The organism is Hyphomicrobium sp., from assembly GCF_035548195.1.
GTDB lineage: Bacteria > Pseudomonadota > Alphaproteobacteria > Rhizobiales > Hyphomicrobiaceae > Hyphomicrobium_B.
Genome location: NZ_DASZTY010000025.1, coordinates 57473 through 288158, shown reverse-complemented (window position 1 = coordinate 288158; position 230686 = coordinate 57473). Strand labels below are relative to the sequence as shown.

Genomic DNA, 230686 nt, shown 5'->3' with positions numbered 1-230686 from the left:
GTGTCCGATAAACCTCGTCGATGGCTTGTTTGACGAACAGCGTCGTATCGAAGGGGATCGAATAAGCGACGCCCTCCGGAAATTCTTTCGCGAGCGCAGTCATTTTTGCTGAAACTTCGCGCGCAACGTCGAGCGCGTTGGCGCCGGGCGTCTGGAAGATCGCGAGGCCCGCAGCTTGCTTGCCGTTGAGATTGAAGACCTGTGCATACGTCTGCGCGCCAAGCTCGACACGGCCGACGTCACTCAGGCGCGTGAGGTCACCATTACTGCCTGTCTTGACGATGACATTCGCGAATTCCTTGGCGTCATTAAAACGGCTTGAAACATCGACGGTGTACTGGAACGATTGATTGCCCTCAGCAGGCGGCGCTCCAATCTGCCCTGCGGTCACCTGCTCGCTTTGCTGCTGCAGCGCCGAGATAACATCTTGTGCGTTGAGACCTCGCGCCTGCATCTTTTCCGGATCGAGCCAGACGCGCATCGAATACTGTCCGGCGCCGAAGACGTTGACGTTGCCGACTCCAGGGAGCCGCGCGATTTCGTCCTTCAACTTGATGGTCGCGTAGTTGCTGAGATAGAGGCTGTCTAATTTGCCGTTCGGAGACGTAAGCGTGACGATCTGCAGGATCGATGTCGATTTCTTCTGAACGACGACGCCCTGCACCTGGACCGACTGTGGCAGCGATGCGAGGGCCGCCGAAACGCGGTTCTGCACGAGAATCTGCGCATTGTTCAGGTCCGTGCCAATGTCGAACGTCACCGTCAGCGTGTAGCTGCCGTCGGACGCGGCGTAGGACTGCATGTAGAGCATGTTCTCAACGCCATTGACCTGCTGTTCGATAGGCAGGGCAACGGTATCGATGACCGTGCGGGCGCTCGCGCCCGGATAGCGCGTCGTCACCTGCACAGTCGGCGGTACGACGTTGGGATACTGCGCAACCGGCAGCCGGAGGACCGAGACGGCGCCGATCACGACCATCAAAATCGCGATGACGTTCGCGAGGACAGGCCGCTCGATGAAAAATTTCGAGATCATGGCGCTGTTTCCGGCGGTGGCGCGGCAATCGTTTTGGCAACCGGCTCGATCTTTTCGCCGGGGACGATCGTCATGAGCCCCGAGATAGCCACGCGATCGTCCGGCTTCAGCCCCGTCTCGATCACCCGCAGATCACCAACCTGCTGGCCAAGCTTGACCGTCCGCTGCTCAAGCACATCATCCTTGTTGGCAACAAGGACGTAGCGCCCGCTTTGATCGCTGCCGATGACGCGATCCGGAACGAGCAACATGCCGGGCTGCTCGGCACGCGGCACGCGCACACGGACGAAATAGCCTGGCAGCAGGGCACGATCCTCATTGGGAAAGATCCCGCGCACGAGAAGCGTACCCGTAGCGGCCGTGATGCTCGGCGCAGCGTAATCGAGCGTCCCTTTATGCGGGTAGCCTTTCTCGCTCTGCAGACCGACCTCAACCGGAATTTTCTTCAAATCTTCCGGCGTAAGCCCCCGGGCGCGCATGCTTGAGCGAATGTCCTGCACATCAGTTTCGCTCACGGCAAAATTGGCATAGATGGGCTTGAGCTGAACGATAGTCGCAAGCGTCGTCGGACTGCCCGCTCCGACGAGTTGCCCCAGCGAAACCTCGCGCGCAGTCACGATGCCGTCGAACGGCGCTTTGACCTCGGTATAACTGAGATTGAGCTTCGCCTGCTCAATATCGACTTCAGACTGCTTCTGCTTGGCGATTGCCGCGTCTTTCGCCGCGGTCGCCTGATCGAGCGTCGACTGACTCGCAATGTTCTTTGCCGCGAGATCGACCTGCCGCTTGTAATCGGCTTCCGATTTTTTGGTATCCGCGGCTGCGCTCGACTGTCCGGCTTCGGCTTGCTGCAGGGACAGCTGATACGGCTTCTGCTCGATGACGAACAGCACGTCTCCGGCTTTCACCGCGTCGCCATCGTTGTATTTGATAGCCTGGATGAAGCCTTGCACGCGAGCAACGAGAGTCGTGGTGTTGACGGCCGCCGTATTTCCCGTCGCGTAGAGGTAACGCGTGACAGTCTGCTTCAGAGGCGTCGCAACCTCGACCCTTGGAGGCGGCGGTGGCACGAATGTATTCTTCTCGCCGCAAGCGGAAAGCGTCAATGCCAGACAGCATGCCGAGCCGACGAAAGCGACCGGCCGACTGAAAGCTCTTTGCCGGACACCACCTAGGTATGCGGCCGCCGGCGCCCGCAACTGAGAATCGTCACGCATGAGAAGTGCCCGCCGAATTATGATCTGTGAGCGTATAAGGACGTGCCAAGGAGTCAGACGTTATGTCATTTTCGAGATATCAGACAAGCGTCTATGATCTCGAATTGCAGACGCGATGCAATAAGCGCGCGCTCGCAGGCAGCGCGATAAATGTATTGTGGTGAAGATTGCGTGGTTCGTTGCGCCGGGGATCCACTGCGATACTCGGACGGACGAAGTGCTACTGTACCTGACCTGGCCCGGGCGCGAAGGTGTTGCTGGCGTTGGGATCGCCCTTGAAGACGTAGTTTTGATTTGGTGGCGGTTCCGTCTGACCGCGCCGTCCGCTGTAAGGTCCCCAGCCTCCGGCGCCGTTGCCGCCAAGGGATGCCTTAAATGAACCGTCGGTCGCGACCGAACCAGAGCTCGCATTTGCCGCGCGCGGTTTTGAGGAACCTGTCCAAAGCGCGCTTTGTGGTTGCAGAGGCTCATTCGAACAGCCCGCAACCAGCAGCGAAGCCGCACAAATGAACAATGCGACCCGGCCGACGGCCGATATGCGCGCTTCTCCTCCTCGGCAGATCCTTTCGGCATGCTCCGATCTGAAGGTCGAATTTTCCGAAGTCACCTGCGCGCCGCTCCCCTGCCGAACATCGGCTTCATATAGCGGACATTGGCGATTTTGGGGAAGCGGAGATGACACGGCGCACCATAAACTGAATAATATTCAGGGACAGCGGACGGTATTACTTTCGAGACCGCAAGTCCGTCGGCTTCCGTGGCCGTCCGACACAGCTCCCAGGCCGGAAATGAACTCCGGTCCGTCAATCCGCGCGTCCAAGGTCCTAATTTATGCTCATTGTCGGTGTTGCTTTGTCAACGTTCGGGAACACGTCCCGTAAAAAACACCAGGACGGCCCATGCGAGTTGGCGGACGGCGTTTTTTTCTGTCGCTTACGATCTTAGCCGCCAGCGTCTGCCTCGCACTCGGCATCACCTTGCCGATCCTGAAACTGACGACATTCGGCATCTGGACGACAGAGCATTCCTTGATCTCGACGGTCGACGTTCTGCTCAGCGATGGGCAGACATTTCTTGGGTTGATCGTCGTCGTGTTCTCGATCCTGCTACCAATCACGAAACTTCTTTATCTGCTGCTCGTCTCGACGTTGCCGCCTGCGGAAATCGTTCGCCATCACCATCGTCTGCGCGCGTTGGAGTGGCTTGGAAAATGGTCGATGCACGACGTTCTCGTGCTGGCGCTGACGATCTTTTTTATCAAGAGCCAGGGCGTCTATGACGCTTCGAGCTTCAATGGAGTCTATTTCTTCACGGCGGCCGTCGTGCTGATGATCCTCTCGTATGCCTGGATCAGAACCGACGGCGTGGCGGCGGCGCCGGAACTGGTCCCAGTGTTGCCGGAACCCGACGTCGGATCCGATGGATCGTCTTCCGGTTGGCGGAATTTCGGGCTGAGCTTTCTGATCATTCTTGCGACGGTCTTCTTTGCACTCGGCATTATCATGCCGACGATCCGCTTCACGACCGCATATGTGTGGACGAACGAGCACTCGATCCTGACGATCATGTTTGCCCTGTTCGAGAACCAGGAATACTTTCTCGCCGCTGTCGTGTTCGCAGTGTCGGTGTTTTTTCCGTTCCTGAAGCTCTTTTATCTGCTGACGCTGATCACGTCGCACGACATGCCCGCGGATTTCCGCAAACGCTCGATCGCGACGATGGAGTGGCTGGGGCGCTACTCCATGACCGACGTCATGGTGTTGGCCCTGATGATCTTCTACGTCAATTCGTCGGGTTACACGGAAGCGCGCGTCCTTCCGGGCGTCTATTTCTTCGCAGCATCCGCGCTGATGACGATGCTCGCCTATGGCTGGGCAAACGTCGAGCCGCCGTCGGGGCGACGGCGTCGGATGAAGCCCGCGATCGGGGTTGGTCCGGCCGTCTCGATCGCGCCGGACGCTCGCGTGCGAAAGCGGCGGGCGGCTTGATCTGCGCAAATACCGTCATCCCGGCGTAGGCCGGGATCCAGCCAAACATCGACATGACCAATGGGGATCATTGTCTGGATGCCGACCTTCGCCGGCATGACGGAGCGATCGCCGCGAAACAAAAAGGCTGCGCAACCGCAGCCCTTTCGAAAACAAGCCCGTCGCTTCCGGCCGGCTCCGCGAAGCAGAGTCGGAAGCGACAAGCAAAACTACCGCGAATAGAATTCGACGACGAGGTTCGGTTCCATCTGGACCGGATAGGGAACGTCCGAGAGAGCCGGAATGCGTGTCAGAGATGCCGTCATCTTGTTGTGATCGGCATTCACGTAATCCGGCACGTCGCGCTCGGCGCTCTTGATGGCTTCGAGCACAAGCGCAAGCTGCTTCGCCTTCTCTCGCACCTCGATGACGTCGCCGACGCGGAGACGGTAGCTCGGAATAGTGACGCGGCGGCCGTTGACCGTCACGTGGCCATGGCTGACGAACTGGCGTGCAGCAAAGACAGTCGGGACGAATTTGGCGCGATAGACGAGCGCATCGAGGCGGCGCTCCAGGAGCCCGATCAGATGTTCCGACGTCGACCCCTTGAGACGGGAGGCTTCATCATATGCAGCGCGGAACTGGCGCTCGGAAATCGAGCCGTAATATCCTTTGAGCTTCTGCTTGGCTTTAAGCTGCTGGCCGAAGTCGGAAAGCTTGCCGGACCGGCGTTCACCGTGTTGGCCGGGACGGCTCTCGCGGCGGTTGAGCGGGCTCTTCGGACGGCCCCAGATGTTCTCGCCGAGGCGGCGGTCGATCTTATGCTTGGCGCGAATGCGCTTTGTCATCTTCTAGCACTCCATGAGCTATGGCCCGGCCAAGGCGGCCGGAACTGAGGAGCGCCCCCTCCTCTACCCTCTTTCGAGGGCCGACAGGCATGGACCTTCGACAGTCCCGCCACGGGTGCGCGGAAATCAAACGCGGGCCCAAAGGCCCGCGCTCGATAGGGTGAATACCGATGCGGCGGCGTCCCGTCAACCGTCTAAAAGCCGCTATTTCTTGGGAACCGTCGTTTCGCTGACGGACGTCGAGCCGGTCGCGGTCGGGGCACCTTGAGTAGCCGCAGGCCGCTTGTCGTTACCGTAAAGCTTCGCCACGGCACTGACCGGCGGACTGGCGGCGACATAGGCCGTGATCAGTTCCTTAACCTTTTTTCGTTGCTCGTCCGTGCAGGTCTGCGCCGGCTCTTTTTTCTCGTCAACGACGACCTCTTTATCGCCCTGCTTTTCGACCAGGCGGATGCGTCCGGTCAGCAGCATGACGGTCGTAAGGTGCAGCTGGCTGATATAGACCATCTGCTGTGGCGTCCACTTCTGCTTGACCTCTTCCCGACGCATCATCGCGCGGTGATTCAGGATCTGATCGTCACGCAGGTCGCAGATCTGTGCGTGCGCCGACAAACGGCCCGCCTTGATGACCTCCCTCGCCACGTCGAGCGGGACAAGGACTTCATTCTTCTTCGACTTATCAATGACAATAACGGTGCCATCCGGCTTGGAAAATTGCTGAGGCGTCAGCGACCAGGCATATTCCATGAATGATTTTACGGCATGATCACTGAGATCCTGCGCGCTAGCCGATTTCACACCCCCCAGAAGCGCCAGCGCGGCTACGCCTGCCAACACAACCCCCGCCCTAATGTTCATCAACATCTCCAGTTGAGCCTTTACGATTTTTTTATAGGTCCAAATGTTCGACAGCCGCCCGTCGCGGCCTCCAATTGCCACGTTGCATATCGCCAGTATGCCTTTTCACTTGGCATCGCTCGGCCCAAAACTTGTCCAGATCAAGGCACCTCGTCGCGCCCTTTCCGGGCCTTCCCTTTGCCCTGTGCGAGCGTGGCAACTATGCCACGAAAGGTTCGAACCTCCTGTTCGGTAGCATTCATTCGTGTCAACATCGTGCGGAGATTTTGCGCCACCACCGCTTTTCTGTGGGCCGGATTAAAGAACCCAGCGGTTTCGAGCTCGCGCTCCAAATGCTCAAAGAGACCAATGAGTTCGTCTTTGGTCGCAGGCCGGTCGCGACCCATATTCATACCCTCGCTAAGAGGCTTCTCATAGGTTGTAACCCGGCCGAGACTGCGACCGGCATCGCTACGCATCCATTCGTATCCAATGAGCAGCACTGCCTGTGCCAGATTAAGAGAGGCGAAGCGCGAATTGACCGGGATCATGATCAAGGCATCGGCGTTGGCGACCTCATTCGTCTCAAGTCCATTCCGCTCGCGACCAAAAAGAATGCCGCATCGCCCGCCACGGCCGATACGGGTACGCATTTCGGCAATCGCCTGCTCCGGGGTCAGAACAGGTTTTCGCATATCGCGCTGGCGAGCAGTTGTGGCTCCGATCCAATTCAGATCAGCGATACTCTCTTCGAGCCCTGAGAACGCCCGCGCGTCGTCGATGACATAATTCGCACCCGATGCCGCGATTCGCGCCTTCTCGTTCGGCCAGCCATCGCGCGGGTTGACCAGCCGAAGATCGTCGAGACCGAAATTGGCGCACGCCCGCGCCACCATGCCGATGTTGTCGGCAAGCTGAGGCTCCATCAGAATGACCGACGGCGTTTCGCCTTCGCCCGCGACCGGTTCGCCCTTCATGTGCGCGCGGCGCAGTCCGTGGCGCAGTTTGCGAATGACGCGACGCGCCCAAAACCAGTAATTCTCACCGGACCATTGCTTTGCGAGCGATTCCAAGCACGGAGTGGTAACCGTTTCCGTTCCCTCGCCTTTGAGGCGGATGCGGCCATCGCCGACGATGATTTCTTGCTTGCTCAAGATGAACTGATCGAGCGTTTCGATGCCTTGAGCTTCTGTCCGGCGCTTACAATCGGGGCAGGACACGCGATCTTCGATACATTTGAGCCCCGCGCAATATTGCAGCACCGGCTCCAAGGTCTCGCGGGTTAAGCCCGGAATGGCGAGCGCCTCAAGCCCCTGGTCGATCGACATCGCATGACAAGCGTGCACCACCTTCGCCACGCACGTCTCGCGCGACCCGAGCACCGGCTCACCGCCCGAGCCAACGCGCACCGTAACGGCGGCATGGCGATTTTCGGTTTCCGTTCCGGCGTTCAAGCGACTCTCCGTCCCGTGCGGGTATGCTGAATGTCCTACTATGGAAGGACCCGATCGGACCTCTACGGTTGCGATCTTGCTAAACAATTGGCGGGCAGTTGCCCAGTCTTTGCTCAATGTCCGTCAGGGCTTGAAACGTCCGGCGAACTGCCGCACCACTGCGTCGAAGGTTCTCTTCATCGCCGTGGCGCAGGACATTAAGTTCCGCCCAATCCGATCGCTGTCCTAATCGCTTGCGAGATCATCATATGAAAAAAATCAAGGTTGATGGCACCGTCGTCGAACTCGACGGCGACGAGATGACCCGCATTATCTGGAAGCTGATCAAAGACAAGCTCATCCATCCCTATATCGACGTCAACCTCGAATACTACGATCTCGGCATCGAAAATCGCGATAAGACCGACGATCAGGTGACGGTCGATGCCGGCAACGCCATAAAAAAGCATGGCGTCGGCATCAAATGCGCGACGATCACGCCGGACGAAGCGCGCGTCAAAGAATTCAATCTCAAGGAAATGTGGAAGAGCCCGAATGGTACGATCCGCAACATCCTGGGCGGGGTTATCTTCCGTGAACCGATTATTTGCAAAAACGTGCCGCGGCTGGTGCCTGGCTGGACGCAGCCGATCGTCGTGGGTCGCCATGCCTATGGCGACATCTACCGCGCCACCGATTTCAAATTTCCTGGTAAGGGCAAGTTGACGATCAAGTTCACGGGCGACGATGGGGCCGTGATCGAAAAAGAAGTTTTCAACGCGCCGAGCTCCGGCATCGCGATGGCGATGTACAATCTCGACGATTCAATTCGAGATTTTGCGCGTGCATCACTGAATTATGGGCTTGCGCGCAATTATCCCGTCTATCTTTCGACCAAGAACACGATCGCGAAAGTCTACGACGGACGCTTTAAGGACATTTTCCAAGAGATCTTCGACAAGGAGTTCAAAGAGGAATTCCAGAAACGAAAAATTACCTACGAGCATCGCCTGATCGATGACATGGTGGCGAGCGCGCTCAAATGGTCGGGCGGCTATGTGTGGGCGTGCAAGAACTACGACGGCGACGTGCAGTCCGATACGGTGGCGCAAGGTTTCGGGTCGCTCGGTCTGATGACGAGCGTGCTGATGACGCCAGATGGCAAGACCGTCGAAGCAGAAGCGGCGCACGGAACCGTCACGCGCCACTACCGCGAGCATCAGAAGGGCAAGGAGACGTCGACGAATGCCATCGCCTCGATCTTTGCCTGGACGCGCGGGCTCGCGCATCGGGCCAAGCTCGACGGCAACGAGGCGCTTTTGAAATTCTGTCAAACGCTGGAGCGCGTCTGCATCGCGACAGTCGAATCGGGCTTCATGACAAAGGATCTAGCGCTGCTCGTCGGCCCTGAGCAAAAGTGGCTTTCGACCACCGGCTTTCTCGATAAAGTCGACGCCAACCTCAAAGCCGCGATGAAGAAGACGGCTTAGGTAAACCTGTCCTCCTCGGCTTGTCCCGAGGATCCATTCGTCGGCGGCGATGCTGCGCGAGGAATCCTCGGCATAAAGCCGAGGATGACAAACTTGGTGGCTGGCGCGCCGAAGACGTGCGCCAGCACCGAATAAAAGTTACTTCTTTTGCGCGGCGATCTTCTGGTCGACTTCAGCCTGCATCTTCGCGGTCATAACGTTGAAGTCGTTCTTTAACTTGGTGCAGGCTTCCTCTTCACCATCGCACACGACCGACATCGTAATGACGAGGCTATCGCCCTTCTGCACGGGTTTCCGGCAGACCGCCGCCGGGTATGCCGGATTCCCCTTTACCGTGAACGTATACATCACCGAGCTGTTCTTCTCGTCGTCGCTATAAGCAACGTACTGATCGCTTTTGTAGACCTGCTTCAATCCCGGCTTCGTCGAATAACGCTGAATCAGCTCGGCGGCTTTCCCTGACGGATCACCACAGAAGGCTTCCGCCGCGGCGACAGTCGGACCGGCGGAGGGCATTGGCGTCGGAGCAAGTTTCACGACCGGTTCGTCAGCACGCGCCGGAAGCGCGAGGGCCAGAGCGGCCATCGTGACCAGTGCGAGCAAACTGGAAAAACGCATACGGGACATAGGCTGGTGATCCTCAGCAGGAAGAAACTCCGGCCTATATACCGAATATTCCCGAAGGTCATCAATGAATTGGCTGCAAGGTTAGCCCGCCCCCGCGCCTATCGGCGCGTGCTTTGAGGCGATAGGAGCCGCTCACACCGGCGGCTTCTGCCATTCCATCAGATAGAGATACGGCACCCTGCGATAACGGCTGACGATTTCCGGATCGCCACCGGTCGGCGCAGGCTCCTCGAAGCGGCGCAAAATCAAGCCGAGATCCAGAAACAACGACATGTAACGGCTGAGCGGCCGATGCCAGTTGCGGATACGAATGCCGCGCCATTCGACCCACTCGGCGCGTTCATCGAGATAGTTGTCGATATGGAATCGATGGCGACCATCCGCTTGCGTCGTCCAGCCATTGACATTCGCCGTCGCGAAGCTTGTCAGGTTAGCAACGAGCAGCGTGCCGCCGGGACGCAGCGCCGCGACGCAACGTTCTGCGGCGTGCGCAATATCCGTGATGTCGATCAGGGTAAGATAGCTGACGACAAGGTCGAACGATGCAGGCAGCACGTCCATCTCTTCGGCCGTGCAGACGCGGTAGTCACCGGCCGGATCGCGTTCTCGTGCTCTCGCAATCAAGGCAGCCGTCGGATCGATACCGACTGTCGTTATTTCCAAATCCCGAAGCATGCGGCAGAAACGGCCCTCGCCGCATCCGACATCCAATGCGCTCTTGAAGCCGCGGTTCTTGATGCGCGCCAGCATCGGCGCATCAAGCACGAATTGGCGGCTGAAGTCGCCGCTTTCTCCCATCGACGCGATCCAACTCGCAGCGGATTCATTCCAACCGTCGTTTTCGGAGTTTGACATCGTGCCGTCTTCTTCAGGCAGCCGACGCCTGCTTTGCGAGCCAGGCCTCGATCGCTTTCAGCGCCTCTCCGGCTTTAGAGCCGTCCGGGCCGCCAGCCTGAGCCATGTCAGGACGGCCGCCGCCGCCCTTGCCGCCAAGCGCATCCGCTCCGGCCTTTACGAGATCGACGGCGCTCCAGGTCTTGACCAGATCATCGGTCACGCCAACGGCAAGGCCCGCCTTGCCGTCTTCCGTCACGCCGACAACGGCGACAATGCCTGAGCCGACCTGCTTCTTGCCGTCGTCGATGAGACCGCGCAAGTCTTTCGGGTTGAGGCCCTGCACGGTACGCGCGAGCAACTTCACTTTACCGACGCTGCGGATCGCATCGCCACTGTCGGCCGCACCTTTGCCGCCGCCACCGAGGGCCAGCTGGCGCTTGGCATCCGCCAATTGCTTTTCGAGAACTTTGCGCTCGTCGACGAGATGCTTCAGTCGCTCGATGAGATCCTCGGGGCGCGTTTTCAGGATGCTTGCTGCTTCGCGGACGCGTTGATCCTGCTCGTCGAGATAGGCACGCGCGCCTTCGCCCGTCAGAGCTTCGATGCGCCGGACGCCTGCAGCGCTGCCGCTTTCGGCAACGACGCGAACGAGACCAATGTCGCCGGTGCGCGACACATGCGTGCCACCACACAATTCGACCGACCAGGCCTTGTTGGCGCCGGGCCGCGTCGCGCCCATCGAGACGACGCGGACTTCGTCGCCGTATTTCTCTCCGAATAGCGCCATCGCCCCCGACGCGCGCGCTTCGTCGAGCGCCATCAGCCGTGTGACGACGGGCGTATTTTCCAGCAGCACAGCATTCGCCAAATCCTCGACGGCTCTGATTTCGTCGGCCGACATTGGCTTGGTGTGCGAGAAGTCGAAGCGCAAGCGGTCGGGCGAGACAAGCGAGCCTTTCTGCGCGACGTGCGTGCCGAGCACTTGACGCAAGGCTTCGTGCAGAAGGTGTGTTGCCGAGTGATTAGCGCGCGTCGCCGAGCGCCGCGCATGATCGACCTCAAGCTCAACCGTGTCGCCCGCCTTGAAGCGGCCCTTCTCGACCTTCCCGAAGTGAACGAAAAGCTCGCCGAGCTTCTTCTGCGTTTCGGTTACGCGGAACAGCGCGCCCTTCGGTCCTTTGACGACGCCTTGGTCGCCGACCTGGCCGCCGCTTTCTCCATAAAACGGCGTCTGGTTGAAAACGAGCGCACCTTCGTCGCCGTCCTTCAACTCGGTGACCTCCTTGCCACCTGCAACAATCGCCGTGACGATGCCTTCCGCCGTTTCGGTGTCGTAGCCGAGGAATTCCGTCGCGCCGGTCTTGTCCTTGATCTCGAACCACAGCCCCTCGGTCGCGGCTTCGCCCGAGCCTTTCCAGGCGGCTTTGGCGGCTTCCTTCTGCTTTTTCATCGCAGCATCGAAGGCTTTGGTATCGACAGAGATGCCGCGCGGTTTCAGCGCGTCTTCGGTCAGATCGAGCGGGAAGCCGTAGGTGTCGTAAAGCTTGAATGCGACGTCGCCGGGAAAGACCGCGCCCTTCTTCATATTGGCGGAGCTTTCGCCCAGAAGCTTCAGGCCGTTGTCGAGCGTGCGCTTGAATTTCGTTTCTTCGAGCTTCAGCGTTTCTGTGATCAGCGGCTGGGCACGGACGAGTTCCGGGTATGCGTCGCCCATCTCGCGCACGAGTGAGGGCACGAGGTGATACATCAGCGGTTCGACGCACCCCATCTGATGCGCGTAACGCATCGCGCGGCGCATGATGCGGCGGAGGACGTAGCCGCGGCCTTCGTTGGAGGGCAGCACGCCATCGGCAATCAGAAAGCTGGTCGAGCGCAAGTGGTCGGCAATGACGCGGCGCGCGACCTCCAGAAACTCGGGACCCGCATCGCCGCCCGTTTCTTTTGCGCCGGCTTTGCCCGCTTCCTGGCGGATCGACTGGATCAGGTTTTCGAAGAGATCGATTTCGTAGTTGTCATGCTTTCCTTGCAGGACGGCGGCGATGCGTTCGAGGCCCATGCCGGTGTCGATCGACGGACGCGGAAGATCGACGCGATTGCCCGGCGCGCGCTGCTCGAATTGCATAAACACGAGATTCCAGATCTCGATGAAGCGGTCGCCTTCCGAATCCGGCGAACCTGGCGGGCCACCGGGGATCTTGTCGCCGTGGTCGAAGAAGATTTCGGAGCACGGACCGCAGGGACCGGTGTCGCCCATCTGCCAGAAGTTGTCGCTCGACGCGATGCGGACGATCCTGTCGTCGGCAAAGCCCGAGATCTTTTTCCAGATGCGAAAGGCTTCGTCGTCGGTGTGATAGACGGTGACGAGCAGCTTATCTTTCTTGAGCCCGAACTCCTTGGTCAGCAAATTCCAAGCGAGCTCAATGGCGCGGTCCTTGAAGTAGTCGCCGAACGAGAAGTTGCCGAGCATCTCGAAGAATGTGTGATGACGCGCGGTGTAGCCGACGTTGTCGAGGTCGTTATGCTTACCGCCGGCGCGGACACATTTCTGCGAGGACGTAGCGCGCGGAATGGCGCGCGTTTCCTGACCGGTGAAGACGTTCTTGAATTGCACCATGCCCGCGTTCGTGAACATCAGCGTCGGGTCATTGCGCGGCACGAGCGGCGACGACGGCACGATCTCGTGGCCGTTCTTGCCAAAGTAGTCGAGGAACAAGGAGCGGATTGCGCTGACGCCAGCCATCTGTGCTTTCAAGCCTTTTTCGCGGACATAACCGCCCGGACATGCGTTCCGAAACGGCTCAAGGCCGCCGTTGTAGCGGCGGCCTTGTTGGGTGTCCAGAAAGTGCAGGTGAGGCTAAATCGAACGGCAAAAGACGTCCCAAATAGTCATTTTAGCGCTTAGCCTTGGCGACTTTCTTGGTGTCCTCGTCGGGGAGAACGCCGTCCTCGTCGGGCTCTTCGCCATCGTCCTCCCCAGCGTCAGGGTTGGCCAGCATCTTCTCCACAATCAGACCGGCGTTGGCCCGGATGGCATTCTCGATCTCAAGAGCCACTTTCGGGTTCTCCTTGAGATAAGATTTGGCGTTTTCGCGGCCCTGCCCGATGCGGTCACCATTATAGGACAGCCACGCACCCGACTTTTCGACGATACCGGCCTTCACGCCCAAATCGATCAATTCTCCGACTTTCGAGACGCCCTCGCCGTACATGATGTCGAACTCGACCTGCTTGAACGGCGGCGCGACCTTGTTCTTGACGACCTTCACCCGGGTCTGGTTGCCGATCGTCTCGTCACGATCCTTGATCTGGCCGATGCGGCGGATATCGAGACGAACGGACGCGTAGAACTTCAGCGCATTGCCGCCCGTGGTCGTTTCCGGGTTTCCGAACATGATGCCAATCTTCATGCGGATCTGATTGATGAAGATGACCATGCACTTCGATTTCGAGATCGACCCCGTCAGCTTGCGCAGCGCCTGACTCATCAGACGCGCCTGAAGGCCCGGCAGACTGTCGCCCATCTCGCCTTCAAGCTCGGCCTTCGGCGTCAAGGCCGCAACCGAGTCGACGACCAGCACGTCGATAGCACCGGAACGAACGAGCGTATCGGCGATCTCAAGCGCCTGCTCGCCGGTATCAGGCTGTGAAATCAATAGGTCTTCGACCTTGACGCCGAGCTTTTTGGCATAGCTCGGGTCGATGGCATGCTCGGCATCGACAAACGCGCAGACGCCACCTCGCTTTTGCGCCTCGGCCACGACATGTAGCGCCAACGTCGTCTTGCCCGAGCTTTCCGGACCGTAAATCTCGATGATGCGGCCCTTGGGCAGACCGCCGATGCCGAGCGCAATGTCTAGCCCGAGAGAACCTGTCGGGATTGCCTCGATATCGACCTTCTCGTTGGCCCCGAGGCGCATAATCGACCCCTTGCCAAAATTCTTGTCGATCTGCTGGAGCGCATGTTCGAGCGCTTGCTTCTTATCCATTTTGCCCCCTTCGAGCACAGTCCAATCCGGCCGTTCCATCGTCGTCACCCTCAATCCCTATGGCAAGCGCCCAGCGCCTTCAATTAATCATATGTGTACATGATTTGTTCCGGAGGCGTCAATCTCGTTTTGTTCTCACGCCGGCTGGCGATTCCAGACCTGCGGCACATCGCAATAACTCGAACTTATAGAGTGCATCGGTAGCGAACGGCGCTATCTCGGGGGACAGCGCAATCGGCGCACGAATTCAAATTTCAGAAGTGAGGTAGGCATGAGCAGTGACAAGACCCGCCGGTTCGGCATTCGTGTCGGTGAAGCCCTGGTGGCGGGCGGCCCTCCAGGAACCGCCGCCGAACCGGAAGTCGCGATCGGCGAGATGGACGGCCCCTTCGGCACCGCATTCGCGACGCTCCTCGGCGACCAGACGAAGGGACACAGCAAGGTGCTGTCGCTTCTCAACACCGACGTAATGGTGCGTCCACCGACGCTCTGCGTTAGCAAGGTGACGGTCGAAAACGAACGCTACACCAATATCCTCATGGGCACCGTGCAGTACGCAACGGCGATGGGCGTGCTCGATGCGGTTCGTTCGGGCGACCTGCCGAAGGACAAGGTCGACGATCTTGGCGTCATTGTTTCGGTGTGGCTCAATCCGTCGGTCGCGACGATCGAGAAACTCGACCACAAAGTCCTGTTCGACATTCATCGCAAGGCGACGGCGCTCGCCATTCACAAGGCGATGAACTACCAGCCGACGATCGACTGGCTGCTGGAAAATCAGGACAAGGTCATTCACAAGTACTTCGAGAAGGGCCTGAAGGGCGAAATCTAAGGTCTTTCGTCATTCCCGGACGGCTACGCTTGCCGTGGCCGTCCGGAATCCCTCGTCACAATGGCCGGAATTGCCGTTAGCAGAACGCGACTCATTTTAATCCATCACCGGGGCGGCGCGGGCAACGATGTTGCGGGTATCAACGCCAGGCGGAAGCGCGCCGAATGCGCCGGATCCGTCGCTTAGCCGCGACGCACAGAAACCATCGGCAACCAGTTGCGGCGCGTGCCGGATCAGCAACGACGCCTGCAGCGCAATCACGAGGTCGCGGACGAACGCACGCGCCTGCGACTCGTCGCTGATAGTCACGGCCGCACGCATGCGCTCCAGGAATTGCGCGAGCCTGCGATCGGCACTCGCGGCTTCGCTCATCTCGTCTGTCAGAACTTCGACGGCAAGCGGCGCCCGCGCGATGGCGCGCAAAACATCGAGACACATGATGTTCGCCGATCCTTCCCAAATCGAATTCAGCGGCATCTCACGATAGATCCGCGCCAGGTTGAATTCCTCGACGTAACCGTTGCCGCCGAGAACTTCCATCGCTTCAGCCGCGAACGTCGGCCCGCGTTTGCAAATCCAGAACTTCGCCGCCGGCGTCACCACACGGCGGAACGTATTCGCGGCTTCACCGTCCTCGTCGTAAGCGCGCGCTAAACGCAGCGCCAACAACGTCGCCGCCTCGGATTCGATTGCGAGATCCGCAAGGACATTCGTCATCAGAGGGTGATCGACGAGCTGCTTTTGAAAAGTCCGTCGATGCTGCGCATGGTGAATGGCCTGCGCCAACGCCTGGCGCATCAATCCCGCCGTGCCGATCGCGCAATCGAGCCGCGTATAGTTTCCCATCTCGATGATGGTCGGAATACCGCGTCCCTCCACGCCGAGAATCTCTCCGTGCGCATTCACGAATTCGACCTCGCTCGACGCATTCGATCTGTTGCCGAGCTTATCCTTCAAGCGGCGGATATGGATTGCATTACGTCGTCCGTCTGGCGTCCAGCGCGGAACGAGGAAACAGGTCGGCCCAGCCTCGGTCCGAGCGAGAACGAGAAAAGCGTCGCACATCGGCGCCGACATGAACCACTTGTGTCCGTTCAACCTATAGAAGTGTCGCTCGCCGTCGCTTGCATAAAGTTTGGCCTGGGTTGCATTCGCCCGGAGATCGGAGCCGCCTTGGTTCTCCGTCATCGCCATACCGATAAGCGCGGAGCTTTTTTCGTACGCTGGGCGAAAGCTCGGGTCGTAGGTCCGCGAAAACACGCGCGGCAGCCACTCGGCGGCGATGTGTGGCACGCGCAGCAGCGGCGGCACGCATCCGTACGTCATCGAGATCGGGCAATAAACACCGCTTTCGATTTGTGCCAGCATGTATGCGCCGGCAGCGCGCGCGACATGCGCACCGGGCTTTGGTTCCGACCACGGGCTACAATGCAAACCCGCTTCCATGGCGAGCGCCAGCAGCCCATGCCATGACGGATGGAAATCGACCTCGTCGATGCGATGACCATACCTGTCGAAAGCGCGCAGCACGGGCGGATTGCGATTGGCATCCGAGCCAAGCGCGATCGTCTCAGCTGCTCCGAGGCGGGCACCGAGCACGCTGAGGCCGGTTTCCGCTTCGCGGCCGATTTCGCGTCCGACTGCCTGACGCAGGACACCATCGCTCTCGAACAGATTGTAGTCTTCAAGCGGCGGCGGCTGGTTGGTGACCTCAATCATGGCAGCCCCTTTTCGTGCCGCAAGCGGCCCTTTTCTCATTGGCTATTCTAGGTGAATTTCGAACCGTTCGTGAGAAAAGCCGGTCTCGCAAGCTTAATATCGTGAAAACAACGCCCGCACCGCGATCTCATGAGGTCAGATGGAGCGAAAGCGTGCCCAATTGACAGAAGCGTTCGCACCATCAATGGTGCCGCCGAAATCTCCCCAATCGACAATCAAGAACAGACAGGATTGCTGCCGATGGCTTCCACGCGCACGCCCGCCAAACATTTCGCCCCTCTCGCCATCGGCGCTCCCGAACCTTTCCGCACGCTTCCCGTCAAGCTTGAGCGCATGATCCACTTCGTGCCCCCGCACAACGAGAAGATCCGCGCCAAGATCAAGGATCTCGCCGCGCAGGTGGACGTCGTCCTTGGCAATCTCGAAGACGCGGTGCCGCTCGACCAGAAAGAGAATGCCCGTAAAGGCTTCATCGAAATGGTGCGCAATAACGACTTCGGTACGACCGGCGTCTGGACGCGCATCAACTGCCTGAATTCGCCCTGGGTTCTCGACGACGTTACTGAGATCGTGGCTGCGGTCGGCAACAAGCTCGACGTCATCATGCTGCCGAAGGTCGAAGGTCCGTGGGACATCCACTATCTCGATCAGCTTTTGGCTCAGCTCGAAGCCAAGCACGGCATCAAGAAGCCGATCCTGATCCACGCCATTCTCGAAACCGCTGAAGGCGTCAACAACGTCGAAGCCATCGCGGCGGCATCGCCGCGCATGCACGGTATGAGCCTCGGCCCGGCCGATCTCGCCGCCTCGCGCGGCATGAAGACGACGCGCGTCGGCGGCGGGCATCCCGACTACGGCGTCCTTTCCGATCCCGGAAAAGATGCATCTGCAGCTCGCACCTTTTATCAACAGGACCTCTGGCACTATACGATCGGCAAGATGGTCGACGCCTGCCAGGCTTATGGTCTGAAAGCCTTTTACGGTCCGTTCGGTGATTTTGCCGACCTTGCGGCCTGCGAAGCCCAATTCCGGAACGCCTTCCTGCAGGGTTGCCTCGGCGCCTGGTCCTTGCACCCCTCACAAATCGAGATCGCAAAGCGCGTCTTCTCGCCCGACCCGGCGGAAGTCAAATTCGCCAAGCGCATCCTCGACGCCATGCCGGACGGCACGGGGGCGGTTATGCTGGACGGCAAGATGCAGGATGACGCCACCTGGAAGCAGGCGAAGGTTATCGTCGATCTGGCAAAGATCGTTGCCGCCAAGGATCCTGAGCGGGCGGCGCTTTACGGCGAACTCTGACGCGTAAACCGCTCTTGCGAGTTTCCGATGCTTGTCACACAGTGGCAGGATGCACACGATCAAGCATGCCAAATTCGCGATTGGACAGGTCGTCCGTCATCGCATCTACCCGTTTCGCGGGCTGATCTTTGATATCGATCCCGAATTCGCCAACACCGAGGAGTGGTAGCTATCGATCCCCGAGGAGGTTCGCCCGAGGAAAGATCAGCCCTACTACCATCTCTATGCGGAAAACGCGGAGACGACGTATCTTGCCTACGTCTCCGAGCAAAATCTGCTGCTGGATGAATCGACGGCGCCATTGCGCCATCCCGACATCGTCGACCTATTCATCAACGACGCCAACGGCGCCTATAAGTTGCGCTCCGGAGTTGCAAACTGATCCGGCGCGACAGAACTCTAAAGCCCCGATTTATTAGATTGAAAAAAACCGCCCCGCTGTAGCGGGGCGGTCATGAAGCATGCAGTCGTAGACAAAGACTTACTTTTTCGGTGCCGCCTTTGCCGGGGCCTTTGCAGTCGAGCCCGTCGTGGTCGGCGGCGCGCCCGGCGCATCGAGCGGAAGATTCTTCATCTCGTTGGCTTTCCACTCTGCGGCCAGTTTCTGTTGCCGCTCACGAATCTGCTTCATGAGCTGGCTGCGCGCTTCCGCATATTTCTTGTTGTCGACCGGAGGTCCGGCGGCAGCTTCGTTGTAGCCGTCAAGAGGAACGGGGAAACCAACGGGCTGGGCTGCAGCATTCATCGCCAGTACCATGATGCCGCCGCCCGTCGACATCTCTTTGAGAATTTCGGGCGTCGCCTCCGTCTCGGCCGTGCATCCGGCCGGATGGCATAGCGAATAGTGCAACTCGATCGGCTTCAGCTTTTTCTCGTCGATCTTCTCGTTTTTCGCGGCCTTGGCCCACTGTTCCTTGGTGTAGACGGCAGCGCGGATGCCCGGCGGGATAGCCATGCCGAGAGGAACCATGATCATCAGCGACTTTTTCGGGTTGCCTTCGATTTCACGGATGGCCGCCGACACAAGGACCATGCCCGTGTTGCCGTCGAGACGCTCATGGTGCGTAAGGCAGAGCTGTTTTTCTTCCTTTTCCTCTTTGCCGTCCTTGCCTTTCTTCATGATCGGCGCTTTTTCACAAAGCTTGACCCAGGCGCTTTTCGTGGGTGCGGCCTTGCCTGCCGCCGCAGTCTTGGCAGCCGGCGCCGATTGCACCTTTTTCGGGGCAATCTTGATTTCTTTTTCCTTGGTCTGGGCGAATGCCGCCGTTGCGGACATCGCAACACCGATTGCCAAGGCGGAGACGAGCGCCCTGCCGCTCGCGCGCAATACTGCGTTTGCCATCAACCTAAAAATCCTCGCTTGTGCTCTAAAAGCCGGGCGTTCCGGCCCCTTCCCCTCGTCATCACGCAGAAGAAAAAGCTGCGTGGACCCGGCAACCCGCCGTTCGATGCCCGAGTAAGGCCTGGAATGCGGCAATCCCGTGGCCGGGTATCTTAACAACAGGGGGCTACATCTCCCAATATGCTTTCGTTGCGTCAATGCCACTGCGGCAAGCTGGACAACCCCCAGCTCACACGGATAAAAAACGCCAATCCAACAAAGCGAATGCCACACTCCCGGGACATACTTGCGTGTTCTTGAGCCGGTCGATCAAATTTTTGGGGCCGGCGATGTCAATCGGGAAACTTTCCCTCATTGCGTCTCTGTGGTTGTCGTTTCTCGCGTGCGTTTCCGCGAACGCGACCCCTCACCACGCAATCGCCATCCGTGGCGAGCCTTCGCTCCCCAATGGCTTTTCGCATTTTCCCTATGTCAATCCCGATGCCCCCAAGGGCGGCACTCTAAGGCTCGGCGTGCAGGGCTCGTTCGAAACGCTCAATCCCCTGATCGTCGCTGGCGTTCCCGCTTCGGGCATTCGAGAGTTTTGCATCGAAAGCCTGATGGCGCGGAGCCTCGACGAACCCTTTACATTGTATGGCCTTCTCGCGGAGACGATCGACGTTGCGGACGACCGGAAGTCCGTCACATTCGAGATCAATCCCAGAGCCAAATTCTCCGACCGCCAGCCGGTCACGCCCGAAGACGTCATCGCCTCGTTCGAGCTTCTGAAAACGAAAGGGCGTCCCAACCATCGAACGTATTTCGCCAAGGTGCCGAAGGCGGAGAAAGTCGGAGATCATGGCGTGCGATTTACGTTCGAGGATGCTGACGACCGTGAACTGCCGCTGATCCTCGGGCTGATGCCGGTCTTCAAAGCCCATGGCATGACGCCCGAGCAATTCACCGCGGGTTCGATGACCCCCCTCATCGGCTCCGGACCCTATACCGTTTCGCGCGTCGATGCCGGACGCTCCCTCACTTATACGCGCGATCCCGAATATTGGGGCAAAGATCTCCCCGTCAATCGTGGCCGCTTCAACTTCGACGAAATCCGCTTCGATTATTTTCGCGACGCGTCAGTGATGCTCGAAGCTTTCCGTTCGGGCACGCTCGATCTGAGGCTTGAGGAAGATCCGGGGCGCTGGGCCGATGCCTACAATATCCCAGCCGTCCACGATGGACGTATTATCAAGACCGAGTTCCCGATCGGACTTCCGGCTGGAATGTCGGCGCTGGTTTTCAATACCCGCCGCGCGATCTTTTCCGATCCGCGAGTTCGCCGCGCACTGATGATGTTGTTCAACGCCGAATGGGTCAACCGCACGCTTTACAACGGGCTGTTCAAGCGCACGACAAGCTTCTTCGCGCGGTCTTACCTGTCTTCCGCGGGCCGCCCGGCCGACGCCTACGAACGCAAGCTCCTGGCGCCGTTCCCCGACGCTGTTCGCCCCGCGATCCTCGACGGGACGTATAACTTTCCGGCTGGCGACGCTAGCGGCAACAATCGCTCCAATCAACGAGCGGCATTCAAGTTGTTGACGGACGCCGGGATGGTTCTGAAAGGCGAGCGCATGGTCAACGCCAAGACCGGGCAGCCGCTTGCGTTCGAGATCCTCGCCAACAGCAACGCACAAGAGGCGCTCCTTCTGAGCTATGCGCGAAGCCTGGAGCCGCTCGGCATCGTCGCGCGCATACGCGTCGTCGACAGCGCGCAATATCAGGGACGTATCTCGACCTTCGATTTCGATATGATTCAGAACAACTGGCCCGCGTCGTTGTCTCCCGGCAATGAGCAGCTGTTCCGCTGGTCGGCGAAGACGGCGAACGCGCAAGGCTCATTCAATTTCGCAGGTGTCAAAAATCCCGCCGCCGACGCGATGATCGATGCGATGCTCGCCGCCGACACCGAACCGGATTTCATTTCCTCTGTCCGCGCCCTCGATCGCGTTTTGCTTTCCGGCGACTACGTCGTTCCGCTCTTTTATCCGCCTGCGCAATGGGTTGCATATTGGGCGCGTCTGCACCATCCCGACAAAACTCCGCTGTTCGGCTATGCCGTCGATACGTGGTGGTCCGAGAAGAAGTGATGTCCTCAGAAATAGAACCGTTCAACATGGCCGAATATGCCATCGGCCGGCATGCCCGCTTGACCCCCGGCAAGACGGCGCTGCTCGTCTACGACATGCAGAACCCCAACGATCCGCTGGAAACGTGGACGTTCGCCGAAATCGACCGCGCCATCCGTAACATTGCAGCCGGATTGACGGCACTGAGTCTGCGTCGCGGCGACCGCATCGGCATTCGCCTCGGCAATTCGAGCCAATCGGCTCTGATGTTTTTCGCAGCTATCGCCGGAGGTTTCGTAGCGCTGCCGCTGTCCGATCAGCTGACTGCAACCGAACTCGCGGCGTTGCTCGACGACAGCGAAGCGGCAGTCCTTGCGACGGCGCAATCTGTGCCGAAGGGCGTTGCGCGCCAAGACCTCGTCGTCATTTCCCCGGGCGACGTCGCGGCAATGATCCTGCGCGGCGCTCCGCAGGATTATGCATCGACATCGGCCGACGATCCGGCATTCCTCATTTACACCTCGGGAACCACCGCGCGCCCGAAAGGCGTCCTGCATGCTCAACGTTCCGCGCGCGGACGGGCGCCAATGTATCAGGGCTGGTACGGCATCCGCGACGACGATCGCATGCTGCACGCGGGCGCGTTCAACTGGACATTCACCCTTGGGGTCGGATTGACGGACCCGTGGGTGAACGGCGCAACGGCCATCGTCTGCACGGGCGATAAGACACCCGAGCTTTGGCCCGGCGTCATCGCCAAAACGGGTGCTACGCTGTTCGCAGCCGTGCCCGGCGTCTACCGTCAGATTTTGAAATACGCAGGTCCGGAGCGCGGCGCGTTCGGAAAGCTTCGACACGCTCTGATGGCCGGGGAAACGCCACCGCCGGGACTGATCCAGGAATGGACGGCAACGACGGGCCTGCCGCTCTACGAAGCGCTCGGCATGAGCGAAATCTCGACCTACATTTCGACCGGTCCATCGGTGCCCTACAAGCCAGGCACCGTCGGCAAAGCGCAACAGGGCCGGCGCGTTGCGATCCTCCCCGTCGAAGGCGATGACGATCCGCTGCCGCCAAACAGCAATGGCCTCATTGCCGTGCATCGCTCCGATCCGGGTTTGATGCTTGGCTACTGGCGACGGCCCGACGAGGAAGCCGAAGTGTTTCGCGGCGACTGGTTCACCGGCGGCGATCTCGGTTCGATGGACGAGGAGGGCTACATCGCGCATCTCGGACGCGCCAACGAGCTGATGAACGCCGGCGGCTACCGCGTCTCGCCGCTTGAAGTCGAAGCCGCGCTCGCGCGGTGCCCAGCCGTGGCCGAAGTCGCATGCGCGGAGGTGCGCGTGCGCAGTGATGTCTCGATCATCGCCGCGTTCGTTGTTCCTGCTGACAGCGCAAAACGCGACACCCAAGCCATCAAAGCGTTCGCAACAGAAAATCTCGCCGCCTATAAAGTTCCGCGCGAGATCGTTTTCGTCGATCGCCTTCCCCGCACACCGAATGGCAAGATCCAACGGAAAGCGCTGACGATATCTTCATCGCGAGATTGACGCCGCTTTCGCGGGCGGAATTATCGCGTCACTTCCCAGGTCGTTTCGATTTCGCCGGTTTCCTTGTTCTTTGTATCTTTCAGCGAAATACCCATCTTCGCGAGTTCGTCGCGGATGCGATCCGATTCTGCAAAGTCCTTGCGCTTGCGTGCTTCGAGACGTGCGTTGATCAGAGGCACGACGGCCGAAGCGACCGACTGCGCAGTCTCTGCAGCTTGCTCATTTGTTTTTTCAAGAGTCGCACCGTCGAAGCCAAGAAAACCGAGCGCGGCGCCGAGCTTTTTTGCATCCTTCGCCGCTGCGAGACTGTGAAGCTCGGCGATTGCTTTCGGTGTATTGAGATCGTCCCCAAGAGCCTCCAAAACTTCTTGCGCAATATCTGAGCGATCCGCGGTATCGAGACCATCAACCGCGAACCAGCCCGTAAGAATCTTTTGGCTCTCTTCCAGGCCCTTTCTCGTCCAGTCGATCGGTTGCCGATAGTGCGTCCTAAGCATGTTCAGGCGTAGAACCTCACCGGGCCAGCCATCCGCTAGCAGTTCATGGATCGTCACGAAATTCCCCAGGCTCTTGGACATCTTCTCGCCCTCAACCTGCAGGAAGCCGTTGTGCATCCAGACATTCGCCATGACCGATGTGCCGTGCGCGCAGCGCGATTGCGCGATCTCGTTCTCATGGTGCGGAAACGTCAGATCGATGCCGCCGCCATGAATATCGAAGACCGGGCCGAGCAACGCGCCCGCCATCGCCGAGCACTCGATGTGCCATCCAGGCCGCCCCGGCGTCGCGATCCCGCACGGTGAAGGCCATGCCGGTTCGCCCGGCTTCGACGGCTTCCAGAGCACGAAGTCCATCGGACCTCGCTTGTAGGGCGCAACTTCGACGCGCGCGCCTGCTTCCATTTCGTCGAGCGAACGGTTCGAAAGACGGCCGTAGTCCGGCATCGACGCAACATCGAACAACACATGATCTTCCGCGACGTAAGCGTTGCCGCGCTGAACCAGCGTTTCGATGAGCGACACCATCGTCTCGCGGCCATCGTCGCGGCGAATGTATTCGGTCGCGCGCGGTTCATACGTCGGCGGCAGCACACCGAGCGCGGCAATGTCCTCGTGGAACTGTTTTTCGGTCGCTGCGGTAACTTTACGGATCGCCTCGTTCAGCGGCAGATCGGGAAAGTCCCGCGCCGCCCGCGCGTTGATCTTGTCGTCGACGTCGGTAATGTTGCGGACATACGTGACGTGATCCGGCCCATAGATGTGGCGCAGCAGGCGAAACAGCACATCGAACACGATCACGGGCCGCGCGTTGCCGATATGCGCATAGTCGTAGACGGTCGGCCCACAGACGTACATGCGGACGTTCGTCGGATCGATCGGCTCGAACGCGGCTTTCTGCCGGGTCAGCGTGTTATAAAGTTTGATCGCCAATCTCGACCTCGTGTATGTCTCTGCCACAATTTCGCGTCAGACCGCGCCGTGCGGCTGGGTGCGAAGTATGGCACAGGCGCGCAGGACGGGGATAACTTCCAACCTGCGCCTTAGCGAGTTGCCGTCCCCAAGGTCAAGCATTTGAACACATTTGAAAAACCAGTGCGGTCGCAATTGCTCCGCATTGACCGGCTAGCAGATCACGGCTTAAGGCTTCCTCACTGTGCCGCGTCCCCAACCGAAGGCCGGTTGCTTTAGGCTATGCGCGGATTCGATAAGCGGGTTTAAGAGGCTGGCGTGAGCCGAGCGAAATCAATGGGAACTGCCGTTCGCCGGCTTCTGTTTGCCTTGGCGGCGATAGCGGTCGGCTTCATCTTCATTCCCGAGGTGGCCTCGGCACAGAGCTGGTGGCCATTCGGCGGTGGCGACGAAGAGGAACAGGATCGTCCGCCCGTTCCGCGCGAGCCCGTCTATCGCCAGCCCGACGCCATCCCGGCTCCCCCGCCACAGCAAGCGCCGCCGCCGATGGCTCCGCCCTCTCCTGGCGCACCCTCCGCGCCAGCGAGCCCGCCGCCACCCGGCGCATCATCTGCGAATAATACCTGGTCGCAAAAGAACCCTATCTGTTTGCAGCTCGAACAACGGCTGGCGCAGGAAGGTCAGAAGAACGGCCAATCCCGCGCCGAGCTTCCGCGCATCGAGGACGAGATCCGGCAGCTCGAACGCGCCATCGACAGCGGCGAATCGCAGCTGGATCACGGATGCTACGATTATTTCCTCTTTACGAAGACGCTTCGTAATTCTCGGCAATGCAAAAACCTGTCGCGCCAAGTCGACGATTCAAAGAGGCGTCTCTCCGATCTCGATGCGCAACGCCAGGACATCCTGAGTTCGTCCGGACATTCCTACCAGGACGATATCATCCGCGAACTGGCACGCAACAATTGCGGCGCCCAGTACACGGCCATGGCCCGCCGAAGCAGCGACGGCATGTGGGAAGACGAAGAGTCGAGCGGCGGCAGCACGTGGCAACCCCGCGCGTTCAACGGCGGACAGACGTATCGAACGGTCTGCGTGCGCCTCTGCGACGGCTATTACTTCCCTGTCAGCTTTTCGACGTTGCCTAACCACTTCGCGAACGACGCGCAGGTCTGTTCCTCGAAATGCGCGGCACCTGCAGAGCTGTTCTATTATCCGAACCCGGGGGGAACGATTGAACAGGCTGTGGCTCTCAATTCGCAGGAAGCCTATCCGAAGCTGAAGTTTGCCTTCCGCTATCGCAAGGAAATCGTCAACGGATGCTCGTGCAAGGCAGCCGACTACGTTCCAGCCGACGGCAGCGCACCCAAGAAAGCCGAAAACGGATCGACGAATTCGAATTCTGCGACGCACGCACAAGCAGAAGACGCAGCGACGGCGGCGGCACGAGCGCTGGCCGCGCAACAGCCCGCCGCTGCATCACCGGCTGCGCCCGCAGCGGCCCCCGCCGATAATGGCGGCTGGCAGACGCAATCGCAGCGGTAATCACGACGCGAATGCCGCGCCGCTCGCCCTTCCGAGGCTCTTCAGGCGCGTTTGCCTTCGAGGCGGGCGAGAACGCGATCTCTTCCGATCAGCGGCAGAAGCGCCTTTAACTCAGGACCCGATTCGCGTCCCGTCAGCGCCAGCCGCAGAGGATGAAACAGCGCACGGCCCTTGGCGCCTGTCCGCGATTTGACAGCGGCCGTCCATTCGGACCACGTACTCTCGCCCCAAGGCTCCAACGGCAATGTCTCGGCGGCCGCGACCGCCAGTTTCGAGTCTTCGATCACCGGCTCGATATTGCCCCCAACGACCTCCCACCAGAGGCGTGCATCGCTGAGCACTTCGAGGTTGCCGCGCACCGCCTGCCAGAAGTCTTCGCGGCCCTCGACGCCAAGGTTGCGAAGACGCTCCGCCACGTCGGCGTAATCGAGCATGTGCAGCAGCTTGCCATTGAGCGTCTTCAACTCGGCAACATCGAATCGGCCGGGAGCGGTCGAAATTTTCGAGAAGTCCAGCCGTTCGGCAAGCGCATCGCGCGACGTCAGCGGCTCGATGGCGTCCGAGGTACCGACGAGGGCCGCATGGCAAAGCACCGCCATCGGCTCCAGACCCCCATCCCGGAAACTTTGCACCGAAAGCGCGCCGAGGCGCTTCGAAAGCGCCTGACCGTCTGCGTCGACCAGCAGAGAATGATGCCCGAATGCGGGCGGCGTCGCGCCTGCAGCCTCGAACAACGCCAACTGCACGCCGGTATTCGTAACGTGATCCTCACCGCGGACGATGTGCGTGATGCCGAAGTCGATATCGTCGATGACGCTCGTCAACGTGTACAGAAATGTTCCGTCTTCGCGAATAAGAACAGGATCGGACAACGAGCCCAGATCGACCGTCTGATCGCCACGGATGAGATCGTTCCAAGAGACAAGCGTTGGCTGCGGCGCGAGCCCCCTGCCCTCCTCCGTATTGGGCAAACGAAAGCGCCAGTGCGGTTTCCGACCCGACCCCATCTTTTCGGCGATTTCGGCTTTGGAGAGTTTCAGTGCGGCGCGATCGTAAATCGGCGGACGATGCATCGCGAGTTGCCGCTTGCGTCGCCGGTCCAACTCCTCTTCCGTCTCGAAGGCTGGATAGAGAATACCCTGTGCTTTGAGCGTATTCGCAACGGATTCGTACCGCGCTGTGCGGTCCTGCTGACGTACCTCCTCGTCCCACGTCAGCCCAAGCCAATTCAGATCGTCGCGGATCGCCCGCGCGAACTCTTCAGTCGAACGCGCCGTATCAGTATCGTCAAGACGCAACAAAAAGGTGCCCCGATGCTTTCTAGCATAGAGCCAGTTCAGCGCCGCCGTGCGGATATTGCCGATGTGAAGGCGGCCTGTGGGACTCGGTGCGAAGCGGACGCGCGGTTTCATTGGCTGGTCTCGGATTTCAAACGCGCTGCACCCTACAGGCCGGTATGCCGATAGCAAGACCGGCGCGACTATTTCGCAATCTTCTGATTTACCGGTGAGGCGGGAGGCTTTGTCGCTTTCTCGGGAGCTTGAGCATCCGTCAGCTCGGCTTTCGAAGGCACATCCTCGCGAAACCAGTTGGTAATCGGATAGCGGCGGTCGCGTCCGAAGTTGCGAGCCGAAATCTTGACGCCGGGTGCTGCCTGCCGCCGCTTGTACTCAGCAAGATAAAGCAGCCGTTCGATCTTTTTCACCGTCTCTGGCGCGTGGCCGCGCGCGATGACCTCTGCGACCGGCATCTCATTTTCGACAAGGCTGACAAGAATATCGTCCAACTCGTCATAAGGCGGAAGCGAGTCCTGGTCCGTCTGGTTGGCGCGCAATTCCGCTGTTGGCGCCTTGGTCAGAACGCGTTCGGGAATAACCTCAGCATGCGGACCAAACCCACCCTCCGGAACATGGGCATTCCGCCAGCGCGCCAGCGCATAGACTTGCGTTTTATAGATATCTTTGATCGGGTTGTACCCACCGTTCATATCGCCATAGAGTGTCGCGTAGCCGACCGACATTTCGCTCTTGTTACCTGTCGTCACGACCATGGCGCCGAACTTGTTCGAGATCGCCATCAGGATCGTGCCACGCACGCGGCTCTGAAGATTCTCTTCGGTGATATCGGCGTTCGTGCCGGCGAAGAGATCCTTGAGGCTCCACGTCAGACCGGCAACCGCCGGTTCGATAGAGACCTTGTCATAACGGATGCCGAGCGCCTTGGCACATGCTGCGGCGTCCGCAAGGCTCTCGTCGGACGTAAACTTCGATGGCAGCATGACCGCATGCACGCGGTCCGGCCCCAACGCATCGACTGCAATCGCGGCGACGAGCGCGGAATCGATGCCTCCCGAAAGCCCAAGCACGACACCGGGAAAGCCATTCTTATTGACGTAGTCTTTGAGACCCAAAACGCAGGCGTGATAAGCAGCCGCCGGGCCTTCCGCGAGCTTTGCGGCCTTGGCGGGCTGACAAACCCATCCCTTCGGCGTGCGACGCCATTCCGTCAGACAAAGCTCCTCGCGCCACGCCGGAAGCTGCACCGCTAGACTGCGATCGCTATTCAACACGAATGACGCGCCGTCGAAGACGAGTTCATCCTGACCACCGACCTGATTGACATAGGCAAGCGGCAAACCGCTCTCCGTCACACGGCCCACGGCGATGTTCATTCGGATTTCCGACTTTGGCCAATCGAATGGTGAACCGTTCGGCGAGACAAGCAACTCCGCGCCGGTCTCGGCGAGCGTCTCGACGACTTCCGCGCCCCAGATGTCTTCGCAGATCGGCACACCGATACGCACGCCGCGCACATTCAGCGGACCCGGCATCGGCCCTGTTGCGAAGACGCGCTTCTCGTCGAAGACTCCGTAATTTGGAAGATCGACCTTCAGCGTCACCGCTTCGATGCGCCCACCGTCCAGAAGTGCGACGGCGTTATAGACTTTGCCGTCGTGGCGCCAGATCGCACCGATCAACATCGCGGGACCGTCAGCACACTGTACAGAAAGCCGCTCAAGCTCAGCGCGTGTTGCATCCTGGAATGCAGGTTTGAGCACCAAATCTTCCGGCGGATAGCCGTTGAGAAACAGCTCAGGAAAAACGATCACATCGGCGCCAAGCGCTTTCGCGCGCGCGTGTGCATCCGCTGCGCGCTTGGCGTTGCCCTTCAGGTCACCGACAATAGGGTTGAGCTGCGAGAGCGCAATTCTAAGCTTAGCAGGTACGGTCATGAAGCGTATTTAAAATGCGCCACCTGCCGGGTCCAGCGTGAGGACCTTTCACGCGAGCCGCCTTAATCATCGTCATCGTCGCAGGCGACGGGAAACTCGACATCAGGGTCCCAGCAAATCCCGGACTCATGGACACTTTTATAAATCGTCATGCGCAATTCCGCAGCCGCGACGGCTGAGACTTGAAGAGCGAAGACACATGCGAGAACGACGCGATTGAGCATGCCTGGCACTCCCGCCTGACTATCCCGACACTGCCACAAAACGGCCGGCGCAAGACACGCCGGCCGTTTTCCAAATTATGCGATCAGTGTCCTCGGCTCGGAACGCTGGTCGGCAGCCCGCTCTTTTTTCAATTGCTCGGCAACCAGGAACGCGAGTTCGAGCGCCTGGTCGGCATTCAAACGTGGATCGCAATGCGTATGATAGCGATCCGAGAGATCCTGCTCGGAGATTGCCGTCGCACCGCCTGTGCATTCGGTCACATTCTGCCCGGTCATCTCGACGTGGATGCCGCCCGCGTGCGTGCCTTCGGCGCGATGCACCTCGAAGAACGAAAGACTTTCCTTAAGAATGCGATCAAACGGCCGTGTCTTGTAACCATTGACAGCCGAGATCGTGTTGCCGTGCATGGGGTCGCACGACCAGATGACCTTGCGGCCAGCCTTTTTCACAGCGCGAATAAGCTTCGGCAGATGCGTCTCGACCTTGTCGAAGCCGAAACGGCAGATAAGCGTCAAGCGCCCCGGCTCGTCCTTCGGATTGAGAAGATCGATTAGGCGCAGCAGCCCATCTGGATCGAGCGAGGGGCCGCACTTCAAGCCGATCGGATTCTTGATGCCGCGGCAGTATTCGATGTGCGCATGATCGGGCTGGCGCGTCCGGTCCCCGACCCAGATCATGTGACCGCTCGTGGCGTACCAGTCGCCACTGGTCGAATCCTTACGCGTCAGCGCCTGCTCATAGCCGAGCAGCAGCGCCTCGTGGCTGGTATAGAAATGCGTCGTGCGAAGCTGCGGTGTATTTTCCGACGTAATGCCGCAAGCACGCATGAATTCCATCGTCTCGGCAATGTGATCGGCGAGTTCCTGATACCGATGACCTTGCGGACTATCCTTCACGAAACCCATGTTCCACTGATGCACGCGTTCGAGGTCGGCATAGCCGCCCGTCGCAAACGCGCGGATCAGGTTGAGCGTCGCCGCCGATTGCCGATACGCCTCAAGCTGGCGGGCGGGATCGGGAATACGCGCGTCGGAGGTGAACTCTGGGCCGTTGATGATATCGCCGCGATAGCTCGGAAGTTCCTGCCCACCCTTTTTTTCTGTCGGCGAGGAGCGCGGTTTAGCGAACTGACCGGCGATGCGCCCGACTTTGACGACCGGCTGGCCGCCCGCATACGTCAGCACGACCGCCATCTGCAAAAAGACACGGAAGAAGTCGCGGATATTATCCGCCCGGTGTTCGGCGAAACTTTCGGCACAGTCACCGCCCTGGAGCAGGAATCCGCTACCGTTCGCGATCGACGCCAATTGCTTTTTCAGTTCCCGCGCCTCGCCAGCGAAAACGAGCGGCGGGAACGTCGCGAGACGCGCCTCGACATCCTGCAACGCCTTGGCGTTAGGATAGTCCGGAACCTGGACGATAGGCTTTCCGCGCCAGCTTTCCGGCGACCATTTCTCTGTCTGGGTGGCAGACGCCATCTTCTACTCCTGGAGAGTGACCGAAGCCGCACCCAAGGGCACGGCCGGTCAACTCCGCTCTGCGTCGATTTATCCCGGGCTTATAGGAGATATCCTGGCCCTGCGCCAGCGGCCATCTTGGCCTGCGGCGAGAGGTTAAAGGCCCGCTGCCATACCGCCATCGACCGCCAGTTCGGACCCAGTACAATAGAGACTGTCGTCGGAAGCGAAAAAAACCGCCGCACCGACGAGATCTTCCGGACGGCCGAGACGCCCCATCGGCGTTTTATCGATCAATGCCTGCTTGACAGGCGGCAACTTCAGCAGCCGGTCTGTTATGGCAGTTTCGACGTAACCCGGCGCAATCGAATTCACGCGGATGTTGTAGGGCGAATATTCGACCGCCAGCCCTTTGGTCAAAGCGGTGACGGCGCCTTTCGTCGTCGTATACGCCGCAAGCGGCCGCAAACCCCGGTGTGCCATGATCGACGAAATGTTGATGATCGTCGGGTGCTGGCCTTTGCGCAGTAGTGGAAGAGCATCGCGGCAGAGGCGCAGAATGGCGTCGAGGTTAACTTCGCGCAGTTTCGTCCAGTCGGCGTCGGAGAGCTGACGCACCTCGCCCCGGACAAGAATGCCGGCGTTGTTGACGAGAATGTCGGCACGGCCGTGCGCAGCATCGACGTTGCGAACCAGAGCCGTCAGGTCCTGTCCCTTCGAAACATCGACAAGCATGGCGGTCGCGGCGCCGCCTTTCGCCTTGATATCACGAACCGTTTCTTCGGCGGCTTCGCCGTTGATATCGGTCACCCAGACGTGCGCGCCCTCGACTGCAAAGCGCTGCGCGATCGCCTGACCGATGCCGCCGCCTGAACCCGTAACGATCGCAATTTTTCCGCTGAGACGTGTCATGCCGCCCTCTCGCCGCCCATGGTGGCGCACACCCTTAGAGTGGCGCTCCGCTTCGATCAACCTGCCGCCTCGCCCGGCGCGACCCATTTTTCGCGCAGGGTTACGAGTTCCTCTCCCGCCGAGGGGTGGAGTGCCATCGTCTGATCGAAATCCGCCTTCGTCGCCCCCATGCGGAGGGCGATCGCCGCCATTTGGACAATCTCCGCCGCATCGGGACCAAAGACGTGGACACCGACGACCCGATCGCTCTTTCTCTCGACAATAAGCTTCATCAGCATGCGTTCGTCCCGGCCCGCAAGAATGGCCTTCATGGGGCGAAAGCTGCCTTTGTAGATATCGACCTCGCCAAATTGTGCACGCGCCTCGTGCTCGGTAAAACCGACGGTTCCGATCTCCGGCGTGGCGAAAACCGCCGTCGGGATCGTCGAGTAATCGACCGACCAATGCTTGTTCCCGAAAACTGTATCGGCAAAGGCATGGCCTTCTCGAATGGCGACCGGCGTCAGGTTCACGCGGTTGGTAACGTCACCGACAGCATAGATCGAAGGCACGCTCGATTGCGACGCGCCGTCGACGACGACAGCGCCTTCGCCATCGAGCTTCACGCCCGCCGCTTCAAGGCCGAGCCCCGCCGTATTCGGTGAACGTCCGATGGCAAACATGATCGCATCGGCAGTGAGAGCTTCGCCAGTGGTGCTGTACCCCACGAGACCGCCACCGGTCTTTTCGATTTTTGTAAAGACCTGACTGGCAACGATGCGAATGCCACGCTTCGTCATCGCCGCCGTCAAGGCATCGCGCAAATCTTCATCGAAACCGCGAAGGATCTTGCCGCCGCGATAAATCAGCGTGACGTCGGCGCCGAGGCCATTGAAGATCGATGCAAATTCGACGGCGATATATCCACCGCCTGCGATCACAACGCGACGCGGCATCTCCTTCAGATGAAACGCCTCGTTAGAGGTGATCACATGCTCGATACCCGGCAGTTTTGGATCGATATTCGGGCGACCGCCCGTCGCAATCAGGATGATTTTTGCCGAAACGATGCGACCCGATTGCGCCAATTTAACTTCGTTCGGCCCGCTAACGGTCGCTCGCTCCATGACGAGTTCGACATGGAATTTATCGAGCGTTGCGCGATATGCGCCCTCAAGGCGCGCGAGTTCGTTGTCCTTCGCAGCAATCAGCGTCGGCCAATCGAATTTCGGCCTTTCGAGCGACCAGCCGAAGCCTGCGGCATCCTCGAAGTCGTCCGCAAATCGGCTCGCATAAACAAGGATCTTCTTTGGCACGCAGCCGCGAATGACGCACGTGCCGCCGACACGGTATTCCTCCGCGATTGCAACCCGCGCCCCGTGACTGGCCGCAATTCGCGCCGCCCGTACGCCACCCGAGCCCGCGCCAATGACGAAGAGGTCGTAATCGAATTCCTGCATTGCTCTGAAGGACGCTTTCCTATTTCTGGTCGGGAGCGCTTGGCGCGGATGGCTCCGGCTGCGGCACCGCCGCCTTCATCTCATCGGCAATTTTTTCGCTGTATTTCATTCCGATCGCTGCACCCTTACGCATCAGATCGGGCGTCTTGGCGATGAATTTCGCCCCTGCGCCCGAGCGATAGAAATCCGCAACAGTTTTCATTTCTTCAGCCGTGAACGTCTGAGCATAAAGGACCGCGAAATCGGAAATCATTTGGTCCTTGTATTCAAGCAGCTTCTTCATGCCGGAATCAAATTGAGCCGAGAGCTTCTTGCCCGTCTCCGACGTATCGGCATTGGCGCCCTTTGCAAAACCCTTCGACATGGCTTCGACCATGCCGTCCATTTGTTTGGTGACGCCTGTGACTTCGAGAAGGTCGCGAGCAGCAGCGATGCGTGCCGGATCGACGGGAGGCGGAGTTTCGTCAGCGAAGGCGGGAGAAATGAAACCGACCGCAATACAAAACGCGACAATCAACGAACGCATCTTCACATCTCCTCATCAAAATCCGATTCAACAGCCGATAAAATTTCAACGCCTTTTGGACCGGCGACAATGCCGACATCCGCAATACCGAGAAACAGTCCGCTTTCCACGAGACCAGGAACAAGTTTTAAAGCGTCGTCCAACGCTTCCGGATCGTCAATCACGCCGAACGAACAATCGAGAATATGGTTGCCATTATCCGTCACATAGGGCGCGCCATTGGCGCCGTGCCGTAGTTTGATGTCACCTTCGCAACCGGAATCGGCGGCAAATCCTGTAATAAGCCGCTGCGTCGCCGCCAAACCGAACGGCACGACTTCCAACGGAAGAGGAAAGCGCCCGAGAAGGTCAACGCGCTTGCTGCTGTCAGCGATGATCACGACGCGCTCGGATGCCACCGCTACGATCTTCTCGCGCAGCAATGCACCGCCACCCCCCTTGATCAGCCGCAGCTCCTCGTCCATCTCGTCCGCGCCATCGACCGTCAGGTCGAGCGCCGGATGCTCATCAAGCGTAGCGAGCGGAATGCCGAGCGCCGCCGCTTGCGCCCGCGTCGCTTCCGATGTCGGGACGCAAACGACTTTCAACCCGGCTTTGACTTTGTCCGCGAGCAGATCGACGAACTTCGCGGCGGTCGAGCCTGTGCCAAGGCCAAGTTTCATTCCATCTTCGACGTACTTCAGTGCCTCCGCAGCTGCCTGCCGCTTCCAGTCGTCACTGCTCATGCTGCCCCCAAGGGTTTCGCCCGCCGCTGACTTCGCCGATACCGAGTGCGCCCTCTGTAGGCTGCCGGTCACGGCCTTTCAAGCAGATGCCCGAGGTAGGCCGTCATGACGCCGTGACAATGCGCGGTTCGGCCGATACGGTACGCTGCGATTTAAGGAGAATTCATGAAAGGCTGGACGGTTGTCTTCGATCTCGACGGTACGCTTGTGGATACCGCGCCGGATCTTGCCGAAGCCACAAATTACGTACTCCGAACACTAGGGCTCGACCGCGTAAACGAGCTTGAAATTCGTCCCTTCGTCGGACACGGCGCGCTTGCCATGATCGACGGCGCGATCAAGGCGCACGGACGCACGCTTTCCGAGCGAGAGCTTCATGATCTCTTCGAAGTTTTCATCGCCTACTACACCGCACACATCGCTGACCACAGCGTGCCCTATCCAAACGTCTTGGAAACGCTCGACACCTTGCGCAACGAAGGTGCGACGCTCGCTGTCTGCACTAACAAGATCGAGATGCAGGCGCGCGCCGTACTCTCGGCGTTGAAACTCGATGGCTATTTTTCAGCTCTTACCGGACGCGACAGCCTCGGCGCTTATAAACCGGATCCGAAGCACCTGACCGGTACGATTGCGCGCGCTGGAGGCCGTAACGATGCGGCGATCATGATCGGCGACAGCGAGACCGATATCCGTACTGCCAAAGCGGCTGGCATCCCGATCGTCGCAGTCAGTTTCGGCTATAGCATCGATCCCGTCGCGTCCTTTGGTCCCGATGCGATCATCGACGATTATCGCGACTTGCGGCCTGCGCTGAAAAAATTCGCCGATACTTCGATCAGTACGTAAGCACTCTGTTATTGCCGGACATGACGTCTTCGATGAAGTGCGCAGTGCCGACGACACCGCTGCATTCGGGGATCAAATCGTCCCGATGCATGTCGAAAAGATCGAGCCCGGTCGAGCAGCAGAAGAATTTCACACCTGCGGCGTGGGCTTCCTTAATGAAGTCGTACATCGAACGCGACTCGCACGGCGTCATCCGTATCGCGCTCGCGACACCGTTCTTCAACAGTTTGGCTGACGAGCCGCTGCAAACGACTTCGACATTGTAAGACATTCCCGCCGCGGCGATTGCTTGGAAAATGGGCGGGCAGAGTTCCGCGGGATTTGCGGGATCGGTATTTGCCAGGATGAAGATCAGCTTCTGGGTCACCGCAGCCTCTCGGTGGATCGGCGCTCGGCGAACACTAACCCGGCTTCGACGCTACGGGCAATGGTGCGGAACTAGAAATGGCTGCTGATATAACGGCGATAAACAAGAATAGTCGCCGGCAGGAAGACGAGATCGGCAACGAGAGACGCTAGGAGCGTAACGCCGCAAACAAATCCGAACAGGCGCAAGGAAGGGAGATCGGAAAATACGGTAACGCCGAGGCCGAAGGCTAAGACAATCGTCGTCAGGATGATTGCCGGGCCGACTAGCACGCGGGCTTTACGGATTGCTTGCTCGGGCGGCACATCCGGTCCCTCTTCCAGCCGTAGCCTGTTCAAGAAATGGATGAGCGCATCGACCCCCAATCCGAAGACGACGAGCAACGCCACCACGGACGCGAATTCGAGGCCCCCGCTCAGAAAATAGAGTAAGGAACCGGCGGCAACGACAGGGAACAATCCCGGCAGCAAGCTGATGAACCCGACGAACGGCGAGCGGAAGGCAATCGCCAGTAGAAGCGCAGCAACGAGCACGCACAGCGGAATACTTTCATCGAGCTGCGAGATCATCCGATAGCTGTTGCGCGCGGCGAGCGCTGGAAGGCCGGTCACCGAAATCTCATAATTCGGATATGCTTTCCGCACCGGATCGAGTGCCTTATCCACCTTTTCGACGATCGGAAGAATCTTGCTCGCATCAACGTCCGGGAGCCGACCCGTGACGAGCACAGCGTCCTGATTCTCGTCTATGAAGCGGCGAACGAGGTGCTCAGGCAAAAGCTTGACGTATTTTTTGACCGTCTCGACGTTGTCGTCGCCGTTCTCACGTAGCCAGCGCCGCAAACTTTCCAGCGACCAGACGTTTCCAAGCCCGGCCGCCTTTTCAAGCGCGACATGCGTATCCTGGATGACCTTGAGCGTCGAAGGGTCGTAAAGGCTTTCCTTGCTCTTGTCCCAGCGGATCATGACATGGAACGGATTTGCGCCCGTTAGTTTACTGTCGATCCGGCCAGTGGCGGCGATCGCCTGCTCGCGGTCCGGAACCTGATCGGCGAGGCGATATCGAGGTTCAAGCTGCAGATGGTAGTAGGCAAAGTAACCAAAGAGCGCAAAGCCGAGCAGCGTATAAAGCACCGCATGCTCCACGACGCGGTCGACGACGGCGCCAACGAAGGTTCCGAGCGCATCCATCATCCGGTCGGCAGGCGTGTGCTCGCGCGCCAACGTCTTCTCGTTACGGATGAGAAGCAGCGCCAGAAGCGGCAACACAATGATCACGGCGATGAAGGAAATACAGACCGACATCGCTCCGGCTTCCCCGAAAGTCCGGATCAGACCCGACTCTGAAAACAGCAACGCCAGAAACGACAGCAAAGCGGCGGCGTGAGCCAAAACGCATGCCGGCCCGACGACCTTGATCGCAAAGCGGACGGCTTCGAGCTTGCTGTCGCCCTCACGAAGCCGGATGCGTATGGCCGAAACCATCTGCATGCTGTCCGCAAACCCCATCACCATGATGAGCGGCGTCATGACGTTGAGAAACAAATTCAGCTTGAAGCCAAGCCAGCCCAGCAAACCAAGCGACCAGCAGACGGCAATCACCGGCGGCAACGCCGCAACCAGCATCAGCGACACGCGCCGAAAGAAAACAGCGGCTATGGTCGCGCCAAACAAAAGGCCGAGACCGTTGTAGACGATCTGGTCACGCTCGACGGCATTGCGGATCTCAAGCTGCATCACCGGCGCGCCCGAGAGCTTAACCGACAATCCGGCCGGGTTGAGGTCCTGTTTCGCCGTGGCGCCTATGTCGCCTATGACCGTCTTCGCGGATTTTTCGGCAACGACTTTGCGGTCGAGCGCCAACACCATCAACGCAAGCTTGCCGTCATTCGATAGAAATTTGCCCTTGACGATGTCGTTATTCTTCAGCGCCGAAAGCACGGCATTGAAGCCCGCAGCGTCCTTGGGCAAATCGTCCGGCACAACGGGCGGGGCGTAGCCTGTCGCATCCGGCTTACCGCGCGCCGAGAGCATCGAGACGATGCCGTCGACGCCGTCCGCAAGCTGCAAGTCGGCGGCGGCATTTGCGAAAGCCGTAAGGCCCTCGCGTGTCAGAAGGTTCTTGCCTTCGACGACGACGAGAACGTCGTATTCGCTTGAGGGAAACAGGCGGTCGATCGCCTCGTAGGTCTTGAACTCGGGGGTATTGGTACGAAACAGCTCCGACAAGCTGTCATCGACCCGAAGCTGCAGCAAGCCCTGTACGGCAAACCCGGTAATGACCAGAACGATCAGCGCGGCAAAGAGTGGCGCCCGCAGCCCGATTAGGCCCAGCTTGTTCAGTCCCAAGGACAATGGAATCGAACGCGGCGGCTCGTCGAGCTGCAAACCTTCCTCCCAGGCAACCCCGATTTCGGAGGTCGCGGTCGCGCCTTCCCCCTCGTCGCACGTCAAGCGCGGGGAGACATCGCATTTTGCAAGGGTCGAGCGCAAGGGCGCGTGGCACGCAAGACACGGTCAAACTTCGCTTTCGCACGCATTTTAGGCAGGCAACGGGATGCGGCATCGCCGTCGATTTCGTTCCCGACCGCAAATCGATAGGAAGCTGCATGAAAGGTAGCGGAACTCCACGTGGCCGGTACTCAGGTTGGAACCCGCCGAATCAGGAAACGCTCATGCGATTGTTTCGGGCGCCAAGGCGCTTTCTCGTCGTCTTCCTCATGGCAGCCGCGAGTGTATCGGTTCCCGGCTCCCGTGCTTTCGCGAAAACGGCGGTGCTCGGTCCGGTCGCGTTCGAGGTGCCGGAGGACTTTGCGAACGTTGCGGGGCCGCCGCAGTCGCTGCACGAGGACACATCGGGCATTACCGTTGAAGCCTCGGAGCTGCCGTTGCAGGCGCTGCAAGAGTTTAAAGGTCCAGAATTCCTCGAATTTCTTGCAAGCCGCGGCTACACGAACGCGCCTTATCCGAAGGACGGGCTAAAGCGCAGCGCCCCCCACACCTACGTGCAGGCGGATGCCAAAGGAAAGCTCGGACCGGAATCGCGCTTCCTGCTGGTGCTCGGCGGCAAGGATCGTGCAGCGATCATCACGGCGTACGTGCCGAAAAGCCAACTAGCCAATGGCCATGCGAGCCGCGCAGCGATCGAAGCAATACTGTCGAGCGCCTCCGTCATCCCGGCGAGCGCTGCGAAGCCCTGACTGCTTGACAGTTTCCAGAAGCACCTCGCATAAGGTCTTCCCTTCAAGGGCGGTTAGCTCAGCGGTAGAGCACACGCTTCACACGCGTGGGGTCACAGGTTCAATCCCTGTACCGCCCACCATTTTTTCGGTCCAGCCGTAGGGTTTGCGATTGACCGCGAACATCGTTAATCGCGGCGAAGGATACCGGCGTCCGAAGTTTTTCCGAAAACTGCCGAATTTGGCCATGAAGCGGCGCCAAAACCGCTTTGGGGGAGCGAGGGAGATCACTATGTCGCTTAAAGCAATAGCTGCTGCGCTTTTCGCGTTCGCGGCCGTCATCATCACTGCGCCGTCGAGCCAAGCCGCGTCTGGTCCCGAGATCGACGCCGGCGTCGATGCGACGCTCGACACGTTTTTCTATAAGGTCCGCGGGGCCCGAGAGCTCGCACACAAAGCTGTCGGCATCCTTGTCTTTCCTTCGATCGTAAAAGCGGGATTTGGTTTCGGCGGTGAATACGGCGAAGGCGCGCTCCGCGTCCACGGCAGAACGGTCGGCTATTACAATGATGTCTCGGCCTCGGTCGGATTTCAGATCGGCATCCAATCGCGCTCCGTCATCATCATGTTCATGACACCCCAGGCCCTTCACCAGTTCCGCAGCACTGCCGGTTGGAAGGTCGGTGTCGACGGCTCCGTCGCCATCATAACGGTGGGCATCGGCGGCTCGATCGACACGAACAAGATCACGAGCCCGGTCGTCGGCTTTATCCTCGATCCGAAGGGGCTGATGTATAACTTGACGCTCGAAGGCTCGAAAATCTCACGAATTTCGAGATAGTCGCGCTCGGGCGCGCGGCGCGCGATGTAACAGGCTAGGCGGTCGACACGTATGGAAGGGAAAGCCCGTGAGCCGGGCATTCAACTTCATAGCGGAGCGGACCATGGCGTTACTATCGTCGACTGAGACCGGAGCGGCAAGGCGCCGCCTCGGGAGTATCGTTCTCGCTGCAGCCGCAATCTTTGGGGCCGTCGCGATCGCCAACGCTTCGTTCTCGTCGGCAAAGGAATCGCGCGCGATCCCACCGCCAACACTCAATGAGCCCGCCGCAACGAAAGGTAACGTCGAATCTGCCGTTTTTGCCGGTGGCTGCTTCTGGGGTGTCCAGGGCGTCTTTCAGCATGTCAAAGGCGTGAAGGAGGCCATCTCCGGCTATGCCGGCGGCAAAGAGGCCGACGCGCATTATCAAATCGTAGGCACGGGCCGGACGGGACATGCCGAGTCCGTACGCGTGACCTTTGATCCTAACAAGGTCAGCTATGGTCGGCTGCTCCAAATTTATTTCTCAGTAGCTCACGATCCGACCGAACTTAACCGGCAGGGTCCAGATACAGGTACGCAGTATCGTTCGACCATCTTTCCGACATCGCCCGAGCAGACGAAGGTCGCTAAGGCCTACATTGCGCAGCTCGACGCAGCACATGTCTTTGCAAAGCCGATCGTCACGACTATCGAGCCGGGCCGAGCCTTCTATCCAGCGGAAAATTATCACCAGAACTTCTTGGCGCTGAACCCGGCCTATCCCTATATCGCCATCAACGACCTGCCGAAGGTCGCGAACCTGAAGCGGCTTTATCCGACGAACTATCGTGACGCGCCCGTTCTGGTCGCGATCGCAAAAGCATCGAATTGAAGTGACGTTGATAAAATATAGTCATCCCGGCGAAGGCCGGGATGACGAACAAGAAATTGCTCAAGCGTTGCGGGCGACCGGTTCGAGGTCGCGTGTGTAAATCGAATACATCGGCTCGTCCTGCAGAATGACGTCAATGTACTGACCATAGCCGTTAAATCGCGTCGCCAGCGCGCGGCCATAGGCACCGATGTTGCCGATTTCGATGTAATCGCCTTCGCGCACCGAACGCGGAAGCATGAACGGACCTTTCATGCGGTCGATGGAATCGCACGTCGGTCCCCAAAGCTCGAACGGCTCAAGCGGCTCATTGGGATCGAGGCCTTCGCGGATCAGGCGGACGGGAAAAACAAAGCCCATATGCGCGCTATCGAAGAGCGCACCGTAGCCCCCGTCGTTGATGAAGACCTGATTGCCCGGCTTCCTGAGATCGACCTTGACGATCAGACTCTCTGCCTCGGCGACAAGCGCGCGGCCGGGCTCGCAGATCAGACGGCAGTGCTCAGTCACAGGCATCTTATCCATCGACGTCTTGATCACGTCGATGAAATCGGACAAGCGCGCCGGTACACTGTCGGCGTAGCGCGAAGGAAACCCACCGCCGATATCGATGGCATCGACCACAACGCCCGCCTTCACGATGTGCTTCTTCACCTCATCGAACGCCATTGCATAAGCGTCGGGCGTCGTCGTCTGGGAGCCGACATGAAACGTGATGCCAAGCTCGTCGGCCACCTGACGCGTCTTGACGAGCAGGCGTTGCGCTCTCTGGCCGGAAATGCCGAATTTGTGTTCGAGCGGAACGCGGCTATTTTTCGCCGGCACCGAGATGCGGACGAACAGCTCCAGGTCCTTCGCGCCTTCGGTCTCCTCGACGATTTTTTGCAGCTCGTCCTCGGTGTCGAGAGCGAAGCACTTGATGTCGTAATCGAAATAAGCGCGGCGGATGGCATATCGCGATTTCACCGGATGCATGAAGTGCAGCCGCACGCCGGGAATAGTCGCGGCATCCTCGAGCTCGGCGACGGAAGCAACGTCAAACTGCGTAATGCCCGCACCGTAAAGGGCACCGAGCAGAAATACGGAGCTGTTCGCTTTATAGGCATAAGCGACTTCGCCCGGAAAATTCTTGATAAACCAGCGCGCCGCACGGGCAGCCGCCTGAGGACGTGCCGCGAAAACAGGCCCCTCAGGCCTCATCTCGGTCACCATCTCAAGCGCGGTTGCGAATTTTTCCATCGCGAATGAACCTCCGAAAACGAAGCGTCCGTATAGGATGCGGCGGCCGAGCGATCTCCGTTCTCAATCCATCGGCAGAGGGGTGCATTTAGGTGCGGCGCTCCCTCATGTAAAGGTTTTTAAAGACCTTCGCTTTGCATGGTCGCCTAATTCTTCCCGAAAAGCGACACCGGTGATTAACGCCAAATCTATTTCGCTGGATGACAGTCCTGCGACGCCCTCCGCCGCTGCTCAAAGGAAGATTTTCTTGGCGGGCTACTTCTGGCCAAGAACGAGGACGGCGCGACCGTCTCTCAATGGGTGCTCGGTCGGTACATCCGGCCGGAGAGGTTCAATTTTTTCTCCGCGCTGCCGCCGCCGGGTCAACGCGCCGGCACGCGCAATACGCGCGCTTTCGGCCTTCTCGGGATTGGAACGAAGTTCGGATTCCGTCACGAGCGTATCTTCAATGAAGTTTTCCCAATTACCGAGCGCCGTAAATCTCTCGCGCTCAAAATCGTGCTCAATGCCGACCGGCGGAACAGCGCTCGTAGAGCAGCGAGCGAGCAACGTCTCGCTGCCTTCCGATTTGAAACGAAGCTGAAACGCGGCATCAGGGCCGGGAATGCTGATAGGTTTGCCCGCCGAAATCAGATTGTCGCGCTCGAAATCGTTCGGAAAGAGCACCGTCGCGACACCGCTTGCATCGACGCTGATCACGGTCAGATAGCAGTCGTTATCCGCCTCGACCTCTACCGTCACCAAATCGCCCGGCTTCGGACGTGGTTTGTCGATCCACATACTGAGGCCGATTTCTGATTTGACATCGCGAAGAAAGCCCCCGGAGCCCGAACGCTCCTTCTGCGGCTCGTCGATTCCCCGCAAGAGCGAAAATAATCTTTCAAGTTCGGTGCGTGACAGCACACCATGCAGCAGCCGTCTCGCCAAAGGCGCAGCAGCGCCCTTCGCATTGGTGAGTTCCTCCAAAAAGGCGTCGCGTTCAAGACCGGTCTCACCGCGAGCCATGTCGAAATTGACGCCCTCCCGATAACGGCGAGCAAGTCCGGAAATCATTTCTTCTCCCCGAACGCGCAATTTGGCGTCGATGCCCGCAAGCTTGGCCGCGAGCCGATAGCGGTCGTTGCCGCCGATCATCAACAGCGCGGTCTCGCTGTCCGTCCCGAACATTGCGAGCACCGCAGAACGGCTCGGGCTCGGCGGCGCCGACGTATCTGGCGAACCGGCCGATTTGAAGTCATCGTGAGCATCAATCAAACCTGCGGCGTGACAGGCGAAACACTCCCCTCCAGCTTTTGTCGATGGCTCAACGGCATTGGTTCCGATCCCGGCGTAAGGCTTTTCTATCCCGGGCAGGACGCGATCGATCCGACGTCCCGCAGCATCGTACAGGGCGAACGCATAGAACCCATTCGGAAGCGTGAATATCGCGCGCACTTCGTCGGGCTTGAAGGGTGTCCTGTCACGGCCTGCCCGATCCGGACCCTCGGGATGCTCGAAGATATCTTGAACACCTGTACTGGTGGCGAAATCGTAGACGAGCCACAAACCACCGCGCGCACCCGGATGATGTTCGATCAACCGGTTTGCGCGCGTCACAGCGCTCGAACGGATTGCGATGCGTCTCGCTGCGCCTTTATCGATGTCGCGCGAGATATCGACTCCGTTCTTTTTTGCAAGCTCGGAAAGCGTCTTTGGCATGTCCAGCAAATCGTAATAGAGCGGCGTCTCTGCCGCGGTGGCAGCCAGCCAATCGCCATTGACGATCGGGACCTTGGTCTTCGCGGTACCTTCGACATCCTTTGCGACTGGACGCACGAGCGCCTTCGGATAGGCACTTTCGATGAGCTTCCAGCGGCGGCCATCCCAACCGAAATCAGACAAGCGGAACGAAAAGACGGTCCCGGATGCGTCGAGCGGCGTCAGCTTTACCGGCTCCGGCGCCCAAGACAGCGAATTCATCAGCTTGTTCAGCGCCTGAGCGTAAGCCGACATCTCGGCGGACGTCGCACACGTGTTGTAGACAGAGACAAGAGATATGAAGCGAACCTCACCGCCCTGATCACGCTCCAGGCGCTGCGCATCGCGCATCATCTTGTCGATATCGGCGGGTCTTACGGGCTGCCTGGCCGGGCACGCTTGGACCGAAGGCTCGATATCCCTGATCCAACCGCGAATGTTTTCGATGTCGTCCGGCTGAGGTTCAGCGGTGCCGGATGCTGCGGTAAAAATATCCAGCGGCGAATGGCGCGTTTCGAACACATCATAGAGCCGTGAAGCATCGGGGATGCCGGGCCGGATGAGAACCGGATCTCGGGCAAGGTCGTCTATCGACAGGATATTTGCGAGGTCGCCGGATGCCACCGGCTGTTCGAGGCGGCCGGACTGATGGCAGCGGGCACAATAGGTCTGGAGCACGTCATAAGCTTTGGCGGCGCGCGGTTCCTCAGGCCGGACCGGCACGGAGATGTTGTCCGGGGCCGTTAATGTCTGCGTTGTCGCCCCAGACTCGGCGGCCCGAAGCGAGCCGGCGTAAATAAGACAAACCGAGACGAGGATGGCGACGAGCAGCGACCTCGCAGACTTCACGTTTATTACGGTCGTGCAATGCACCGTGCTTTGCCCCACTTCCATCCTCATTCCGAGACGCGTCCCTACGGTCAGCGCGCGGCACGATAGTGGCGCGCGATCGCTGCACAAGGGCCGAGAATCACCCCGCCTGCGAACTCCACATGAATGCTCGTTCAGAAACCAAGATCGCCGCGACGAAACGCGCCGAACTCCATTTTGAACTTCGACCAGAGCCGCAAGTTAGCAGTCAAAGCATGGGACGCACGGGAGAGACTGAATGGGTGACCTTTCGGATTTTGCCAATCACCCTTACCGGTTTATTCGCCGCATAATTGCCGGTTATCGCTGGAGCCACCTCGCGATTTTCCTCTCCGTCCTCGGAGCCGTCACATGCTCCGTTTCCACTCAGTATGGCGTAAAGAAACTTGTCGACGCGCTTTCCGATCCCGCACCTCATTCGGCGGTGTGGATTGCCTTCGGCCTTCTGATCGCACTGATAGCAGCCGACAACATGTTCTGGCGCGTCGCCGCCTGGCTCTGCCATTCGACCTATGTCGGCGTCTCGGGCAGCGTACGCCGCAAGCTCTTTCGCCATTTGACGGGTCATGCTCCGAGCTTCTTCAGCAATCAAGCCCCCGGAGCACTCACGAGCCGCATAACGGCGACGGCGAACGCCCTCTACACCACAGAGACGATGGTGACATTCAACGCGATGCCGCCACTTATCGCGACCTTTGTTTCCATCATCTATCTCGCGACGGTAAGCCTTCAAATGGCGTTGTGCATTACCGCCCTCGTCGCAGTCGTTGTGCTCATTATCTTCTATTGGGCCGCCTCCGGCACGCCTCTTCATCATGCTTATGCGCATGAGGCCGCCGGCGTCGACGGCGACATGATCGACGTCGTCTCGAATATTTCGGTCGTTAAAGCCTTCGGGCGCCTGAAAAGCGAACATCGCAGGTTAGCTGGCGTGATTGGCCGTGAGATGCGCACCCGTACGCGAAGCCTTTACTTCCTGGAGAAGCTTCGGATCTTCCACGCCGTGACGACAGCCTTGCTGACCGCGGGCGTGCTTGCGTGGGCGATCTCGCTTTGGCAGGCAGGTAAAGCGACGCCGGGAGATGTCATTCTCGTCTGCACTCTCGGACTTTCAATACTGAGTGCGACGCGCGACCTCGCAGTCGCTCTCGTCGATGTCACGCAACACCTAGCGCGTTTTTCCGAGGCGCTCACGACGCTGCTTGTACCGCACGAGCTCGTCGCGCCGGTGGTGGCGACAAGCCCGCGAAGATCGCGTGGCGTGATCGAGTTCCGCAATGTCAGCTTCGCCTACACGGACAGCGCGCCTGTCTTCCGATCGCTCAGTTTCAAGATCGACGCCGGAGAGCGCGTCGGCATCATAGGACCGTCCGGTGCCGGTAAGACGACGATCTTCGCGCTCATGCAGCGGTTCTACGATAAACAGTCGGGCGCAATCCTGATCGACGGACAGGAAAGCACGGCAATGACAGACGCCGCTTTGCGCAATGCGATCGCCATCGTGCCGCAGGACGTAAGCCTGTTCCACCGCACGCTGCGCGACAACATCCGGTATGGGCGCCCAGAAGCTACTGACGAGGAAGTCTGGGATGCCGCCGACATGGCGCGATGCATGTCTTTTATCAAGCAATTGCCGGATGGGCTCGACACGATCGTCGGCGATCGCGGCGCCAAGCTTTCCGGCGGTCAAAGACAGCGGATCGCCATCGCACGCGCGTTCCTCAAGGATGCGCCGATCCTTCTGCTCGACGAAGCAACATCGGCACTCGATATGCAATCGGAAGAACTTATCCGCCAGGCGCTTTCGACACTCATGAGAGGACGAACGGTTCTCGCGATTGCGCATCGGCTCTCGACGCTTCGCAACTTCGATCGCATCATGGTCATCCAGAACGGCGAGATTGTTCAGGACGGCCGTCCGGATGCGCTATTGAGCAAAGGCGGCGCCTATAAATCGCTTGTCGATCTTGAAGTCAGCCGCTTGCACACCGTTGCCGCGTGATATCGGCAGCGAGGAAGTTAAGAGAGGTGAAGATTTCGTTAAATTCACATCTGCCGCATTAGCGATGCCGCAGCTTCCGCGTCGACGGAATGATCAAATTGGGTTACAAGACTCTTACTTGATCAGCGCATAGGCGACCAGGATGGACCTCGAAGCCGCCCATGACCGAAATACAAGTGCCGACAAGCTCATCCGCTGCGGCATGGCGTTTTGTCTTCTCGTAACAGGCTGCATCCTGCTTGGCTCGCTCGCCGTCGCGACGCCCGACGGGCAGCCGCCAAACCGTGTTTCTGCCACGTCACTGTAGCAACCGACTTCACGACCCGATCCCCTCGACCGATCCAAACTGGCCTTATGCAATTTGCATGGGGCCTTTTCTTTGATCGTTTGCATAGGGCCTTTTCTTTGATCGAATGAAAGCGCAATCCAACTCCTGAGGACTTTGTTCAGCTTTCGCTCATGCGCCGACATCCACATTAGCCGGCATTCGGCCTCTCCTCGGAGATCACCAATAATGCGTTTGTCCGCTGCGCCCGTGCTCGTCATTTGCCTCCTCTGTGTATCGCAGGCCGCGACGGCTGAAACCGCGGCAGAAGCCGATGCCAAGTACAAATATCCACCCTATGGCCAGCAAACGCAGTCCAGCGAGCAAAGCGAACCTGACTACAACTACGCACCTGCCCCGACCAGCAGCGCACCGCCGGCCGCGGGGAATACCTATGACCGAAATCCCGCCGCGGACGGTCCACACAGCGACGAACGAGTGTACCGTGACGACGCCGATCGCCGCCCCGGCGCGGATGATGCCTTCGACGCAAAAGGCGAAGAGTTCTCGCCCCCGCGTGAGGCAGCCATTCAACCGCCGCCGCGTTTTGGCGATCGGCCTCTCGTCAGCGCAACAGCGAGTGCGCCGGACCGTAGCATTCCTTACGACCTCCGCGCGCACGACGCACGCCGCGCCGCCATCGAAGCCTGGCGTGACAAGGCTGCAGAGCGTTTCGGACCAGAATTCTCGCGCTGGCGTATGGCCGCGCACCGCCACATCGATTGCCGGCCCGAGCGGCACGGCGATGTCGTTTGTACTGTCAGCGGCGAACCCGTTCGCGGTTATGGCCGCTTCGGCAGGTTCGACCGCTACGCTCCCTATTGAGCGACATCTTTTCGCTGCTTCTCCGTTGACGGCAAATCCGCTTTATAAGCCCCGCTCAAGCAATCGGATATCGAAGGAAAAGCGGAATGGCGAAAGTGGCATGGCTCGGGCTGGGCGTCATGGGATTTCCAATGGCCGGCCATCTCAAGGTGCGCGGCGGCCACGACGTTGTCGTTTACAATCGCTCCCACGCGAAAGCCAAGAAATGGCGTGATGCGTTCGGCGGTTCGACCGCCGCCACGCCCGCCGAGGCCGCTCGGGATTGCGACGCCGTTTTTTCTTGCGTCGGAAACGATGACGACGTGCGAAGCGTCACGATCGGCCCTGACGGGGCCTTTCAGACAATGCGCCCCGGTACGATCTTCGTCGATCACACGACCACGTCGGCGCGTGTTGCGCGCGAGCTTTCGGCTGCTGCCACCGAGCGAGGACTCTATTTTCTCGATTGTCCGGTTTCCGGAGGACAGGCCGGTGCCGAAGGCGGGGTGCTGACCGTCATGGCGGGAGGTGAGGAGGATGCGTTTGCCCGCGCTGAACCTCTAATCCTCTCATTCGCGAGAAACATACGGCGCATGGGACCATCGGGCTCCGGTCAGCTCGCGAAGATGGCCAACCAGATCGCCGTTGCGGGCGTTGTGCAAGGACTTGCAGAAGCCATCCATTTCGCGGAGTGCGCGAACCTCGATATCGAGGCCCTGATTGCGACCATCTCGAAGGGCGCCGCGCAATCGTGGCAGATGGAAAATCGCTGGAAGACGATGCACGCGCGCGAGTTCGGCTTCGGCTTCGCGGTCGATTGGATGCGCAAGGATCTCGGGATTTGTCTGAACGAAGCCGCTTCGAACGGCGCCGAGTTGCCCATCACGGGTCTGATCGACGGCTACTATCAGGAAATCCAGGAACTCGGGGGCAGCCGCTGGGATACGTCGAGCCTGATCGCTCGCCTCGGGCACAAGCCGAAAACGTAAATCTAGGCCCCCCGTCAGACCTCGGCGTGCTCAGCCGTCTGCTTGTGCCCCGGCAAGGCAAACTGCAGCGGCAGCGCCGTGGTATACTTGATCTGCTCCATGGCGAATGCGGACGACACCTTCGCGATGTCGATGCGCGAAATGAGCTTCTTATAAAAGACGTCATACGCGGCAATGTCCGGAACTGCGACTCGCAGCAGGTAATCGATGTCTCCGGACATGCGGTAGAATTCGACGACCTCCGGAAACTCGGCGACAGCACTGTGAAACCGCTCAAGCCACGCGAGGGAGTGCTTATCCGTTTTGATGGAGACGAAGACGGTCACGCCTGCATTGACCTGCAGCGCGTCGAGGATAGCGACGCGGCGTTGGATGACCCCTGCCTCCTCCAGCTTTTGCACCCGCCGCCAACATGGGGTGGTTGAGAGGCCGACTTCTCGGCCGATATCGGCAACCGGACGCGTGCAGTCCTGCTGAAGAATACGCAGGATCTTGATGTCCATCTCATCCAGCATAACGAGCAATCTCCGAAACATGATTTTAATCAAATCGGCTTCGGCGATTAATATTTTCTACTGCGATGCCGGTCAATGGCGAATGTAGTATTTTTTTCTAACCAGCAAGGATTTGAGATTACGATTTCGCGCTCGGACGCGACGACACGGAGGCGTACCAGCGCCTCACATTTTGAAACCGCTCGGGTTTGGGAAGGCGCGCAGGCTTCATGAAGTCGATAGCGACAAGCGCAGTGATGTCGGCAATAGAATAATTTTCGCCCGCAATGAACTTGCTCGCTGCGAGGTGCCGATCGAGCCGCGCGAGTTCATTCTCGACTTTGTCCTTGTTTGTCTCGCCCCAGGCTTCGATTTGGGGAACTTCGAGATGTGCCATTTTCGGGTGCAAATGCCGGAAGACGGTGGCGACGGCACTGAATAGTCCAAGCTCGACGCGACGGTTCCACATCTCAACTTCTGCTTTGCCGGCGGGACCGATGCCAAACAGCGGCGGCTCGGGCTGCAATTCTTCGAAATAGCGGCAAATCGCAACCGATTCCGAAATCGCCCGTCCGTCATCGAGGATGAGAACCGGGACACGCTGCCAGGGATTGATTGCGGAAAAGTCTTCGCGACGAAGATTTCCGCTCATGATATCGCATTCCTCCCGCGGCACCTCGATACCCTTTTCCGCGAGGAAAATGGTGACGCGCCGTGGATTAGGAGCTCTGTGCGTTTCAATGATGCGCAAGATCATTCCCTCGCCTGCTTGTGCTCATCGCGCCACTGGCGCGGCACTTGAAATTCCGACGCCCAAATCCCGCGGCGAGCAGCTTTCGCCTCGCGCTCTTCCCGCCAGTAGCCGCCATAGGAAACCGCCATACCGTCGGCAACCATACTGGCATTCAGATCGCGGCTGCCAGAGCGGCAATAGGCAAGCAGCCGACGATATTTGTCCCGCTCACTGACGTCGCAAGATACCGTCTGCCAGCCTATCATTTGCCCCAAGGCGGCGCGCGCGGCGGCCCCGCAATTCCAAGTTGTCTCGCCGCGTTGACACGTCTGACGCCCTTCCGGTGCGTCAATGCCTTTGAGACGGACCTCATAAATGCCGACCCACAGGCTATCGCCATCGATCAAGCGTGCCGGTCCGCTGATATGGGGCAAAAAAGGGTCGGTCCAGCGCCGCCGCAGACCATTAAACCAGCCCCCGCGGCCGAATAGAGCCATTGCAACTGCAAGAGCTATCAGGGCAGCCAATCGCGCGGACTTGAGCGCCTTTCGCCGTTTTGAACGGCCCCAGCGCCGCATCTCTTCGCCCTTTGACAATTGGGGACGGCCATAAGCCTTGCATTAACGAATTAACGCCACTTTACGCCTGTCGCTGCAGTTTGGGTTGTTGCGACATGTCGATTGGATGCGACTTTCCCCATGGACGATTTTCCCGCGAGCGCCGAAAAAGCTGCGACGCCGCCCGCGCGCCGCAGCCGCCCCGACGACGGGCTTAAGTCGTTTCGCGACCGGCTGACCCACGGCACGACGCATAAGCCAGAGTTCGAGTACGAGTTGCTGACGATGTTCGCGCGCAATGAAACGAGCGCGCCCTTCGCCATGCCGGCGCTGTGCTTCATCTTCTACATCGCATCGATGTTCTGGGCGTCGTTCATGGAAGCGACGATGTGGATCGCGATCGTATCGATCACACGTGTCTACATGCTCGATCAATGCCGCCGTCTGCTGGCGGCTCCACGCGCCGAAGTCAACGTCGGGCAATGGCGGCGACATTTCTTACGCATCGAGCTTTTAAATGGCCTGGCTCTGGCTGCATTTGCACTGATCGGCATATCGGCGGTACCGCCCACGCATTCTTCACCCGCCACGTTTTCTTCACATGTGTTCATCTTCGCGACGCTGATGGTCGTTCTCGCCATCCGCATGACGTTCGCATCGACCCTTCCGCGCGTGTTTCTTGCCGGAACGGTGCCAATGACGCTCGCGGTCACTGGACGCCTCTTCACGCTAGGTGACCCATTCTATTTTGCCCTCGCCTCAATGGCGGTCGGCATTCATGTGTTCTTCGTTTATCTCGCCCGTGGTCTGCACTCGACGGCTTTGGCGATGGTCGAGTATCGCGCCGAAAAAGACGATTTGATTTCGGAGCTGGAAGAGGCAAGCGCCATCTCGGATGAAGCGCGGCGGCGGGCGGAAGCCGCCAACAAGGCCAAATCACGGTTTCTCGCGACCATGAGCCATGAGCTGCGCACCCCGCTCAACGCCATCATGGGATTTTCCGAAGTGATGGAAAAGGAGCTGCTTGGCCCTATTGGCAGTGACACTTATCGCGAGTACGCACGCAATATCTATACAAGTGGTGATCACCTGCTGTGCATCATCAACGAAATTCTCGATCTCTCGCGCATCGAAGCCGGGCGCTACGATCTAAGCGAAGAGACAATTCGCCTGACGGATATTGCCGAAGATTGCGAACGCCTCGTCAAGATCAAAGCCGATGCCAAATCGCTCCAACTGGTAGAAAATTTCGCACCCGATCTTGCGCACGTCTGGGCTGACCCCCGTGCGCTCCGTCAGATCTGTCTGAACCTGTTGTCGAATGCCTTGAAGTTCACCCCGCGCGGCGGCCGCATCACGCTGTCGGTCGGTCATACCTCGGACGGCGGGCAGTTCATCACGATAGCGGATACGGGCCCGGGCATTCCGAAGAAGGAAATCCCGCGTGTGCTGCAGGCGTTCGGACAAGGATCTCTAGCGCATGAATCCGCTGAAGGTGGCACCGGCCTCGGGCTTCCCATCGTCCAAAACCTAATCCACCTGCACGGCGGTACTTTCGATTTGCAATCGGAATTGCGCAAGGGCACGGAGGTCACCGTAACGCTGCCGCGCCAGCGCGTCCTCAAGACGATTACCCCATTGCAGCCGCTCGGACAGGAACGGCATCGCGATCCCGCGCCGCCGCGCCCGGTGCGCCAACCGCGCATGCGGTCGTCATCGCCCTATGGAGCATCAACCCCTTATCGCGCAGGAGCCTGAGGTCCGATGTTCGCTTTATTGCTCGCGGCTATTGTGACACTCGGCGGCGCCGTGCTCTTCGTGCTCTGCAGCGGATCGAGTCTCGAAGCCGTACAAGGTCCGCCGATCGCGATCGCTGTCGTCGGAGCATTGATTTTGCTTTACCTGCTTTCAAGCCATGGCAGCGAACAGCGGCTGGGTCGCCTGCCCGCCCTGATCGCTCTGGCCCTCGTCGGGGCACTCGGCGTGATTGCCGCGCGCAGCGATACGGCGGTCCTTATCACGGGATACTTTAACACCGCCAAGCTTGACGAGACGGCGCATTTGCCCTCACCGCAGGGTCCCGCATCGGTTCGCATCCGCAAGCTCGCGGACGGCTTCGTCGCCAACACCGAGATCAATGGCCAGCCGATGCAGGCGCTCGTCGACAGCGGCGCAGCAACGATCGTATTGCGCCGGTCCGATGCCGAAAAGGCGGGCGTGGACGTGCGCAGTCTGACGTTCGATACGCCGCTCAAGACGGCCAACGGGACAACCTATCTGGCGCCCGTCCGATTAAAGTCTGTACGCATCGGAGAAATCGTTGCCGACGATGTCGAAGCCCTTGTCGCCAAGCCCGGAGCCCTTAACGAAAACTTGCTCGGTCAGAGTTTCTTAAGACACCTCACGTCTTATGAGGTTGCCGGAGATTTCGTGACGCTCCGGCAGTAGCGCGGCTTACCGCGTCGGCTCATGGCCTGTTGAGGCGCTCAGGATGTCTTCGGCAACCGCCAGTCTCTTCGCTTCCGTTGCGTTGGCCGCCATCGGAGCCGCCGGTTTCGCTTACACCCTGACCCATCCCGGTTTTGTAGCCAATCTCGCCAACCGCTTGGTTGCTGAAACCCCGGCCCCTGGCAACGATATCGACACCGCGAACGCGATCCCTGGTTCAAATCCGAATCCAGTAGCCGCCGAATCGGCGGGAACAGCGTCAATTCCCGCCGGTGCTTATGGCCACTTCGAAACCGAGGCGGAGATCAACGGCCGCTCCGTAGACGTCATGGTCGATACCGGCGCTTCCCTTGTCGCGCTCACATACGAGGACGCATCGCGCCTCGGCATTTATGTCAATCCAAGTGATTTCACGCATATCGCAAAAACGGCGAACGGGACCGCGCGCGTAGCACCCGTCACGATTTCGCGCATCAGCATCGGCGATATTACCGTGCGGGATGTCCCAGCCGTGGTTTCCGAGCGAGGCAAATCGGAACGCACCCTGCTTGGAATGTCATTTTTAGGGCGTCTTTCCCGCGTCGAAATGCGCGGCGGAACCCTGGTGCTTCAAGAATAGTTCATCTAAGTCTCTCACTCCAAACGCTGATAGACGTTGTGCGCCACCACGCACGCCGCGCGACCAGTTTCGATGCTCCACATCGGAACGATGTTTAAACGGGATGGATTGCATGCTGCCGAAGCCTCGTGCCGACCTCAAACCCAACACCGCCGATTTCGAACGGCTGCCGCTCGTCAAACCGACGGGTTTTCGCGAATACGACGCACGCTGGCTATTCCCCGACGAAATCAATCTGATGGGTCTTAATGCCGTTGGCGTCGGCATGGCGACGCTGTTTACTCGGCGCGGCGTCCCGAGGCGCATTGTCGTCGGACACGACTATCGCTGGTATTCCGGCGCCGTGAAGCAGGCGCTGATGACGGGGCTCCTGGCAGGGGGCTGCGAGGTGCACGACATAGGTCTTGCGTTATCGCCGATGGCCTACTACGCGCAATTCGAACTCGACGTCGAAGGCGTGGCGATGGTCACGGCCAGCCACAACGACAATGGCTGGACCGGCATCAAGATGGGCCTGGCGCGCCCGTTGACTTTCGGACCCGACGACATGTCGGAATTGAAGGCGATCGTCCTCAACGGCGAATACGAACCGCGCACCGGCGGCCGCTACATTTTCGTGCCGGACATGGCTGAGCGCTATGTCAAATCGCTCACCGACCGACCGAGGCTCAAACATAAGCTTAAGGTCGTTGCCGCCTGCGGCAACGGCACCGCGGGCGCGTTCGCGCCGCAGGTTCTGAAAGCCGTCGGCTGCGAGGTCATTCCGCTCAACACCGATCTCGACCATTCCTTCCCGAACCACAATCCGAATCCCGAAGATATGAAGATGCTGCACGCAGTTTCGGCCAAGGTGCTCGAAACCAAGGCCGACGTCGGACTGGCCTTCGATGGCGACGGGGATCGTTGCGGCGTCGTCGCGAATGACGGACACGAGATCTTCGCCGACAAAGTCGGCGTCATGCTCGCGCGGGACATTTCCGCGCTCCATCGAAATGCGAAGTTCGTCGTCGATGTGAAATCGACAGGCCTCTTCACGACCGACCCCATGCTCAAAGCCAACGGTGCCACAACCACCTATTGGAAGACCGGGCACAGCTACATCAAACGCTTCAATTTCGAGAACAAATCGCTCGTCGGTTTCGAGAAGTCCGGACACTTCTTTTTCAACGAACCGCTCGGGCGCGGCTACGACGACGGCCTCGTCTCGGCCCTTGCGGTTTGCGACATGCTCGATCGCAATCCCGGCAAATCGATTGCCGAGCTGCGCGACGCGCTGCCGAAGACGTGGAGTTCTCCAACCATGTCTCCGCATTGCGACGACGAGAAGAAGTACGATGTCGTGGAACGCATCACCGCGCACTACCAGCGCCAGAAGGAAAGCGGCGGACACGTCGCCGGCCAGCCCATCCGCGACCTAATCACCGTCAACGGCGTGCGCGTGATGCTCGACGACGGCACGTGGGGCCTTGTCCGCGCCTCGTCGAACAAGCCAGAGCTTGTCGTCGTCGTCGAAAGCCCGACGTCGGAAGCCAACATGAAAGCTATTTTCAAGGACATCGATCAGCAATTGTCCCGCTTCCCGGAAGTCGGCGAATACAATCAGAAGATCGCTGTATAGTTGGCGCCAGCGACTCCGCTTCGCGGGGCCGGCCGCCAGCAATCCTAGCTCTATGTTGGCGCTGGCGACTCCGCTTCGCGGAGCCGGCCGCCAGCGCATTAGATCAGCGTTACCAGAAAACGGAGTGCGACGCAGGCAAGGAAGGCGGCGAACGCCAGTTCCAAAGCACGCTTCGGAATGCTGTGCGCAACCCTGACGCCGAAGGGCGCGGCGAAGACACCGAGCGGTGCAATCAAGAGCGCGCTGGCATTGACGTAGCCTAACGACAGAGGCGGCAGACCAGGTTCGCCCCATCCTGACAAAATATAACCGATGATCCCCGGAATCGCGATGATCGGCCCAAGCCCGGTTGCCGTTGCGACCGCCTGCAACAAAGGACGGCCATAAAGCGTGAGCAGCGGCACGGTAAAGCTTGCGCCGCCGATCCCCATCAATGTCGAGATGGTTCCGATACCGAAGGCGGCGCCTTCAAGCCGCGGCGGGCGCGGCAGTTCATCGGCGATGCGCCAGTCGTCGCGGCCGAGCGCCATTTTGATTGCGAGTGCCGTTCCGAACACCACCCAGACCCAGCGCAACAGCGAGCTGCTGGCGCGGTCGGCGATCACGACACCCAGCGCAACGCCGAGGAAAATCCACGGTCCCATCCGCCGGACGACTTGCATATCGACCGTTCCCCGAGCCCGAAACGCCATGAATGATCGCAAAACAGTCGGCGCGATAACGCAGAGCGTCGTTCCGAGGGTTAAGTGCATCCGAACGCTTTCGGGCACGCCGACGATGCCGAAAACTTCGTAGAGAACCGGCACGAGAACCCCGCCGCCACCGATGCCAAGGAGGCCGGAGAGAAAACCTGCAAGAAGTCCGGCAGCCGTCAGCAGCAAAAGGAGCCCGATAACGTGCTCGATGGGCACCGCCATAAGCATCAGGCGAAACCGGGCCTAAGCTGCATAGGACCGTTCGCGAGAGCGGGCCTCGACAAGCACAATGGCCTCACGCAGCACATCGGCTGTCGCGGAAGCAGCGGTCGCCCCTTCGCTCAAGTGACGCCGGAAAGCCTTGCCGCGCGGTTGTCCATGGTAAAGCCCGAGCACATGGCGCGTGACATTCGACAGCCGCCCTCCGCCGCTGATGTGCCGCTCGGCGTACGGCACCATTGCGTGCAGCGCGTCTGCACGCGTCGGGCTTTCGGCTTCCGAGCCGAAAATCGTGCGATCGACGTCCGCAAGTATCGCGGGATTTTGATAGGCTGCGCGGCCGACCATGACGCCGTCGACATGATCGAGATGCGCTTGCGCCTCCGCGACCGTCGTGATGCCTCCATTGATGACAATTTCGAGCTCTGGGTGCGCGGCCTTCAGACGGTAGATGCGCGCATAATCAAGCGGCGGCACCTCGCGGTTCTCTTTCGGCGACAGTCCCTTGAGCCACGCCTTGCGCGCGTGAACGATGAATGTCGTGCAGCCGGTCGCGGAAACGATATCAACGAAGCGGCGCAGATCTTCGTCCGCATCCTGATCGTCGATGCCGATACGGCACTTGACCGTGACGGGCAGCGCTTGCGCCTTGCGCATGGCGGCGACACAGTCGGCAACAAGTTGGGGTTCAGCCATCAAGCACGCACCAAAGCGGCCTTCCTGCACGCGATCCGACGGACAGCCGATATTCAAATTGATCTCATCGTAACCGAAGTCGGCACCGATGCGGGCCGCCTCCGCCAGTTTTGCCGGATCAGAGCCGCCCAGCTGCAATGCAAGGGGGTGCTCCAGGTTGGAAAAGCGGAGAAGACGCGCACGGTCGCCGTAAATCACCGCGTCCGCCGTGACCATCTCTGTATAGAGAAGGGCGTGCCTCGTCAGATGCCGGTGGAAGACGCGGCAATGCCGGTCCGTCCAATCCATCATGGGGGCGACACAGAAGCGGTGGCTCAGTTTATTCATTCGATGAAGTTCTGTGACGGTCTACTAACTTTGCTGACGAAAAACCTTCTAAAGCCCCTACGTCAGTCCGCCAATGGGTTGACCTTGTCGCAATCGCGTCTTTGTTGAGCCGAAGCCGGATGGGAGCCAGGATCGTACCAGAAACGGTGGCTTCCCCGTCCAGCAGAGCCCAGAGCTGCTTCATCGTTAACGTTTGCAACGGTCGTTTTTTGCTATTGTCAGCGGCACATCTGATATTTTTCAGCAAGACGAATCGCGCTGGCCATCGCGGCGCGAGCCATTCGGAGAACTATCATGAAGCAAACCTGCGCAACATCGATGGCGGTGCTTCTTTTTACAACTGCAGCACCCTGTTTACTGGCGTTAACGGCGCCGGCAATCGCCGACGATATTCCCGAAAGCATGCGGATCGAGCAAAAGGCCGAGAAAGACTACGCGAAAAAGCCCGTCGTCCCGATAAATCGCGGAAACGCTCATCATCGCAATCTCGGCTTGCCGAGCGAGGACGACCTTCCTGCCGATCCCGGTGCCGGCGGCGCCTCGGATACCCCCCAGCTCGCGCCCGTGCCACCGATACCGAGCGATAAGACCACAAAATAAAATAATCTATCGGGGCGTCAGAACGGCCCCCGAGCTGCGATCGCTTCCATGACTGTGTTCAGATCGCGGATGCGGACGGCGTAGGCCTTTTTCAGGCACGAAACGTTATTGCCGCAAGCATCCCGCCGCTGCAGCCATGCGCGCTGAGCGTCCTGAATATCTCCCCGCTGCCCCATTGCGACGAGCGACGTCGTAATCGCGAATAGCGTTGCCATCCGCGCCTCCTGCTGGCCTAATCCATAGTTTGCACAAATTGCGCGCTCCGCGGGGATATTGGCCTTGTTACAGTCCAATGGTGCGTACGTCCCTGCCGACGCAGAAAACGCGAAAAAGAATTCAAATACCATTGTCGTCGCAAATAGCCGGCGCATGGCCACCTCAAGGTCGATTAGCGACACTGATCTACCAGCGAAGACGCAGTCTTGTCAGCAGTCAACGGCAGATTTCTATGGTTGCGCTTTCACTGTCGACGTCACCACCGCCGCGACGGCCCTCGCATCCTTCGGCGTTGGATCATGATCGCTTGGCAGCTCGGCAGTGCCCGGCGATTGCTCAATCGCGGCGAGCCACTCGGCCGTCTTTTGGTAATCCGGATCGGCCAGAAAGCGCTCGCTTGGCGTAAATCCGTCCGCACGGCTGATAACCTGAGCGATCAGCTTCCGAAACTCGGGCACATCGAAATACGACGCATGCACCAGTTCTTTCCACGTAAAGTAGGTGCTGATGGCGGTATCCGCCGTGTGGGGTGGAACCGCAAACCGGATCTGGCCGATAGCCTGCCGGAATTTTGCAATCGACTGGCTGGCAGCCGCGTTGCTGTAGTTCGTCACCAAATCCGCTATGGGAGCGGACAACCGCGGCTGAGATCGATCGAGCCATGACGGCCGGTCTGCAGCGCCAAGTACGACCTCGCCTTCCGTGTCGTTGCCGAATCCGGCGCGTTTGACTTCGGAATTCGTAATGCCGTTCAGAAATTTGCTCGACACACCGCTGATGATAGACGCAAGCGCATGAATCGTCGCCATGAGCAGGAGCGCGATCAGGCCAAATATGATGGGCGTCACAACCAAGGGCACTGCGAGCGACCAGATCAGGCGATGATAGCTCGCGCCGCGAACATCATCAGCTCCAAGGACCCATGATAGCTCATCCGTGACCAGATGAAGGAGAAGGCCGCTGTTATAGGTCAGGTCATGACCAGCCCCGCATATGATTCCGCCTTCGCAAGGCTGACCGTCCTTTTCCAGAAAACGCTGACGAAAGCGCATCGCCCGTTCGATATCGGAAAAGTTCGAATATTTCGCCGCCAAAGACTTTCGCTTTTGTCGATACTGCCGCCACATCTCCGATCGATCTTGCGCGGGTTGGCCGGCGCCTTCCGCACCAGCGGCGCTTTTTTCGACAGCCCGGCTCCGGCGAATAGCTGCGAGATCATCCCGCAGCGCTTTCATATCGGCCTCAACTTCAGACGTGAGATTCACGGCGTAAACGTTCGTATAGAGCCAATTGGAAAGGCCAACGATCGTCGGAGGAGAAAACAAGGCCGCGAGATAGATGAGTGGCAGCGCCACAACGGAAATAAGGGTGATCGTGGATACCGCGAATGATTTGTCGAAGAATGTCAGCCGCGCATCCGGCAGCAGCGCTAAACCTTGAATGGCTTCGTCGTCTGGATGTGAGAGCGCGCGCCAACGCGCGGCAAAATTCTCCCGTGCGCGACGCATGACACCGCGACGGTGATCAAGCATGGCACGCCGATCAAGATAGCTAAAAAGAAAATAAACCGCGATCGCGGGCATGCTCATGAACGCGATCGTCCAATACTGAACACGCGGGAAAAGGCCGCCGAACAACATCCGGTCGCCAGTAAAGATCGTCGCGCCCTGATAGATGAGCAACATCATCAGCAGCATCATCGAAGCAACGAAGACAACCTTGCGAACAAGGCTCAAGCGCGTCAGCAGCCAAAGCTCCTTACGCAAATTGATGAACGGCGTCCCGACGGTGATCCACCGCTTGAGGTTCGGCAACGTCTTCCGGCGTGCGGCGCTCTCAAGAAGCGCGAAGGAGACGATGGAACCACCATGGCTGTGGCCAATAATGCAATAAGGCTCGCTTCTGGCTTCCAATCCGCGCAAAATATTCGCCAGCTCTGCACCTGCTCGGCGGCGCTCGACTTCGCTGTTATCGCCGGGCCAGACGAATGCTTTCACGTCGAGACGGCCGTCGCGTGCTTCAACGAGTTCGCGGAGGTCATGTTCAAACGCACTCTGCGTTTCCCACCATTGCGGCTCAACCACGCCGCCGTCGGGATCCGGCTCCGTCGGTTTCGCGAACGTGCCGTGCACGGTGATAACAGTCGCCATCGCCCTTCCCCGTTCGGAGCTCCGACCAGATGGCTGCGTCGCAACGATGCCGCGTCAGCCGGCCACGCAAACACTGCCGCGCCTCTTAAAGGCGCTTCACTCCAGATCGGGCACTGGATGATGCCCTAACTCTACCTAGGTGACATTACGTGGTGGGCGCCGGGAGGCGGAAAACAGAGACGTGTGGCAACAAAACCGCGGATACCGGCAAGCGCCCGTTCATCTGAAAGCGATCGCAGTCTTTACGGGCCTGCCGTCATGAAATTTTCTCCATGTTCGACGGGTCCTAAGACTCGGCTTCGTTAGCACAATCCCGGCGGAATGTGCGTGCACAGCCAAATCCAATCGTTCCGCGATACATCTCCGTCCCATCCTATTTTCACAACCAAGACAAGCGAGACTCCGTCGGCTTGCTCATGTTTCCTCGGCAAGCGTTTGCATGCTGATGAATGCTTGCGCAGCGAATGGGAGAAATGAGAAATGCGCCACGACAACGCGACTTACTTTCAGCGATCGATCCTGCACCTCCTCCGTCGTGTGGATCAGTGTGCAACCCAGCTTTACTCGAACGAAACGAGCGATAACGACCTGACGCTGAGACAGCTCGCGATTATGACGGCGATTTCGCGCGAAGATGACTTGAGCCAGACCGACCTCGTGAACATTACGGGAATCGATCGCTCGACGGTCGCCGGAATCGTGAGCCGACTGATCCGCAAGGGGCTTCTGGAGCGCCGCCGTTCAGCGTTCGATGGGCGTGCTTACTGCGTCAAGCTTTCGAAACGCGGACTCAAAGCGGTCGCGGGCGCAGACCGCCTTTATACGCGGATCGAAAAGAAACTTCTATCCGGATTGCCCGCAGCTGAAGCCAACCAATTCGTAACAACCCTAAAGACCATTCTCGGCGCGCAAACAGGCGACGGAAGACAGTCAGCGCGCGCGTGACTGCCCACCGCTCGACGAGCGATAGCCGTTCATGCAGATCCTAGCTGATCGCCGCACTTTGCATTTGACCGGCCCGGCATAAGACTTATCATCCGCGCGAATTCGGGTGGTGGGGATTCATGCCGGGTGCGTTTTCTCGTATCGCAAATACCAGGTGATGCCGTGACAGCCCGCACAGCCCCGGCATCGCTGATCACAACATCTTGCGTACGTCCGAAAGACCGGTTTGACTACTGGCACGAAATGGCGTGCCGGGCGATGGTTCCTTTCGAATGCCGCCCAATCGATCGGGCCAGCTTCCAGGGAGAGGTTCGTTCAATCCCCTTCGCGGGGGCAGCGCTCACAATTTCCAGTAACAATGGCGTGACGACATGGCGAACGCGGCGGCAAGCCGCGCGTTCGAAAGATACCGTTTTCGTTTGCGCCGATATGTCGGGAACGTTGCAGGTGTCTCAGAATGGACGCGATGCTGTTCTTAACTGCGGCGACCTCACCCTGGTAGACAATGCCGCGCCGAATATGTGCGTGAGTTCGCCTGGCTCCGAAAAACTTTTCCTCGAATTAAGTCGCCGCGACTGCGAAGCAAGGCTAGGGCGGATCGCACAGTGGACGAGCCGGCGGATCAATGGCTCAAGCGGCGCCGGTGCCATCCTTTTTAATTTCGTTCAGCTTCTCCCCACCCAAGCACGTTCGCTAAGTGAATCCGCGCAAAACCAGATTGCACACCAGCTGATTGACTTGCTGGCTCTCGCTTTCGCAGAGGGAGACGGAGATGCGTGCGCTTCCTCTTCAGCGCGGCTCATGTCGCTTATGCGGTTGAAATCAGCCGTTGATGCTCATCTATCGAACGCAAACGTAACGTGCGATCAGCTTGCGGCGGCGGCAGGTATTTCGGTCCGCTATGCGAACCAGCTGCTCGATCCTGAAAAGACCTCGTTGCAGAGGCTTTTGTTCAGCCGCCGCATTGCAAAATGTCAGGAAGCTTTGGCCGATCCCACTCAGACACATCGTCAGATTAGCGATATCGCCTATTCGTGGGGCTTCGGTGATGTCTCGCATTTTGGCCGGCTTTTTAAGGCCGTCACCGGCGTCACCCCTCGCGCGTACCGAAAGCAAGCATTGGAAACGGCGGAGGCACCGCGCTAGCGCAGCACTTGCACTGCAATTGAGGATTTCCTTCCGGATCCGGGAACTCTCAGGCCTAATTTTTCGTTTCGCTTAAGCTTTTATCTGCCTGAACGCGTCGTCGAATCCTCGGCCACCTATCGCCCTAATCGAAACGTAACCAGATTGTGCGACACTGGCGCGCGGATGCTCGCCAGATGTGTTGGAGCTTGTCTTGAGCGCCCGGCAAGAATTTTTGACTCGTGCAAAGGCTTTCGAGGCCCGGGCGATCGCGCGCGTCATTCAGTTCGCCGTTAAAACTTCCACAAACCTGTCGCGGACTGTTCTGCTCGGTTTGGCGGCGCTCATCTTCTTGCCGACCGTTCCCGAGCGTATCGACGTCGCCGTCCTGCCGTCCAGCGTGATGCCTGCCAATCCACTGCCAGCGGCAACAACCTCCCCCATCGAGGAAAAATCGACGCCGACGTCACCCGACGAAGCCAAGATAAATCCGGCCGCCCCGTCTCCACCAACGCCTTCGATCCAGATCTCGGAGTCCAAATCAGCTCCTGCGAAACCTCCCCCCGTACCGCTTCCTCCCGCTAAGCAGCTCGCGCCGCTTTGGACGGACGACCAGGTCGCGACCGCCAAAGCTGTATGCTCGAAATTGTTGGATAACATTCCCGTCATAACCGAGTCTCTCCCACCGGCACGTCAAGGCATCTGCGGCGCCCCCGCACCACGTGAGCTTCGAAGCATCGGCAAGGAAGATAAAGTTGCATTTCATCCGCCTGCGACACTCAGGTGCCCGATGATCGCGGCCCTCAACACGTGGGTGTCGGACAAGTTGCAGCCTTCGGCCAAGAAGCATTTTGGCGTGTCAATCGCGCGCATTGTGAGCGGCTCGTATTCATGCCGGAATCGCTATGGCTTGGCGCGCGCGCCGATCAGCGAACACGCCTTAATGAACGCCATCGATATCTCAGCGTTCGTGCTCGAAAACGGGAAAGTCATCAGAGTTTCTACGGGGTGGAAAATGCCCCATGAAAAGAAAGGCGATGACTCGGCGAAAGCTGACGCCGCACACGGCAAACGTGACAAAAACCACAAGATTGCTGCGTCGAAACTTGGCGCGCACGATCTCGCCCCGCGCGACGATGGCGACAAGGTGAAAGCCAACGACTCCAAGAACGAATCCAAGAAGGACGCAAAAGAGGATCCAAAGATCGCCGCTTCCGAGTTTCTACATGAGGCACACGATAGCGCATGCGCAATCTTCGGAACGATCCTCGGCCCGGATACGAACGCCGCGCATCACGATCATCTGCATCTCGATATGAAAGCGCGAAAATATCATTCAATATGCCAGTAGCGCCGCCGCACTTCAGACCGGCGATTGGTCTCTGACAGAAAAAGCCCGCGGTGCTTCACCGGACTTTGCAATCTCGATCATCGTTGCGAATGCGCTCTCAAGATTGCGCGTATAGCGCTTCGTATCGAAGAGTGGCGCCGTCTCGCGCAACCCGGCGAGCTTCGTGCGCAGATTTCTAAGCTTCGTCTTGTCATGGGCCAGCATTAGAGCCATTTGCGCATATTCATCGAGGTTGCGCGCAATGAGTTCCGGTAAGCCGATGCCCGTCAACAGGCTCGCCGCCACGCGCCCCGCGAACGTCTCGCCGATGGCAGTCAGCACCGGGAGCCCCGCCCATAGTGCGTCGCTCGCCGTCGTATGCGCATTGCACGGCAACGCATCGAGGAACAGGTCCGCCAACTTATGACGGGCCAAATGCTCGGAGATGGGCAAGCGGCGGGCGAAAACCAGCCGGTCGGGATCGACGCCGCGCATTTTCGCTTCGCGGCGCAGGTTTTCGCGGCAAATGTCGCTTGGCACGAGAAGCCACAGGACGGAACCCCGGACATTCTGCAACAGCGGCATCCAAACATCGAACATCGTCGCGTTCAGCTTGTAACTGTTATTGAACGAGCAGAAGACGAAGCCATCCTCTGGCAATCCAAAGTCCGCACGCGTTACCCGCTGTTCGGAAATCTTTCGCTTGCGATCGTTGGGCTGATAGCAATGCGGAAGATGTACGATCCGCTCCGAGTAGTCCGGCTGATGCTCCATCGGCGCGATGACGGCGTCGGCAATGATGTAGTCGACGCCCTCCATCCCCATCGTGCAGGGATAGCCAAGATAATTCACCTGGATCGGCGCGGGCTTGTAGGTCAGGATTTCTGGCCTGCCATCTCGTGTATAGCCTTTGAGATCGACAAGAATATCGATGCCGTCATCGTGAATGGCTCGCGCGGCCGCACGATCGGTCATCGTTCCGACCGGCACGTAGCGGTCGAACGAAGCGATGATACGGCTGCGCAAATCGGAATTGTCGTCCGGACTAAAGCAATACCCGAAAAGTTCGAAGCGGCTTCGGTCCATTTGCTCAAGCACTTCGACCAGCAACAGCGCCGTCGCATGATTGAAGAAGTCGGAGGATAGAAACCCGATACGAACGGGGCCATCCGACCCGAGGCCGTTCTTATGCGATTTGAACTGCAGCGATGCCGGTACAGCCAGCATTGCCGCGTGACGCCTCCCGGCCTCAAGCTGATCCTTTCGCGTCGCTGGCGTTGCGACAAGCTGGAAAGGGGCAATCCGAACCCGATTGCTACGAAATATGTCAAGACACGTTCGCTCTTCCGTATCGACGTTATTCCAGTCACATAGGATACGCCGAAGGTTTGCGAGTTCGAAGCGATTGACGATCGAGTCCGGCGCGTGTTCGACGGCCTTTACGAAAGCCAAAACCGCTTCCTCGAAACGCTCGCGCATCTTGAGGGTTACGGCCAAGTTATAATGGGCGATCGCGAGCGTTGGATCGAGCTTGATCGCTTGCTCGAATGTCTCGATCGCGCCGTCGTACATCGCCATGCCGCGCAACAGATTGCCGACGTTGACATAGGCTTCAGCACGGTCGGGTTCGATCGCCAGGCCCGCTTGATAACTGGCCAGCGCTTCCTGCCTCCGGCCCATACTCTCGAAAGCAAGGGCCATGTTGAACATGGCATCGCCACGCGAAGGATCGGTCAGCGCCGCCCGGCTGAAGACTTCGATCGCTTCTTCGAAGCGCCATTCGTTGCGCAGGTAGGTTCCAAGATCGTTCAGGCTCTTCGCGTGTTCGGCCGGAGTGGCAGCATGCGCCGCGAGAACAGCCTCCGCATCCTCAGGCGAGCTGGAAATAGCAAGAATGCGTTGTTCGAGCTTTCGGGCCTCGGCGAGCGACGGATCGATGGCGAGCGCTTTACGGCAGTACTCCAGCGCATCCGGAACATTGCCTGCCTGAACCATCAACTCGCCAAGTCGCACAAGAAGAAGTGGCTGCTCCGGCTTCAGACGCAGCGATGTGAGGTAGGCGTCAATCGCCTCCGTGCTTTTCTCAGCGGCCCGCAGAAGGTTTCCGAGTACCTCGAATGCGGCAGAGCTCTGCGGCTGCAGAGTGACGCACCGCCGGCAGGCTTCGATAGCCTCAGCCGAGCGTTTGAGCTCACCGAGGATGATAGCGAGATTGAGCCACGCCTGATGATAGTCGGGATCGTTCGCGAGGCTTTGCCGGATATAATTGACAGCCTGACTGCCATCATTGGACTTGAAAGCGATCAGCCCGAGGTGATGCAAGGTGGGCGGATGGCGGGGTGCCTTTGCCAATACGCGCAGATGTGCAGCTTCCGATTTGCGCCATTCGCCTGCCTGCAGATACGTGACCGCCGCGCGAAAGTCGCTGGCTATTGCGGGATCAGCCTGCTGCGGTCCTGTGCGCGCGGTCGCGAGCGCACGCCGTCGCTCTTTGCGGTTCATCAGCCACTCGAATGGGTGCCTCGATCGGCACAATCGAGCCCTGTCATGACTCCTGCAACCTGCGCGAAGCTTACGAGGCGGCAATAGAGCTGCCTCGCGCGATCTTATTCCGCCGGATGAAGTTCGGGTTCTTCGGAGCGGCGGCGGCCGAGGCCCGCAAGCCATCGGCAGATCACGTAGAAGACCGGCGTGAAGATGAGGCCAAAGACCGTGACGCCGATCATGCCCGAGAATACCGCTGTACCGAGCGCCTGGCGAAGCTCAGCGCCCGCGCCGACCGCCCACACAAGCGGTACGACGCCAAGAATAAACGCCAGCGACGTCATCAGAATAGGCCGCATTCGGAGGCGCGCCGCCTCCGTCGCGGCAGCAAAGCGGTCCCGTCCTTGCGCTTCGAGTTGCTCCGCAAATTCGACAATCAGAATCGCGTTCTTCGCCGCGAGACCGATAAGCACGATAAAGCCCACCTGGGTCAGGATATTGTTGTCCATTCCCCTGAGGATAACGCCGCTGATCGAGGCGATGAGACTCATCGGCACGATGAGGATGACCGCAAGAGGCAGCGTCAGGCTCTCGAACTGGGCCGCCAGCACGAGGAAAACGAAAGCCACGCCGAGCGCGAAAGCAAATACGGCAGTATCACCAGCCTTAATCTGCTGATAAGCGAGATCGGTCCAATCGTAGCTGAACCCCTGCGGCAACGTCTCGGCCGCGAGTTTCTCCATCGTATCGATCGCCTGACCTTGCGAATATCCGGGCGCTGCGGAGCCATCTAGCTCGGCTGCAGGGTATAGATTGTAACGCGGAACACGCGAAGGTCCCGAGATATCGCGAACAGTCGTGAACGAGCCGAGCGGCACAGCATCGCCGTTGGCGTTGCGGACACGGATATTGAGCGCATCCTTGCTCGTAAGCCGGAAAGCGCCATCCGCCTGCGCGGTTACGCGGAAAGTACGACCAAGGATATTGAAATCGTTGACGTAGATTGATCCGAGATAGGCTTGCAACGCGGAAAACACGTCGGGAATGTTGATCCCCAGCATCTGCGCCTTGACGCGATCGATGTCGAGATAGAGCTGTGGCGTCGACGTCTCGAAAAGCGAGAAGACCTGTCTGACAACCGGCGACTGTGCCGCCTTGGCCATCATGGCATTGACGGCGGTCTGCAGTGCTGCCGAGCCCGCACCCGAGCGGTCCTCCACCATCATGCGGAACCCGCCCGCATTGCCCAGTCCTCGAACCGGCGGCGGCGCAACGACCAAGACCAAGCCGTCCTGTATGACGGAAAACTTTTTAAGCAACGCGGCCTGGATCGCCTTCGCCGACTGTTGCGGATCGCTGCCACGTTCCTCGAACGGTTTTAAGACGACGAAGACGGCGCCCGCGTTGGATGCGTTGACACGCGTCGCACCCGAAAAACCCACAAGGCTCACGGCATGCGCAACGCCAGGCACCGTGAGCGCCAGATCGACGATCCTGCGGTTAACGGCGTCGGTGCGCTCGAGAGATGCCGCAGGCGGAAGCTGGACGACCGTGATCAGATAGCCGCCATCCTGGTCCGGAATGAAGCCCACGGGCGTCTTGCGGAACTCATTCAGGCCAAATCCAATGAGTCCGGCATAGATGACGAGCATGATCACCGCAAAGCGTACGATCTTTCCAATGAACCAGCCGTACCCGTGCGATAGCTTCTCAAAGCTCCAATTGAAGAGCCCGAAGAAAGCGTGGACGGGACGCATCAGAATGCTGGTGTCATGGGACTCCGTATGCGGCTTCAGCAGCAGTGCGCACAAGGCTGGAGACAGTGTCAACGAAACGATCAGCGAAATGACCGTCGCGCCTGCAATCGTCAACGCGAACTGTCGATAGAACTGCCCAGAGATGCCCGTGATGAATGCGGACGGAACGAACACCGCCGTCAGCACGAGCGCGATCGCGATCAGCGCGGTGCCGACCTCCTCCATCGTTCGATACGAGGCTTCGCGAGGACTGAGGCCGTTGGCGATATTTCGTTCGACGTTCTCGACGACGACGATGGCGTCGTCGACGACGATACCGATCGCGAGCACCAAGCCGAACAGAGACAGATTGTTCAGCGAAAAGCCGAACATCGCCATAATAAAGAAGGTGCCGATGAGCGACACCGGAATGGCAACGATTGGAATAATCGCGGCGCGCCATGTCTGCAGAAAGAGAATGACGACAAGCACGACCAAAACGATTGCTTCGAAAATCGTTCGGACAACGGCATTGACCGACTGCTGAATGTAATCGGTTGGATCGTAGATGATGTCGTATTTGACGCCCGGCGGAAAGTTCTTCGAAATTTCCGCCATCGTATCTTTGATCTTCTTGGCCGTGTCGATGGCATTGGAACCAGGCAACTGGAAAATGCCGAGGCCAACCGCGGCGGTCTTATCCAAATAGGAGTTTACGCCGTAGTCGAGACCGGCAAGCTCGACTCGCGCAACGTCCTTCAACCTCACGACGGCATCGCCGCTGCGCTTGACGACGATATTGCCGAACTCCTTTGGATCGACCAATCGGCCGAGCGTCTGAACGGTGATCTGGAATGCGCCAGGATTTTTTACAGGCGGCTGGTTCAAGACGCCCGCAGCAACCTGGACATTCTGCCCCTGAAGCGCCGTGACGACATCGTCCGCCGTCATCGCCAGAGACTGCAGGCGATCGGGATCGAGCCAGACGCGCATCGAATAATCACGTCCGCCGAATACCGTTACGGAACCGACGCCCTGGATACGGCTCAACGTATCCACGACGTTGACGCTGGCGTAATTGGAGATAAAGAGCGAGTCGCGCGAGTTGTCGGGCGACAACAGATGCACGACCATCATCAGATCGGGCGAAGCTTTCGCGACGGTCACGCCGATATTGCGGACATCGACGGGCAACCGCGGTTGCGCGATGGCTACGCGGTTCTGGACCTGCACCTGCGCAATATCGAGGTTCGTGCCGATGTCGAACGTCACCGAAATCGAGAAGCGGCCGTCATTCGTCGAGTTCGACGAAATGTAAAGCATGTGCTCGACGCCGTTGATCTGCTGCTCCAGCGGCGTTGCGACGGTCGCGGCCACAACTTCAGCGCTTGCACCGGGATATTGCCCCGTGACGTTGACGACTGGCGGAGCGATTTCCGGATACTGCGCAATCGGCAGACGTGTCACGGAAACCGCGCCCAGGATCACGAGCACGATCGAGATGACGGCCGCAAAAATGGGCCGGTCGATGAAAAAGTGCGAGATGCGCATCCGCTAATTCGTTCCGCTCAATTGGTCCGGACCGTTCGGTCCTTGTTCGCCGATGTGGCTTCGGCAGTCGCCTGCTGCGGCGTCACTTTCGATCCCGGGCGCACCCGCATGAGGCCGTTGACAATGACCTCGTCGTCGGGCGAGAGGCCTGCCGTTATGACGCGCATCCCATCCACAACGGGCCCGAGCGTCACATATTTTGGCTTCGCGACGTTATCGTCTCCAACAGCATAGACGAACTTTCGCACCTGCTCCGTGCCGATTGCCGAATCGGGGACGAGCAGAGCCTCCGCCGGCGGCGCCGCCGAAATACGGATGCGTCCAAACATGCCGGGTGTCAGCTTGCCGTCAGGATTGGGAAACTCAGCCCGCCCGCGGATCGTGCCCGACGAGCGATCGATAACGTTGTCGACGAAATCGATCTTTCCCTGATGAACGAAGTCCTTCTCGTCGAGAAGTTTCAGCGAAACGGGCAATCTCATGCCCCGGTCGACGCTGTCGGCCTGTCCGGCCGCGGCGGCCCGCAAATAGCGGAGGTAGGACCCCTCATCCATCGTGAACTCGAAACGAATCGGATCGACCGAAACGATCGTCGCAAGCAACGTCGTCGTGCCCGTCGCGCCCCCGGTGACGAGGTTGCCGACCGACACACGCCGATCGCCAATCCGGCCCGAGATCGGCGCCGTAAGCTCGGTGAATTCCAGATCCAGCTCGGCTTGCCGGGTTGCGGCCTCCTGGGCCGCTACGGTCGCTTCAGCGACTCGCTTGGTCTGCAAGCGCTGGTCGAGTGTCTGCTGCGTGATCGATGTACCGCGGACAAGATTCTGGCCGCGCTGCAAATCGGCTTCTGCGAAAGCCAAATTCGCCTGGGCCTGTTTGACGGCAGCCTTTGACTGATCGAGCGCCGCTTCGAACGGCCGACGATCGATAGTGAAAAGAGGATCACCTGCCTTCACGAGCTGGCCGTCGGTGAAATGGATTTTTTCGAGGTATCCGGATACGCGCGCGCGAACCTCCACGAAATCGACCGCAACGAAGCGGCCAACGTATTCGTCGAAGTCAGACACGAGTTTCTTGACGGGCTTTGCAACCGTCACGGATGGCGGCGGCGGGGCTGCTGCCGTCTGCGCATTGGACTTCTCGTCGCTACATGCCGAGAGGCTGGCGGTCAGCAGAAGCAATGCGGCGGCGATCGGGGCGGATCGGAAGAACAGGGGTCTTACTCCGTCTATGGACTGTGCCATGGGATAACTCATTGCGGGAGGGCGGGCCAATTGAAACAAATCGGTCCCGCGACGTGGCGCCTCGCTATGCCTGAGCGCATCAATATCTGCATAGCGGTCGAGACGAGGTACCTTGAAAGAACGAATGACAACGCAGATCGAATTGTGGTACCCGTTACCGATCGGTAACGCTTAGTTACTGACCGGTAACATTCTCGTCAAGGGGCCATGAACACATCGCAGTTCAACGCAGTGCGCAGAGCAGGCTCCGACCTAGCTACGCGGCCGCCGCGTGAGCGCATTTTGATCGCGGCGCGCGACCTATTCTACCGTTTCGGGCTTCACCCTGTGGGTGTCGACGCAATCGCCGAAGCGGCGCTGACTAATAAAATGACGCTTTATAGGCATTTCAAATCGAAAGACGACCTCATCGTCGCCTATATCCAGCAGCTTGCCGATGAAGGCGAGGAGGTCTGGGACCGCATTTTTTCCGAAAATCCCGACGATCCGCAAAAGCGCCTGGATGCGTGGGTCGATTTTGTGGAAGACGTCCTGACGAACAAATTCGAACGCGGATGCGCGATTGCAAACGCCGCCGTTGAGCTTGATTCCGAACACCCGGCACGAGCCGCGATCGAGGCCTATAAACGGCGTAAACGGAAGCGGCTTGTAAAGCTTTTCAAGGACGCGCGTTACCACGATCCTGAACTGCTGGCCGACGAGGTTTTTCTGCTGTTCGAAGGCGCACGGATCAATATTCAGTGCGGAAAAAAGGGGCCTGCCTCACGGGTCGTTCAAATGCTTCGAAATCTCCTGGCCACGGGGCAGCAGCGTCACCGCCTTGAAAACACCACGAAATCCGAGCGCCGGACTGATCGAACATCGTAACGTATTGTTTTCAAAATATTAATTTAAAGTCCATCGCCTCAACGGAGCACCGAAAGCCCCGCCGGCCCCGTGAAACGGATGACCTGGCTACCATATTGGTATAAGGTTTCGGGAAAATTCGGCAAAGCCTGATCCGGCGGCAACTGGGCGGTGGCGTCGAGATTTCATGAAGAGGTTCTCCATGCGCAGCGCAATTTTTCAATCCGCAGCCATCGCTATGCTGAGTGCCCTGTTCGCGTTGGGATGGAATTCAAGCGTTCGAGCCGATGACGATACGGCCGCCTGGGACGGAATAAAAACGGCCACCTTCGGCGATCGCAATATTCTTAATGGAGTCGGCAAAATCGCGCTTGAAGCGCCTTATCGTGCCGAAGACGCCTCCACGGTTCCGATCAGCGTCAGGATGCCAGCAGATTTCGCCAAAGGCGTCAAATCTTTGACGCTTGTCGTCGATAAAAATCCCTCGCCGGTCGTCGCAACGTTTACCTACGGAGACGCCGCTGGGACGAGCGACCGCGTCCTGGCTACCCGCGTCCGCATCGACCAATATTCGAACGTGCGAGCCATCGCCGAAACGACGGACGGCAAGCTTTACATGACGTCTCGCTTCGTCAAGGCATCCGGTGGCTGCTCGGCGCCCGCAAGCAAGGATCCCGAAGAAGCCGCCAAGTCGATGGGCAAGATGCGGATCAAGACCGCGTTCAAGGATCCCAAAAACCCGTCGCTGCAAGAAGCGGAACTAATGATCAAGCATCCTAACAATTCGGGCATGCAGATGGATCAGTTGACGGGCCTCTACACGCCCGCGCATTTCGTCGACAAAATCGTCGTGCACAGCGGCAAGAAGTTGGTTTTTTCGATGGTCGGCGGCATTTCGATCAGCGAGAACCCGCATTTCCGTTTCACTTACGAGGGTGCGCCCGGCGATCCGATCGTCGTTCGTGCGGAGGACAACAAAAATAATGTCTTCAACGGCCGCGCAACGCTGAGCTCATCCTGACGCTCTGAAACGGCGCCGCACGATGGCGCGCAAGCTTTCACACGATGATATGATGCCCGTTGCTGGCGGCGGCCTTTTGGACCGCCGCCTTTTGTTAAGGGGTGGCCTCGTGCTCGCGGCTGCTCGCGCCTCAACGCCCGCAAGTGCCGATGCACATCCGGGCGTCACCATCGACCCTGCCGATCCACCCTGGCTACACAAGACTGGCCTACCGTTCACCGGATACGGCACGCCGTCGAAATATGAAAAATACGTCGTGCGCAACATCGGCGGCAATCGTTCTCCCGCCGGCGATGGCGTCTCGTGGACGCCGCTTGAAGACCTTGCCGGTATCGTCACTCCGAGCGGGCTGCATTTCGAACGGCATCACGACGGTGTCCCCGACATCGATCCGAAACTGCACCGCCTCGTAATACACGGCCGCGTTCGTCGCGCCTTGGAATTCACCGTCGAAAGTTTGCTGCGCTATCCGATGCGCTCGCAATTTCTTTTCATCGAATGCGGCGGCAACAGCAATGCGGGCTGGCATTCGGAACCGATCCAGCGTCCTGTCGGCTCTTTTCACGGTCTGGTCTCGTGCTCGGAATGGACCGGCGTGCCGCTTTCAATCGTTCTCGATGAGGCTGGCGTTGAGCCGCATTCCTCCTGGATCATCGCCGAAGGGGCGGACGCAGGACTACTGAACGTCAGCTTACCACTTTCCAAGCTGATGGATGATGCCATCATCGGCCTTTACCAGAACGGCGAACGGCTACGGCCAGAGAACGGCTATCCGATGCGACTGGTCGTTCCTGGCTGGGAAGGCATCACCAATGTCAAATGGCTGCGTCGTTTGCAGGTGACCGGCGAACCGTCGATGACGCGCAACGAAACAGCGAAATACACCGAGCTTCTTCCCTCCGGCAAAGCGCGGATGTTCACCTTCGTGATGGATGCGAAGTCGCTCATCACATCCCCCTCCTCCGGCCAAACCCTGCAAGGTCCAAACATCTACGAGATTCGCGGCCTTGCCTGGAGCGGGCGGGGAAAGATCGCGAAGGTCGATATTTCTGCCGACGGTGGCAAGTCGTGGGCAGAAGCGCATCTGGACGAACCGGTCATGTCCCGTTGCTTCACGCGCTTTCGCATGCCTTGGACGTGGAACGGAACGCCTGCCGTTCTCAAAAGCCGAGCGACCGACGAAACGGGTTACGTGCAGCCCGAGCGCGACGTGCTGATCAAAGAGCGCGGCCGCAACGGATATTTTCACTACAACGCCATTGTGAGCTGGGCGATCGACGAAGACGGCGAGGTTAGCCATGTCTATGCCTAAGGCGGCTCAGATGATCGGCGTTGTCACCGTCGCGATGCTCGCCACGCGCGCTAATGCGCACGATGATCCGCGTTCGCCGCATCTCGGAACGCCGATGTCAAAATCCGAGGTTGCAAAATGGAATCGGACGATCTTTCCCGATGGGCGCGGATTGCCGCCAGGCCACGGGACGGCGCGTGAGGGCCGCGCCCTTTACGTCGAGAAATGTGCAAGCTGTCACGGCGACCGCGGTCAGGGTGCGACAGCGGAAGACTTAGTTAGCGGCCCGGAACCGCCGACAGCCGCCAAACCCAGCAAGGCGATCGGCTCCTATTGGCCATATGCGACGACCATTTTCGATTTCATCCGGCGAAGCATGCCGCCCGCGAACCCAGATACGTTGTCGTCGGATCAAACCTACGCGCTGACGGCGTATCTCCTCGCCGCCAACGGAATCATCGGCAAAAGCGACGAGATGAACGCCAGATCTTTACCTAAGATAAAGATGCCTAATCGAAACGGCTTCATAGCGATCGACGCGAAGAAGTGAATGCGGTTAGAAGCGTTTGCACTGTCATAATTGATTGCGGAAAAGCGCGCCGCCGCTCGCTGTGGCCTTGCAGCGAGCTAAGGCCTTTGAATTAGTATTGAAATACAGGCCCGCCTGCCCTATTTCCCGGCGCCAGCGCAATTGTGGCGCTTGCTCAATCACCGGCGTAGCCGGTTGTTCAAAATCTGGGAGCGGCCTTTGGACAACGTACTCATCATCGGAGCTGGCGCGGCGGGTTCGGTCACCGCGAAAAAGTGCGCGATGAACCGTGACGTCTTTAAGAAGATCCACCTTGCTTCGCGCCGCCTGGAGAGCTGCAAAAAGGTGCAGGCCGAGTGCAAGACGCCAATCGACGTTTCACAGGTCGATGCCGACAACGTTGCGGAAACGGTTGCCCTTTTGAACAAGGTCAAGCCCGATCTCGTCATCAACATGGCTCTACCCTATCAGGATCTGCCGATCATGGACGCCTGTCTTGAGGCGGGCGTCCATTACATGGACACGGCAAATTACGAGCCGCGAGACGAAGCGAAGTTCACGTACAAATATCAGTGGCCCTACCATGACAAGTTCAAGGCCAAGGGATTGATGGCAGTGCTCGGGTGCGGCTTCGATCCCGGCGTCACTAACATCTTTTGCGCTTACGCGCAGGAGAAGCTGCTCGACGAGATCCATACCATCGACATCGTCGACTGCAACGCCGGCAGCCACGGCAAGGCATTCGCCACAAACTTCAATCCGGAGATCAATCTCCGTGAAGTGACGCAACGCGGCAAGTATTGGAAGGAGGGCGAATGGATCGAGATCGACCCGCTGTCCATTTCAACGATGGTCGATTATCCCGAAGTCGGTCCGGTCAAATCCTATCTCATTTATCACGAGGAAGAAGAAAGCCTCGTCGAGAACATCAAAGGCCTGAAGCAGATCCGTTTCTGGATGACGTTCTCCGACAACTACATCAAGCATCTCGAAGTGCTTCAGAACGTGGGCATGACGCGCATAGATCCCGTCATGTACAAAGGAACGCCTGTCGTTCCGATGGAATTTCTGAAATCGGTGCTGCCCGAGCCCTCCTCGCTCGCCGAGAACTATACCGGCAAGACGTCGATCGGCGTGGTGATCAAAGGCGAGAAGAAGGGCAAGAAAAAGCGCTATATGATCTGGAACGTCTGCGATCATGCCGAGACGAACAAGGAACTCGGCGCACAGGCCGTATCGTATACCACCGGCGTGCCCCCCGTCGTCGGCGCAATGATGATGTTCCGTGGCATATGGGAAGGCAAAGGCGTTTTCAACGTCGAGCAATTACCGCCCGAACCATTCCTCGAAGAGCTTGGCAAGCAAGGCCTGCCGTGGCACGCCAAGGAAATTGAAAAGCACGACCAGAAAAAACTATTCGCGGTCGAGACCTGATGAGCGAAGCCGAAATTCTAGCGATACGCAACGATCTGACCGGTCTGGTGATTTCCGTCGTGTCGGTCAGCTTCGGGATGATTTCGGCATATATCGCGGGACTCTGGCTATTTCTTCGCGAGGCTCCGGTTTCGCTTCGGCTCCTCGCCTTCTTTCTGCTCTCGTGCGGATTGGCATTCATGGGCGCATTGACGCTGGGGTTGAATGGCCTGCTCACCGGCACAGATCGCGCCTGGTCGAAGCTCACGACGCGCGCAACCGAAATTGCCGGCTTTGGCGATGTCCGCCCGCCATGGCTTTATGGCCTCAGCGGCTACGAAGCCTCCACCGTCCTCGGAGCGATTGCGTTCGGCGCGATCTACCTCTCACTTGCCTATCTGACGTTCGCGTACAAATGGCCGGGCACCACAGCGGCGCCCGTAAGGATCACGAACGAAAGCATGAAATAAAGGTGATGGCGGGATTGACAGACACCTCGGCGCTTCAGTTGCAATCGTTCGGTTGGGCGCGCGATATCGCGACGCCCGCTTATGTGCTCGATGTCGCGGCGTTAAAACGTAATCTCTCGCGCGCAGCCGAAATCAAACGCGAAACGGGCTGCAAAATTTTACTCGCGACGAAAGCGTTCGCGCTGCCCGCCGCGTTTCCGATCATGCGCGAGATGCTCGACGGAACGACCGCCAGCGGCGAATATGAAGCCCGCCTCGGCCATGACGAATTCGGCAAAGAGGTGCATGTCTATTCGCCTGCCTATGCGCCGGGCGAGGTCGAACGTCTGACCAGGCTCGCGCAGCACATTTACTTCAACGCGCCCGAGCAGATCGAAAAGAACCTCCCGACGCTCAAGGCTCATCCGAGCGTAAAGATCGGCATCCGAATCAATCCCGGATATTCGAACGCTACGCTCGGCGGTGCACTCTATGATCCGTGCGCGCCCTATTCGCGTTTCGGCGCGACGCCCGAAATGCTCCATCGGGTTCCGTGGAAGCATATCGATATTCTCCACACGCACGCGCTTTGTGAATCGGACGACGCCGGTTCGGCGGGACTCATCGAGCACGTCGCGCGCCATTTCGGCGACTATGTCCGGCGCGTCAAAGCGGTGAACTTCGGCGGCGGGCATTTCATCAACAAGCCCGGCTACGACATTCAGAACCTGATCGCGGCGATCAAAACATTTCGGCAAACCTTCGAGGTCGATGTGATTCTTGAACCGGGCGCGGGTCTCGTTGTCGATGCCGGCTATCTGGTCGCGAGCGTTCTCGACCTGCATCACAATGAAAAAGATATCGCAATTCTCGACGCATCCGCCTCGACACACATGCCCGACGTGCTGGAGGTGCCCTATACGCCTTCAATCGTCGGCGCCGGGACGCCGGGCGAAAAGCCGCACACATACATCCTGGGCGGCAAGACGTGCATGACGGGTGATATTATCGGCGAATATTCGTTCGATCAGCCGTTGAAGCCCGGCGATCGCGTCATTTTCACCGACATGATGCAATATTCATTCGTGAAAAATAACACGTTCAATGGCGTCCCTTTGCCTGATCTCGGGATATTGAACGAAGATCATGCGTATAAGGTGATCCGGTCCTTCGGCTACGAGGATTTTCGCCATCGGCTCGGCTGAATGGCCAGATAGTGTTTGATCGGTCGAGTGCTTAGGCTTGTGGGTCAGCTGGCGAGACTGGCGCACAAAAAAAGCAAACAACCGGCGTGGGGCGCCCCAATGAAATCAGAACATTCCAAGCCCGTTCTTCTCTCTAATTATCGGCCGTCCGATTTTCTCATTGATAATGTCGAGCTGGATATTGCGCTCGATCCCTCGCGGACGCGCGTTACAACCAGGCTATCCGTCCGGCGCAATCCATTGTCCACCACGACGGGCAAGGCCCCGCTTAAGCTCGACGGTGAGCTACTGGAACTTGAGAGCATTTCGTTGGACGGCAAAAAGCTTAGGCGCCCGAGCTATTCGGTCAACGAAACAAGCCTTACCATCGCCTCGCCGCCGAAAGATCCGTTCACTCTGGAGATGACGACGATCGTCAACCCAGAAGCCAATACGGCGTTGCAAGGGATCTACCTGTCACGAGGCGTCTACTGCTCGCAGTGTGAAGCTCAGGGCTTCCGCCGCATCACCTATTTCCTCGATCGTCCCGACGTGCTCGCACGCTACACGGTCCGCTTGGAAGCTGACATTGCGACAGCACCCATACTTCTCGCCAACGGTAATCCCGTCGAGCGCGGCACCCTCGCAAATCGCAAACGGCATTATGCGGTGTGGCATGACCCTCATCCAAAGCCGTCCTATCTTTTTGCTCTTGTCGGCGGCGATCTCGCATCGGTCGCCGCCACCTTCACGACGCAGTCTGGTCGCGAGGTCGACCTGCGCATCTATGTCGAGCATGGCAAAGAGAAACGCGCCTACTGGGCAATGGATGCCCTCAAACGTGCGATGCGATGGGACGAGGTCCGCTTCGGGCGAGAGTACGATCTCGATGTCTTCAATATCGTCGCCGTGTCCGATTTCAACATGGGCGCGATGGAGAACAAGGGGCTCAACATCTTCAACGACCGCCTCATTCTCGCATCGCCGGACACCGCGACGGATGCCAACTACGAATCGATCGAAAGCGTCGTCGCTCACGAATACTTTCACAATTGGACGGGCAATCGCATCACCTGCCGCGACTGGTTTCAGCTGTGCCTCAAGGAAGGCCTGACCGTTTACCGCGACCAGGAATTCTCGGCAGAAACACGCAGCAGCACGGTTCAGCGCATTTCCGATGTCCGCCAGCTGAAGGCGCTTCAGTTTCCAGAAGATCAAGGCCCGCTCTCACATCCCGTACGTCCCGATCGGTATATCGAGATCAACAATTTTTATACGCCGACCGTCTACGAGAAGGGTGCGGAAGTCGTTCGGATGATCGAGACCATCCTCGGCCGCGAGAAATTTCGCGACGGCATGGATCTCTATTTCGAGCGGCACGACGGCCAGGCGGTCACGATCGAAGATTTCGTCGCCTGCTTCGCGGATGCGAGTGGCCTGGATTTAACGCAGTTCATGCGCTGGTACACGCAAGCCGGAACGCCGGAACTGGTCTGCGACCTGACGTTCGACCGGCGCAAGAAATCGGCGGAGCTGACGGTACACCAGACTTTGAAGGCATCGCCCGGAAAACCCAAGAAGCAACCGCAGTTCATTCCGCTTGCCATGGCCCTTCTCGGCGAGAACGGAAAGGAAATGAATGTCGAGATCGAAAGCGGAAAGGAGATTCGCCCAGGCGTTCTCATTGTCGACGAGCGCACGACGCGATTCAAATTCGCGAATGTAACCTCACGTCCCGTGCCGTCGCTGTTGCGTGGGTTTTCCGCGCCCGTCAACGTAACGATCGCGCTTTCCGACGACGACCTCGCATTCTTGATGCATCACGACAGCGATTTGTTCAACCGCTGGCAGGCTAGCAACAAATACGCGTCACGGAGCATTCTCGCTCTACTCGATGTCAAGCGACCTAAAGCCGTACTGGCATCCAAAGCGGCGAAATTCGCGGAAGCCATCCGGCATGCGTTGCGCGATCCCGGCCTGGACGACGCCTACAAGGCAGAGCTGTTGCGCCTCCCGGCGGTTGCGGACGTCGCGCGCGAGAAAGCCGTAAAGGTGGACCACGCAGCGATTTTTGAAGCGCATCGAGCCTTCAGCCGCGCCGTTGCCGAGAAGTTGGCGGAAGAACTTGATGACGTTTATGCAAAGACTTCGACTAATGCACCTTTCTCTCCAGACGCGAAGAACGCGGGCCGGCGCACACTACGAAACGCGGCGTTAACGTTGCTGACAACGCGATCTACGGCCGAAGATTACGTGCGGCTCGAAACCCACTACAGAGGCGCATCGAACATGACGGACGCGGCGCATGCTCTTGTTCTGATCTCGGGGGTCGATGCGCCCGGCCGCGAAAGCGTCCTCTCCGATTTCTTCGAACGCTGGCAGCACGATCATCTGGTCATCGACACATGGTTCGCCGCGCAGGCACAATCGCCGCGCGATGCAACGCTCGACGAAGTCGAGATGCTATGTCGGCATCCGCTCTTCAAGATGACGACGCCGAACAAGGTCAGAGCTTTGATCGGAACGTTCGCTATGGCCAATCCGTTGCAGTTCAACCGGGTGGACGGCGCTGGATATGAATTCCTAGCCGATAAGGTTCTCGAACTCGATGCGCTCAATCCGCAAGTTGCAGCGCGGATGCTCGGAGCATTTCGCAGCTACCGCTCGCTTGAGCCCAAACGCAAGGCGCGCGCAAAATCGGCATTGAAGCGAGTTGCGTCAGCATCGCGCCTGTCTCGCGACTGCCAGGAAATGGTTTCGCGCATGCTCGACGATTAGTCGGCAGACGGCCACCACCTCTGAATCCGGCTCTGTCGTTCTACTCAAGGCGATTCTTTAAAAAATTGATTCGCCTTCCATTTTTTCTCCCTCGACAGGTGAGTCGCAAATCGGTGATTGTCGAATCAATGGCTCGCGGTATCGATTCGGTCCCGGCCAGGATTGGGGCACATAAAAAATTCGGCAGGAATTGAAAGATGGCTCGGACTTGGTCCGTTCCTCAAAGGGGAAATTTTGCCGGTTCGGCGGACTTCGAATGGCATCCAGCGGCGCTGCGCAAACGGCGCGCCGAGGCGGCGGGAGTGCGCAACGCGCAACGCGGCCCCCTGCTTTTGATCTCGGCTCTTCTGACGATCATTGGCGTCGCCGTTCTCAACATTGATTCGCAATCTCTCGCGACGCTGCTCCTCGTAGCTGGCGCGGGGCTGGCCGCAGCAGTCATCGTATTTTCCGGAGAGCCTGACGTTGAAAGCGTTGCGACGTCTTTCAAAGGTGCGCTGTCGCAACGTAACCGATCAGCATGTTTTGAAACGTCATCCAAGTTTTCCGAGCTTCTGACGCCACCGAGTCTCGACCCTGTGATCGATCGCGCCGTATGGGCTAAGCTGACCGCTCACATGAGCCATGAGCTTCGGACCCCCCTCAATGCTGTCCTCGGATTTTCCGAACTGATGTCGAACGAGGTTTTTGGTCCGCTGGGATCGAGCTGTTACGGCGACTATGCACGCGATATCCATGCGAGCGGCCGCATGCTGCTCAAGTCTGCGGAGGACGCGCTCGCAATCACGGCACTTCTGACTTCTCCGGAGCGAAAGGGGCCGCCGAGGTCCTGCGGTCTCAGGGCAGTACTGGATGACGCGCAGGCGTTCGCGCAGCCAGATCTCGACGCCCGTCTGATCGGCGTCGAAGCTGACATCGGCAGCGACACGGAAATTCTCTGCGATCCTCAGGCCGCGCGCCAGATGTTGATCAATCTCATGGCGGAAGTGCTACGCTCCGCGGGCGATAGCGCCAAGGTACAGATAAATGCACACAGCGAGGATGATGCCATCGTATTTTCAGTAGAGGCCGACAATGTGGGTCTGAACACGAACGACGACGATGGCTTCCCGTTGATCCTGGCGCGGACGCTAGGCGAGCTTTCTGGCGCGCGCGTTACCGCGCTGGACACACCAAGGGGAGGCCGGCGTTGGACGGTGCGTTTCCTCGCACCCATCCAGAGTGATCTCTTTGCAAAACACGCTTAATGCGACCCTCGAATGCAGCTTCGCATCGACGATCAATCCGATTTTCTATCGTTGCTTTGTTCAGTGTCCTTATCCCGACGAAGGAACTTCGGTCTGCGCTTCTCCCGCCAACCTTGAAGCAGCTTGCGCTCTGACGGTGTGAGAGATGCTGCGATGTCCGCGAAGGCAGCGTTGATACCGGTCCTGAATTGGTCTTCAACCGCCCGCAGGTCCGCCATAGCTGCCTTGAACTTTTCTTTGTCGAACGGTTCGGTCGTCAAAACATCGTTCGTGTGGCGCCAAGCCATACGTACTTTATCGCGCTCACTTTTCATTGAGGCACGAGCAGAAAAGACCTGCTGACGGAAAGCCTCTTGGCGGTCCGGCGGAAGCTGCCTGGCAAAACTTAGAAGACCGGACTCGTTGCGTCTCTCCTGCGCGTTATGGTGGTGCCATACGGCGGCCGCGACTCCGCCGATGAACAGCAGATTGAGCGCCAGTGAGAAGATGAACCCGGGATAGAGCAGCCGAGAACGCTGAGGCGCGATATGATTGGCTTCGACCGTCACAGCATATCCTCGTCCAGCAAGATGTCGCCGTCGTCGGTTTGCGCGATCTGCCGCGTAGCGTTCGAAGAGTTCTGGCTCGATCCCCAGAAGGAATTGACGATCCTCGACTGTCCGGCAAGAACGCCCAACACGAGCGACGCCGCGAGCGCCGTTGCCGCCAAACCCTGATGGCGGCGCAGAACGGTCGGACGTGCCGCTTGCGGCTGCGTTGCCACGAGACGCGGCTGATGCTCTGCTGCCGCGGCGATCCGCTTTTTCAAGCCATCCAAACGCGTGACATCGTACTGCGGCGCATAATCAAGAAGCCGATCGAACAACTCTGCATCGCCCAGCAATTTTCTTGCGTCCTCGCTATCGGCAAGCAGAGCCGATAGTTCGTGACGGAGCGGCGCGGGCCAGCGCGTCCGATCGGCACCATAGGTGTCGAGCGCGCCTTCCAATCTGTCGAGCCCCACGGGCCGTAGATTGCGTGTCATTGTCTTGCCGTCTCCCGCATCTCAGTGTCCGTTATCATTACGCAACGATTGCCATTCCGACTTCAAATCTGCCTTCAACTGCCTGCGTGCCCGGCTCAACAGGGACTCGACAGCTTCATCCGATACGCCCAAAACATTCCCGATCTCGATCTGGCTCAACCCCTCGAAATGAAACAGAGTGAGAGCCAAACGTTGCCGGTCAGGCAAGCCTTGCATCGCAATTTCGACTCGCCGTTGCACATCCTGACTTTCAAGCGCTGCCAGCTGTGTCGGCGGCTCCGGAACCTCCGGCAATTCTTCAACCACTTTCACGCGTCCCTGCCCGCGTACACGGTCAAGGCACAAATTCGAGACGACTCGCCGTAACCACGGGCGAATACCGGCCGGGCCGATCTCCAAGGTCGCGCCCGAGCGCCAGAGCCGCAAAAATGCTTCCTGCGCTACATCCTCCGCTTCCGCATCGTCCCGCAGCATCCGGCGCGCGACGGCGACGATGCTGCCAAGATGACGCTCCATCAGCACTCCAAATGCCTGCCCATTGCCAGCCCCGGCTTCTGCAACGAGGACAGCTTCATCGTTCCGGGAGTCAGCCGCGGGCCTCGGTTTGGCCGGGCTGCCGTCGGTTCTTATCGCCGCCACGTATCCCCTCGACATGCTTTCCGCCGCCTGTCTGGCTGTTGATTTGCCATTCGGCGCCGAAGGTTAATTCGCAGCGCCAATCTGCATCAATTGCCCACAAGAACGCTATAGGGCAGAGCAATCCGTCGCGTTGAGGGACGAGATCAGACGATTAGACGCTCAAACGCCTCAAGAACATCGCCAAGCGCTTGTTTTAGCTTCTGTTCCAGATCTTCGAAGGACGCCGCATCCGCTGCCCGGACGAGCAGCGACTTGAGCCCTTTCGGCGCTGTCGCCGGATTGAACGGGCCCTCCAAAGTCAGGCGGATAATTTGCGTCAAATTGTGCAGAAGCTGACCGGCGGCCGAAAGCCGGCGATGATCGTCGGCCGAAATCAGTCCCTCCGAAGCCGCCGCGGCAAGCGTGACAAGCGTCGTCTGATGGAGAATGGACGGATGCTCAGCAGCAAAAACAAGTTGCAGGTACTGAGCGATAAACTCCAGATCGACCAATCCCCCGCGAACCTGCTTCAGGTTCCAAATGTCTGTCGTGGCTTTCTCTGCCTCGATACGCTCGCGCATGCTGCGGATGTCGTCTGCTATCTTGGCGCGGTCGCGATGTGCCGTGAGGACCTTTCTGATATCGGCTTCGACGCGCTCGGAAAGCGCTGGTGCGCCAGCGATCACACGGGCGCGCGTTAGCGCCATGTGCTCCCAGGTCCAGGCCTCATTCGCCTGATAGCTTGCAAAACTCGAAAGCTGTGTCGCGACGGGGCCCTTCTGCCCAGAAGGCCGCAGTCGCATATCGACCTCGTAAAGCGTTCCCTCGGGTGTTCGTGCCGAGATGGCGTTGATCAGGCGTTGTGTCAGCCGCGTGTAGTAATGCTGCGGAGCGAGCGGCCGTGGGCCATCGGATTGCTCCGCCTCTCGATCGAAGTCGTAGATCAGGATGAGATCGACATCGGAGCCAGCCGTCATCTCGCGGCCTCCGAGCTTTCCCATCGCAACGACGACCGCAGAGCCGCCCGCGACGCGACCATGCTCGTCCTGCATCTGGCGGCTGACTTCGCGAAGAAGGCCTGCAATCAGACGCTCGGCAATGATGGCATAAGCCATGCCCGCCCCTGCTGCCGATATGCTGCCGGTCAGAACCCTGACGCCGATGAGGAACGCTTGCTCGCTGCCGATGATCCGCGCCGTATCGAGCACGTCCTGCATTGGATCGCCATCGTGCGCGGAGCGTGCTGCGGCGAACGATTTGATCAGCAAATCGTCGATCGCATCTTCGTCCATATGGCTGCCGAGCGCCTGCGGGTCGAGAACGGCGTCGAGCAGGCGGCGGCGTTTAGAGAGAATATGTGCGAGGCGCGGCGCCGAGCCCATGATGTCGGCGAATAACCGGATGAGGCCGGGCTGTGCTTTCAATAGGGAAAAGAACTGCACGCCGCCGGGAAGCTCCGACAAAAACCGATCGAAGCTTGCAATCGCGGAATCGGGATCGACCGTATCAGCGAGTGCCGAGATCAGCAGCGGCTGCACTTCAGTCAAACGTTCTCGCGCGCGCGGCGATCGAACCGACGGTGTGCGGCCGTGATGCCAGCCGCGAACGATCGAAAGGACCTGCGCCGGTTGCGAATAACCGAGCCGTTTCAATTCTGCGAGCGTCTGCGGATCGTCCTGCGGACCGGCGAAAACGAGGTTTGTTTCCTCGCCGGTCAACGTCGGAGAGTCTTCAAACAAGCCTGCATAGTGCTTCTCGACAGTTTCGAGAGTGCGCGTCAGTTCTGCGGAAAGCTCCTGAGCGCTCGGATACCCTGCGAAATGCGCAAATGTCTCCAGCGCATCCTTGTCCGACGGCATCTCGTGCGTCTGCTCGTCGGCGACCATTTGCAGGCGATGCTCCATGCGGCGCAAATAGCGGTAGGCATCGTCAAGCTCGGAGCGCACGGCAGGCTTCACCCAGCCGCGCTCTTCGAGTGCCGCTAACGCATCGAGTGTCGCGCGTACGCGAAGATCGGGCTGTCGTCCCCCCGCGATCAGCTGCTGCGTCTGAGCAAAAAATTCAATCTCGCGAATACCGCCACGGCCGAGCTTCAAATTTTGACCGAGAACCGTAATTCCGCCGATCGCCTTATGGGCATGGATCTGCCGCTTCATAGCGTGAATATCGGCAATCGAAGCGAAATCGAGGTATTTCCGCCAGACAAAGGGCGAGAGTTCATGCAGAAATTCTGTTCCCGCTTCGATATCACCCGCAATGGGCCGCGCCTTGATCATCGCGGCGCGTTCCCAGTTCTGGCCGACCGTTTCGTAATATCCGTGTGCCCCTGCGGTCGAGAGTGCGATTTGTGTCGCGCCAGCATCAGGACGCAGTCGAAGATCGGTCCGGAAAACGTAGCCGTCCGCGGTCCGCTCTTCGAGCAGCAAAACGAGATCGCGCGTGAGCCGCACGAAAAAGGATTGCAAATCACCATCCCCGACAAGGCGTGATTTTTCGCGGTCGAAGAAGACGATCAGATCGATGTCGCTTGAATAGTTGAGCTCGAATGCCCCGAGCTTGCCCATTGCAAGAACGAAGTAGCCCGACTCCTGATCAGGCGTTGCCGGATGCGGTGCTTGCCAGAGACCCTTTTCCGACGCCAGACGAAAAAGAAATCGAACGGCGGTCGCAACCGTGGCGTTGGCGCACTCGGAAAGCTTTCGTGTTACCGTCATCACCGGCCAGACGCCGCCGATATCGGCGAGAGCCGTCAACAGTGCGACTTCGTTTTTATATTGCCGTAACGCGCGCTTTGCCGCCGCCATATCAACAGCTTTCGCCATCGCGGCGACGAAGCCTTCGGTCAGACGCTTGAAATGATCTTCCGGCGCCTCGGCGAGCACATGCGCCAGCCGCGCAAGGTCAAGCGTCGCCAGCGTCGTGAGATAAAGAGAACCTTCGAATGTCCCCCGCAGGAGCGCGGCGACCTTCACATCTTGCAAGATGGCGGCAAGCTCCGGACATGAAACGCCGGCCTCCGCGACCAGAGCTGCGAACCGCTCGGCGCCACGGCCACCAACGGACGCGACGGGCGTTTCAGTAATACGTGCGGCAAGACTTGATTCGATTGGCTGATCCATCAGCCTATTGTGCCGCAATACCGGCAGCGACGTCACTATCGTCTGCGCCTGGAGCGGCAACCAGGCATTTTGGGGACAGCAGCACAACGACCTTAAGGCCAGGGAAATTGTCTTCCAGGCGAACTTCGCCGTGATGCAGCCGAGCCACCGCCGCCACGAGGCTCAAACCAAGCCCCGTTCCTGGCAGAGTGCGGCTGGCTTCGAGGCGCACAAACCTTTTCAGAGCGCGTTCACGATTTTCGGGGGCGATGCCAGGGCCATGATCGCCGACGGAGATCGCCGGCGTGCTGTTATCGCGATAGGCGCGGACCGTGATCGCACTTCCTGGCTCTCCACCGCGCGAATACTTGATCGCATTGTCGATCAGGTTGGCCACGGCCTGTCCGATAAGCTGTCGGTTAGCCCGAACGAAGACGCCTTTCTCGGCCTCGATCGACAGGGCAAAACCTGCTTCCTCTGTCGCCGGCGAATAGAGCTCTGCCACGTCCTCGACAAAGCGGCCGAGATCGAACGTTTCGATGCTCTCTTCGAGCGGACCTGCTTCGAGGCGCGCAATCAGCAAAAGCGCATTGAAGGTCTTGATCAGCTCGTCCGCCCTTTCGATCGTACGTTCGAGCCCCTCACGATAAGCTTCACCACCACGCGGATCGCGCAACGCAGCCTCGGCCGCATTCCGCAAACGATTGAGCGGCGTCTTCAAATCGTGGGCGATATTGTCGGAAACCTCTCGCAGGCCGCTCATCAAGCCTTCGATACGGTCGAGCATCTGGTTGAGGTTCTGCGCGAGTGCATCAAGCTCTCCGCCTCGTCCGCTCATCGGAATGCGTCGCGCCAGATCACCGTCCATGATTGAACGGCTCGTCGACGTGATCGCATCCATGCGATTGAGAATGAGCCGGCTCACCGCCAAGCCGCCAAGAAGCCCTGCGATCGACAGCACCCCGAAGCCAACCAAAAACGCCCAGCGGATTGAATCCGCGAAAGCGCGTTGATCCTCGATATCGCGCCCCACAATGAGGCGGACATCGGCTCCTAGGTTCACGGGTATGGCGACGGCAAGGTGGGGCGCGTTATCGCCAGCGGGCTGATAGCTGAAAACGCCGCCGTGCGGATCATTTGTCAGCTCCGGCGGGATGCGATTGAGGTTGCCCGCGATCTTCGCGCCGCTGTCGTCGGCGAGGTAATAGAGGCCGGTGCCTTGCAGCCGTGACATCGCGCCAACCGTTTCGGCGAGTTTCGCCCGGCCGCCGACTTTCATTTCCGATGAGAGGATCCGGGCTTCGGCTGTCAGCACGCCGAGAACCTGATGCGTCAGCAGATTGTTCGTCTGCCAAAAAAGGAAGCCCACGACGATTGCGGCGGCGAAAAGAAAGAATGCCACCGCCGCCGCGCTCAGTCCGAATGCCGTTGTCGATGCCGCTTTTGCGACGCGCTCAAGCAGGGCCGTCACGGATCGTATATCCTGCGCCCCGAACCGTGTGTAACAGCGGTTTGTCGAAGTTCTTATCGATCTTCGCGCGAAGGCGGGACACGTGCACGTCGATCACGTTCGTTTGCGGATCGAAGTGATAGTCCCAGACATGCTCCAGCAGCATCGTGCGGGTGACGACCTGGCCGGCATGCTGCATCAGATATTCGAGGAGGCGATATTCGCGCGGTTGCAGGAGAATATGCTCACCGCCGCGGGTTACGCGGTGGGAGAGCCTGTCGAGAACGAGATCGCCGACGGCATAGCGGGTCTGCTGCTCCTCCGGAGCCGTACGCCGTCCTAGCGCTTCAACCCGCGCAAGAAGCTCGGAATAAGCGTAAGGCTTCGTCAGATAATCGTCGCCGCCGGCGCGGAGCCCCTTCACGCGGTCGTCGACCTCACCCAAAGCCGAAAGGATGAGTGCCGGAGTGCGGTCGCCTTGCGCCCTCAGCGACTTGATAACCGACAGGCCGTCGAGATGCGGCAACATCCGATCGACGATAAGGACATCGTAGGTTCCGTCGGACGCCAGTGAGAGTCCAGCCTCGCCATCGGCCGCAAGGTCGGCAGTGTGCCCATTCTCTTTCAACGACTTCTGGAGAAACTGCGCCGTTTCCTTGTCGTCTTCGATTACGAGCACGCGCATGGCGTTGTTCTGATCCTGGCCTTCTCTCGACTCTCTATTTAGCGGTCCGGCCGCCGGACGTCGAGACAGCCCCGCCGTGTGGTTGACGGAGCTGCTCGAACTTGTCATGGCGTTAACCTCAGCCTTTCTTGGTAGCCAACTGTACGGCTACGAAGCGCTTCTGGTCGGACGACTGGATATGCAGCAGAACGGCCGTCCGCTTCAGATCCTGCGCCTTCTTGATGCCTGAAATAACGTCCGCCGGAGACTTAACGGTCTGGCCGGAAATCTCAAGGATGACGTCTCCCGCCTTCAGGCCCTTTTCGGCTGCGTCAGACGACGGATCAACCTCGGCGATCGCGACACCCTCGCTGTTTGATCCCGTACGTGCCGGCATCAACGTGACCCCGAGCTGACTAAGCTCCGTCGTCGAAGGCTTGTCTTCGTTATCGTTGCTGTTGCCGTTATCGTCGTTGTCGCCATTCATCAGAGCTTCGGCATTCTTCGGGAAGAGACCGAGCTTCACCTTTATGACTTTTTCGGCGTTGTTGCGCCAGACTTTGATGTTGACTGGCGAGTCCGGAGAAAGTTCGGCGATCTTTCGCGCGAGATCGCGGCTATCGACGATCTTCTCGTCATTCACCTGGAGGATTGCGTCCTGCGTCTTGATACCGGCGGCAGCCGCCGGGCCATTCGGCGTGACCTCGCTGACGAGCGCGCCATGCGCCTCTTTCAAGCCGAGGCTTGCAGCGGTGTCGTCATCGACATTTTGGATCTTCACGCCAAGCCAGCCGCGCTTGACCGTACCGGTCGCTTTGAGCTGGGTTATCACTTCCTGCACCGTCTTCGCGGGAACGTCGAAGGCGATGCCGACGTTGCCACCCGACGGAGAGAAGATCGCCGTATTAACGCCGATCACATCGCCATCGAGGTTAAAGGTCGGACCGCCCGAGTTGCCACGGTTCACGGCCGCATCGATCTGCATATAGTCGTAGGGGCCTGAGCCGATGTCGCGTGCGAGCGCCGAGACGATACCCGCAGTGACCGTCCCGCCAAGACCAAACGGATTACCAACCGCCAGCGCCCAATCACCGACGCGTGGTGTCTTCGTGGAAAGCTTCACGGCCGGGAAAGTTTTGTTGCTCTCGATTTTCAACAACGCGACGTCCGTGCGCGGATCCGTTCCGACGAGCTTGGCGTCGTACTTGGTTTCATCGTTGTCGAACGTCACCTGGATTTTCGTCGCGCCGTCGATGACGTGATTATTCGTCACGACATAGCCGTCGGGCGAAATGACGAAGCCCGAACCTTGTCCCTGAACGATCTTCGGACGCTGCTCCTGTTGTCCAAACTCCTTCGGAAGGTGTTTGAAGAAATCATGCAGCGGATGGTCCGGCGGAAGATCAGGGAAATTGAAGTTGCCGCCGCCCTTCTTGTTATCCTTTTTGTCGTTCTCCGCCATTTTAGAGGCGCCGCCATCATTGATGACCGACACTGAGACGACAGACGGCTTAACGCGCTCGACAAGATCGGCAAAGGAAAGGGGTGCGCGACCCATCGGCGTTTCGACGGTCTGCGCTGAAGCGGGCGTATCGGCGCGCACGGCCTCAGAGGGGATGAAATAACCAAACCCTACCACTGCAACAGCGGCGAGCGCCACGAAGGCCGGCGCGATTTTTGAGGAATAAACGTTCGACGGCGTCGAATTGCGATGGGGAAGTCGCATCCCAGGGGGTCTCCAAGCTGAAATCAGCCCTTCTTAGGCTTAACGGCAGCCGTAAAGGAGACGGGATTACCGCAGGATGTCAGCCACGTTAACAGTTCGTAATCTGCGCCGCACTGGATTGCGCCGTCGATCGTTTCATTGCCGTCCCGGAGCCTTCAAAGCGCGCAAGGCAGAAGCCGGGCTAACGCTGATCGTCGCTCAAAATCTCGGCAAGCTTGGCCTTTTCCTGCTCAGACAGAGCTGTCGCCTCGCTTGCGGGTTGGCGTGCGGCCGCACGTGCGGCCAAGGTCAAACCACCGACAAATACCAGAATTGGCGTCAGCCACAGGAGAAGCGTCGAAAGCTCGAAGCGCGGCCGAAGCAACACGAACTCTCCATATCGGGCGACGAGATAATCGATGACTTGGCTGTCGCTATCGCCTGCCGTCAGCCGCTCTCGCACCAAACGGCGAATGTCTGCCGCAAGCGGTGCATCGCTGTCGTCGATCGACTCGTTCTGGCAAACAAGGCACCGCAGTTCCGAGGAAATGGTGCGTGCCCTCTTTTCGAGAACAGGATTGGCAAGCATCTCGCCCGGCTGGACAGCCAGCACAGCCCGACCATTGGCGAGCATCGCCAACGAAAAAAGCGCGATTGCGAGCAGCCGACGCATCCCGTTACTCCGCTGGAACAGCTACAGGGGAACGAATGCGTCTCGCCGGAGCACCGACACGGAGCCGCCGATCAGACAACGAGATGCCGCCGCCGATGAACATGATCAGCGCACCAAGCCAGATGAAGCGGACGAGAGGGTTGAAGTAGGCGCGAACTGCATAACCGCCGCCCGGCTGTGCGTCTCCGATAACGAGATAAAGGTCGCCGCGCCAGGACGCATGAATGCCTGCCTCCGTCGTCGGCTGCGGCGGCGCGTCGTAGAGGCGCTTCGATGGCCTCAGACGTGTGATGGAGACCCCGTCGCGCTTGACGTCGAAGTCCGCGAAATTTGACGTGTAGTTCGGCCCGCGACCGCTTTCGACGCCCGTGAATGTCACGTTGTAGCCGCCGACGGCGAGGCTCTGGCCCGGCTTCATTACCAGAATGTGCTCTTCGCGATAGGCGCTCGTCGCAACGATGCCGACGACAAGCATGCCAATGCCGAAATGCGCGAGCAATGTGCCATAAGCCGAGCGCGGAAGGTTTCGCGCACGTCGCATGATCTCTTGACGCCCTGCTTTGCCGAATTTGATCCGGTCCGCATATTCGATCACTGCGCCCATCATGACGTAAATGCCGAGCGCAATGCCGAATGGCGCCAGCCACGGTCCACGGTACTCCACAGCAAACATCGCGACGAGCGCCACGATGGCGGCCAACACTGCAAGGGCCAACCGTTGCATGACGCCCAGAAGATCGCCGCGTTTCCACGCAAGCATCGGTCCGAGCGGAAGCGCCAGGAGCAACGGAACCATCAGCGGCCCGAACGTCGCGTTGAAGAACGGCGGCCCGACTGAAATCTTCTGGCCCGTCACGCCTTCGAGCGCCATCGGATAGAGCGTACCGACAAGAACGGTGGCAGCGGCCGTCACCAACAACAGATTGTTGAGCACGAGGCTGCCTTCACGGCTGATCGGCTGGAAGAGGCCGCCCGTCTGCATGTCCTTGGCGCGCAAGGCGAAGAGCGCAAGACCGCCGCCGGTGAAGAATACGAGGATCGCAAGAATGAAGATGCCGCGCGTCGGATCGACGGCGAACGAGTGCACGGATGTCAGGACGCCGGAGCGGACGATGAAGGTGCCCATGAGCGACAGCGAGAACGTCAAAATCGCGAGCAGAACGGTCCAGACCTTGAGCGCTTCGCGCTTTTCCATAACGAGCGCGGAATGGAGCAACGCCGTGCCCGCTAGCCACGGCATGAACGATGCGTTTTCGACCGGATCCCAGAACCACCAACCGCCCCAGCCGAGCTCATAGTAAGCCCACCACGAGCCCATAGAAATACCGATGGTTAGAAACATCCAGGCGGCGAGCGTCCAAGGCCTCACCCAGCGCGCCCACGCCGCATCGATCCGGCCTTCGAGCAATGCCGCGATCGCAAACGAATACGCAATCGAGAAGCCGACATATCCGGTGTAGAGGAACGGCGGATGGAAGGCGAGCGCCGGGTCCTGAAGAATGGGATTCAATCCGCGTCCATCGGGGGGCGCCGGATCAAGACGGATGAAGGGATTCGAAGTCAGAAGCGAAAAGAGCAGAAACGCCAGCGCGATTGCCCCCTGAACGGAGAGCACGCGCGCTTTCAGCGTCGGCGGCAGATTGTTGCCGAAGAGAGCAACCGCCGCGCCGAAAATCGCGAGGATGAGCACCCACAAAAGCATAGAGCCTTCGTGGTTTCCCCACACGCCCGCCATTTTGTAGATCAACGGCTTCGTGGAATGGGAATTCTCTGCCACGTTCGCCACTGAAAAATCGGACGTCACGTAAGCATACATCAGCGCGAAAAAGGCGATCGCAATCAGTAGAAGCTGCGAAACGGCAGCAGGTTCTGCGACCCGCATCATCCGATCGTCTTTGAGGGATGCGCCCGCCGCGGGCACGACGACCTGGACCGCCGCGACCAGCAGAGCGAGGATAAGCGCAAAATGTCCGAACTCGACGATCAAATCGGTAGCCTCCTTATGGCGCTTCCGCCTTCAATTCGCCCGGGTGCGCACTCGCACCGAGTTTCACGCCCTTCGCTTCCAGAGCCTGAGCCACGTTCCTCGGCATATAGTTCTCGTCGTGCTTGGCAAGCACGCTATCGGCCTTGAAGCCTCCGTGCCCGTCAAGAACGCCCTCGGCGACGACGCCCTGCCCTTCGCGAAAAAGATCCGGCAAGACGCCGGTAAAGGTCACCGGCATATCCTTCAAGGTGTCGGTGACCTTAAACTTGATCGTGGTACCTTCGTGAACCACTGAACCTTTTTCTACGAGACCGCCAAGGCGGATGCGCTGACCGGGCTGCACCGCCTCCGCGATGATGTCGCTCGGCGTATGGAAAAAGACGATGCTGTCTTTGAGAGCAAACAGAACGAGGATCGCCGCCACTGCGAGCGTTGCAACGCCGCCGCCGATCAGAACGCCGCGCTTTTGCTTCCGTGTCATCTCAGTTCATCGTCTTTCATCATAACTCAACTGCCAACGCCAAGCTTGCGAGCCATATCCTCGACACGCGCCAAGCCGACCTTATCGTCCTTTAAATTGGCGCGGGCGTCACTCAGGGCCTTGGCGGCATCTTCGCCGCGTCCAAGCACCTTGTAGGCACGAATGAGGCTGACCCATCCCGCCGGATCGTTGCCGTTGGCCTTTAGGCGCGCGGCGAGCCCCTCAACCATACGCTTTATGAATGCCTGACGTTCCGATGGCGACATGGCCATGACGGAAGCAGCATCCGCTCCCGACGGCGGCGACGATGCGACGGCGTCCGGATTTGCGGCCTTTTGAGTTGGTTCGCCAGCGGCATTCGTATCGGTAACCGCCTTATCGGCCCCCGGCATCAGGCTTGCGAGACGCGCTTCAAGCATTTTGCGCCATGGTGCATTTGCCGGCGCTTCTTGGATCAGCTTGCGATAATCGGCAGCGGCTTCGGCGATCTTACCGTCTTGCTCCTTTGCGAGCGCAAGCCAGATGCGCGGTTCTTTCCGGTCAGGCGCAATTGCAAGAATGCGTTCAAGCGCCTTGCGGGCATCTTCCGGAATAACACCGTTTTCGACTCTGATGCGAGCATTGGCGAAGCCTTGAAGTCTCGCAGGGGTTTCACCGACCAGACGCATCGCATTGGCGTAAGCTTTTGCGGCATCCGCGTAGCGGCCCATCGCATAATAGACCGGCGCAATGACGCTCCAGCCGGTGCCATCCTCCGGATGCTGACGCAGGCGCTGCTCGACTTTAGCAACGAGGTCGTTTGGATTTTTTGTGTCTGCTGTTTCCGCGAGCCGCGCGCTCAATGGATCGCCCGGCAATCCCGGAGTTCCATATGCGAGGTAGAGAGCCAAGCTCGCCACGGGCAGCAAGACCACGACGGCTGTCGATGCGAACGTTGCGAAGCGATTCCGGCGGCCTTCTGTACGCGTGTCGTTTTTCTCGCTCACGGCGGTCGAACGCAGCAAGCGCCGCGCAATTTCGGAGCGGGCGCTTTCGGCCTCGGCGGGCGCAAGCGTTCCGCTCGCTTCGTCCGAAGCGACTTCCCGGAGCTGATCTTTATAGACGGCGACATCAGCAGCCGCTGCACCGGCATCGCCCCCGGCCATCGGCTCGGAATCGGCGCGCAGTAGAGGGCGTGTAATGGCCAGCGTCACCGCTGCCACCAGGCAAGCCACTAAAATCCAAAAAACCATATGCGCGCGATCCTCGACGTTCGATCACGGAATAAGATCGCTGCGGCGCGCAAGCAAGCCGACACTGACGCGTTTAGCTCATCTGTCGCGGATATGAATTAACCGTCATGTGCAGCGGTGCGTTCCGCTGCACCGCGTCAGCCGACGCTCTTCCACGTTCCGTCCGGATTGCGGCAGGCAGTGCCGCGCATCTGCTTCGGCCTGCCATCGATGTAGATCGTATGCGTGTAATCGCGGCAGTCGGCGACACCGCGCTTGTAAGGACGGCTCGGAACGACCTCCCCATAATGGCCGGTATCGGGATCGCGCCATTGCCGCGAGACGCCGGACTGGCCGCGCTCCAGAGCATCGTATTCTGCATCTTGTGCGTAACGGCGATCGCGCTCGTCGAGGCTTTTGCCAATCTCGCTGCCAACGATGCCGCCAACGACCGCACCCGCGACTGTCGACGCGACATTGCCGCTGCCTTTGCCGAACTGATTGCCAACCAGACCGCCTGCGATGCTTCCCAGCACCAAGCCTGTGCCTTGATTGTCTACGCCCCCTTGGCCGTTGCTGCATCCGGCGAGCATGGCGAACACCATCAGCGGAATCGAAAAGCGCGCGACGCGCATGGCGAACCTCGTTTTTCGGCTTTCTTCCCCCAGCGCCGATGTTCCGGCACCATCCCAAATGTCTGGCTAGACCGATATTGAGCGCCCGACAAGGCAGAAATCCACCGCTATTCGGGCAAACAAATGACATGTTGGCCTGGTGCTGCGATGCAACAGGAACTCTTGGCAAATAAGTTTACGAGAGCAGCGTCATGCGGCGGGAAGCTCAAGAATTGCTTTGAGGCCGCCATGTTCAGACGCCTCGAGCGCGAGCCGTCCATGGTATGAGGCCGCCAGATCGCTGACGATCGACAGCCCGAGGCCCGATCCGGGCTTCGTCTCGTCGAGGCGCGTTCCGCGCTTTCCGATTTTGGCGCGTTGCTCCTGCGATAACCCCGGGCCATCGTCCTCGACTGCGATCCTGAGTTTTCTGCGCCGTGCCGGTGTCGTTTGCGTATCGACGGCGGCGGCGAGATAGACGTGCTTTTTTCCCCATTTGCACGCATTATCGAGCAGATTGCCGAGCATCTCCTCAAGATCATGCTTTTCACCCTGGAATTTGGCACCGGCCTGTATGGAAAAAGAGATCGCAATGTCTTTTTCGGAGTGGATGCGCTCGATAGCTCGGACCAGTGGCTCTGCCGTGAGGTCGACCGGCGTCACGCGCCCGATCGCGCCGACACGGGCCGCCATCCGCGCCCTGTCGAGATAATGGCTGATCTGGTCCCGCATCACCTGCGCCTGTTCGGCAACCTTCGCGCCGAGCGCCGAACGATCGTCATGCGCCTCGTTCGTAATAACGGCTAACGGCGTTTTGAGCGCATGCGCAAGATTCCCCACCTGCGTTCGCGCCCGTTCAATAATGTCCTGATTGGAATCGATCAACGCGTTGAGTTCCGCTTGCAACGGTTCGATCTCGGCCGGCAACTGCCCTTCAAGGCGTTCGACCTCGCCCGAACGGATACTCGCCAGCCCGCGTTCGATCCTCCGGAGCGGCAAAAGCCCGAACCGCACCTGAAAGACAGTTGCAGCTAACAATCCGATGCCGACGAGCGCCAAAGCGCTTGTCAAACGTGTGCGAAACTTGGCGACCGTCGCCTCGAACCAATCGAGCGGGCCGGCAACGATAATCGAATAACGCGTTCGGTCGGGATCGTGGCCGGGCGAATCCAAAAATTCGAGGATGCGGATCGTCGAGCCGGTTGGGCCCGGAGCATTCATCCAGCGCGTACCGCTATTGTCGGGCTTTATTTTATGATCGTAGGGAGATGGGAGGACGGCAGTTGCCAGCGAGGGCGAAACGAGCGTGCGGCCGGGGGCGCCGTCGATGGGACGGATCTGCCAATACCATCCTGACTGGGTGACCTCGAAAAGGGGCTCGTACAGGTTCGGCGGAATCACCGGCACGTCGCCGCCGGTGCTCATGCTGTCGATGGTGATCTGGGTCAAAAGTTTTTTCAGCTGGGCGTCGAAGCTCAACTGCACGTCTTCGCGATACAGCGAGTAAATTATGTAGCCCGCGAGCGGCAGCGCCAGAAGCGTCCACGCCGCCGAGGTCGCAAACAACCGCAGCGCAAGAGAATTAAGCCTCATCGGGTCCGTGGCTCATGCGATACCCAAGACCACGGACCGTCTGAATTACGTCACCAGGAATTTTCTTGCGCAAGCGGCCGATGAAGACCTCAATCGTATTGGAATCGCGGTCGAAGTCCTGATCGTAAAGGTGCTCGACGAGTTCGGTGCGCGAGACGACGCGGCCGTTATGATGCATCAGATACGCAAGAAGGCGAAACTCATGTGAGGTCAGCTTCACCGGCAGGCCGTCGCAGGTCACGCGAGCGGACTTGGTGTCGAGGCGGATCGGTCCGCACTCGATTTCCGATTTGACATGGCCGGAGGCGCGGCGGATCTGAGCCCGGACGCGCGCCAAAAGTTCCTCCATATGGAAGGGCTTGGCGAGATAATCGTCGGCTCCGGCGTCCATGCCAGTCACCTTATCGCTCCAGCGGTCGCGGGCGGTCAGCAGAATGACAGGCATCTTGCGATCGCTTCGGCGCCATTGCTCAAGAATGGAAATGCCGTCCATCTTTGGAAGACCGATATCTAGAATAACGACATCGTAGGGCTCCGTGTCTCCGAGGAAATAACCCTCCTCGCCATCCGCCGCGGTATCCACGGCGAAACCGGCGTCCCCCAAAGCCGCCGCAAGCTGGCGGTTCAGATCCCTATCGTCTTCGACAACGAGCGCGCGCACGCCAATCCACCTCCCTTGTGCCCGATTCCGCACGTTGTAGGGGTATCGGAGAGAAATCTCCACCCAGCAGCTGGAACCGATCACCGGACCTTTGCCGTCATAACGGTCGTCTTGAGCTGTCCCGTCGGACTACGGATCACAAGACGGTAAAAATAGCCGTCGTCCGAACGGCACAGCGTCGTCTTGACCAGCTGGCCGATCCCGTCGGCTTCCAAGGATTTGGAGACTTCCTCGACGGTTATGAGATTCTCGCGGCGCACAATCTGCCCGGCCATGCCCCAGTCCGACAGACAGTCTTCGGCGCATACGTGACCGGGCAGCAGCACTGCCGCCGCCACGGATATCGCAAGGGCGCTGGTCAATCCGGACATTTCCACGTCTTCCAGAGGCTTGCCGCCCATAGCGGTATCTCGTTGAACGGCTCATGAATATCGCTAGCCGCAAGGCAGACCATCTGCCTAGGCACCAAGCGAATTAACTTTTTCGCAGCAAGCTGAGAGGCGTATCCGCCTTTAGCCGACCGTAGATCGCCAATATCGTCCCGAAGAGCCCCGCCATCGCCTGAACCGCGGTGAGCGCCTGATCGCCGAAGGTCTGGATAATGTCCGCCGGAAGAACGATACCCAGAGCCGGGCCAACGGCTGGAATGACGGTCGCGGCCGCCGTGATCAGTGTCCCCCACAGCGTCTTGGAATGCGCCCACCATTTGCTGTCGTCATCGGTCGTCTGAGTTGGGGCGTCGGTTGCATCACTCATCTTGCTTTCTCCTTTTGCAATTTGCCGGGGCTCCAGCAGCCCGCGGGTTGTTTGATCGCTAGCGGCCCACGTTCGCGCCGTGACCAAAGTTGCATCGACGCGCTTCAGCCAGCCGCGGCCGAAGCGCCAGAAATGCGGAAGGGCGCGATACCTCGTGCGGCGCATCTCGGCGTAATCGTCGAGCAGATCGGACAACCCGCGCGCGCCGACGGCCGCAAGAGTCTCAGGGCCAATCTCGCCATCGATCGTCACGCCAACGATGCTCTGCAGCATGCGGACGGCGGCGCCGACGCCGTGATTGACGGCGGCATCGAAGTGCATCAGCGCCAGCGGCGCGGTGAAAACCGTGGACGCGGATGGAATGAAATAGCGCTGCCGATAGATCGTTTTGACGATGTCGTCAGGAATATGCTTCAGCTCTGAGATGAGGCGGGCACGAGAGGCATCATCGACCGGTTGTTTTTTGAAATTCGCATAGGTTTCGAGGGTGATCCCGCGATTTGTCGGGCCGCCCGGGTCATACGGATCGTCAGAGAAGCCGCCCTCCATTTCGAGAACGTGCGCAAGCGCTTTCAAGAAAATTAAATCGTCGCCCGCGCTTGCCGCGTCGGAAATGTCGTGCGGCCAGCGCAGACCGAGCAGCCGCACTTTGTCGAAACAGGCGACCGTCACGGCATCGCTCTGATTACCGCCGAGCAAATAGAGTTTGTCGCCCACTTCGCTGAGAAGGAATCCAACGTGTCCGGCATTTGGATCGTCGCCGCGAGACAAGACCGCAATCGCACCGATGCGCGGCGTGTCGAGTGCCTCGCCCCAGTCGAGATACGAGCGCGCGAGCAGCGATCCTGTCCCTGCGTATCCGCCTCGCTTCAGCATGGAACCGAGAAATGCCGCGCACCACGGCGTCGCCTCGGTTTCCGCGTTCGTGTCACCGGCTTCGCGGAAATAGCGTAGAATCTCAGGCGCGTCGTCCTTGCCCGGAATTTCGCGCACGCCAAACTCGGCCCACGCCGCCGCGAGCCATGGTGGTTGATCCATGTTTTCCTCTGATTATCAGATGAAGATCGCGGTGCGTTTTTTGGACGAATTGTCATTCCGCCCGAAGCGCAGCGAAGAACCGGAGCTACTTCTCCCCTCCCCTTCCTCGACCGGGAGGGATTTGGGGTGGGTGAGCGCGAGCAGTTTCAAACGACGGCGGCGCGGGGGGCGCCGCGGCCGAACAGTGTGTTGGTCTGATAGACTTTCACCGAAACGGCGGATTGGATGCTGCCGAAGTCGGTGATCTGATCGGCGCTGGAATAAATCGCGCTCGGGGACGTGGCGGTCAGCGTACGTTTCACGTCGCCGCTATCGAGGATGTCGATCTCATACGTCTCGGCGTCCTCGCCAATTGGAACCTCGGGAATCTCCCAGTTGTCGCCGCCTGTCCGTGTTCGCCTGATCCACGAAATGGTGAGATCGCCGGATGCGCGCACGCCTCTTACATGCACAGGCGACAACGGCCTCAGACCGAGGCCCTGATAGGCGAACGGGGTCGTCACATAGGATGCATCGCCGATGTCGCGGTTGCCGGGACCGTAGCGCCAGTTGAACAGAAGCTTCAATTCGCTCTGCTGAAGCGGCACGCGCGTCACGGAGCCGTCGAGCAGAACGAATTGCGCGCCTGCACCAAGCGCGCTTCTCATTGCACCTTCGGTACCGAATTGACCGCGCAGCAGACCGCTCAATTCGTAGGTCTGCACATCGACAAGCGTGGCGTTGAGGAATTGGATGATTTCCCAATCGCCGTCGCCGTTTCGTACGGTGGCAAGATTCGGACCTCCCAACATCGTCACGAGATCGGCCGATGCGAGCGTGCCGTATGGCAGACGTACGCGTACGCGCGCGCGATTGTCTATGACGCCCTCAGGCCCAGCCGGAAACGGATCGAGTGTGGTCCCAAGCGTTGCGGGTGCTCCGGCAAGCGCGCGCAATTGATAGCCCGTCGTCTGCGGCGACATATAGAGCGCGACGCTGCCGGGCCACGGCTTCTGCATAGCCGCGACGTAGCCCGACTGCGCATCGGCCGAGGGATTCCATTGTGGCAGATCCATCAACGCGACAGCGGGCGATCCCACTTGCACGGGTGCGGGCTGCACCGACGGCCGCGCGGGTGCATCGACCCTGTCGTAGACGTCCGGATCGATGCTGAGCGCCGTGATCTCGCGCACACCGCGTTCGGTCACATCGGTCAATCGTAGTTGACGGCTGCGCCCCGCGATATCGACCGAAACAATATCTCCAGGCTCCGCCGCAAGCGCAGAGGGCGGCAGCTTGAATGTTGCCGACTCGCGCGTTGCCCAAGCCTCATAGAGCCAGCTTTCAGTCAGCGAACCTGCGAGTCCGTCATCGAGAACGATCGGCAGGTTGGCTTCGGCGACGCGCCCACTGGCGCCGGTTAGACGGCGCGCTTCAGCGACCGCCTGCGGATAGTCGTCGCCACTCGATATATAACGGACTTTCGCTGACGCGGGCAGATCAGTCTCTTGCGCTCGCGTCAATTCGTAGAGCGGATCGCCGGCCTGCTCTTCAACCAAATCGTCTTCGGTCAGTACCGCCTGCGCCGCCGCGCGGCCGCGATGGCGGAAAACGATCTTGCCGCTGCTCTCGATGCTGTCGAAGAAATACGCGAGTTCGAGCGGCTGTAACGCGTCTCGCGCCGACATCGTATCGTCGATGACATAGCCGGGCACGGTTCCCGTGAGGCCTGATGCGTCGAATTCCGAGAAACTCTGGTCCTTTAGAATTTGCCCGACAAGTTCATTCAGCGCAGCGCCGCCGAGGCGGCCGTTGATCCAATGACCGAGCGGCCAATTCTCACCATCGCTCCAATACGTCGTCGCGACGGGAAAAGCCGGATATGGGCGTGCGTCCCAGCAATAGACATGAACGTGGCTAAGATCGACCATGCGCGCGCCGGTGACCGTCGAGACAGGATTGAGGCCTTCGACATAACCATCCTTCGTCCAGTCGAAAGCGTCGCGCAGAACTTGCAGGAAGCGCGCCTGCATGAAGTCGTCGCGGATGCCGCGCGAATAATACGGCAACATCGATTCCGAGCTTTTCGGATCGACGAAGACGTTCGGCTGATTGGCGCCTTTGTCCACCGCCGGGCAGCCGATCTCCATGAACCAGAACGGCTTCGACTGCGGCACCCATGCGGTAGCCGTTTCGCTTTCCACGCCGTCCGGTCGGTTGTAGTGCCGCTTGCTCCACCAGGAGAGAATATCTTTATAGCGAAATACCCACGGCTTGCCTGCGCCATCGGTGATGGGCGTGCGCGTTTGCGCGTCGCGATCGGCGGCAGAGGCATAATACCAATCGTAGCCCTCCCCGCCCTGCACATTCGATTTCAGATACGCGGCATCATAGATCGATGTCGCGCCCGCAACGGCATCGAGGTGATCGCGCCCGTCGCGCCAATCGGCGAGCGGCCAATAGACGTCGAGACCGATGGCATCGATATTCGCCGACGACCACAGCGGATCGAGATGAAAATAAACGTCGCCGGATCCGTCAGCAGGCTGATGACCGAAATACTCCGACCAATCCGCGGCGTAGAGAACTTTGGTCGATGCACCGAGAATAGCTTTCACATCCGCGGCAAGTGCGATTAACGCGATGACGAACGGATAGGCACTCGCGCTCGAACGCACTTGCGTCAACCCGCGCAATTCGGTGCCGATCACGAAGGCTTCAACGCCGCCTGCCGCTTTCGCAAGATAGGCATGGTGCAAAACCATGCGCCGATAGGACCATTCGGCGGGGCCCGAATAATGGACCGTATCGCCCAAAAGCGAAAAGTCGGTCCGCGCAGCCTCACCAACGAAAACCGCGATCTGACTTGCAGCGGTTGCCGTTTTATCAGGCGATCCCGATTGTCCCGCTGCCGGATGGCACGTGATGCGGCCGCGCCAGGGATACGCTGGCTGTCCCGTCCCGCCATAAGGATTGGGAAGCGAGTTGCCTTCCGCCACGTCCATCAGGATGAACGGCGTCAGCGTGACTTTCATCCCGCGCGCCTTCAAATCGCGGATCGATGAAACAACCGTTTGATCGGACGGCGTACCGCCATAGGCGGCGTTGCCGTCGCGTGTACTGATCAAGTGCGCGTCGTCGCGACCAAGCCCGGCGACCGACCATTGCAGCGGCGCCGTCGATTTGTGCCGCGTTTCAACGCCGGGCTGCAATTTGCAAACATTGGCGCGCAGATCCGTCCCGAACCAGCTGACGATCAGCGAGACGGATTTGGCATTCGGCAACGAAGCTTCGAGTTGATCGATCGCAACTTGCCAGTCCGTCGCGCCGATCAACTGATGCACATTCTCCGACTGCGAAACTCCGTCGTCGAACGTCTGATGCACAGGCTCCGTCGCATAGACGAATTCGCCCGAACCTGGAATCATAACGACGCCGCGCACGTCGTTGTCCGCACTCGAAATGCTGCGGAAGACTTCGAACGACAGCTGCGGCACACGATTGCCGTAGTCGGCGAGCGGAAACCTTTCGAAAACGATATAGGCGACGCCGCGATAAGCCGGTGCATTGTCGGCGCCGTCATGCGCAACGATCAAACTGTCGGCGGCTTGCGTTTCGGCGCCGGTGTGCAGACGAAATTGCGTACGGGCGAGATCGAGTTCCTGCTCATCCGCCCAGATGCGGCCGATACGCGTTACGACGCCCTCGCCCAATGCAACGGCGAAGTTGGCATAGTAGCGATACTGCGTCAGCGTCGTGTCGCCGCCCGAGCCACCCTTCCCGCTTCCGCTAGATTCGGTCGTCGTAATAATTTCTTCTTCGAGATCCGTCGCCCAGATGATTTGTCCACCGACGCGCGCGCGTCCGTAGATGCGCGGCAGCGGCGCGCCTTCCGTCGAAGCCGTGACGCGCAGATCGCTGAGGCGCGGACCTTCGACAGCGCGGCTCTGTCCCGACGGACCGAACAGCGCCGCATCGACGTAAGCGCCCGCGAGCGCGCCGACTTCCGATCCGATCGTCGCGCCGGAGAGCGCCACGCCAAGAAAGCTGACGCCTGCGGGTAGCACACTCGTGCCGACCGCAGCTCCGACCGCCGCTAATGCAAGCGTCGCCATGCGTTTCCTTTAGGGATTAGGGGATTGGGGATAGCGAATCGGGACTTGAGAATGGGGATCGGAGGTAGGGCTTCCCCTTCTCCCCTCCCCGCAAGGGGGAGGGGAATACATGAACCAACCTCTACGATGACGCCGGGAAACCGGAAGGCCGCTGCGATGCGGCGGCGCCACCAGTGCGAGAGCGGAACTTCGGATACCGGCACGCCCTCCATCGCGTGGATCATCGTGCTGTCGCTCGCCACGATGGCCGCGTGCTTTGCAACCGCGCCCGGACGCAAACGAAAAACGACAACATCCCCCGCTGCAATGGCCAAGGCTTCGATAACTTTGAAATGCCGCGCGGCGGCGTCGAGTATCGTCTCGCAACCGCTAACCTCGGCCCAGTCGCGACTGTAGGGCGGCGGCGCCTCTGCGTCCGATCCGTAGAGATCGCACCAGACGCCGCGCACCAGCCCGAGACAGTCGGTACCAATACCCCGACGGCTCGCCTGGTGATGATAAGGCGTGCCGATCCAGGCTCGCGCCGCAGCGACAATGGCGTCACGTGTCAGTGGAGTCTGCATCATCAGCTCTTGCGTCCGACCTGTGTCAGGAATTGATTACCCGGTATCGTCGGAAAACCACGAAAATTGACGACGTTCGAAAACCGCGCTTTGCACGTTTCGACGCGCTTATCGCATCCCGCCGTGACGGCGAACGTATCGCCGACCGATGGCGGTCCTTCTGCTGCGGCCCACAATTCTATCGTGACGGCGGTCGCGAGTTTTAAGTGCGATTTGACTTCGATTTTCAGTCCCGCGGAGGCGCCAGACGTGAATACGAAGAGCCCGCGCGAGAAAAATCCGTTCTCAAATGTATCGAGGCCAGACACCGTGAAGCGGCGAGCAGACGATGCCGAGATGATAGTTCCCGTTCCGCGAAACGCCGGGGACGATAGATCGATCGTGCAGCGCGCGTCGCCGAGATCGGCGTCGCATGTCAGTTGCAGCAAGCGCCCGCGCTGCTGCTGCAAATAATGCGCAAGACCACGAAGCTCGGCGGTAAAGCTCGCGCCGCTGCGGCGGACTTCCCCGATGCTGCCCGCACGCATAAGCACACGCTGACTCGGATCGTCCCAATTGACGCGATAGATCTCGATGCGCGCATCATCGAAACGTCCCGCCGCAAGATCGTCATCGGTCAACGTCGCGGACGACAGCGCACCGTTGACTTCAAGATTGTCGACGGCAAGCCCGAGACTGTCTTTGATGTCGCTGGCGGCAAACCCACTCGCCGCTTCGTATGTCGTTCCTGCGAACGTCACCGCCCTATCGTGATCGGTAAACCCCATGATGACGCCGTCGCGGCGCGCAACGCGCCAGCACCAGCAAAGCGTCGTCGCGCCTGATGCGAGATGCGCGGCGAACTCAGGCGACAGCGTTTTCATAGCCGCACCTCGACGATCGGGATGTTTGGAATGGCGCCCGATGTGAAACCCGACAAGCTGATCTCAAGCTTATCGGTATCGAAGCGCACTGGAACGTCGAATTCGAAACCCGCCGAGATGCTTTGCCCGGCGGCGGGAATGTGCCCTTCGAGAAACGTCACAACGCCAGTCGAGGGATCGACGGCGAAATCGGTGGCCGCAACGAGATCGAGGCCGGCGACCGCAATTTTCACTGTGTCCGCGACGGGCTTCTTGATCTCGCGCGTCCACGGTGCAAATGCGCTGCCGTAGGTTTTCGTCAGTTGAAACGCTGCCGTCGCGCCGTCACCCGTGCCGATCGTTTGATCGAGCGCGGATGGCGACCCATTCGGCGCACACGATTTCCAATCCATCGGATCGCGCCAGCGGAAAGCATGAAGACGTCCGCGCCTTTCTTCAAAAAAGGCGATGATCTGATGCAGATCGTCGAGCGATTTGACGCCGTAACCTGCATTATAACTTCTGCGGCTGTCGGCCCAGCGGCTGTTACGTTCCTCATATCCGGAACCAAGGACCACGACATCGGTTCGCCGCTCGGGGCCGCCCTGCGCGTTGCGCGAAATCGCCGTCGGAAATCGGACGTCGTGAAAGGACATGATGTTCTGCTCAAATTTCCATCGCGTTGAACGCCGTCTGTCCTGGCGCTCCATGGCCGAGTTTTGACCCCGCCATCCAGAATTACTTGCTCGGTTTTAGTGTGTGGCGCTGGATGGCCGGCTCCGAGAGCGGCCATGAACTGGAACGACCAGAGGCAAAGAAGCGTCTACAGGTTGCGCTGACCGGCGGCGGCAGCGCGAGCGATCATCGCTGCGATTTGCGTTTGCGAGCGATTGAAGCTCGCGGCATCGGGCGTCGAGATATTGATCGTGATATGCTGACCGCTTCCGCCGGCAGCCGCGACGCCCAAGCGTCCATCGGAACCGCGCGTCAACGGCATGATCGCTTCGGGGCCGCGTTCGCCCGCAAGCCCCGTCGCGCCACCGGCAAGCGGAAATGAAATCGGGCTCGCAATCACGCCACCGCTAGCGAATGGTACCGGCGTTCCTTGTTGGATGACGCCGCCTCTCGCGAACGGTATCGCGCCGCTGACCAACCCCTGAAAGACCGAAGCAAGGCCGGTCGTCAGCGGCTGCAATGTGGCTTTCAATGCCAGGTTCGAAATGTTGAGCGCGAGAGATTTGAAAACGTCGCCGACGCTCTTGCCTTTGATCGCCAGATCGTCGAAGGCCGAGACGAGCTTGTTCGAGAATTGCGTTCCCAAGCGGCTCGTCGTGGCGAGGCTGGTTTCGAGATCGCTGGTATCGGCGGTGATCTTGACGTTCCACGTCTCGAATTGCTGCTCGTCGGTCAAGGGCATGGCGTGGAGCCTTTCAATCCGGATAGCGCTGCATCAGCGCGTCAAGGTCTTCGCGGGCGGGAGCGGCGTGTCGCCCGATCGCGCCGAACTTCCCGCGCAACGCGGCTTGCAGCTCGCGCGGCGTCAGCGACCAGAATACGAGCGGTGCGAGCCCGAGGACTCCAAGCCCGATCTCCATCACGGCATCCCAACGAAAGGGAGGCGCGTCTGGCCTTTGCTGTCCCCTCCGGTGTTCGTCTCATTGCCGAAAGTCGCCGTCAGCAGGCGCGCGACGATATCGACATAGCCCGCGGCTCCGCCGTCACACCGCATAGCCGCAACGTCGGCATCGCTGATTGCGTTTCCGCCACCTCGTAGACCCGCCGCAATAACACGCATGCAATCGCCCGCCGAGAGGCGGCCCTTCTCGAAACGCGACGCCAGCGCCAGCATATCGCTGTCTCCGAAGGCATCCTCCAGCTCGGCAAGCGCGCCGAGCGTCAGCACGAGTTTATAAGACGAACCGTCAAGCCACGCTTCGATCTCGCCGCGATGTCTATTGGCCATTTTTGGTGCCTTGGCTGGTTTGGATTCCGCTTTCCTTCGCGATGCCAGGATTCCCCTCCCCCTCGCGGGGAGGGTTAGGGGTGGTGGCAATCTGAGCGTGATTTGCGGAGGCAATCTTTCATGCGAAAGGATCAGCGACGGAGCCATGTTCTCTGCATCGCGCCTAGCACTTCACCCCACCCCCGCCCCTCCCCGTCAAGGGGAGGGGAGAAGTGGATCGCAGCTTGCCCGTACGATTACGACGCTGCCGCAAACGACAGTTCGCCCGCGCTTTCGAGCGAAATGTCGAATGTCATTTCGCCGTCGTGTCTGCCGCTGAATTCCAATGCTGTAATTTGGAAAGCGCCTTGCATCGTACCGAAATCCGGCACGATGATCTGCCAATCGCGGATTGTGCCGTTGAAGGCATAATCGCGGATCGTCGCGTCTGATGTTTCGTCCTTGAACACGCCCGAGCCGGTAATGCGCGCTGATTTCACACCGGCGCCGGTCAGCAACTCGCGCCATTGCCCCACGCTTTCCGTGTTGGTGATCTCGACCGTCTCCGCGCTGATCGATAAGCCGCGCGCACGAAGCCCGGCGACCGTGATGTAAACACCCTCGCCCGTCGTATCGACCTTCAGGAGAAGGTCCTTACCTTTCTGTGCTGACATGAGAATGGAACTCTTTTGTTTGGTGCCCGGGCGACTCGCCTCCGGCGAGCCGGCCGCCCGACACAGGGTTGGTGGATTCGATCTTCGCTTTTGTCATCCCGGGGAAGCCGCAGGCGCGGCGAGACCCGGGACTCAGTGTAACGATCGCTCATCGCGATCCTGGCTCCTGGCTCTCCGCTTCGCGTCGACAAGGATGACAATTATTTGATGGACGTCGCCCACGTTCCGTCATCCCGGCGACGGCCGGGATCCAGGCATGCCTCCGCATTCATATTTTGGCTCATTGTCCGGGTGCCGGCCTCCCGCCAGCATGACGAGATTAAGCGAGATTCCCCGTCGTTTATTCCACTTCCGTTACCGCGCGGAAGCGGGCAATGCCGTGGAAGGTTTCGCCGTCGTTGTCGCGGCGCGCTTCGGAATATTCATGACGAAGGTTGATGAGCCGATGGCCTGACAACGTCAGATCCTGATCGTGCAGCGCATCGCGCGCCGCAGAGATGACCGCTTCGGCTTCCTTGCGTCCACGTGCGCGCGACCAGACGTGCAAGGTGACGAGATGTTCGTAGCCTTCATCCGTTCCCGTCGACCAATCGCGCTCGCTCGATTGCCCGAAGGTTACGAACGGGAATTCGACTCGCGCTGGCGCGTCGTCGTAAATGCGCGGACCGCCGAGCGCGTCTAACGTCGCAGCATCGTGCGTGAGTTTGTTAAATATGGCTTGCTGAAGGGCGAAACCAGCACTCGACATCATTTGCCTCGCGTCGCTTGTGAATTACCGAATTCGCCCTTTCCACTCGCATCCGCCCCATTTGGGGAACGAGTTGCGGCGCCGCCGAGTTCCGCCTCGCGTTTCGCGATTGCACTACGCACAAGCGCAAGCGCTCGCGCCCGTGCCAACGACGTCGAGATGCCGCCTATACTCACATTCACATTCATAGATCACGCTCCTCCACCGGACATTTGAGCCAAGCCCCACGATCCTCGACGTCGATGGCGCCGAGGATATCGAACACGCGGGTTCCAAACCGGATGCGCATGTCGGGCTTCACGTCGGCCCGATAGCGGATCCAGATATCGTGCGTCGCCGTTCCGGCCATGCGGTCGAGGACAAAATCTTCTCTGACCGTGCGAGACCAGATCGCGGCCCAAACCTCGGCGACGGTCTGCCATTCTGTTGTCGAGCCGCCTGCGCCGTCGCTCGTACGATCCGGCGTTTCGATGACGATGCGGTGACGCAGGTCACCGGCTTTGACGGGCGCTTTCATAGGCGAATCGTGCGGAACGGATTGATAAGATCGCCAATAGCGTCGGGAATACGCGCACCCTCACCGCCGATCTCCTGAGGATCGCGATGCTCGTACCAATGTGCCGTCAGCATCAGGATCGCATGCTTCAATGGCGCCGGAACGCTGTCGGCATCATCACCAAAGCCGGCGCTCAAATCGATTTCAATTCCATTCGCTGGAGCGCCGGGCAACGGCGGCGTACAATTGTTCCAGACAAGCCGCGGCGGCCGCGATGCGATATCGACGAGGTAGTTCTGCTCCGGCACGACGGTGGCATTGCCGCTCGCATCTTTCACACGAACTTCGCGAACCGAACTGAGCGGTGCAAGAGGCAGATCGAGTTGCCGCGCATCCGGCCAGCAATCGAGCATCAATGTCCATGACTGCGTGATGAGCGCGAGCGACAGCGCTGTCTCGATATGAAGCCGCGATGTGAGAAGCAGGCTTCCGATCAAGACATCTTCGGCATCGCCGTCGATGCGCATATGCGCCTTAGCATCGGCGACCGTCACCGGCTCCGCCGCAGGCGGGCTCGTCATCACGAGGTGCATGAGAAAGGATTCCTGATTTTTGTGCCGGAGCACCGGTTGTCGAGCGCCGGCGATATGCGGGACCATCGCAGCACGATGGTCCCGCACGTATTCCGCGCAGGCGGGAGGGGGACCTGCGCGGGAACACGAGCAAACGTTTACCCTCGGCCAAGCGCGAGCGAGCGCATCGCGCAGGCTCCGCTGTTCAAGGATGACGGTATGAAGCGCTACTCCGCGAACTTCAGCAGCTTGATCGCGTCGAAGTCCTGAACGCCGCCGCCGACACGCTTCGTCGTATAGAAGAGCACGTAGGGCTTAGCGCTGTAAGGATCGCGCAGCACGCGGACGCCTGCACGGTCGACGATTAGATAACCGCGCGAGAAATCACCGAACGCAATCGCCATCGCGTTGGACGCAATATCCGGCATGTCTTCGCTTTCGGCGACCGGATAGCCCATCAGCGACGGCCACTCTCCCGGCGCGTTCGCCGGCTGCCACAAGTAATTGCCGTCGCCGTCCTTCAATTTGCGTACCGCAGAGACCGTTGCGCGGCTCATCATGAAGGTGCCGTTGGCGCGATACGGCGCCTTCGCGGCGTAGATGAGATCGAGCAGCTTGTCGCCCGGCGCCGTCGATACAAACGCGCCATCGGCGCCTGACGTCACGAAGCCGATTTTGCCCCAAGCCCACGATGCGTTCGCAACCGTGTCATAGGCGAGGAACCCTTTGGGTTTGTTCGAACCGTCTCCGCTAACGAATGCGGTGCCTTCCTGCTCGGCAAAAGCAACGCGGACCTCCTCCGCCAGCCATTCGTCGATGTTGACGATCGTGTCGTCAAGCAGCGTCTGCGACGCCGCGGGCATCGCATAGAGTTCCATCGTCGGAAATTGCAGGTTGGCAAGTGTAGGCGTGTCCGTCTGCGTGCGCGAAGCCGTTTCCGCAACCCAGCCCGAACCGACGCCCGTCGTTGCGAACGGCCGGTTATAGACCGAGCCTGATACCTGGCGGATGCTTGCGAGTGCGCGCATCGGAGAGATCGCTTTCAGCGCGCTGTTGACGGCAGCTTCTGTTTCGGCAGGCACGAGGTAGCCTCCATCGGCATTCGACCCGGCCGACAGAGCTTTTTCCTCGATGCGGGCCAAACGCGACGCATCTCCGCGACGGACGTAACCATCGAAGGCCGCCGTGTGCGCCAGCTGCGATGCGGACGTCGCGGTGTTGTCCGCGAGATGCGGGCGCGCCGCTTTCAGCGCGATGCTGTCGGAAACGCGTTTCGCGGAATCGAGTGTTTCTTCGATGCGCGCCAGCTTTTCGGCGACGAGCGCGTCGGTTGCGCCGCGGCTTTCGATCTCCGCGAGGCGCTGATCATTCGTTGCCTTGAATGCCTCGAAGGCTTCGAGAAATTCTTCGAAGGCGCGCGCGGTATCCCCGCCCGCCCCCTTCGTTTCGAGGGTGGTGATGTCGGTCATGTTATTTTCCAGTTTGATAAAAAGTCGAGATTGAAAGAACTTTCCCGCCTCCGTCACCCCGGCGCAGGCCGGGGCCTAGACAAGCATCAGTAAATGCGTTGCAGACCATTCGCGGCGAGCGTGCCGCGATGATTGCATTTCATTTTTTGTTGAGCTTTGAATGGATCCCGGCTGCGCCGGGATGACGATGGTGAGAGAGTTATGCTTGCATTATCAGCCGCGCCGCATCGCGAAAGCGCGAGGCAAGCACGGCATCTCCGCTAAAAGTCCTGCCCGCATCCCGCAGGGCCTTGAGACCAGGAAAGCCGGAACGGAGCACCGCTCTTGCTTCCATTCGCGTCAGCCCAGCATCCCGCGTGAGCCAGCGCTCGAATTCCCGCATCGTCGGAGAAGCGACCGCGAATGGCCGCGTCTTCACACTTTCGACGCGCGCGCCCGGCAGCATCGGAAAGGTGACGACAGAAATTTCCCAGAGATCGACTTTCTCCAAACGGCGAATGCCGGTCGCCGCGTCGCGACGCGCCGTCACCGCTTTAAAGCCGATCGACAAACCATCGAGCGCTCCGGCGCGCATCAACGCAAGCACCTCGCGCGCTTTAGCCACCGCCGTCATCAACCGACCACGGACGTAGAGCCCGCGCGCATCCTCGCGGATCTCGTCCCAGACGCCGATCGGCTCGGCAGGGTCGTGCTGGAACAGCATCTTTATACGCGTAGTGCCCCTGCTTTTCAGGCTTTCCCGAAATGCGCCCGGCACGATGACGTCGTGTCCCAAGTCCTCGCGATTGAAGAGGCTCGCGTAGCCCTCGAACACACCGTCATCGAGCGATTTCGCTTCGAAGGGAAGCGCGCGGCTGCGCTTCACCAGCGAAGCAGGCAGCAGGAAGGGATCGGTCATCTGTGTCTCTTTCGTTATGCCTTGCGACGCCTTGCGCGAAGCGGGTGCAGGCACGGCATTCAATCGTTCGGTTGGCGCTGATAGGAAGATAAATTCGTATATCCGGCCGCCACACGCTTTTCGTCGTCGGTGAGGAAGGACGCGCTTTCGAGGCGTTTCCAGAGCGCATCGCGTTCGGAGGCAAGCGCTTCGATCTGGTCGAGATCGGGACGCAACTCCAACGCGCTTGGCGGCCGGCTCCGCGCAGCGGAGTCGCCAAGTGCAAACGCAGGACTGAGCCAGCTCGCCAGCGCCCGCGCGGTTCTGTTCACCAGCGGAAGGACCGTCTGACGCCAGAACGCGCGCTGCGCTTCTTGATAGTTCGAATACGTGTTGTCGCCCGGAATGCCGAGCAGCATCGGCGGCACGCCGATCGCAAGCGCGATCTCGCGCGCGGCGACGTTCTTCGCCTCGATGAAGTCCATGTCCTTCGGCGTCAGCGACAACGGCTTCCAGTCAAGTCCGCCTTCCAGAAGTAGCGGCCGCCCCGCCTGGCGCGCTCCCTGGAAATTCGTTTCAAGCTCGCTTTTGAGACGCGTAAACTGATCGTCCGTCATCTGTCCGTTCGAGGCGGCGTAGACGAGCGCGCCCGACGGACGCGCAGAATTATCAAGCAGTGCTTTGTTCCAGCCCGACGCCGTGTTGTGAATGTCGATTGCGGTTGCGGCGGCCTCGATCGGGCTCATGCCGTAATGATCGTTGACGGGATGAAAGAGCTTCAAGTGCAGGATCGGGCGGACACCTTCGACGACATCGTCGATGAAGCGCACGCTTCGTCCGCAGGCGGTATATTCATAGCCTTCCGGCCAACCGTCGACGCCGGGTATCACCTTCATGCGGTCGGGCCGCAGGATATGCAGTTCGCGCAACGCGCCATCGAGCGCGACGGCCTCGGCATAGGCGTTGCCCGAAACAAGCAGGAAGCCGTACCAGGCTTCGAGAAAATCTGTACCGGTGTGATCGAGGCTCGGGCGCCGGATGAGCCCGATCAGCGGATGATCCTCTATCTCGGTCGTGCCCTCATAGAGCAACAACGGGATAGAGGCGGCGGCCTCCGCTATCATGCGTACGGAGCGATAGACGATGGCATTTTGCATGAAGCCTTCACGCGCGAAGGCGGAATAGTCGCGCGGCGCCCACACGGGCTCACCGAGATTCTGGTAAGCGATGAGCGGACCCGTTGCGGTAGCTTTTATGCTCGGCGCCTCCGACTCGCGTTCCGCGAGCCGGCCGCCTGGCACGGGGATGTCACTTCGTTCTTCACGTGCGCTCGATTTTTCACGCGACGAAAACATCCGCGCAACACTGTCGATCAGCGACATGGGGTGTCCTACTATTGTGTGATCAGGCCGAGCTGTGCGCCCCTAACGTCGTCATGCCGACGAATGTCGGCACCCAGTCAACGATCCGCATATGCCGTGTCGAGGTCTGTCTGGATCCCAGCCTGCGCCGGGATGACGTTTGAGCGGGCATGACTGCGTTCCCTTCGCCATGCATTCATCGGGAGAGGAAGGCTGCTCCTCTCTGTTCGGCGCGCGCGACACCTCGCGGAATTCGCGCTTGATGAGGTTGGTCGTGGATGGCCGCCTGCGCGGCCATGACGATAGTGATGGTGTTTCCTTCGGCGCAGAACGTGTGCCGCCAAGCGCCCTAAATCAGAGCATTCGCACCGACGGTTTCATCGTGTTCGTCAGAAGCAGATCGGTGATCGCCCAGACGAGTGCGTCGGCACGGTCGGGACTGCGCCCTTTCACCGTACCATCCGAACCGAAGGCACACATCTGATCTTCGAGCGCATCGAAGCGTCCGACGTGCGCGACGCGGCCTTCCGCGTAGAGCGCCGCGACCGGCTCGGCACGAACCCATTTTCCCCGCGTCGCGCGAACCTTGACGACGGGGAAATTCTCGCAAAACCGCTGCAGCACCGAGATTACCAGATCCCCGCCCTGATTGACTTCGGCGACCATTCGGTCGGCTTCGTAATCATCATATGCGCCCAGCGCCGCCTTCGCCCATATTTCCGGCGTACGCCCCTGAATGGTGCGGTCAGCCAAAATATACGCGCGCTTGTCGGCGCCCAATCCCGCCACAACAATTCCGCACGCATCCGAAGATGCCGTCGCGGTGACGGGCGGATCGAGCGCGACGACGATGCGCTGCATCTCGGGCGCGTTCTCGACCCGCGCTTCTTCGATCCAATGCCGCCGCCATAAACCGTCGCTCGCGTCTTCGACGATCTCGCCTAGCAATTCCTGCCGCCCGAGCGCGGAACCGGCATAGCGCCGCGTCATCTCGGCGAGGAACGACGGCGCGAGGTTCGTGGCGTTGTCGGCAGTCGCAAGATTGACCGTCACGGTCGCTTCATCTGCGATGATCTGTTTCAAAAGCTTCGTCGCGCGCGGCGTTGTCGTCACGCAAACGCGCGGCGCGTCACCGAGGCGAAGGGCAAATTGCAGCATATCCCACGCCTTCTGCGCCCCGCGCCACTTTGCGAGTTCATCACACCATGCAGCCGTGAACTGCGGACCGCGCAACGCTTCGGCTTCGTCCGCCGAGAACAGTTCCGCGATCGCCCCGCTCGGCCACGTCAGACGGCGCTTCGACGGCTCGAATAGCGGGCGTTCATGCACGGGATGAATCGCGAGCAATCCCGACTCGCCTTCGATCATCACATTGCGAACGTCAGCCAGAGTCTTTCCCACCAGCGCTATGCGCGCTGGCGGACTCTTTATTTGCGCGCCACGACTGCCTTTTGTTTGCGCTTTCCGGCTCGCGTTCCGCGAACCGGCCGGAAGGCGCGGGGATAGTGCTCCGTTTTTTTTACCGGCAGTCGCTAGGCTTCGCACCCATTCCGCACCGGCCCGCGTCTTGCCGGAACCCCGGCCGCCTAACAACAACCATACACGCCAAAGCGCGCCCAACGCTGTCGTCACGGGCGAGTCCGCACCCGGCGGCCGGCTCCCCGCAGGGGAGTCGCCGGATGCAAACAATAAGGGCGCGAGTTGCTCGTCGCGGGCCCAGATTTCCCAGTCGTGAGCGATGAACTCAAGCTCGGCCGCGCTCAGCTCATGCAGAACTTCGGGGAGATGTCCGCTTGCGATTGAGGCGCTCAAGACGTTCCGCAATTTCGCGGCGTAGATCTTCCGCATGGGCGAGCGCCTCCTTGCTCTTGGCGTCGCCTCCCGAGCGTTTCGTCTTCGTCATCTCACGTTGCATCTCAACGGCTTTCTCCAATGCGTTGACCATTTGCGACAGGGCCCGGGAAGCCCGCTCGCGATCCTGCGACGTCAGCCCCTTCTGCTTTTCGAGTTTCGTCAGCTCGCCGTCGATCGTGTTGTAGACACGCTGCACGAGAGACTTTTTAGTGGGCGCCCGGCGACTCGCGTTCCGCGAGCCGGCCGCCGGGCGCGGACTTGTGGCGTCGTTCGAGTTTTTTGTTGGTGCGCTGCGACTCTCCTTCGTCGAGCCTGCCGCAGCGCGCGGGCTTGCTTGCTTCTTAGCTGCCGGTTTCGATTTTGCTTTCGGCATTTTGCGAGCTACGGCCGTTGTTGTGCGCGCACGCGACACCGTTTGCCGCGCGCTCGATGCCGCTGCCATGCGCTGCCGACCTTTTCAATTTTTTGATTGAGAACGCGATGCGAGCGATGCGAGCGATGCGAGCGATGCGAGCGATGCGAGCGATGAGACCGGCGGACCGGCGTCTCACACTTTCCGCGTTATATAGAGATGATGCCTGAGAAGCGTCGCGCTGTCAATCTAAAAAACGACATAACACATTGAAAATATTATAAATATCCAGAAATACCACCCCAAACTTACCGAGTATAAATCGATACCGGATACCGAGGATAAGTTTGCCGGATTTTTTCAAAAAAATGTCGCTAGAAACGCCTCGGCTTCATCCGAGATACCGGCGATCTTGTTCGTCGCCTGACGATAGAGCTTGAAGTTGAGTTCCGTTCCCGGTTGAGCGTTGCTCCAATTCGTCATGGATTTCAGTTCGCGTCTGCCTAACGGCCGCGTTGCCAACGCGGTGCACCGGATAGTGAGGCTCACTCGGGGCGTTTGTCGGGCAACGCCAGGCCTCCGCACGACGGCTTCAGCAGACGTAACGATGCCGCGCGCGACCAGACCGTGCCCGACCTCATTCTCACTTGCGAACAAAAAGATCGTATCGCCTTTCGCGATGAGCTTGCCGCCGTACATCGTCTTTTGCGCGGCGAACGTTAGCGTCTTGGCCTTGTGATCTCGAATTTCAGCCTTGATCGCGTACGCCATTTCCAGAGCAACCGCCTCAGTCGCCCTCACCTAAATCCGGAATGATGTACTTCCAGTAGTTTTCCTCCTTCACACGGCGTTCGCTCATCACGAAGGAGCTGACGGAGATGCCTGCCTGATGCACCGTCTCGGACGATCCGGAAACGAGCGGATGCCACCAAGGCAGATCGCGGCCCTCGCCGACGATACGATAGCCACAGGTCGGCGGCAGCCACGAGAGTTCGCGGGCGCGTTTGACGTCGATCTCAAGGCAATCCGGCATCTTGCTGAAGCGATTCGCATAATCGCGGCAGCGGCAGGTCCGCACGTTCAGCATGCTGCAGGCGAGACGGGTGGTATAGACCTGCGCGGTGTCCTCGTCCTCCAGCTTCACGAGACAGCAGCGGCCGCAGCCGTCACAGAGCGATTCCCACTCTTCCGGGGTCAGCTCTTCCAGCGTTTTCGTCTTCCAGAACGGTTCACTGTCACCGTCTAACATCACGCCTCGCTCTTCACTTGCCAGCGGCGCCGAATTGACCACAATTTGGTCGTCTTGGAACGCCTAACGTCCAGCCGTCGCACAATTGCGGTGCATCCGGCTGGAGGCGCCGCAATTGGCGCTTGCAAAGCGTCGGCCGTTTCGTGCTTGAAGGGGATTAAGCCCGCGTGCCTCGCGTGGCAAGTGTGGCTTGGGTCAGAGCGGCTTTTGCATGAGCACGAGACGGTGTGCGGCATGAGAAGGGGTGGCGATTTTTGAACGACTGGTTTCACAAACAAGGTGGCCGGGATCGCTTCATTAACTGGCTCGCGCTCGATTCTAAGCTGAACTCCGCGCTCGGCGAGAGCTGGTCGCGCATCAAGGACTACTGGAATGCCGGTTCCAGCTATTTCGCCCGCTATCAACTCGTCGGCTGGCGGCGTCTTCTGAACGAGTTCGCGTCCGAAAGCCTGACGATGATGTTTGGCGGGTTCGTCGTTCTCTACGCCCTCGCCCTGCCCGCCTTTCAGGAATTTGACGAAAGCAAATTTCAGACGGGCAAGTACGCTGTGACGTTTCTCGACGTCAACGGCAACGAGATCGGCAAGCGCGGAATCCTGCACAACGATGCCGTCCCGCTCGATCAAATTCCGGATGTCTTGATCAAGGCGACGCTCGCGACCGAAGACCGGCGCTTCTTCGAGCACTACGGCATCGACGTTTTCGGAACGCTGCGTGCGTTTCTGACGAACGTGCAGGCAAACGAAGTCGTTCAAGGCGGTTCGACGCTGACGCAGCAGCTTGCGAAGAACCTGTTCCTCTCCTCCGAGCGCTCGCTGCAGCGAAAGATCAAAGAACTGTTTCTCGCCTTCCTGCTCGAAAGCCGGTATTCGAAACGCCAGATTCTGAAACTCTATTTCGACCGCGCCTACATGGGCGGCGGTACGTTCGGCGTCGAAGCCGCGTCGCAGTATTATTTCGGCAAGTCGGTGCGCGACATCAACATGGCGGAAGCAGCCATGCTCGCCGGACTATTCAAGGCACCGACGAAATATTCGCCGCTTGTCGATCTCGCAGCCTCACGCGCGCGCACCAACCAGGTGCTCGATAACCTCGTCGACGCCGGATACTACACGGCGGGGCAGGTTCACGCCGCGCGCATGAACCCGGCCAAGATTGTCGAGAACCGGACGACCACCAGCCCGGACTGGTTCCTCGACTGGGCATATGAAGAAGTGCAACGGCTCGCCGAAGGCAAAGGCCAATATGTTTTGACGGCGCGCACGACGGTCGATCTCACGCTGCAGCGACAGGCCGAGGAAGCACTCAACGCGGCTTTGAAACGCAACGGCAAGACCGATCATTTCGACTCGGGCGCAATCGTCGTCATGGAGCCCGACGGCAAGGTCAGAGCCATCGTCGGCGGCCCGGACTATGGCGAAAGCCAGTTCAACCGCGCCACGCATGCCAAGCGCCAGCCAGGCTCGTCGTTCAAGGTCTACGTCTACGCGACCGCAATGGAAAACGGCTATACGCCCGATACGATCGTGCGCGACGCCTCGCGCTCGTGCGGAAACTGGCGGCCGTCGAACTACGGAGGACGTGGCGGATCAGGCGCACGCCTGCCGCTATGGCAAGCGCTCGCGCGGTCGCTGAACACCGTCGCAACGGAACTGTCGTTCGCAGTCGGACGCGACAAAGTCATCGAGATGACGAAGAGGCTTGGCATTCAAGGGGTCAAGAAGACCTGCTCCATGGCGCTCGGCGACGGCGGCCTGACAGTGCTCGAACATACGGGCGGCTTCGCGACATTCGCCAATGATGGCAAAAGCTCGCGTCCTTACGGCATTCTCGACATCACCACCTCGAAGGGCGATCTCCTCTATTCGCGCGAACGCGACGAGCCGCCGCCGAAACAGGTCGTCTCCAAAAAGGTTGCAGAGGAAATGAACACGATGCTGTATCGCGTCGTGAACGGCGGTACGGGTGGGCGTGCAAATCTCGACTTCACCAACGTCGCAGGCAAGACGGGAACATCGACGGGGCCGAAAGACGCTTGGTTCATGGGCTTTACCGGCAAGTATGTCTGCGGGGTCTGGGTCGGCAACGATGACAACCGGCCGATGCGTCCGGGCGTAACTGGCGGACACCAGGCGGCACCCATTTGGCACGATCTGATGACGGTCGCGCATACCGACATGGACATACCGGATATCCCAGGTATTCCCACACATCCGCGTCAGGTGGAAGAACGCCAAAGGCTCGCGGCGCTGAAAGCCGCCCAGGTCGCCGCCGGTATTGAGTCGCCGAAGGCATCCGATGCAAAGTCTGAAAAAATCATGCCGGACAAAACGCGGGCGGTGCTCACGTCGCTGGTATCGGCGCTTCGCAAAGCAGAAGGTGCACCGGACGAGCCCGTCACGGATCCATCTTACGCAAAGCCGTCGGATAAGAAGCCAGGAACTTCCGGCACCGGTTCGGAAACTCCGAAAGACAAATCGAAGCCGCGGCCCGATCGGCGCGCGACACTGCTCGATGAATCCCAAGACGACTTGGCGCTACCCGCGGCGCCGTCATCCCGATCAGCAAGTTCTAGCGTGCGCGCGCAGTAGGAGGCGGATGTGGCATCGATCGGGTTCGACTCCGCTGATCATCGTCCGTCGCTTGGCGGGCTCATAAAAAGCATCATTGCGATCATTTTCCGCGCCGTCAGCTTGTTGCTGACCCTTGCGCTCGCGACGGGCGTCGGCGTCTGGTCGAGCCGATACATGATCTCGCGCGGCTCGCCGCTTTCGGTCGATACATATGGGCCGTGGCAACATTGGCGCGATATGGGCCGCGAAAGCGCCGATCCCTACACGAAAGCAAACCTCGCATCGACGGGGAAACTTCGCATCTCGGCCGATAGTGCGGGTATCTTCGAAGCGCGCACGGACTCCCAAGGCGCGCGGCTGCACTCGTCCTGCAATTATAAAATAGAGGGCATGAGCCTGCCCGGCTTGTGGTGGAGCCTCGCGGTCTTCGACTCGCGGGGGCGTCTCATCCCGAACGACGCGAATAGATACGAGTTTACCGCCGACACCGTCGCGCCGAATCCGAACGGGTCGTTCGTCATCACGCTCGGACGGGACGCGCGTCCCGGCAACTGGATTCCGACGAGCGGCGCCGGACGGCTAGCGCTTGTCTTCACCGTCCTCGATCCGGCGAACGGGCTGTCGGACGAGCAGCGCGCCGAACGTAATAAGCGTCTTCCCATCATCCAGCGGGAGGATTGCTCATGAGCTTCTTCCGTCGTTTCGACTGGCGGCTGCTGTTGATCTTCCTCATCGTCGCAGCGATCGTGCACATCATCGCAACGTTTCTCGCAGTCAACGATCGGCGCGGCTCGGCATATATGCGGCTGTTGAAATTGCTGCCGCCCAATACCATGACGATTGCCGACCCAATCGCACCACATCACGAACTGCTGCCGTATCTCGCGCCCGACGCGCGCTATGCGTTCTGTCCATTCGATACAGCGGACAAGGCAATGCGCGTTCACGCTCTACTTCCCGAGATCGGCTGGACGATCGGCGTCTATGCGCCGGATGGAACCAATCTCTATTTCGCAGCCGCATCGGCCGAACGCGAGACCACCGTCAATCTCGCCATCGTGCCCGCCGACGACCGTTTCCTCGGGCTGTCGGCGGAGGCTCGGCAATCCTCCGACCCGGATCAAACAATCGCCGCTCCGAAAGGCTTCATCGTGGTGCGTGCCCCTGACAGAGGCGACGCTTACCGCGCTGAAACCCGATCAATCCTCGAAAAAGCATCGTGCGTCTCTGGCCACGCCTAGTATCGGTTCAGCTTCGCAGCGACATAGCTACTCTAATCCCTCCCCCTTGCTGGGAGGGTTAGGGGTGGAGGTGCGGGTTTCCCGTGATTGATCGACAAACGACGCGCGATTTGAAGGCGCAACGCCGATGAATTCTGAACGGCAATGGCGCCGGCAGGCGTCAGCCCTCAAGTTTCAGCGTGTCGCGACTGCGCTTCGTCATATTCGGCTTCGTCGCATCCGGCTCGGGATGGCGCTCGTAACGCACGCCCGGAAAGAAAACGATATCGGCCGGGCCGTTCATCTTGTCCGCAAGTGTCGGCTCTCGCCGCGATGTGCACTTGAATTCCACGATCGTTGCCATGCGTGGTCCCCCAAACGCACGGAGATTGCTCCGTGTCCGGCGGCGCTCCCCCTCATGAGGCTCTGAGCCACTTATCATGAAACCGCATAAAAGCGGTCGTGGCCGGATGCGCTGTGCCGCTCGAATCATCGCACGTCTCGATTAGGCTAGCGCAGCCCTTAACGGAACGTAAAACCTGCCGGTCAAAACGAGTGTCGACCGAGTCTCTTACTCCATCAATTCATCACCGAGGAAATTTCGACCTTCGCGCTCTTCGATTTCGACGATCCACACGTCTTCGTCAAAGCTGGCTTCGCGCTTCAGCAGCGCTTCCGCCTCGGAGTCGGAGACAAACCCCGCATCGAAGCGCGACACCCAGCGCCGCTCATAATCGGCATCGTCGAGGCCAGCCGGCGCAGGCGAAAAGACCGCCGCCATCTGATCGGCGCGCACAACCTTGATAAAGATTGCACCCGCGTCATCGTCGCCGTGGCGTGCCACGACGCCACCGGCCCCGTTGGCAGCGCACCGGCGCAAATAAGCCTTGACCCATATTTCGGATTTGAGGCGCATCAGGCGACGTTATCAGTAAGTCGCGCGGCCGAGCTAGCGTGAACCGGCGTGCGCGACTGCGGCCGAGTGGGCCTTGGCTTGTCCCTGCAAGCGGATCAAGCGGCTCATCATCGGACCCGAGATACGGCCGGTGACTTTAAGCTTCTGCTCGGTTTCGAATTTTCGAATGGCGCGGGTCAACTCGGGCGTCAAGGCGCCACCGGCCGCGCCCGTTTGATAGCCGAGCGCGTTCAGCTTCTGCTTGGCGTCGCGCACCAGCGACTCGCCATCGGGCGACATCGTCTGTCCCGGCCGGGCGCTGTTTTGTTGTAGCGATGAACTCCCGAGCACGATTTGGCTAAGCAATGGCTCACTCGGCTTGCCGGTTAACACCAGACCGTTGTCGTACTCGTACGCGAAGATGGCAGAACGCGTTACCAGGCCGGCAATGCCGTCCGGCGGTCCGGCATCATAACCGCGCGCGTCGAGTTCGCGCTGAATTCCGCGCGTCAGCGCCGCCGTGTTGACGTCTTCGCTCTGCCTGGGCGGCCCGCTCGGACCAGGGAGCGCGGGAGGCTTGGTTTCCGGCGTGACGGGTCCAGAGCCAACGCCCGGCCCGTCGATCCAGGAGCCCCGCGACGGCAGCCCGCCTGTCTCGATGGAACTCGCTTCGCTCGGCCCGCGACCTTGAAAGGCCGCCATATTGACCGCCACGCTCAGCGTCATCAGGAGAGAAGCGCCTATCGCGATTTTGCGATCCCTTCCGGTCATGCTCTGCGGGGTCCCGTCACGGCTGGTGGTCAAAGCAAATTATGAGCGACCAGCCGTTAAGGTCTTCTTAACTGTCGCCCATCGGAGCAGGCAAAAATACGAAGCATTTGATTCAAATTCGCCTCAAATTCGCTTCGAATATTGTTCGAATTGCATGGCGCACGCTAGCGCGGTCTTGAAGCCCCTTTGCTATTAAGGTTGCCAAGGAGCGTTTCTCCTTCCGCTCCGCTGAACACTAGCGAAGGTCGAAAAATGGGTTTGTTGCGTATCGCCACGATTGTCGCCATCGGAGTTGCCGTGCTGCCCTCCGATCACGACCAACAGCAGCGTCTCTATGAGCGCGCGGGCGCCACCGCACAGTGGGTTGTCACATTCTGCGACCGTAATCCAGGAACGTGCGCAAAAGGTTCGGAGCTTTGGTCGCAATTCGTTGCCAAGGCTCAGTTCGGCGCCAAACTCGCCTACGACATGATGCGCGAAGGGCATGGTGCCGGAAATGCGACTGCTGCGGCCGATCATGATGATCGGCCGTATAAGCCTGCCGTTCTCGAACGTGAGTTGGGAACTTTAACGCCGGTTGACAAAGAGCCGGCGTGGCGCGGCAAAAAGGCGACCAAAGGCAGCATCTGACGCCGTTTCCAGCCTTGCCCCCTTGGGGTTCGGACCCTTATCTCTAGGGCGCACCCCCAATGATAGGGCTGCGGCTTGGATTTTCCGATGACGATTGACGACATTCGCGCCGACTTTGCGCTCCTCGACGATTGGGAGGATCGCTACCGCTACGTGATCGAGCTTGGTCGGGCGCTGCCGCCATTTCCGGAAGATTTGCGGACCGACGCGAATAAGGTACGCGGCTGCGCCAGCCAAGTCTGGCTCTCGACCCAGCGGATCCCCGATCCAAACAATCCGCAGACCGCGCGGATGACGATGCAGGGTGCGAGCGACGCGCACATCGTGCAGGGTTTGATCGCAATCTTGTCCGCAATCTACGACGGCAAGACACTAGACGAGATCCTGCGAACAGACGCGGAAGGGATTTTTTCGGAACTCGGCCTTAGAGAGCACCTGACGCAGCAGCGCTCGAACGGGCTTGCGTCGATGGTGAAGCGTATTCGCGCCGACGCCGAGATGATGCTCGCGGCGTGATCAGGTTGGTTCGATTGCGGGACGGTAATCGCCCGTTCCCCAATGCCGCACGCGCACGGGCATTGCACTGTCCGCTACCGGCTCTTTCAGCAAGCCATAGTGTCGTGCAAGCTGGCGGAGCGCGATCTGCAGAATAACCTTGCCCGAACGCTGTGGCCACCCGCTCGCCTTCTCGCTCGCTTCAAGCCCCTTCAGGTGACAACAGACATCGATGAGCACGCCCGCAAGATCGGGCCCGACGCTGGATAACGCACGACGCACTCTTTCGCGTGCGGCTATCACTGAATCTTTGAGATCGGGTCCGAGATCCGATGCACCTCGCGAACCGCCACCCGCACTCAACAGCAACGACCAATTGGCCGTCACGCGCGGCGTCATTTGCGCGAACCAAAAATCAGCCCGAAGTTTCTCACCGGCGTCGAATTCTTCCTCCGACAGCAGCGGCCGGCCGTCTTTATCCTTACGCCGCGCCAGCCATGCAAGCGGACTTTCCTTCAGATCGCGCCGCGGCTGTCCGTCCGAATGCGTGCCGGTGCGCTGTGACGCACGCGCTTGTTTCAATCCCATCGGCAATCTCGCCTCAGATTTACTTTGGAAGATTAGTGGGTGCGGCGCGTATCGCTGCGGATCACAAGCGTCGGCAAAGCCCAGCATAAGAGATCCAATGCATGGTCGAAGATCGGATCATCACGGCGAAATTCGACTTTCAAGCACCCGTATGAAACGGTCGTACGGTCGCGCCCGAACATCACGCCTACGTCCGTCAACGTCATGCCGCACGCAACATGCGCCAGATACATCGCGACCTGGCGTGCGAACGCAATATCTTTGACGCCGCGCGTTCCATGCCATAGGGCACCGCTCTCGACGCCGAATACGCTTGCCATCGCAAGGTCCAGTGCAAAACGTGCTTGCTGATGGCGGCGCGGCGCACAGGACACGGCAAAAGCCGTTCCCCTCGGTCGTGTTTTCAAAGCCAGAGTACGGGAGGCCTGCAGCATGTGTCTTTCCCCTGGATGGTACGAGCCTTTGGGGCGCTCATATACCCTTCGCTCCCGGCACCGGCCGGCTTCGCGTTCCTCTGCCGTGAAGACCGCGCGTGAAGGATATCGCCGCGCTAAGTAGCGGGGATAAGTTTTTTTGCATGCGTCCGCGTTCACCTTATCGTTGAGACGTCGCCGCAAAGTTATCCTCTCTGTTCCCTACCGCATCAGACTGTTGCGCCATGCAACGCAACGTTTCGATACGGGGCACCACAGCACCGGAGAAGGAGTCCTGTATAGGACTTGGCAATTCAGAGGCCAGCGTGAGTGCGGAGGACGCTCTTATGCTGCCGGTCTGGCCACACGAGCTTGCAGACCGAAGCCGCGAGGGACGAGAGAAAATCATCGCATTGCTTGAACGCGCATTGCGTCAAGAACGACGTCGCGGGCGCGCGGGTCATCCTGCCTATGACCTCATGCGCCACGCAACACTGCATCGCATGCTGAAAAACGAGCGCGCTGCATTCGCAACGTTTCTACTGCATGGAGAAAACTTGCAGACCCAACGCAGGTAACGTTGCGAGCCGACGCGCCGATCACCGATCGCGGCGCGTACCGAGGCCCATCTTCTTCGCAAGCTGCGATCGGGCGTTGGCGTAATTCGGCGCGACCATGGGATAATCAGGGGGTAAGCCCCACTTCTCGCGGTATTCTTCCGGCGACAAGTTGTAGTGCGTCCGCAGGTGCCGCTTCAGTGATTTGAACTTCTTTCCATCTTCGAGACAGATCAAATAATCCGGCATCACGGATTTCTTGACGGCAATTTTCGGCTTCGCTTCTTCGCGCTCCTGCGGCACGGCGCGGCCGGCCGCCCGGCTCAGCGCGGCATGCGTTTCGGCGATCAGTCCCGGCAAGTCGCTCGATGCGATCGAATTGTTACTGACATAAGCCGCTACGATCGTAGCCGTGATCGTTACGAGCTCGGGCTGGGCTGGACTGTCCATCTTAGTATCTTCCGCTTCTTCTATCGAACCGGCTCCGTGATCAGGCAAAGGAGAGGAGTAGTGCCGCTCAACCAAGCATCAGGCGCTTAAGTCTTAGCCATATTTCGTAATTGTCTAAGTACGCGTGGAAATAAACTCGCTTTCACTTCGAAAATCTTTGACTACAGGTGTTCTTCATTGTCAATCGCCTACTCCTACCACTTGGGGACATCACTAATTCTTGTCGCTGCACCAACTCGATTGTGGCGTTACTCCGTTTGGATCGCGCGTTGACGTGGACGCCCGAGCGGTCAAGAACCTTGCTCCGGCGGCTCGGTTTTCGGCCGCCGCAGAAAGGTTACCCAAGCCCATGACCGCGCCGAAAGATTCCGCCTCGACCGCTCGTCAGTCAGCCCTCGTGAAACAAGACGCTGCTTTGCCATCACCGCCCGTTGCGCGGCGCGAACCGATCGTCGCCACACATCACAGTGTGCAACTGACCGACGATTACGCGTGGCTAAGGGCGGAAAACTGGCAGGAGGTGATGCGAGACCCGGCGGCGCTGGCAATCGACATACGCAATCATCTTGAAGCTGAAAACGCCTACACCGAAGCGATGCTCGGCGACACGCAACCGCTGCAGGAGACGCTGTTTCAGGAGATGAAAGCGCGGCTCAAAGAGGATGACCGTCAGGTGCCGCTTCCGGACGGCCCTTACGAATACTTTCCGCGCTTCGTAAAAGGCGGACAATACTTCCAGCTCTGCCGCATTCCGCGGGGCGGATCTGTCGACGACGCACAGGTGCTGCTTGACGGAAACGCCGAAGCCGAGGGCAAAAAGTATTGGGATCTCGGTAATGCCGCACATTCAAACGATCATGCGCTCCTCGCCTATGCGACGGATGATAAGGGTTCCGAGCTTTACACGATCCGCATTCGCGATCTTGCGACCGGAAAAAACCTTGCCGACGAAATCTCCGATACGCGCGGCGGCATTCAGTGGGCGAACGACAACAAAACGCTGTTCTACATCAAGGTCGATGAACATCAGCGTCCCCTGTTCGTCTATCGTCATGTGGTCGGCACGCCAGCGCATGAAGACGTGCTCGTCTACGAGGAAAAGGATTCCGGTTTCTTTGTTAGCCTGTCGGGAACGCAATCGCAGAAGTTCATTCTCATCGATATTCACGATCACGAGACGAGCGAAGTCTGGCTGATCGATGCCGACGTGCCGCGCGCGTTGCCTCAGATCGTCGCCCGCCGCCGTGTCGGGCACCAGTATGACGTGGAGCATTACGGATCACATCTCGTCATCACGACAAACTCGGACGGGGCAGAGGATTTCCGCATCGTGACGGCGCCGGTCGCCGCACCGAACGAAGCAAACTGGCGCGAGATCGTTCCGCACAAGTCAGGGCGCCTGATCATCGACGTCAACGTGCTCGCTGGCTACATGGCACGCCTGGAGCGTGAGGACAGCCTGCCACGCATCGTCGTCACGCCCTTGAAGCAGAATGAGGCTGGGAACATTCTCGATCGATCGGGCGAGCATACGATCGCGTTCGACGAGGAAGCCTATGCGCTCGGACTGAGTTCCGGCTACGAGTTCGATACCACATCCATTCGTTTCACCTACTCGTCGATGACGACGCCTGCCGAAACCTACGATTACGACATGGCGACGCGCGAACGCACGTTGCGCAAGCGGCAGGAAGTGCCGAGCGGACACAACCCTGGGGACTACGTGACGCGCCGGCTCCTCGCCCTCGCCGAAGACGGCGAGCGCGTCCCTGTCACGCTGCTTTACAAGAAGACGACACCGATTGACGGCTCCGCGCCGCTCTTTCTCTATGGCTACGGGGCCTACGGCATCTCGACGCCTGCCTCGTTCTCGACGGCGCGTTTATCGCTCGTCGATCGCGGTTTCATCTTCGCGATCGCGCACGTCCGCGGCGGCAAGGATAAGGGCTTCCGCTGGTACACGGACGGCAAGAAGGAAAAAAAGAAAAACACGTTCACCGATTTCGTCGCCGCCGGCGAGCATCTGATAGCGGAAGGCTTCACGCAACGCAGGCGCATCGTCGCGAACGGTGGTTCTGCAGGCGGCATGCTAATGGGCGCCATTGCGAACATGGCACCGGATCTCTTCCTCGGCATCATTGCCGATGTGCCGTTCGTCGATGTCCTGAACACGATGCTCGACAAGGATCTGCCACTGACGCCACCCGAATGGCCGGAATGGGGCAATCCGCTCACGAGCAAAGCGGACTTCGACTATATCCTCAGCTACTCGCCATACGAAAACGTCGAAGCAAAACCTTACCCGCACATCCTGGCGCTCGCCGGCCTGACCGACCCGCGCGTGACATACTGGGAACCTGCGAAATGGATCGCGAAGCTGCGCGCGCTCAGTACCAGCGATAATCTCGTGCTGTTGAAAACCAACATGGGCGCCGGTCACGGCGGCGCCTCGGGCCGCTTTGATGGACTGAAAGATACGGCTCTCAACTACGCGTTCGCATTGAAGGTCGCGGGATTAGGGTGATCTAGGGGCGTCGCGGAGGCGCAAGCCGCACGCGACGTCGATAAGCAACGCCAACGTCGTGGCGGCGGCGCCGATAGCGAAGAGAAGCTCGTAGTTTTCCCCAGTGTGCGCGAATACAAAGGAAAGCCCATAGGCGGCGGCTGCCTGAAATAACGCAAAGATAACCGTTGCCGTGCTCCAGGCGGTCTTCTGCTCCGCAGCCTGGTACGGCAGCAGCTCGTGAATGCGTCCCAGAACCAAAGCCACCGTACCGGTCAACGAACCGCCAACAATAATACTTGAAAGAAGCAATAGCGGCTTTGTCACGAGGTTGAATCCCGGAATTGCGAGTGCCGCGATCTGCAATAGGAATACCGCGCGCAATGCCGGACCGAACCCGATGCGATCGGCGATATGGCCCGCGAAAATCGGCCCTAGCGTGGCGCTGATCCCGAAGGCAACCCAAAACTCCGCCCCGACTTGGACGCCCTGATGAAGTCCCCGCGCAACGAAGTCGACGAGAAAGATCATATGTGGAATCCACGCGACCGCGTTTAACCCGTATTCGATATAAAGGGCTCGCAACACGAACGACGGCCGCGCCTCAACATGCGCCTCAGCTGAGGCCGGAAGAGCGGGCGAGCCGCTTGGCCATCCGCCCCAGGCAACCACGGTGAGTGCGAGAGAAAGCACGCCTAGACTTAACCAGGTCTCCTGCAGACCGGCTTTCAGAAGAAATGGAATGAGTGTGCCCGACGCAGCGGCGCCGATTCCCACACCCATGAAAATTAAACCGCTTGCGAGCCCGCGGCGCGCCGCCGGGATGTGCGCGAGGACCGTCGGGGCGGCAAGCACCATCATCACGCCGCCAGCCAAACCTGCTGCAAATCGCCAGACGAAAAACCAGGGAAAGCTCAACGGAAAGCCGCAAGCAAAGAACGATGCCGTCGCAAGCAGCATCATTGTCCGCAATAGGAAGACAACCGAGAGACGGGCGGAAACGGGGCGGCCGAGCAAAGCGCCCGCGAGATATCCCGCGAGGTTCGCGGCGCCGAGATAAGCGCCAGCCGATGGCGAGAACCAGTGAGCTTGGACGATGGCGGGCAAAAGGGGCGTGTATGCGAAGCGCGCCAGCCCGATCCCGATCAGCCCCGTGCAGAATGCGCCGATAATCGCGCGAGCGACATTCGTTGCTCGTGGTTCCAGAACCTCTACGCGCGCCATCGGGTATCCTTGTTTATCTCGATGAACGATACATCAGATCCCGACGGCGCCGAAACGACAGCTCTTGAATAGCTCCTCTGCGTGCGGATGGGTTGATCCGGCCAAGCTGTCGCAGAGAAACGCTCACCGTCCCGTGCGGCAAGACTGTATGAACCTCTGCCCCAAAAACAAAAAAGGCCCGCGGATCGCGGGCCTTTCGTTTCTAGAAAGCAGCGCTAGGCTGCAACCGTGCCGAAGGTAGGCGGTTTCGTAGCCTCCTCGAGTGCCATGTCGGATTTGAGTGCGATACCGATATACCGGACTCTGCCGGCGACCTTCTCCTTTTTCACGCCAAGCTCGGCGAATTCACGCGCGAAGCTGGGCAGTGCTGCTGGTTCCTTGTTCTTGGCATCACACCAAGAGCAATAGTCCTCATAGAGTTCAGTAGCCGTTACACTTGATCCGTCCCGGACCTCGACATTCTCCTTGTAGAAACGCTCCGTGTTTGTTTCGGGCGCAAGACGCCGAACGGGCGCCGCGAAACGGGCTTCCGCAACCTTGGGCTCGGCCTGATGCACGTCTTGACGCGCGGGCTGAGCTTCGATTGCCGGCACCTTGGCAACCTGCGTCTCGAGAGGAATCTCGATCGACCGGTTGTCGTTGGCGCCTGAACGCGGCTTGCTTGTCTGAACGGTGACCGGCGTAAGCACCGGAGCCGCCACCGCTGCCGCAGCGGTGTTGCCATCCGCCGGCGCCAATTCCGGCGCGGCAGGCATTTGACGGTCATAGAGCCGCCACTGACTGAATGCGACGTACATGCCGAATCCAGAACCGATCTCGAGCAGCAAGGCCACGAACAACGTCAAGGCCATCTGCACATTCTCGATCTTGATATTCGGGAAGAACGCCGCCGCAAGCTCGGTCAGAACCTTGGCTTGCGGATCTGCTTCCGACAACGCAGGCGTGCCTTCGGCCGCCTTGATCTTAGCGCTGATCGACGCGATGCGCGCATCGGCCTCTTTCGCGGAGCTGGCAGCTGCAAGCTCGGCAGTCAGCCCGAAATAATGCTGACAAAATTCCCGGCTCGCTTTTCGCGTCGCATCCGTGCAGCCCTTGGTCGACGACCAGGCTCGCTGCGTCTTGGCGCCTTCGATCTCGCTCTGCACCGTCTCATACGGTCGGTGTTGCGGAATCCAAGCTGCCTGTTCTTCGGCCCGCTTCAGGTCCACTCTCAGGTCTTTATATGCCTGAGCTTCCTGCGCGCGGTGTCCGGTCGAATCGAAGCGGTTCAACGCTGCGTGACCGAGCGCTGACGTCATCGAGTAGGTCGTGACGACCACCCAGACCAGCGCCGACGCAGCCGCCTGCGACCAAACCTTGTTTCGAACTGCGGCGAAGAAGAAAAACGGTACCAGTGCTTTTAGACAGTCCGCAGCAGCGGACGCTGCCCCGTAGATTTGGCCGTCCAGCTCGGTTCGTCCGAGACTGAAGCCAAAACGCCAGTTCATGGCCGCGGATACTGCTAACAGCACCCCTGCGGCTAGAACCCCCAACACGCCTAAAACGTGTCTCATCGTGTGCCCTCTCCTGTGAGGGCCGGTTTTCAGTGACGCAAAACGAGAGACCGGCCATTTCGGCTTGTGGCTGCGCACCTGAGGGAGATGGCGGCCAATGCTCCGGAACGCACAACGGGCCTGGATGCGATAGCCATCCCCTTTCATCCGGCCGTGAGCTCCAATGTCATCCCCATGACACCGGCAGACGAGCGAAAAGGGACACCGCGCAACCACGCGAGCCAAGAGCCTCCAGCCAGCGCGTCGAGTTGAAGACACCACCCACAACCGGCTTCGCCGCTCGAATCCGGTGGATGACTTTTCCTCAGGTCGACGCGAGGTTGGAAAACGTAAACGCGAATTAAACTCCCCTCGCTGCCAGGGGTAACTGAGTCGATCCGGGATGTGAATCGAATTGATAGCAGAATCAAAATTCTAGGATTGCGGCGTGGCCGCCACAGGCGAGCTTGCCGGTCTTGTGCACAGTGCCGCCGCGGCAGTTGATAACCGCCCGTTTTCAAGAGCTTTTGCACCGCTCGTCCAAAGCGTGACCAACAAGCCGATTGCTTTCCGAAACTTTGACATAACGCGAGCAAATCACGGCATTTGTGACAACGATGCACCAATGTGGCGTGCCGAGATTCCGCTTACCCCCAAGAAGAATTTGGGGCATTCTTATAGGCGGCGCGGATGATTGAAGGCCCGCGCGACGGCACGTCTTCGAGCGGCGTCCGAGGCCACCGTGGCCGCTCGTGATGAAAAGGTCGAAGCCCTCAAAATCCCTCAGCTCGATCTTGAGTTTGCACGTCGCGGAGTTTGTGGAGTTCGAGTCATGCAGCGGTTTGGCGGCTTGCTGTTGTTGCTCATGAGTACGGCAGCACTGGGCACGTATCTCATCCTACCTCCTCAGCCCGATGATGACGCCGACCTTGCGGAGGTCACGCGCATCTCGATCGCTCCGTATCATCCGGAACGCACGACCAACATCGTCCGAACATTCACGCCTGCGTCACCCGCCCCCGCCCCGGCAGAGAAGAGCGGCCGAAACGCAAATACCGCGTCACACGAGACACCCGATCCGTCGGTTGCCTGGACGACCGTCGTGACGGCAGATCGATCACGCGCTGCCGTTTTGCGCTCGTCGAAACCCGGCGACTCCGCCACGCGCTATGAACTCGCGCGCGACCTGCAGCGCGGGCTGAAACGCGCGGGCTGCTACGGCGGTCCCATTACGGGCGTCTGGAGCGCTTCGACCAAACAAGCCATGTCGGTATTTCTTGATCGTGCCAACGCAACCCTGCCGATAAAGGCGCCGGACTTCATCCTCCTAAGCCTCGTGCAAAACCACAGCGAAATTTCGTGCACGGCCGATTGTCCATCGGGACAGTCGAGAGATACGGCGGGAAGATGCGTTCCGAGCGCAGTGCTCGCTCAGACATCGACGCCACCACAGCAGTCTGAAACAAACCCTGTGAGCGATGTGAAATCCCGCAATTCTCAATCGCGCGTCGCAGTCGTTTCGGAGCGGTTGCCTTGGCTCGATCACAACGGCCGCTCGATCGTGACGCCGCCTCAGGTGCCGCGAGCGGCCCCGCCGCCCGGAATGATGTCGATCGGCGGCCCGGCGGTTGCCTCGGCGCAACCCGCGGCGAGCGAGCATGACAACGGCGCGCCCCTCAACGGCGCGTCCGGATCGGTTGCCGATCCGAACACGGACGTTGCCGCGCTGACGTCCGAAGACGAAGTATCGGATGATGCCGCTCCCGATACGCTAGAGGTCGCACCGGCGGCGAAGCGCAGCTACACGCGACACAGCCGCAGTTGGCGAGACCGGCCACGTCGCTATGGCTATGCGGGAAAGCACCGCCGTGGTGATCCGCGCCCAGGGACGATGCGCTACAATCTCGTACAAGCGCTCGGCGGCATCTACTGAGAGTGCAACGACGCGTGCGGGTTACGTCCCCAGTTCCGTCCCTGCGCAGACCCACGCCAGATAAGTCTCGCTGCCGCCCGTAACGGGAATCACGAGGATCGCAGGCGTTTCATACGGATGATTGGCGAGAATATGCGCGACGGCACGCTCAGCGCCCTCGGCAGCAAGCTTTGCGATCATCACTGCCTCGTCGGACGTTTCCGTCTCGCCTTTCCAGACGTAGACTGATGTCATGCCCGCGAGCACGTTGATACACCCGGCAATCCGCTGCTCAACCATGCCTCGCCCCACCGCCAACGCCGTTTCGCGGTTGGGGAAGGTCGCATAAATCATGACTGCACGAGCGTCTGGCGCAGCGCGCCCCTGTCCTTTATCAGGCTTTGGGGGCTTGTTGTTTTCCGGCACTTGAGCGAGCCTCCCTGCCCGGTAGCCCTGCCCCAGTTGCAAAGCCATCCATGCCCAAAGAAAAAAACAAATTCGAACGCATCGCTTTCATTGCCAGCGATGTGCCTGAGGCGATCGAGGCGCGGGATGCGCTGATCAAACGCTACGGCGAAACCGATCCGGCGAAGGCCGACGCCATCGTGGCGCTCGGCGGCGACGGCCTGATGTTGCAGACGTTGCACCGATTTATCAATGACAAGATCCCGATCTACGGCATGAACCGCGGATCTGTCGGGTTTCTGATGAACGATTACAGCCCCGACAATCTCAAGGAGCGCCTCTCGGCGGCCGAGATCAGCCGTATCCATCCGCTGTCGATGATCGCAACCGACAGCGCCGGCAAGGCGCACAAGAGCCTTGCGATCAACGACGTGTCGCTCTTCCGCCAGCGCTATCAGGCTGCAAAGTTGCAGGTCGCGATCGATGGCAAGGTCCGCCTCGAAGAACTCATCTGCGATGGCATTCTTGTCGCCACGCCCGCGGGCTCGACGGCCTATAATCTGTCTGTTCATGGACCGATCCTGCCGATCAAAGCGGCGCTTCTCGCCGTGACCCCGATCAGTCCATTCCGGCCGCGGCGCTGGCGGGGCGCGCTCGTCCCCAACAAGGCGCACGTCGCGATTACGGTACTCGAAGCCGAGAAGCGGCCGGTCAGCGCTGCCGCCGATCATTTCGAGACGCGCGACGTCGTCAAGGTCGAGGTCGAGCAGGCGCGCGCCATTGACCTTTATATGATGTTCGACCGCAATCACGGCCTGGAAGAACGCGTGCTGGCCGAACAATTTAGATTTTAAGGGCGCGTAGCGCGCCGGCTTTCCGCAGGGCTTTCCGCAGGGAGAACCGCAACGCGCAGATTGACTATATCCCCGAAGGAATCGGCAGACACTCCATCACCTCGATCCGATCGCCGGGAAAAATCGTGAAGTGCGGATGTCCGAGAAACAATTTCGCCGCCGCTTCCTGTGACTCGGCCTGCACGACCGTCCACGCCCCGAGGTCGTTGCGCACATCGGAGACGCCGCTTTTATCGATGCGTTTCGTCTTGCCGAGCGGAGCCCCCATTTCAACAATTGCGTTCTTGTGCGTCTCGACCCATTTGTGCCAAGCCGCGATGCCCCGATTTTCTCGATCGTCGCGCTCGCCGTCGGGCAGCGCCTTCCACGCGTCCATCGCTTCAGGCTTACCCAGAAAAACCGCAAGGTACTTTTTCATATCGGCGCTCCGAAGAGTTTCATCCATCTGTCTATATCCTGAAGACGAACGGAGCGCGGGCGTTCCGACAGCGTTTAGATGTTTTTTGCTCGGAGGGATTTATCGGTGCGATGCGCGCCCGCGACCAACGAACCCGCGCCAAAAACCGACTGGCCTTCCCAACCGGCGCGGGGAAGCGCAAGCAGGAAGGCCATGATTTGGTTTCGTGTACCCCTGCCCGCCCGTCGAGCGGTGCTGATCCCGCGAAGGCGCGGCGTGGGCACGCATATCGGTAAAATAGCGCGAAACGTATTAACGATCCGTTAAGACCTTCAGACGGCAGCTCTTATGCCGGCCAACTCGTAATCAGCTTATCGATATCGGGACGATCGCGTTCTTCAGGCTTCTCCATCGGCCGCCCGATATAGATGAACCCCGCAATCCGCTCACTCTCCTTGAGACCAAGCGCCTGGCGAACGGTTTCGCTGTAGGCAATCCATTCCGTGATCCAAGATGTGCCGAAGCCGAGGGCATTCGCGGCAAGGCACGTGTTGAAGCAGACGGCGGCAGCCGACAAAATCTGCTCCCATTCCGGGGCACCGGGGCGCGGCTTGATCGAAGAGACGACCGCGACAACAAGCGGCGCGCGCAAAAACCGTGTGCGCTCGGTTTCGAGTCGAACCGGCGACGGCGGCTGACGGTCCTCCTTTTCACAGGCCTTCGCGAAAATTTCCCCCATACTTTTTCTGGCGTCGCCCTCGAAGACGATAAAGCGCCACGGCGCCAGCTTTTTATGATCCGGAACGCGCGCGCCGACAGTCAAGATCCGCCGCAATTCCTCAGGCGTCGGTCCGGGCTCCGCGAGCCGATCCGGCTTGACCGAGCGCCTTGCCGCAAGAAATTCAAAAATCGAGGTATTCATGTCTTGTTCCGTTTCGTTCTAGTCGCCGTCTCGCTATCGCAGGCGGGCGCCTGTTACAATTGGAATCGGGATAAAGACGGCGTGAGGGGGACGATGCGTCCGAGGCTTTTACAATTTGCCGCGGCATTAGCGGCAATCGTCGGCATTGTCTGCAATGCCACGTCCGCCATGTCGGACGATGCGCCAACGGCCATGCTGATCGTCGACTCGTCGGGTTCGATGTGGGCTCGTCTTCCACCGAACAACAAGGCTAAGATCGATATCGTCCGCGACAAGCTCGCGGCGTTGCTTCAGACGCCATCGCAGACACGCGTCGGGTTGGTTGCATTCGGGCATCGCCGCCGCGGAGATTGCAACGACGTCCAGCTGATCGCATCGCCCGACAGTCCGCGCGACGCGCTGATCGGCCCCATCGCGAAACTCAACCCGAGAGGTCCGGGGCCGGTCACGGCCGCGTTGAAGATTGCAATCGATACAATCGATACAGCGCGGCCGGCTCAGATCGTCATCGTCGGTGACGGCGCCGACAACTGCCAGCAGGACACGTGCGCCGTCGCGACCGATTTCGCCAAAACCGCGCCCGGCGTCGCGATCCAAGTCATCGGTATCGGCATTCCGGCGTCCGACCGGCCGCGGATCGCGTGTGCCGCGCAGGCAACCGGCGGCCACTATTACGACGTGGCGGACGAGAACGGGCTCAACGCCGCACTCGATGAAGCGACGAAGCTTGCAATCCTGTCGCCAGGCGCGCGAAGTACGCCGAGCGCCGCTGCAAAAAGCAAAGAGCCGGTCGCCCCGCCACCGCCGTCAGGCGCGACACTCAGAGTTTCGGCAAGTCTTGCGAAGGGCGGCGCGCTTCTGAAAGCGCCCTTGCGCTGGCGCATCTTCAAAGCGGGTGAGAAAACGGCTGCGGGGCAGACGACGGGCCCGGATATCAGCGCCAAGCTTCTACCCGGCAGTTATGACATCGAGGCCGAGCTCGGATCCATCATGGCACGCCAACAAATTACCGTTGCCAACGGCACGGCGGAAAGTATCGTCCTGCCTCTCGATGCCGCGCACCTCAGGGTCAACGTCTCGGCTGCAAAAGGCGGTGCGCCCTCGCCGACTGCAACGCTAACAGTCGCTTCCGGGAATGCGCCCGTCGCCATCGCGCGCAACGGCGGCGCCGATCTTTATCTTCCCCCCGCGGACTATACCGTCACCGCGGAAGATGGCATTGCGCGTGCATCGCAAACCGTCACGCTCGCAGCCGGTGACGACACACCGGTCGATATCGCGCTCGGCAGCGGGCGAGTCGAACTCTCGGCCACGAACGGCGTCGCAAACGGCAAGCCAGGGGATCAGGCAAACGGCCTCGTCGACGACGTCATCTATACGATCTTTGAAGACGATCCGGAGAGCCCGGACGGACGGCGCGAGGTCGCGCGCTCCCACGCCGCTGAAGCGACCTTCACTCTGCCGTCGGGCACGTACTACGTCAGCGCCCGGTCCGGAGCAGCTGAGGTTCGGGAGCGGATCGGCGTCGGAATCGGAGAGACGGTAAAAAAGATGCTTGTCCTCGCGGTGGCACATTTGGAGCTTTCGGCGGTCGTCGCCGGCGCCCCCGCTACCGAGGAGCAAGGTGTCGTTTTCCGCGTCGACAGGATCGATGCCAACAAGGAGCGCGTTGCGCGCGCCGTGGGTCCGAAGGCGGCCTTTAGTCTGCCACCAGGACGCTATAGGATCACCGCGTCACTCGCCGCCTCGCCGCTATTGGCTGTACAAGAGGTTACGCTCGAAGCGGGAAAAACGGCAACAACAACGCTTAAGATCGACGGTGGATTCGTTCGCTTCAAACCACCGAGCACGGTCGCATACGCCAGTGACGCGTATTGGGAAGTGCTCAACGCCAAGGGCGTTCCGGTGTGGCGAAAAACCGGGACGGATGCGAAGGCGCTGCTTGCACCCGGCCATTACAAAGTCCGCTTCGACGCACAGAGCAAGAAGCGGGAAACCGAGTTCGATGTGCGTGCGGGAGAAACGAAAGAGGTTGAGATCGGCCAGGGATGAATCAATCTGCGACATCGTTGATCTCTCAGTCCGCTCCGGCGGACATGCTGACGCGTCTCAGGCGGGTTTTGACCCGCGCACGCGTTTCGCTGATCGCCGCTGCCTTATCGTTCATGGCTGTCGCGCCGTCATATGCGGCCGAGCCCGTTCCTGACGGCCCCCCCAGCGGACCGCTCAACATCCATATTCCGCCGCATAAGCCGACGTCCAAAAATACAACTGTGATCGAGCGCGGTGGAAAGGCGGGGCTTGCATCGCTCCGGCTGGTCGCGCTTTTGACCGGCGATGGCCAGCAGATCGATCAGGGTTTGGTCTGGCGCGTATTTCGGACGTTAGGGCCGAATGCCAAAGCCAAACTCGTGCTTGAGTCGCATGAAGCGACGCCCCTCGTGAAGTTGCCCGCCGGAGAATATACGATCAACGCAGCCTTCGGGCGGGCCAACCTGACACGCAAAATTAACATGAAGGTTGGCGGGCCGCCGTATGAGGCATTCATTTTAAACGCCGGAGGACTGCGCCTTTCCGCCATGATCCAAGGCAAACCTGCACCGCCGGGCGCCGTGACATACTCCATCTTTGCCGACGATCACGATCAATTCGACAGCCGGTCGATGGTGATTGGCGGCGCCAAGCCGAACCTGATCATTCGCTTGAATTCCGGCATCTACAGGATCGTCTCGCAGTACGGCGACGCCAACGCCAAGATCGAGTCGGACGTCACGGTCGAAGCCGGCAAACTCACTGAAACGACTGTCACCCATACCGGCGGCAAAGCCACGTTCAAGCTGGTCACGCGATCAGGAGGCGAAGCCATGCCGGACACCCGTTGGACAATCCAGACGGAAGACGGCGAGATGGTCAAGGAAAGCGTCGGAGCGCTGCCGACCCACGTTTTGGCCCCCGGAAAATACGTCGTCACGGCGTCTTCTGGCGGACACCTTTTCAAAAACCATTTCGATATCAAGGATGGTGACGTCAAAAACGTCGAGGTGCTGATGACCACCGCCGCTCCAGAGAGCGATCTGTCGGGGGCAACTGATGTCGCGCCGTTGCGCAACAGTTCGGCGATCGCAGGCCCGGGCGGCGCGCCGCTCGATTTCAAAAATCAGTAAGCACCCAATCGGTCGGGCAGCCGTTTTCCCGCATACGCTTTTCGACGCGGGCATGCTCTTCCGTCTGGCCGCTGGCGAGGAATGCCCCGCGCGCAAGGTGCCACTGCTCGCAAGCACTGGAGAGATCACCCGATACATAGGCCGCCTCCGCAAGCTCCATCCGGACGGCGGCATGTGTGGCTTCAGGTCCGTGGAGCGCCGCGCAGCCTGCCGCGGAACGCAATGCGGACATGCGTGCATCTTCGTCGCCGTTGCGCTGATGGGCACGCGCAAGAGCGAGATAGAGATCGGCGAGCGCCGTTTGGTCGTCGGCCGCCAGCGCCGCTTCGACGCGTTTACTCAGAAGCTCGATGTCGTCTTCCGCCGAAAGCGCCGAATATGCGGACGCCATCGTATTTTTTGCGCGCGCTGACCGTCTGATGAGCCACCCCCGAAACAGCAGGATTGCGAGCGTTGCAATGACCGCGACAGGAATTGCAAAAACCAGACCTTGTGGCAGCGTTTTGATGATCGTCAGCTCGTTCACGACGCCCGTCTCGCCTATGAAGTCTGCCACGCCAGTTCAGCGCATCGGCATCGCGTACATAAGTCCGCCCTTGGTCCAAAGATTGTTAAGCCCGCGGTCGAGCTTCAGAGGCGACCCTTCACCGAGGTTGCGGTCAAAGATTTCGCCGTAGTTCCCGACTTGCCTGACAATCTGGTACGCCCAATCGCGCGGCAGCCCGAGCGGCGCGCCGAGATCGGATTCGAGACCGAGAAACCGGCGCACCTCGTGCACCGGCGACGCTTTCATCGTATCGACGTTGCTGCTGTTGATACCCAATTCTTCGGCTGCGACGAGAGCCATGAACGTCCAACGCACGACCGCAAACCATGCATCGTGTCCGATTTTGACGGCGGGCCCGAGCGGTTCCTTGTTGATGTACTCCGGCAGCAACATATGATCTGCACCGTTCGGTAGACGGCTGCGTTCATAGGCCAGCAGCGAGACGTCGCCGGTCAATACCGTGCAACCGCCGTTCGCATAGGTTTTGACGAGTTCGTCCCAACGATCGGACGTGATGAGCTGATAGCGCATTTTGCGCGAACCGAAATAATCGGAGATCGCCGTTTCATCGATCGATCCCGGCAGGACACAAATCGAAGCGCCGGAAAGTTCAAGAACACTCGATATCGAGTGATTGCGTGGCACAATGAAACCCTGGCCGTCATAATAGAGGACGGCCGCGAACCGAGCCCCAAGCTCCGTATCGCGAGTCAGCGTCCAGGGAGTCGCACCCATCAGAACGTCGATTTCGTCGTCCTGCAGCGCCTTGAATTTCTCGCTCGGCATCAAGCTCAGAAACTTGACCTTGTCCTTGTCGCCCAATACGGCTGCCGCGAGAGCGGAGCAAAATTCCGTGTCGAGCCCGCTCCAGGCACCGCTACCGCTGATTTCGCTGAAGCCCGGGGCATGGTCGCTAACGCCACAAACGACCTGACCGCGCTTGCGTATGGCGTCGAGGACGCTTTCATCGCTCCAGGCAGGAGCGCCGAGTCCGGCAATCGTCGATCCGACCGCGACGACAAGCGCCACGCACTTTAAAACAAGTCTCATCTGCACTCTTCCGGCGGGCGCCTCAATGAGCTTCTTAGTGAATCGTCGCGAAGAGACGAAGGTGGCAGCCCGCGCCTCATTGCCTTATTTGGCCGGACATACGGGAGCACACACATCCCGCGCCAAGACGCGACGGTCAAGGCCTTGACCTCGTTCGAAACTTGCGCCACGAGGTCCAAACGCGCCCCGGAGACGTTAAAATGGCAAATAAAAACGAACGTTCGAAGGGAGCGTTACGGCCGGAAACAAAGGTCGTGCACCTCGGCCGCGACCCATTCGAACACCATGGGTTCGTCAACCCGCCCGTCTATCGCGGCTCGACGGTTCTTTATGAGACGCTCGATGCCATACAGTCGAGAAAACAGCCCTATACCTACGGGCGCCGTGCGACACCGACAACACGCGCCCTGGAAGATGCCATTACCGATTTGGAAGGCGGTTCAGCGACGATCCTGACGTCATCGGGACTTGGCGCCGTATCGACGGCCTTCCTCGCCTTCGCCTCAACGGGCGACCACATTCTGGTAACCGATAGTGCATATCAGCCAGGCCGCGTATTCGCCGACAAAATGCTGAAGCGGTTCGGCATCGAAACGACCTACTACGATCCCGCCCTCGGCGCAGACATCGCGAAACTCTTTCGCCCGAACACCCGGTTCATTCTCGTTGAATGCCCGGGCTCGCAGACGTTCGAGATGCAGGACATTCCGGCGATCGCGGCGGCGGCACACCAGCACGATATCTTCGTTCTTGCCGACAACACATGGGCGACGCCGCTTTATTGCAAGCCGCTGACGCTCGGCGCCGATGTTTCGATCCAGGCCGCGACCAAGTACATCGTCGGCCATGCCGACGCGATGCTCGGCGCAGTGACGGCAAACGCACGCGCAGCACGGTTACTCGACAATGCCAAAGAAGCACTCGGCACGTGCCCAGGATCGGAAGAAACCTATCTTGGACTCCGAGGCCTGCGGACGCTCGACGTTCGGCTTGAGCGCCACCAGAAATCGGCGCTAGCGGTGGCGCAGTGGCTGTCCGCACGGCCGGAAGTCGATCGCGTTCTCTATCCGCCATTGCCGAGCGATCCGGGACACGCGATATGGAAGCGCGACTTCACCGGCGCCAGCGGATTGTTTACTGCGGTGCTGAAACCAACCTCAGAAAAAGCACTCGCAGCCTTCCTCGACGGGCTCGCGCTTTTCGGCATGGGGTATTCGTGGGGCGGTTACGAGAGCCTCGTTATTCCGTTCGATCCGACGAGCTACCGGACGGCAACGAAATGGACAGGGCCTGGCCCGGCGCTCCGCTTCCACATCGGGCTTGAGGCCACTGAAGATCTGATCCGCGATCTCGATGCAGGATTTGCCCGACTGAAAGCCGCTTGATGCACGGCGGCCCATCCGAGGTGAACAGCACTTATTGCAAGCCGAGAGACCGCAAGATGAGGTCTCCGACGCTGTTGCCGGAATAGCGCGGACGACCGTAGTCCCGCGTCAGACCCATCGGAGCGTCATAGCTCCGCCTGCTTCTCGATCTTTTGCTGCTCACATCCGAACTGAGGCGGACGCGTCTGAGCGCGGACGTGTCGACGGCAGCCAAGTGGTCCTTTCCCACGTCGATCCTGTTCCACTGGCCCGCCAGCGCCAGCGTGATACGCTGCTGATGTCCATAAAAATCGCGAAAATACTGCGGCTTGCCATCCGCTCCAACCCAGACCGTAAAATAACCGACATGAACGGGAAGCGGCGTTTCGAGCGCAATCTCGTTATCCTTGGGCCCCCTGCGCACCAGCGTTTTGACATCAGGAGCATCTGCACCGCGGTCGATGTCGAAAATATCCTGAGCGAGAACCTGAGGATTGCGAACCCGCACGCAGCCGTGACTGAACAAACGGACTCGCTCGTTGAAGAGGTAACGCGACGGCGTATCGTGCAAGTAAACCGAGTGTTTGTTGGGGAACAGAAACTTCACCAGCCCCAGCGCGTTGTCGTCACCGGCTGGCTGATAGAACGTATATTCACTTAGGTTGGCTCGCCCCCAATTTACGCGCGTACTATCGACGGTGTGCCCATTGCGCATGACGACGTAACCCTGACGTTCAATCGACCGGCCCGACAGAAGCGCCGTCAACTTGATCGAATCCGGAAGGTTCCATTCCGGCCTGAGCACGATCGTTTTCATATTTTTTGAAAAGATGGGCGTTTGCTTCTCGGCGGTACCGACCACGACCCGGTCTTCGAATAGGGCCCTCCCGTCGCGCACGAGCCTGATTGAAAAAGCAGGGACGTTGACAAGGATATAAGTCGATCCGAGTGAGCGCGGCATCCAGCGCCATTCTTCCATGTTGGCGATGACCGCCGCAATTCGGACTGCATTTTTCTCAGGCCCGTCAGCCGCAAGAACCGCGCGTGTCTGAGGTCCAACGAACCCGTCGGCCGGTATCGACGAAGAGATTTGAAATTTCTTGACGGCATCGACGAGGGCTTGATCGAAAACCGCTTCCGCACCGGAAGCCGACACAACCCCGAAACGCTTTTTGAGAACGGCGACTTCCTGACTCTTGGAGCCGCGCTGCAACAAAGGCCCCCGGCGAGCAATCTGCTGTTCGAGGGGAACAGTATTTTTTCTGCCCCGCAGCTTTGCAAGTAGCTCCTTGAGCTTCAAGAACTGCTCGTGAGAGGGATTAAATCCCCGCAGGATCGCATCCGGCTCCTGACTTTGCGAAATCTGCGCCAGGATATCTTCAGCGCTTGAAAGTTCGGGCTGACGGTCGAGGTAGGAAGATAGGAGCTTATCGGGTTCCGGAATTCGTCCACCTTCCGCTTCGTGTGCGTAACGGAGAACGGCGGCGGTTATCGTCAACTCGGTAGTGGCGGCTTCGTCGGCGGGCCATTTTCCCAGCCTGCCCGTCTGGCCATCGAGCGACACGTCGAAATCCGAGGACCTCAATCCCCAATCGTCTGCGCGACGGAGTTCGCCGACGACTCGCTCGGCGGCCCTAGTGGGTCCGTCTTCGGCGATCCATAGCGGACGGCATTCGCGGCCTGTATAGAACGCCACCACCGCGTCGCGATCCTGTGCGTCAAACGACATCGCCGCTTCGGCATCGAGCTTTGCGCAGATTGCTGCGGCCTGAGAATTAGTCGCCTCCTCCCCAACCGCTATCGATGGAACGGTCAGTGGCCACATCATCACCATCATCAGCTGCCAGATTGAGAGAGTCGCGCGGCGGGGCGTGATGGATGTCATGATACGAACTCACTGCATGCAATTACGATCGGCGCTCCGCACGGTAATTATTTTTCGCGACACGGCTATACCGTGAGCCACAAACTCCCGCCGGTGGTTAAGCGTCCGTAACTCTCTCGTCGTAAGATCGCTTCAATGAAGATGCGTTTTGCCGACTCGGGACCGAACCAATGACTGCCCAGTGGAGAACATCGAGGAGTTTGGATGGCGATCCCGGCAGGGCTCGAACCTGCAACCTTCGGAGTCGAATTCCGACGCTCTATCCATTGAACTACGGGACCGCAGCGCGACGAGTCGCACGCCTCATTATCACCGAGACACCATCCCGTTGTCGATCCAAATCGCAGCGCCTGCTTGGCTCCGCCAACACCCAGGCGCTCCCCCTCCGTTTCAACGGCGAAGCATTCAATTTACGGAAATTTTCACGCGACCTGAGGGGAACTCGGGAGTTCGCCACGCGTTCGGTGCAGTTGGGGAGTTAGCGTATCCGTTTTATTCAGGGGGAGAATGCAGCCTCAATGACCTACGTCGATCGTCCGCTCGGAAACAGCGATGCCCTTCGGTTCCGAGCCTATTTTCCGCGCGCCCGGACCCGGATAGCACAAGCCGAACGGTGGGGCGCGCGATCGCTCCTCGGCATGATTTCTGTTATCGCCTATCTGTCGCGCGAGCGCGGGCCGACATCGTCAGCCTCGCTGTTAGCCTATGAATTTCTCGCTGCGACTGGGTCCGTTCTTTACGAATCCTGGGATGAGGATGCCCATCATCGCGGTCGCCAAGGGCTTGTTTGCGAGCGCGGTTGCCTTCGCCGCATGACCGATAACCTGCGTCTCAAAGCCGCCGACGAGATCCGCATTCACCAAGAAATATTTGGTCGGCAGTTTCGCCGCTACCATAGGGCGCGCGTTTGAGCGCGCCACTATTCGGCGTTTATCACTAAAGGAACCAACCAGCCTCGTTGCTGCGCTACGCGAAGCCGAGCCCTCCCGCAAAATCGGCATCCGCGATTTCCAAACGCCCGCCGGTTTCGCTTCGACGCTTTGTCAAGCGCCGTAAACTCCTTATCGGCCGTGCCGTGCGCGCCTTTCGGATATTCCGCCAGATATTTCGAATGTGAAACGCTCGCGCCGGCCCAGACGTTTCACCGCGAGTTGGCCCTTTTCGAACCGGCGAAGGTACGTCTCCGTTCCCATTTTCTTCGGAACTCTCCATGCATCGAGGAGTTTGCCGAGCCTGACGCAGAAAGCCGGACGACGGACGCGCGCGAGGTCCGGTCCGCGGAAGAGGTTCACTCACAGGAGAAAAAAATGAAACTTAAAGTTCTCGTTGCGACAGCCGCAGCACCCATATTGGCGACTGTTGCGTATGCTCAGACGCCGCCAGCACCGACGACGCCGTCGACCACGCCGTCTGCTGCGGCACCCGCTCCGGCCACGACGTCAACAACCGATGCAGCATCGGCGCCGCAATGGTACGCGCATCAGCAGGGCGAGTGGCGAACGAGTAAGCTTGTCGGATCGAAGGTGAAGAATAACGCCGGTGATACGATTGGCGACATCAACGAAATCATTCTTGCCAATGACGGGTCTGCGGCTGCAGCCGTCATCGGTGTCGGCGGCTTCCTCGGGATGGGTGAGCATCAGGTTGCCGTGCAGTTTAAGTCGCTCAAGATCGACCGCGACTCGAATGGCAATGATGTCGTTAAACTTGATACGACCAAGGATGCGCTGAAGGCCGCTCCGGAATGGACGTGGCAGAGCAGCTAGTTTTCAGCGGATACGCCAAAAGCGGCTATTTTAAAATGAATGAATGGAGGCAGCAGATGCAGCCTGAAACAACCATGTTGGAAACGAGCAAGGTTCCTGGGACGCCCGTCTTCGGTCGGGCCCAGGAAGAGATTGGCGAAGTGGATGACCTTATCGTCGATACCGTAACGGGCAAGGTGCGATACGCCATTTTGAGTTTCGGAGGCTTCCTGGGTCTAGGGAAAAGCAACTATGTGATCCCTTGGACGTCGCTCAAATGGGATCCGAATCTCAATGGCTACGTCACGGGCGTCACCGAGGAACAGCTAAAGATGTCCCCCGATCTTGATCCTCTTTCACTCCGCGACCGCGAGCTGGAGCAACGTCTGCACGCCGCATATGGAGCACCGAACTATTGGGAGCTGGAGGCCACGCGAAGCTAAATCGCGCCCTGCGCAAACGAGAGAAGGCGCCTGCGATTTCTACGCCGGCGCCTTTGTCATTCAATATGGATAGTGTTCAGATTTCGGTCGGGTCGTTTTCGAATTTATTAGTAGGTCGTGGCGATTCACTTTCCTGATCGGCGTCCACTCCGCTGCCGCACCGATGGCATCCTGTTTCGCGCCTTCAGCAATGTGCTTTTGATCGGAACCAAGCCCGCAACTGATCGGTTTCCCTTCATGGAAACGTTAAACGAAAAAGGAGACATCCCATGAAGGTCTGGAAAGCCGCAGCCGCAACGATCGCATTAATGGCGGCCGGGTCCGTGGGCGCCTTCGCAGCCGACAATTACGAGAACTCAAACATTCAGCAAAAGCCGCCGGCAATGCAACCGGCAACGCCTGCACCCGCAAACGAGGGTTCGAGCACCGGCGAGACCGGTGTGAATTCCCCGGCCGGCATCCCTGCTGATCCGAACACCAATCAAAATGTCCAGCCCGGCATGTCGACCGGAACACCGAACGATCCGGCAGCCGGATCGAATCCTGGTGCGCGCGTTCCAACATCGCCCCCAGGAACAGGTTCATCGAGCCCGAGCCCATAACGAGACAGGTTCTCAGTATGAAGAAGGGTTCCGAGCGAAAGCTCGGAACCCTTTTTATTAGGCCTACTACTCCCTCACCCCTCGTATTCGCAGGCACGATACCGCCGCCACCAATATGCGCTGCCGGTTCGGACTGCCCTGCGATAGAGCCAGCCGCAGTCATCGCCGGCATATCCGTCGTCATAGTATCCGTAATCGTAATCGTAGAGATACGGCGCACCAATGATAACCCGACGGCCGCGATGATGATGGTGCCGACCGTGATGCCGTCCTCCACCATTCCATCCTTTAACCGGACCTCGGCGTGCAAATCCCCGATTGCCACGCGATATGCGGCCGGAGTTGAAATGTCGTCCAGCATTGAAGTTCTCTCTGCCGAACGTTGACGGGCCGCCGCGAAAGGCGCGGCTAGCGCCCATGTTGCGTCCGACGTGACCGCCGCCGAAGTGGGCTCCGCCGCCTCCGATGTGGCCGCCGCCGAACCCCGCGCCTCCCATGTTTCGCGCTTCAGCGAGCGAACCGCCGAGCGCAAGGAGCAACACCGCTCCCGATGCAATGAAGATATTTCTGTTCATTGAACAACTCCCAGCTGACTTGGCGTTGTATCGACGCCACTGCTTGATCAACCGCAAAGTTCCGCCGCGCGTTCCTATAAGTGCCGCGAATGCGTCCGTGCCGGAACAAGCCACCGTCCGCATGCGTTCAAGTATCTGTCCTTTACAATCCTTCGAGCGCAAAATGACCACGCCCGTTTCCGACGCGGAACGAAGTCCGGCCGTCGGACAGAGCAAACCGCGCCTTTTCAAAATTCTTGGGCCTGGATTGATCACCGGCGCTTCGGATGACGATCCAAGCGGCATCGCAACTTACTCTCAGGCCGGCGCCGCTTTTGGGTTCACCCTGTCGTGGACGTTGGTCCTATGCTACCCCCTGATGGCGGCGGTACAGGAGATAAGCGCACGTATAGGCCGCACGACCGGCAAAGGCCTCGCCGGCAACATCATTCCGCATTATCCCGCGCCGCTCGTCTTCACTCTCGTCGCGCTGCTCTTTTCCGCGAACATCATCAATATCGGCGCCAACCTTGGAGCGATGGGGGATGCTGTCCGTCTCCTCATCGGTGGCCCACAGCTCGTCTACGTCATAGCGTTCGGCATCCTCTGCACGCTAATGGAAATCTTCATGAAATACACGCGCTACGTCGCCGTTCTCAAATGGCTGACGCTCGCGCTCTTTTCCTACATCGCGACGCTTTTCATCGTTCACGTGCCCTGGAACGAAGTTGCGAAAGGTCTTTTCATTCCTCGCCTCTCGGCCGACCATAATTACTGGGAAACCATCGTCGCGATCTTCGGCACCACCATCAGTCCTTATCTTTTTTTTTGGCAAGCCTCTCAGGAAGTCGAAGACATCCATGAGATCCCGCGGCGTGAGCCGCTTTTGAAGCAGCCACGCCAGGCGCCGAATGCCGAGGAGCGGATCAGGCTCGACACGCTCGTCGGCATGGCCTTCTCCAACATCGTCGCGCTTTCGATCATCACCACGGTGGCTGCGACGCTTCATTCGTCCGGCGTTACGAATATAGAAAGCTCGGCGCAAGCGGCAGAGGCGCTAAAGCCGATTGGCGGTTCGCTAGCCTTCGCGTTATTCGCGCTCGGGATCATCGGTACGGGTCTGCTATCGATTCCGGTGCTGGCGGGGTCGGCTGCCTACGCACTCGGCGAAGCCTTGAAATGCCGGGTCGGATTATCGCTGGAGCCAATGGAAGGGAGGGCGTTCTACGGCATGATCGCTTTGGCGACTTTAATCGGCATCGCGATCAATTTTTCGGGAGTTAATCCAATCAAGGCTCTCTACTACAGTGCCGTCATCAATGGTCTGGTGGCCGTACCGATCATCGCCATCATGATGCTCATATCTTCCGACGAAAAGATCATGGGCCGGTTCAAGATCGGAGGCTGGCTTCTCTACCTCGGCTGGACAACCGCAGCGGTTATGGGACTTGCAGGAGCGGCGATGCTCCTCGATCTTGTCTAATTGCCACGAATTTGAATTAAGTCCTCTCAGCTGTCCTCATTTATATCTGTGCTGTCCAGCAGACCATAATCCTGCGATTTCATAGTCTTCGCACCATCCACTTCGGTAACGACGCTTTGCAGCCCAGCCTTCAGCAACTGCCGGATAGCGGCAGCCCTGCTTGGCATGCGGTGGCGAAATCGCCAGTCATCGACAGCCTGAAGCTCATCGTCGTTGAGCATGATCTGCAGGCGCGTCTCGCGCATCAAACCATTCATTCCCCACTCTCCGCCACTGTCATAAAATGCATCAATTACTCATTCGACACACAAACGCCGTATGCTGTAAAATGTTCCCATAGAGTCCGGTTGGCACTGTTGGGGCTTCGCGGATTTTCAAATCTGCGTTTGTCATGCACGGTGCCGGTATTCAGTTGCGTGGATCGTTCAATGTTTTCCGGCTACAATGTCTTCGCTCCAGAGGATCTCGATCTTGCCGAAAGCATTCTCGACGAGGTTTGGCAGTCGTTTCCCGAGGCAGCGCGAGAGGGTCCACGGGCCAAGCTGTTACGTGAGCAACTCGCTCGGCAAGTGCTCGCGGCAATGACCAAGGACCACGCCGACCGCAAAGCTTTGAAAGCAGCCCTGATGTCTGCGGACGTGGTCACGGATTGGTCGTGGCGATGCGACGACACCCCCTTATCGGGAACCCGCGGCGGCCTTTGATCGTTCAATAGTCAGACGGGCGTAACAACGCCTGTTAGGCGCCGAAAGGTGCTGGGCCGTTCGGGAGCCTTTACGACTCCCCGGCGGCTTTTTTATTGTCCGATTATTTCTCGTGTTGGCGGGATTTGCGGCGCCCGTTAAGGTCGCCCGACAGAGCGGCAGGATCGCATCGAGATGGCCCGCAAGCAGCTTTCCGAATATCGCGCCAAGCGCGACTTCACCAAGACCGCGGAGCCGAGCGGAGCGGAGGCGATCCGCCCGGCGAAACATTTGCGCTTCGTCATTCAAAAGCACGATGCGACGCGGCTGCATTACGATCTTCGCCTTGAACTCGACGGCGTTTTTAAATCGTGGGCCGTCACCAAAGGTCCTTCGCTCGATCCGAAGGACAAACGGCTTGCCGTCGAGGTCGAAGATCATCCGCTCGATTACGGCGACTTCGAAGGAACGATCCCCAAGGGCCAGTATGGCGGCGGGACGGTCATGATTTGGGACCGCGGCTACTGGGCTCCGCTGGGAGATACCAGCGCCGAAGAGCAGTTGCGCAATGGCGAACTGAAATTCGTTCTCGTCGGCGACAAGCTCGAAGGAAGTTGGGTCCTTGTCCGGCTCAAAAACGATCGCATGGGAAATAAGCGGACAAATTGGCTGCTGATCAAGCATCGCGATCAAGTGGCAACGCCAGGAGAAGGTGACAGAGTTTTATCGAAGGATCGCTCGGTCGCCTCCAAGCGCACGATGACGCAAATTGCGGAGGGACGCGGAAAGGGCCCCGCGCCCTTCATGCTCAAGCGCAATTCGGTGGCGAAACCTGACGCCGTGTGGCAATCCAACCGAAGTGAAACGACCGCTGAGACGGATGAAAAAAACGATCCACCTCTGCGGCGCATCCCGGTTCGCAAGACAAGGAAAAACACGAAGACGAAGAAGAAAATGGGGGCTTCCGATGCCGGGGGAAACACCGTGTTCGGCATCGCCATCTCCAATCCAGATAAAGAAATGTGGCCCGCAGCCGATCACGCAGCTGTCAGCAAGATCGATCTTGCGCATTATCTGCAAGAGGTCGGGCCGTGGATGATCGAACACATCAAGGGCCGTCCCTGCTCCGTCATTCGGGCGCCGGACGGCATCGACGGCGAGAAGTTCTTCCAGCGCCATGCAATGCGAGGCATGTCGACCGAAATCGACCTTGTCCGGATTTCCGGCGATCGCGAACCCTACATCGAAGTGAACAGCGTCGAGGGTCTCATTGCGCTCGGGCAAATCGCAGCTCTCGAGTTTCACCCGTGGAATTGCGAGCCGCTGCATCCTGACTTGCCGGGCAGGCTCGTCTTCGATCTCGATCCGGCACCCGACGTCGAATTTTCAAGCGTCGTGGACGCCGCCGTAGAGTTGCGCCAACGCCTCGAGGACCTTGGGCTTGTTGCGTTCTGCAAGACGACCGGCGGTAAAGGGCTTCACGTCGTGACGCCTTTGAAACCACGCCGTGGCGATGGCATCGGCTGGAAAGAGGCCAAGACGTTTGCCGGCGCGCTCTGCCAGCAGATGGCGAATGACAATCCGCGCGCCTATCTCATTAAAATGACGAAGAAGCTGCGCAAGGGGCGCATTTTCCTCGATTACCTGCGCAACGATCGCATGGCGACCGCCGTTGCGCCCCTATCGCCGCGGGCGCGACCCGGCGCGACCGTCTCGATGCCGCTGACGTGGAGCCAAGTCCGCAAGGACCTCGATCCGAAGCGTTTCACCATTCATACGGTGCCTGATCTCATGAAGAAGTCGAAAGCGTGGGACAATTACTGCGATTCCGAACGGCCGCTCCGCTCCGCGATCAAGGCACTGATCGGACAATGAGACGGATTACGCAGGAGCGACAATGAAACCGCGTGCGCAACCCGTGGCGGCACGGAAGACAAAGCCAATACGAAAGCCGAAATCTGCACCGAAAACTCTCTCCCCCGCTTCGATCGAGAGCGCCATTAAGGCGCCCCTCCCCAATTTCGTCCCGCCCTGTCTCGCGACGCTCGTCGCGGCACCGCCCGAAGGCGACGACTGGGTGCACGAAATCAAATTCGACGGGTATCGCATCCAAGTGCGTATCGATGACGATCGCATCAAACTAATCACACGGAGCGGTCTCGACTGGACAGAGCGCTTTGGCTCGCTTCCACCCCTTTTGCGCGATTTGCATCGTGGCAAAGCATTGATCGACGCCGAGGTCGTCGCCGAAAACAAAAACGGCTATTCAAGCTTCATCGAACTGGTTGCGGCGCTCAAGAGCGGCCGCTCGGACCGTTTCGTTTTGCAGTGCTTCGATCTTCTACATCTCGACGGCTTCGACCTCCGGCCCGCGGCGCTGGTGGAGCGCAAGGAAATGCTTCGCCGCTTGCTTAGCAAAAATACCGCGATGCCGCAGATCCGCTACAGCGAACATCTTCAAGGCGATGGCGCGCGCATGTTGACCGAAGCCTGCCGCCTCGGGCTCGAAGGCATCATCTCAAAACGCGCAGACACACCCTATCACTCCGGCCGTAACGGCGACTGGCTTAAGAGCAAGTGCATCCAGGTCGATGAATTCGTTATCATTGGATATGTGGCTTCAACCGTTTCGGCGAGCGCCGTTGGCGCGCTTGTGGTCGGATACTTCGACAAAAAACGTCTCGTCTATGCGGGGCGCGTCGGCACCGGATTCTCCCAGAGAGTAGCCGGCGAACTGATGCGGATATTGAAACCGTTGAGGATCGCAAAGCCCGCCGTGCTCGCTCCATTGACGCGCGAACAATTAAAAGAGGTCCAATGGGTCAAGCCGGAGCGCGTCGCACAGATCGAATACCGCGCCTGGACGGCGGACAATCTGTTACGCCACGCGGCATTTAAGGGCCTACGCGAGGACAAGCCTGCAACGCAGGTACGGCGCCCCGTCATCAAAGCAGCCAAAATCTGAACCGCTAGCTTACCCGCGAGCGCGTGATTTTGTTTTTGCCCTGGGCTTGGCGCGTTTTGCTGGTTCTCGCTTCTGGTGGGAGGCGGCAGTTTTGCTCCGCGAGCGTCCGCCTTTCGCGGGCGCCTTTCCAGTCGAGCGGCGGAGCGCATCCATGAAGTCGACGACGGTGCCGCCCGCAGGCCGCTCATCGCCGCCACCGACCTCCGTCGATTCACCGCCCTCTACCTTTTCCTTGACCAGCTTTCGCAGCGCTTCCGCGTAATGGTTTTTGAATTCGCCGGGGTCGAACTTCCGCGTCCGCTCGTCGATAAGCTGTTTGGCCATGTCGATGAGTTCGGGCCGTAGCTTCGCCGTGCCGATGTCGGAAAAAATTTCGTCCGCGTCGCGCACCTCGTTGGCATAGCGGAGCGTCTCCACCATCAGCCCGTCGCCGCTTGGCTTCATCGCGATGAGGTTTTCGCGGCCGCGCATCGTCAGCTGTCCGATGCCATATTTCTTCGATGCCTTCAATGCATCGCGAATGATGCGATAGCCTTCCTCGGCGACGTCGCCGTCCGGCAGCACATAATAGGGATTATCGAAGTACAGCGGATCGATGGAGCAGGCATCGACGAACTCTGTCAGCTCGATCGTGTGCCGCGTCGTCAGCTTCAGCTTTTCGAGCTCGTTCGGTTCGAAAAGAACATAGCTGCCGTCGTCCAGCTCGTAGCCTTGCACGATATCGGCTTGAGGCACGACCTTGCCCGTTTCGCCCGCAACCTTCTGATAGCGGATCCGCTGCTTCGATTTCCGATCGACTTGATGCAGAGCAATCTTGTCCTCGGACGCGGTGGCGCTGACAAGCCGGATAGGAATAGTGACGAGCGCCAGGCGAAGGTGGCCTTTCCAGAAAGACCGGGCGGTGGCCATGGCTTACTCCTTCAACACGCAATACCGATGACGGGGATTATAGACCGAACACAAACGTCCTGCACCACAACACACCATGCTTTGGTTGGGTTCCCTCATGGGGTGATAGGAGCGGTTTTGAAACGCACCTTTATTTGGGAACGGTCGCCGCAACCCAATGATAACGACGCTTCAGCGTTCGCCGGTGAGCCTCGGCATCCTGGCGGGTATCGAAAGTCTTCGCCCGCGCGACGTCCGAAACTTCGGTATCGCCGGGACCAAGGTAAATTTCTTCGCCGGCAGAGTAAACGACATCCGGCTTTCGCTCGATCAACAGCCACTTCATGGGGTCACTTCGATCGCATCTGCTATCGGTCAGCAGAATACAAGAAATTGACGAAGCGCGACTATTGGCTTTTGGGGCTTCTACATCGAATCTCCGGCGCGCGCTGAAATGCTAAAAATCATTTACGCGTCAAATAAATAATTATCTGCAAGTTCCTAGCGCTGCGAACAAATCAACAGGGGAACTCCAGAACGGCCCGCGTTCCTTTTGCCGTTGGCCGATAGCTCAACGTACCTTGCAGGCGTGTCGTCATCGATGAAATGACTTTCGATCCGAGACCTGTCCCCGCAGCGGCGGCCTGGGCATTGTAGCCAATGCCATCGTCCTCGACCATAAGGATGCAAGTATCGTCATTCCGCATTACCTCGACGCGGATATCGCCTTGATGGTTTGGATAAGCGTACTTGAAAGCGTTGGTTACAAGCTCCGTCGCGACGATGCCGACGGAAACTGCCTTGTCCGTTGGCAACGAGAGAGGCACGCATTCAAGATGAATCGGATGTGTTCGTCCTTCGTCCGCCATCGCGATCTTCAAATCATCGACCAGGCTGCCGAGGTACTCCTTGATATCGACAGTACGCACATCGTCCGAAGTGTAAAGACGGCGATGAACGCCGGCTATGGCCAGGATTCTCGCACGCATTTGTTCCAGCAACCGCTGCGCGGCTTCGTCCTGAATCGCGGTCTTCTGCAAGCCGACTAACCCCGCGACGATAGCCAATGAATTCGCAACGCGGTGGTTGACTTCCTTTAGCAACAATTCCGCGCGATCCCGCGCCAGCCGAACCTCGCGATCGGCTTCTTTCTTCGCGCGGCGCAGGGCGTCCTGTTCCAACGCGGTCGAAACCGCTTTTGCGAGCAACTCTCGGAAATGTCCTTGGACGTCTTTCCAGACGTAATCCACCGCCCCCATTTTTAGCGCGGCGACGGCAATGCGGCTGTCTTCCGATCCCGTAACGTAGATGACGGGCGGATGCTCCGGTAACTCGCGGATATCCTTCATCACATCGAGCCCGGTGTGTCCGGGCATGTGATGGTCAAGGGCAACGATGTCGAACGTTTGGGTGCGAAGCATTGCGAGACCGGAAGACCCCGATTCAGCGAGCGCCACGTCGTATCCGTTCGCTTCCAATGTCTTTTGGACCAGCCGCGCGATCCCTGGATCGTCATCGATGTAGAGGACCCTGGGAGGGGACATTTATCAAATTTCCGGAACCTGAATTACCGAGAAGAACATACCGAGCTGCCGAATGGCATTTGAGAAATTTTCATAGTCGACCGGTTTGGTAATGTAGACATTAGCCCCGAGATCATAGCAGCGTTTGATCTCTCGCTCGTCGTCCGTGGTCGTCAGAACGACGACTGGTGTTCGCCTCGTGTGCGGATTGGCCTTGACCTTTTCAAGAATGCTGACCCCGGTCATATCGGGGAGGTTCAAATCAAGAAGCACCAAAAGATGTTTCTTCGAACTGACCTCACCGCTTCCGTCCAACCCGAACAGGTAGGCAAGCGCTTCCGTGCCATTGGTAAACGGCACGATCTCATTATTGACCCCAGCCCTTCGGATATTCCGTTCGATAAGGCGCGCGTGCCCCTCGTCGTCCTCGATCATGACGATCTGTACGGGCCTACCCTCTTTTTCCACCGGCTCGCTCCGTGTCGCTTTGTAAGGTCTTGGGCAGTATCACGCGAAACTTCGTGCCACGGCCGAGTTCCGAAGTCATGGTTATTTCGCCGCCTAAGCGCCTGACCAGCGCTCGGACATGCGCCAAGCCTATCCCCTCGCCTGGCTGATCCTGAGCGCCCGCGCGGCGAAATAGATCGAACACGCGTTCCTGGTCTTCCGGACTTATCCCGCGTCCGTTGTCTTCGACCTCAATGATCGTCGCACCCCAGCCGCTCGAAACCTGGCGGATGACGATATGCGGCGTACGGCCCGGAAGCCGGTATTTTAGGGCATTGTCGATCAGATTGCTAAATATCTGTTCCAAGGCAAGCCGATCACTTTCAATGACCGGAAGCGGCTTCGCGACGACAATTTCCCCTTCCAATTCCACAACGCGATGCTGGGCGCTCGCGGCAACGGAATTGAAAAAATCATCAAGCTGGATCTTCTCCGGGGTAATAACGCGCTGACCTTCACGCGAGAGCTTCAGGATAGCCTTGATAAGACCGTCCATTTTCTTAGTTGAGCTGCGGATGAAGCCGATGGATTCCGGCAAATCCGTGGCGATTATGGATTTCACATCCGCGGCACTGGCCAGCGCATCGAGATGCGGATCTTCCGCCAGGGTGCCAAGCGTCTGGAGGCTCGCCTCCAGCTCACTCGTGTAGCCCATGACGTTGACAAGAGGCGCGCGCAGATCGTGACTGACGATATAGGCAAACCTCTGAATTTCTTCGTTTGCCCTCTTGAGATCGGCGGTGCGCTCCTTGACGCGCTCCTCCAATCCGGCGTTCAGCGTTTCAAGCTCCGTACGGGCCGATATCAGCTCACGGGTATATTTTACGATGGTGGCTATCGCGCCTAGCGCTGCCAGTAACATTACAAAAACGACGCCAAACGCGAATAGACGGGCGCGAGAAGCATTTTCGCGCTGTTCTTCTATATTGTCTTTGAGAGCCTGATCGGCCTGACGAGATTGCTGCGCGACAAGCTCCCGGATCCGATCCATCAGTTGCTTACCGCGATCGCCATTTACAATCGCCAGCGCCTCAACCGACTTTCCGCTCTTTTTCAATTCGACCGTTTGCGCCAGCTCGTGCAATTTTACGTCCACGGCGGCGTGGATTTGGGCGAGGCTCTGTTGAGCTGATGCATCGTTTTGAAAGATCGCATCGACCGCTGCGAAGCGCGATTTGACCTCGCGGCTTGCGTCTTCATAAGGCTGCAGGTAGCGCGGTTCGCCAGTCAGCAGATAGCCGCGCTGCCCCGTCTCGGCATCGAGGACCGTCGACAAAAGATCCGCCAGCACACTTATCTGCTCTCGCGAATGCAGAACGGCGTCCGTCGCCGATTGTGTTTTGGCGACGAACCAGAATGAGGCTGCAATCAATACGATGAGAGTCGCCAGCCCGGCCGTTCCGAATGCATATGTGGTGCGAAGGAGCCGTCGTGCGTTATTATCCATGCACCTAAAGCTGACTATTTGTTTCCGGGTACGTTCGATGGGTCTACCAGTGGCGCCGCAAAGGCGCTAGCTGCACATTCGGCTAGCCATAAGGCTGCGCGAGCCCGCAAAGACCGATTGCTTAGCTCTGTTTTGCCCAACCCGCGATCAGCGAAGGATGAATGCCTTTCCCACACAATCTGTTCCCCGGAATTGTGTTAATGGCGATCCCGGCAGGATTTGAACCTGCGACCCTCTGCTTAGAAGGCAGATGCTCTATCCAACTGAGCTACGGGACCACTGATCAAGCGCCATAGCCTACCGGTTTGGCGGCTGGCTGTGTCGGCGCCGGCGCGGTAAGAACGTCCGCAAAGACGGGATAGTCGGGCCCCCGCCCGAGCGCAAGACCGGAATTACACGCGTAATTTCGCTTTCCTGCGGTCAGACCTTGTTGATTGTGTCGCAGTGAGGGTGCAAGAAAGACACAAAAAACAATGTGCATCCAGGGGGAACACAATGGCTGCAGCGAGCACGACCTCCGATCTCGAACCCGGCTTGCTCGATCGCGAACGCATTATTGCGAAAGCGGGCTTCAATCGCTGGCTCGTGCCGCCCGCCGCGCTGGCAATCCATCTCTGCATCGGCATGAGTTATGGGCTGAGCGTCTTTTGGCTTCCGCTCGCACAAGCGCTCGGCGTTTCGAAACCTCTGACCTGTCCCGATATGTCACTCGCCCAAGAGCTAATCACGAGATCATGCGATTGGCGCGTCAGCAGCCTTCTTGTGACATTCGAACTCGGCATCGTCTGCCTCGGACTTTCGGCAGCCATCTTTGGCGGATGGCTCGAACGCGCTGGCCCGCGCCATGCCGGAGTCGTCGCCGCTATTTGTTGGGGCGGAGGATTTTTGGTTGCTGCACTCGCCGTACACATTCACCAACTCTGGCTATTCTGGCTCGGGCTCGGCGTGCTCGGCGGAATCGGGCTCGGACTAGGCTATATCTCCCCTGTCTCGACCCTCATCAAATGGTTTCCTGACCGTCGCGGCATGGCGACCGGTATGGCGATCATGGGCTTTGGCGGCGGCGCGATGATTGGATCACCGCTCGCCATCCTTCTGATGAACCACTTCAAGACAGATCACTCGGTCGGCGTTTGGGAGACGATGGCCGTAATGGGATGCATCTACGTGGTCGCGATGCTCTGCGGGGCCTTCGGCTACCGCGTGCCTCCCGACAACTGGAAGCCAGACGGCTGGGTACCCGCCTCCAACCGCACCCACGCCTTGATAACGACCGGAAACGTGCACCTCAAGAACGCGCATAAGACACCGCAATTCTGGCTGATTTGGATCGCGCTCTGGATGAACGTATCGGCCGGAATCGGCGTTTTGGCGATGGCGTCGCCAATGCTGCAAGAGATTTTCGGCGGATCGTTGATCGGCCAAGCCGGTATAAAATTCGGCGACCTCAACACGGCACAGCACGCGACGATTGCCGCGATTGCAGGCGGTTTCGTAAGCCTCTTGTCCCTTTTCAATAGCGGCGGGCGGTTCGTATGGGCATCCCTGTCCGATCATTTAGGACGGAAAGTTACCTACTTTTGCTTCTTCATTCTCGGAATGGTGCTTTATTCTCTGGCACCAACCCTTGCGCACATGGGCTCAATTGCGCTCTTCGTCGCCGCCTTCTGCATCATTATCAGCATGTACGGCGGAGGCTTCTCCACGCTTCCCGCCTATCTCGCCGATATCTTCGGCACGCAGTTCGTCGGCGCCATCCACGGACGCGCACTGACCGCCTGGTCGGCTGCCGGCATTCTCGGCCCAGTTGTCATCGGCTACATTCGTGACGTCCAGATCGCGGCGGGTGTACCGCGCGCACTCGTCTATGACCGCACAATGTACATTCTGACAGGCTTCCTGCTTATTGGTCTGATCGCAAATGCGCTCGTGCGTCCCGTGGCCGCAAAATGGCTGATGCGCGACGACGAACTCGCAGCACTTCAATCTACAAAATCCCAGGCTCCGGCGAGCGGCTCGCACGGGATTGGCTTCGGCGGCTTCAGCATCGCGGTTTTGATCGCGTGGCTCGCCGTCGGCATCCCATTCCTGCTCGGCGTTTGGAACACGCTCAGTAAGGCGGTCAAGCTGTTCGGCTAACGTTGCGACATCGGCTGGCGCAGCTGACGGTGTGGCAGCCCGACGCTGCCAGATCCAAATTCAGTGCGTCCAGTTGCCGATACGGCCATAACGGAAATTATCGGCATAAGATTTGCGAATGGGTTTGCGGGGCTTCGGCTCCGCAACGACATAGGCAAGGCCCTCACGCGTCGCGTAAGCCACCGCCTCTTCCTTGGTATCGAACTCGAGCCGCACTTGCGTCTGGGTGTCGCTCGAACTGGTCCATCCCATGAGCGGATCGGCGGAGCGCGGGCTCTCGGGCTCGAACTCAAGTACCCATTCCTTGGTTCGCGCCTCGCCCGACTGCATGGCCGTTTTCGCAGGCTTAAAGATGCGCGCAATCATCGATGAAATCCCGGGATATAACGCAAGAAATGCATGGGACGACGGCATACGAGCGCGCAGCCCACGCCGCTAGATAAGGGACAACGACAAGCAAACGCAAGCCGTGAAAGCGGTGGTCGACGCGGCGTGACGTCCACTTTGGCGGCGCCCGTGCGAAGCGACGCGCAAACGCCTTGCGGCCGTCCGCAAACGACCGCATTTGGGAGTCACGCGGTGGCACGGCTTGCTAGACGGTCCGAGGATTTGATCTATAGCAGTCGATGGCACGGCGCACACGGGCAGAGCGTCCGTCAAGGCCCATGGGCGCGAGCTCAAGATATGCACGCATCTGATATAACGGTTCGTACCGGAGTTGGTGGAAATGGTCGAAACAGCGACACAAGATGAGCAATCATCGATCACTGTGCACGCCATCTACATCAACCTCGATCGTCATCCGGAGAGACGGATTTTCATCGAGGAGCAGATTGCAAAAGCGGGAATTACGGCGGAGCGCTTTCGCGGCGTTGATGGAAAAAATTATCCGCCCCGCCTTGCGCCATACTTTCCTCCCGACAGCACATTGACTGCTCCGCAGATCGGCTGCACGGCGAGCCGGCTCGAAGTCATGCGTCTCATCGTCGAACGCGGAATGGATGCGGCGCTCGTCTTGGAAGATGACGCCCGAATTTCAACGGATCTAGGACCGCTACTTGAAGCAGCGTTGCGATCTCTTCCTCCAGGCTGGGACATTGTACGGCTCTGTAATGCGCCTAAGCGAGCGTTCCGGCCGCTGCGCCAGCTAACCCCGCGCTATCAGCTCGTACGGTATTCGCGCATTCCCTTAGGAACCGCCGGCTACCTCGTCAGCCAGTCCGGAGCGCGAAAGCTCTTGAAGCCCCGGCCGTTCTATTGGCCCGGCGATGTCGAGATCGCGCATCCATGGGTGCTCGACCTCGACGTCTACGGCGTAGTACCTCCGCCGGTCCTGCAGGAACGCGACGATCTTCCATCAACGATCGGCGTCGAAAGAGGTCACATTCCAAGGTGGCAAAGAGGTATCCCCGACCCGCGACGTGTGGTTTTCAACGTTCGCAAACTTGGATTCTCTTGGTGGCTGCGGTGCCTGTTGGAAAACGCCGGCCGATTTGTGCGTCCTATTCCAGGTACACGTACCGGGCCGCCCCTTTGACGAGGCGACGTGTGTAAAGCACACATGAAGCGATCAGGTTTTGCCGGGGCTCTTTCTCGCCCCCGCCAGCAGATTTACCAGGTTCGAAAGACTGCGAGCGATCGTCCAATCCGAGAAGCACTCGAAAAAATATTGGTCGGGGCGACATGATTCGAACACGCGACCCTCTGCTCCCAAAGCAGATGCTCTACCAGGCTGAGCTACGCCCCGACGACGAGGCAGCTTACTAGCACGTTCGCCGGTGCGAACAAATGGACATTTGTAGAACGAATGGCCGCGCATGGTGTCAATCGGCCGTCTTCGGGGGGCAGCCCCGGAGCGAGTGTCGATCCCGAGCCACGCTCATCGCGCGCAACGGCGGGTCGCCCGAGAGTTATCTTTGCCAACCGGGCTATAAGATAGTACCGAAACGCTGGAGGGGTGTCCGGAACAAGTGTAGTTGGTCCGCCCCAATTGGCGTTTGCGTGGCGAGTGCGTGCCTTGGATCACGTGGGTCCTGTTCAGTCGGGCGTCTATGCCGCGAAGGCGCGCGGACTCGCGCTGTGTGCCATTACGATCGGGGCTGCGTACGTCTACTATCTTGCGATCGACGCTGACGACGCTATCCCGCCCGCTGCCGCCGATGCGATCGTCATCCCGCCAGTGACCAGGGTCCGGTCGATCAACCAGCCAATCAAAATCATTCCCGACAACGTACTTTCAGACGCCGCAGAGCACGGACAAACGGATCGCGTCAACGTCCCCCACAAGGTCAGCCCGCCGCTCTACGCCGAGGCGCTAGCCGCGCAGGCAACCAAGCTCGAGGCAGAGCCGCGATCAATGCTCGACCGTGCTTGGGCCCCACCAGAGATGCTGGTTCCCTCAAAGGATACCGAGCAGCCGCCGCAGACCGGAATTACGGACCCTATCGTGCTCAGCGACACGTCACCTGTATCGGAGAAGCCTGGACAGGTCAGTGCCGCCCTTGTGGCCGTCGAAGATCCGTCGTCGGCCATCGCCCATGCGGAAATGCCGAGCGCTGCTGAGCCGACCAAATCCGCCGTGCCCTTTGAACGCGACAAAGCTGTCTCCGAGGCCGTGCCGGAACCTGAGGTCCGCACGCCGCCGACACCACGAGCGCGCAAGGCCATAAAACGCAAACCAAGAGTGACGCGGCATCTATCGCGCCGAAGCGCTTCGACGTTCGGCATGAGCTTCGACGAGATCGAGCGGTCGCTTTCGTCTTGGTTCGATTGATACCCCCGCAAAATAAATTCGCGGTACCGAAAACCTCTAATGCGCGGCGCTTTTGAATAGCGCATAGCGCACTTTATCGCCCGGCTTGATGCCGAGGCGCGCGGAAGCGCCACCCGCAAGCTCGAGTACGGCCGCGACAGCCGTACCCGACGATATGATACGATCGGAGAGCGGCTCGGCACGCTCTTCTATGCGCGCGATGGTTCCGTCGGCGCGTATGAAGACCATGTCGAGAGGGATGTACGTGTTGTGCATCCACATCGATATCGACCGTTCGGTCGGATATGGGAACAGCATCCCCTCGCCATCGCCGAGCGACGTCCGGTACATCAACCCGAGCTCTTTTTCCTGCTCGCTCGACGCCACTTCGACGTTGAACTCATGCTTCGGCCCACCTGCTGCCGATTCGATCGTCAGCTTGTCCTGCCGCATCTTCGCGTATGCCGGAGCGATAAACGAAAGATACGAGTTCATCGACAACATCGGCGGAATCCCGGCGAACGCTACAAGAAAAAGGGCCACGCAGATCGCGGCCCTTTTCATGAAACTCTGGGATACTGTCGTCATATCTTCCGCGTCAGTTGCGTGACGGCAGCCCCGTGGGCACACCGTCCGGACGAAGCTCTGCGGCCATGCAGCCTTTCGATCCGTAGCCCCACCTTACCTGAACGATTTGGCCCGGGCGAAGTTCCGTGAAACCGAACCGCCGCAATGTTTCCATGTGGCAGAAGATATCGGGGGTCCCCTCGCCGCGAGTCAAGAAGCCGAAGCCGCGCACGCGATTGAACCACTTCACGTAGGCCCGCTCCCAGTCGCTCTCGGGCTGCACGATGACGTGCGTGCGTTGCGGGAGCTGCGATGGATGAATAGCCGTGCTTTCGTCCATACTAAGGATGCGGAACGCCTGCATCCCCTTCGATCTGCGCAATACCTCGCAATGAACGCGAGCGCCCTCATAAGCCGTCTGGAAGCCGCCCGCCCGCAGACATGTCACGTGAAGAAGAATGTCCGGCAGGCCATTGTCCGGCACGATGAAGCCATAGCCTTTGGAAGCGTCAAACCACTTTATCGATCCAGCGACCTCGAAAACCTCAATCGCCGCGTCATCCATAACTTCGGGTCCGGTTGAAACCGGTTGCATGCCACCCGAAAGACCGGGACGCTTTGTATCCCCCATCACTTGATACCCCGCATACTGTGCGTAAACGATAATGACACTCCGCCGCGATGCACCTCTGATCACAGTTCTGGAAGAGCCCTCTTCAGAACCGAAACACTGGCGCCCCCGCACGAAGCGGTACGAAACATAACACCGGCTTTGGCGAGGGCTAGCGTCATTTTTTTGGCGGCCCACTTGACGCTCGCTTCCGGCACTCAATCCACATCCGGTAAGACGGCTTAAACGTATGATGAAGCAAACAGAAAACGGGATTTCGATTCATCCCCAGCTTCGCGCGACAACATGACTGTGGCAGAACTCCATCCACACCGGGCGGCCGATCAGGGCGCAGCAAATCATGTTTTTATCGATTCGATTTTGCGTCATGATTCGCGATGCTTTTTTAGTGTCTTGCCGTGACGGTCTTCTAACTTTTCCAATGCTCGTACACAGGCGCCCGAAATCGTCATCGCCGTGGCGTCGCACCCTTGCGCAACGATTCGCTGCCGAGTGTTGCGTAGTTGCCGCTCGACCCCTTGCAGCAGGCGTCGCCGGTCGATAGCTATCGTTCAAATCTCGCAACTGGCGGAACATTATCGATGCGCTATCTTCATACAATGGTTCGCATTCGTGACATCGCGCAAAGCCTGAGGTTCTATTGCGATGCACTCGGACTCAAGGAAGTTCGACGACTCGAAAACGATAGAGGCCGGTTCACCCTGATCTTCCTAGCGGCGCCCGATGACGCGGAACGCGCCGTCAGCGCTAAGGCGCCCATGCTTGAGTTGACCTATAACTGGGATGTTGAAGATTACGGCTCGGCGCGCAATTTCGGGCACTTGGCATTCGAGGTCGACGACATCTATGCGGCCTGCAGCAGGCTGCGCGATGCAGGCGTAACGATCAACCGGCCGCCGCGCGACGGACACATGGCGTTCGTACGCTCACCCGATCTCGTCTCCGTCGAGTTGCTGCAGAAGGGCGCAGCCCTGGCACCCCAAGAACCGTGGGCGTCCATGCCGAGCACAGGCGTTTGGTGAGTTCGCTCCCGGCGCGTGCCCGCGACGTGGCCGTGGTCGGCGGCGGACCGGCAGGTTTGTTCGCGGCAGAGACGATTGCGAGCCATGGACATCGCGTTACCGTCTACGACAGAATGCCTTCTCCCGCGCGCAAGTTTCTTCTCGCCGGGCGTGGCGGATTGAATCTCACACACAGCGAGGAGCTGACAAAGTTTCTCAATCGCTACGGCGATGGCGCTGACAACGTCAGAGCAGCTGTCACCGACTTTCCGCCGGATAAACTCGTTGCATGGGCAAACGGTCTTGATGCGGAAACCTTCGTCGGAACGAGCGGTCGTGTTTTTCCGCGCGCAATGAAAGCTTCGCCCCTCTTGCGGGCATGGCTGCGCCGGCTCGGCGGCCTCGGCGTCGCGATCAAGACACGGCATCTGTGGACGGGCCTTACCGCTTCGGGGGGATTACGGTTTGAAATGTCAGATGGACAGACCACTGAGGTCCATCCGGACGCAACCCTATTCGCGCTAGGCGGCGCAAGCTGGCCAAAACTCGGTTCCGACGGAGAATGGGTCGATATCTTCAAAACCGCTGGGATTGCGGTAACGCCGCTTGCACCCGCAAACTGCGGCGTTCTCATCCCGTGGTCGGACATATTCAGATCGCGCTTCGAAGGCGCGGCCTTGAAACGCATCGCGCTGAGGATTGGCGATGTGACACAGCGCGGAGAAGTAATCATTACACGGCACGGCCTGGAAGGCGGAGCGGTTTATGCGCTTGGAGGGGAAATACGCAAGGCGCTCGCAAAAGCAGATACGACAATAGTGTCGGTCGATCTCAAACCTGACGTCACGACCGACGATATTGCATCGCGCCTCGCCCAACCGAGCCGCAAAGATACGATGACGAACTTCCTGCGCAAAAGTCTGCATCTCGATCCTGTCGCAATCGGCCTTCTGCGCGAAGCCGGCCCCCTGGAGGTGGGCGCGGCTTTGGCAAAGCGCGTCAAAAGCGTCCCGCTCCGTGTTTCCGCGCTTGCTGGCATCGATCGCGCGATTTCAACGGCGGGAGGCGTTCAATGGCGCGACCTCGACGACGCGTTGATGTTGCGCACAAAGCCTGGTTTTTTTCTTGCGGGAGAGATGCTCGATTGGGAAGCGCCCACAGGCGGGTACTTGCTGCAAGCGACGTTCGCAACAGCCGCGAAGGCATCAGCCGGATTGCTCGCTTGGCTTCGTTCGAACGGCTAGCAACCAAATCGAAAAGGCGCGAACACTGATCCGCGCCTTCCCAAATTCATAACGCTAGTATCGCTTAGCGGCCCCAAGCCACGTCGCGATCACGAACGTGCAGAGCTTTCGATAGCCACTTTTCGTCGAAGGCGGCGATCTGGAGATTATTCATCTCAAGCATCTGCATGTGCCCGTTACCCCTGATGTGCACGGTTGGGAGATACACGTAGGTATTCGGGACGTTTGCCTGATCGAGGAACGCCGAGGTGCAGTAGTCGTACGTCGAATGGTATGACGCCTCGCCTGTCTGGATGAGAATTGGCGTTCCTACGAGATTGGTCGGCTGATGGATAGTCTTACCCGACTGTAGCCAGCAACTCTTGAGGTCCGCGGCTGGCTGGCCTTGCACGCCACCAGCGGGGGGTGGCGTTTTCGTTAGGCCGAGATCGGCGGCGCTGCTTATCGGCGGATCGAAGTTCAAGCAGACGTTGCTCAAGCCGCACGACGTTCCTGGCGTCGTATCGCCGTTGAGGCTCGAGTTACCCGTCGGCTCGACGGCGAGGATCGCCTTGACCTTTCCAGGATTGGCTTGCGGAATGAACCAGCTCTCGGGGCCGGTCATCGAGTGCGTGATGATGACGGACGGACCGATTTTTTTAATCAGAGCCGTGACTGCCGCCGTCGTCAGCGCGAGCGCCTGATTACCGTCCGGCATATTCGCGACTTGCGACGCGAAGAATTGATCGAAGGCGTATTCGCCCGGAACGCCACTGCCGGGTCCGCCTGGCCATTGCGTATGGCGCGCCGCTTGCGGCCACTCCAGCGGATTGGTTAGCTCGGGAGCGGTGAACCTTTGCTGCACCGTAACTGGATTGGGATTTGCTGCCTGTGGACCATACGCGTTCGGAAAGTATCCTGATTTGCCGCGGCCCGGCTGATCGATCACGTAAACCGGCCACCCGTGCTGCACGTAGTATGATGCCCATCCGGGGCGTCCGTCCGGCGTGCCAAGAAAGTTCGCGCCAGTCTGCTGGCTGCCATGGATCATTATGATCGGCAGGCGTCCCGTTCGCTTCCAACTCCAGGCCCGGTTATTCGGTGAGGCGGGGATCTGGTAGAATACGTACATCTGGTTCGACATGGTCGTCGGCGCGCCCGCCGGAGGCGTCACATCGTAAGTGCCGCCAGCATAGAAGACACCCTGCTCTCCGACGATGTAGGGACCAAGATTGGATTTGTTATTATTGTTGTTATTATTTCCGTGGGCGATCGCGCCCGTCGCCGTGACGCATGCGGCTGCCGCAGCAAAAGCCAATTTCGATAAAATGCGTTTGTCTTTCATTGCCGTCTCCTCCTTATGCAGTCCTGTTTGGACTTTGAGGCTGCAAGGAGCCGATACGCCAGGTTCACAAACGTTGCGCGGGCGACGGAGAACCCAAACAGGATTTGAGCGCACGGGCGGCCTAGAGAACGCGCTTTGTGATCGCCGGTTACGTAATGTGATCGAAATTTGAAACGCCCAAGAAAGAAACAATCCGCCTACGTCTCAAATGAAAAGCCGGCCGCCCGAAGTGAGCGCCGGCTTCTTCAATTTTTCTCAAGTTATTGCTTGCTCAGTGCCCCCAATGCCCCCCGCCGTCGCGAACGTGCAGGACCTTGGAAAACCACTTTTCATCGAATGCCGCGATTTGGAGATTGTTCTTCTCCAGCATTTCCATGTGGCCGTTCCCTTTGATGCCGACGTTCGGCAGATACACATGCGAATGACGCACGCCTGCCTGTTCGAGGAAACGCGATGTGCAGTAATCGTAGGTCGCGTGATATGACGCTTGCCCGGTCTGAATCAGAATCGGGATACCGTCGAGCCCGGTTGGTTTGTGGATGACAGGACCCGATTGCAGCCAACAGCTTTTGAGATCGGACGCTGGTTGTCCCTGACTGCCTCCGGCCGGCGGTGGCGTTTTCACCAGCTTGAGATCTGCAGGCCCCGACACGGGCGGGCTGAAGTTGAGACAAACATTACTGAGGCCGCACGTCGTCCCCGGCGTCGTGTCTCCGTCGAGACTCGAGTTTCCCGTCGGTTCGATAGCCAGAACCGCTTTCACTTTCCCGGGATTGGCTTGCGGGATGAACCAGCTTACCGGTCCGGTCATCGAATGCGTGACGATGATGGACGGACCGATCTTCTTAATAAGCGCCGTCACTGCCGCCGTTGTCAGAGCAAGAGCCTGATCGCCGTTCGGCATGTTCGCAACTTGCGACGCAAACAATTGATCGAACGCATATTGTCCGGGCACGCCGCTGCCGGGACCGCCGGGCCATTGCGTGTGATATTTCGCTTGCGGCCATTGCAGCGGATTGCTCAGCTCCGGCGCCGTGAACCGCTGCACGGTCCGGGATGGGTCGGCCGTCGGTCCTTGCGGACCATAAGCATTCGGGAAATAGCCCGACTTGCCGCGGCCTGGCTGGTCGATCACGTAAACCGGCCAGCCGTTCTTGACGTAGTATTCAGCCCAGCCTGGGCGACCGTCGGGCGTGCCGAGAAAGTTCGCACCGGTCTGTGATCCGCCATGTATCATGATGATCGGCAGGCGTCCTGTCCGCTTCCAACTCCACGAGCGGTTCGTCGGAGATGCCGGGATCTGATAGAAAACGTATGATTGATTGGCCATTGTCGTCGGTGCGCCAGCATTCGGAGCAACGTCGTAAGTGCCGCCGACGAACAGCACGCCTTGCTCGCCGACGATATAAGGGCCCAACTGAGATTGATTACCGCCGCTATGTCCATGCGCTCCGGCGTTTGTCGCAGTCGCCAAACAAATCGTTGCCGCCGCAAACATCGATTTCGAAATATTGAATCTATCCTTCATTGCACTCTCCTCCTTGAAACGGTCCGTTGATGGACTTCGAGGTTGCAAAAAGGCGGATACAACGACGGGCAATCGTTCGCCGGGCCTGCAATGCACCGAAGAAGGACGTGGGCGCACATATCGAAATTTGTGATTGAGGATCTGCGGGGATAGCCACTCAGCCTACAATGCCATTCGCGCTGGCGGCTTTTTGCAGCAGGAGAAGCGCTGAATTGGCATCGGCGAAAGCAAATCGTTGCTCACATAATCCCGAATTTTAGAATGCCGGCAGCCCCAGGCGGCGCCTTTCGAACCGTCATACTCGCGCACGACGGTCAGCGAAAAAATACCATTTCTGCGTATCAGCCGAAATAATATCCTATTGGATCGCCGAAATAAGCTTTCCATGAGAATGTTTTACCCTTATGTATCGGGCATTCGGAGGTCTTCATGACGTTGTTCGAAGCCGCTGCGTCCGCCACGGGCGGGACGCCGTCAGACGCCCATTCTGCATCGCAGCAAGCCGTAGCGACGGAGCTCGACCTCGCGCTCGCCGGGCTTTCGACGTTGGAAGAGCGCATCGAAGCAATTCGCGCAGCAATCGTCGGTCCGGTGGCTTTCTCGACCAGCCTTGGCATTGAGGACCAGGCGATCACGCATGCCATTGCGTCGACGGGCGCCGAGATCGACATTTTCACACTCGATACCGGACGGCATTTTCCGGAGACGCTCGATACGCTGTTCGATACGGAAGGAAAGTACGGCATCAAGATCCGCGTCATGTACCCCGATGCGGCGGATGTCGAGGAGCTTGTCGCGAACGACGGCATCTACGGATTTCGCTATTCGGTCGAAGCGCGCAAGGCGTGCTGTGAGGTTCGCAAGGTGCGACCGCTTAATCGCGCACTCAAGGGCGCGGCGGCATGGATCACAGGACTACGCCGCGAGCAGTCGCAAGGTCGAGCACACGTTCCGTTCGCAAGTTACGACGCCACGCAGAAACTCATCAAGGTGAGCCCGATCGCTGACTGGAGCTTCGCGACTCTCGAGGATTACGTGGCGGCGAACAAAATTCCCATCAACGCGCTGCACGCGAAAGGCTTTCCTTCTATCGGCTGCCAGCCGTGCACGCGCGCCATCGAGCCCGGCGAAGATATCCGCGCCGGACGCTGGTGGTGGGAAAACGAAAACGGCAAAGAATGCGGACTTCATACGCAAGGTGAAGATCCGGGATTTGAACCAAAGGACCATGCCGCATGACGGCCTCGCCTTCTCATCTCGACCTGCTGGAAGCAGAAAGCATCCATATCTTTCGCGAGGCGGCAGCTCAGTTCCGCAAGCCGGTGATGCTCTATTCGATCGGTAAGGATTCGACCGTCCTGTTGCATCTCGCACGCAAGGCGTTCTTTCCCCAGGCGGTTCCATTCCCGCTTCTGCACGTTGATACGACGTGGAAGTTTCGCGACATGATCGCCTTCCGCGACCGGACAGCGAAAGAACTTGGGCTCGATCTGATCGCCTACACCAATAACGACGGCATCAAGCGCGGCATCAATCCGATCGACCACGCGCCGTCTATTCACACCGACATTTTGAAGACGCAGGCGCTAAAGCAGGCGCTCGACAAATATGGTTTCGACGCGGCGTTCGGAGGCGCACGGCGCGACGAAGAAGCCAGCCGGGCCAAAGAGCGCGTCTTTTCATTCCGCGCCAGCGGTCATCGGTGGGATCCTCGCCGCCAACGTCCGGAAATGTGGCACTTGCTCAACGGCCGTCTCGGCACGGGCGAAACAGTGCGTATCTTCCCGATGTCGAATTGGACCGAGAAAGACGTCTGGCGCTATATTCTGCGCGAGAAGCTTGAAGTCGTCCCGCTCTATTTTGCGGCGGAACGGCCGACCATCGTCCGTGACGGCCAAATCCTGATGCAGGACGACGAGCGGCTCCAGCCGCGCAATGACGAAGAAATCAAGATGCGGAAAATCCGTTTCCGCACGCTTGGCGATTATCCGCTGACGGCTGCAGTCGAGTCCGACGCGGACACGATCGAAGCCGTCGTCGCCGAAACAATCAACGCGCAAACATCCGAGCGCCAGGGGCGGCTGATCGATCATGATCAGGCCGGCGCCATGGAAAAGAAAAAGCAGGAAGGCTACTTCTAATGACCGTGCACGCACTGAAAGCCAAACCTGCGTTTGAAGCCCCAGCCCGCACGCAGGAGGTTCCGCATCTTGTCCGCGAGTTGGGCGGCATCACACATCTTTTGACGTGCGGCTCGGTAGACGACGGCAAGTCGACGCTGATCGGACGACTGCTCTGGGACGCGTCAGATCTTTACGAAGATCAGCGCGAGAGCGTCCGGCGCTCGGGTCGCAAGGCCGCCGGAACGGATCTGCCCGATTTTTCGATGCTGCTCGACGGTCTCGTCGCAGAGCGCGAGCAAGGCATCACGATCGATATCGCGTGGAAGTATTTCGAGACCGGCACCCGCCGCTTCGTCATTATCGACTCGCCAGGACATGAACAGTACACGCGAAACATGGCATCGGGCGCGTCGCACGCCGATGTCGCGATCGTGCTTGTCGATGCGCGCTCGGGCGTAAAGAAGCAGACCAAGCGTCACGCCGCAATCCTCGATCTCGTTGGCGTCAAGCATATCGTGCTTGCCGTCAATAAGATGGATCTCGTCGGCTGGTCGGAAGACGTATTCCGCAAAATCGAAGCTGATTTCCGCACGCTTTGCTGGAAGTTCAATTTTTGGGACTCGGCGGCGATCCCATTGTCGGCAGTGTTCGGTGACAACGTCTCGGGACCGTCCGCCAATATGAGCTGGTACAGCGGACCGACGCTTCTCCAACATCTCGAAAAAGTTCCAAGCCGCGTCAGCGAGACCGGATCCGTTTTTCGTCTTCCGGTGCAGATGGTTTTGCGTGACGGACAGGATTTCCGCGGCCTCGCGGGAACGGTTACGTCCGGCTCGATCAACGTCGGCGACGTCGTTACCGATACGTTGAGCAACGCCAGCGGCAAGATCGTTCGTATCGCAACATTCGACCGCGATCTTCAAAGCGCGTCAGCCGGTGATGCTGTAGCACTGCAGCTCGACGTCGACATTGATGTTTCGCGCGGCGCCGTGCTGTCGAAGCCGGAAATGCGTCCCATCGCGGCGCAGACGATCGAAGCACGGTTCGTTTGGCTATCCGAAGATGCTTATAGTCCGACGGCCGGCTACCTGCTGCGCACATCTACCGATCTCATTCCGATTTCGAACGTCGAGATCAAAGCCTTGCTCGATCTTGAAACGATGGCATCTCGCCCGGCCCGCACCTGCGCTGCAAACGATATCGCCATAGCGAAGATTTCGCTCGGCCGGCCTGCTGCGATTGACGTCTTCGCGGAGACGCCGGAGACGGGAACGCTTCTGCTCGTCGATTCCGTTTCAGGCGCGACGGTTGCGGGCGGTATCGCAACTTCGGTCGACGCCAAAGCGGAAGCTCCTTCGGAAGGACATTTCGTTTTGAAACGCGACATGCTCGCCAATGGTCTCAATCGTGATCTGTCGATGAATTCGAAGGATCGCGAAGAGTTCATGCGACGCGCGAACGAGGTCGCGATCATCCTGCGCGCCGCCGGCGTGTCGGTTGCGATCGAACCGCCACCGCCGATCGACGATGGCATGGACCCCGGACTTTAAACCGTCCGGATTCCCGGTGGTGGCCTCCGGCATGATGCGACGCAAATAAATCCGCGGGAATTCTGCGATTGCAGACCCTCTCATTCTCGCGTACCTCATCCCCTTGCCTTTTTGACAGATAGCGATGCCCGACTTCGATCTGCAAACGCTGTGGCCGGTGGTCGTTTCGGGCGGCTTCGTCGTAGGATTCCTCGTTGGCCTGACGGGCGTCGGCGCGGGTTCTCTGATGACGCCTTTCCTGATCGCCTACATCGGCGTACCGCCCACACTCGCTGTGGGCACCGACCTGCTCTTCGCCTCCATCACCAAGGCATCGGCTGTCTGGCCGCACCATAATTTCGGAAACGTGAACTGGCGGATTGTTGCGTGGCTCGCTGCAGGCAGCGTGCCGGGCTCAATTGCGATGCTCGCTTTGTTGCATCTGCTCGATCCTGACACGGCGCGCCTTGGCTTGTTGATCAAGGAAGCGCTCGTAGCAGCGCTCGTGTTGAGTTCACTCGCCATATTGTTCTACCCGATCATCACGCGCCGCGGCGCGCAGGTCGTAGAGCCGTTGGACGTGCCAGTGCGGCGTGTGCCGACGCTGTTGCTCGGACTCACCCTCGGCTCGGTCGTGACGCTGACATCCGTCGGCGCGGGCGCCATCGGCGTTGTGATCCTGACGTTGCTTTATCCGACGTTGAAAACGCGACGATTGATCGGCACAGACATAGTGCATGCCGTTCCCCTGACCCTGATCTCGGGTCTCGGTCACATGTCGATCGGCAATACCAGCTTTGGGCTTTTAGGTCTGCTGCTGCTCGGCTCCATTCCAGGCATCGCCATCGGATCGCGATTGACCGGCAAACTGCCGGATTGGCTGCTCCGAATTTTCCTGGCGGTCATCCTGTGTTTCGCCGCCTATCAGCTCGCACAAAAGATTTAGCGGCCGCTTTGCCGAGTCGTAATCGGCCGATGTCGTCATCCCGGCACTTGCAGTTGCAGCACGCGATTGCCGCGCTTAACCGCAACTTGCCATGTCCGTTGGCGCTGACCGACGGCCCTCTCCGCTTGGACAACATTTTCGATCTTCTGACCGCTGATCGAGACGATGATATCGCCCGGCTGGAATCCAAGACTTTGCGCCACCGATCCATCGCGCACCGACGTAATGACAACGCCTTTCATCTCGTCGATTCCCAATTCGTCGGCCACAGAAGGGAATATGTTCGAGATGCGTGCGCCAGCGAGAGGATTGTTGCCGGATAGATTGCGCACATCGTTCTTCCCAGGCTTGGGAGCGGCGATCAAAGGCAGCGAAATATCAACCGGCTGGTTTTTGCGAATGACCGTGAGATGTGCGGTTTGACCGATGCCCTTGGTCGCGAGCCGGTAATAAACTGCGCGCGCGTCGGCGACTTCTACGCCATCGACGTGCGTGATGACGTCTCCTTCGCGCAGGCCGGCATCGACCGCCGGACCTTTGTTATAAAGGCGCGTCACGACCGCGCCGGAAATGCGATTGAGCCCGAGCCCTTCGGCAAAATCATGCGACATAGCTTCGAGCTTCGCGCCGATCCAGGGCCGCTCGACCTTGCGGCCATGCGCGGCGCTTTCCGCGTAAACGCGAACGAGGTTCGACGGGATCGCAAATCCAATGCCGACAGATCCACCCGATTGCGAATAGATCATCGTGTTGATGCCGACGAGACGCCCGGACATATCGACGAGCGCGCCGCCTGAATTGCCCGGGTTGATCGCAGCATCCGTTTGAATGAAGACCTGGCTATCCGATTCCGCCATTTCCGAGCGCGATAACGCGGAGACGATGCCACTGGTGACGGTCTGGCCAACGCCAAAAGGATTGCCGATGGCGAGCACAAGATCGCCCACTTCAAGCCGGTCGGAATCGTCGAATTGCAAGTACGGGAATTTGCCGTCTCCACCTTCGATCTTCAGCACGGCGATGTCGGCCTTCTCGTCCTTGCTGATGACCTTCGCGTCGTATTCGCGGCGATCCGAGAGGGCCACTCTGATCTCTGTCTCGCCACGGCCTTTGACGACGTGATTGTTGGTGACGATCAAGCCTTCCGGATTGACGATGACGCCGGAGCCAAGCGAACTCATGACGCGCTCGCTCGGTTGTCCGAAAGCATCGCCGAAGAAGCGCCGGAACCACGGATCGTTTCCGAAGGGCGAGGCCATGGTCTGCACATGCGTGCGCACGTAGACATTCACCACAGCAGGCGCCACCTTACGCACGATCGGCGCATAAGAGTATTGTATGGCCTGCCGCGACGGGGGCGCGACTTTCTCTTGCGCGTAAGTAGGTGTTACGGACCGCAGGATGAGCGGCGTTAGAACGCTGGTCGCGGCGGCGGTAACAAATATCAAGAGCCAGTTTTTCTTTGTCATGGATGTGCTCTGCTATGCGCGCGTCTGATGACGCCGTCCGGAAGCCCCAGCGGCGCGTTCGATTCAGAGGGGACTATGTTTGGGCAACGCCGTCAGATCAACCTAAGGTCTCGTAATGATCGGACCGCGGCTGTCGCGGCTTCATCGGCGCCTCTGAGTTGCAGACCCAGATCGCCGCGAATTCTTGCATTTATGTAATCTTTCTGCTGGCCAAGTTCGGGCAGGATCGTTCGCATCCTATTGTCGAAAAGGGCGAGCATGCGGACTGCGACATCCGGCAGCTCGAATTTCGGAACCTTCGAGCGAAGATCGGGCAGCTCGCGCGCCAGGATTTGGCCGAGCTCGAACAAGCGCAGTTGCCCCTCCCCAACCAGATAACGTTTTCCGGCTGCTTCCGGACGGACTGCGGCTTCGACGTGCGCTTGCGCGACATCGCGCACGTCGACGACGGGAAAGCGGATGCGCGGCGCAGCTGGATACACGCCGCGCGCCATCAGCCGATAGAGTTCGTGCGAGGTCGAAAGATCGGCGTCCAGTGCAGGTCCCTGCACAAACGCCGGGTTGATAACAGTGAGTTCCGGCGCACCCGCTGTCGTTTTGGCGAACTGCCAAGCCGCCTTTTCGGCAATCGTTTTCGATTTGATGTAGGGCGTCAGATCAGCGCGCGTCTCGTCGGTGAAGTCCGTCTCGGAATAGATGTGTCCAGCGGGCAATCCGCTGCCATAGAAGATTGCGACAGCTGACGACGTGAGCACCACGCGTTTTACATTGGCGCCCGTCGCAGCTTTCAAGACACGCAGCGTACCGTCACGCGCGGGGCGGATGACTTCGTCGGGATCGCTCGGTTGCGCGATTGGAAATGGCGATGCCGTGTGGACGACGATCTTCGCGTCACGGACGGCTTCATCCCAACCCGCATCGCCAGCGAGATCGGCGACGGCAAACGACAGTTTGGATGGATCGCAGCCGAGTCGAGCGAGAGCGCTTCGAACCGCGTCGGCCCGGTCCACTCGCCGGACAGTGCCGCGCACCGCGTAGCCCCGTTTCAGGAAAGCGCCGATGACGTGCTTGGCGATGAAGCCGGTTGCGCCTGTCACGACAATCGGTTGTTCGGCTGTCATTTGACCTCAGCTCCGTCGATAGCCGTTCCAATACGCCGCCGCTCGACGGATCATCCATCAGAATGCGGACGAATGGCAACCGATCGATGCGACGGCCGATCGTGCGAATTGCATGATCGTGCCATCTCTCCTGGCTCTTTACCCCGCGCCTACCCCCTCCCCATCAAGGGAAGGGGATCGCGGCACCCACAAAGCAAAAACCCCGGTGCCAAACACCGGGGTTTTTAAATTCTCGGTATCAAATTCGAGCGGATCAGCCAGCGCTTGCCTGCTCGGCTGCCATTTTCTCGTGGCGGGCCTTGTCCTCAGCGCCTTTCACCTTCTCGTCGCGGTCAACAAGTTCGATGACGGCGCGAGGCGAGGCATCGCCGTAGCGGAAGCCAGCTTTCAGAACGCGCGTGTAACCGCCGTTACGATCTTTGTAACGCGGAGCAAGGACGTCGAACAGCTTCTTGACCATGTCCTCGTCGCGAAGACGCGCGGCGGCAAGCCGGCGCGAGTTCAAATCGCCACGCTTCGCAAGCGTGATGTACTTGTCGACAACGCGCTTCAGATCCTTCGCCTTCGGCAGGGTCGTCACGATCTGTTCGTGCTTGATGAGGGCGGCAGCCATGTTCGAAAACATCGCCTGACGGTGCCCGACGTGGCGGCCGAAACGGCGGCCGAGTTTCTTGTGTCGCATCTAAGTGTCCTTTGTTGTGAGATTGTTTTCGGGAGGTTCTATGGCCTCGCCTTTTTGGTTTGCGCCCAGCGACCCTCCTCCGGAGAGCCAGCCGCCGGTCGCGGTAAATCAATATTGGTCTTCGAAACGTTTCGCCAGCTCGTCGATATTGTCCGGCGGCCAGTTGGGGACTTCCATGCCAAGATGGAGACCCATCGTCGCCAGGACTTCCTTGATCTCGTTGAGCGACTTGCGGCCGAAGTTCGGCGTGCGAAGCATTTCGGCTTCCGTCTTCTGGATCAGGTCGCCGATGTAAACGATGTTGTCGTTTTTCAAACAGTTCGCGGAACGGACCGAAAGCTCGAGCTCGTCGACCTTCTTGAGAAGCGCGGCGTTGAAAGCGAGCTCCGGATGGCGCTGCTCTTCCTGGGCTTTCTTCGGCTCTTCGAAGTTGATGAAGACGGCAAGCTGATCCTGCAGGATGCGCGCGGCGAGCGCAACGGCATCCTCGGGGCGGATCGAGCCATCGGTCTCGACGACCATCGTAAGCTTATCGTAGTCGAGGATCTGGCCTTCGCGGGTATTCTCGACCTTGTAGGAAACCTTTTTCACCGGCGAATAGAGACTATCGACGGGGATCAGACCGATCGGCGCATCTTCCGGACGATTGCGGTCGGATGCGACGTAGCCCTTGCCGATGTCGGCCGTGAACTCCATGCGGATCGAGGCGCCCTGATCGAGGTGGCAGATCACATGCTCGGGGTTCAAGACTTCGACCTCGGAAGACATTTCGATGTCGCCCGCGGTGACGGGGCCGGCGCCTTCCTTCTTGAGCACCATACGCTTCACGCCTTCGGAATGGATGCGAAGCGCGATTTCCTTGATGTTCAGAATGATGTTCGTCACGTCCTCGCGGACGCCGGGGACTGAGGAAAACTCATGCAGCACGCCGTCGATCTGCACGGTCTTGATGGCAGCGCCCTGCAGCGACGACAACAAGACGCGACGCAGTGCGTTGCCGAGAGTCATGCCAAAACCGCGCTCAAGCGGCTCGGCAACGACGGTCGCGATGCGCGAGCGATCGCGGCCGGTTTGAATTTCAAGCTTCGAGGGCTTGATCAGGTCTTGCCAGTTTTTCTGGAGAACATTCACGAGAAACCTCGTTTTGTTTTGCGCGGACGGGGGAGCGGGCCGCGGAATCTCTTAAGCGGTGGCATGCATCGCTGCGCGCCGAACATGCGGCGCGCGAGCGGAAACTTCTTTAGACGCGGCGGCGCTTCCTCGGACGGCAACCGTTATGGGGGATCGGCGTCACGTCGCGGATCGAGGTGATCTGGAAGCCGACAGCTTGCAATGCGCGGAGCGCCGATTCACGACCCGAACCCGGGCCGCAGACTTCAACCTCAAGCACCTTCATCCCGTGCTCTTGCGCCTTCTTGCCTGCATCTTCCGCTGCGATCTGCGCGGCGTAGGGCGTCGACTTGCGCGAGCCTTTGAAGCCCTTCGTGCCCGACGATGACCAGGCAATTGTATTGCCTTGCGCGTCGGTGATCGTGATCATCGTGTTGTTGAAAGACGCATTCACGTGGGCGACGCCCGACGTGATGTTCTTCTTCTCGCGTTTTTTGACTTTTCCGCGAGCTGCTGCTTCCTTGGCCATTGCGTCCGTTACTCCTAGCCTCACCCATGCCGAGGCGAAAATTCAATTGATGCGCCTCGACGAGAGGTGCGATGCGACGAGCCGACGAATTACCTCGTCGCCTTCTTCTTACCGGCAATCGGAACCGCCTTGCCCTTGCGGGTGCGGGCGTTCGTGTGCGTGCGCTGTCCGCGAACGGGAAGTCCCTTGCGGTGACGCAGGCCGCGGTAGCAGCCGAGATCCATCAAGCGCTTGATGTTCGTCTGCACTTCGCGGCGAAGATCGCCTTCGACCGTGTAGTCGCGGTCAATGGTTTCGCGAATCTGCAAAACCTCGGCATCGGTCAGCTGGCTGACGCGCCGGTCATCCGGAATGTTGCACTTCTGGCAAATCTCTTTCGAGAACTTCGGGCCGATGCCGTGAATATAACGGAGCGCGATCTCGACGCGCTTGCCCGTTGGAATGTTGACGCCTGCGATGCGGGCCACTTCTGTCTCCTGCCTTTATCTCGTCGTGCCGTTATTTAAGTCGAACTTGCTCTGGTCGAATTCCGCCCTTGAAGATGCCTAACCACATCGTGGCGCTGCCGATCCTCAAAAGCCAATAGGCGCAACGATCGCGGCACCGGAGCGTAAGCCCAGGTCCGGATCAAGTTGAGCCCTAAAAGAAAAGTGGGCTGTTTTAGCTCGCTCGCTCCCTTCCGTCAATGCGCGCTTTTTACCTTAAGCTGCCTGAAATTCGCTCAGTATTTCATCGATTTGACGGCTCACGTCCTCGATTGCGGCCATGCCGTCGACCGATTTCAAAAGCCCGTGCGCGAAATAGTAGCCGATGATCGGCGCCGTCTCGCGATAATAGGCGATCAACCGCGTTTTAAGCGCTTCTGCGTTGTCGTCGGCGCGGACGACGCCGCCAGCGGCCTCGGTTTCGCGAGCGCGGCATTCGATGCGCTCGGCCAGCCTGGTATCGTCGACTTTCAGCTCGATCACGCAATCGATCTTGCGCCCCTTGGACTTCAGAAGCTTATCGAGGGCGTCGGCCTGAGCCAGCGTGCGCGGGAAACCGTCCAGAATGAAACCCTTGGCGCAATCCGGCTGCGAAATACGATCGGCGATAATGCCGATGACGATTTCATCGTGAACGAGGCCGCCCTCAGCCATGATCTGCTTTGCCTTGAGCCCGACCGGGGTCGCAGCCTTAACCGCGGCGCGGAGCATATCGCCCGTCGAAAGCTGAGGAACGCCGAGTTTCTCAGAAATGAGCTGCGACTGTGTTCCCTTGCCCGCACCCGGCGGGCCAAGCAGCATCAGGATCATCGCCGCGCTCCGCGGAGCTTAGCCTTTTTGATCAAGCCTTCGTACTGCTGAGCGACAAGGTGGCTCTGAATCTGGGCGACCGTATCCATCGTGACGCTGACTGCGATCAGCAGCGAAGTGCCGCCGAAATAGAGCGGGATACCTGCGTATGAGGTCAGAATTTCAGGCAGAACGCAGACCGCCGCCAGATACAGAGCGCCGACGACCGTAATGCGCGTCAACACGTAGTCGATATACTCGGCGGTCTTATCGCCGGGACGGATGCCGGGCAAGAAGCCGCCATACTTACGCAGATTGTCGGCGGTCTCTTTCGGATTGATGACAACGGCGGTGTAGAAGAACGTGAAGAAGATAATAAGCGCCGCATAAACCGTCAGGTGAAGCGGCTGTCCGCTTCCGAGCATCGCAACAGCCGTGTTGAGCCATTCAGGCCCCTGACCCGCCGTAAACTGCGCGACGGTAATCGGCAGAAGCAAAAGCGAGGATGCAAAGATCGGCGGAATAACGCCCGACGAGTTCAGCTTCAGCGGCAGATGCGAGGCTTCGCCCTGGAACATCTTATTGCCGACCTGACGCTTCGGGTATTGCACAAGCAATCGCCTTTGCGCGCGCTCGAAGAAGACGATTGCTCCAACCACGGCCAGCGCCAGCGCCAGAAAGAACACGAGAATACCGGGCGAGATCGAGCCCGTGCGCGACAACTCGAAGAGTTGTACGAGCGCGCCCGGAAGTCCGGCAACAATACCCGCGAAGATGATCAGCGATGTGCCGTTGCCGACGCCGCGTTGCGTCACCTGCTCGCCCAGCCACATCAGGAAGACCGTGCCACCGACAAGCGTAATCACCGTCGTGGCACGGAAGAACATGCCTGGATCCATAACGACGGCGCCGGCAGTGTTGTGCGATCCTTCGAGACCGACAGCAATGCCATAGCCTTGCAGCGCCGCGAGGATGACCGTCAGGTAGCGCGTGTATTGGTTGATCTGCTTGCGCCCGGCCTCGCCTTCCTTCTTCAAGGCTTCGAGCTTCGGCGAAATCGAACTCATCAACTGCATGATGATCGATGCCGAGATGTACGGCATGATGTTGAGAGAGAAGATCGCGAGACGCTGGAGCGCACCGCCCGAGAACATATTGAACATGCCCAGGATGCCGCCGGCTTGCGACTTGAACGTCTCTGCGAACGCCGCGGGATTGATGCCGGGCAACGGAATGAACGTACCGAGGCGGTAGACGACGAGGGCGCCAAGGGTAAACCAAAGGCGCCGCTTCAAGTCCTCCGCCTTCGCGAAGGCCGAGAAGTTCAGGTTCGAAGCAAGCTGCTCGGCAGCGGAAACCATTGGTGTCTTCTCCTAACCGCCGATGCGTCCCCCGAGAGCAACACAACGGCTTGCTCCCATCGGCGCTTTCGAAAAGCGCTTCTGGGTGCGAAACACGCGAAGACGGCACACCGTCCTCGCGCGCCCGCTTTATTCCTCCGACTTCGCGGCCGCAGGCTTCTTGCCGGAAGCTGCTTTTTTGGCCGCTGACTTCTTTCGTTTCTCTTCGTCGGCCGCGATGACTTTCGGTTCGATCAGCGTGATGCTGCCGCCGGCCTTTTCGATCGCGGCTTTAGCTTTCGCCGTCGCGTGGTTTACGGTGATCGCGATCTTCGCCTTAAGTTCGCCGTCTCCGAGAAGCCGAATTCCATCTTTCGCGCGCCGGACGACACCGGCTTCGACGAGAGCCGCCACATCGAGCGGCTTAGAGCTGTCGATGCGCTTGTCGTCGATCGCCTGCTGCAAAGACCCGACGTTAATTTCGTTGAAGTCCTGGGGACGCCACTTGTTAAAGCCGCGCTTCGGCAGGCGCCGGTGCAAAGGCATCTGGCCGCCTTCGAAGCCGCCGATCGCGACGCCGGAACGTGCCGTCTGGCCCTTGCCGCCGCGGCCGCCCATCTTGCCCATCCCCGAGCCGATGCCGCGGCCGATGCGGACGCGCGTTTTCTTCGCGCCGGGATTATCTTTGATACCGTTGAGCCGCATCGTCCTTACTTCCCTTCTACGACCTGCACGAGGTGCTGAACTTTTTTCAGCATGCCGCGTACGGCCGGTGTGTCTTCAAGCGTCGATTTGCGGCCAAGCTTGTTGAGGCCGAGCCCGATCAAAGTCTCGGTCTGCCGCTCCGGGCGACGGTTCGGGCTGCGAACCTGCTCCAGGGTGATCGTCTTCTTAGCCGCCATATCGTTACCTCAAGCCCATTTGTGAAGCGGCGCTTTGGCCACTCCGCTCATCATCTTACGCGTCGGCGCTGGCTTCGGCCGCAGCCGAGCCGTCGCGGCGACGCGAAACAATGTCTGAAACCTTCTTATTGCGCCGCGCCGCAACCGCGCGCGGATTCTCCTGCGCCTTCAAAGCGTCAAAGGTCGCGCGAACGACGTTATAGGGGTTCGTTGAACCCATCGATTTGGCGACAACGTCATGGACGCCCACCATCTCGAAGACGGCGCGCATCGCACCGCCGGCGATGATGCCCGTACCCGCCGGCGCAGCACGAAGAACGACCTTGCCCGATCCGTGACGGCCAACACTGTCGTGGTGCAGCGTGCGCGCATCGCGCAAGGGCACGCGGAGCAGGTTGCGCTTGGCGCCCTCGGTCGCCTTACGGATGGCTTCCGGCACTTCGCGCGCCTTGCCATGGCCGTAACCGACGCGGCCCTTCAAATCGCCGACGACGACGAGCGCGGCAAAGCCGAAGCGCTTACCGCCCTTGACGACCTTGGCAACGCGATTGATGTGCACCAGCTTGTCGGTGAACTCGCTGTCGCGTTCCTCGCGGTCTCTGCCACGGTCTCTCTGGGGTCCACGTGCCACGATCTCGTTCCTCTCGGGTCTCTTAGAACTTCAATCCGCCTTCGCGGGCGGCATCGGCGAGCGCTTTCACGCGCCCATGATAAAGGAAGCCTCCGCGGTCGAACACGACCTCGCTGACTCCGGCCTTGACGGCGCGTTCGGCGACGAGCTTGCCGACAGCAGCAGCCGCAGCCTTGTCGGCGCCCGTTTTGCCGGAGCCCTTGATGTCTTTCTCAAGGGTCGAGGCCGCTGCAAGCGTCACGCCTTTGGTATCGTCGATCACCTGCGCATAGATGTTCGCCGATGAACGATGCACGGAAAGTCTGGGCCGGCCATTCGCGCTCTTTTTCAGAGAACGGCGAACGCGCGCCTGGCGGTTCTTGGTTTTCTCGTTGGTGTTGGCCATCGTTGCCGTTCCTACTTCTTCTTGCCTTCCTTGCGGAAGATGTATTCGCCCTTATAGCGGACGCCCTTGCCCTGATAGGGCTCCGGCTTACGGGAAGCTCGGATCACCGAAGCGACCTGTCCAACCGCCTGTTTGTCGATGCCGGAGACTGACACAAGCTCCTGCTTGGCGCCACCGACCTTGACGTCGACGCCGGCCGGGATCTTCAGCACGACGTCGTGGCTGTAGCCGACCGACAGGGTCAAGGTATCCTTGCCCTTCATCGAAGCCTTGAAGCCGACGCCATGGATTTCGAGATCCTCGTGGTAACCGTCGGTCACGCCTTTGATGAGGTTCGCCACCTGCGTACGCGACATGCCCCACTTCGAACGGGCAGGCTTGGTATCCTCGATCAACGAAATGTCGATACCCTCGTCGGTGCGCTGGACCTTCAAGGCATCCGGAACCGTAAAGGCGAGTTCGCCCTTAGGTCCCTTCATCTTCACCGTCTGGCCGCTGATCGTCGCCGTCACATTGGACGGAACGGGGACGGGCTTTTTACCGATGCGCGACATGACTTCTCAAAACCTTGTTTCCGTTCGGCCGGATGACCGGCCCGAGCCTTAGAAGATGCTGCAGATGACTTCGCCGCCGACGTTGGCTTCGCGCGCCCTCGAATCCGACATGACACCCTTGGGAGTCGAAAGAATCGCGACACCTAAGCCATTAGCGACCGTCGGGATCTGCTTGACGGCCGAATACACCCGGCGGCCGGGCTTCGAAATGCGCTCGATCTCGCGGATCGCCGGCTGACCGTTGTAATACTTCAGCTCGATCTCGAACTGGGGCATCTCACCCTTAAGCTCGACGCGGCTGTAGCCACGGATGTAGCCTTCTTCGGCGAGCACGTCGAGGACGCGCGCGCGAAGGTTTGACGCTGGGGTTGAGACCTTCGGCCGGCGGCGCATCTGGGCGTTCCGGATGCGAGTGAGCATATCGCCGATTGGATCATTTACGGACATTGATGCTTCCTCTTACCAGCTCGACTTGACCATGCCCGGGATACGCCCCTGGCTCGCCAGCTCGCGGAGCTGGTTGCGGCACATCTTGAGCTTGCGGTAGTTGCCGCGCGGGCGGCCGGTGATTTCACAACGATTGCGAACACGGACCTTCGAGCCGTTGCGGGGCATCTCGGCGAGCTTCAGGCGCGCCGCGAAACGCTCTTCCGGCGTCTTCGTCTTGTCTTTGGCAAGCTCCTTCAAGCGCTTCCGCTTCGGAGCCTGTGCCAGCGCCATCCTGCGCCGGCGATTGTTCTTTTCGATCGAACTGGTCTTTGCCATTTCTTCTCCTCCAAAGGCCTTTCGGCTTCTGTCGCCGAGGTCCTCTAGCTGCGGAACGGGAAATTGAAGCCTTTGAGCAATTCGCGGGCTTCGTCATCAGTTTTGGCCGACGTGCAAACGATCACGTCGAGACCCAGTACATTGTCGACCTTGTCGTAATCGATCTCGGGAAACACGAGGTGTTCCTTGAGACCGGTCGCAAAGTTGCCGCGGCCGTCAAAGCTCTTGGGGTTGAGGCCCCGGAAGTCCTTCACGCGCGGTAGCGCGATCGTGACGAAACGGTCGAGGAATTCGTACATGCGGTCGCCACGCAACGTCACCTTGGCGCCGATCGCCATGCCCTCACGCACCTTGTAGGTGGCGATGGCCTTCCGTGCGCGCGTTATGACCGGCTTCTGACCAGAGATCATCGCGAGATCGGAGGCGGCGGTATCGACCTTCTTGCGATCGTTGACCGCTTCACCGACGCCCATGTTGAGGACGATCTTTTCGATCCTCGGGATCTGCATCACGTTCTTGTAGCCGAACTTCTCCTTGAGAGCGTCGCGGACGACCTTCTCGTAATGCGATTTGAGACGTGGCTTGTAATCCTTCGGGCGCGGGCTTGCTGGCGCGCGCGGTTCGGATGGCGCAGCCTTCTTTTCGGACTTAGCCTTCTTCGCGCCGCTCTGAGCAGCCGCTCCTTGCGGCTTTGCAGCTTTCGCCGGTTTCTCTTTGTCAGCCATGGCCTAGTTCTTCTCCGGGATCTGCTCGCCCGAGCGCTTTGCAATGCGAATTTTCTTGCCGTCCTTGAGGATCTGGAAACCGACACGGGTCGGCTTGCCGTCCTTCGGATCTTCGATGGCGATATTCGACAGGGCGATCGGCCCTTCCTTCGAAATGATGCCGCCTTCCTGGCTTGCCGTCTGGCGTTGGTGACGCCGCACCATGTTGACGCCGCGCACGAGAGCACGCTGCTCTTTCGGGCGCACCTCGATGACCTCGCCGCGCTTGCCCTTGTCACGTCCCGCCAGGACGATGACGTTGTCGCCCTTTTTGATCTTAAACGCGGACATCAGAGAACCTCCGGAGCGAGCGAGACAATCTTCATATGGTTCTTTGCGCGAAGCTCACGCGTCACGGGTCCGAAAATGCGCGTACCGACCGGCTCGCCATTGGCGTTGATCAACACGGCGGCGTTGCGGTCGAAGCGGATCAGCGAACCGTCGGCGCGGCGAATGCCTTTCGCGACGCGAACGATGACCGCCTTCATCACCTGGCCCTTCTTGACGCGGCCCTTGGGGATCGCTTCCTTTACCGAGACCACGATGGTATCGCCGACTGTGGCGTACTTGCGTTTCGAGCCGCCCAGCACCTTGATGCACTGGACACGGCGCGCGCCCGAGTTGTCGGCGACGTCGAGATTGCTCTCCATCTGGATCATCGCGTCGTTCCTTCTCTTTCGGCTTCGTCGGAAGCCTATACTTGTTTGCCTTTGGGCTCGCGGGGTCTTGGGAAATTTCCCAACGCTCCAACGGCTTCAAAAGCGGCTCTCGTATCAGATCGCGTGAGAGCGAGGCTTGCGCCTCACTGGGTTACCGCGATCCAACGTTTGTTCTTGGAGATCGGCCGGGTCTCTTGGATCGAAACCTGGTCGCCAACCTTGAACGAATTCTGTTCGTCATGCGCGTGATACTTTTTCGTACGACGCACCGTCTTCTTCAGCAAAGGATGCGTATAACGGCGCTCGACCTGAACGACGATCGTCTTATCGTTCTTGTCGGACACCACGACACCCTGCAAAACGCGCTTCGGCATAATCTATTCTCCCTCACGCGCCTTTTTTGACGCTGCCAGCGCGCTTGGCGCTCGCCTCGGTTTTGATCCGTGCGATATCGCGGCGAACGAGCCGGATGCGCGACGTGTTCTCAAGTTGGCCGGATGCCCGCTGAAAGCGCAGATTGAACTGCTCTTTCTTGAGCTTCGCCAGCTGGTCGTCGAGCTGATCGAGCGACATGTGCTTGAAGTCGCTAGCCATGGCTATTCCTCAACTCCTATTCAATTCGCGTGACGACACGGCATTTGATCGGCAGCTTGGCAGCGCCAAGGATCAATGCCTCCTTGGCGACCTGAGGGTTCAAGCCGCCAAGCTCGAAAATGATGCGGCCCGGCTTGACGCGCGCGACCCAAAGCTCCGGCGAGCCCTTGCCAGAGCCCATTCGGACTTCAGCCGGTTTCTTCGAGACCGGCACATCCGGAAAAATGCGAAGCCACATGCGGCCCGCACGCTTGGTATGACGGGCGATGGCGCGGCGCGCGGCTTCGATCTGGCGCGCCGACAAGCGCTCCGGCTCCATCGCCTTCAGCCCGACTTCGCCATAAGCGAGCGTCGTGCCGCTTTTGGCAGCGCCGTGAATGCGACCCTTGAACTGTTTGCGGAACTTCGTCCGTTTCGGTTGCAGCATAATCTCGTGCCTCTCGGGTCCTTACGCTTCCGGCGTCGATGGTTCGGTTTCCGACGCCGCCGGAGCAGCACCGCCACCACCACCGCCGCGTCCACCGCGACCGCCGCGTCCTGGACGACGATTGCCACGATCCGGACGATCGCCATCGTCGCGACGCGGGCGCGGCGCACCGCTTTCCTGCATCTCGGCGAGCTTCTTGTCGGCCGCCATCGGATCGTGCTCGATGATCTCGCCTTTAAAAACCCAGACCTTGATGCCGATGATGCCATAGGCTGTGCGCGCGACGCCGTAGCCGAAGTCGATATCGGCGCGAAGCGTGTGCAGCGGCACGCGGCCTTCGCGATACCATTCCGTGCGGGCGATTTCGGCGCCGCCCAAACGCCCGGCGACGTTGATACGAATACCGATGGCACCGAGACGCAGAGCCGACTGCACAGCGCGCTTCATCGCGCGGCGGAAAGCGACGCGGCGTTCGAGCTGCTGCGCGATGCCTTCGGCGATCAGCGTTGCATCGATCTCGGGCTTGCGAATTTCCAGGATGTTCAGATGAACTTCCGAGCTCGTCAGCTTTGCAAGGTCGGCACGCAGGCGCTCGATCTTCTCGCCCTTCTTGCCAATCAGAATTCCGGGGCGCGCCGTCTGGACTGTAACGCGGCACTTTTTGTGCGGGCGCTCGATTACGACCTTCGAAATGCCGGCCTCGCGCTGCTCCTTCATGATGTGCGAGCGGATGGCGCGATCCTCGTGCAGCAACTTGCCGTATTCACCACGTGCAGCGAACCAGCGGCTGTCCCACGTACGATTGATGCCAACGCGAAGGCCGACGGGATTGACTTTCTGACCCATATTACTTGGCCTCCTTGGACTTCGCTGTCGCCTTCTTGGCCGGCGCGGCCTTGCCGTCGGCGGGCTTAGAGGCGGATTTCTTCGCTGCCTTAGCCTTCTTCTTCTCGGCCTTCTCTTCCTCGACTTGACGGACAACAACCGTCAGCTGCGAGAACGGCTTCATCACCGGCGCACCGCGGCCGCGACCGCGAGCGTGGAAGCGTTTCATAACCAGGTTCTTGCCGACATAAGCCTCGGCAACGATCAGATCGTTGACGTCGAGCGAATGGTTGTTCTCGGCGTTAGCCACTGCGCTCATCACGCACTTGCGCACATCGCCCGCGATACGCTTCTCGCTGAACTCAAGCTCGGCCAACGCCGTCTCGACCTTCTTGCCGCGGATCAATCCAGCGACAAGGTTCAGCTTCTGCGGCGAGATACGCAGCGACTTTGCAACTGCCTGGGCCTCTGTATCGGCGAGGCGCCTCTCATGGCTCGGCTTGCCCATTATCTCTTCACCGCTTTTTTGTCGCCGCCGTGCCCGTGGAAAATGCGGGTGGGTGCGAATTCCCCGAATTTATGGCCGATCATGTCTTCCGTCACGGAGACGGGAATATGCTTCTGGCCGTTGTGCACGCCGAAGGTCAGTCCGACGAACTGAGGCAGGATCGTGGAGCGCCGGCTCCAGATCTTGATCACTTCGTTGCGGCCGGATGAACGCGACTTCTCCGCCTTCTTGAGGAGGTAGCCGTCAACGAACGGACCTTTCCAAACTGAACGTGTCAAAGTCGATCTCCTTCAATTCGCCGCTACTTCTTCGCCTTCTGGCGCGAGCGTACGATGTATTTCGTGGTCGTCTTGTTCTTGCGCGTCTTGAAGCCCTTCGTCGGCTTGCCCCACGGCGTTGCCCAGTGCTTGCCGCCCTTCGTACGACCACCGTTCGGGTGATCGACCGGGTTCATCATGATAGAGCGAACCGTCGGACGACGACCCTGCCAGCGGGTACGACCCGCCTTGCCGACGACAGTATTCATATGATCGGGGTTCGACACCGCACCGACCGTCGCCATGCATTCAGCCGGAACCTTGCGCGTCTCACCCGAGTTGAGCTTCAGAACGGCGTAACCCGAGTCACGCCCGACAAGCTGCACGAAAGAGCCGGCGGAGCGCGCAATCTGGCCACCCTTCTCCGGTTTCATTTCGACGTTGTGCACAATCGTTCCGATCGGCATCGACGACAACGGCATAGCATTGCCCGGCTTTACGTCGACCTTCGAGCCCGACACGACCGTATCGCCAACTGCGAGCCGCTGCGGCGCCAGGATATAAGCCTGCGTGCCGTCCTGATATTTGATGAGCGCGATGAATGCGGTCCGGTTCGGATCGTATTCGAGACGCTCGACATTTGCCGGTACATCGAACTTGCGGCGGCGGAAGTCGATCCTGCGATACGCGCGCTTTGCGCCACCGCCGATGTGGCGCGACGTGATGCGGCCGTCGCTGTTGCGTCCGCCCGTCTTCGCCTTGCCCTCGACGAGCATCTTGACGGGCTTGCCCTTCCACAGCGTCGACTTATCGACCTGGATAAGGTGACGGCGTCCGGGCGACGTCGGGTTGTATGTCTTGAGCGCCATGATACTTTTCCCTTAGAGCCCTGTCGTCACGTCGATCGAATGCCCGTTCTCGAGCGTCACGACGGCTCTCTTCGTATCGCTCAGCACGGCCTTGACGCCGCGGAACGCCTTCTGCTTGCCCTTGCGGACAATCGTGTTGACAGCCTTGACCTTAACCTTGAACAGCGCCTCGATGGCGTTCTTGATCTCGGTCTTCGTCGCGTCAGGCTTGACCTTGAAGATTACCTGATTGGCTTCGGAAGCGAGCGTCGCTTTTTCGGTAATAACAGGCGCGACGATGACGTCGTAAGCGGAACGTTTCGTCATTTGAACCGAGCCTCCAGCGCTTCGATCGCCGCCCGGGTCAATACCAGCTTCTTACGACGAAGAATGTCGTAGACGTTGATGCCCTGAACCGGGAGCACGTCGATGTTAGGAATATTCCGAGCCGCCCGCGCAAAGGTCGGTTCAAGTTCAGCGCCGTCGATGATCAAAGCGTTATCGAGCGACAACTTCGCGAACTGAGCCTTGAGAGCGCCGGTCTTGCCTTCGGACGAGGTCGCCTTGTCGATGACAACGATCTCGCCAGCCTTGGCCTTCGACGACAGAGCGTGACGAAGCGCAAGAGCGCGGACTTTCTTCGGCATATCGATGGCATGCGAACGCGGCTTCGGACCGAACGCCTTGCCGCCGCCGCGAAACTGCGGCGCCGACTTGTCGCCGTGACGAGCACCGCCGGTGCCCTTCTGCTTGTACATCTTCTTGCCGGTGACCGCGACTTCCGACCGATCCTGAGCGTGATGCGTTCCCGCCATCCGCTTCAGGGTCTGATAGCGCACCATGCGGTGAATCAGATCGTTACGGACTTCGAGCCCAAAAATCTCATCGGAGAGATCGATATCGCCAGCTTTGCCGGCATCGAGGTTCGTGACTTCAGCTTTCATCACGCACCTTCCTTCTTTGCTTCGCCGCGCGCCTTGAATGCGCCAGGCTTCGGCAGATCGGCCGGAGCCGCCTTCTTCACCGCATCGCGAACGATGACCCAACCGCCCTTCGAACCAGGCACGGCGCCGCGCACCATGACCAATCCACGGTCTTTGTCGATCTTGGCGACGACGAGGTTTTGCGTCGTGACGCGCTCATCGCCCAAGTGACCGGCCATCTTCTTGCCCTTGAACACCTTCCCGGGGTCCTGGCGCTGACCAGTCGAACCATGCGCGCGGTGCGTGACGGAAACGCCGTGCGTGGCGCGAAGACCGCCAAAGTTCCAGCGCTTCATCGCGCCCTGGAAGCCCTTACCCTGCGTCGTGCCGGTGACATCGACGAACTGACCGGGAACGAAGTGGTCGGCCGTGATTTCGGCACCGACTTCAATAAGGTTCTCAGGACTGACACGAAACTCTGCAATCTTCCGCTTCGGTTCGACTTCAGCCTTCGCGAACGTACCGCGATCCGCTTTCGTCAGCCGCGACGGCTTACGCGTGCCGCCGCCAACCTGGATCGCAGTGTAACCGTTCTTCTCAACCGTGCGATGCGAGAGAACCTGCAGATTCTCAAGTCTCAGCACGGTCACAGGAACATGCTCGCCTGCATCTGTGAAGATGCGGGTCATGCCCACCTTCTGTGCAATTACCCCGGAACGCATGTGCATTCCTTCCTATCGTTGGGGCCATTCGCGTTACCGCCAGAGGGCCCAAGAAACTTGGTTTAGAGTTTAATCTCGACGTCGACACCGGCGGCAAGATCGAGCTTCATCAATGCGTCGACGGTCTGCGGAGTAGGGTCGACGATATCGAGGAGCCGTTTGTGCGTGCGCATTTCAAACTGCTCGCGGCTCTTTTTGTCGATGTGCGGCGAACGGTTGACCGTAAAGCGCTCGATGCGCGTCGGCAGCGGTATAGGACCACGAACTTCAGCACCGGTACGCTTAGCCGTGTTCACGATCTCGCGGGTCGATGCATCGAGAATGCGATGATCGAACGCCTTGAGCCGGATGCGGATGTTTTGGCCGTGCATTGTTTGCTCCATTTTCCCCTCCCCGCCACGGTTGCGACGGGGAGAAGGAAAACCCCCTACTCGATGATCTTCGTGACGACGCCGGCGCCGACGGTGCGGCCGCCTTCGCGAATTGCGAAGCGCACCTTCTCTTCCATGGCGATCGGCGAGACGAGCTCGACAGTCACGGAGACGTTGTCGCCCGGCATGACCATTTCCGTACCTTCGGCGAGCTTAACGGTGCCCGTAACGTCGGTTGTGCGGAAGTAGAACTGCGGACGATAGTTCGTGAAGAACGGCGTATGACGGCCACCTTCTTCCTTGTTGAGGATGTAAGCCTCGGCGGCGAACTTCTTGTGCGGCTTCACCGAGCCCGGCTTGCAAAGGACCTGGCCACGCTCGACAGCTTCCTTGTCGATGCCGCGCAGGAGGCAGCCAACGTTGTCGCCGGCCTCGCCCGAATCGAGCAGTTTGCGGAACATTTCGACGCCCGTGACAACCGACTTCTGCGTGTCGCGGATACCGACGATTTCGACTTCGTCGCCGACCTTGATGACGCCGCGCTCGATACGGCCGGTAACGACCGTGCCACGGCCCGAGATCGAGAACACGTCTTCGATCGGCATCAGGAACGGCTGATCCTTCGGACGCTCCGGGATCGGAATGTAGCTGTCCATGGCTTCATAAAGCTTGATGATCGCTTCGTCGGCGAGCGGACCCTTCTCACCATTTAGGGCTTTGACGGCGGCGCCGCGGATAACCGGCGTATCGTCGCCCGGGAAGTTGTACTTAGAAAGAAGCTCACGAACTTCCATTTCGACGAGATCGAGAAGCTCCTGGTCCTCGACGATGTCGCACTTATTCAAGAAGACGACGATCTTCGGAACGCCGACCTGGCGGGCGAGCAGGATGTGCTCACGCGTCTGCGGCATCGGACCGTCGACAGCCGAGACGACGAGGATCGCGCCGTCCATCTGCGCGGCGCCGGTGATCATGTTCTTGACGTAGTCGGCGTGGCCTGGGCAGTCGACGTGCGCGTAGTGACGGTTCGGCGTCGCGTACTCAACGTGCGAGGTGGCGATCGTCAGGATCTTCGTCGGGTCGCGACGGCCCTGGCTTTCGGAAGCCTTTGCGACTTCGTCATAGTTGATCGCCTGCGAGGTCCACCCGCGGTCGGCCGAAACCTTCGTCAACGCTGCGGTCAGCGTCGTTTTACCGTGGTCGACGTGTCCGATCGTGCCGACGTTGCAGTGCGGCTTGTTCCGCTCGAATTTTGCTTTGGCCATCGTTGGCTCTCCTCAGTCTTCTTTACTCGGCCCCGGCTCTCACCGGAGATCTCTTCAACTTCCTCAGGCGTACTTTGCTTTGACCTCGTCGGCGACATTGCGCGGAACGTCCGCGTAATGCGCGAACTGCATCGTGTACTGCGCACGACCCGTCGACATCGAGCGCAGCGTGTTGATGTAGCCGAACATGTTCGCGAGCGGGACAAACGCGCGAATAACCGTCGCATTGCCACGCATCTCCTGCGTGCGGATCTGGCCGCGACGCGAGTTGATGTCACCGATGATACCGCCGACGAACTCGCCCGGCGACACCACTTCGACGTCCATCACCGGCTCGAGAATTTTGACGCCGGCCTTCTCACAACCTTCCTTCATCGCAGCGCGGGTTGCGATTTCGAATGCAATCGCAGACGAGTCCACTTCGTGGAATGCGCCGTCATAAAGGTTGACCTTCATGTCGACCATCGGGAAGCCGATCAGGATGCCGTTGTCCCAAACCGATTTGACACCCTTCTCGACGCCCGGAATGTATTCCTTCGGAATCGAACCGCCGACGATGGAGGTCGTGAACTCGTTGCCTTTACCGATTTCGTTCGGCTCGAGTTTGAGCTTGACGCGCGCGAACTGACCGGTGCCGCCCGTCTGCTTCTTATGTGTGTAATCGACATCGGCGGCGCGAGCGAGCGTCTCGCGATAAGCAACCTGCGGAGCCCCCGTCATCGCCTCGACGCCGTAGGTTCGCTTCAGGATATCGACCTTGATGTCGAGATGCAGCTCGCCCATGCCCTTAAGGATCGTCTCACCCGATTCAGGATGAACCGAAACGCGGAAAGACGGATCTTCGAGCGACATCGTATTCAGAGCGATCGCCATCTTTTCCTGATCGGCCTTGGTCTTTGGCTCGATCTTCATCTCGATGACGGGATCGGGGAACTCCATCTTTTCGAGAATGACGGGCTTCTGCGGATCGCAAAGGGTCTCGCCGGTACGCGTATCCTTGAGGCCCTGAAGCGCAACGATGTCACCGGCAAAGGCTTCCTTGATTTCCTCGCGGTCCGCGGCATGCATCAGATACATGCGGCCGGCGCGTTCTTTCTTGTCGCGCGTCGTGTTCGCGAGCGCCATGCCCTGTTCGAGTTTGCCGGAATAAATGCGGCAGAACGTAATCGATCCGACGTGCTCAAAGCTCATGATCTTGAAGGCGATCATTGCCAACGGCTCGTTGTCCGACGGCTTGCGAGGCAGATCGGCACCAGTCTTCGGATCGATACCCTTATAGGCTTCACGATCGACCGGCGACGGCAGAAAATCGATGACGGCATCGAGAAGCGGCTGAACACCTTTGTTCTTGAACGCAGAGCCGCAGTACATCGGATAGAACGCGCCCTTGACCGTCGCCTTACGGATCAGCTTGCGCAGCGTGTCGGCGTCAGGCTCCTTGCCCTCAAGAAAGGCCTCGAGAGCGGCGTCGTCCATTTCGACGGCAGCTTCGATCATGGCCGCACGATATTCGTTTGCCTTATCTACGAGATCGGCCGGGATCTCGCCCTCGACCATCTTGGCATCCTTGCCGTCACCATCCCAGGTGATGGCCTTCATCGTGATCAGATCGACGACGCCCTGGAAATTCGACTCCGCGCCGATTGGAATTTGCATCGGAACGGGACGCGCGCCGAGCTTCGTCTTGATGTCCTCGACGCACATGTAGAAGTCGGCGCCGGTCTTATCCATCTTGTTGGCGAAGATGATGCGCGGAACGTTGTACTTGTCACCCTGGCGCCAAACCGTTTCCGTCTGCGGCTCGACACCTTGGTTGGAATCGAGGACGCACACGGCACCATCGAGAACGCGTAGCGAGCGCTCGACCTCAATCGTGAAATCGACGTGGCCTGGCGTGTCGATGATATTCAGACGGCGCTTCTTGCCGTCACGGCCCGTCCAGAAGCAGGTGGTTGCAGCCGAGGTGATCGTGATGCCGCGCTCAGCCTCCTGATCCATAAAGTCCATCGTCGCGGCGCCGTCATGGACTTCGCCGATCTTGTAGGACTTGCCGGTGTAGTAGAGGATCCGCTCGGTCGTCGTTGTCTTGCCGGCATCGATGTGAGCCATGATGCCGAAGTTGCGGTAGTCCTCGATGGGGTACTGTCGGGCCATTGTCTGCCTCGAAAATCCTTGGTTCTGACCTACCAGCGGTAGTGCGAGAAGGCGCGGTTGGCTTCGGCCATCTTGTGCGTGTCTTCACGCTTCTTGACGGCAGTACCGCGGTTGTTTGCAGCGTCGAGCAGCTCGCCCGACAGCTTGTCGATCAACGTCGATTCATTACGCGCCCGCGCAGCGGCAATCAGCCAGCGAATGGCCAAAGCCTGACGGCGCTCATTACGAACCTCGACCGGCACCTGATAGGTGGCGCCGCCGACCCGGCGAGAACGAACCTCGACGGCGGGCATCACGTTATCGAGCGCCTGCCTGAAGAGATCGAGCGGGTTCGCCTTACCGCGCTGCTCCATCTTTTCGAATGCGCCATAGACCATGCGCTCGGCGACCGACTTCTTGCCGTCCTCCATCACCGCATTCATGAATTTGGTGACGACGACGTCGCTGAACTTCGGATCCGGGATCACTTCCCGCTTTTGTGCCGCGTGACGACGAGACATCCTGACTGGCCCTTCGCTATCAATTCCGCTTGTGGCGGGCCAGACGATCCGGCCCGAAACTTCGACCGCTTACTTCGGCCGCTTCGCACCGTATTTCGAACGCCGCTGACGGCGCGCCGAGACGCCCTGCGTGTCGAGCACGCCGCGGACGATATGATAACGCACACCCGGCAAGTCCTTAACGCGGCCGCCGCGAATAAGCACGACGGAGTGCTCCTGGAGGTTATGCCCCTCACCCGGGATATAACCGATGACCTCATAGCCGTTCGTCAGTCTGATCTTGGCAACCTTGCGAAGCGCGGAGTTCGGCTTCTTCGGTGTCGTGGTATAGACGCGCGTGCAGACGCCCCGCTTCTGCGGGCAGGCTTCCATATGGCGCGACTTCTCGCGATAGACCGGCTTTACGCGCGGCTTCCGGATCAACTGTTGTATCGTCGGCATTCGCCCAATCCTGACCTCGTGACGCCCCCGAATTCGAAAGCGCCAAACAAACCCTGCCAGGTGCGAAAATCGCGCCTAGCAAGAAAAAACCAGAGGATCGTGTCGCCCGGAGGTGACCGATCGTGGTCCGTCGATGTGCTCTGCTTTATAAACGGGAGCGTCTAGGCCCGAAATTGGCGCTAAAAGCGCCGGACGGCCTACCACCTTCCGTGAGAGTGGGCGGAGCTATATACACAGCAATCATATTGGTCAACAGGCCCTCCGGCACCTGGCGAAATTATTTTCGCTCTAGGCGTCGAAAACGGCAAATCAAACCTGCGACCGGTTGTCTGATCGAATGCGGCAGAGCGCTTGGCTCCCAACATGAATCAAAATCGAACGGACACGCCTCGGTTAAAATAGGAAGCGGCGGCGATATTTAAAGATCGAACGTTCCACCTACCGCATCCTCTGCCCTGCCATGACGAGTTCATCCAAAGCACGCACGATTCTGAATGGATCTCCGGACAAGACCCCGGCGATAACACTTCGGACCAACAAAAACGGCCGCCTCCGAGAGGAAGCGGCCGTTCGCGTTGTTTAGACGCCCAGAGACAAACAGACTTACTCCGCTGCCTCCTCCTGAGGACGACGGCGCCGCCGCGCCGCTGGGCCTGTCGCACCATCTGGAGCCGGCAGGTTCCCCGACTTCGCCTTCTCCTTGGCGATCAGGTCGTCACGCTGCGTCGCGACCTTGCGCAACTGCCGCAGCATGCCGCCCGTGCCCGCCGGGATGAGGCGTCCGACGATGACGTTCTCCTTCAGGCCCTCAAGCGTATCCGACTTGCCGTTAACGGCAGCATCTGTGAGCACCCGGGTCGTCTCCTGGAACGATGCAGCCGAGATGAACGAGCGCGTCTGTAGCGATGCCTTGGTAATGCCAAGCAGAACCGGCGTCGCCGTTGCAGCTCGCTTACCTGCTTTCTGAGCCGCGGCGTTGATCTCGTCAAACTCGATCCGGTCGAGCTGCTCGCCCTTGATCAACTCGGTTTCGCCGGCGTCAGTGATCTCGACTTTCTGCAGCATCTGGCGAACGATCACCTCGATATGCTTGTCGTTGATCGTCACGCCTTGAAGCCTGTAGACGTCCTGGATCTCGTTGATCAGGTAGTTCGCGAGTTCCTCGACGCCCTTGATCGCCAGGATATCGTGCGGTGCCGGATTACCGTCGTAGACGAAATCGCCACGCTCGACACGGTCGCCGGGCTGAACTGCCAAGCTCTTGCCGCGCGGGATCAAGTATTCGACAGGCTCCTGCGTCTCGTCGTCAGGTTTGATCGAGATACGCTGCTTGTTCTTGTAGTCCTTGCCGAACTCGATCGTGCCCGAGATATCCGCAAGGATCGCATGATCCTTCGGACGGCGAGCTTCGAACAGTTCCGCAACGCGCGGCAGACCGCCAGTGATGTCGCCGGACTTCGCCGAAGCGGTCGGGATACGAGCAAGAACGTCGCCCGCCTTGACCTCGGTGCCACGATCGACGGAGAGCACGGCATCGACCGAAAGCAGGTAACGCGCATCGCCGCCGCGCGCGACCTTGATCGGCTTGCCTTTCGAGTCCTTGATCACAATCGCAGGCTTCAACTCCGCACCCTTCGGAGAAGCACGCCAATCGACGATAACTCGGTTGGACGTGCCTTTCATCTCGTCGGTCTGCTCGCGAACCGATGCGCCCTCGATCAAGTCCTCGAAATCGACCGAACCATTCACTTCCGACAGAATCGGACGGGTATAAGGATCCCACTGCGCGATCTTGGTGCCGCGCTTCACGGTATCGCCCTCGTCGACGAAGACGCGTGCGCCGTAGGTGATCTTATGCGTCGCAAGTTCCTTGCCGGACTGATCGACGATGATGACCGACATGATGCGGCTCGTCGCGACGTTCTGGCCCTTCGAATCCTTGGCAATGGCGCGGTTCTTCAGTTTCACCGTGCCGTTGAAGTTGGACTCGATGAACGACGAGTCGACTAGGTTCGCCGTGCCGCCAATGTGGAACGTACGCATCGTCAACTGCGTGCCGGGCTCGCCGATCGACTGAGCTGCGATGACGCCGACAGCCTCGCCGATATTGACGGGCGTACCGCGTGCCAGATCGCGGCCGTAGCACTTCGCGCAAACGCCGCTGATCGTCTCGCAAGTCAGCACGGAACGGATGCGGACTTCCTGGATTTCAGCCTTTGCAATGGCATCGGCATGCCGTTCCTCGATCAGTTCGCCGTTTGCAACGATGACTTCGCCCGTCACCGGATGCTTGATGTCTTCCGCCGCGGTACGGCCAAGGACGCGAGCCGCCAGCGAGACGATCACCTGGCCGGCGTCGACAACGGCTTGCACGTTGATGCCAGCGTCCGTACCGCAATCGACTTCCGAAATGATCGCATCCTGCGCGACGTCAACGAGGCGGCGCGTGAGGTAGCCCGAGTTCGCCGTCTTCAAGGCGGTATCAGCCAGACCCTTACGGGCGCCGTGCGTCGAGTTGAAATACTCTAGAACGGAGAGGCCTTCCTTGAAGTTCGAGATGATCGGCGTCTCGATGATCTCGCCCGAAGGCTTGGTCATCAGGCCGCGCATACCGGCGAGCTGCTTCATCTGCGCCGGCGAACCGCGCGCACCCGAATGGCTCATCATGTACACTGAGTTGATCGGACGGTCGCGGCCGGTCTCCGGATCCTTCTGGACCGCGGAAATGCGATCCATCATCTCCTTCGCGATCTGGTCGGTGCAACGCGACCATGCGTCGACGACCTTGTTGTACTTTTCGAGCTGGGTGATCAGGCCGTCCTGATACTGCTGCTCGAAATCGCGAACTTCAGCATTCGTCTTCTCGACGATCTTCTCCTTGGTATCCGGGATCAACATGTCGTCCTTGCCGAACGAAATGCCGGCCTTGAACGCATGGTGGAAGCCCAGCGCCATGATCCGATCGCAGAAAATAACCGTCTCCTTCTGACCGCAGTTGCGGTAGACGGCATCGATCATTCCCGAGATGTTCTTCTTTGTCAGAGGCTGATTGACGAGCGCGAACTTGACGCCCGGCATCTTCGGCAGATGCTCGGCGAGCAGCAAGCGTCCCGGCGTCGTCTCGTGGACCTCGACGGCTTCCTCGCCCGCCTCGTTCTTCGTGATGAAGCGGCCCTTCACCTTGGCGTGTAGCGACACGGCCTTGGCTTCGAGCGCGTGCTGGACCTCGTTGATCGATCCGAACATCATGCCTTCGCCCGGCTCATGATCGCGCGACATCGACAGATAATAGAGGCCGAGAACGATATCCTGCGACGGCACGATGATCGGCTGACCGTTAGCGGGATGCAGAATGTTGTTCGTCGACATCATCAGGACGCGCGCTTCGAGCTGCGCTTCGAGCGACAGCGGAACGTGCACGGCCATCTGATCGCCGTCGAAGTCAGCATTGAAGGCCGCGCAAACCAGCGGGTGAAGCTGGATCGCCTTGCCCTCGATCAGTTGCGGCTCGAACGCCTGAATACCGAGACGGTGTAGCGTCGGGGCGCGGTTCAACATCACCGGATGCTCGCGGATGACCTCGTCGAGGACGTCCCAAACTTCCGGCTTCTCCTTCTCGACGAGCTTTTTCGCCTGCTTGACGGTCGCCGCTTGGCCGAGCGTCTGCAGCCGCGCGTAAATGAACGGCTTAAAGAGTTCGAGCGCCATCTTCTTCGGCAAGCCGCACTGATGCAGCTTCAGCTCAGGACCGACCACGATAACCGAGCGGCCCGAATAGTCGACGCGCTTGCCGAGCAGATTCTGACGGAAGCGGCCCTGCTTGCCCTTCAGCATGTCGGCGAGCGACTTCAGCGGACGCTTGTTGGCACCGGTGATGACGCGGCCGCGGCGGCCGTTGTCGAACAGAGCGTCAACCGCTTCCTGAAGCATGCGCTTCTCGTTGCGGATGATAATGTCCGGCGCGCGCAGTTCCATCAGCCGCTTCAAGCGATTGTTACGGTTGATGACACGACGATAGAGATCGTTCAGGTCGGACGTCGCAAAGCGACCGCCATCGAGCGGCACGAGCGGACGCAGCTCCGGCGGAATGACTGGAACCTGAGTGAGGATCATCCACTCGGGCCGGTTGCCCGATTCCATGAACGCTTCGATGACCTTCAGGCGCTTGCCGAGCTTCTTCGGCTTGAGTTCCGTCGTCGCCTCGGCGATCTCCTGACGGAGGTCGGCGGCGATCTTCGGCAGGTCCATCGCGGACAAGAGTTCGCGGATCGCCTCCGCGCCGATACCGGCGGTGAAGGTGTCGGCGCCGTACTCATCGATAGCCTGGTTATATTGTTCTTCTGTCAGGAGCTGACGCTCGGCAAATGGCGTCGTGCCTGGCTCGATGACGATGTAGTTCTCGAAATAAAGAACGCGCTCAAGATCTTTGAGCGCCATGTCCATCAGCAAACCGATACGCGACGGCAGCGACTTCAAAAACCAGATGTGCGCGACGGGCGCCGCGAGCTCGATATGGCCCATGCGCTCGCGGCGAACCTTCGCGAGCGTCACCTCGACACCGCACTTTTCGCAGATCAACCCCTTGTACTTCATGCGTTTGTACTTGCCGCACAAGCACTCGTAGTCCTTGATCGGTCCGAAGATACGCGCGCAGAACAGCCCGTCCCGCTCCGGTTTGAACGTGCGGTAGTTGATCGTCTCCGGCTTTTTGATCTCGCCGAACGACCAGGACAGGATGTCCTCGGGCGAAGCAATCGAGATGCGAATCTGGTCGAACGTCGGGACCGGAGCCTGCGACTTAAAGATATTGCTAATTTCGTTCATCGGCTGTCTCCTCGAGGAACCGGGTGGCGTAGCCGGTCCCGTGGAATTTTTAAGTCCCTCGCCCCGTACTTACAGGGAGAGGCTTCGGGTAAGGGCGGCAGCTTAGTGGCTGCCCCTCACCCCGGCCCTCTCCCCGCACGCGGGAAGAGGGTGGGAGATCGTTATTCGGCGGCAGGCGGAAGCTGCGCCTGGGGTGCTTCGGGTTCTGCTTCCTCGGTTTCGGCTGGCTGCGCCTCGCTGTTGACCAGTTCGACGTTGAGACCCAGCGCACGCATTTCCTTTACGAGCACGTTGAAGCTTTCCGGCACGCCCGCCTCGAACGCGTCGTCGCCACGGACGATCGCTTCGTAGACCTTGGTGCGACCGGCGACGTCGTCGGATTTCACCGTCAGCATTTCCTGCAGCGTGTAGGCCGCGCCGTAAGCTTCCAGAGCCCAGACTTCCATTTCGCCGAAGCGCTGACCGCCGAACTGCGCCTTGCCGCCCAGCGGCTGCTGGGTAACCAGCGAGTACGGACCGATCGAACGCGCGTGAATCTTATCGTCGACAAGGTGGTGAAGCTTCAGAATGTACTTGTAGCCAACCGTCACCTTGCGATCGAACGGCTCGCCCGTACGTCCATCGAACAGCGTCACCTGACCCGACGTGTCGAAGCCCGCAAGCTGCAACATGTCGACGATGTCCTTCTCGCGCGCACCATCGAAAACCGGCGTCGCAATCGGGACGCCCGCCTTGAGGTTTTCGGCGAGCCCGGCCAATTCTTCGTCCTTCATCGTCGGCTTGATCTCGTTGCCGTAGACCTTCGCCATCTGGTCGCGTAGCGCCTTGGCCTGCCCACTCTCATGGAACTGGTGCAAAGCATCGTCGATCAGACGGCCAAGACCGCGGCAGGCCCAGCCAAGATGCGTTTCAAGGATCTGCCCGACGTTCATGCGGCTCGGCACGCCGAGCGGGTTCAGAACGACGTCGACCGGCGTGCCGTCCTCAAGGAATGGCATGTCCTCCGACGGGACGATCATCGACACGACACCCTTGTTGCCGTGACGGCCGGCCATCTTATCGCCCGGCTGGATCTTGCGCTTCACGGCGACGAAGACCTTGACCATCTTCATCACGCCCGGCGGCAGCTCGTCTCCGCGCTGCAGCTTGTCGACCTTGTCGGCAAAGCGAAGGCCGAGGCCCTTCTTCGCATCCTCGTACTGCTTCTGAATGGCTTCGACCTCGGCCTGCGCCTTCTCGTTGGCGAGGCCGATTTCCCACCACTGGCTGCGCGGGATATCGTCGAGGATCGCGTCATCGACCGTGGTACCCTTGCGCGCACCGCGCGGTCCCTTGGCGACTTCCTTGCCCATCAGCGCATCTTTGAGACGGGCATAGACGTTGCGATCGAGGATTTGCAGCTCGTCGTCGCGGTCCTTCGCGAGGCGCTCGATTTCCTCGCGCTCGATCGCCATCGCACGCTCGTCCTTCTCGACGCCGTGACGATTGAAAACGCGCACTTCAACGATCGTCCCGGCGACGCCCGGCGGCAGCCGGAGCGAGGTATCGCGGACGTCGGAAGCCTTCTCGCCGAAGATGGCGCGCAGAAGCTTTTCTTCCGGCGTCATCGGGCTTTCGCCCTTCGGCGTGATCTTACCGACGAGGATGTCACCCGGATGCACTTCGGCGCCGATGTAGACGATGCCGGCTTCGTCGAGGTTCTTCAGCGCTTCTTCCGAGACGTTCGGAATATCGCGCGTGATTTCCTCAGGCCCGAGCTTGGTATCGCGGGCCATGACTTCGAATTCCTCGATGTGGATCGAGGTGAACACGTCTTCCGAAACGACGCGTTCGTTCATCAGGATCGAGTCTTCGAAGTTGTAGCCCATCCACGGCATGAACGCGACGAGCACGTTCTTGCCGAGCGCCAGCTCGCCAAGTTCTGTCGAAGGACCGTCGGCGATGATATCGCCAGCGTGAACATAGTCGCCGACGTTGATCAGCGGCCGCTGGTTGATGCAAGTGTTCTGGTTCGAACGCTGGAACTTGCGCAGACGATAGATGTCGACGCCCGGCTTCGAAGGATCCTGCTCCTCGGTGGCTCGGATAACGATACGGGTTGCATCGACCTGATCGACGATGCCGGTACGGCGGGCCGCAATCGCGGCGCCCGAGTCATGCGCAACGCGTTCTTCCATGCCGGTGCCGACCAGTGGCGCTTCCGCCTTAATCAACGGCACAGCCTGACGCTGCATGTTCGAACCCATCAGCGCGCGGTTGGCGTCGTCGTTCTCAAGGAACGGGATGAGCGCCGCCGCCACCGAAACGAGCTGCTTCGGCGACACGTCAATGTAATCGACCTTGTCGGTCGGAACGAGCATCACATCGCCCTGATAGCGGACTGTAACGAGGTCTTCCGTCAGTTTGCCCTTGGCATCAACGACCGCATTCGCCTGCGCAACGTGGTGCCGCATCTCTTCCATCGCGGAGAGATAAGCGACCTCGTTCGTCACGCGGCCGTTGACGACCTTGCGATAGGGGCTCTCGATGAAGCCGTATTTGTTCACGCGTGCGAACGTCGCCAGCGAGTTGATCAGACCGATGTTCGGACCTTCCGGCGTCTCAATCGGGCAGATGCGGCCGTAGTGCGTCGGATGCACGTCGCGAACCTCGAAGCCCGCGCGCTCACGCGTCAGGCCGCCTGGTCCAAGTGCCGAGAGACGGCGCTTGTGGGTGATTTCCGACAGCGGGTTCGTCTGGTCCATGAACTGCGAAAGCTGCGACGACCCGAAGAACTCGCGCACGGCGGCAGCCGCGGGCTTGGCGTTGATCAGATCCTGCGGCATCACGGTGTCGATATCGACCGACGACATGCGCTCCTTGATGGCGCGCTCCATGCGCAAGAGACCGACGCGATACTGATTTTCCATCAGTTCGCCGACCGAACGCACACGGCGGTTGCCGAGGTGGTCGATGTCGTCGATCTCGCCCTTGCCGTCGCGCAAATCGACGAGCGTCTTCACGACAGCAAGGATGTCTTCCCTGCGGAGCACACGCATCGTATCCGGCGCATCGAGTTCGAGGCGCATGTTCATCTTCACGCGGCCGACGGCCGAGAGATCGAAGCGTTCCGGATCGAAGAACAAGCCATGAAACAGCGCGGTCGCGGCTTCAATGGTCGGCGGCTCGCCCGGGCGCATGACCCGGTAGACGTCCATCAACGCTTCCTGCTGATTGGCGTTCTTGTCGATATTGAGCGTGTTGCGGATGAATGCGCCGACGTTGACATAGTCGATGTCGAGGATGTGGAATTCCTTGACCTTCTGCTCTTTGAGCTCGGCAAGAAGGTTGGCATCCAGTTCGTCACCGGCCTCGGCGAAGATCTTGCCCGTCTCCAGATCGACGATGTCTTCCGCGATGAACCGGCCGGCGAGATCGTCAGCTGAGATGAGGATTTCCTTGACGCCGTTCTCCGCAAGCTCACGGGCGCGGCGGGCGGTGATCTTCTCACCCTGACGCGCGATGACGTCGCCGGTCTTGGCGTCGGCAATGTCGGACTGCGGCGTGATACCCCGGAACTTCTCGGGGATATAGGGCATCTTCCAACCGCGCTTCGATTCCTTGATCGGAATGTGCTTGTAGAAGTGCGCGAGGATCTCCTCGTCATCGAGGCCCAGCGCATAGAGCATCGTCGTCACCGGAAGCTTGCGGCGACGGTCGATACGCACATAGACGATATCCTTCGCATCGAACTCGAAGTCGAGCCACGAGCCGCGATACGGAATGATGCGAGCCGCAAACAAGAGCTTGCCCGACGAGTGCGTCTTACCGCGATCGTGGTCGAAGAAGACGCCCGGCGAACGGTGCATCTGCGAGACGATCACGCGCTCGGTGCCGTTGATGATGAAGGTGCCGTTCTGCGTCATGAGCGGCATGTCGCCCATGTAAACGTCCTGCTCCTTGACGTCCTTGATCGACTTGGAGCCCGTTTCCTCGTTCACATCGAACACGATCAGGCGCAGCTTGACCTTCAGCGGCGCGGCATAGGTCATGTCGCGCTGCATGCACTCGTCGACGTCGAACTTCGGCGGCTCGAATTCGTAGCTGACGAATTCCAACGTCGATTTGCCGGCAAAATCCGAAATCGGAAACACGCTTTTGAAAACCGACTGCAAGCCGAAGTCGTCGGACCTGCCGCCCGGAGGTTCCTTGACCATCAGGAAGTCATCGTAGGATGCCTTCTGAACCTCGATGAGGTTCGGCATCTCCGCAACTTCGCCGATCGAACCGAACTGCTTGCGGAGGCGTTTACGGCTTGTGAGGGTTTGAGCCATGTCGATCCCTTCGTGCTCTCGTATGCGGGGGAGGACCCGCGATCCAAATTCGTTCCGGTCACTCGTGGCGACTCGCTTTCCACGAGCCGACCGCCACGAGGGCCGATTTAAAACGGTTCACCGGAAGGCCCTTTTCTGAGGATGCTCGCACCCCAGGGCCCTCCGGAAAGCCGTTTTTGTCTGCTCGTAGGGACCCGCATTTGCGAGCCGGCCGCTACGAGCGATCACGCAAGCATCGGCGCCAGCCGGGAGCGGCCCGGCCGGCACCGATGATCGATTACTTGATCTCGACGGAAGCGCCCTGATCTTCGAGCTGCTTCTTGAGCTTCTGGGCTTCGTCTTTCGTAACCCCTTCCTTGACGGGTTTGCCGCCGGCCTCGACAAGGTCCTTGGCTTCCTTCAGGCCGAGCCCGGTGATGGCGCGAACTTCCTTGATGACGTTGATCTTCTTGTCGCCACCCGATTTCAGGATGACCGTGAACTCCGTCTGCTCTTCAGCCGGGGCAGCGCCACCGCCAGCAGCAGGAGCGGCGACGGCGACAGCAGCCGCCGCCGAAACGCCCCATTTCTCTTCGAGCATTTTGGCGAGTTCAGCCGCTTCGAGCACTGTAAGGCTCGACAGGTCATCAACGATTTTCTCGATCTTAGACATATATAGTGTCCTTCCGGTTTGAACCTAGAGGTTGAGTTGCAGCGCCCAAACGTCTCGGGGCTGCGGTAGCGTTTTGAGGGCTCAAAGCCCCACAACATGCCTTTGCCGGCCTATGCCGCCTCGTCTTTCGACGCCTTGGCCTGAATGACGCGTGCGAGCTTGGCTCCCGGCTCTTTCACGGTCCGTGCGATCTTGGTCGCCGGAGCGGTGAGAAGGCCAATGATCTTGGCGCGCAGTTCATCCAGAGACGGCAAGTCGGCGAGTGCTTTCACGCCGTTCGCGTCGAGGATGTTCTTGCCCATCGCGCCGCCGAGGATCACGAGCTTGTCGTTCGCCTTGGCATACGTGACGGCAGCCTTCGCCGCTGCGATCGGATCCTTTGAAAAGGCCAGAATGGTCGGCCCCTTCATCAAATCCGAAAGCCCTTCGGCGTCGGTATCCTTGAGCGCGAGCTGCGCCAGCTTGTTTTTGGCCACCTTCACAGATCCGCCAGCTTCTTTGACGCGCTTGCGGAATTCTGCGGATTGAGCGGCTACCAAGCCAGTGTTGTGGGCGACCACAACCACGCCGGTGCTTTTCAGCTCGCCGTGGAGATAGTCGATGAGCTCACGTTTCGCGGCTCTATCCACGTCTCGTCTCCTTGCTGCGAAACTTCATTTGCGAAGCTCCGCGGGTTGCACCTTGCCGCCGTCTCCGGTGAAGGATCGGGCGACATTCGTCTGTCCTCGTTCCCGTGGACCGCAAGTCAAAGCGGCACGGTGCTGACCCAGAAGGTTCAAACCGGATTCCAGGCGTCCGCCTCAAATCCGATCCACTTCTGTCTCATGCAGGCTCTCTCAATGGAGATTTCAGCCAGCCGGCGAACCGGCGCGGCACCTACAGTCTCGGACAGTTTCCGAACCGGCACTCGAAGAGGTCCGGTTCGGGGTCTTCCGGGTTGCCCCGGAATTCTTGAAAGCCTTAGACGACAGGCCCTGACGATACGGTCGCCGTATCGAGCTTGAGGCCCGGCCCCATCGTCGACGACAGCGATACCTTCTTCAGATATGTGCCCTTCGAGCCGGTCGGCTTGGCTTTGACGACTGCGTCGACGAAAGCCTTGATGTTCTGAACGAGCGCTTCCTCGGTGAAGCTCGCCTTGCCGACGCCGGCATGAACGATGCCCGCCTTCTCGACACGGAACTCGACCGAACCGCCCTTCGCACCCTTGACGGCGCTTGTGACATCCATCGTCACCGTGCCGACGCGCGGGTTCGGCATCAGGCCGCGCGGGCCCAACACCTTACCGAGGCGGCCGACAAGCCCCATCATGTCGGGCGTCGCGATGCAGCGATCGAAGTTGATCGTCCCTTTCGAGACGATCTCGACGAGGTCTTCTGCTCCGACGATATCGGCACCGGCAGCCTTCGCCTCCTCGGCCTTGGCGCCCTTGGCGAACACGGCAACGCGCGCCGTGCGGCCCGAACCGTTCGGAAGATTGCAGACACCGCGAACCATCTGGTCGGCGTGCTTCGGATCGACGCCCAGATTGACGGCGACCTCGATCGTCTCATCGAACTTCGCCTTGGCGCGTTCCTTGATGATCTTCACAGCCTCGGCAATACCGTAGGCCTTACCGGCTTGCACACCCTGTCTGACTGCAAGCATCCGCTTGCCGCCCGCGGCGCGTGTCTCTTTGATTTTTTCAGCGCTGATTTGAGCTTTTGCCATCGGACCTTACTCCACCACGTTGAGACCCATCGAGCGCGCGCTACCCGCAAGCGTGCGAGCGGCTGCATCGAGGTCCTCGGTGTTCATGTCCTTGAGCTTGCCCTTGGCAATCTCTTTCAACTGCGCCATCGTCACCTGACCGGCAACCGAACGGCCCGGCTCCTTGGAGCCTGTACCGCCTTTGCCCGTCGGACGAAGACCGGCGGCCTTTTTGATCAGGTACGTCGCAGGCGGCTGACGCATCTCGAACGTGAAAGAGCGGTCGGAATAGACCGTGATCTTCACCGGAATAGGAGTACCCTGCTCAATATCCTTCGTCTTTGCGTTGAAGGATTTGCAGAATTCCATGATGTTGACGCCGCGCTGGCCAAGCGCGGGACCGATCGGCGGCGACGGATTAGCCGCCCCAGCCGGTACCTGCAGATTGATAAAGCCGTCGACTTTCTTTGCCATAGTTCCCCTTCGAACATTAGAGCGCGAGCACGCCACTCGGGCGTCACGCTCAGGGTTAGCGGTTCAACGGGCGGACCTCGCTTGGCGAAGCCTGCCCTCCCGCACATCGCCACTCCGAAATAATCGTTTTCGAAGCGGGCTTCCGGGCCGCAAAGCACCGGAAATCTCAACTCATTCTTTACGCACCAAAACCTGCTCCGCGCCGGAGTTGCCCCTCAGCTTGCAATCTTCTCGACCTGCCCGAACTCAAGCTCCACCGGCGTCGGCCGGCCGAAAATAGAAACGGCCACTTTGACCCGCGAGCGCTCCTCGTCCACTTCCTCGACGACACCCGTGAATGAGGCGAACGGTCCCTCACCGACTTTGACGTTCTCACCGATCTCGAAGGTGATCGTCGGACGTGGCCGCTCGACACCTTCTTTGACCTGATTGAGGATGCGCATCGCCTCATCCTCTGGGATCGGCATCGGCTTGTTGTCCGCGCCAAGGAAGCCCGTGACCTTCGGCGTGTTCTTGATCATCACGAACGCCTGGTCGGTCATCTTCATCTTGACCAGCACGTAGCCCGGCAGAAATTTCCGCTCGGTCGGGATCTTGCGGCCGCGCTTGACCTCGACGACTTCTTCCGTCGGCACGACGATCTCTTCGAAAAGTTCGTCAAGGCCACCCGCCTTCGCACGCTCACGGATTGCGTCGGCGACCTTGCGTTCGAAATTCGTGTAAGCATGGACGATGTACCAGCGCGTACCGGCAACCGTCTTCTTCTCTTCGCGTTCCTGCGCGACAACCATTCTCAAAGGCCCTCTTGCGCGTCACTCAAAGCCAAAATCGAGCTGAAGTTCAGCTGCCAACCCCCAAAACGAGGCGCACGATGTGGCTCAACGCCTGATCAACGAGCAAAAAGAAAACAGAGGCGAGCGCGACCATGATGATGACCATCACAGTCGTGATCCACACCTCTTTCCACGTCGGCCAAGTTACCTTGCCGACTTCCTGCCGGACTTCCTGCATAAAGGTTATGGGATTGAACTTCGCCATCAAAGTGCTTTCTATGCGCATATGCGACAAAATACCGCGCCGGCCCCATCCTGATGACCGGGCCGGTCGGCAGATCAAACCTTCACGAGGCTGGCAGGGGCGGAGGGTCTCGAACCCCCGACCTTCGGTTTTGGAGACCGACGCTCTACCAATTGAGCTACACCCCTTCAACGCGACACAATCGGAAACCGAGCGCCGAGCAGCCTCTTTCGGGGCGTGTTTCCTTAACTGAACTCATCCGCGTTGTCAGCCCCACGCGTAAGCTTTTTTACGTAAGCGAGCGAACAGGCAATTTCGAGAGACGAAACGCCCCAATTTCATATCCTCACCGCCCTGCCCAAGGTCCACCGCCGCCCTCCGGGGCCTCCTGGGCAGAGCCCGTAACCGGCTCGATCACCACCGCTGACCCATATGCCAGCACTTCCGTCACGGCGGCGGCGATTTCGTTGGCGTCATAGCGCATGGCGATCACGGCGTTGGCGCCCATGCTTTGCGCATGTTCGACAAGCAGATCGAAGGCCTCCTGACGGGCATGCTCCGCAAGCTTAGTATAGACGGAGATATTGCCGCCAAAGAAGATTTGGATCGCAGCGCCGAGATTGCCGACGACACTGCGCGAGCGGACCGTCAATCCCCGAACCAACCCGAGGTGGCGGACAACGCGGTAACCCTGGATCTCATTCGTCGTCACGACCAGCATGCAATCCCCTCTTTCCGGCCGCCGCGGCCCCTAACCCGAGCATAAGCTAAAACAAGATGGGCGAATTGGCGACTGTAGGTCAGCACCCCTCTGTCCGGGCCAAGCCTCGTGGCAGAGCGCGTTGTCGAAGTGCGGAGATATACCTAAGTCTCGATCGCGGGCTTTGTCGCCGGCCACGCTTGGGCTATCAGCTTGCCCCGGCGTCGGCTTCGGCGCCGTCCCGCCCGCTGGGCTATGGTCAAATCGTCCCGATCACCAGTCCTGGCTCAATCCCGCCTCGATCATTCATTCATAGCCACCAACATGACATTCAAACCTGACCGACGCGATGTTCTGACGGGCGCTTTGGCCACCTCGGTTGCCGTCTGGACAGGCTCGGCACGCGCAGGATCGGTCGGAGCCATGGCCCTTGGAAATGCGGAAGCTTTTTCTTTCGACAAACTGAAAGAGCGCGCGAAGACACTCGCGCAATCGCCTTACGTCGCGCCGCCGAAACCTTCGGCGAACGATCCCTTGCGCGACATGACGTTCGATACGTTCGCGCAGGCCGTCTACAAGCCGGAAATGGAACTCTGGCATGGTGTGCCCGGCGCGCAGACCGTCCGCCTTTTTCCGCAGGGGCGTTTCTACGCCGAGCCCGTGAAAATTCATGTTCTCGAAAACGGCGAAGCGCGTGAGATCATCTATTCTCCCGATCTCTTCAACATGCCGGCTAATCATCCGCTACGGACGTTGAAGTCCGCTGGCTTTGCGGGCTTTCGCTTGATGAGCCGCGGCGGTGTCAGCGATTGGCTTGCCTATCTCGGCGCATCCTACTTCCGCGCTTCCGATCCCAATGACCAATATGGCGGGTCCGCGCGCGGCCTCGCCATCAACACCGGCCTGCCCGAAGAGTTTCCGCGCTTTACCTCATTCTGGCTTGAGCAGAACGGCGCGGGAATGAACATCTATGCGCTCCTCGAAAGCAAAAGCGTCGTCGGCGCCTACCGTATGGACAGCCGCCGCATCCAAGGCGGCCAGGGCGGCGCGCTGCAGGATATTGAGTGCGAACTTTACTTCCGCGCGCCTGTCGACTTGCTCGGCATCGCGCCGCTGACGGGCATGTTCTGGTATGGCGAAAACTCTGGACATTTCCGCGGAGACTGGCGGCCTGAAGTGCACGATTGCGACGGATTGGAAATGTGGACTGGCGCGGGCGAGCGCATCTGGCGGCCGCTCGCCAATCCACCGCGCATCGTGACGAACACCTTTTCCGATAACAATCCGAAAGGCTTCGGCCTTATTCAACGTGATCGCAATTTCGAAAATTATCAGGACGACAGCCTGTTCTACGACCGGCGGCCCAGTACGTGGATCGAACCGCTAGAGGGTTGGGGTAAAGGCGCCGTCAATCTCGTTCAGTTGCCGACGACAAACGAGACCGAAGACAACATGGTCGCGTTCTGGACACCTGAACAGAAGGTCGTCGCCGGATCGATCATAAACAAGAAGTATCGCATCTATTGGGGGCTCGATGCACCGCCGACTGGCGACGTCGGCCGCATCGTTGCAACACGTATCGGTCTCGGCGGGCTCGGCGGGCGTGATCTCGATTTGCGCCATACGAAGCCCGGCGCACGCAAATTCATGATCGACGTCGAAGGCAAGGTGCTCGAAGAGCAGACGCGTTACGGCGGTACGCACACCGTCGTGACTTCAACACGGGGTACAATCAGCGGCGTTGAAGCGTTTCCAGTTGTCGGCACGAAACGCTGGCGGATGATGTTCGACCTTTCAGATCTCAACGGCGAACCCGCCGATTTGCGTGCCTTCCTCCAAAAAGACAATGTCGTCCTTAGCGAAACCTGGATCTATCAGGCGTTCCCATGAATGCGCGTCTGCGGTTCTTAGAATTCTGCTCAGAGTTTGACCGCGGCGCCTAACGACTCGGCACGCACTAAACGCAAGTCGTCATAAAACCCCGATTATTTCAGCGAAAATCGCGTGGCACGGCGCGTGCAATGCTCTCCACATAACGCCTCTAGGGTTCCGGCTTCACAAGCGTCAGGTCCGAGAGAGGCACTCCCGTTCTCGTTTGCGCGAGGCGGAGCCACGGCGGGATAAAAGCCCGGGAGACCTACACCGCGAGTTGCTTCGGCTCTCGAACGGACAGGCCTCCTCTCACGCGTTTTCGAGGTCTCTCCGCAACCGTCCGAAGCCCCTCGCGGCCACATGAGTGGTGAGCTTGAGGACAGGGGTTGTCGATGCGCTATTCCACGAAGCAGATTTTGAGAGCGGCAATCGGACTTGCCGTGGTTGCTGGCTTCGCATTCACGCCGGCGAATGCGGCGGAGAAGAAAAACTTCAAGGTCGCGTGGTCGATCTACGTCGGCTGGATGCCATGGGGATATGCCGCCGATTCCGGGATCGTGAAAAAATGGGCCGACAAGTACGGCATCAACATCGAGGTGAAGCAGTTCAATGACTATGTCGAGTCGATCAATCAATACACGGCCGGATCTTTTGATGCCGTAACAGTGACGAACATGGATGCCCTGTCGATACCGGCAGCAGGCGGTGTCGATACGACGGCCGTCATCGTCGGCGACTTCTCGAATGGCAACGACGCCGTCATCCTGAAAAACAAGGACAAGCTCGCCGACATTAAAGGCCAGAACGTCAACCTGGTCGAGTTCTCGGTTTCACACTATCTGCTCGCGCGTGCGCTCGCAAGCATCGGCTCGCAGGAAAAAGATCTAAAGGTCGTCAACACGTCCGACGCGGATATGGCTGCGGCCTACAAGACGCCCGACGTCACCGCAGTCGTCACGTGGAAACCGATCGTTTCGACGATTCTGGAATCGCCTGACGCACACAAAGTCTTCGACAGCTCACAAATTCCGGGCGAAATCATCGATCTGATGGTCGTCAATTCGGCCGTGCTGAAAGATAATCCGAAGTTCGCGAAGGCGCTCGTCGGCATCTGGTACGAGACGCTGGCGACGATGAAGAAGGGCACGGCGTCCAAAGAGGCGATGGCGAAAGCCTCTGGCACCGATCTTAAGGGCTTCGACGAGCAGCTCGCCACGACGAAGCTTTTCTCCGATCCGAAGGACGCCGTAGCGTTCACGACGGGCAAGGATCTCAAGACAACGACGGAGCGCGTTTCGAAGTTCCTTTTCGAGAAATCGCTTCTCGGCAAGGACGCCAAGTCGGAGGGGGCGGTCGGCGTCGAGTTCCCGGACAAATCCGTCTTCGGCGACAAGGGCAACATCAAGTTCCGCTACGACGCGACCTTCATGAAAGAAGCCGCCGACGGCAGGCTTTGAGCTGCCGACCGACTGACGATAGGCGCGTCTCACCTGAAGCAGGAAGGTAAGCGACATGCGCGCAATCAACTACCGGCCCGATAGGACGTGGAGGTTTGCGCTTGCGCTCTTGCCGTTCCTGCTTCTGGCTCTTGCCTACTTTGTGAACTCGGGAATTCGGCTGGCCGACAATCCCAACGACAAGCTGCTTCCCGGGTTCGCCACCATGGGCCAGGCGATTGACGCCTATGCGCTGAAACCAGACGCGCGCACCGGCGGCTATCTCTTCTGGTCCGACACTGCGGCGAGCATGACGCGTCTTGTCACCGGCCTCGCAATCTCGACGGCAATCGCTCTCGTCGTCGGTCTGATTGTCGGATTGCTGCCGGTCGCCAACGCAACCCTTTCTCCGGTTATCTCCGTTTTATCGATGGTCCCGCCATTGGCGCTGTTGCCGATCCTGTTCATCATCATGGGTCTTGGCGAAGCGTCCAAGATCACGCTGATCGTGGTTGGCACATCGCTGAAGCTCACGCGCGACATTGCCTTGCGTGTGCAGGACATCCCGCGCGAGCAATTGATCAAAGCGCAGACGCTCGGCGCGTCGACGACACAGATCGGCTTGCGGATCATGCTGCCGCAAATTCTGCCGCGGCTGATCGATTCCGTCCGGCTGGAGATCGGACCTGCGTGGCTTTTTCTGATCGCCGCTGAAGCGATCGCGGCCGACTCCGGCCTCGGCTATCGCATCTTTCTCGTCCGCCGCTATCTGTCGATGGATGTCATCCTGCCGTATGTCGCGTGGATCACCATACTCGCGTTCTTTATGGATCTCGCGCTTCGCATTTTTCAGCGCAAAGCCTTTCCGTGGTTCGCGGAGACGCGATCGGCATGAACGCGATCGTCTTCGACAAGGTCTGGAAAGAGTACGGCGATCATGTCGTGCTGGAGCAGATCGATCTCGAGATTGCGCCGCGTTCGTTCGTGGCTCTCGTCGGGCCATCGGGTTGCGGCAAGACGACGTTCCTAAAAATGCTGCTCGGCGAAGAACAGCCGACGCGGGGATATATAGAAGTCGGCGGCGCGCCGTTGAAGCCCGAGCCGGATTCAGATCGCGGCGTCGTGTTTCAGCGCTATTCGGTCTTTCCGCATCTGACCGTTCTCGACAACGTCGTTATCGGGCGAGAGTTCGAAAAAGGTGGTGCACTCGGCAAGCTCTTCGGCGCCAAACGCCGGCAAGCCGAACGCGATGGGCAAGAGCTTCTCGATGCCGTCGGGCTTTCGGGGCACGAAAATAAATATCCGTCGGCTCTCTCGGGCGGCATGCAACAGCGTCTGGCGCTCGCGCAAGCTCTCATGCGACGCCCCAAGATACTGCTGCTCGATGAACCGTTTGGCGCGCTCGATCCCGGCATTCGAGCCGACATCCACGTGCTGATGCGTCGTATCTGGAACGAGTCTGAGCTTACCATCGTGATGGTGACGCATGACCTGCGCGAAGCGTTCGAACTCGGCACACGCATCATCGCCTTCGAGCGTCCGCGTAACCGGCCGGAGGAAGCCGAACGCTATGGCTCACGCCTTTCCGCAGACATCCCGCAGCCCCTCGACATGCCCACAACGCCGCGCGGCGCGACGGTGACGAAGGATTTCGAGATCTGGCCGAAGAAGGTCGCGGGTAGCGACGTGTGGATTCGTCATAACGCGGGCACTCCGCGCTCCTGAACGATCGCGAGATCATCCGCCAGGGACGACCCTCGGCGGCTCCTTGAAACCCGGGACGGCCCGGATCGCAACGTAGCCGATGGAAGCTGCGAGGGAGTCGAAAGCATGAGTTTGGTCTACGCCGACACGCTGCCGGGCGGAAAGCATTGGTCGCTCAACCTTCGGCGAAACATGCGGTTGAAGCTGACCGATCTCGACGGAGGCGCAAACGTCGGGATGCTCTTCTACAATCCGGTCAACATTCTCGAACGGTACAATGCGCCGGATACGCTCAAGTGTCAGCATACGTTCAAACTCACTGAAGGCCACTGTCTCTATTCCGATATGGGGCGGATCTTCTGCTCGATCGTTGCCGACAGTTTTGGCTGGCACGATACAGTATGCGGAAATTCGACGAGCACGATCGTTGCGCGAAAGTGGGGCGACAAAAGCTATCAGAGCGCGCGCAACGACTGGCAGCAGAACGGCCACAACAGTTTCCTCGTCGAAGGCGCGAAGTATGGCCTTAGCCGGCGCGATCTTGCTGCCAACGTCAATTGGTTCAGTAAGGTTACTGTTGCGGGCGATGGGGCATTGGCACTCGATGAGTCGGCAGCGAAAGCCGGCGCAAGCGTGGAATTGCGTTTCGAGATGGACACGCTCGTTCTCTTTCACACATGCCCGCATCCACTGAGCACGGCCACGCAATATCCCCGAAAACCTGTGCGGTTCGAAATTCTGGAAGGTATTCCCGCCTCATCGAACGATCCATGCAGACTTTCCGCGCCAGAAAACGGCCGTGGCTTCGAGAACACTCGCATCTTCGTCTCCGACTGCTGTGCGCGGGCTCACTGATGATCAAAGAGAGCAACCTCAGTCCGGCGACGGCCCGCTATCGCAAGGTCGTGGGCGCAGGCGACTACTGGATTCATGTCGTCAACAAGGGCGAGACTTTCCGAATTCTCGACCTCGAAGGCAATCAGGCGGCCGATACTCTGTTTTTCAATGCCGACGATCCGGCGGAGCGCTATTCCGCGCCCGATACGATCCGCGAGCAGCGCAACATCTATCTCACCACGGGAACGGTCCTCCTTTCGGACATTTGCCGGCCGATGCTGACGATCACGGCTGATACCGTCGGGCGTCATGACACCCTTGGCGGCGCCTGCGCGACGGAAAGCAATACGGTTCGTTACGCACTTGAAAAAAAATCGATGCATGCCTGCCGTGACAGCTTTCTGCTCGCCGTCGCAGAGAACCCGAACTACGGCCTGACGAAGCGCGACATCGGCCACAACATCAATTTCTTCATGAACGTGCCGGTGACGCCGGACGGCGGTTTGACATTCGAGGACGGACTATCGGCGCCGGGCAAATACGTCGAGATGACGGCGGATATGAACGTCATCGTTCTGATCTCGAACTGTCCGCAGCTCAACAATCCCTGCAACGCCTACAACCCCACGCCCATCGAGGTGCTGATTTGGGCAAAGGGGGCGTGACGCGCATGTTTCGCAAGGTTCTCATTGCAAACCGGGGCGCCATTGCCTGCCGCATCATTCGAACGTTGAAGGCGAAGGGGATCGCGAGTGTTGCGGTCTATTCGGAGGCTGATCGACATTCGATGCACGTCCTGCAGGCGGATGAAGCGATCGCGATCGGGCCGCCGCCAGCCGCCGAAAGCTACCTGAAGTTTGACAAAATTCTCGACGCCGCGAAGCAGACAGGCGCCGAGGCCATTCATCCGGGATACGGGTTCCTTTCCGAGAACCCCGACTTTGCCGCGGCCTGCGAGCAAGCCGGTATCGCCTTCATCGGACCGAAGCCCGCACACATGCGCGCTTTCGGGTTGAAGCACAAGGCGCGCGAGCTGGCCTTTGCTGCGGGCGTCCCCCTCGCTCCCGGCTCCGGCCTCATTCGAAACATTGCGGAAGCGAAGAGCGAAGCGCAGCGCATTGGCTATCCGGTGATGCTGAAGAGCACGGCTGGCGGCGGCGGTATCGGATTGCAGCTCGTTTCATCGCCGGAAGAGCTTCAGCCGATGTTCGAGCGCGCAGAACGTCTGGCGCGCAACAATTTCAAAGATGCCGGCGTCTTTATCGAGAAGTACGTGGCGCGCGGACGGCACATCGAGGTTCAAATTTTCGGCGACGGGAAAGGAAATGTCGTCTCGATTGGAGAACGCGATTGCTCGGCGCAGCGGCGAAACCAAAAAGTCGTCGAGGAAACTCCCGCGCCCCATCTTTCGCCCGCGACACGCGCAGCGCTTTGGGAAACCGCTCGGCGCCTTGGCCAGTCGGTCAACTACGAAAGCGCGGGCACTGTGGAATTTCTTTACGACGCCCAGACGGACGATTTCTATTTTCTGGAAGTCAATACGCGGCTTCAGGTCGAGCATGGAGTGACCGAAGAAGTCACGAATGTCGATCTCGTCGAATGGATGATCCGGCAAGCGGCTGGTGAGGCGCCGCCGTTGGTGCAGAGCGCGATCAATCCGGAAGGTGCATCGATCCAGGTTCGGCTTTACGCCGAAGACCCCGGCCGCGATTTCCGCCCAAGCTCCGGACAGCTTAGTGAGGTTGCGTGGCCTTCCGATGCGCGCATCGAGACGTGGGTGCAAAGCGGTTCAGAGGTTTCGCCCTACTACGATCCGATGCTGGCCAAAATCATCGTCAAAGGCGAGACGCGCGCCGACGCGCTATCGAAACTACAGAAGGCGCTTGACGAAACGCGCGTCGGCGGACTTGAGACGAATCTCGATTACTTACGCCAACTCTCGCGCTCCGATGTCTTCACACAAGGCGAAGTTCTCACCCGATCTCTGCAGACCCTTGCATATGCGGCGAACACGATTGAAGTCCTGTCCGCAGGAACGCAGACGACAATCCAGGATTGGCCGGGCCGTCTCGGTTACTGGGCCGTCGGCGTGCCGCCGTCCGGACCGATGGATTCGCTATCGTTCCGTCTCGCAAACCGGCTTGTCGGTAACGACGAAGGTGCTGCGGGGATCGAGACCACGCTTTCCGGACCGACGCTCAAATTCAATGCTGACTGCGTCGTCTGCCTCGCAGGCGCGGAACTTACCGCGACGCTCGATGGCGCACCGGTTCCCTATTGGGCGGCAATTCCGGTCAAAAGCGGACAGACTCTGAAAATCGGCAGCGTACAGGGCCCCGGCGCTCGCGCATATGTCGCCGTTCGCGGCGGCATCGACGTGCCGCCGTATCTCGGCAGCAAATCGACATTCACGCTCGGCAAGTTCGGCGGGCACGGCGGACGCGTGCTCATGACGGGCGATGTCCTGCACATCGGCAAGGCGCAACAGATTTCTGAAATTCCCTCATTGCCTGCCGATCTCATTCCGCACCTCACGCATACATGGGAGATCGGCGTGCTCTACGGGCCGCACGGCGCGCCCGACTTTTTCGCGCCGGAATATATCGAAACCTTTTTCGCGTGCGACTGGGAGGTCCACTACAATTCCAACCCCACCGGCATCCGACTGATCGGACCGAAGCCGGTGTGGGCGCGTGACGACGGCGGCGAAGCGGGGCTGCATCCGAGCAATATTCACGACAACGCTTATGCCATAGGCGCGGTCGACTTCACCGGCGATATGCCCGTCATTCTCGGACCCGATGGGCCTTCGCTCGGCGGCTTTGTCTGTCCGGCGACGATCGTGCAAGCCGAGCTGTGGAAGATGGGACAGCTTCGCCCCGGCGATAAAGTGAGATTCAAGCGATTGACGCCGGACGTCGCCGGGCACCTTCTCGCACAGCAGAACGCCGAAATCGCGACGTTCGAACCGGCGCCCTTAGGCCCAGCGTCGCATGGGAAGTGGGGCGCGAATGATTGCATCGTCGGTCATCGCGAGGCGTCGGGCGGCAGACCGCGCGTCGTTTATCGCCGGGCAGGCGATGCATATCTGCTGATCGAATATGGTCCAATCGTTCTCGATTTCGCGCTGCGGTTTCGCGTGCATGCATTGATGGGCGCGATAGAGAAGCGCCAGCTTGCCGGCGTTATCGATCTGACGCCGGGCATTCGTTCGCTGCAAATCCATTATGACCCGCTCGCGTTGCCACTTGAAGACTTGCTCGCCACACTTTCCGAAATCGAAGATGCTATCGGCGATTGCAGCGATATTGAAGTCCCCTCGCGCATCGTCCATCTGCCGATTTCGTGGGATGACCCGGCTGTTCAAAAGACGATCGATAAATACACTCAGGGCGTCCGGCCGGATTCGCCTTGGTGTCCTTCGAACATCGAGTTCATCCGCCGCATCAACGGACTTGACAGCATCGCGGACGTGAAGCGCATCGTTTTCGATGCGACGTATCTGGTTCTTGGCCTTGGCGATGTCTATCTCGGCGCGCCGGTGGCGACGCCAATCGATCCACGCCATCGTCTTGTCACCACCAAGTACAATCCGGCGCGGACGTGGACGCCGGAGAACGTCGTCGGCATCGGCGGCGCATATATGTGCATCTATGGCATGGAAGGGCCGGGCGGATACCAGCTCTTCGGACGCACATGCCAAGTTTGGAATACGTATCGCAAGACAGCGAACTTCGAAGCAGGATCGCCTTGGCTTCTGCGCTTCTTCGATCAGATCCGTTTCTATCCGGTCTCGCCGGAGGAACTGGCGGAGTTCCGCGACGGTTTTCTCGAAGGTCAAGTCCGTGTTGAGATCGAACCAACGACGTTCCGGCTCGGGGATTACGACGCTTTCTGCCGAGAGAACAGCGAGGCAATTGCGGCATTCAAGGCTCGGCAGCAGACGGCGTTCGAAGCCGAACGGAGGCGATGGCAGCAGAGCGATCAGGAGGGCAGCGACGCAGTTGCGGAGACGAAAGACGACGACGATAGAGATGCTTCACTGCCTCCGGGTGCCTGCGCTGTCGAAAGTCCTGTTCCGGGAAGTATTTGGAAAGTCCTCGTCGAGCCCGGACACAAGGTGTCGGAGGGCGAAACGTTGCTCATCGTCGAGTCCATGAAGATGGAAATGGCCGTCCCTGCTCCAGCGGCTGGAGTCGTACTTGAATTGCGCTGCTCGGAAGGACGCCCCGTGGCGCTTGGCCAAACACTCGTCGTCCTTGCCGAACATCAGTCTGGGGCCGTGGCGTGACGCTTTCATTGGATATCAGCAATCTCGCGGCGCTCTATGCCGACGGCGAAACGACTCCTGAACGCGTCGTGCGCGAGATCTATGCACGTATTCGTCGAAAGGGCATCGCGCCGGATTGGATCACGCTCGTCGACGAAGACATGGCAGCGGATCGGGCACGACATGCCGCGAGGGGGCCGCTTTACGGCATTCCGTTCGCGGTCAAGGATAACATCGACGTGGCCGGGCTCCCGACGACATGCGCGTGCCCGGCATTCGCATATGTGCCGGACCGCAGCGCGACCGTAGTCGAGCTTCTTGAAGCTGCTGGCGCAGTTTTGATAGGCAAGACAAATCTCGATCAATTCGCGACCGGCCTCAACGGCACGCGCTCGCCCTATGGCATTCCGGCGAGCACGTTCAACAGCGCATATATTTCCGGCGGCTCCAGCTCCGGATCGGCCGTCGTGGTCGCGGCTGGATTGGTTTCCTTTTCACTCGGGACCGATACGGCAGGCTCGGGCCGCGTGCCTGCAGCCTTCAACAACATCGTCGGACTTAAACCGACGAAGGGCATCATCAGCGCGCGTGGCGTAGTGCCTGCGTGCAAAAGCCAGGACGCCGTTTCGATTTTCGCGTTGACCGTTGGCGACGCCGTTAAAGTTGCAGAGACGGCTATCGCTTACGATGCGGAAGATTCGTATGCACGCAACGATGCGCCGCCGTTCATAGTGGAAGATGGATTGCAGGGTCTAAAGGTCGGCGTGCCGAATGCGCCGTTATCATTCTTCGGTGATGCCGACTATCAGCGACTTTTCCATGAGACCATCGCGCGTGTTTCAAAGCTTGGCGCTACGATCGTGCCATTCGACTTCGGGCCGTTCCGCGAAACTGCAGCCATGCTCTACGATGGACCGTGGGTTGCGGAGCGGCTGGCATCGGTGAGCGATCTTGCAGCGCGAGATCCGGACGCCATCGAGCCGACCGTTCGCAATATCATTCTGGACGGCAAAGACAAATCTGCCGTCAATGCTTTTCGAAGTTTCTATCGTCTTGCGGAACTGGCGCGCTCAGCCGAACGCGAATGGGCGCGCATGGATGTGATGCTGCTGCCGACCGCGGGCACGACCTACACAATCGCTGAGATGCTCGCCGATCCTATTCGGCTCAACTCGAACCTTGGGGCTTACACGAATTTCGTAAACCTGATGGATCTCGCGGCGCTGGCTGTTCCTGCAGGTTTCCGAGCCGATGGAATTCCGTTCGGAGTAACACTGATCGGGCGCGCATTTTCCGACGGCAAACTCGCCGCGACAGGCGATGCCCTCCATCGCGCCAGCGAAGATATTCAGATGGGTGCAACCTCCATTCCCCTCGCCACAACTCCTTCGGTGCCCGTCGCGACGCCACATGGGAAAACCATCCGAGTGGCGGTTGTCGGCGCGCATCTCTCCGGCCAACCGTTGAACAGTCAGCTGACCGATCGCAATGCCATTTTCCGAGAAACATCGCGGACCGCCGAAGGCTATCGGCTTTATGCGCTCTCCGGAACAACGCCGCCCAAACCCGGTCTCGTATTCGACGGAACGGGCCCTGGCGCCATCGAGGTCGAAGTTTGGGAGATGAATCACGCCGCATTCGGGTCGTTCGTTGCCCTCGTCCCTTCTCCGCTCGCGATCGGGACGTTGACGCTCCATGACGGCCGCAAGGTGATGGGCTTCCTCTGCGAGCCCTATGCCGTGCGCGGCGCGGAAGAAATCACTGAATTCGGCGGCTGGCGGGCATGGCTGAGCCGCACGGTCGTCGCGTAATCGGCATCTTCTCCACTCGTTTTTTCAAATGCTTCGGAACCTCCTGAGCGATGGGCAGTTCTCCGGCCGTCAGGGAGGATTTCCAATGAAAGCACTTTGGGCCGGCGTTTTTGTCGTTCTCGGCTCGTATGTCGTGCTGAACAGCTATACTTATGAGCCGGCGAAGAACAGCCCACCGCAAACGCCTCAAAATGCCGATGCTGCGATGACACCGGACTCAGGAACATCCGGCAGGAGCGGCGAATAAGGTTCAAGCCCGGCGGCGTTTAAAGAGAGCTTCGCGAGTTCATGCATCCGAACTATTGCGCGAGCCCAAATATTGCCACGGAACCGCGCCACATATTCTGTCATCCGGCTTGGTCGGATTCCAGGCGCAATCGGTGTCGCATGTCCTACCGCGTATTTTCCATTCCGCGAAAAGTCCGCATCAGAGAAGATATCGATTTTCCGGGTCCGGTCGTCATCGACGGGATTGTGCTCGGCGATGTCAGCTGCATGTCGCTCGTCGTCGGCGAGGATGGCGTTGTCGATGGCACGATCAAGGCTGATACTGTAACGGTCCTCGGCGAGGTTACAGGCCAGATCTTCGCGACGCATATCACGCTGAAGCCGTCATCGGCAGTTGCCGCAAATATCTTTCACAAGCGTCTTTCCGTCGAAAACGGCTGCCTGTTTGAAGGCAACGCGCGCCGGCACGCCGATCCGTTACGACTTGCGTAAGAACGTGGAAACGAAAACCCGCTTCTCGAGTAAGACGGGTTCTTATCGCCACGCATCGGCCACCAGCTCATGATTGCTGAAACTTGTCGCGGCAGACCGACAGCACTTTCCCGACTTCACTTGCGGGCACAGGCTGGCTGAAGAAAAAGCCTTGCAGCTCGTTGCATCCAGCCGCAGCCACCGTCTTTGCGTGATCGAGGGTTTCCACCCCTTCGGCGACCGTGCTCATCTTCATCTCGCGCGCGAGGCCCGAAACAGCGTTGATGATCGCAACGCAATCGGTACGCTTCGCATAATCGAGATCGCGAACAAAGCTTCGATCGATTTTGATCTTGTCGAAAGGAAAACTGCGCAAATAGCTCAGCGACGCATAAGCCGTTCCGAAGTCGTCGAGAGCGATCCGCACACCCCTGGCCCTGAGACTATGCAAAATCTGGTGCGTATTGGCCTCATCGCGAAGAAGAACGGATTCCGTAATCTCTAGTTCCAAGCGATGCGGCGGCAGGCCGGACGTGCTCAAAGCATTTTCGACCGCCTGATACACATTTCCTCGCTCAAACTGGACAGGTGAAAGGTTCACCGTGACGCGTGTCGGTTCAGGCCACTGAAGAGCCTCTGTGCACGCCTGCCGTAGAGCCCACTCGCCCATTTCCACGATCGCGCCGGTTTCCTCAGCAATCGGAATGAAATCTGTCGGCGAAATCAGTCCGCGTGTTGGATGATGCCACCGCATCAAAGCTTCGAATCCCGCAACCGTTTGCTTTTCGAAGTCAACGATCGGTTGATAGTAGAGTTCAAGCTGATTTTCGTCGACGGCGGCGCGCAGGTCTATTTCAAGCTGATGACGAGCGCTATCGGCTTGCTCCATCCCGGACGTATAAAAGGCGTATGCGCCACGGCCTGCACTTTTGGCGGTGTAGAGCGCCAGATCAGCACGCTTGAGAAGATCCTCCGCGTCTGTACCGTCGCGCGGCGCGAGGGCAATGCCGATGCTGGCACCGCAGGGGACTTTTTGTCCGAGCAGCGTATGTGTTTCCCTCAGCGCCAGGAGAAGCCGCTTCGCCAACTTCTCCGCGGCGGCCGGACTGTTCACGCCCTTTTGCAAAACCGCGAACTCGTCGCCCCCGAGGCGGGCAACGATATCCTTCTCACGAACGGTTTCAGTCAATCGCGCGGCGACCTTCTTCAGCAATGCATCCCCGGTCGGATGGCCGTGCGTATCGTTCACCTTCTTGAAATGATCGAGATCAATCCAATGAAGCGCGAAGCCGCTCTTGGGGTTATGAATTGCTTTTTCGAGAGCCTCGCGAAAATGCAATCTGTTGGACAGTTCCGTCAGAGGATCGTGGCGCGCAAGCCAAGTGATCTTCTGCTCCGCGATCCGGCGCTCGGTAATATCCTCCTGAATATCGACCCAGCCCCCGTCTTCCAAAGGTCGGTTGGTGACCAGAACGATACGCCCGCTTTTCAAATACTGCGTATGGGTGAATGTCTTTCCGTGCGCGAGTGCTGCAACGTGCTCCTTGATCCAGTCACGCTGCTTTTTCAACTCTTGCGGACCATCGCGGCCCGTTTCGCGTTTGACGTGGTGGCGGACGAGCGCGGAAAGCGGCGTCCCGGGTTTCGTAAGCCGCTTCGGAAGATTGTAAATTTCTCGGTATGTATCGTTGCAGACAATCAATCGCTGATTGGCGTCGAACATTGACAGGCCGCGAACCATGTTGTTCAGCGCAAGATTGAACCAGCGATTAAGCTGCTCCATTTCTTTCTTGTGCTCGCGCTCCTGATCGCCCTTGGCCCGCATGACGTCGAGAGCATCACCGAGTTGCTTTGCCGTCGGTCGAATGACGCTCTGCCTGCTAACAGAGGCTTGTGGCCTCGAAGACCGCCGCGTTGTATCAGGCATTGTTTTTGATTGGCGAACGGACTGGCGCACAACATAACTCCCCGAATTTTTGTATTGAGCGCACTTTTATATTCATTTGGTGAGTAGCAAATTAAACTCCCTCCCGGATCGCCCTTGGTTTACGGCAGCACTGCGTTATGGTTAATCGAAAGCGAACACGTTGCATGTCGCGAAGTTCCTTGCTCATCGGGAGGCAGGAGGAATTTTAAGGCTCGTCTTCAGCTCCCTTTAATCCGCACGCCGCAGTCTGTCGCCTTTCCGGCGCATTTAGGTTCGGCAGTAGGGATGAGGGCAGGCATTCGAACAAACCTGCGAAACCAATCGCCCGCTCCTTCGGGCAGCTTGCCGCGTGCGCGCATACATTCTCTCCGCTCTATTCAACAGGACGTCCTCGTCGCTATCGCGCGTGGAAAACCGCTCGACGTCGTGATGGACGAGTTGTGCAGACGCGTCGAACGCGTAGCCCCTGAACTCGTCTGCTCGATCCTTCGCGTTGATGGGAAAGGGCGTCTTCGACACGTTGCAAGTCCGTCGCTCCCCCCAGCCTACTGCCAAGCTATCGACGGAACGCCGATCGGTGCCGCCGCGGGCTCATGCGGCACGGCGGCGTTTCTCGGACGCCCCGTCGAAGTAACGGACATCGCGACAGATCCACTTTGGGACGAGTATCGGCATCTGGCTCTACCGCTCGGTCTGCGCGCGTGCTGGTCCAGCCCCATTATTGCCTGCGATCAGCGCGTCGTCGGAACGTTCGCGTTCTATTTTCGAACCCCAAGAGGTGCCAGCGCATTCGAACGTGAAGCGGTCGCCGCTTCGGTCAATCTTTGCGCGATTGCGATTGAGCAATGGCAGACGCGCGAAATGGTCCGAGAGATGGCTTTCAACGACTCGCTGACGCGTCTCGGAAATCGCACGATGCTGAAGGAACGCCTTCCCCAAATCCTGGACGCAGCCGCAAGAAAATCATCCCGGGTAGCATTGCTCTATCTTGATCTCGATGGCTTCAAAGCCGTCAACGATCTTTACGGGCACCCCTGCGGTGACGAACTCCTCTGCCGAATTGCGCAAAGGATTTCTGAAAGCGCTCCACAGGCAGATCTCATTGTCCGGCTGGGCGGCGACGAGTTTCTCGTCGTCGCGACAGTGCCTCGCGATAGCGGTGAGCATAAGGCGTTGGCCGAGCGGATCGTAATGGGTGTCAGCGGCCATTACCGGCTCAACGACGGATTGAGCGCATCGGTCGGCGTATCCATTGGCGTCGCTTCATTTCCTGAAGACGGTGCGGAGATGAATGCGCTCGTCGCACGCGCCGACGCGGCGCTTTACCGTGCGAAACACCGCGGGCGACGCAGTTATGCCGTTTTCGACTCTTCGATGGAGCGCGAACAGCACGAGCGCCGGGCCCTGGAGCGCGATGTCGGCCTCGCACTCCAAAACCGGGAGCTATCGCTCGTCTATCAGCCGATCGCCGATACGTGGGCGCACACGATTGAGGGTTTCGAAGCACTCCTCCGATGGAACCTTCCGTCACGAGGAGCCGTGTCGCCGGCTCTCTTTATTCCGGCTGCCGAGAATTGCGGTGCGATCGTAGAGGTCGGAGCGTTCGCTCTAAGGGAAGCCTGCCTAGAAGCCGCGACATGGCCGATTCCGCTCCGGATCGGCGTCAACGTCTCGCCTGCGCAAATCGTGAACGCCGATTTTATCGCGCTCGTTGAGAAAGTCCTCGCTGAAACCGGTCTGGATCCACACCGCCTCGAAATTGAGGTGACGGAAAGCCTGTTCATTCACGATGCCGACGAGACGCTCAAGTCTCTGCAGCATCTTCACGACGTTGGAATCAGCGTGGCCATTGACGACTTCGGAACGGGCTTTTCGTCACTGAAAACCTTAAGATCCTTCCCCTTCGATCGCATCAAGATCGATAGAAGTTTCGTTCGCAATCTCGTCACCGACTCGGAAGACGCGGCCATCGTAAAATCGGTCCTTGCTCTCGGTAGGGCGATGGGGCTGCGTGCCGTAGCGGAAGGAGTCGAGACGCGCGAGCAGCACGCCGTGCTTCGCAAGCTTGGCTGCAGCTACGTGCAAGGCTATTTGATCGGCCGCCCGCTTCCGATCGATGCTTACGCACACATCATCGGCCGGAATGCCTCGGCGGCGCGCCAAAACGGCTCGAAGGCCATGTGACTGGTGTCGTGCGATCGTGCTTCAATTGACCCTTCAGGCGCGATTGTTCCTCGCAGCATCGACACTCCAAGGTCCCGGCCCCGCAAATACGAGATAGAGGAACACAAAGCAGAACAGGATCGCGGCGTCGCCGCGATTGAGCAGCGGAAAGAAACTCTGAGGCGCATGCGCCATCCAATAGGCGAAAGCCATCTCACCGGACAAAATAAATGCCACGGGCCTTGTGAAGAGACCGACGATCAGCAGCGCACCGCCGACAAGCTCAAGCACCCCCGCAAGCCCAATAAGCGAGAACAATTCGGGATGATGCGCACCGGCTGCGGCCGGCGGGATATTGAAAATCTTCTGCAGCCCGTGCTCGAAGAAGAGCACTGCGGTGACAATTCTGAGAATACTGAGCACATACGGTGCCCATCGTTCCAAGGTAGCTGTATCCATGGTTATTCCTCAAGCGTAGCTCGGACGTCTTCTGCAAATACATCGTCTCGACGTGAAGGTCTACGAGGGGTTGCCGGATTGGCCACTAAAATGCGTGCCGATCGAATCTTCCGCAACGACACTTAGTACCTCGCCCTTCCTAGGCTCGTAAGTGAAGCGGAAATGCGGATCCTCGCTGATCGCGATGCCACCTTCCATCGAAAAAATGAGTTTATCCGCGGCGCGTACCGTTAGCTCCGAAATGAACCGCGCCGGTGGATATCCCCGGCTGAGCTGATCAATGGCGAGTCCTGAAATATTAGGATGTCGAATCATCACCTCCGCCATATTGCTCTTACCGGCTACGGTCGTCTTTATGCGCATCTTGCCAAGGGATTTTTCCGCTTCTTGGAGGTCACGGCTTGCTGGTGCCGAGCAACCGCCGGAAGCTTTGACGAAGGCTTTCGTCATATAAAATTTTCCGTCCCGCGTTTCAGCAACAGCGCGGACAAAAGTATAGCGGTCGACGCGAACACGCGTGGCCATGACGCGGTCTCCCACGCCGGCAGCTTCGCCGTAGGTAAATTTAGCGGCGATAGGCGCCGGGTCTTCGTCAATAATCAACGTCACCGTCTTCACGCGACTCGCCAAAGCGGCAGCGATATGCACTGTCACGGGAACGATGGCGGCGTCCTCGGCACGTTCCGGCGCATCCAAATGCATGTCTTTACCGGCGTCGAGAATATGATGCTGGCCGAAGGTCGCTTCCTTTATTCCGGACCACGATGTTTCGCTATCCGGCTCCGCAAGCTGAGAAGCGGCGCAACTGGAGAAGGCTACTAACATGAGCGCCGCCCATAGAATACTGCCCGGCCTAAACATTCCGCGCCTCTCTCGGTTATCTTCTGTTGGCTACACCCGGACCGTTCTCCGGCGAAATCTCCGCTCCGAGGTTGGATTTCATGGCAAGCGCCACCATCTCGGCCGTCGTCCGTGCGCTGAACTTTTGTCGTATGACCGAGCAATCGGTCGCGACAAGTTTCGAAGAAATATTCAGTTCCTTCGCGATTTCGGAGTGATGCCATCCTCCGACCAGCAAGCGCAGCACTTTCTTCTCGCGCAGAGTAAGGGCAGGTTGGCGGGAGGCTGGGTCGGCACGCACGACAGCCACTTGTTGGAGGAGATCATCGGAGAGCCAGATCTCACCTCGGGCAGCGGCGTCGGCCGCAGCCAAAAGATCAGCCGGACGTCCGTTCTTGCTGACGAAGGCTTTCGCACCATAGTCGAGGGCTTGCGCCGCCAATATCGGATCATCCGCCACCGAGAAGACGACGATTCCGAGTCTGGCGCTCCGGCGCCTCAATTCGCGCACGAACTCCAACCCCGATCCGTCAGGGAGATTGACGTCGACGACGACCACGTCAGGCGTCATCTCTTTGAGTACTTGCCGCGCTTCGGCAATCGATCGCGCAGCGAAGAATGCGAAGTTCAAATGGTTGGCGAACAACTGACGGCATCCGGAAACAACGATCGGATGGTCTTCGATGACAAGGACTTTCATACAGCTAATTTCTAAGATTGAATGCGTCTCGCAATGTGCATGACGCAGTCTACGGTAGTTTATCAGGGAAGCTTTGCCAATTTACCTGGTGTAACAGTTCCAATTCTTCATCGCGGCGACGCGGCAACCAACGTTTTGAATGAACTTGTGGCCGTCAGCGTCCCGTCATCTCCCGTTGAGCAACTCACCTTCAGTTTGCGTAGAACGGAATTGAATAGGTTTGCGTGGGCGGCAGCTCAGGCGGCGGAGGCAGAAACGGGGCGGCGCGGCGGATCGTGGACAGTGCTGCCTTATCGACGCTTGCATTCTTCGATGACTTGGCGAGCCGTACGAATTTGAGGGCGCCGTCCTCGGCGATCGCAAAAGACACGATAGCCTTACCCTTCGCGCCGAACACGGAAATTTTGTGCCTTGCTATTTGGGCACGCAGACTTGCCATGTAGGTCAGCACATTGCCACGGCTCGCAGTCACGCGCCCGTTCGATGGCGTTTGTGCCGCGATCGCGCGCGATGTTGTTCCGCCTGCCGCCTGAGCGTGCGACTGCTTCTGCGCGGTCTGCCGCTTTTTATCTTTCTCGTGCTCCTGCTTGGCCTTTTCCGGCTCATATTCCTTGGTTTCGAGTTCGAGCGGCATGTCCTCGACGACCTTCTCGGCGATCTGGTCTGCCTTGACCTCGCTTAGCGCATCAGGCGCGCCGCCGCCGCGTATAACAGGTAATGGGTCTTCCGCCTCTGCCAACGCCGTCGGCGTCACTTCGGCGACCTTGACAGGCTTCGGGGGCGGTTGATCGGAAACGGGTTCGTCTTGAACTTCAGATAATTCCTGCGGCGTCGACTCCACCGACTGAATGCTTCCCGCCTGCGAGGCGACGGCAGAGGACGAGGCTGTATCGGAAGAATCTGTCTGGATGGATTCAAGCACGAGCGTTTGCACGGTCGAAAGGCTGACGACGTCTTTATCGTCGGCCATCGTGCCGAATTGTTCGGCATCGCCCCGCGGTCCCCATATGCCGAAGATCGTCGCTGCGTGCAGGCCAATCGATACGATCATTGCGCATATGAATATAAAGCGAGACGGCGCGCGCGGCTCGGCGGTTGCGACGATGATAGGCGAAGTTGGCCTTGGTTCCCGGAGACGCGGGAGCGAAACAATAGTCGCACCCGCTCCGCGCAAATCTTTTTTGCCGAGACGCGCATTGGCTTCGCGCGCGATCCAGGCCGGTGCGCGAGAATCGCTGAATTCAACGGGCGTCACGCCGCCCCTCTCCTTCGAAGCAAACAACATCGTCACTCAACGCCCGTCGGCGGACTCAATTGCCCGCCGATGTTTTTCTGTTCGTGCCGCGTCATCGGGCGGCCGAATTAAAACTTCGCCCGCGTCGTCAGCAGGAACGTGCGGCCGCGACCGGTTTCTACGGGGCTAAGACCGGTGCCCAACGCGCTGAGTGCGGGAGTGTAAGCAAGATCGGTCAGATTGGTGACCGTGAGCGCCACGTCGATATCGTCGGTCAGCTTATAATCCGAGAACAGATCATAGGTCGTATAGCCATCGTAGAAGAGCGGATCGCCGGGATTGACGTTGACATCCCCCTTCTGACTTTTCGAGGTGATGTAAGCACGCGCACCGACCGTCAGCCGCTGGTCGAAGAAGCGCAAACCTCCGGTGATGGTGGCGACATCTCCGGGCAGGTAGCTGTGCAAACCAAGTCCATCCGTCTGCGAAGGCAGCGTGGTATGGTTATGCGAATAGCTTAGACCCGCGAAGAAATAGCCCGCATCGTAGGTGCCTTGCAGCTCGACGCCCTCGACCTTCGATGTGCCGGGGTTGTTGGCATAGAAGCAATTGACGAGTCCAAAGATCGGATCGACCACAGCACATGACGCCGTAATGTAGTTATCGACGTCCATCGTGTAGTAGTCGCCTTTGAAGCGGAATGCGTCGCCCGGCAGGAATACGTTATCCCTCTTCGAGTTGAAGCCGAATTCCCATCCTCTTTGCTTTTCCGGTTGAAGGAATGGATTGGGAAAGAAGTTCGGTTCAAATCCGCTCGCAGGATGCGTCCCGTCGAGCAACGTTTCTGAAATCGTCGGTGCGCGGAACGAGTTCGACCACGTCACGTAAGGCTGGAACCATTCAACAGGCTTTGCAGCGAGCGTGAACTTTGGACTGAAGGCGCCGTACGAATTGTCGACGTGGAACGGCCCTGCATCAATTCCTGGCGGCAGAGGAACGGGATAACCCGGCCCAAGAAAATCGGGTGCATGCGGATCAACGACACCGCTGCCGCTGAGATTATAATCGTCGTACCGCAAACCTACGATAAAATCGAAGATACTCTTCGAGAATGTCGTCTCGGAGAACGCACCGCGAACTGTCGATTGGCCCGATGGATTGACGCCACCGCCTTGTAAGGGATCAAGGCCATTCGTGGCATCGACGTCATCGTGGAAGTACTCATATCCATAAGTCGACTTGACGAAGATGCCGCCAAGATTGAAGAGCGACGTGTTGGAAACGTCGAAGCCCAATCCAAGGTCTTCGATCGTACGGCCGTCCGCGCTCGAAGCACCCGCGATCCCATTAAAATAGCGCATCTTGACGTCGCTGCCGTAGAAGTTCGCGTGGAAATTCACGAGATCGTTGGCGAGCGGATTATAAACGTAGTTCGCGGTGTAAATTTTGGAGTCGAGATTCTGGTTGTACGAGTTGGCGGTGAAGTCGTTGTTATAAAGAACCGTGCCGAACGAAACCTCTTGCGCCGGATCGATCTTGACGTGGATCTTTGCCAAGCCCGAAATTAGATCCTGATCCGTGTACGGAACGCGCTGATTGTTGCCATTCTCATAATCGTCCTGATCGTGCTTGCTGATCGCGCCGATGATGCTGATGTTGCCGCTGCGGATTGCACCAGCGCCCATCTCCGAAAATCCGACGCCATTGCTGCCCCAGGTCAGGCTGGTCAGCGCCCCGTAGTCCTTGCCTGGTTTCAAGACATCGTCGACATCGAGCGTCCGCATATCGGCCGTCCCCGCAAGCGCACCCGCGCCTCCGGGTCCTGAAACCGCTCCGCGCTGCACCGCGATGCTCGCAAGCAGCAGCGGATCGACGTAAGCAAATCCCTGCGACGTGTGGCCGGTGATCCTGAAGTTTTGCCTCACGCCGTCGATCGTCATGTTCACGCGGCCCTGGCCCTCGAACCCGCGAATATTGACGGCAATACCCGGATTGTTCGGATCGTTGCCTGTGGAGACCCCCGGCATGGCACGCAGAACATCTTGAACGTTGCCCTGCCCGAAGGTTTGGATCTCGCTTTGCCCCGCAACGCTGACCCCGGCAGGGACGCTATAGGGCGCATCGACTTCGGCTGCTTCTTTGCTTTCGGCAGAGGCTTGCGGAGCGGCCGGCGGCGCAGCGGATTGCGCAGCTTGCGTTGGCTTCTGCTTCGCCTTGTTCTTGGGCGCGCTCGCTTTCTTTGCCTTGGCACCGGTGATATTTACGCCCGGCAACTGCGCTTCCTGCGCACATGCGCCTGTCGCCACGCCGAGAGCGATAATTGATACGCCGAGAGCGAGTGCCGCATTCGACAGTCCGGCCACTGATTTCGTCGGCCCCCGATCGCAGCCACGAGTGCCACTCGCTTCGGCTGACCGGCTCTCCTGCAATGTGAAACCGCTACGCGTGAGCATGACTCCCCTCCCTGGGTGTTACGGGCTGGCGGGCGGGCTCGCGCTTTTGGCGCAATGCGGCTGGCTTGCCTCTTCTCGTGCGGTATCCCCCTGACACACGGCACGAATGATCTTGACGGTCTCAGACCGATTGAAGGGAAGAATATAAACTATACTCTAATAGTCAATATTATTGTCATGGCGCGCCGTTGCCCAAACGCCGCAGTTTGTGATCTGGAATCATTCGGATTTCGGAGCATTCGAGCGGGTGTGGCGTCGACGTGTGCTACGCGCGATCACCTCAAACGAACAACTGGGACGCGCACGCAAACCGCAACGCGCGACGTTTTTAAGAAGGCGGATTCGGCTGGGATTTGGAGGACGTTGGAGCGGGTGATGGGAATCGAACCCACGTATTCAGCTTGGAAGGCTGCTGCTCTACCATTGAGCTACACCCGCGAACGAGCCAGGAGCCCGTAAAGAAAGGGGTTTTTGGCACAGAGATGGGGAACATGCAAACGGGAAAAACGGGAACAAAAAGAGAGCCGGGAGAGACACGCGGCAAGCTTTTCCAGCTGATGTCTCGAAAAGTTGTCTGCCCACACCCAAGGGAGAAGCCCGCGAGCGGCGCGGAGCCTCACGACGCGCCGGGCTAAGGTCGTACGCGCCCGGAACAGGTTAGATGTCCACGCGTACCGATGCGTTGGTGTCGCAGCGAGAAACCGGCAAAATGGCTGCGTCCATCATTCTCCGTTGCGGCCGGTTGCCACCGAGCGCGTACTTGGGATTCAATGGATCAAAGTCGAAAAAGTTCAACGAAAGAGCGCCCTGCATTCTCCTGGCGATCCAGAAGGCCTGCGATAGCCGTGGCTAAGCAATGACGCCGCGGCTGGCGGCGATTCCGAGCCGCAGCGACTGGGCTATCCGTTGCGACCGATCGATGAAAAGCGCGGCGGCTTGCGGCGGGCAAACGTCTTTCGCCGTCTCGGCAAAAAGTTCCAACCAACGCTCGAAGTGCGCGTCGGTGATTTCCCCGATGGCAGCGTGGACCGGCATCGGCTGGCCCTTATACCTTCCGGTCAACAAAACGACGGACGACCAGAACGCGCGGAGTTTCGTGAGATGCTCGTCCCAATTGTCGATGCGCGTGTTGAATACAGGACCGAGAAGCGCATCGCGGCGAACTTTCGCATAAAAACGATCGACAAGTTCTGCGATCAACGCCTCGTCGATTCCCGCGGCCGAGCCGGGGGCCTTCGGATGCGGCTGGTAGGTCATGCCAACCCCTTGCCCAGAGATCCTATAAGATGTATCGTAATTGCATCTTATAATCTTCCCTCGTTCCAAGCAATCTCAATGCAGAACTTTCGATGCGGCTAACCGTCCATTCCGACTACGCGCTCCGCGTCTTGATGTTTCTAGGCGTCCATACGGAACGCCTGGCAACAATTGAGGAGATCGCGAAGGCATACGGGATATCCGAAAATCACCTGATGAAAGTCGTCAATCGACTGGCAAAACACGGATTCGTTCAAGCGCTGCGCGGCCGCGGCGGCGGATTACGTCTTGGAAAGCCGGCCGATGCGATGACCCTCGGCGAAATCTTGCGCTGCGTCGAGGACGACTTCCAGATTGTCGAGTGCTTCGGCGCGACAGACACCTGCCGGATCACAAAGGCGTGTCGGCTCAAACACGCTCTTCGCCGCGCACTCGACGCATATCTTGCCGAACTCGACGAATGGACTCTCGCCGATATCGTCTCGAACCGCAAAGCC

At 59.3% G+C, this 230686-nt stretch carries 214 protein-coding genes, 6 tRNA genes, 3 pseudogenes and 1 riboswitch (2 of these 224 cut by a window edge); of the genes and pseudogenes, 75 read left to right on the top strand and 148 right to left on the bottom strand.

The features are described from left to right. Together VHB22_RS10935 and VHB22_RS10930 are read right to left on the bottom strand one after the other, a co-directional pair. Positions 1-1036: the beginning of a multidrug efflux RND transporter permease subunit gene (locus VHB22_RS10935; RefSeq protein WP_325456998.1), read on the bottom strand. The gene continues 2117 nt to the left of window position 1, outside the view; 1036 of the gene's 3153 nt are visible here — the first part of the coding sequence; the start codon lies at positions 1034-1036; the stop codon falls past the left edge of the window. Further along, complete coding sequence (locus VHB22_RS10930; protein ID WP_325456997.1) at positions 1033-2253, bottom strand: efflux RND transporter periplasmic adaptor subunit; 1221 nt, start codon at positions 2251-2253, stop codon at positions 1033-1035. Before VHB22_RS10930 ends, VHB22_RS10935 begins: the two co-directional genes overlap by 4 nt. Before the next feature lie 899 nt (positions 2254-3152). Here VHB22_RS10930 and VHB22_RS10925 point away from each other — a divergent pair. After that, positions 3153-4241 carry a paraquat-inducible protein A gene (locus tag VHB22_RS10925; protein WP_325456996.1) on the top strand — a complete coding sequence of 363 codons (1089 nt, stop codon included), beginning with the start codon at positions 3153-3155 and terminating at the stop codon, positions 4239-4241. A gap of 209 nt (positions 4242-4450) precedes the next feature. Here VHB22_RS10925 and rpsD read toward each other — a convergent pair whose 3' ends face one another. The 3 genes from rpsD to VHB22_RS10910 form a co-directional block, all read right to left on the bottom strand. Next, positions 4451-5068, bottom strand: coding sequence for a 30S ribosomal protein S4 (rpsD, locus tag VHB22_RS10920; RefSeq protein WP_325456995.1), 618 nt, complete (start codon positions 5066-5068; stop codon positions 4451-4453). A 204-nt stretch (positions 5069-5272) separates the two neighbouring features. Continuing rightward, positions 5273-5926: a hypothetical protein gene (locus VHB22_RS10915; RefSeq protein ID WP_325456994.1), complete on the bottom strand. Its 654-nt coding sequence runs from the start codon at positions 5924-5926 to the stop codon at positions 5273-5275. A gap of 140 nt (positions 5927-6066) precedes the next feature. Next, positions 6067-7359 carry an RNA methyltransferase gene (locus VHB22_RS10910; RefSeq protein WP_325456993.1) on the bottom strand — a complete coding sequence of 431 codons (1293 nt, stop codon included), beginning with the start codon at positions 7357-7359 and terminating at the stop codon, positions 6067-6069. A 248-nt stretch (positions 7360-7607) separates the two neighbouring features. Here VHB22_RS10910 and VHB22_RS10905 point away from each other — a divergent pair, with 248 nt between their 5' ends. Further along, a complete protein-coding gene (locus tag VHB22_RS10905; RefSeq protein WP_325456992.1) occupies positions 7608-8828 on the top strand; it encodes an NADP-dependent isocitrate dehydrogenase in 1221 nt (406 codons plus the stop codon). 138 nt (positions 8829-8966) lie between these two features. Here the strand turns inward: VHB22_RS10905 and VHB22_RS10900 are convergent, their stop codons facing one another. The 4 genes from VHB22_RS10900 to recA form a co-directional block, all read right to left on the bottom strand. Beyond that, positions 8967-9455 carry a hypothetical protein gene (locus VHB22_RS10900; RefSeq protein ID WP_325456991.1) on the bottom strand — a complete coding sequence of 163 codons (489 nt, stop codon included), beginning with the start codon at positions 9453-9455 and terminating at the stop codon, positions 8967-8969. A gap of 132 nt (positions 9456-9587) precedes the next feature. Next, on the bottom strand, positions 9588-10310 hold the full coding sequence (locus tag VHB22_RS10895) for a class I SAM-dependent methyltransferase (RefSeq protein ID WP_325456990.1): 723 nt from the start codon (positions 10308-10310) through the stop codon (positions 9588-9590). A 13-nt stretch (positions 10311-10323) separates the two neighbouring features. Further along, positions 10324-13032, bottom strand: coding sequence for an alanine--tRNA ligase (alaS, locus tag VHB22_RS10890; protein ID WP_325456989.1), 2709 nt, complete (start codon positions 13030-13032; stop codon positions 10324-10326). Positions 13033-13183: 151 nt separating this feature from the next. Next, entirely contained in the window at positions 13184-14317 is a 1134-nt protein-coding gene (gene recA, locus VHB22_RS10885; RefSeq protein WP_325457152.1) for a recombinase RecA, read from the bottom strand. A 232-nt stretch (positions 14318-14549) separates the two neighbouring features. Here recA and fae point away from each other — a divergent pair, with 232 nt between their 5' ends. Continuing rightward, complete coding sequence (gene fae, locus VHB22_RS10880; RefSeq protein WP_325456988.1) at positions 14550-15110, top strand: formaldehyde-activating enzyme; 561 nt, start codon at positions 14550-14552, stop codon at positions 15108-15110. A gap of 96 nt (positions 15111-15206) precedes the next feature. On the opposite strand, the gene VHB22_RS10875 is transcribed toward fae, so the two are convergent. Beyond that, entirely contained in the window at positions 15207-16829 is a 1623-nt protein-coding gene (locus VHB22_RS10875) for an isovaleryl-CoA dehydrogenase (RefSeq protein ID WP_325456987.1), read from the bottom strand. Between the two features lie 240 nt (positions 16830-17069). Here VHB22_RS10875 and VHB22_RS10870 point away from each other — a divergent pair, with 240 nt between their 5' ends. Both VHB22_RS10870 and hspQ read left to right on the top strand, forming a co-directional pair. Beyond that, on the top strand, positions 17070-18128 hold the full coding sequence (locus tag VHB22_RS10870; protein WP_325456986.1) for a CoA ester lyase: 1059 nt from the start codon (positions 17070-17072) through the stop codon (positions 18126-18128). 49 nt (positions 18129-18177) lie between these two features. Then, positions 18178-18510 (top strand): annotated as a pseudogene (gene hspQ / locus VHB22_RS10865) (heat shock protein HspQ). A 99-nt stretch (positions 18511-18609) separates the two neighbouring features. Here the strand turns inward: hspQ and VHB22_RS10860 are convergent. Then, the gene (locus tag VHB22_RS10860) at positions 18610-19470 is read right to left on the bottom strand and encodes an invasion associated locus B family protein (RefSeq protein WP_325456985.1); all 861 of its coding nucleotides are present in this window, start codon (positions 19468-19470) and stop codon (positions 18610-18612) included. A gap of 329 nt (positions 19471-19799) precedes the next feature. Here VHB22_RS10860 and VHB22_RS10855 point away from each other — a divergent pair, with 329 nt between their 5' ends. Both VHB22_RS10855 and VHB22_RS10850 read left to right on the top strand, forming a co-directional pair. Then, positions 19800-21596, top strand: a complete 1797-nt coding sequence (locus VHB22_RS10855; RefSeq protein ID WP_325456984.1) for an extracellular solute-binding protein — start codon at positions 19800-19802, stop codon at positions 21594-21596. Then, entirely contained in the window at positions 21596-23128 is a 1533-nt protein-coding gene (locus VHB22_RS10850) for a class I adenylate-forming enzyme family protein (RefSeq protein WP_325456983.1), read from the top strand. The genes VHB22_RS10855 and VHB22_RS10850 overlap by 1 nt, the downstream gene beginning before the upstream one ends. Before the next feature lie 20 nt (positions 23129-23148). On the opposite strand, the gene cysS is transcribed toward VHB22_RS10850, so the two are convergent. Continuing rightward, on the bottom strand, positions 23149-24558 hold the full coding sequence (gene cysS, locus VHB22_RS10845; protein WP_325456982.1) for a cysteine--tRNA ligase: 1410 nt from the start codon (positions 24556-24558) through the stop codon (positions 23149-23151). A gap of 315 nt (positions 24559-24873) precedes the next feature. Between cysS and VHB22_RS10840 the strand changes: the two genes are divergently transcribed. Next, positions 24874-26082 (top strand): DUF2865 domain-containing protein, encoded by a 1209-nt coding sequence (locus VHB22_RS10840; protein ID WP_325456981.1) that lies wholly within the window; start codon positions 24874-24876, stop codon positions 26080-26082. A 41-nt stretch (positions 26083-26123) separates the two neighbouring features. On the opposite strand, the gene gltX is transcribed toward VHB22_RS10840, so the two are convergent. The 8 genes from gltX to rpiA form a co-directional block, all read right to left on the bottom strand. Further along, positions 26124-27494 carry a glutamate--tRNA ligase gene (gene gltX / locus VHB22_RS10835; protein ID WP_325456980.1) on the bottom strand — a complete coding sequence of 457 codons (1371 nt, stop codon included), beginning with the start codon at positions 27492-27494 and terminating at the stop codon, positions 26124-26126. A gap of 68 nt (positions 27495-27562) precedes the next feature. After that, entirely contained in the window at positions 27563-29314 is a 1752-nt protein-coding gene (locus tag VHB22_RS10830; protein ID WP_325456979.1) for an NAD+ synthase, read from the bottom strand. A 62-nt stretch (positions 29315-29376) separates the two neighbouring features. After that, positions 29377-29538, bottom strand: a complete 162-nt coding sequence (locus tag VHB22_RS10825) for a hypothetical protein (RefSeq protein ID WP_325456978.1) — start codon at positions 29536-29538, stop codon at positions 29377-29379. A 75-nt stretch (positions 29539-29613) separates the two neighbouring features. Further along, positions 29614-31017, bottom strand: a complete 1404-nt coding sequence (locus VHB22_RS10820; protein ID WP_325456977.1) for a class II 3-deoxy-7-phosphoheptulonate synthase — start codon at positions 31015-31017, stop codon at positions 29614-29616. 135 nt (positions 31018-31152) lie between these two features. After that, positions 31153-31908, bottom strand: a complete 756-nt coding sequence (locus VHB22_RS10815; protein WP_325456976.1) for a glucose 1-dehydrogenase — start codon at positions 31906-31908, stop codon at positions 31153-31155. Between the two features lie 56 nt (positions 31909-31964). Continuing rightward, positions 31965-33347, bottom strand: a complete 1383-nt coding sequence (gene gor / locus VHB22_RS10810) for a glutathione-disulfide reductase (protein WP_325456975.1) — start codon at positions 33345-33347, stop codon at positions 31965-31967. A 19-nt stretch (positions 33348-33366) separates the two neighbouring features. Then, positions 33367-33873 carry a DUF2059 domain-containing protein gene (locus VHB22_RS10805; protein WP_325456974.1) on the bottom strand — a complete coding sequence of 169 codons (507 nt, stop codon included), beginning with the start codon at positions 33871-33873 and terminating at the stop codon, positions 33367-33369. Positions 33874-33875: 2 nt separating this feature from the next. After that, positions 33876-34598 carry a ribose-5-phosphate isomerase RpiA gene (rpiA, locus tag VHB22_RS10800; protein ID WP_325456973.1) on the bottom strand — a complete coding sequence of 241 codons (723 nt, stop codon included), beginning with the start codon at positions 34596-34598 and terminating at the stop codon, positions 33876-33878. Between the two features lie 165 nt (positions 34599-34763). Between rpiA and VHB22_RS10795 the strand changes: the two genes are divergently transcribed. Continuing rightward, the gene (locus tag VHB22_RS10795; RefSeq protein ID WP_325456972.1) at positions 34764-35447 is read left to right on the top strand and encodes an HAD family hydrolase; all 684 of its coding nucleotides are present in this window, start codon (positions 34764-34766) and stop codon (positions 35445-35447) included. Here the strand turns inward: VHB22_RS10795 and VHB22_RS10790 are convergent. Then, positions 35437-35814: a DsrE/DsrF/DrsH-like family protein gene (locus VHB22_RS10790; RefSeq protein WP_325456971.1), complete on the bottom strand. Its 378-nt coding sequence runs from the start codon at positions 35812-35814 to the stop codon at positions 35437-35439. The two genes, VHB22_RS10795 and VHB22_RS10790, sit on opposite strands and share 11 nt — an antisense overlap. 71 nt (positions 35815-35885) lie before the next feature. Next, positions 35886-38201 carry an efflux RND transporter permease subunit gene (locus VHB22_RS10785; RefSeq protein WP_414652735.1) on the bottom strand — a complete coding sequence of 772 codons (2316 nt, stop codon included), beginning with the start codon at positions 38199-38201 and terminating at the stop codon, positions 35886-35888. Between the two features lie 287 nt (positions 38202-38488). Here VHB22_RS10785 and VHB22_RS10780 point away from each other — a divergent pair, with 287 nt between their 5' ends. The 4 genes from VHB22_RS10780 to msrA all read left to right on the top strand — a co-directional run bounded on the left by VHB22_RS10780 (position 38489) and on the right by msrA (position 40686). Then, the gene (locus VHB22_RS10780) at positions 38489-39013 is read left to right on the top strand and encodes a hypothetical protein (RefSeq protein WP_325456969.1); all 525 of its coding nucleotides are present in this window, start codon (positions 38489-38491) and stop codon (positions 39011-39013) included. A gap of 47 nt (positions 39014-39060) precedes the next feature. Then, positions 39061-39135, top strand: a tRNA-Val gene (locus tag VHB22_RS10775). A gap of 149 nt (positions 39136-39284) precedes the next feature. Continuing rightward, entirely contained in the window at positions 39285-39833 is a 549-nt protein-coding gene (locus VHB22_RS10770; protein ID WP_325456968.1) for a BPSL1445 family SYLF domain-containing lipoprotein, read from the top strand. 103 nt (positions 39834-39936) lie between these two features. Then, positions 39937-40686: a peptide-methionine (S)-S-oxide reductase MsrA gene (gene msrA, locus VHB22_RS10765; RefSeq protein WP_325456967.1), complete on the top strand. Its 750-nt coding sequence runs from the start codon at positions 39937-39939 to the stop codon at positions 40684-40686. Positions 40687-40746: 60 nt separating this feature from the next. Here the strand turns inward: msrA and VHB22_RS10760 are convergent, their stop codons facing one another. Further along, positions 40747-41925: a type III PLP-dependent enzyme gene (locus tag VHB22_RS10760; RefSeq protein WP_325456966.1), complete on the bottom strand. Its 1179-nt coding sequence runs from the start codon at positions 41923-41925 to the stop codon at positions 40747-40749. Positions 41926-42180: 255 nt separating this feature from the next. After that, a complete protein-coding gene (locus VHB22_RS10755; protein WP_325456965.1) occupies positions 42181-44562 on the bottom strand; it encodes a DUF4384 domain-containing protein in 2382 nt (793 codons plus the stop codon). A 208-nt stretch (positions 44563-44770) separates the two neighbouring features. On the opposite strand from VHB22_RS10755, the gene VHB22_RS10750 reads away from it, so the two are divergent. From VHB22_RS10750 to VHB22_RS10735, 4 genes are all read left to right on the top strand, one after another. Further along, the gene (locus VHB22_RS10750; RefSeq protein ID WP_325456964.1) at positions 44771-46534 is read left to right on the top strand and encodes an ABC transporter ATP-binding protein; all 1764 of its coding nucleotides are present in this window, start codon (positions 44771-44773) and stop codon (positions 46532-46534) included. Between the two features lie 142 nt (positions 46535-46676). After that, positions 46677-46841, top strand: coding sequence for a hypothetical protein (locus VHB22_RS10745; RefSeq protein WP_325456963.1), 165 nt, complete (start codon positions 46677-46679; stop codon positions 46839-46841). Between the two features lie 207 nt (positions 46842-47048). Continuing rightward, positions 47049-47684 carry a hypothetical protein gene (locus VHB22_RS10740; protein ID WP_325456962.1) on the top strand — a complete coding sequence of 212 codons (636 nt, stop codon included), beginning with the start codon at positions 47049-47051 and terminating at the stop codon, positions 47682-47684. 86 nt (positions 47685-47770) lie between these two features. Further along, complete coding sequence (locus VHB22_RS10735) at positions 47771-48652, top strand: NAD(P)-dependent oxidoreductase (protein ID WP_325456961.1); 882 nt, start codon at positions 47771-47773, stop codon at positions 48650-48652. Between the two features lie 14 nt (positions 48653-48666). Here VHB22_RS10735 and VHB22_RS10730 read toward each other — a convergent pair whose 3' ends face one another. The 3 genes from VHB22_RS10730 to VHB22_RS10720 form a co-directional block, all read right to left on the bottom strand. Continuing rightward, positions 48667-49164, bottom strand: a complete 498-nt coding sequence (locus tag VHB22_RS10730; RefSeq protein ID WP_325457151.1) for an Lrp/AsnC family transcriptional regulator — start codon at positions 49162-49164, stop codon at positions 48667-48669. Positions 49165-49285: 121 nt separating this feature from the next. Beyond that, on the bottom strand, positions 49286-49897 hold the full coding sequence (locus tag VHB22_RS10725) for a glutathione S-transferase (protein WP_325457150.1): 612 nt from the start codon (positions 49895-49897) through the stop codon (positions 49286-49288). Positions 49898-49899: 2 nt separating this feature from the next. Continuing rightward, positions 49900-50406, bottom strand: coding sequence for a thermonuclease family protein (locus tag VHB22_RS10720; RefSeq protein WP_325456960.1), 507 nt, complete (start codon positions 50404-50406; stop codon positions 49900-49902). A gap of 171 nt (positions 50407-50577) precedes the next feature. On the opposite strand from VHB22_RS10720, the gene VHB22_RS10715 reads away from it, so the two are divergent. The 4 genes from VHB22_RS10715 (at position 50578) to VHB22_RS10700 (ending at position 55121) form a co-directional block, all read left to right on the top strand. After that, positions 50578-52194 (top strand): HAMP domain-containing sensor histidine kinase, encoded by a 1617-nt coding sequence (locus VHB22_RS10715; RefSeq protein WP_325456959.1) that lies wholly within the window; start codon positions 50578-50580, stop codon positions 52192-52194. Positions 52195-52200: 6 nt separating this feature from the next. Beyond that, complete coding sequence (locus VHB22_RS10710) at positions 52201-52884, top strand: retropepsin-like aspartic protease family protein (protein ID WP_325456958.1); 684 nt, start codon at positions 52201-52203, stop codon at positions 52882-52884. Between the two features lie 43 nt (positions 52885-52927). Further along, positions 52928-53503 carry a retropepsin-like aspartic protease family protein gene (locus tag VHB22_RS10705; RefSeq protein WP_325456957.1) on the top strand — a complete coding sequence of 192 codons (576 nt, stop codon included), beginning with the start codon at positions 52928-52930 and terminating at the stop codon, positions 53501-53503. Positions 53504-53615: 112 nt separating this feature from the next. Further along, positions 53616-55121, top strand: a complete 1506-nt coding sequence (locus tag VHB22_RS10700; RefSeq protein WP_325456956.1) for a phosphomannomutase/phosphoglucomutase — start codon at positions 53616-53618, stop codon at positions 55119-55121. A gap of 98 nt (positions 55122-55219) precedes the next feature. On the opposite strand, the gene VHB22_RS10695 is transcribed toward VHB22_RS10700, so the two are convergent. Both VHB22_RS10695 and dusA read right to left on the bottom strand, forming a co-directional pair. Next, complete coding sequence (locus tag VHB22_RS10695; protein ID WP_325456955.1) at positions 55220-56044, bottom strand: sulfite exporter TauE/SafE family protein; 825 nt, start codon at positions 56042-56044, stop codon at positions 55220-55222. A gap of 15 nt (positions 56045-56059) precedes the next feature. Continuing rightward, positions 56060-57058: a tRNA dihydrouridine(20/20a) synthase DusA gene (gene dusA / locus VHB22_RS10690; protein WP_325456954.1), complete on the bottom strand. Its 999-nt coding sequence runs from the start codon at positions 57056-57058 to the stop codon at positions 56060-56062. Positions 57059-57352: 294 nt separating this feature from the next. On the opposite strand from dusA, the gene VHB22_RS10685 reads away from it, so the two are divergent. Beyond that, positions 57353-57658, top strand: coding sequence for a hypothetical protein (locus VHB22_RS10685; RefSeq protein ID WP_325456953.1), 306 nt, complete (start codon positions 57353-57355; stop codon positions 57656-57658). A gap of 17 nt (positions 57659-57675) precedes the next feature. Here the strand turns inward: VHB22_RS10685 and VHB22_RS10680 are convergent, their stop codons facing one another. Both VHB22_RS10680 and VHB22_RS10675 read right to left on the bottom strand, forming a co-directional pair. Next, positions 57676-58005, bottom strand: coding sequence for a lysozyme inhibitor LprI family protein (locus VHB22_RS10680; protein WP_325457149.1), 330 nt, complete (start codon positions 58003-58005; stop codon positions 57676-57678). 99 nt (positions 58006-58104) lie between these two features. Then, the gene (locus VHB22_RS10675; protein ID WP_325456952.1) at positions 58105-60024 is read right to left on the bottom strand and encodes a hypothetical protein; all 1920 of its coding nucleotides are present in this window, start codon (positions 60022-60024) and stop codon (positions 58105-58107) included. Positions 60025-60504: 480 nt separating this feature from the next. On the opposite strand from VHB22_RS10675, the gene VHB22_RS10670 reads away from it, so the two are divergent. The 4 genes and pseudogenes from VHB22_RS10670 to VHB22_RS10655 all read left to right on the top strand — a co-directional run bounded on the left by VHB22_RS10670 (position 60505) and on the right by VHB22_RS10655 (position 63445). Next, positions 60505-60969 (top strand): MarR family winged helix-turn-helix transcriptional regulator, encoded by a 465-nt coding sequence (locus tag VHB22_RS10670; RefSeq protein ID WP_325456951.1) that lies wholly within the window; start codon positions 60505-60507, stop codon positions 60967-60969. A gap of 243 nt (positions 60970-61212) precedes the next feature. Then, a pseudogene (locus tag VHB22_RS10665) lies at positions 61213-61710 on the top strand (cupin domain-containing protein); the annotation flags it as partial. 60 nt (positions 61711-61770) lie between these two features. Then, the gene (locus VHB22_RS10660) at positions 61771-62115 is read left to right on the top strand and encodes a helix-turn-helix transcriptional regulator (RefSeq protein WP_325457148.1); all 345 of its coding nucleotides are present in this window, start codon (positions 61771-61773) and stop codon (positions 62113-62115) included. A 193-nt stretch (positions 62116-62308) separates the two neighbouring features. Beyond that, complete coding sequence (locus tag VHB22_RS10655; protein ID WP_325456950.1) at positions 62309-63445, top strand: extensin family protein; 1137 nt, start codon at positions 62309-62311, stop codon at positions 63443-63445. 12 nt (positions 63446-63457) lie between these two features. On the opposite strand, the gene VHB22_RS10650 is transcribed toward VHB22_RS10655, so the two are convergent. From VHB22_RS10650 to VHB22_RS10640, 3 genes are all read right to left on the bottom strand, one after another. Next, the gene (locus VHB22_RS10650; protein ID WP_325456949.1) at positions 63458-65926 is read right to left on the bottom strand and encodes a tetratricopeptide repeat protein; all 2469 of its coding nucleotides are present in this window, start codon (positions 65924-65926) and stop codon (positions 63458-63460) included. 104 nt (positions 65927-66030) lie between these two features. After that, positions 66031-69195, bottom strand: a complete 3165-nt coding sequence (locus tag VHB22_RS10645) for a multidrug efflux RND transporter permease subunit (protein WP_325456948.1) — start codon at positions 69193-69195, stop codon at positions 66031-66033. Positions 69196-69212: 17 nt separating this feature from the next. After that, entirely contained in the window at positions 69213-70439 is a 1227-nt protein-coding gene (locus VHB22_RS10640) for an efflux RND transporter periplasmic adaptor subunit (protein WP_325456947.1), read from the bottom strand. A 207-nt stretch (positions 70440-70646) separates the two neighbouring features. On the opposite strand from VHB22_RS10640, the gene VHB22_RS10635 reads away from it, so the two are divergent. From VHB22_RS10635 to VHB22_RS10595, 9 genes are all read left to right on the top strand, one after another. Next, positions 70647-71306, top strand: coding sequence for a TetR/AcrR family transcriptional regulator (locus VHB22_RS10635; protein ID WP_325456946.1), 660 nt, complete (start codon positions 70647-70649; stop codon positions 71304-71306). A 181-nt stretch (positions 71307-71487) separates the two neighbouring features. Further along, entirely contained in the window at positions 71488-72306 is an 819-nt protein-coding gene (locus VHB22_RS10630) for a quinoprotein dehydrogenase-associated SoxYZ-like carrier (protein WP_325456945.1), read from the top strand. Positions 72307-72328: 22 nt separating this feature from the next. Next, positions 72329-73618: a sulfite dehydrogenase gene (gene soxC, locus VHB22_RS10625; RefSeq protein WP_325456944.1), complete on the top strand. Its 1290-nt coding sequence runs from the start codon at positions 72329-72331 to the stop codon at positions 73616-73618. Continuing rightward, the gene (locus VHB22_RS10620; RefSeq protein WP_325456943.1) at positions 73605-74147 is read left to right on the top strand and encodes a cytochrome c; all 543 of its coding nucleotides are present in this window, start codon (positions 73605-73607) and stop codon (positions 74145-74147) included. The genes soxC and VHB22_RS10620 overlap by 14 nt, the downstream gene beginning before the upstream one ends. A 198-nt stretch (positions 74148-74345) precedes the next feature. Beyond that, on the top strand, positions 74346-75560 hold the full coding sequence (locus tag VHB22_RS10615; RefSeq protein ID WP_325456942.1) for a saccharopine dehydrogenase family protein: 1215 nt from the start codon (positions 74346-74348) through the stop codon (positions 75558-75560). Then, complete coding sequence (locus VHB22_RS10610; RefSeq protein ID WP_325456941.1) at positions 75560-76009, top strand: hypothetical protein; 450 nt, start codon at positions 75560-75562, stop codon at positions 76007-76009. The genes VHB22_RS10615 and VHB22_RS10610 overlap by 1 nt, the downstream gene beginning before the upstream one ends. Before the next feature lie 5 nt (positions 76010-76014). Next, entirely contained in the window at positions 76015-77193 is a 1179-nt protein-coding gene (nspC, locus tag VHB22_RS10605; RefSeq protein WP_325456940.1) for a carboxynorspermidine decarboxylase, read from the top strand. A 99-nt stretch (positions 77194-77292) separates the two neighbouring features. Then, positions 77293-79950: an aminopeptidase N gene (gene pepN, locus VHB22_RS10600; protein WP_325456939.1), complete on the top strand. Its 2658-nt coding sequence runs from the start codon at positions 77293-77295 to the stop codon at positions 79948-79950. A gap of 197 nt (positions 79951-80147) precedes the next feature. Beyond that, complete coding sequence (locus tag VHB22_RS10595; RefSeq protein WP_325456938.1) at positions 80148-81197, top strand: HAMP domain-containing sensor histidine kinase; 1050 nt, start codon at positions 80148-80150, stop codon at positions 81195-81197. A 32-nt stretch (positions 81198-81229) separates the two neighbouring features. On the opposite strand, the gene VHB22_RS10590 is transcribed toward VHB22_RS10595, so the two are convergent. The 34 genes from VHB22_RS10590 to VHB22_RS10425 all read right to left on the bottom strand — a co-directional run bounded on the left by VHB22_RS10590 (position 81230) and on the right by VHB22_RS10425 (position 115863). Continuing rightward, the gene (locus VHB22_RS10590) at positions 81230-81745 is read right to left on the bottom strand and encodes a periplasmic heavy metal sensor (RefSeq protein ID WP_325456937.1); all 516 of its coding nucleotides are present in this window, start codon (positions 81743-81745) and stop codon (positions 81230-81232) included. Continuing rightward, a complete protein-coding gene (locus tag VHB22_RS10585) occupies positions 81742-82221 on the bottom strand; it encodes a hypothetical protein (protein WP_325456936.1) in 480 nt (159 codons plus the stop codon). The genes VHB22_RS10590 and VHB22_RS10585 overlap by 4 nt, the downstream gene beginning before the upstream one ends. Before the next feature lie 21 nt (positions 82222-82242). Beyond that, the gene (locus VHB22_RS10580; protein ID WP_325456935.1) at positions 82243-82875 is read right to left on the bottom strand and encodes a sigma-70 family RNA polymerase sigma factor; all 633 of its coding nucleotides are present in this window, start codon (positions 82873-82875) and stop codon (positions 82243-82245) included. A gap of 128 nt (positions 82876-83003) precedes the next feature. Further along, complete coding sequence (locus VHB22_RS10575) at positions 83004-85958, bottom strand: bifunctional [glutamine synthetase] adenylyltransferase/[glutamine synthetase]-adenylyl-L-tyrosine phosphorylase (protein WP_325456934.1); 2955 nt, start codon at positions 85956-85958, stop codon at positions 83004-83006. 4 nt (positions 85959-85962) lie between these two features. Then, a complete protein-coding gene (locus VHB22_RS10570; RefSeq protein WP_325456933.1) occupies positions 85963-87408 on the bottom strand; it encodes a sensor histidine kinase in 1446 nt (481 codons plus the stop codon). Continuing rightward, positions 87392-88072, bottom strand: a complete 681-nt coding sequence (locus VHB22_RS10565) for a response regulator transcription factor (protein WP_325457147.1) — start codon at positions 88070-88072, stop codon at positions 87392-87394. Before VHB22_RS10565 ends, VHB22_RS10570 begins: the two co-directional genes overlap by 17 nt. A 118-nt stretch (positions 88073-88190) precedes the next feature. Continuing rightward, positions 88191-89777 (bottom strand): Do family serine endopeptidase, encoded by a 1587-nt coding sequence (locus VHB22_RS10560; RefSeq protein ID WP_325456932.1) that lies wholly within the window; start codon positions 89775-89777, stop codon positions 88191-88193. 181 nt (positions 89778-89958) lie between these two features. Further along, positions 89959-90429 (bottom strand): cytochrome c-type biogenesis protein, encoded by a 471-nt coding sequence (locus VHB22_RS10555; protein ID WP_325456931.1) that lies wholly within the window; start codon positions 90427-90429, stop codon positions 89959-89961. A gap of 4 nt (positions 90430-90433) precedes the next feature. Further along, a complete protein-coding gene (locus tag VHB22_RS10550) occupies positions 90434-92416 on the bottom strand; it encodes a heme lyase CcmF/NrfE family subunit (protein WP_325456930.1) in 1983 nt (660 codons plus the stop codon). Positions 92417-92429: 13 nt separating this feature from the next. After that, on the bottom strand, positions 92430-92897 hold the full coding sequence (gene ccmE, locus VHB22_RS10545; protein WP_325456929.1) for a cytochrome c maturation protein CcmE: 468 nt from the start codon (positions 92895-92897) through the stop codon (positions 92430-92432). A gap of 26 nt (positions 92898-92923) precedes the next feature. After that, positions 92924-94129 carry a c-type cytochrome biogenesis protein CcmI gene (gene ccmI, locus VHB22_RS10540; protein ID WP_325456928.1) on the bottom strand — a complete coding sequence of 402 codons (1206 nt, stop codon included), beginning with the start codon at positions 94127-94129 and terminating at the stop codon, positions 92924-92926. Positions 94130-94266: 137 nt separating this feature from the next. Then, positions 94267-94743: an RT0821/Lpp0805 family surface protein gene (locus tag VHB22_RS10535; RefSeq protein WP_325456927.1), complete on the bottom strand. Its 477-nt coding sequence runs from the start codon at positions 94741-94743 to the stop codon at positions 94267-94269. A gap of 189 nt (positions 94744-94932) precedes the next feature. After that, the gene (locus tag VHB22_RS10530) at positions 94933-96315 is read right to left on the bottom strand and encodes a sensor histidine kinase (protein WP_325456926.1); all 1383 of its coding nucleotides are present in this window, start codon (positions 96313-96315) and stop codon (positions 94933-94935) included. After that, entirely contained in the window at positions 96305-96976 is a 672-nt protein-coding gene (locus VHB22_RS10525) for a response regulator transcription factor (RefSeq protein WP_325456925.1), read from the bottom strand. Before VHB22_RS10525 ends, VHB22_RS10530 begins: the two co-directional genes overlap by 11 nt. A gap of 80 nt (positions 96977-97056) precedes the next feature. Next, the gene (locus VHB22_RS10520) at positions 97057-97377 is read right to left on the bottom strand and encodes a hypothetical protein (protein WP_325456924.1); all 321 of its coding nucleotides are present in this window, start codon (positions 97375-97377) and stop codon (positions 97057-97059) included. Between the two features lie 73 nt (positions 97378-97450). Further along, positions 97451-98770, bottom strand: coding sequence for a TIGR02594 family protein (locus VHB22_RS10515; protein WP_325456923.1), 1320 nt, complete (start codon positions 98768-98770; stop codon positions 97451-97453). Between the two features lie 146 nt (positions 98771-98916). After that, positions 98917-102864 (bottom strand): baseplate multidomain protein megatron, encoded by a 3948-nt coding sequence (locus tag VHB22_RS10510; RefSeq protein WP_325456922.1) that lies wholly within the window; start codon positions 102862-102864, stop codon positions 98917-98919. Beyond that, entirely contained in the window at positions 102846-103430 is a 585-nt protein-coding gene (locus VHB22_RS10505; protein WP_414652731.1) for an NlpC/P60 family protein, read from the bottom strand. The genes VHB22_RS10510 and VHB22_RS10505 overlap by 19 nt, the downstream gene beginning before the upstream one ends. Beyond that, entirely contained in the window at positions 103430-104290 is an 861-nt protein-coding gene (locus tag VHB22_RS10500; RefSeq protein ID WP_325456921.1) for a DUF2163 domain-containing protein, read from the bottom strand. Before VHB22_RS10500 ends, VHB22_RS10505 begins: the two co-directional genes overlap by 1 nt. Then, entirely contained in the window at positions 104287-104925 is a 639-nt protein-coding gene (locus VHB22_RS10495) for a DUF2460 domain-containing protein (RefSeq protein WP_325456920.1), read from the bottom strand. Before VHB22_RS10495 ends, VHB22_RS10500 begins: the two co-directional genes overlap by 4 nt. 167 nt (positions 104926-105092) lie before the next feature. Next, positions 105093-105686, bottom strand: a complete 594-nt coding sequence (locus VHB22_RS10490; protein ID WP_325456919.1) for a phage tail tape measure protein — start codon at positions 105684-105686, stop codon at positions 105093-105095. Positions 105687-105699: 13 nt separating this feature from the next. After that, entirely contained in the window at positions 105700-105864 is a 165-nt protein-coding gene (locus VHB22_RS10485; RefSeq protein ID WP_325456918.1) for a phage tail assembly chaperone, read from the bottom strand. Next, the gene (locus VHB22_RS10480; protein ID WP_325456917.1) at positions 105864-106232 is read right to left on the bottom strand and encodes a gene transfer agent family protein; all 369 of its coding nucleotides are present in this window, start codon (positions 106230-106232) and stop codon (positions 105864-105866) included. Before VHB22_RS10480 ends, VHB22_RS10485 begins: the two co-directional genes overlap by 1 nt. 236 nt (positions 106233-106468) lie before the next feature. Continuing rightward, positions 106469-106885 (bottom strand): phage major tail protein, TP901-1 family, encoded by a 417-nt coding sequence (locus VHB22_RS10475; RefSeq protein ID WP_325456916.1) that lies wholly within the window; start codon positions 106883-106885, stop codon positions 106469-106471. Between the two features lie 340 nt (positions 106886-107225). Beyond that, positions 107226-107633, bottom strand: coding sequence for a DUF3168 domain-containing protein (locus VHB22_RS10470; protein WP_325456915.1), 408 nt, complete (start codon positions 107631-107633; stop codon positions 107226-107228). A 184-nt stretch (positions 107634-107817) separates the two neighbouring features. Continuing rightward, on the bottom strand, positions 107818-108150 hold the full coding sequence (locus tag VHB22_RS10465) for a phage head closure protein (protein WP_325456914.1): 333 nt from the start codon (positions 108148-108150) through the stop codon (positions 107818-107820). After that, a complete protein-coding gene (locus VHB22_RS10460; protein ID WP_325456913.1) occupies positions 108147-108722 on the bottom strand; it encodes a head-tail connector protein in 576 nt (191 codons plus the stop codon). The genes VHB22_RS10465 and VHB22_RS10460 overlap by 4 nt, the downstream gene beginning before the upstream one ends. Positions 108723-108928: 206 nt before the next feature. Beyond that, entirely contained in the window at positions 108929-110170 is a 1242-nt protein-coding gene (locus VHB22_RS10455) for a phage major capsid protein (RefSeq protein WP_325456912.1), read from the bottom strand. A 199-nt stretch (positions 110171-110369) separates the two neighbouring features. Then, positions 110370-111068, bottom strand: coding sequence for an HK97 family phage prohead protease (locus VHB22_RS10450; RefSeq protein ID WP_325456911.1), 699 nt, complete (start codon positions 111066-111068; stop codon positions 110370-110372). Between the two features lie 59 nt (positions 111069-111127). Beyond that, positions 111128-112429 carry a phage portal protein gene (locus VHB22_RS10445; protein WP_325456910.1) on the bottom strand — a complete coding sequence of 434 codons (1302 nt, stop codon included), beginning with the start codon at positions 112427-112429 and terminating at the stop codon, positions 111128-111130. 333 nt (positions 112430-112762) lie between these two features. Continuing rightward, the gene (locus VHB22_RS10440) at positions 112763-114256 is read right to left on the bottom strand and encodes a DNA-packaging protein (RefSeq protein ID WP_325456909.1); all 1494 of its coding nucleotides are present in this window, start codon (positions 114254-114256) and stop codon (positions 112763-112765) included. After that, entirely contained in the window at positions 114174-114458 is a 285-nt protein-coding gene (locus VHB22_RS10435) for a hypothetical protein (protein ID WP_325456908.1), read from the bottom strand. The genes VHB22_RS10440 and VHB22_RS10435 overlap by 83 nt, the downstream gene beginning before the upstream one ends. Positions 114459-114974: 516 nt before the next feature. After that, positions 114975-115385: a hypothetical protein gene (locus tag VHB22_RS10430; RefSeq protein WP_325456907.1), complete on the bottom strand. Its 411-nt coding sequence runs from the start codon at positions 115383-115385 to the stop codon at positions 114975-114977. 16 nt (positions 115386-115401) lie between these two features. Then, positions 115402-115863, bottom strand: coding sequence for a YcgN family cysteine cluster protein (locus VHB22_RS10425; protein ID WP_325456906.1), 462 nt, complete (start codon positions 115861-115863; stop codon positions 115402-115404). Between the two features lie 254 nt (positions 115864-116117). Here VHB22_RS10425 and VHB22_RS10420 point away from each other — a divergent pair, with 254 nt between their 5' ends. The 3 genes from VHB22_RS10420 to VHB22_RS10410 are packed head-to-tail and all read left to right on the top strand — an operon-like array spanning position 116118 to position 119677. After that, positions 116118-118454 carry a PBP1A family penicillin-binding protein gene (locus VHB22_RS10420; RefSeq protein WP_325456905.1) on the top strand — a complete coding sequence of 779 codons (2337 nt, stop codon included), beginning with the start codon at positions 116118-116120 and terminating at the stop codon, positions 118452-118454. A 9-nt stretch (positions 118455-118463) separates the two neighbouring features. Further along, positions 118464-119123 (top strand): DUF1214 domain-containing protein, encoded by a 660-nt coding sequence (locus VHB22_RS10415; protein WP_325456904.1) that lies wholly within the window; start codon positions 118464-118466, stop codon positions 119121-119123. Further along, positions 119120-119677, top strand: coding sequence for a hypothetical protein (locus tag VHB22_RS10410; protein WP_325456903.1), 558 nt, complete (start codon positions 119120-119122; stop codon positions 119675-119677). Before VHB22_RS10415 ends, VHB22_RS10410 begins: the two co-directional genes overlap by 4 nt. A gap of 160 nt (positions 119678-119837) precedes the next feature. Here VHB22_RS10410 and VHB22_RS10405 read toward each other — a convergent pair whose 3' ends face one another. The 3 genes from VHB22_RS10405 to VHB22_RS10395 form a co-directional block, all read right to left on the bottom strand. Continuing rightward, entirely contained in the window at positions 119838-120020 is a 183-nt protein-coding gene (locus tag VHB22_RS10405; protein ID WP_325456902.1) for a hypothetical protein, read from the bottom strand. 207 nt (positions 120021-120227) lie between these two features. Further along, a complete protein-coding gene (locus tag VHB22_RS10400; RefSeq protein WP_325456901.1) occupies positions 120228-120572 on the bottom strand; it encodes a DUF1491 family protein in 345 nt (114 codons plus the stop codon). A gap of 33 nt (positions 120573-120605) precedes the next feature. Beyond that, positions 120606-121322 (bottom strand): peptidoglycan-binding domain-containing protein, encoded by a 717-nt coding sequence (locus tag VHB22_RS10395; protein ID WP_325456900.1) that lies wholly within the window; start codon positions 121320-121322, stop codon positions 120606-120608. A gap of 252 nt (positions 121323-121574) precedes the next feature. Between VHB22_RS10395 and VHB22_RS10390 the strand changes: the two genes are divergently transcribed. Continuing rightward, positions 121575-121952: a DUF5330 domain-containing protein gene (locus VHB22_RS10390; RefSeq protein WP_325456899.1), complete on the top strand. Its 378-nt coding sequence runs from the start codon at positions 121575-121577 to the stop codon at positions 121950-121952. Between the two features lie 87 nt (positions 121953-122039). Then, positions 122040-122468 carry a SufE family protein gene (locus VHB22_RS10385; protein WP_325456898.1) on the top strand — a complete coding sequence of 143 codons (429 nt, stop codon included), beginning with the start codon at positions 122040-122042 and terminating at the stop codon, positions 122466-122468. Here the strand turns inward: VHB22_RS10385 and VHB22_RS10380 are convergent, their stop codons facing one another. The 3 genes from VHB22_RS10380 to VHB22_RS10370 form a co-directional block, all read right to left on the bottom strand. After that, positions 122469-123035 carry a DUF6456 domain-containing protein gene (locus VHB22_RS10380; protein WP_325456897.1) on the bottom strand — a complete coding sequence of 189 codons (567 nt, stop codon included), beginning with the start codon at positions 123033-123035 and terminating at the stop codon, positions 122469-122471. Between the two features lie 32 nt (positions 123036-123067). Further along, positions 123068-123355 carry a helix-turn-helix domain-containing protein gene (locus VHB22_RS10375; RefSeq protein ID WP_325456896.1) on the bottom strand — a complete coding sequence of 96 codons (288 nt, stop codon included), beginning with the start codon at positions 123353-123355 and terminating at the stop codon, positions 123068-123070. A 692-nt stretch (positions 123356-124047) separates the two neighbouring features. Next, positions 124048-124455, bottom strand: coding sequence for a MucR family transcriptional regulator (locus tag VHB22_RS10370; RefSeq protein ID WP_325456895.1), 408 nt, complete (start codon positions 124453-124455; stop codon positions 124048-124050). A gap of 349 nt (positions 124456-124804) precedes the next feature. Between VHB22_RS10370 and VHB22_RS10365 the strand changes: the two genes are divergently transcribed. Beyond that, positions 124805-126979: a S9 family peptidase gene (locus VHB22_RS10365; RefSeq protein ID WP_325456894.1), complete on the top strand. Its 2175-nt coding sequence runs from the start codon at positions 124805-124807 to the stop codon at positions 126977-126979. On the opposite strand, the gene VHB22_RS10360 is transcribed toward VHB22_RS10365, so the two are convergent. Both VHB22_RS10360 and VHB22_RS10355 read right to left on the bottom strand, forming a co-directional pair. Next, positions 126971-128182: a YbfB/YjiJ family MFS transporter gene (locus VHB22_RS10360; protein ID WP_325456893.1), complete on the bottom strand. Its 1212-nt coding sequence runs from the start codon at positions 128180-128182 to the stop codon at positions 126971-126973. The genes VHB22_RS10365 and VHB22_RS10360 overlap by 9 nt on opposite strands. A 215-nt stretch (positions 128183-128397) precedes the next feature. Then, positions 128398-129735, bottom strand: coding sequence for a hypothetical protein (locus VHB22_RS10355; RefSeq protein WP_325456892.1), 1338 nt, complete (start codon positions 129733-129735; stop codon positions 128398-128400). A 721-nt stretch (positions 129736-130456) separates the two neighbouring features. Here VHB22_RS10355 and VHB22_RS10350 point away from each other — a divergent pair. After that, positions 130457-131647 (top strand): peptidoglycan-binding domain-containing protein, encoded by a 1191-nt coding sequence (locus VHB22_RS10350; RefSeq protein WP_325456891.1) that lies wholly within the window; start codon positions 130457-130459, stop codon positions 131645-131647. 21 nt (positions 131648-131668) lie between these two features. Here the strand turns inward: VHB22_RS10350 and cutA are convergent, their stop codons facing one another. After that, complete coding sequence (cutA, locus tag VHB22_RS10345) at positions 131669-132100, bottom strand: divalent-cation tolerance protein CutA (RefSeq protein WP_325456890.1); 432 nt, start codon at positions 132098-132100, stop codon at positions 131669-131671. 2 nt (positions 132101-132102) lie between these two features. Here cutA and VHB22_RS10340 point away from each other — a divergent pair, with 2 nt between their 5' ends. Continuing rightward, the gene (locus tag VHB22_RS10340; RefSeq protein ID WP_325456889.1) at positions 132103-132885 is read left to right on the top strand and encodes an NAD kinase; all 783 of its coding nucleotides are present in this window, start codon (positions 132103-132105) and stop codon (positions 132883-132885) included. A 64-nt stretch (positions 132886-132949) separates the two neighbouring features. Here VHB22_RS10340 and VHB22_RS10335 read toward each other — a convergent pair whose 3' ends face one another. Together VHB22_RS10335 and VHB22_RS10330 are read right to left on the bottom strand one after the other, a co-directional pair. After that, positions 132950-133330: a hypothetical protein gene (locus VHB22_RS10335; RefSeq protein WP_325456888.1), complete on the bottom strand. Its 381-nt coding sequence runs from the start codon at positions 133328-133330 to the stop codon at positions 132950-132952. A 298-nt stretch (positions 133331-133628) separates the two neighbouring features. Then, positions 133629-134204 carry a nitroreductase gene (locus VHB22_RS10330; protein ID WP_325456887.1) on the bottom strand — a complete coding sequence of 192 codons (576 nt, stop codon included), beginning with the start codon at positions 134202-134204 and terminating at the stop codon, positions 133629-133631. Positions 134205-134297: 93 nt separating this feature from the next. On the opposite strand from VHB22_RS10330, the gene VHB22_RS10325 reads away from it, so the two are divergent. Both VHB22_RS10325 and VHB22_RS10320 read left to right on the top strand, forming a co-directional pair. Continuing rightward, the gene (locus VHB22_RS10325; RefSeq protein ID WP_325456886.1) at positions 134298-136256 is read left to right on the top strand and encodes a vWA domain-containing protein; all 1959 of its coding nucleotides are present in this window, start codon (positions 134298-134300) and stop codon (positions 136254-136256) included. Then, complete coding sequence (locus tag VHB22_RS10320; protein ID WP_325456885.1) at positions 136253-137368, top strand: hypothetical protein; 1116 nt, start codon at positions 136253-136255, stop codon at positions 137366-137368. The genes VHB22_RS10325 and VHB22_RS10320 overlap by 4 nt, the downstream gene beginning before the upstream one ends. Here the strand turns inward: VHB22_RS10320 and VHB22_RS10315 are convergent. Further along, complete coding sequence (locus VHB22_RS10315) at positions 137355-137924, bottom strand: hypothetical protein (RefSeq protein ID WP_325456884.1); 570 nt, start codon at positions 137922-137924, stop codon at positions 137355-137357. The genes VHB22_RS10320 and VHB22_RS10315 overlap by 14 nt on opposite strands. Positions 137925-137930: 6 nt before the next feature. Continuing rightward, positions 137931-138965 carry an amino acid ABC transporter substrate-binding protein gene (locus VHB22_RS10310; protein WP_325456883.1) on the bottom strand — a complete coding sequence of 345 codons (1035 nt, stop codon included), beginning with the start codon at positions 138963-138965 and terminating at the stop codon, positions 137931-137933. A gap of 200 nt (positions 138966-139165) precedes the next feature. Here VHB22_RS10310 and metC point away from each other — a divergent pair, with 200 nt between their 5' ends. Further along, entirely contained in the window at positions 139166-140350 is a 1185-nt protein-coding gene (gene metC / locus VHB22_RS10305) for a cystathionine beta-lyase (protein WP_325456882.1), read from the top strand. Positions 140351-140381: 31 nt separating this feature from the next. On the opposite strand, the gene VHB22_RS10300 is transcribed toward metC, so the two are convergent. Together VHB22_RS10300 and VHB22_RS10295 are read right to left on the bottom strand one after the other, a co-directional pair. Further along, positions 140382-142214: a L,D-transpeptidase family protein gene (locus VHB22_RS10300; RefSeq protein WP_325456881.1), complete on the bottom strand. Its 1833-nt coding sequence runs from the start codon at positions 142212-142214 to the stop codon at positions 140382-140384. 205 nt (positions 142215-142419) lie between these two features. Continuing rightward, positions 142420-142495, bottom strand: a tRNA-Arg gene (locus tag VHB22_RS10295). Between the two features lie 237 nt (positions 142496-142732). On the opposite strand from VHB22_RS10295, the gene VHB22_RS10290 reads away from it, so the two are divergent. The 4 genes from VHB22_RS10290 to VHB22_RS10275 all read left to right on the top strand — a co-directional run bounded on the left by VHB22_RS10290 (position 142733) and on the right by VHB22_RS10275 (position 145004). After that, on the top strand, positions 142733-143125 hold the full coding sequence (locus VHB22_RS10290; RefSeq protein ID WP_325456880.1) for a hypothetical protein: 393 nt from the start codon (positions 142733-142735) through the stop codon (positions 143123-143125). Positions 143126-143521: 396 nt separating this feature from the next. Beyond that, positions 143522-143980 (top strand): PRC-barrel domain-containing protein, encoded by a 459-nt coding sequence (locus VHB22_RS10285; protein ID WP_325456879.1) that lies wholly within the window; start codon positions 143522-143524, stop codon positions 143978-143980. 56 nt (positions 143981-144036) lie between these two features. Further along, a complete protein-coding gene (locus VHB22_RS10280) occupies positions 144037-144402 on the top strand; it encodes a PRC-barrel domain-containing protein (protein ID WP_325456878.1) in 366 nt (121 codons plus the stop codon). 269 nt (positions 144403-144671) lie between these two features. After that, positions 144672-145004, top strand: a complete 333-nt coding sequence (locus VHB22_RS10275) for a hypothetical protein (protein WP_325456877.1) — start codon at positions 144672-144674, stop codon at positions 145002-145004. A 74-nt stretch (positions 145005-145078) separates the two neighbouring features. Here the strand turns inward: VHB22_RS10275 and VHB22_RS10270 are convergent, their stop codons facing one another. After that, positions 145079-145579 carry a hypothetical protein gene (locus tag VHB22_RS10270; protein WP_325456876.1) on the bottom strand — a complete coding sequence of 167 codons (501 nt, stop codon included), beginning with the start codon at positions 145577-145579 and terminating at the stop codon, positions 145079-145081. A 163-nt stretch (positions 145580-145742) separates the two neighbouring features. Here VHB22_RS10270 and VHB22_RS10265 point away from each other — a divergent pair, with 163 nt between their 5' ends. Beyond that, positions 145743-147041, top strand: coding sequence for a divalent metal cation transporter (locus VHB22_RS10265; protein ID WP_325456875.1), 1299 nt, complete (start codon positions 145743-145745; stop codon positions 147039-147041). Positions 147042-147067: 26 nt separating this feature from the next. On the opposite strand, the gene VHB22_RS10260 is transcribed toward VHB22_RS10265, so the two are convergent. Beyond that, entirely contained in the window at positions 147068-147298 is a 231-nt protein-coding gene (locus tag VHB22_RS10260) for a hypothetical protein (protein ID WP_325456874.1), read from the bottom strand. A gap of 171 nt (positions 147299-147469) precedes the next feature. Here VHB22_RS10260 and VHB22_RS10255 point away from each other — a divergent pair, with 171 nt between their 5' ends. From VHB22_RS10255 to ligD (VHB22_RS10245), 3 genes are all read left to right on the top strand, one after another. Further along, complete coding sequence (locus VHB22_RS10255) at positions 147470-147745, top strand: hypothetical protein (RefSeq protein WP_325456873.1); 276 nt, start codon at positions 147470-147472, stop codon at positions 147743-147745. Between the two features lie 174 nt (positions 147746-147919). Continuing rightward, complete coding sequence (ligD, locus tag VHB22_RS10250; protein ID WP_325456872.1) at positions 147920-149599, top strand: non-homologous end-joining DNA ligase; 1680 nt, start codon at positions 147920-147922, stop codon at positions 149597-149599. Between the two features lie 22 nt (positions 149600-149621). Continuing rightward, positions 149622-150689 carry a non-homologous end-joining DNA ligase gene (gene ligD / locus VHB22_RS10245; protein ID WP_325456871.1) on the top strand — a complete coding sequence of 356 codons (1068 nt, stop codon included), beginning with the start codon at positions 149622-149624 and terminating at the stop codon, positions 150687-150689. 9 nt (positions 150690-150698) lie between these two features. Here ligD (VHB22_RS10245) and VHB22_RS10240 read toward each other — a convergent pair whose 3' ends face one another. From VHB22_RS10240 to VHB22_RS10215, 6 genes are all read right to left on the bottom strand, one after another. Beyond that, positions 150699-151598, bottom strand: coding sequence for a Ku protein (locus tag VHB22_RS10240; RefSeq protein WP_325456870.1), 900 nt, complete (start codon positions 151596-151598; stop codon positions 150699-150701). Between the two features lie 130 nt (positions 151599-151728). Then, a complete protein-coding gene (locus tag VHB22_RS10235) occupies positions 151729-151923 on the bottom strand; it encodes a hypothetical protein (protein WP_325456869.1) in 195 nt (64 codons plus the stop codon). A gap of 172 nt (positions 151924-152095) precedes the next feature. Further along, a complete protein-coding gene (locus tag VHB22_RS10230) occupies positions 152096-153121 on the bottom strand; it encodes a response regulator (RefSeq protein ID WP_325456868.1) in 1026 nt (341 codons plus the stop codon). Positions 153122-153124: 3 nt separating this feature from the next. Continuing rightward, positions 153125-153535: a response regulator gene (locus VHB22_RS10225; protein ID WP_325457146.1), complete on the bottom strand. Its 411-nt coding sequence runs from the start codon at positions 153533-153535 to the stop codon at positions 153125-153127. A 16-nt stretch (positions 153536-153551) separates the two neighbouring features. After that, positions 153552-155054 carry a sensor histidine kinase gene (locus VHB22_RS10220; RefSeq protein ID WP_325456867.1) on the bottom strand — a complete coding sequence of 501 codons (1503 nt, stop codon included), beginning with the start codon at positions 155052-155054 and terminating at the stop codon, positions 153552-153554. A 201-nt stretch (positions 155055-155255) separates the two neighbouring features. Then, positions 155256-155332 (bottom strand) — tRNA-Arg (locus VHB22_RS10215). Positions 155333-155549: 217 nt separating this feature from the next. On the opposite strand from VHB22_RS10215, the gene VHB22_RS10210 reads away from it, so the two are divergent. Next, positions 155550-157193, top strand: a complete 1644-nt coding sequence (locus VHB22_RS10210) for an OFA family MFS transporter (protein WP_325456866.1) — start codon at positions 155550-155552, stop codon at positions 157191-157193. A gap of 60 nt (positions 157194-157253) precedes the next feature. Here the strand turns inward: VHB22_RS10210 and VHB22_RS10205 are convergent, their stop codons facing one another. Beyond that, positions 157254-157559 (bottom strand): ETC complex I subunit, encoded by a 306-nt coding sequence (locus VHB22_RS10205; protein WP_325456865.1) that lies wholly within the window; start codon positions 157557-157559, stop codon positions 157254-157256. A gap of 361 nt (positions 157560-157920) precedes the next feature. Here VHB22_RS10205 and VHB22_RS10200 point away from each other — a divergent pair, with 361 nt between their 5' ends. Further along, positions 157921-158730 carry a glycosyltransferase family 25 protein gene (locus VHB22_RS10200; RefSeq protein WP_325456864.1) on the top strand — a complete coding sequence of 270 codons (810 nt, stop codon included), beginning with the start codon at positions 157921-157923 and terminating at the stop codon, positions 158728-158730. Positions 158731-158863: 133 nt separating this feature from the next. Here VHB22_RS10200 and VHB22_RS10195 read toward each other — a convergent pair. Then, positions 158864-158940 (bottom strand) — tRNA-Pro (locus tag VHB22_RS10195). A 270-nt stretch (positions 158941-159210) separates the two neighbouring features. On the opposite strand from VHB22_RS10195, the gene VHB22_RS10190 reads away from it, so the two are divergent. Next, complete coding sequence (locus tag VHB22_RS10190; protein WP_325456863.1) at positions 159211-159966, top strand: hypothetical protein; 756 nt, start codon at positions 159211-159213, stop codon at positions 159964-159966. A gap of 36 nt (positions 159967-160002) precedes the next feature. Here the strand turns inward: VHB22_RS10190 and VHB22_RS10185 are convergent, their stop codons facing one another. Then, positions 160003-160533: a DUF192 domain-containing protein gene (locus tag VHB22_RS10185; protein WP_325456862.1), complete on the bottom strand. Its 531-nt coding sequence runs from the start codon at positions 160531-160533 to the stop codon at positions 160003-160005. 10 nt (positions 160534-160543) lie between these two features. Next, on the bottom strand, positions 160544-161143 hold the full coding sequence (locus tag VHB22_RS10180; protein WP_325456861.1) for a cold-shock protein: 600 nt from the start codon (positions 161141-161143) through the stop codon (positions 160544-160546). Positions 161144-161724: 581 nt separating this feature from the next. Between VHB22_RS10180 and VHB22_RS10175 the strand changes: the two genes are divergently transcribed. Continuing rightward, complete coding sequence (locus VHB22_RS10175; protein WP_325456860.1) at positions 161725-162165, top strand: VOC family protein; 441 nt, start codon at positions 161725-161727, stop codon at positions 162163-162165. Then, a complete protein-coding gene (locus VHB22_RS10170) occupies positions 162162-163388 on the top strand; it encodes a TIGR03862 family flavoprotein (RefSeq protein ID WP_325456859.1) in 1227 nt (408 codons plus the stop codon). Before VHB22_RS10175 ends, VHB22_RS10170 begins: the two co-directional genes overlap by 4 nt. A gap of 64 nt (positions 163389-163452) precedes the next feature. On the opposite strand, the gene VHB22_RS10165 is transcribed toward VHB22_RS10170, so the two are convergent. Both VHB22_RS10165 and VHB22_RS10160 read right to left on the bottom strand, forming a co-directional pair. After that, the gene (locus VHB22_RS10165; RefSeq protein WP_325456858.1) at positions 163453-164712 is read right to left on the bottom strand and encodes an alpha/beta hydrolase; all 1260 of its coding nucleotides are present in this window, start codon (positions 164710-164712) and stop codon (positions 163453-163455) included. Between the two features lie 271 nt (positions 164713-164983). Continuing rightward, positions 164984-166240, bottom strand: coding sequence for an alpha/beta hydrolase (locus tag VHB22_RS10160; protein WP_325456857.1), 1257 nt, complete (start codon positions 166238-166240; stop codon positions 164984-164986). A gap of 429 nt (positions 166241-166669) precedes the next feature. On the opposite strand from VHB22_RS10160, the gene VHB22_RS10155 reads away from it, so the two are divergent. From VHB22_RS10155 to VHB22_RS10140, 4 genes are all read left to right on the top strand, one after another. Further along, positions 166670-167479, top strand: coding sequence for a phosphoadenylyl-sulfate reductase (locus tag VHB22_RS10155; protein ID WP_325456856.1), 810 nt, complete (start codon positions 166670-166672; stop codon positions 167477-167479). Beyond that, positions 167476-168381: a sulfate adenylyltransferase subunit CysD gene (gene cysD, locus VHB22_RS10150; RefSeq protein WP_325456855.1), complete on the top strand. Its 906-nt coding sequence runs from the start codon at positions 167476-167478 to the stop codon at positions 168379-168381. Before VHB22_RS10155 ends, cysD begins: the two co-directional genes overlap by 4 nt. Beyond that, the gene (locus VHB22_RS10145) at positions 168381-169913 is read left to right on the top strand and encodes a GTP-binding protein (protein ID WP_325456854.1); all 1533 of its coding nucleotides are present in this window, start codon (positions 168381-168383) and stop codon (positions 169911-169913) included. Before cysD ends, VHB22_RS10145 begins: the two co-directional genes overlap by 1 nt. Before the next feature lie 124 nt (positions 169914-170037). After that, positions 170038-170838 (top strand): sulfite exporter TauE/SafE family protein, encoded by an 801-nt coding sequence (locus VHB22_RS10140; RefSeq protein ID WP_325456853.1) that lies wholly within the window; start codon positions 170038-170040, stop codon positions 170836-170838. 35 nt (positions 170839-170873) lie between these two features. Here the strand turns inward: VHB22_RS10140 and VHB22_RS10135 are convergent, their stop codons facing one another. From VHB22_RS10135 to VHB22_RS09925, 43 genes and pseudogenes are all read right to left on the bottom strand, one after another. Then, a complete protein-coding gene (locus tag VHB22_RS10135; protein WP_325456852.1) occupies positions 170874-172307 on the bottom strand; it encodes a Do family serine endopeptidase in 1434 nt (477 codons plus the stop codon). A gap of 92 nt (positions 172308-172399) precedes the next feature. Continuing rightward, on the bottom strand, positions 172400-173428 hold the full coding sequence (locus VHB22_RS10130; RefSeq protein WP_325456851.1) for an aldehyde reductase: 1029 nt from the start codon (positions 173426-173428) through the stop codon (positions 172400-172402). 253 nt (positions 173429-173681) lie between these two features. After that, positions 173682-174110 carry a 50S ribosomal protein L17 gene (rplQ, locus tag VHB22_RS10125; protein WP_325456850.1) on the bottom strand — a complete coding sequence of 143 codons (429 nt, stop codon included), beginning with the start codon at positions 174108-174110 and terminating at the stop codon, positions 173682-173684. Positions 174111-174218: 108 nt separating this feature from the next. Then, positions 174219-175241 carry a DNA-directed RNA polymerase subunit alpha gene (locus VHB22_RS10120; protein ID WP_325456849.1) on the bottom strand — a complete coding sequence of 341 codons (1023 nt, stop codon included), beginning with the start codon at positions 175239-175241 and terminating at the stop codon, positions 174219-174221. 109 nt (positions 175242-175350) lie between these two features. Next, the gene (gene rpsK, locus VHB22_RS10115) at positions 175351-175749 is read right to left on the bottom strand and encodes a 30S ribosomal protein S11 (protein WP_013948167.1); all 399 of its coding nucleotides are present in this window, start codon (positions 175747-175749) and stop codon (positions 175351-175353) included. Between the two features lie 89 nt (positions 175750-175838). Next, positions 175839-176216 (bottom strand): 30S ribosomal protein S13, encoded by a 378-nt coding sequence (gene rpsM, locus VHB22_RS10110; protein ID WP_325456848.1) that lies wholly within the window; start codon positions 176214-176216, stop codon positions 175839-175841. A gap of 234 nt (positions 176217-176450) precedes the next feature. Beyond that, positions 176451-177044: an adenylate kinase gene (locus tag VHB22_RS10105; RefSeq protein ID WP_325456847.1), complete on the bottom strand. Its 594-nt coding sequence runs from the start codon at positions 177042-177044 to the stop codon at positions 176451-176453. Further along, positions 177041-178384, bottom strand: coding sequence for a preprotein translocase subunit SecY (gene secY, locus VHB22_RS10100; RefSeq protein ID WP_325456846.1), 1344 nt, complete (start codon positions 178382-178384; stop codon positions 177041-177043). Before secY ends, VHB22_RS10105 begins: the two co-directional genes overlap by 4 nt. 129 nt (positions 178385-178513) lie before the next feature. After that, positions 178514-179068, bottom strand: coding sequence for a 50S ribosomal protein L15 (gene rplO, locus VHB22_RS10095; protein ID WP_325456845.1), 555 nt, complete (start codon positions 179066-179068; stop codon positions 178514-178516). 5 nt (positions 179069-179073) lie between these two features. After that, positions 179074-179265 carry a 50S ribosomal protein L30 gene (gene rpmD, locus VHB22_RS10090; RefSeq protein WP_046846872.1) on the bottom strand — a complete coding sequence of 64 codons (192 nt, stop codon included), beginning with the start codon at positions 179263-179265 and terminating at the stop codon, positions 179074-179076. Positions 179266-179320: 55 nt separating this feature from the next. After that, positions 179321-179896 carry a 30S ribosomal protein S5 gene (rpsE, locus tag VHB22_RS10085; protein WP_325456844.1) on the bottom strand — a complete coding sequence of 192 codons (576 nt, stop codon included), beginning with the start codon at positions 179894-179896 and terminating at the stop codon, positions 179321-179323. A gap of 22 nt (positions 179897-179918) precedes the next feature. After that, a complete protein-coding gene (gene rplR, locus VHB22_RS10080; protein WP_325456843.1) occupies positions 179919-180281 on the bottom strand; it encodes a 50S ribosomal protein L18 in 363 nt (120 codons plus the stop codon). 11 nt (positions 180282-180292) lie between these two features. Then, the gene (gene rplF / locus VHB22_RS10075; RefSeq protein WP_325456842.1) at positions 180293-180835 is read right to left on the bottom strand and encodes a 50S ribosomal protein L6; all 543 of its coding nucleotides are present in this window, start codon (positions 180833-180835) and stop codon (positions 180293-180295) included. 48 nt (positions 180836-180883) lie between these two features. After that, a complete protein-coding gene (gene rpsH, locus VHB22_RS10070) occupies positions 180884-181282 on the bottom strand; it encodes a 30S ribosomal protein S8 (RefSeq protein ID WP_325456841.1) in 399 nt (132 codons plus the stop codon). Positions 181283-181294: 12 nt separating this feature from the next. Further along, positions 181295-181600, bottom strand: a complete 306-nt coding sequence (gene rpsN / locus VHB22_RS10065) for a 30S ribosomal protein S14 (protein ID WP_325456840.1) — start codon at positions 181598-181600, stop codon at positions 181295-181297. A 44-nt stretch (positions 181601-181644) separates the two neighbouring features. Beyond that, positions 181645-182325, bottom strand: a complete 681-nt coding sequence (rplE, locus tag VHB22_RS10060; protein ID WP_325456839.1) for a 50S ribosomal protein L5 — start codon at positions 182323-182325, stop codon at positions 181645-181647. Between the two features lie 3 nt (positions 182326-182328). Then, positions 182329-182655: a 50S ribosomal protein L24 gene (gene rplX / locus VHB22_RS10055; protein ID WP_325456838.1), complete on the bottom strand. Its 327-nt coding sequence runs from the start codon at positions 182653-182655 to the stop codon at positions 182329-182331. Beyond that, on the bottom strand, positions 182655-183023 hold the full coding sequence (gene rplN / locus VHB22_RS10050) for a 50S ribosomal protein L14 (RefSeq protein WP_013215056.1): 369 nt from the start codon (positions 183021-183023) through the stop codon (positions 182655-182657). Before rplN ends, rplX begins: the two co-directional genes overlap by 1 nt. A gap of 143 nt (positions 183024-183166) precedes the next feature. After that, positions 183167-183397, bottom strand: coding sequence for a 30S ribosomal protein S17 (gene rpsQ / locus VHB22_RS10045; RefSeq protein ID WP_325456837.1), 231 nt, complete (start codon positions 183395-183397; stop codon positions 183167-183169). 13 nt (positions 183398-183410) lie between these two features. After that, positions 183411-183617, bottom strand: a complete 207-nt coding sequence (gene rpmC / locus VHB22_RS10040; protein ID WP_325456836.1) for a 50S ribosomal protein L29 — start codon at positions 183615-183617, stop codon at positions 183411-183413. 16 nt (positions 183618-183633) lie between these two features. Further along, positions 183634-184044: a 50S ribosomal protein L16 gene (rplP, locus tag VHB22_RS10035; RefSeq protein WP_325456835.1), complete on the bottom strand. Its 411-nt coding sequence runs from the start codon at positions 184042-184044 to the stop codon at positions 183634-183636. Positions 184045-184065: 21 nt separating this feature from the next. Next, entirely contained in the window at positions 184066-184890 is an 825-nt protein-coding gene (rpsC, locus tag VHB22_RS10030) for a 30S ribosomal protein S3 (protein WP_325456834.1), read from the bottom strand. Between the two features lie 106 nt (positions 184891-184996). Continuing rightward, a pseudogene (rplV, locus tag VHB22_RS10025) lies at positions 184997-185377 on the bottom strand (50S ribosomal protein L22); the annotation flags it as partial. Further along, positions 185377-185655, bottom strand: coding sequence for a 30S ribosomal protein S19 (rpsS, locus tag VHB22_RS10020; RefSeq protein ID WP_325456832.1), 279 nt, complete (start codon positions 185653-185655; stop codon positions 185377-185379). The pseudogene rplV and the gene rpsS, both read right to left, overlap by 1 nt. A gap of 23 nt (positions 185656-185678) precedes the next feature. Further along, positions 185679-186503, bottom strand: coding sequence for a 50S ribosomal protein L2 (gene rplB, locus VHB22_RS10015; protein ID WP_325456831.1), 825 nt, complete (start codon positions 186501-186503; stop codon positions 185679-185681). 12 nt (positions 186504-186515) lie between these two features. Continuing rightward, complete coding sequence (locus VHB22_RS10010) at positions 186516-186809, bottom strand: 50S ribosomal protein L23 (protein WP_325456830.1); 294 nt, start codon at positions 186807-186809, stop codon at positions 186516-186518. Continuing rightward, a complete protein-coding gene (gene rplD, locus VHB22_RS10005; protein ID WP_325456829.1) occupies positions 186806-187426 on the bottom strand; it encodes a 50S ribosomal protein L4 in 621 nt (206 codons plus the stop codon). Before rplD ends, VHB22_RS10010 begins: the two co-directional genes overlap by 4 nt. Beyond that, complete coding sequence (gene rplC / locus VHB22_RS10000; protein ID WP_325456828.1) at positions 187426-188127, bottom strand: 50S ribosomal protein L3; 702 nt, start codon at positions 188125-188127, stop codon at positions 187426-187428. Before rplC ends, rplD begins: the two co-directional genes overlap by 1 nt. 62 nt (positions 188128-188189) lie before the next feature. Next, positions 188190-188498, bottom strand: a complete 309-nt coding sequence (gene rpsJ, locus VHB22_RS09995) for a 30S ribosomal protein S10 (RefSeq protein WP_013215045.1) — start codon at positions 188496-188498, stop codon at positions 188190-188192. 56 nt (positions 188499-188554) lie between these two features. Continuing rightward, positions 188555-189763: an elongation factor Tu gene (tuf, locus tag VHB22_RS09990; RefSeq protein ID WP_325456827.1), complete on the bottom strand. Its 1209-nt coding sequence runs from the start codon at positions 189761-189763 to the stop codon at positions 188555-188557. A 63-nt stretch (positions 189764-189826) separates the two neighbouring features. Next, entirely contained in the window at positions 189827-191917 is a 2091-nt protein-coding gene (fusA, locus tag VHB22_RS09985) for an elongation factor G (protein WP_325456826.1), read from the bottom strand. A 29-nt stretch (positions 191918-191946) separates the two neighbouring features. After that, positions 191947-192417 carry a 30S ribosomal protein S7 gene (rpsG, locus tag VHB22_RS09980; RefSeq protein WP_325456825.1) on the bottom strand — a complete coding sequence of 157 codons (471 nt, stop codon included), beginning with the start codon at positions 192415-192417 and terminating at the stop codon, positions 191947-191949. A gap of 69 nt (positions 192418-192486) precedes the next feature. Further along, positions 192487-192858 (bottom strand): 30S ribosomal protein S12, encoded by a 372-nt coding sequence (gene rpsL / locus VHB22_RS09975; protein WP_325456824.1) that lies wholly within the window; start codon positions 192856-192858, stop codon positions 192487-192489. A 603-nt stretch (positions 192859-193461) separates the two neighbouring features. Beyond that, positions 193462-197682: a DNA-directed RNA polymerase subunit beta' gene (gene rpoC, locus VHB22_RS09970; protein WP_325456823.1), complete on the bottom strand. Its 4221-nt coding sequence runs from the start codon at positions 197680-197682 to the stop codon at positions 193462-193464. A 161-nt stretch (positions 197683-197843) separates the two neighbouring features. Next, a complete protein-coding gene (gene rpoB / locus VHB22_RS09965) occupies positions 197844-201995 on the bottom strand; it encodes a DNA-directed RNA polymerase subunit beta (RefSeq protein WP_325456822.1) in 4152 nt (1383 codons plus the stop codon). Between the two features lie 277 nt (positions 201996-202272). Then, positions 202273-202647: a 50S ribosomal protein L7/L12 gene (rplL, locus tag VHB22_RS09960; protein WP_325456821.1), complete on the bottom strand. Its 375-nt coding sequence runs from the start codon at positions 202645-202647 to the stop codon at positions 202273-202275. Between the two features lie 110 nt (positions 202648-202757). After that, positions 202758-203276 (bottom strand): 50S ribosomal protein L10, encoded by a 519-nt coding sequence (rplJ, locus tag VHB22_RS09955; RefSeq protein ID WP_325456820.1) that lies wholly within the window; start codon positions 203274-203276, stop codon positions 202758-202760. A gap of 331 nt (positions 203277-203607) precedes the next feature. After that, positions 203608-204357 carry a 50S ribosomal protein L1 gene (gene rplA / locus VHB22_RS09950; RefSeq protein ID WP_325456819.1) on the bottom strand — a complete coding sequence of 250 codons (750 nt, stop codon included), beginning with the start codon at positions 204355-204357 and terminating at the stop codon, positions 203608-203610. 6 nt (positions 204358-204363) lie between these two features. Next, positions 204364-204810 (bottom strand): 50S ribosomal protein L11, encoded by a 447-nt coding sequence (rplK, locus tag VHB22_RS09945; RefSeq protein ID WP_325456818.1) that lies wholly within the window; start codon positions 204808-204810, stop codon positions 204364-204366. Between the two features lie 215 nt (positions 204811-205025). Then, positions 205026-205601, bottom strand: coding sequence for a transcription termination/antitermination protein NusG (gene nusG / locus VHB22_RS09940; RefSeq protein ID WP_325456817.1), 576 nt, complete (start codon positions 205599-205601; stop codon positions 205026-205028). A gap of 49 nt (positions 205602-205650) precedes the next feature. Next, positions 205651-205848 carry a preprotein translocase subunit SecE gene (secE, locus tag VHB22_RS09935; RefSeq protein ID WP_325456816.1) on the bottom strand — a complete coding sequence of 66 codons (198 nt, stop codon included), beginning with the start codon at positions 205846-205848 and terminating at the stop codon, positions 205651-205653. Between the two features lie 91 nt (positions 205849-205939). After that, positions 205940-206015: transfer RNA gene (locus VHB22_RS09930), tRNA-Trp, on the bottom strand. A 158-nt stretch (positions 206016-206173) separates the two neighbouring features. Beyond that, on the bottom strand, positions 206174-206548 hold the full coding sequence (locus VHB22_RS09925) for a YbjQ family protein (protein WP_325456815.1): 375 nt from the start codon (positions 206546-206548) through the stop codon (positions 206174-206176). Positions 206549-206851: 303 nt separating this feature from the next. On the opposite strand from VHB22_RS09925, the gene VHB22_RS09920 reads away from it, so the two are divergent. From VHB22_RS09920 to VHB22_RS09875, 10 genes are all read left to right on the top strand, one after another. Next, positions 206852-208417 (top strand): glucan biosynthesis protein D, encoded by a 1566-nt coding sequence (locus tag VHB22_RS09920; RefSeq protein ID WP_325456814.1) that lies wholly within the window; start codon positions 206852-206854, stop codon positions 208415-208417. Between the two features lie 140 nt (positions 208418-208557). Beyond that, a riboswitch (guanidine-I (ykkC/yxkD leader) is annotated at positions 208558-208664 on the top strand. Between the two features lie 127 nt (positions 208665-208791). Next, positions 208792-209856, top strand: a complete 1065-nt coding sequence (locus VHB22_RS09915) for a putative urea ABC transporter substrate-binding protein (RefSeq protein WP_325456813.1) — start codon at positions 208792-208794, stop codon at positions 209854-209856. A 55-nt stretch (positions 209857-209911) separates the two neighbouring features. Then, the gene (locus VHB22_RS09910) at positions 209912-210730 is read left to right on the top strand and encodes an ABC transporter permease (RefSeq protein ID WP_325456812.1); all 819 of its coding nucleotides are present in this window, start codon (positions 209912-209914) and stop codon (positions 210728-210730) included. Further along, a complete protein-coding gene (locus VHB22_RS09905; RefSeq protein ID WP_325456811.1) occupies positions 210727-211560 on the top strand; it encodes an ABC transporter ATP-binding protein in 834 nt (277 codons plus the stop codon). The genes VHB22_RS09910 and VHB22_RS09905 overlap by 4 nt, the downstream gene beginning before the upstream one ends. Positions 211561-211665: 105 nt before the next feature. Beyond that, a complete protein-coding gene (locus VHB22_RS09900) occupies positions 211666-212394 on the top strand; it encodes an urea amidolyase associated protein UAAP1 (RefSeq protein WP_325456810.1) in 729 nt (242 codons plus the stop codon). Further along, complete coding sequence (locus VHB22_RS09895; protein WP_325456809.1) at positions 212394-213041, top strand: urea amidolyase associated protein UAAP2; 648 nt, start codon at positions 212394-212396, stop codon at positions 213039-213041. The genes VHB22_RS09900 and VHB22_RS09895 overlap by 1 nt, the downstream gene beginning before the upstream one ends. Positions 213042-213046: 5 nt before the next feature. Then, complete coding sequence (uca, locus tag VHB22_RS09890; protein ID WP_325456808.1) at positions 213047-216667, top strand: urea carboxylase; 3621 nt, start codon at positions 213047-213049, stop codon at positions 216665-216667. Next, the gene (gene atzF / locus VHB22_RS09885; protein WP_325456807.1) at positions 216664-218457 is read left to right on the top strand and encodes an allophanate hydrolase; all 1794 of its coding nucleotides are present in this window, start codon (positions 216664-216666) and stop codon (positions 218455-218457) included. The genes uca and atzF overlap by 4 nt, the downstream gene beginning before the upstream one ends. Positions 218458-218542: 85 nt before the next feature. Continuing rightward, positions 218543-218704, top strand: a complete 162-nt coding sequence (locus VHB22_RS09880; protein ID WP_325456806.1) for a hypothetical protein — start codon at positions 218543-218545, stop codon at positions 218702-218704. A gap of 140 nt (positions 218705-218844) precedes the next feature. Beyond that, on the top strand, positions 218845-219177 hold the full coding sequence (locus tag VHB22_RS09875) for a polymer-forming cytoskeletal protein (RefSeq protein ID WP_325456805.1): 333 nt from the start codon (positions 218845-218847) through the stop codon (positions 219175-219177). A 67-nt stretch (positions 219178-219244) separates the two neighbouring features. On the opposite strand, the gene VHB22_RS09870 is transcribed toward VHB22_RS09875, so the two are convergent. After that, entirely contained in the window at positions 219245-221083 is a 1839-nt protein-coding gene (locus VHB22_RS09870; RefSeq protein WP_325456804.1) for a putative bifunctional diguanylate cyclase/phosphodiesterase, read from the bottom strand. Positions 221084-221368: 285 nt separating this feature from the next. Between VHB22_RS09870 and VHB22_RS09865 the strand changes: the two genes are divergently transcribed. Then, the gene (locus VHB22_RS09865; protein ID WP_325456803.1) at positions 221369-223267 is read left to right on the top strand and encodes a putative bifunctional diguanylate cyclase/phosphodiesterase; all 1899 of its coding nucleotides are present in this window, start codon (positions 221369-221371) and stop codon (positions 223265-223267) included. Positions 223268-223300: 33 nt separating this feature from the next. Here VHB22_RS09865 and VHB22_RS09860 read toward each other — a convergent pair whose 3' ends face one another. The 7 genes from VHB22_RS09860 to VHB22_RS09830 all read right to left on the bottom strand — a co-directional run bounded on the left by VHB22_RS09860 (position 223301) and on the right by VHB22_RS09830 (position 230189). Continuing rightward, complete coding sequence (locus VHB22_RS09860; RefSeq protein ID WP_325456802.1) at positions 223301-223705, bottom strand: DoxX family protein; 405 nt, start codon at positions 223703-223705, stop codon at positions 223301-223303. A 60-nt stretch (positions 223706-223765) separates the two neighbouring features. Then, entirely contained in the window at positions 223766-224530 is a 765-nt protein-coding gene (locus tag VHB22_RS09855; RefSeq protein WP_325456801.1) for a quinoprotein dehydrogenase-associated SoxYZ-like carrier, read from the bottom strand. 52 nt (positions 224531-224582) lie between these two features. Further along, entirely contained in the window at positions 224583-225245 is a 663-nt protein-coding gene (locus tag VHB22_RS09850; protein WP_325456800.1) for a response regulator transcription factor, read from the bottom strand. A 190-nt stretch (positions 225246-225435) separates the two neighbouring features. Continuing rightward, positions 225436-226500: a TonB family protein gene (locus VHB22_RS09845; RefSeq protein ID WP_325456799.1), complete on the bottom strand. Its 1065-nt coding sequence runs from the start codon at positions 226498-226500 to the stop codon at positions 225436-225438. Positions 226501-226607: 107 nt separating this feature from the next. After that, positions 226608-228932 carry a TonB-dependent receptor domain-containing protein gene (locus VHB22_RS09840; protein WP_325456798.1) on the bottom strand — a complete coding sequence of 775 codons (2325 nt, stop codon included), beginning with the start codon at positions 228930-228932 and terminating at the stop codon, positions 226608-226610. A gap of 364 nt (positions 228933-229296) precedes the next feature. Further along, positions 229297-229370 (bottom strand) — tRNA-Gly (locus VHB22_RS09835). A gap of 411 nt (positions 229371-229781) precedes the next feature. Beyond that, positions 229782-230189, bottom strand: coding sequence for a group III truncated hemoglobin (locus VHB22_RS09830; RefSeq protein WP_325456797.1), 408 nt, complete (start codon positions 230187-230189; stop codon positions 229782-229784). A 92-nt stretch (positions 230190-230281) separates the two neighbouring features. Here VHB22_RS09830 and VHB22_RS09825 point away from each other — a divergent pair, with 92 nt between their 5' ends. Further along, a protein-coding gene (locus tag VHB22_RS09825; RefSeq protein WP_325456796.1) for an Rrf2 family transcriptional regulator crosses the window boundary here: on the top strand, positions 230282-230686 show its 5' portion. The gene runs 33 nt beyond the window's last position; the window shows 405 of its 438 coding nt (coding positions 1-405); the start codon lies at positions 230282-230284; its stop codon lies off the right edge, out of view.

What these genes read in the sequence shown, in the direction of transcription:
- VHB22_RS09900 (WP_325456810.1), top strand. Translation starts at nt 211,666, where the DNA reads ATGAGTTTGGTCTACGCCGACACGCTGCCGGGCGGAAAGCATTGGTCG.
- VHB22_RS10135 (WP_325456852.1), bottom strand. Translation starts at nt 172,307, where the DNA reads ATGACAAAGAAAAACTGGCTCTTGATATTTGTTACCGCCGCCGCGACC.
- VHB22_RS10470 (WP_325456915.1), bottom strand. Translation starts at nt 107,633, where the DNA reads ATGTCGAGTGCTGGTTTCGCCCTTCAGCAAGCCATATTTAACAAACTC.
- VHB22_RS10495 (WP_325456920.1), bottom strand. Translation starts at nt 104,925, where the DNA reads ATGTCCTTTCACGACGTCCGATTTCCGACGGCGATTTCGCGCAACGCG.
- msrA (WP_325456967.1), top strand. Translation starts at nt 39,937, where the DNA reads ATGGCGTTACTATCGTCGACTGAGACCGGAGCGGCAAGGCGCCGCCTC.
- VHB22_RS10105 (WP_325456847.1), bottom strand. Translation starts at nt 177,044, where the DNA reads ATGATCCTGATGCTGCTTGGCCCGCCGGGTGCGGGCAAGGGAACACAG.
- VHB22_RS10130 (WP_325456851.1), bottom strand. Translation starts at nt 173,428, where the DNA reads ATGACAGCCGAACAACCGATTGTCGTGACAGGCGCAACCGGCTTCATC.
- VHB22_RS10795 (WP_325456972.1), top strand. Translation starts at nt 34,764, where the DNA reads ATGAAAGGCTGGACGGTTGTCTTCGATCTCGACGGTACGCTTGTGGAT.
- VHB22_RS09860 (WP_325456802.1), bottom strand. Translation starts at nt 223,705, where the DNA reads ATGGATACAGCTACCTTGGAACGATGGGCACCGTATGTGCTCAGTATT.
- VHB22_RS10390 (WP_325456899.1), top strand. Translation starts at nt 121,575, where the DNA reads ATGGGTTTGTTGCGTATCGCCACGATTGTCGCCATCGGAGTTGCCGTG.
- VHB22_RS10375 (WP_325456896.1), bottom strand. Translation starts at nt 123,355, where the DNA reads ATGGCAAGCGTATTCGGCGTCGAGAGCGGTGCCCTATGGCATGGAACG.
- rplQ (WP_325456850.1), bottom strand. Translation starts at nt 174,110, where the DNA reads ATGCGACACAAGAAACTCGGCCGCCGTTTCGGCCGCCACGTCGGGCAC.
- VHB22_RS10745 (WP_325456963.1), top strand. Translation starts at nt 46,677, where the DNA reads ATGGACCTCGAAGCCGCCCATGACCGAAATACAAGTGCCGACAAGCTC.
- VHB22_RS10715 (WP_325456959.1), top strand. Translation starts at nt 50,578, where the DNA reads ATGGACGATTTTCCCGCGAGCGCCGAAAAAGCTGCGACGCCGCCCGCG.
- VHB22_RS10385 (WP_325456898.1), top strand. Translation starts at nt 122,040, where the DNA reads ATGACGATTGACGACATTCGCGCCGACTTTGCGCTCCTCGACGATTGG.
- VHB22_RS10450 (WP_325456911.1), bottom strand. Translation starts at nt 111,068, where the DNA reads ATGACCGATCCCTTCCTGCTGCCTGCTTCGCTGGTGAAGCGCAGCCGC.
- VHB22_RS10515 (WP_325456923.1), bottom strand. Translation starts at nt 98,770, where the DNA reads ATGGATCAACCACCATGGCTCGCGGCGGCGTGGGCCGAGTTTGGCGTG.
- VHB22_RS10830 (WP_325456979.1), bottom strand. Translation starts at nt 29,314, where the DNA reads ATGACCGTACCTGCTAAGCTTAGAATTGCGCTCTCGCAGCTCAACCCT.
- VHB22_RS10155 (WP_325456856.1), top strand. Translation starts at nt 166,670, where the DNA reads ATGACGTTGTTCGAAGCCGCTGCGTCCGCCACGGGCGGGACGCCGTCA.
- VHB22_RS10140 (WP_325456853.1), top strand. Translation starts at nt 170,038, where the DNA reads ATGCCCGACTTCGATCTGCAAACGCTGTGGCCGGTGGTCGTTTCGGGC.
- VHB22_RS10440 (WP_325456909.1), bottom strand. Translation starts at nt 114,256, where the DNA reads ATGCGGAAGATCTACGCCGCGAAATTGCGGAACGTCTTGAGCGCCTCA.
- VHB22_RS10670 (WP_325456951.1), top strand. Translation starts at nt 60,505, where the DNA reads ATGCGCCACGACAACGCGACTTACTTTCAGCGATCGATCCTGCACCTC.
- nspC (WP_325456940.1), top strand. Translation starts at nt 76,015, where the DNA reads ATGGCGGGATTGACAGACACCTCGGCGCTTCAGTTGCAATCGTTCGGT.
- rplR (WP_325456843.1), bottom strand. Translation starts at nt 180,281, where the DNA reads ATGGCCAACACCAACGAGAAAACCAAGAACCGCCAGGCGCGCGTTCGC.
- alaS (WP_325456989.1), bottom strand. Translation starts at nt 13,032, where the DNA reads ATGGCTGGCGTCAGCGCAATCCGCTCCTTGTTCCTCGACTACTTTGGC.
- VHB22_RS10455 (WP_325456912.1), bottom strand. Translation starts at nt 110,170, where the DNA reads ATGACCGACATCACCACCCTCGAAACGAAGGGGGCGGGCGGGGATACC.
- ccmE (WP_325456929.1), bottom strand. Translation starts at nt 92,897, where the DNA reads ATGACACGGAAGCAAAAGCGCGGCGTTCTGATCGGCGGCGGCGTTGCA.
- cutA (WP_325456890.1), bottom strand. Translation starts at nt 132,100, where the DNA reads ATGGCTTTGCAACTGGGGCAGGGCTACCGGGCAGGGAGGCTCGCTCAA.
- VHB22_RS10740 (WP_325456962.1), top strand. Translation starts at nt 47,049, where the DNA reads ATGCGTTTGTCCGCTGCGCCCGTGCTCGTCATTTGCCTCCTCTGTGTA.
- VHB22_RS10815 (WP_325456976.1), bottom strand. Translation starts at nt 31,908, where the DNA reads ATGACACGTCTCAGCGGAAAAATTGCGATCGTTACGGGTTCAGGCGGC.
- VHB22_RS10585 (WP_325456936.1), bottom strand. Translation starts at nt 82,221, where the DNA reads ATGACACGCAATCTACGGCCCGTGGGGCTCGACAGATTGGAAGGCGCG.
- rpoB (WP_325456822.1), bottom strand. Translation starts at nt 201,995, where the DNA reads ATGGCTCAAACCCTCACAAGCCGTAAACGCCTCCGCAAGCAGTTCGGT.
- rpsK (WP_013948167.1), bottom strand. Translation starts at nt 175,749, where the DNA reads ATGGCCAAGGAAGCAGCAGCTCGCGGAAAAGTCAAAAAACGCGAGAAG.
- VHB22_RS10210 (WP_325456866.1), top strand. Translation starts at nt 155,550, where the DNA reads ATGGCTGCAGCGAGCACGACCTCCGATCTCGAACCCGGCTTGCTCGAT.
- VHB22_RS10240 (WP_325456870.1), bottom strand. Translation starts at nt 151,598, where the DNA reads ATGGCCACCGCCCGGTCTTTCTGGAAAGGCCACCTTCGCCTGGCGCTC.
- VHB22_RS09905 (WP_325456811.1), top strand. Translation starts at nt 210,727, where the DNA reads ATGAACGCGATCGTCTTCGACAAGGTCTGGAAAGAGTACGGCGATCAT.
- VHB22_RS10425 (WP_325456906.1), bottom strand. Translation starts at nt 115,863, where the DNA reads ATGTTAGACGGTGACAGTGAACCGTTCTGGAAGACGAAAACGCTGGAA.
- VHB22_RS10475 (WP_325456916.1), bottom strand. Translation starts at nt 106,885, where the DNA reads ATGTCAGCACAGAAAGGTAAGGACCTTCTCCTGAAGGTCGATACGACG.
- VHB22_RS10705 (WP_325456957.1), top strand. Translation starts at nt 52,928, where the DNA reads ATGTCTTCGGCAACCGCCAGTCTCTTCGCTTCCGTTGCGTTGGCCGCC.
- VHB22_RS10260 (WP_325456874.1), bottom strand. Translation starts at nt 147,298, where the DNA reads ATGAATGGTTTGATGCGCGAGACGCGCCTGCAGATCATGCTCAACGAC.
- rpsJ (WP_013215045.1), bottom strand. Translation starts at nt 188,498, where the DNA reads ATGCACGGCCAAAACATCCGCATCCGGCTCAAGGCGTTCGATCATCGC.
- VHB22_RS10505 (WP_414652731.1), bottom strand. Translation starts at nt 103,430, where the DNA reads ATGATGCAGACTCCACTGACACGTGACGCCATTGTCGCTGCGGCGCGA.
- ligD (WP_325456872.1), top strand. Translation starts at nt 147,920, where the DNA reads ATGGCCCGCAAGCAGCTTTCCGAATATCGCGCCAAGCGCGACTTCACC.
- rplB (WP_325456831.1), bottom strand. Translation starts at nt 186,503, where the DNA reads ATGGCGCTCAAGACATACAACCCGACGTCGCCCGGACGCCGTCACCTT.
- VHB22_RS09855 (WP_325456801.1), bottom strand. Translation starts at nt 224,530, where the DNA reads ATGTTAGTAGCCTTCTCCAGTTGCGCCGCTTCTCAGCTTGCGGAGCCG.
- VHB22_RS10660 (WP_325457148.1), top strand. Translation starts at nt 61,771, where the DNA reads ATGTCGCTTATGCGGTTGAAATCAGCCGTTGATGCTCATCTATCGAAC.
- VHB22_RS10360 (WP_325456893.1), bottom strand. Translation starts at nt 128,182, where the DNA reads ATGGCGCGCGTAGAGGTTCTGGAACCACGAGCAACGAATGTCGCTCGC.
- VHB22_RS10500 (WP_325456921.1), bottom strand. Translation starts at nt 104,290, where the DNA reads ATGAAAACGCTGTCGCCTGAGTTCGCCGCGCATCTCGCATCAGGCGCG.
- rpsC (WP_325456834.1), bottom strand. Translation starts at nt 184,890, where the DNA reads ATGGGTCAGAAAGTCAATCCCGTCGGCCTTCGCGTTGGCATCAATCGT.
- gltX (WP_325456980.1), bottom strand. Translation starts at nt 27,494, where the DNA reads ATGAAACCGCGCGTCCGCTTCGCACCGAGTCCCACAGGCCGCCTTCAC.
- dusA (WP_325456954.1), bottom strand. Translation starts at nt 57,058, where the DNA reads ATGAATAAACTGAGCCACCGCTTCTGTGTCGCCCCCATGATGGATTGG.
- VHB22_RS10575 (WP_325456934.1), bottom strand. Translation starts at nt 85,958, where the DNA reads ATGGATCAGCCAATCGAATCAAGTCTTGCCGCACGTATTACTGAAACG.
- VHB22_RS10530 (WP_325456926.1), bottom strand. Translation starts at nt 96,315, where the DNA reads ATGAGGCTTAATTCTCTTGCGCTGCGGTTGTTTGCGACCTCGGCGGCG.
- nusG (WP_325456817.1), bottom strand. Translation starts at nt 205,601, where the DNA reads ATGGTTGTCGCGCAGGAACGCGAAGAGAAGAAGACGGTTGCCGGTACG.
- VHB22_RS10610 (WP_325456941.1), top strand. Translation starts at nt 75,560, where the DNA reads ATGAGCGAAGCCGAAATTCTAGCGATACGCAACGATCTGACCGGTCTG.
- VHB22_RS10180 (WP_325456861.1), bottom strand. Translation starts at nt 161,143, where the DNA reads ATGGGGGATACAAAGCGTCCCGGTCTTTCGGGTGGCATGCAACCGGTT.
- VHB22_RS10320 (WP_325456885.1), top strand. Translation starts at nt 136,253, where the DNA reads ATGAATCAATCTGCGACATCGTTGATCTCTCAGTCCGCTCCGGCGGAC.
- rplL (WP_325456821.1), bottom strand. Translation starts at nt 202,647, where the DNA reads ATGTCTAAGATCGAGAAAATCGTTGATGACCTGTCGAGCCTTACAGTG.
- VHB22_RS10900 (WP_325456991.1), bottom strand. Translation starts at nt 9,455, where the DNA reads ATGTCCCGTATGCGTTTTTCCAGTTTGCTCGCACTGGTCACGATGGCC.
- VHB22_RS09910 (WP_325456812.1), top strand. Translation starts at nt 209,912, where the DNA reads ATGCGCGCAATCAACTACCGGCCCGATAGGACGTGGAGGTTTGCGCTT.
- VHB22_RS10580 (WP_325456935.1), bottom strand. Translation starts at nt 82,875, where the DNA reads ATGTCGAGGGGATACGTGGCGGCGATAAGAACCGACGGCAGCCCGGCC.
- rplX (WP_325456838.1), bottom strand. Translation starts at nt 182,655, where the DNA reads ATGTCCGCGTTTAAGATCAAAAAGGGCGACAACGTCATCGTCCTGGCG.
- VHB22_RS09840 (WP_325456798.1), bottom strand. Translation starts at nt 228,932, where the DNA reads ATGCTCACGCGTAGCGGTTTCACATTGCAGGAGAGCCGGTCAGCCGAA.
- VHB22_RS10370 (WP_325456895.1), bottom strand. Translation starts at nt 124,455, where the DNA reads ATGGACAGTCCAGCCCAGCCCGAGCTCGTAACGATCACGGCTACGATC.
- rplF (WP_325456842.1), bottom strand. Translation starts at nt 180,835, where the DNA reads ATGTCGCGCATCGGTAAAAAGCCCGTCCCCGTTCCGTCCAATGTGACG.
- rpsD (WP_325456995.1), bottom strand. Translation starts at nt 5,068, where the DNA reads ATGACAAAGCGCATTCGCGCCAAGCATAAGATCGACCGCCGCCTCGGC.
- VHB22_RS10285 (WP_325456879.1), top strand. Translation starts at nt 143,522, where the DNA reads ATGAAACTTAAAGTTCTCGTTGCGACAGCCGCAGCACCCATATTGGCG.
- rpsH (WP_325456841.1), bottom strand. Translation starts at nt 181,282, where the DNA reads ATGTCCGTAAATGATCCAATCGGCGATATGCTCACTCGCATCCGGAAC.
- VHB22_RS10510 (WP_325456922.1), bottom strand. Translation starts at nt 102,864, where the DNA reads ATGGCGACGCTTGCATTAGCGGCGGTCGGAGCTGCGGTCGGCACGAGT.
- VHB22_RS10460 (WP_325456913.1), bottom strand. Translation starts at nt 108,722, where the DNA reads ATGCACCTCGTGATGACGAGCCCGCCTGCGGCGGAGCCGGTGACGGTC.
- VHB22_RS10010 (WP_325456830.1), bottom strand. Translation starts at nt 186,809, where the DNA reads ATGACGAAACGTTCCGCTTACGACGTCATCGTCGCGCCTGTTATTACC.
- VHB22_RS10160 (WP_325456857.1), bottom strand. Translation starts at nt 166,240, where the DNA reads ATGAAGGATAGATTCAATATTTCGAAATCGATGTTTGCGGCGGCAACG.
- VHB22_RS09925 (WP_325456815.1), bottom strand. Translation starts at nt 206,548, where the DNA reads ATGCTGGTCGTGACGACGAATGAGATCCAGGGTTACCGCGTTGTCCGC.
- VHB22_RS10755 (WP_325456965.1), bottom strand. Translation starts at nt 44,562, where the DNA reads ATGAGGATGGAAGTGGGGCAAAGCACGGTGCATTGCACGACCGTAATA.
- VHB22_RS10650 (WP_325456949.1), bottom strand. Translation starts at nt 65,926, where the DNA reads ATGAACCGCAAAGAGCGACGGCGTGCGCTCGCGACCGCGCGCACAGGA.
- VHB22_RS10225 (WP_325457146.1), bottom strand. Translation starts at nt 153,535, where the DNA reads ATGATCGAGGACGACGAGGGGCACGCGCGCCTTATCGAACGGAATATC.
- VHB22_RS10255 (WP_325456873.1), top strand. Translation starts at nt 147,470, where the DNA reads ATGTTTTCCGGCTACAATGTCTTCGCTCCAGAGGATCTCGATCTTGCC.
- rpsG (WP_325456825.1), bottom strand. Translation starts at nt 192,417, where the DNA reads ATGTCTCGTCGTCACGCGGCACAAAAGCGGGAAGTGATCCCGGATCCG.
- fusA (WP_325456826.1), bottom strand. Translation starts at nt 191,917, where the DNA reads ATGGCCCGACAGTACCCCATCGAGGACTACCGCAACTTCGGCATCATG.
- VHB22_RS09865 (WP_325456803.1), top strand. Translation starts at nt 221,369, where the DNA reads ATGAGGGCAGGCATTCGAACAAACCTGCGAAACCAATCGCCCGCTCCT.
- VHB22_RS10805 (WP_325456974.1), bottom strand. Translation starts at nt 33,873, where the DNA reads ATGCGTTCGTTGATTGTCGCGTTTTGTATTGCGGTCGGTTTCATTTCT.
- VHB22_RS10750 (WP_325456964.1), top strand. Translation starts at nt 44,771, where the DNA reads ATGGGTGACCTTTCGGATTTTGCCAATCACCCTTACCGGTTTATTCGC.
- VHB22_RS10310 (WP_325456883.1), bottom strand. Translation starts at nt 138,965, where the DNA reads ATGAGACTTGTTTTAAAGTGCGTGGCGCTTGTCGTCGCGGTCGGATCG.
- rplK (WP_325456818.1), bottom strand. Translation starts at nt 204,810, where the DNA reads ATGGCAAAGAAAGTCGACGGCTTTATCAATCTGCAGGTACCGGCTGGG.
- VHB22_RS10695 (WP_325456955.1), bottom strand. Translation starts at nt 56,044, where the DNA reads ATGCTTATGGCGGTGCCCATCGAGCACGTTATCGGGCTCCTTTTGCTG.
- rpsN (WP_325456840.1), bottom strand. Translation starts at nt 181,600, where the DNA reads ATGGCAAAGACCAGTTCGATCGAAAAGAACAATCGCCGGCGCAGGATG.
- uca (WP_325456808.1), top strand. Translation starts at nt 213,047, where the DNA reads ATGTTTCGCAAGGTTCTCATTGCAAACCGGGGCGCCATTGCCTGCCGC.
- VHB22_RS10905 (WP_325456992.1), top strand. Translation starts at nt 7,608, where the DNA reads ATGAAAAAAATCAAGGTTGATGGCACCGTCGTCGAACTCGACGGCGAC.
- metC (WP_325456882.1), top strand. Translation starts at nt 139,166, where the DNA reads ATGGCAAATAAAAACGAACGTTCGAAGGGAGCGTTACGGCCGGAAACA.
- VHB22_RS10300 (WP_325456881.1), bottom strand. Translation starts at nt 142,214, where the DNA reads ATGACATCCATCACGCCCCGCCGCGCGACTCTCTCAATCTGGCAGCTG.
- VHB22_RS10340 (WP_325456889.1), top strand. Translation starts at nt 132,103, where the DNA reads ATGCCCAAAGAAAAAAACAAATTCGAACGCATCGCTTTCATTGCCAGC.
- VHB22_RS10825 (WP_325456978.1), bottom strand. Translation starts at nt 29,538, where the DNA reads ATGCTCAATCGCGTCGTTCTCGCATGTGTCTTCGCTCTTCAAGTCTCA.
- VHB22_RS10185 (WP_325456862.1), bottom strand. Translation starts at nt 160,533, where the DNA reads ATGACGACAGTATCCCAGAGTTTCATGAAAAGGGCCGCGATCTGCGTG.
- VHB22_RS10355 (WP_325456892.1), bottom strand. Translation starts at nt 129,735, where the DNA reads ATGAGACACGTTTTAGGCGTGTTGGGGGTTCTAGCCGCAGGGGTGCTG.
- VHB22_RS09915 (WP_325456813.1), top strand. Translation starts at nt 208,792, where the DNA reads ATGCGCTATTCCACGAAGCAGATTTTGAGAGCGGCAATCGGACTTGCC.
- VHB22_RS10380 (WP_325456897.1), bottom strand. Translation starts at nt 123,035, where the DNA reads ATGGGATTGAAACAAGCGCGTGCGTCACAGCGCACCGGCACGCATTCG.
- rpmD (WP_046846872.1), bottom strand. Translation starts at nt 179,265, where the DNA reads ATGGCGGCTAAGAAGACGATCACCCTGGAGCAGGTTCGCAGCCCGAAC.
- ligD (WP_325456871.1), top strand. Translation starts at nt 149,622, where the DNA reads ATGAAACCGCGTGCGCAACCCGTGGCGGCACGGAAGACAAAGCCAATA.
- tuf (WP_325456827.1), bottom strand. Translation starts at nt 189,763, where the DNA reads ATGGCCAAAGCAAAATTCGAGCGGAACAAGCCGCACTGCAACGTCGGC.
- VHB22_RS09850 (WP_325456800.1), bottom strand. Translation starts at nt 225,245, where the DNA reads ATGAAAGTCCTTGTCATCGAAGACCATCCGATCGTTGTTTCCGGATGC.
- VHB22_RS10265 (WP_325456875.1), top strand. Translation starts at nt 145,743, where the DNA reads ATGACCACGCCCGTTTCCGACGCGGAACGAAGTCCGGCCGTCGGACAG.
- secE (WP_325456816.1), bottom strand. Translation starts at nt 205,848, where the DNA reads ATGGCGAAGTTCAATCCCATAACCTTTATGCAGGAAGTCCGGCAGGAA.
- VHB22_RS10270 (WP_325456876.1), bottom strand. Translation starts at nt 145,579, where the DNA reads ATGAACAGAAATATCTTCATTGCATCGGGAGCGGTGTTGCTCCTTGCG.
- VHB22_RS09830 (WP_325456797.1), bottom strand. Translation starts at nt 230,189, where the DNA reads ATGACCTACCAGCCGCATCCGAAGGCCCCCGGCTCGGCCGCGGGAATC.
- VHB22_RS10640 (WP_325456947.1), bottom strand. Translation starts at nt 70,439, where the DNA reads ATGGCACAGTCCATAGACGGAGTAAGACCCCTGTTCTTCCGATCCGCC.
- VHB22_RS10710 (WP_325456958.1), top strand. Translation starts at nt 52,201, where the DNA reads ATGTTCGCTTTATTGCTCGCGGCTATTGTGACACTCGGCGGCGCCGTG.
- VHB22_RS10405 (WP_325456902.1), bottom strand. Translation starts at nt 120,020, where the DNA reads ATGGCAACGATCGTGGAATTCAAGTGCACATCGCGGCGAGAGCCGACA.
- VHB22_RS10330 (WP_325456887.1), bottom strand. Translation starts at nt 134,204, where the DNA reads ATGAATACCTCGATTTTTGAATTTCTTGCGGCAAGGCGCTCGGTCAAG.
- VHB22_RS10465 (WP_325456914.1), bottom strand. Translation starts at nt 108,150, where the DNA reads ATGAAAGCGCCCGTCAAAGCCGGTGACCTGCGTCACCGCATCGTCATC.
- VHB22_RS10915 (WP_325456994.1), bottom strand. Translation starts at nt 5,926, where the DNA reads ATGAACATTAGGGCGGGGGTTGTGTTGGCAGGCGTAGCCGCGCTGGCG.
- VHB22_RS10430 (WP_325456907.1), bottom strand. Translation starts at nt 115,385, where the DNA reads ATGGCGTACGCGATCAAGGCTGAAATTCGAGATCACAAGGCCAAGACG.
- rplO (WP_325456845.1), bottom strand. Translation starts at nt 179,068, where the DNA reads ATGCGGCTCAACGGTATCAAAGATAATCCCGGCGCGAAGAAAACGCGC.
- ccmI (WP_325456928.1), bottom strand. Translation starts at nt 94,129, where the DNA reads ATGGTTTTTTGGATTTTAGTGGCTTGCCTGGTGGCAGCGGTGACGCTG.
- VHB22_RS10230 (WP_325456868.1), bottom strand. Translation starts at nt 153,121, where the DNA reads ATGTCCCCTCCCAGGGTCCTCTACATCGATGACGATCCAGGGATCGCG.
- VHB22_RS10220 (WP_325456867.1), bottom strand. Translation starts at nt 155,054, where the DNA reads ATGGATAATAACGCACGACGGCTCCTTCGCACCACATATGCATTCGGA.
- VHB22_RS10735 (WP_325456961.1), top strand. Translation starts at nt 47,771, where the DNA reads ATGGCGAAAGTGGCATGGCTCGGGCTGGGCGTCATGGGATTTCCAATG.
- VHB22_RS10485 (WP_325456918.1), bottom strand. Translation starts at nt 105,864, where the DNA reads ATGGAGATCGGGCTTGGAGTCCTCGGGCTCGCACCGCTCGTATTCTGG.
- VHB22_RS10335 (WP_325456888.1), bottom strand. Translation starts at nt 133,330, where the DNA reads ATGGATGAAACTCTTCGGAGCGCCGATATGAAAAAGTACCTTGCGGTT.
- VHB22_RS10410 (WP_325456903.1), top strand. Translation starts at nt 119,120, where the DNA reads ATGAGCTTCTTCCGTCGTTTCGACTGGCGGCTGCTGTTGATCTTCCTC.
- VHB22_RS10290 (WP_325456880.1), top strand. Translation starts at nt 142,733, where the DNA reads ATGACCTACGTCGATCGTCCGCTCGGAAACAGCGATGCCCTTCGGTTC.
- VHB22_RS10555 (WP_325456931.1), bottom strand. Translation starts at nt 90,429, where the DNA reads ATGCGTCGGCTGCTCGCAATCGCGCTTTTTTCGTTGGCGATGCTCGCC.
- pepN (WP_325456939.1), top strand. Translation starts at nt 77,293, where the DNA reads ATGAAATCAGAACATTCCAAGCCCGTTCTTCTCTCTAATTATCGGCCG.
- soxC (WP_325456944.1), top strand. Translation starts at nt 72,329, where the DNA reads ATGGCGCGCAAGCTTTCACACGATGATATGATGCCCGTTGCTGGCGGC.
- rplD (WP_325456829.1), bottom strand. Translation starts at nt 187,426, where the DNA reads ATGAAAGCTGAAGTCACGAACCTCGATGCCGGCAAAGCTGGCGATATC.
- recA (WP_325457152.1), bottom strand. Translation starts at nt 14,317, where the DNA reads ATGGAACGGCCGGATTGGACTGTGCTCGAAGGGGGCAAAATGGATAAG.
- VHB22_RS10675 (WP_325456952.1), bottom strand. Translation starts at nt 60,024, where the DNA reads ATGGCGACTGTTATCACCGTGCACGGCACGTTCGCGAAACCGACGGAG.
- cysD (WP_325456855.1), top strand. Translation starts at nt 167,476, where the DNA reads ATGACGGCCTCGCCTTCTCATCTCGACCTGCTGGAAGCAGAAAGCATC.
- VHB22_RS10760 (WP_325456966.1), bottom strand. Translation starts at nt 41,925, where the DNA reads ATGGAAAAATTCGCAACCGCGCTTGAGATGGTGACCGAGATGAGGCCT.
- rplP (WP_325456835.1), bottom strand. Translation starts at nt 184,044, where the DNA reads ATGCTGCAACCGAAACGGACGAAGTTCCGCAAACAGTTCAAGGGTCGC.
- VHB22_RS10895 (WP_325456990.1), bottom strand. Translation starts at nt 10,310, where the DNA reads ATGTCAAACTCCGAAAACGACGGTTGGAATGAATCCGCTGCGAGTTGG.
- VHB22_RS09875 (WP_325456805.1), top strand. Translation starts at nt 218,845, where the DNA reads ATGTCCTACCGCGTATTTTCCATTCCGCGAAAAGTCCGCATCAGAGAA.
- VHB22_RS10205 (WP_325456865.1), bottom strand. Translation starts at nt 157,559, where the DNA reads ATGATTGCGCGCATCTTTAAGCCTGCGAAAACGGCCATGCAGTCGGGC.
- rplA (WP_325456819.1), bottom strand. Translation starts at nt 204,357, where the DNA reads ATGGCAAAAGCTCAAATCAGCGCTGAAAAAATCAAAGAGACACGCGCC.
- VHB22_RS10595 (WP_325456938.1), top strand. Translation starts at nt 80,148, where the DNA reads ATGGCTCGGACTTGGTCCGTTCCTCAAAGGGGAAATTTTGCCGGTTCG.
- VHB22_RS10925 (WP_325456996.1), top strand. Translation starts at nt 3,153, where the DNA reads ATGCGAGTTGGCGGACGGCGTTTTTTTCTGTCGCTTACGATCTTAGCC.
- VHB22_RS10400 (WP_325456901.1), bottom strand. Translation starts at nt 120,572, where the DNA reads ATGCGCCTCAAATCCGAAATATGGGTCAAGGCTTATTTGCGCCGGTGC.
- rpsQ (WP_325456837.1), bottom strand. Translation starts at nt 183,397, where the DNA reads ATGCCGAAGCGCGTTTTGCAGGGTGTCGTGGTGTCCGACAAGAACGAT.
- VHB22_RS10855 (WP_325456984.1), top strand. Translation starts at nt 19,800, where the DNA reads ATGTCAATCGGGAAACTTTCCCTCATTGCGTCTCTGTGGTTGTCGTTT.
- rplC (WP_325456828.1), bottom strand. Translation starts at nt 188,127, where the DNA reads ATGCGTTCCGGGGTAATTGCACAGAAGGTGGGCATGACCCGCATCTTC.
- VHB22_RS10840 (WP_325456981.1), top strand. Translation starts at nt 24,874, where the DNA reads ATGGGAACTGCCGTTCGCCGGCTTCTGTTTGCCTTGGCGGCGATAGCG.
- VHB22_RS10165 (WP_325456858.1), bottom strand. Translation starts at nt 164,712, where the DNA reads ATGAAAGACAAACGCATTTTATCGAAATTGGCTTTTGCTGCGGCAGCC.
- VHB22_RS10860 (WP_325456985.1), bottom strand. Translation starts at nt 19,470, where the DNA reads ATGGCAAACGCAGTATTGCGCGCGAGCGGCAGGGCGCTCGTCTCCGCC.
- VHB22_RS10235 (WP_325456869.1), bottom strand. Translation starts at nt 151,923, where the DNA reads ATGAAGTGGCTGTTGATCGAGCGAAAGCCGGATGTCGTTTACTCTGCC.
- VHB22_RS10870 (WP_325456986.1), top strand. Translation starts at nt 17,070, where the DNA reads ATGGCTTCCACGCGCACGCCCGCCAAACATTTCGCCCCTCTCGCCATC.
- VHB22_RS10535 (WP_325456927.1), bottom strand. Translation starts at nt 94,743, where the DNA reads ATGCGCGTCGCGCGCTTTTCGATTCCGCTGATGGTGTTCGCCATGCTC.
- VHB22_RS10520 (WP_325456924.1), bottom strand. Translation starts at nt 97,377, where the DNA reads ATGGGCGGCAAGCCTCTGGAAGACGTGGAAATGTCCGGATTGACCAGC.
- VHB22_RS10560 (WP_325456932.1), bottom strand. Translation starts at nt 89,777, where the DNA reads ATGCGACTTCCCCATCGCAATTCGACGCCGTCGAACGTTTATTCCTCA.
- VHB22_RS10820 (WP_325456977.1), bottom strand. Translation starts at nt 31,017, where the DNA reads ATGGCGTCTGCCACCCAGACAGAGAAATGGTCGCCGGAAAGCTGGCGC.
- VHB22_RS10620 (WP_325456943.1), top strand. Translation starts at nt 73,605, where the DNA reads ATGTCTATGCCTAAGGCGGCTCAGATGATCGGCGTTGTCACCGTCGCG.
- VHB22_RS10700 (WP_325456956.1), top strand. Translation starts at nt 53,616, where the DNA reads ATGCTGCCGAAGCCTCGTGCCGACCTCAAACCCAACACCGCCGATTTC.
- VHB22_RS10490 (WP_325456919.1), bottom strand. Translation starts at nt 105,686, where the DNA reads ATGCCCTTGACCGACGAGCAGCAATTCGAGACGTGGAACGTCAAGATC.
- VHB22_RS10635 (WP_325456946.1), top strand. Translation starts at nt 70,647, where the DNA reads ATGAACACATCGCAGTTCAACGCAGTGCGCAGAGCAGGCTCCGACCTA.
- VHB22_RS10480 (WP_325456917.1), bottom strand. Translation starts at nt 106,232, where the DNA reads ATGGCCAATAGACATCGCGGCGAGATCGAAGCGTGGCTTGACGGTTCG.
- VHB22_RS10175 (WP_325456860.1), top strand. Translation starts at nt 161,725, where the DNA reads ATGCGCTATCTTCATACAATGGTTCGCATTCGTGACATCGCGCAAAGC.
- VHB22_RS10200 (WP_325456864.1), top strand. Translation starts at nt 157,921, where the DNA reads ATGGTCGAAACAGCGACACAAGATGAGCAATCATCGATCACTGTGCAC.
- VHB22_RS10875 (WP_325456987.1), bottom strand. Translation starts at nt 16,829, where the DNA reads ATGATTGAGGTCACCAACCAGCCGCCGCCGCTTGAAGACTACAATCTG.
- VHB22_RS10780 (WP_325456969.1), top strand. Translation starts at nt 38,489, where the DNA reads ATGCGATTGTTTCGGGCGCCAAGGCGCTTTCTCGTCGTCTTCCTCATG.
- VHB22_RS10145 (WP_325456854.1), top strand. Translation starts at nt 168,381, where the DNA reads ATGACCGTGCACGCACTGAAAGCCAAACCTGCGTTTGAAGCCCCAGCC.
- VHB22_RS10325 (WP_325456886.1), top strand. Translation starts at nt 134,298, where the DNA reads ATGCGTCCGAGGCTTTTACAATTTGCCGCGGCATTAGCGGCAATCGTC.
- VHB22_RS10685 (WP_325456953.1), top strand. Translation starts at nt 57,353, where the DNA reads ATGAAGCAAACCTGCGCAACATCGATGGCGGTGCTTCTTTTTACAACT.
- rpmC (WP_325456836.1), bottom strand. Translation starts at nt 183,617, where the DNA reads ATGGCTAGCGACTTCAAGCACATGTCGCTCGATCAGCTCGACGACCAG.
- rpoC (WP_325456823.1), bottom strand. Translation starts at nt 197,682, where the DNA reads ATGAACGAAATTAGCAATATCTTTAAGTCGCAGGCTCCGGTCCCGACG.
- fae (WP_325456988.1), top strand. Translation starts at nt 14,550, where the DNA reads ATGAGCAGTGACAAGACCCGCCGGTTCGGCATTCGTGTCGGTGAAGCC.
- VHB22_RS10275 (WP_325456877.1), top strand. Translation starts at nt 144,672, where the DNA reads ATGAAGGTCTGGAAAGCCGCAGCCGCAACGATCGCATTAATGGCGGCC.
- VHB22_RS10770 (WP_325456968.1), top strand. Translation starts at nt 39,285, where the DNA reads ATGTCGCTTAAAGCAATAGCTGCTGCGCTTTTCGCGTTCGCGGCCGTC.
- VHB22_RS10850 (WP_325456983.1), top strand. Translation starts at nt 21,596, where the DNA reads ATGTCCTCAGAAATAGAACCGTTCAACATGGCCGAATATGCCATCGGC.
- rpsL (WP_325456824.1), bottom strand. Translation starts at nt 192,858, where the DNA reads ATGCCGACGATACAACAGTTGATCCGGAAGCCGCGCGTAAAGCCGGTC.
- VHB22_RS10365 (WP_325456894.1), top strand. Translation starts at nt 124,805, where the DNA reads ATGACCGCGCCGAAAGATTCCGCCTCGACCGCTCGTCAGTCAGCCCTC.
- VHB22_RS09895 (WP_325456809.1), top strand. Translation starts at nt 212,394, where the DNA reads ATGATCAAAGAGAGCAACCTCAGTCCGGCGACGGCCCGCTATCGCAAG.
- VHB22_RS10930 (WP_325456997.1), bottom strand. Translation starts at nt 2,253, where the DNA reads ATGCGTGACGATTCTCAGTTGCGGGCGCCGGCGGCCGCATACCTAGGT.
- VHB22_RS09870 (WP_325456804.1), bottom strand. Translation starts at nt 221,083, where the DNA reads ATGCCTGATACAACGCGGCGGTCTTCGAGGCCACAAGCCTCTGTTAGC.
- VHB22_RS09920 (WP_325456814.1), top strand. Translation starts at nt 206,852, where the DNA reads ATGACATTCAAACCTGACCGACGCGATGTTCTGACGGGCGCTTTGGCC.
- rplE (WP_325456839.1), bottom strand. Translation starts at nt 182,325, where the DNA reads ATGGCTGACAAAGAGAAACCGGCGAAAGCTGCAAAGCCGCAAGGAGCG.
- gor (WP_325456975.1), bottom strand. Translation starts at nt 33,347, where the DNA reads ATGCAGGAATTCGATTACGACCTCTTCGTCATTGGCGCGGGCTCGGGT.
- VHB22_RS10630 (WP_325456945.1), top strand. Translation starts at nt 71,488, where the DNA reads ATGCGCAGCGCAATTTTTCAATCCGCAGCCATCGCTATGCTGAGTGCC.
- VHB22_RS10395 (WP_325456900.1), bottom strand. Translation starts at nt 121,322, where the DNA reads ATGACCGGAAGGGATCGCAAAATCGCGATAGGCGCTTCTCTCCTGATG.
- VHB22_RS10280 (WP_325456878.1), top strand. Translation starts at nt 144,037, where the DNA reads ATGCAGCCTGAAACAACCATGTTGGAAACGAGCAAGGTTCCTGGGACG.
- secY (WP_325456846.1), bottom strand. Translation starts at nt 178,384, where the DNA reads ATGGTTTCCGCTGCCGAGCAGCTTGCTTCGAACCTGAACTTCTCGGCC.
- rplN (WP_013215056.1), bottom strand. Translation starts at nt 183,023, where the DNA reads ATGATCCAGATGGAGAGCAATCTCGACGTCGCCGACAACTCGGGCGCG.
- VHB22_RS09880 (WP_325456806.1), top strand. Translation starts at nt 218,543, where the DNA reads ATGAAAGCACTTTGGGCCGGCGTTTTTGTCGTTCTCGGCTCGTATGTC.
- VHB22_RS10645 (WP_325456948.1), bottom strand. Translation starts at nt 69,195, where the DNA reads ATGCGCATCTCGCACTTTTTCATCGACCGGCCCATTTTTGCGGCCGTC.
- VHB22_RS10445 (WP_325456910.1), bottom strand. Translation starts at nt 112,429, where the DNA reads ATGTCGCTGATCGACAGTGTTGCGCGGATGTTTTCGTCGCGTGAAAAA.
- VHB22_RS10680 (WP_325457149.1), bottom strand. Translation starts at nt 58,005, where the DNA reads ATGGTATTTGAATTCTTTTTCGCGTTTTCTGCGTCGGCAGGGACGTAC.
- rpiA (WP_325456973.1), bottom strand. Translation starts at nt 34,598, where the DNA reads ATGAGCAGTGACGACTGGAAGCGGCAGGCAGCTGCGGAGGCACTGAAG.
- VHB22_RS10565 (WP_325457147.1), bottom strand. Translation starts at nt 88,072, where the DNA reads ATGCGCGTGCTCGTAATCGAAGACGACAAGGAAACGGCGCAGTTTCTC.